Genomic DNA, 230,686 nt, shown 5'->3' with positions numbered 1-230,686 from the left:
CTAATCGAACATTGATGGACGTTTTGTCGAAATCAGAATTGGATGCCCAACTGTTGCGTTGTCGAGAGATATAGCCACCTGTCATGATTGACCATTTGGGACTCAAAATGGCACCAGCAGTAAACTGCGTACGTTGATAGCCCCATTGGTCCATTTGTTGTCCAATTTGAAAGGTAGGAATTCCGGTTGCTCTTTTGGTAATTAAATTAATCGCGCCACCCACTGCTTCAGGGCCGTACAAGGAAGAAGAAGGACCTTTGATAACTTCTATGGAATTTAATCCTTGGATATTTGTTTCAATCAAGGCATTGTGATTGAAAACGCCCAAAGGTCGCAGTGGCAATCCATCTTCTAAATACAAGAAATAAGCAGATGTGCCAAAAGGTTGACGAATTCCCATACCGTGTTGCTCATTGTTGTAATTCAACATGACCACTCCAGGTACTTTGTTAATCAATTCAGCCATCAACACAGGTTTGGTATCTTGTATTAAGGTCGCATTGATCTTGTGGATAGCCACAGGGGTTTCTACGCGTGTGGTAACTTGTTTAGAAGCCGTTACCACTACTTGTTCCAATTGTTTACTTTGTTCTTCCAATTCAATAAGATTACCCATTGAATTTCCAGCAAAGGATTTGCTTTGAAAACCCATGGAAGTAATTTGTAGTTCTTCTTTTAGGGGAAGATTTAAAGTTTGGAATCGACCATTGGCGTCTGATATGCCAACAATTTTATCTTTTAATCGTATTTGTGCACCCACGATTGGTTCTTTGGTAACCGCATGGATCACTTGTAAGAAGGCACTCTGTGCATGCGCGTTGAGTAGCACAAGACATAAGAGCCCTGATAAGAAGGATTTCATATAACTAATTTTTAAGTGAAAAAAATATCAATAAAAACTAGCTGTATGAAGGCGGGTGTAATACAGTTGGGTTAAATAAATGGGTGTACAGATTACTGTATCCAAATGCGTGTACAATAGGATCTTTTAGGTAAGGAGTAAAATGAAATTCAACGGTTTCTTCAAAAACTAAATTGATTTCTGGGAGTTTTTCTAATTTTTCGGAATTGGATTTTGTTTCTTTTTCTTCTTGTTTTTTCAATTGCTTGGCCAAATAACATTGACCATTACAATTTAATTTAGGTTTGTCTTTATTGACGCAAAAATTTTGCGCTATAAATTGACGATTGACCTGATAAAACATCACCATACTCCACTGGTTCAGCAAAGAAGTTTGCATCACAAGTAGCAGTAAAAGGGCAATGTATTTTTTCATTATAAATCTTTTTTGGCAAAGATATTTTCGGAAATTTTAAAAGGAACTAGGATCCACATTATTAGACAAAGGTACGAAATAATGATTCCCATTTGTGTACCAAAGAAATCTTTAAAGATGGCACCGGTGTATCCCATCAGGGCAGAAACGTCCAATTGCATCAATAGGAGTATTCTAGCCAAGTCAATTGGGTTCAAAAAGCTGATGAAAATCATCAGTTTTTCGATCGGATAATCGGAAAATTGAAACAAAAGAAACAAAATTATGCCATCATAAATAATTGCAAAGAATAACCAACTGAAAATGGAAATTCCAATTCCTTTAGCCTTGTCTTTTGCTAAAAGTGCAGTCAAAAAGGCGATGGAGCTAAATCCTAAGGTTAATAAGAGTCCAATCAGCAATAGCATAAATCCCAAATAATCTGCCTGAAAAACCAAAATCCAAATACCTGAACCAAGGAAGAAAGCCAGTGACATGGCAATGGATAATCCAAAGTATAAACTTCTCCAAATGGTTTTTCTGGGAATGGGTTGACTTAACAGTAACTCAATAAACTCTGAACTGTTGTAAATATAAATGGTTGAAAAAATGAGGCTGAATAGGGGGACAACCATTAATAACACATTGAGCATGCTGAGAATTCCCTTAGAAGAGGTGTCCTCTAAAGCGAAAATACTAAAGGAAGCAATGGCCAATAACAATGTGTACGACAAGATGACCTTGTTGCGAAGGATGTCGGCCATGATATGTTTGATAATTTTATACATGCACTGAACCCATTTTTCGTGAGATAATTTTTGTCAATTTGGTTTCTGAGGTCTCAAAAATCAACTCGTCAATTTTAGTATGGAATAAAATTTTGCCATCCTGCATATAGATTACATCATCCACTAATTCATCTAAATCACTTAAAATATGTGATGAGATAATGATTGTTTTGCCTTTTGCTTTTTCTTTTGCTACTTTTTTTAATAATTTTTCAGAAGATAATGGATCCAAGCCGGCTGTGGGTTCATCTAAAATCAATAAATCAGGTTGGAATAAAAATGCCAAGCAAGCACCCACTTTTTGTTTGGTTCCTCCGGATAATGTACCCATTTTTTTCTCAAACATGGAGCTAAGATTAAATGCATTAATCAATTCTTCGTCTAGATTCGTCGACATGTTTCGAATATCTTTCATCATCTCAATCAATTCCCCAATTTTCATATTTTCGGGGTAGCGAGTCATTTGTGGCATAAATCCAATTTTCGACCGGTATTCCCATTGATTGTTTACTTTTTCTCCTTTAAAAATGATATTTCCCTTATCAGGCATTACCATTTGAAGAATGGTTTTAATCAAGGTGGTTTTACCGCTTCCATTGGGACCAATAAGTGCAATGCATTGCCCACGTTTACAAGTTAATTGGATATCTTGTAGGGCCTGAAATTTGCCAAATTTTTTATCAATATGTTCGAGAGTAATCATCTTTAAATCCATTTAATAGGTTTCATCCGTGGATGTTCATCTTTGAGTTGTTCAGGAGTTAAACTTGGTAAATTCTTTTCTGTTTTGTCGAGCAATACAGCAATAAAACTCCTAAACATGATCAATGTGGTTGGGTTTTTTTCTAAAATCACCGAAAACAAACTGATTGGTCGATAAGGGATATCGCCCAAATGATTTTTATCTAAATCATATCCATCGTATTTGTCCCAATAATTATGCTGAAAATTGCTTAAAAACAAAGTTCCATTGGTGCTTACATCAAATGTGTTTGCCAGAAAATTGTTTTCTTCTATGGTGATGTTTTGACAACTTGCCTGAACTTTAAGCGCCCAGCCATTTTTTTCAAATAAATTGTGTTTCATTTGGATGTTGGTAGCACCTTCCATATAGACCCCCATCGTGTTCGATGAAAAATGATTGTACATGATTTTGCCTTCCGCAATTTCTTTTAACAAAATGCCATAAGCTGCATCTCCCCAACTTTTTTCAAAATAATTATGAAACATGTTTACATGGTTTGAAAACATAACGGCAACTCCGGCACCATTTTCAGTAAATCGATTGCCTTCGTAGGTATCGTTGTTGGAAAACATAAAGTGCAACCCATATCGCATGTTTTTAAAAGAATGGTTTTTAACAATTTTTGAATGTGTCACAAATTCAAAATAAATACCGTCGCGGTGTCCACTTATTTTATTGTTGATGATTTGCAAATAACTACTGTTCCAACAATGTATCCCATTTCCACTTTCTTGTTCAGTAATGCCTTTTGCCGTAATTACGTTGTTTTGGATTTGGCAATTTTTTGAATATTGAAGATAGATTCCAAAAAATGCTTTTTTAATGTGGTTGTTGATGATTTTTACATGGTGTGTGTCATATACTTTGATGGCAGCCATGTCGCGAATACTTGATATTCCACAGCGAATAATTTCGAAACCGGAAACAGTTACATTGGGCGCTTTGATGGAAAGGATTTCGTATAATCCTTGTCCATCTAAAATGGGATAATTGATGCCAATTAAGGCAACAGACTTATCCATTATGATGTTTTTTTCCTGGTAAATTCCTTTTAAGACAAAAATACTATCCGCATTTTTTGCCGCTTCAAGGGCTGAGGTAATGCTTTTGTAGTTTTCTTTAGGACCAACATACATCCGTTTACCGAATACACTTGTCCCTATAAAAAGGAGAATGAGTAATAAAGGATAAGATTTTTTGATCATAAACGTAGCTCTTCCCAGCTTACTTGTCTGCCTTCTAATTTTTTAAAACCTTCGGTTAAATCGGCATCGTTGCTAAATGTTACCCAATGTCCTCCCATGGGCCCTTTAATTTTTGGACTTTCCAGAATCAATAATTGCTTGATCGGCTGAAGTTTTTGTTCTCCTTTAAACGGAATACTGTACACTTCTTTTATGTGGAGGTCGTTGTTTTCCTTGGTGTACAAAACGAGGCATTTTAAGTCGTCGAATGTAATCGTTTTGCCCTGTTCTGTAAGAATGGCTGTTGCAAATTTTGAATTGCTAATTTGCATTTTGCAGTATTGGCAATTTTCTCTGCCTAAATGAATTTCTTTAACTTCTGCCCGACAGGCAGATAGTATGCTCATCATACAAATTCCTATAAAAACAGAAAATACACTTGTTCTTTTTTTTACGAAAAAGGAGCTAGCTACACTCCATAAGAGTAATATTCCTACTAAAATGAATAGCCAGCCACCTATGTCTGGAATTGAATAGGCTCCGAAGTTAAGTAATTGTTTAAATCCAATGAGTGGAGGTTGATAGGCCATGCCCGGTACTTGAATGGCAGCATCTGGATTTAGGTTGTGGCCATAATCGTATTCCCATTTCCAGAAATCAACCATGGCCAACACCCCAAACAATAGAAAACTGATAAAACTGATCCATTGACCAATTTTTTTGTTCAAAACCCCACTTAAAAAAAACAAAATTGAAAAACCATATATACAATAAGGCAACACAGAAAATTCGATGAAATCTTCTTTATGAAGGGTTTTCATTCCAATGTAGTGATTCAGGCCGTTGATGATGTCAACGTTTCCTTTGATATCGTCTGCAAAAATTTGAAGCGCTAATCCTTCTGGATATTGAGGTGCGTCCAATTCTATTCGCCAAATGGGTAAAAAATTTACCGCCAAAAGGAAGAAGGCAGAGATAAATAGGATAATCCTACTGCTGGTATTCAATGTTGCACTTTTCATAATTTTTATTTTTTAGGCGGCAATAAAACTCCATCAATTACATGTACCCAACCATTAGATGCCCTTACTGAGGCAACAATAGTGGCAGCATTATTTAACATGATTTTGCCGTTTTTTACAGATATGGTAACGTTTTGACCATTCACCATGCCGAGCGACTGTCCGTCTTGTAATTGTTCTGAGGGTATTGCCGAAACGGTTACATGGTATTGTAAAATATCTTGTAAGGCTTCTTTTTGTTCGTCTGTCATTAAACCATCTAAGGTGGCTTTGTCAACTTTATCAAATGCTGCATTTGTTGGTGCAAATACAGTAAATGGACCCGCATTGGATAAAGAGGTAACCAAGTCTGCTTGTTTTAATGCGGCTACTAAGGTTGTGTGATCTTTGGAGCCAACGGCAACTTTTACGACATCCTGTTGGGAGTCGTCGTCTTTTACATTTTCTTGTCCACCCGCAACCGCCTCTGTCGACGATTCAGTAGATTGATTCGAACTATCGCTTGAACAGGCACCCATCACAAACATTCCCGCACAAGCAATGATTAAGGATAACTTTTTCATAATTGTCATGTTTTTGATAACTGGGCACTCAAAAGGTGCCCAGTTGGTTTTTATTTATTCGCTACTGCATTGGTTTTGCCCAAACTAAAGCTAATAGGTACGGAACTTCCTTTTGGAGAAACCCTCACGTAGCCCTGCATTTCTTGGTGAAGTGCACTACAGAAGTCGGTACAATAAATTGGGAAAATCCCTACGCGATCTGGTACCCATTTCAAGGTTTGTGTTTCACCAGGCATGATCAGTAATTCGGCATTGACAGCACCTTTTACAGCAAATCCATGCGGTACATCCCAGTCTTGCTCTAAGTTGGTTACGTGGAAGTATACCACATCACCCATTTTGATGCCCTCAATGTTGTCGGGCGAGAAGTGGGAGCGGATGGAAGTCATGTACACGTGAACCTCGTTTCCTTGTCGAACTACCTTGGATTCTTTTTCGCCTTTTGTCACGTATTTATTACTGTTTTCATCGATTTTATAGAATTTCAATGATTTTTCTTTTAATAAATCTGCCGAAACAGCTTGGGCATAGTGCGGTTCACCGATAGTAGGGAAGTCGAGAATCATCTCCATTTTATCCCCACTGATATCGTACAATTGAGCACTTTGAGTCAATTCAGGACCAGTTGGAATGTAACGGTCTTTGGTGATTTTGTTGTAGGCAATCAAGTATTTCGCATTTGGTTTTTTGCTGTCGCCACCAGGGATACATAAGTGGCCCACTGAATAGAAAGTTGGTGCTCTATCCAATACCTTCAAGTCTTTGATGTTCCATTTTACAACCTCAGAAGAAACGAAGAAAGTAGTGTAAGCATTTCCTTTGCCATCAAACTCTGTATGTAATGGCCCTAAGCCTGGTTTCTTTACTTCGCCATATAATGCAGCATCGTATTTAATAACTGGGATTCCATCGTATTCGCCATCAAAGGCTTTGGATTGAATAGCAGACTGAATTTTATCGAAGCTAAATACAGGTATTAACGCTGCCAATTTACCAGAACCAACGATGTACTCGCCAGTTGGGTCAACATCGCAACCATGTGGCGATTTCGGACAAGGTATGAAATAACAGATGTCTTTTAAGGATTTTGCATCTAATACTAATACTTCGCTTTTCATCTCAGAAGTAGCGGTATGGGTTTTTTCATTGTACTTGTTGTGCGCGTAATTTGCTTTTACCTTTCTTCCTTTACCTGCTTTGATATATTCTTCAGCCTTTTTCCAATTCACCGCCATGATAAAGTCCTTGTCTTTTTGAGAAGCATTTACTTCCAATAAAGAGTTGGCTTGTTCTGTGTTGTAGCAAGAGAAGAAGAACCAACCATGTGATTTGCCTTTGCCCGCATGACTAAGGTCGAAATTGATACCTGGAAGCTCAATTTGGAAAGCTAAATCCATGTCGCCAGTTTCTTTTTTCACCGAAATAAAACTCACATACCCCTTGAAGTTTTGCTTATATGTGCTGATCGGTACATCGCCATTTGCATCATCTGCTGGAACAGAAAAACGTGTGCCAGCTACTACATATTCTGTATTTTCTGTGATAAAAGGAGAGGAGTGATTTCCCGCGCTATTAGGTAATTCAATGATTTCAGAGGTTTTAAAGCTCTTTAAATCGATTCTTGCCACGCGAGGTGTATTATTTGCATTTCCAAATACCCATTTACCATCTACTTCTCCATTGGTTTGAGAAAGTTCGGTGTGGTGAAGGTCGTCCCAAGGAACAAATCCATGCGAGGTATTTAACATAGGTTTTGTTTCTTCACTGTAGCCATAACCTTTTTCTGGATCTACAGAAAAGACAGGGATCACTCGAAATAATCTACCTGAAGGCAGACCATAAACGCTCATTTGTCCTGAAAAACCACCCGATACGAAGTTGTAAAATTCATCGTATTTACCAGGTGCCACATAGGCTTTTTGAGCATTTCCAGATGCCGAAGCATCACCAGCATTCTTTGGTTTGCAAGACAGAACTCCCCCGCTTACAGCTGCCAATAGAAGCAATACTTTGGTAATATTCATTTTCATATTATTTATTGTTTAAAGAAGATTATTTAACGCCGTCGTTTTGACGCATAAATTCTAATAATGATTTTGCCTCATCATCTGTTAGGTTTTGATTAGGCATTCGTACTAAACATAATTCTAATTGTGCTTGTACAGCAGGGTCTTTGTTGATCATCTCATCGGTATTGGTCATGAAGTTTAAAATCCAAGCTGGTTTGTGTCGTTGAGTAACTCCTTTCCAACCAGGTCCTACCAATTTTTCATCGGTGGTTTTGTGGCAACTGCTACACTTAACATCAAATGCTCCTTGGCCCTTTGAAGCTAAAGCTGCATCTAAGGTTGGGCTTACCTCAACATCTGTGAATTTTCCCACACCGCGATTAGGGTCATAGGAAGGATTACTAGATGCAATGGATTCTTCAATGGAGGCATTTGGGGAATTTTTGTTTTCGCTTGATTCAGAATTGCCACTCCCGCAAGCAAAAAGGGATAGGCTAAAAAACAGGAGATTTAACTTTTTCATAACGATATAATTTTTCAACAATATTAGAGGGGCAATCTTAGGCGAGTTTATGCGTTCAATCATAATGTTTCCAAATCTGACTACAATCATTTCGAAATATGATTCAAGTCATAATCGACTTTTTTAAAAGTCCTCTAACTTCGTTTTGAAATTTAAAACATGATCGACCTACAATTGCTTATTTCGTATGGTGCGCAAATTCACACAGTGGAAAAGGGCGAAGCCTTATTCTGGGAAGGTGCAGCTTGTCAATATTATTTTCAAGTTCATTCTGGACAATTTAAGTGGGTTAATATTGGAGAAGATGGAAAAGAATTTATCCAGCGTATTATAGAACCTACCCAATGCATTGGAGAATTGCCACTATTTGATGGAGGAACCTACGCGGCCTCTGCCTTTGCGATAGGAAGATCAGAAGTTTTACGTCTTCCAATTGAACAATTTCAAGAAATGATGTTTGAGCATCCTGAGCTTCAAGCTAAGTTTTTAAAGCGACTTGCTGGTATGGTTCGTTTTAAATTTTTCATGAATAAAGAAATTGCATTTGATGATCCGGAGAAATTAATTTTAACCGTTTTTGCCTATTTTAAAAACCATCGAATGTACATTGATGAGAAGGATGATTTAGTGCTTTTGACTAGGCAGCAGATAGCCGATTTAACAGGTTTGCGAGTGGAGACTGTTATCCGTGTAATCAGAAATTTAAACGATAAAAATATCGTAAGGATAGAAGATCGTAAGATTTATTTAGATAATTTAGAAGGTTATGAATAAGTCGGTATTGTCTTTTTGGGTATCAAGGCTCGCCTTGATTAATTTAATGATATTAGCTTTTTTAGGGATTATTCTTCGCTATAAAATTGCCTTTTCTCTGCCCTTCATCCAACAAAAATTCTTATTGCATAGCCATTCACATTTTGCCTTTTCAGGTTGGGTTTCGCAAATGATAATGACTTGCATTGTACTGTCTTTTCAAGCTAATTTTTCTGAAAAACAAAATAGGATTTTTCAAAGAATATTGATTTATAATAGCGTCTTTTCTTGTGCACAGCTATTTGCTTTTTTGTTTCAAGGTTATGGCTTGTATTCCATCATTTTTTCAAGTACCACCACTTTGATTTCTTTTTATTTTGGAATATTATTTTGGAGAATTTGCAATCAGTCCATTCAACAACCTGGCATTCAATTTTTTAAATCTGCCCTTGTGTTTAATGTGGTTTCAAGTATTGGGACAGGAAGTTTGGTGTATTTGATGGTGAATCAAATTACACATCAAGAATGGTATTTGGCATCTGTTTATTTTTTTCTCCATTTTCAATACAACGGCTTTTTTATTTTTTCACTTTTGGGTTTATTTTTTCACTTAATGAACCATTGGAATGTGCAAATGAAGCATTTAGATAGTATTTTTTGGATGTTGACCATCAGTTTGCCCTTTGCTTATTTGTTGTCTATTATTTGGGCCAATTTACCTTGGTATATTTATTTATTGGCTGTTTCGGCTGCATTCATGCAATTTTTTGGATGGATTTCTATTTTATTTTTATTTGTAAAAAATAAAGTAGTGCAAGCATTTTTAAAACAGCCTACTCGACTATTATTTTGGCTAGCCTTCCTGTCAGGGACCCTAAAGTTTTTCTTACAATTGGTGTCCGTTATTCCCAGTGTAAGTCAATACGCTTTTGGTTTTCGGCCTATCGTGATTGCCTATTTACATCTCGTTTTATTAGGTTTTGTTACTTTGTTTTTAATCGGATATTTTATTCAACAGGTAGGTATTAAAATCTCCAAAATTACCTGGTTTGGTTTAATACTATTTCTTCTAGGAATTTTGGGGAATGAGCTTGTTTTAATGTTTCAAGGACTTAGTTTCTTCGGATTTTGGAGTCCTGCCCATTCCAATGAGCTTCTACTTGGTATGGCTGGGATGATGTTTTTAGGATTGATTGGGGTGAATTTAGGGTTGAGGTATATAAGGTAAAAGGTATAAGGTATAAGTGAGGTAAAAGGTATAAGGTATAAGGGTTGAGGTATAAGGTTTATATCTAAATTTTTTCAATTTTTTATTGGATAAAAACTTTATATTTGAATTTATTGTCTCAAACCTTATCCCTCAACCCTTATACCTCATCCCTTACCCCATGCCACTTCTTATCACCTTGCTGGCAATTATTTTTCTAGTTCTGCTGATTTCCTATTTCAGGATTCATGTATTTATAGCTTTTTTGGTTGTGTCTCTATTTGCTGGATTTTCACTTGGAATTCCAGTTGTAAAAATCGTAGGGAGCATCCAAAAGGGAATGGGGGATACACTAAGTTCAATTGTGTATATTATTGCTTTGGGTGCCATGTTGGGGAAATTGGTTGCACAAAGTGGGGCAGTAGATCAGATTTCGCAGACTTTAATCAAATTATTTGGACAAAAATACCTTCGATGGGCTTTTTTATTTATTGGATTTTTGGTTGGTTTACCCTTGTTTTATTCCGTGGGATTTATGCTATTAGCGCCTATTGCAATCACTGTTGCTACTCGGTATAAAATTCCAGCTATCTATATTGGCTTCCCTTTAATTACTTCTTTATCGGTTACGCAAGGATTTTTACCTCCACATCCTGCCCCTTTGTTGCTTGTCCAACAATTGCATGCGAATATGGGTAAAACCTTGTTTTTGGGGATTATCATTTCAATTCCAGCTATTTTATTGGGTGGCATGTTGTTCGGTAAAACGGTCAAAAATATTTTACGTGTCCCCAATTCGGCATTTGTTGCCAAGGAATTAGCACCCGAAGAAATGCCTTCCAAAACGATTAGTTTTTTGTCAGTGCTTTTGCCTGTGATTTTAATTGCAATCAATGGCGACCCCATCATCAGTATGCTGATTTCGGTTGTTTTTGCAATTTATTTTTTAGGAATTCGTCGACAGGTTGGTATTTCAGAAATCACCTCCCAACTAACAGATTCCATCAAAGAAGTTGCCATGTTATTTTTGATTTTTGGAGGGGCGGGTTCCTTAAAACAGATACTCGTTGAAGGTGGTGTAAGTGCTGAGATTGCCCAGATGATGTCGCATTCTTCCTTACATCCTTTTATTCTGGGTTGGCTCATGGCAGCGTTTATCCGGGTTTCAGTAGGTTCTTCCACTGTAGCAGGTATTACCACTGCAGGATTTTTTGTTCCAGTCGTACAAGCCACCGGAGTGGATCCCAATCTAATGGTTTTAAGCATAGGTTCGGGTTCAATGATGTTTGCACATGTAAATGATACCGGTTTTTGGCTGTTTAAAGAATATTTTCAACTTTCCATCAAAGAAATTATTCGTTCATATTCGATTATGGAAACTATTATTTCCATTTCCGGACTACTTGGCGTTTTATGTTTAAATTATTTCATGTACTAAAATGAAAACTTTGGTTTGTACCCAACCGGGGCAATTTGATTATACCACAACGGATTACCCGCAAGAAAAAGTGGGCCACTCTATCCTTCGAATCAAGCGCGTGGGAATATGTGGAACCGATTTGCATGCCTTTGAAGGTACGCAACCTTTTTTTTCCTATCCACGTATTTTAGGACATGAATTAGGCGCTGAAATTGTTCAAACGGACGCGACTGATTTATCAATTGGAGAGTTTGTTACTGTTATTCCGTACCTACATTGTGGTCATTGCATTGCTTGTAGTCAAGGTAAAACTAATTGTTGTTCCTCTCTACAAGTGTTAGGTGTGCATACCGATGGTGGTATGCGTGAATTTGTTTCCGTCCCGAATCAATATATTGTGAAAGGAAACGGACTTAATGTAGACGAATTGGCTTTGGTTGAACCACTTTCTATTGGCGCTCATGGGGTAAAAAGGGCAGGTATTCACAAAGGTGAATTTGTATTAGTAATAGGAGCAGGGCCCATCGGTTTAGGCGTTATTGAATTTGCAAAGATTGCAGGTGGACAGGTGATTGTGATGGATGTGAATGAAAATCGATTGAACTTTTGTCGAACTAATTTACAAGTTGAACATGTCATAAATCCTACTAAAGAAGATGCTTTGGGAAGATTGAAATCTATAACGAATCAACAAATGCCAACGGTAGTTATTGATGCAACTGGTAATTTAAACGCTATCAATGGTGGTTTGCAATTCCTGGCCCATTCGGGCAGATATGTGTTGGTGGGACTTCAAAAAGAAGCTTTTTCCTTTTCACATCCAGAATTTCATAAACGTGAAGCCACATTAATGAGTAGTAGAAATGCCACTCGTTCTGATTTTGAGTGGGTGATGGATTGTATGTGGAAGGGATTAGTTAATCCAGCAACCTACATTACACACCGTATACATTTCGATCAAATAAAAGACCAATTTGAATCGTTTTTGAATCCTGAAAATAATGTTATTAAAGCAATAGTGAAATTTGATTCATAAATTACCCTATTCTTATATTCCTATATTCCTATATTCTTATATTCCTATATTCTTATATTCTTATATTCTTATATTCCTATATTCTTATATTCCCCAATTCCCATATTCCCCAATTCCCATATTCTTGTCATTTTAAATTTTTAGTATAGCAAATCTGCTATTGTACTAATTTTTTAATTGATTCAATTTTGCAATATGAGTCTATCAAAGGAAAAAGTTTGCAAAAGGTTGGGTAAAAAGTTAAGAAACCTGCGAATTGAAAAAGGATACACTTTGGAAGGATTAGCGAATGAGGCGAATTTAGACTATTCCCAATTGAGTCGAATTGAACTAGGTAAGATAAATACTAGTGTTTACCAGATTTATAAAATTTCGGTTTATTTAAATATTCCTATGAACGAATTTTTCAATGAAATTCACCATTTATAATTAACCATTAACCATTAACCATTAACAATTAACTACCTTTGTTTTCTAAATATATTTAAAAGTAGGTTTTCTGAAATGTAAGCCTATTTTTTTTGTACTATTATAAATACAGGAACTCCCGTTAAAATCAATCCAAGTCCAATCAATGCCTCTCTTGGTTGATTGAAAATTGTCATTACAAAAAGGACTGTGCAAAAAAATACAAATAATAAAGGAACGAAAGGATAGCCCCAAACCTTGTAATTTCGTTCTAATTCTGGTGCTTTTTTTCTCATAATTAGTACCCCCAAGGCAGAACTTCCATAAAATAAGAAGGAAGCAAATACCAACATGTCTGTCAATTGGTCAAAACTACCTGTGAAAATCAATGCAATTCCCCATATACATTGTAACCACAAGGCTTTGCCGGGAGTATGGTAATTGGGATGAACTGAATCAGCAAATTTGAAAAACATTTTATCGCGCGACATCGCATAGATGATTCTTGCCGACATTAAAATAGTGCTATTTGTAGCATTCAATGTTGTGGTTAAAATTAATAGAGCAACTAATAACATTCCTATATCACCTCCTAAAACCCTAGCTACTTCCACTGCAGCAATTGAATTCGGGACTTTGTTTAATTTAATAAAGAAATCTATGGGTAATATGTACACAAAGACCAAATTGAGCAAAACATAAGATGATATCACGATAATAGTGCCCAATGCCAGGGATTTTGGGAGATTTTTTTTAGGATTTTCAACTTCTTCTCCAATAAAACCGATATTGTTCCAACCTTCATATCCCCAAAAGGCACCTAAACTCGCCATGGTAAATGCCTTTAAAAATGTCCAACCATCTAAAGTGTTTTTTGTTTCAAAATGGGCTAATTTTCCTGCAGGAGAACTGATTCCGAAAACTATGAAAAGTCCTATTCCAAGCAGCAGAGCATAGGTGAGAAATCTGCTTAGTTTTTCTGCTGAATTAACGCCTCGGTAATTTATAAAGGTTAATCCAAAAATTGTAAAAGATGCAAAAATTTTAATGCTCAAATCACCACCCCAATCAGGTAGTTTAACGATCGTGTTAATCGATTGTGCGAATACATAGGCTAATGCGGAAATTGCCGCTGTTTTAATCACAGCGAAACTCGACCATCCGTATAAAAAGGCAAAAAACTTGCCATAAATTTTTTGAAAATAATGATATTCCCCGCCTGAATTCGGAAATAAACTTACTAGTTCCGCTGTAGATAAGGCTCCCGCTAAACTAACTAGTCCGGCAAATACCCAACAGGCAATAACCCAAATTGGAGAACCTAAAGCCTCCGCCATGGGAGCAATTTTTTTGAAAACACCAGAGCCAATAATTACACTCACAACCAAAAAGATTGCCGAATGTAAATTTATTTTGGGTTGTAATTGACTCATAAAATCTTATTTACTCCAAAGCCCGGATTTTCATTGATTTTCATCAAACCATCATTGATTTCAAATCCACCAGAAACTAAATCTTCCGCTAAATCAAAACTTCCATCCAAGTCTAAGTATTTTGTATTTGGCATGGAATAAGCTGCTTGAAGGGCAGCAGTGATGCTTAAAATACTTTCATCGTTGCAACCCCAGAATAAATCAATGTTGGATTTTTTGGCAATATGTGCAATTTCTAATGCCCCCTGAATGCCTCCAGATTTCATTAATTTGATATTATAAATTTGAAATGGTTTCGGATTTATTGAAAATTTTTGGGCAGCCTCAGCATCGGTAATGGATTCATCTCCCATTATTGCTGGATGGTTAATGGTCTCCAATTCATTTTCAAAACCAATAGCCAAAGGTTGTTCAATAAGCTCTACCAAATGCCCCGCTTTTGCAATAAATTGATTTAAATCTTGAGGTGAATACCCTTGATTTGGGTCTACTCGCAATGTTAAATTATTTCCAAATTGTTCGTGAAGTTTGATGACTTTTTCAATATCCTCTGCTACATTTTCACCGGTTTTCACTTTTAGTATGCGAAATCCTAATTTTTTAAATTCTTCGGCTTCTTTTAACGCTTCATGAATTGGCATAAGTCCAATGGTTACCGAAGTTGGAAGTGCATCTATTTTTCTACCATAAATCGCCACAACCGATTGGTTTTTCCACTTGCCATAGGCATCATGAAGGGCAATGTCTATGGCTGCCTGAGTACCAGGTAAATGTTGAAAATGGACTCTAGTTTCAGTAATTAATTGTTGAAAATCTTCAATATTTCTGCCAATCAAATTTTGAACAAACTCAGTTTGTAAATGCTGAACACTCATTTCAGCAGTTTCACCAACCACCTCTTCGGCCGGGCTAGCAGTTCCATATCCAATCACTCCATTCTCTAATTCAACTTCCACAAATCCTAATGAAACATCACTGAAAGTGTATCCAGCAATGGAGTAGGGCTTGGTTAAAGCCATTTTTCGCAAGTAGGATTGAATGGATTTTATTTTCATTTCAATCTTTTTAAAATGGGAATGATTTTGTCAACTCCTTCCTGAATGGGTAGAAGAACAGGTAAACCTAATTTTATTTCATATTCCTCTTGAAATGCAAATGCTTCTTCTGTTGTGCATTCTTCGGTATTGATGGCAAGTGCAATAACCTTAGATCCTAATTTTTCAATGATTTCTATCTCCGATTCCACAGTCGGAATTTCTCCCCAATGTTCCTCATTATCGAAATACTTTCTTTTGGGGGCAAAGATTAAAACTACCGATTTTGCTCTTCCCGAAATCAAGAATTCTAAACCACAAGGGCCACTCGGATTACGCAAAGACGCTTGCCCTTCCAATAAAATATAATCCGGATTTTGCTCTTTCGCACAGCTTAAAATGGCGTGTTCCAATTCCCCACAAACAAAATCGTTCAACGTAGAATCAAAAATAAATCCATATTTGCCTCCTTGCAACCAACCAGTTTGGCCCGTGTAAATCATTTCAGCTTTTAGGTTTTGGGCCTGACAAGCCTGACGAATCATTCGCGCTGTTGTTCGTTTGCCCATCGCACAATCCATGCCCATTACAGCAATGATGGGCGTTTGTAGATTTAAAATATCTCCTGTCCAAAAATGTAAATCTTTTCTAGCTTTTGGTTTGCGAACATCAATTAAATTAACCCCGAATTTCTTTGCTAAATTGGCTATTTCTATACGGTCGCTTAAATAATCATGTAAACCATTTACAATTGACAAGCCAGAACGAATTGCTTTTTGTATGATTTCAATCATTGGATCAGGCAAAATTCCACCCACGGTAGCAACGCCTATGATTAAATAATTGATATTTGGGATTGTTTTTAAAGCAGAATCTATACTTGCGAAAATGGGAATATTTCTGATTTTACCATCCAAAACCTCTCCAGCATCTTTTCCAGCTGTTTTTTCATCATCTACCACAGCCACAATATTGAATCGCTCGGTCCCTCTTATTAAACCATGGGCTGTTTTAGCGTCTGAATGATGTAAAATCCCATTGGTTAAAATAATTGCATTATTCATTTATTCGTTTGATTAATGTTCCACTTCTTCTTCCGGTGGATTTTTTGCCTTTAAAAATTAATTCACCATTCACCCAAACCATTTCTATACCATCAGAAAGAGCATGGCTGTCACGTATAGAAGCATTGTCTTTTACTGTTTTTGGATTGAATAAAACTAAATCTGCCTTCATTCCAGATGCAATTGTTCCACGATCTTTGATGCCTAAATGTTGTGCAGTTAATCCAGTCATTTTATATATCGCCTCCTCTAATGTAAGGGCTTTTTCCTCCCGAACATATTTCCCTAAAATTTTTGTAAAACTGCCATATCCTCGAGGGTGTGCACCTGCATTACCATCTGAACAAATATTCGCATGCTTCCATTGAATGAATTTACACACATCTTCATCTTGCATGGATTTTCCCATGATGGCCTCTACTGTGCCTGAGTAAGTTGGATTATTTTTTCTGAAATCTGCAGAAAGTTCTATGAGCTTCATCAATGCCACAGGTTCTGTTTCGTTTCTACTTTTGGCAATTTCACTCAAGGTTTTTCCTTCATAGTTTTTGTTGGCAGCAAATTTTACCAAATACGATTCAGAGGGTTCAAATAATTCTTGAGTAGCAAATTTGGAACTTTCTAAATTGGTATAATCTCTTTTGGGAAATAGTACACGTGGGGTGGAGTTCCAAAAGTTGTAGGGATAAACATCGGCTGTGATGTCTATTCCTTCTTTTCTTGCCTTTTCCAATAATTCAATAATTTGTTGCGCCTTCCCCCAATCTCCTTTTTTGGCCAGTTTAATATGGGAAATTTGAACGGGTAATTTAACCTTCCTGCCAATGTCTATGATTTCATCCAAAGCATCCGACATGGTAATGTCTTCACTACGAATATGACTAATGTATCTGCCATTTGATTCCTTTGCAACTTTTGCCAATTGCAAAACTTCATCCCGAGTCGAATAAAATGCCGATTCGTATTCCAATCCTGTGGAAAGTCCCAAGGAACCATTCTCCATATCTTTTTTGAGTAGCACTTTCATTCGGTCAATTTCAGCCTGTGTAGCTGCTCTCAATAAATTATTTGATCCCATGACCTGCTCTCTTAAACTACTTTGTCCTGTATAGGAGGCAATATTTACAGCCACAGGAGTTTTATTCATCTGCGATATCAAAGTAATTAGTGGTACACTTTCTCCGTCTTGGCCCACTACCACAGTAGTTACACCCTGGTTAGCTGTCGAAATGGCATCCGGATGCTCCAATACATCATTTAAATGATGTGAATGGGAATCAATGAAGCCAGGAGCTAGGGTTAATCCAATTCCTTGAATGACCTTTTCGTTTTTGTATGGCTTTAGTTTTCCTATACCAACAATTTGATTACCTGCTATTCGAACTGACCCCTTAAATTCCTTTCGCCCAGTTCCATCCACAATTGTGACATGCTGTATCAGCTGACTTTTTTGAGAAGTCACCAGAAATGGGAATAATATTAAAAATATATGTAGTAGTCCACGCATTGGGTTTCAATTTACAATTCCCAATTCAAATTTCATAATTCTTGTAAAAATTTGTTTTTTAAAAATCTTGTCTTACTTTTGCACAATAATCTACTAATCATATAGGGTTTATATAGTAAATGAAAAAATCAATCAAAAAAGCCTAAATTTCACAGTTATGAATCAAAAAATTTTATTTTACATTTTGGCATTCTTGTTTTTGTTCAATTTTTCCTATGGACAAACGGGGAAGACCGTGATTAATTCAACCTTGGCGGGAATCGTTCTTGATGAAAAATCAAATCAGCCAATTCCGGGTGCATCAATTCTAATTAAGGGAACCACCCACGGGGTGCAGTCGGACATCGATGGTAATTTTTATTTTCAAACTGGCCAAAAATTGCCTTATACTTTGATTGTAAGTTTTGTGGGTTATCAAAGAAAAGAATTTTTGGCTGAGGGAAATCCTGTAAAGATTTATTTGAAGGAATCATCGGAGCAGTTAAATGAAGTGGTGGTAACTTCTCGTAGAAGAAAGGAAGTTGCTCAGGATGTACCTATTCCCATTACAGCGATTGGAGGAGCAAAGGTTTCAGAAACGGGAGCATTCAATGTAAACCGTTTAAAAGAATTTATTCCTTCTGTTCAGTTGTATTCTTCAAACCCAAGAAATACGTCTTTAAGTATTCGTGGATTGGGAACAACCTTTGGATTAACCAACGATGGCATCGATCCGGGTGTGGGCTTTTATGTAGATGGAGTGTATTATGCTCGTCCAGCTGCAACAACCATGGATTTTATAGATGTTGAACAGGTGGAAGTTTTACGCGGTCCTCAGGGTACTCTTTATGGTAAAAATACAACGGCAGGTAATTTTAATATAACTACCAAAAAGGCAAGTTTTACGCCAGGTTCAACGTTTGAATTAGGTTATGGGAACTATGGTTTTGTACAAGCAAAAGCTTCAATTACGGGTCCATTAAGCTCCAAGCTTGCAGCTCGATTGTCATTTTCAGGTACCCAAAGAGATGGACTTTTGTACCATATAAATTCACAGCAATACGTCAACGATCTTAATAATTTAGGCTTTAGAGGTCAATTGTTGTATGTGCCTTCAGACAAAGTAAAAATTACTTTTATTGGAGATTATACGCGTCAACGTCCGAATGGATATGCTCAAGTTTTTGCTGGTGTCGTTCCCACTTTACGAGCTGCCTATCGACAATTTGACGCCATTATTAAAGATTTAAATTATACAGTCCCATCTAAAAATCCGTTTGATCGTTTGATTGATACCGATACACCTTGGCGCTCAAATCAAGAATTAGGAGGTACTTCTGTAACTGCTGATATTTCCCTTGGGGCGGGAACATTAACCTCAACAACTGCATGGCGTTTTTGGAATTGGGATCCATCATCAGACCGCGATTTTACTGGGCTTCAAGCATTGAAGTTATCTCAAGCCCCTTCCAAACACAATCAATATTCGCAAGAAATTCGTTGGTCTGGTGCTTTGCATTCAAAAGTATCTGCTGTTTTTGGGGCATTTTATTTCGCACAGGATTTAAAATCAGATCCTGACCAAACGGAAGAATCTGGTACAGCTCAATGGAGATTTTCCCAAAGTACAACAAGTCCCTTGTGGAAAACTCCAGGACTTTTAGATGGGTATGGAATTAAAACTCGACAAAATATGAATACCCAAAGTGCAGCATTATTTGGTCAATTGGATATCGCAGTTACAAATAAATTGAGTTTAATGCCTGGAATTCGATTCAATTACGATCGAAAGCAAATTAGTTTTGCTAGAACAACTTATGGGGGATTACAAACTACAGACCCTGCTTTAATTGCTTTGAAAAAATTAGTGTATTCCGACCAAAGTTTCAATGCGGATATTGATAATACTAATTTTTCGGGACAAATTACCTTAGCTTATCGCTTTAATAAATCATTGAATTCCTTTGCTACTTATTCAACGGGATTCAAACCTGTTGGACTAAATTTGGGGGGATTGCCAAGCTTGAATGGACAGCCGATGATCGAATTGGCCACAGTGAAACCTGAATCTGTGCAACATATTGAATGGGGACTTAAAACCCGACCAAGTAAAAATGCAACTTTAAATGCAACAGTTTACCAAACAACTATTTATGATTATCAAACCAATGTGCAAACTGCAGATTTGTCGGTTAATCGCGGCTATTTGGCCAATGCAGAGCAGGTTCAAGTGCAAGGTTTAGAGCTTGAAGGGACGGTTAGTTTAACAAAACATTTTAATTTTTATGGAAATGTTGCGCTAACAGATGCAAAATACCTTAGCTTCAAAAATGCTCCAGTTCCATTAGAGGAGACGGGTGGTGCAAGCTTTAAAGATATTTCAGGAGGTGCTTTGCCAGGTGTTTCAAAATTCGTAGGATCTTTTGGAGCAGAATACACAACTGCAGCAAAACTTTTTGGTGAAATTGGTGAATTTTATTTTGCAATTGATTCTTACGGAAGAAGTGATTTTTCTTCAAGTCCATCGCCGTCAAAATACTTAAATATTGCTGGTTATAATCTTTTAAATGCGCGTTTAGGATTTAAAGCCAGTAAAGGTTTGTCCGTAAGCCTGTGGTCAAGAAACCTTACGGGAGTAGATTACTTTGAACAACTATTACCTGGGGCAGGAAATGCTGGTCATTACTCTGCAGTATTGGGGGATCCAAGAACTTTTGGAGTGACATTAAGAGTGAGCCTGTGATTAAGTGAGCAGAGTGAGCTAGTAACTCAATCACTAACTCTGCTCACTGGCTCACTGGCTCACTTTATTTTACACATCTAAACCCCGTATGACTCAATCCCGTATCCGGACTCGTTTTCATTCGTGCAGAATTTCTGTAACTGGAGCAGTAGCTATCGTTACATAAAAATGATCCGCCCCGAACTACTTTTTTGGGTACGGTTGGTTCATCGGGGTCAAAACTGGTTGAAGGTCCTTTGGGATTTATGCTTTTTATTTTTGAAACCTTAGAATAATAATCTGAGCGATACCAATCTGAACACCATTCCCATACATTTCCTGCCATGTCATACAGTCCAAATGCATTCGGGGAAAACGATTTTACAGGTGCAGTTGTGCTTTTAAACCCATCTAATGCCTCATCTTTATAAGGGAAGTTACCTTGAAAGCTGTTGGCTTTAAAGGGTGAAACATTTACTGATTCATTACCCCATGGATAGGTCGTTTGACCTTTACCACCTCTTGCGGCCCATTCCCATTCTGCCTCGGTCGGCAATCTTTTGCCGGCCCATTTGGCGTATGCATTGGCATCGTCCCATGAAATATGTACAACCGGATGGTTTTCTTTTCCGATAATTGAAGAATTTGGGCCTAAAGGGTGTCTCCAATCAGCTCCCCTAACAAATTCCCACCATTGAGAATAATCTATGAGGTTTACGGGTCCCGTAGTTGGTACAAAAACAAGTGAACTAGGAGCCAACAAAGAATCAGCAGGTTTAGGAGTGCCTGCGGGTACTTGTTTTTTCATTTCTTCCCAATCAATCGCTTTTTCTGCAGTGGTGATGTAATCAGTTGCTTTTACAAATTCTGCAAATTGTGCATTGGTAACTTCTGTTTCATCCATCCAAAATGCAGAAACTTGTACCTTATGGAGAGGATATTCATCGGCACGACCTCCTTTTTCATGCGAACCCATTAAAAAACTTCCAGAAGGAATTTGTTTCATTCCCGCAAAACTTGCATTGCCAACTTGTGTTTTACTAATTTGGGTTGAAAGGATTATTTTCTTTTTGGAAGGTGTAGGGATATGGCAGGTGGTGAGGTTTTTTTGTCCCCATGCTAAATTAGCTAAAAGTATAAAAAAGAAAATTCTCATTGTGACAAAGGTAACGGAGAAATTGAAATTTTGTTTCCATTTTTGGGAACGATTTTGTAAATTATAATTGTTCCGTTACTATATTAATTATTCAATGGGAATTGTAAAAAAGAATGTACCCGTACTTCAAATGTCTTGCGCTTCTTGTGCATTAGGGGTAGAGAATGCTGTAAAAGGTAGTGTTGGAGTAGAATCTGCTAGTGTGAATTTTGCTTCTGCAGAATTGCACGTGGAATACAATGAGCAAAAAACTTCTTTAAAAAATATACAAATGGCGGTGCAGGCTGCAGGATATGATTTGTTTGTACAAGAAGACGCTGAAAATGAAGTGTCCTTAGAAGAAATACATGCCGAATCATTTCGAAAATTAAAAAATAAAACTATTGGCGCTGCTATTCTTTCCATTCCACTTGTAGTGCTGGGTATGTTTTTTATGGACATGCCAAGCGCAAATTATTACATGTGGGCTTTGGCTACTCCAGTAGTGCTTTGGTTTGGGAAAGACTTTTTTGTCAATGCGTATAAACAAAGCAAACATGGTTCAGCTAATATGGATACTTTAGTTGCGCTTAGCACCGGCATTGCTTATGTTTTTAGTGTTTTCAATACACTCAATCCCATGTTTTGGCACGAACGTGGTTTACATGCGCATGTGTATTTTGAATCGAGTGCGGTAGTAATAGCCTTTATTTTATTAGGAAAATTATTAGAAGAAAAAGCGAAAGGAAATACTTCATCAGCTTTGAAAAAATTAATGGGTTTGCAATCAAATGAAGTAAGCCTATTGACAAAAAATGGTGATTTAAAAGAAATAAATATCAACTTAGTACAAGTTGGGGATATTATTTTAGTAAAACCAGGCACTACTGTAGCTCTCGATGGAATTGTTGTTGAGGGAGAATCTTATGTGAATGAAAGTATGCTTACGGGCGAACCTGTGCCAGTTGCCAAACAAATAGGATCTGTAGTTTTTGCAGGCACAATTAATCAAAAGGGCAGTTTTCAATTGAAGGTAAACAAAGTTGGTGGCGAAACTTTATTAGCTCAAATAATTAAAAAAGTACAGGAAGCGCAAGGAAGTAAAGCCCCTGTTCAACAATTAGTGGATAAAATTGCAGCCATTTTTGTGCCTTTGGTTATTGCAATAGCCTTAGTAACTCTTGGACTTTGGGTATTTTTGGGAGGTGCAAATGGTTCGGTACAGGGTATTTTATCGTTTGTAACAGTGCTTGTTATTGCTTGTCCCTGTGCTCTTGGATTGGCAACTCCTACTGCCATCATGGTAGGAATGGGCAAAGGTGCCGAACAAGGAATTTTAATTAAAGATGCCGAAAGCTTAGAGCTTTCCAAGAAAATAACATCAATTGTTTTAGATAAAACAGGAACCCTGACAGAAGGGAAACCGCGGGTAACAAATATTTTTTGGTTGAATGAAGACGATTCAAGAAAGGATATTTTGGTGAGTATCGAGAGACAATCTGAACACCCTCTAGCCTCAGCGGTTGTTTCTTTTTATCAGGATATTTGTTCCTTGAATTCTTTACAAGTTAATAGCTTGACTGGTAAAGGTGTGGAGGCAAGTTTTGATACTTCTACCTATTATGTGGGTAATTTAAAGTTGATGCAGGAGAAAAGTTGTGCACTTGATTCATCCCTGGAAGAAATGGCCAATCGGTGGAAATTAGAGGCAAAAACGGTCGTTTATTTTGCAGACCAAACAAAGGTATTGGCAATCATTGCTATTGCAGACTCATTAAAAGAAAGTTCGATTGAGGCAGTATCTTCCTTGAAAAAAGCCGGAATTAAGGTTTATATGCTTACTGGAGATAACCAGCAGACCGCCCAATCTATTGCCAATTTAGTTGGGATTGAACATTTTGAAGCAGAAGTTTTACCGGGAGATAAGTCTGATTTTATAAAAAAATTACAATCGAAAGGTGAAGTTGTGGCCATGGTAGGAGACGGTATCAATGACAGCGCTGCATTGGCACAAGCCGAGGTAAGTATCGCCATGGGACATGGCAGCGATATTGCCATGGATGTCGCCAAAATGACCATCATTTCTTCAGATTTACAAAAAATACCTGCAGCTATTCAATTGTCTAAACAAACAGTTCGAACCATTCATCAAAACCTGTTTTGGGCCTTTATTTACAATGTTATTGGCATTCCTTTGGCCGCAGGAGTATTGTATCCTATCAATGGATTATTGATTAATCCGATGATTGCCGGTGCTGCCATGGCGTTGAGTTCGGTTTCGGTGGTTTCCAACAGCCTTAAATTGAAAGTTATGAAATTATGAGTTATGAGTTATGGGTTATGAGTTATGGGTTATGGGTTATGAGTTATGAGTTATGGGTTTTATTAGTTAAATTGGATTTTTTGAGTAGGAAGTTATAGACTTTGTTTTTCCCATAACCCATAACCCATAACCCATAACCCATAACCCATAACACATAACATGAAAAAGTACCTCATTCCTATAATCTTCCTTGCACTTATTCAACTAATTCCCAATTTTTCAAGTAAGGAAGAAACAGATGCCTATTCCATCGAAAAGGGTTATTTGATTCCAGAAAATGTAAAAGAAACCTTGAAAAATTCCTGTGACGATTGTCATTCCGATAAAACGGTAAGTCCTTGGTACACACATGTTCAACCCATTGGATTTTGGATCAATCACCATGTGAATGAAGGTAAAGAGCATTTGAATTTTTCTAGTTTTATGAAATTGCCAGCGGATGTGCAGCGACACAAATTAGATGAGGTGATTGAAACGGTTGAGGAGGGGGAAATGCCTTTGAGTTCTTATACTTATTTTGGTCTGCATCCCAAGGCTAATTTGAATGAGCAAGAAAAAGGCGATCTAATTGCCTGGGCAAAAGATTTGAAATCAAAAATCAAATAGTTGGTAAACAAAAAAAGAGGCATTGCCTCTTTTTTTGAACACTCTATCTAGAAATATTTACTTCACTGAATAACTTACAAAGGCAATTTTTTTGCTGTCTGGACTCCAAGATGGAACATTAATTGTCCCTTGTCCTCCATAAAATACAGGAGTCAAATCTCTGATTTGCTTGGTAGCCAAATCCATCAATCTTAATTTTACATTTTTGCCAAACAAATGACTTTGCTTTTCATCTGATGTATAAGCGATGTAAACAATTTGTTTGTTGTTGGGCGACACATGGGCAAACCAATTCGAGTTTTCATCAAAGGTCAGTTGCTCGGGTTCAGATCCATCCGGTTTCATTCTCCAAATTTGCATGTGTCCGGTTCGGTAGGAGTTGATGTAAATGTATTTTCCATCAGGAGAATATTCCGGCCCATCGTCTAAGCCTTCCGTAGTAGTAATTCTTTTTTCTGGGCCTCCGTTCACGTCAATCCCATAAATATCGTAGTTTCCATTTCTCTCAGCGCAGTAAACTAAGATTTTTCCATCTGGACTCCAACCATGCCAATAGGAAGGAACATCTGTGGTTACTTTTCTCGGAATGCCTCCCGTAATTGGTAATACATAAATAGCCGATTTATAGCCTTTTGGAGAGGGGTTGGTTTTATCATTTGCACTGATGGCTAACCATTTTTTGTCGGGTGATAAGCCATGATCATTGTTTAAACTTACTATTTTGTCCGTATTGATTAGCGTTGTTACTTTAGTTTTTAAATCAAATTTGTAAAGTTTACCATAACTGTTATAAATTAAATAATTTTCCGGATGCCAATTGGGCGCTTCTAAATGTTTTTTAAAGACCAAAACTGTATCAATTTTACCAGTTTTGATTTCCAAAGTTTGTAAATAACTGGTTGTGTCCGCAATGGATTTGGCATTTGAAAATGCATACACACCAAATATCAAAGCAAATAGGAGTGATAGAGACTTTTTCATGTTAAAAAGGTTTAGATTTATTATCTAAAATAAAGATAATAGAATTTTTATAATTATGAATTATAAAATCAGAATTATATTTTTGTAACCGCCCCCGTCTTATTGCATAAGACACCCCCTCCTGGTGAAGGAGGGGGAAGGGGGAGGTTAAATTTGTTTTTATGAACCTTGGAGTAGAAAAATATATCCCTCATTTATCGTTGGATTGTGTAGTATTTGGATTTGAAAACAATGAATTAAAAGTCTTGATTTCAAAATTTAAATTTGGCGAAGAGCTGTGGAATTTTCCTGGAGGATATATTGGATGGGAGGAAAGTATTGAGGAGGCAGCGCAGCGAGTTTTACAAAATAGAACTTCGTTAAAAAATATTTATTTGGAGCAGTTTCGTGTGTTTGGACAAAAGGACCGAATTCTGAATAGTCCTCACAGAGATTTTATACGCGCTAAATTAATTGAACAATACAATGAGTCGGATGCCAATTGGATGATGGGACGATTTGTATGTGTTGGATTTTATGCTTTGGTCGATATTGCAAAGGTTCATCCGAAGGTAGGCAAAATGGATCTGAAATTAGAATGGAGAAGTTTAAATGATTTACCAGAAATGGTACACGACCACCGAGAAATTCTGAATTATGCCATAGAAGCTGTTCGACAGGATATGAATGAAAAGTCACTTGCCAAAAATCTTTTGCCTGAACACTTCACCATGAAAGAATTGATGGAATTATACGAGGCTGTTTTTGATAAAAAATTCTCGATGAATAATTTCCAAAAGAAAATGTTGGAACAAGGAAAATTAGAACGACTCGAAAAAAAATACACAGGTGCTTCTAATAAAGCACCGTATTTGTATCGGTTTCTACCCTAAAATTTATTTTAGCTCCTAATGCATCAAATACTTTTAAGATTGTCTTGAATCGAGCATCAGTTAAGCTATTTTCGATTTTTGAAATTTGAGCTTTTTTAACTCCAATTAATTTCCCTAGTTCTTCTTGGGTAAGATTTTTTTCTTGTCTTACTTTTTTGATTGTTTTACCCATCAATTCAAGTTTTAATTCTTGATCGAAGTATTCTCTTTTTACCGATCCTTTTTTGCCGATAAACTCATCTGTAATTTCTTCTAATGTGTATTTTTTCATTTCCTAATTCTTAAAATATAATTCCATTATTTTATTTGCTTTTTCCAATTCAGACTTGGGGATTTTGTCGACTTTTTTGATTAATCCATGTGATGCAACTACTAAAGTCTCTTGTTTATTTCTTTTATCCCAAAAGGCAAATATTCTAAAATATTGTTTGTTATAAACTGTTCTAAATTCCCAAATTTCTCCATTTAGTTTTTTAAATAAAGTTTTATCCTTTAGGAATTTCGATTTCCATAAATTGTAGATAATTTTTTCTCTAGGTTTTTCATCTAATTCGGAAAGAAATTTTTTTACATCCTCCAATAATATTATTTCGAATATTGAATCTTTCATTAGTGGTAATTTTATTGCAATTTAATAGTTTCCTATAAAGGAAACAATAGGTATAAAAAAAAGGCCTCGAATGAGGCCTTCTTCTATGATTTTAATTTCATATTGACTGGGTCCCAGTGAATAATCTTTTTGTTCAAATAACTCTCATTACATGCAAGCGCAGGGGCTGCGGCACGGAAACCGAAGGTTGCATCTTCTACTACTGGCTTGCCAGAACGAATCGCTTCAAAGAAGTTGGTGAAGTGATCAACGTGCTCATCATAACCCGCTGGAGGTGCATATGTAATATCATCTTTTTTCGGTCTAGCTCTTTGGGCGGGAGTCCATTTAGCTTCATATTCTTTAGTCATTTCATCTTGCATCGCTTTTGAAAAAGTGAATACAGAGTCATATCCACCAAATCCAGGTGCCTCAGGCATAATGCTTCTCTTGATAGAAATATTATTTCCTTTTACATCCATCACACCTTCAGAACCTACAAATCGAGTAACTTCATTTCCTCCTGTTCCACTTACAAAATTTACTTGTAAAGTTAATTGGAAGGCTGGATGCTCAGCAGTGTCACCATATTGCATCACGCCAGACATCACATCTGGTAGATTTCTGCCATCCTTCCAATGTGAGAATTGTCCAGTGCTATAAATTGTTTCTGGTCCTTTAGAATTAGTAACCAAATGTGTTCCACTCAATAAGTGAATGAATAAATCGCCGGCAACACCCGTTCCAACCTCTTTGAAGGCTCTCCACCAAAAGAATTTTTTTGAATCATAAGGCATTTTTCCCGTTACTTCGATGAAACGTTCCCAGTCGGTTGATTCTGCATTCGCATCTTTTGGAATAGTATATTCCCAAGCACCAATTGAGCTTTGTCTGTCGTAAACGGCATTCACCATGTTTAATTTTCCGATTTCGCCTGCTGCTAATAATTCTTTTGCTTTGGCTAAACCGATAGAACTTACACGCTGACTACCCACCATCAATACCTTGCCTGATTTCTTTTGGGCAGCAATTACTGCTGGTCCTTCAGATATTTTATACACCATCGGCTTTTCACAATAAACGTGTTTGCCTTTTGCTAATGCGTCTAAAGTGATTTTTGCATGCCAAACGTCATGGGTAGCAATAATGACCGCATCTATATCCGGACGGTCTAATAAATCTTTATAATTTCTGGTTGTATACAATTGATCGCCATACAATTCTTTGGCATTTTGAATACGCCCAGTATATAAATCACAAATTCCTGCTAATTCAACACCAGGTACTTTTAAGGCAGAGCGAAGATCAAAATGTCCTTGGACACCAAATCCAATAACTCCCAAGCGGATTTTGTCGGCTGAGGTAAAGGGTTTTTCATACTGTAAAATTCTTGTTTCAGCTTTTTCTTGTGCTGCTAATGAACTTAAAGGGAATGCACCTGAAGCAATTCCGAAGGCTCCAATTTTTTGTAAAAAGTCTCTTCTGTTATTTTTCATAGTTAATTTGTTTCCTTTTTCTCAAATATAATTCTATTTTCTTAAAAAAAGATAATAAGATAAAATTTTGTTAGTCTATTGGTTTCGTAGGGTATTTGTTTATTTTTGTGGTGGTGAAGCAAATATTCGTTTTTTTATCGATTTTTCTGTTGGTATTTGTCGGGCAAGCCCAAAACACGGTATATCAAAATCAATTGTGGGTAAATTACAATTTTCAATTGCCATTTGCAAAACAAAAATCTTTTCAATTAGAAATTTCTGAGCGTGTATTCACCAATCCCTTTGAACATGCATTGCTGGCTTTTCGTGGAACCTATCGATTTCCGGTAGGGAAAAATAAGGAAATGGCTTTGGGTATAGCCAATTTTAACCAAACGCCAACAGATCCTTTGGCACAGCCGCGACTTTCTATACCTGAAATCAGACCGACCATTGATTTTATTTACAAACGTCCTTTTAAAAAGTTTAGCCTTGAAAATAGGGTGCGAGTAGAGCCAAGATTTTACAATATTCCAAATTCAAGTAAAACAGAATTAACAGATGTGGTAACCTTGGGGGCTGTTCGTTGGAGAGATCGATTACAAGCTATGATTCCGATTAATTCAAAATGGGATTCACGGATTGGAACTGAATTATTGCTTCATTCAGAGGTTAATTTGGCTACGCGTGGTTTTGATCAATTAAGATTTATAGGAGCATTAACTTATAAATTTAGTTCAAAGACCCAGCTAGAGGCGGCCTATATCCATCAATTACAATCAAAAGGGATAATTGATTATTTCGAACGAGATATTCTCTGGCTGAATTTTACCCAAAAAATTAAATGGAATTAATCTTCGATAGTTAATTCTTCAAATTTGATGGTTTTAGCCCTTGCGTAAAATCGCCAAGTTAGGAAAAAAGCTGATGAAATAAGGCTGGCAGTTAGGCCCATCCAGATACCAACCGATCCAAAAGTTTGCTGTATTCCCCAATAATAACTTAAGGGAAGACCTACCACCCAATACGAAAAAATGGTGATAGCTGTTGGAATTTTTACGTCTTGAAGTCCTCGTAATAATCCAAGTGAAACGGCTTGTATGCCATCAAACAATTGAAAAATTGCCCCCCAGGTAACCAAATTCATTGCGATATCAATTACCGATTGTTCTTGAGTATATCCTCTGATCAACCAATATTTTCCGAAATACATTATGCTGGCGCAAATTCCCATGAACACAATGGTAATTTTCAAAGCAGCATTGGCAGAGCTGAAAATATCTTTTCTCGATCGATCTCCGAGTGCCGTTCCGACATGAATACCACCTGCGGAGGCAATACCCGTAGCTGCCATATAGGTGAGAGAGGCCATGTTGATAGCTACAATATGAGCTGCTTGGGCAGTTGTAGATATCCAGCCCATCATCACCACTGCCATTCCAAAGGTTGCAATTTCAAAAAATCCTTGAAAGCCACTTGGGATTCCAATTTGCAGAATTTTTTTCTCCAAAACATAAGTCTGGTGTTGATGTTTTTTACTGAAATAGGGTTTGTATTTTTTATAGGTCAAAACATATAAAGCCATCACAATGGCCATGAATATTCGTGCACTCAAGGTAGCAATTCCAGATCCAAATAAGCCCATAGCTGGAATGAATTCCCAACCTTCAATCAAGACAAAATTTAGAAGAATGTTAAGAATTAAGGCAATTAGGGTAATAATCATGCCCACTTTTGTGTCTTCTAATCCATCTGTAAAGCCTTTGAAGGCCCCAAAAATGAACATAGGAAAAATGGATAATGCAATTACAGCCAAATAGGGTAGAGTTAATTGTTTATTAAGCTCTGTTTGTCCTAATAAGTCATACTGCCAGGCACAAATACCAATTATGGCAACCGTTAAAATGGCCAAAAGAATGGAAACCCGAATGGCGGCACGAAGTAAATTCCCACATTCAGAAAAATCATCTTCAGCTTTTGCCTTGGAAACCATGGGCGAAATGATTTGCAAACAAATCAAACCAACAACTGCAATGGTAAAGAAAATCGACCCCGCCATTCCTGCAGCTCCCAGACTTTCGGCTGCCAGATGTTTCATTTGCCCCACCTGCACGGTATCAGCCAAACCCATGAGCATCACACCCAATTGTCCGATGACAATGGGGATGGCGAGGCGGATGGTGGAGCGAACTTTGGACAAATTTTTAATTATGAATTATGAGTTATGAGTTATGGGTTATGGGTTATGGGTTATGGGTTATAGGTATCTTAAATTCATAATTTATAATTAATAATTCATAATTGAAATAATTCGAATTAAATTCGAATTATTTCAGCTCCCAACGCATTTAACCTCGTATCAATATTCTGATATCCACGGTCGATTTGCTCAATGTTGTCAATAATGGATGTTCCACTAGCCGACATCGCTGCGATTAAAAGAGAAACACCCGCACGAATATCAGGTGATGACATTCGGATGCCTTTTAATTGTTGTTTTCTGTCGAAACCTACAACCGTTGCGCGGTGTGGATCACAAAGTATGATTTGTGCACCCATTTCGATCAATCTGTCTACGAAGAATAGACGACTTTCAAACATTTTTTGGTGAATCAAAACCGTTCCTTTTGCTTGAATGGCTGTAACTAACACGATGGAAAGCAAGTCTGGAGTAAATCCTGGCCAAGGGTGATCAGAGATGGTTAACATAGATCCATCAATGAAGTTTTCTAATTCGTAATGCTCCTGTGCTGGAATGTGAATATCATCTCCTCTAAATTCCATCTGAATTCCTAATTTTTGGAATACGGTTGGAATGATACCTAATTCAGCAATTTGGCAATTTTTGATAGTGATTTCTGACTGAGTCATTGCTGCCATTCCTATGAATGAACCAATTTCAATCATGTCTGGAAGCATGGTGTGTTCTGTACCTCCTAATTCTTTTACACCTTCAATGGTTAACAAATTGGAACCGATTCCAGAGATTTTTGCTCCCATACGGTTCAACATTTTGCATAATTGTTGCAAATAAGGCTCACAAGCTGCATTATAAATGGTTGTGGTTCCTTCCGCTAAAACAGCTGCCATTAAAATATTGGCTGTTCCAGTAACAGAAGCTTCATCTAACAACATATAACAACCTTTCAAGCCAGAGGCATCTACTTCATAAATTCCACCATCTTCTGCAGAGTAATTGAATTTAGCACCCAATTTCATGAAACCAAAGAAGTGCGTGTCCAATCTTCTGCGACCAATTTTGTCGCCCCCTGGAGAAGGAATTCTGCCTTTTTTGAAACGTGCCAAAGTTGGACCAACCAACATCACAGAACCACGAAGGGCCGCTGCTTTTTTCTTGTAGGTATCCGATTCTAAATAATCGATATTTACCTGTGAAGCATCAAATTCTATACTTGAATCACTTAAACGGCGAATTTTAACGCCCATGTCGCCTAATAAATCGATTAATTGATTTACGTCGCGAATGTTTGGGATGTTGTGGATGGTAACAGGCTCAGTGGTTAAAACAACTGCACACAAAATTTGTAATGCTTCGTTTTTGGCCCCTTGAGGTGTTATTTCTCCTTTTAATTTTCTGCCGCCAGTAACTTTAAATGATGCCATGTTTTACTTGTTTTTATTTCTGTTGTTGAAATTTCTGTTGTTTCTAAAATTGTTGTTTTTTCTAAAATTTTGATTGCGATTATTCGAGCCAAAATCGTTTGAGCTATATGCTTTACGTGCATTATTGGCTACTTTTGCATGGCCTAAATTGCCCTGCGATAATTCTTCTACTACTGCCGACAAGCGATTTTCAGACATTTCTAAAATGTTTTGCCAAATTACCGAATCATCTACCGATTCTTTGTTCCAAGTCACGTAAAAGCCCTTCATTAATCGGGCAATGTAGGTCACTAATAGTTTTTTCTCCTCTTCTTTTTCTTCTGCGATAGCACGTAAAATCAACAATTCAACGTTTCTTCCATAATGTTTAAAACGCAAAAAATGTTGATTGTAATTCACCTTTTTGGGTGCTCTACCAACTGAATCTGCCGAAGGGGGAGGGAACGGACCTTGCACATCTAATTTGAAATTCGACATGATGTACAAATCATCCCATAATTTTTTAGTATAATCTTGTGAGTTATCCTTCATACCTGGATGGATTTGTTTCATCAATTCCACCAAAATATAGGCATATTTGGTTCTCTTTTCACTGTCTTGGAGGGTTAAAATATAATCCACCAATTTCTGAACACTTGATCCGTATTCTTTCATATTTTAATACGTTTTATATTTTTCCGAAGTTTAGGATAATCCATAAATTCGGGATTGCTACCAGAAAAAATACTGCAATTGCCCAAATGGCCATTACTAGTACGGCTCCTGCTGCAAAATCTTTTGCTTTTTTAGCCAAGGGGTTTACCTCGGGTGAGGCCAAATCAACGATTCTTTCCAAGGCAGAATTGAATAATTCGCTGGTCCAAACTCCAGCAATTGCTAGGCTAATCCAAAGCCAATCTACGCTCGAAAAGTTTAGTAAATTGCCCGACCAGATGACTGCAATTGTGCAAAAAGCATGAATTTTTGCATTTTTTTCTTCTCTAAAAAGCGTAATAATGCCGTTGATAGCTTCTTTCATTTTCTAAAATTCTGCAGATTTTGGAGTTCTTGGGAACGGAATAACATCGCGAATATTGCTCATTCCCGTTACAAACAATACCAAACGTTCAAATCCTAAGCCGAATCCGGCGTGTGGCGCAGAACCAAATTTGCGTGTTTCTAAATACCACCAGATGGATTCCTCCGGAATTCCTACTTCTTTGGTTCGTTGTATTAATTTTTCCAAATTATCTTCACGTTGCGAACCGCCAATGATTTCTCCAATACCAGGGAACAATACGTCCATCGCACGTACCGTCTTTCCATCCTCATCTTGCTTCATGTAAAAAGCTTTGATTTCTTTGGGATAGTTGGTTAAAATTACAGGTTTTTTGAAGTGTTTTTCAACTAAATAGCGCTCATGCTCACTCTGAAGATCAATACCCCATTGTACTGGGTAGTTGAATTTGTTTTGTTTGTGAGCTTTTGAATTTAGTAAAATTTCAATTGCTTCCGTGTAAGTTAAACGTTCAAAGGTGTTTTCAACCACAAATTTTAACTTTTCAGTCAATGACATTTCCGATTGCTCTTCCTTTTTCTTCGTTTTTTCTTCGTCTAACAAACGCTTCTCCAAGAATGCAATATCATCTCCACAATTCTCTAAAGCATATTTTACCAAATATTTGATAAAATCTTCAGCCAAATTCATGTTATCAATTAACTCATAAAATGCTACCTCTGGTTCAATCATCCAGAATTCTGCCAAGTGTCGAGTAGTATTTGAATTTTCAGCACGGAAGGTTGGTCCAAACGTATATATTTTGGAAAGTGCCATAGCACCCAATTCACCTTCTAATTGTCCAGAAACCGTTAAATTGGTTTCCTTTCCAAAGAAATCTTCCTTATAATCTACCTTTCCTTCCTCATTTAGTGGAGGATTAATAGCAGGTAATGTTGTAACTCGGAACATTTCTCCTGCACCTTCTGCATCTGAACCCGTGATGATAGGTGTATGCAAATAGAAAAATCCGTTGTCGTTGAAATACTTATGAATAGCAAACGCCAACGCATGGCGAACACGTAAAATAGCTGAGAAAGTATTTGTTCTTGGACGCAAATGTGCAATTTCTCTCAAAAACTCCAAAGAGTGTTTTTTCGGTTGTAAAGGGTATTTTTCTGGATCGGCAGTTCCGTAAACTTCAATAGATTTAACTTTTACCTCTACAGCTTGTCCTTGTCCTTGTGAGGCAATTAATTTACCAGTTACAGCCACGCAAGAACCTGTTGTAACTAATTTCAAAACATCTTCTGAAACTGTATTTTCTTCAACAACTGCTTGAATATTATGAATTGTTGAACCATCGTTCAAGGCAATAAATGCTACAGATGAGGACACTCGCTTGGTTCTAACCCAAGCTTTTACAATAACTTCTTGTTCAGCCGGTTGTTGCTGAAGTAATTCTTTAATTTGCATAAACGTATTTAAAAGGCACTTAATCTGTAAAAATACGAAAAAAGTGAGCAAAGTGAGCAGAGTGAGCAGAGAATTTTAGTAAAAACTTTAACTACTCTGCTCACTGGCTCACTATGCTCATTCTGCTCACTTTTTCTTATCTTTGTTCATGTCCAAACTAACCCTCAAACTTTCTCAACAGCAAAAGCTATCTCCTCAGCAAATTCAGTTTGTGAAATTGTTGCAGGTGCCCACTGCAGAGTTGGCAGCCAGGATTGAAGAAGAGTTGGAAGAAAATCCAGCTTTAGAGGAGGGTTCAGATGAAAATTGGGAGGAAAAAGTAGAGAATGTTGAAGATTTGGGAAGGGAAGAATTAGAAGTGGACGATTATTTACAAGATGATTACGCCGGGTATAAAATGGCGGGCGATTCCTATGACCCGAACGAAGAAACAAAGGAGAGGCCCATAGCAGTTGTGCCGAGTTCAGAAGAGTTTTTGATGATGCAAGTAGGATTTGTGGTTAATTCAGAACGGGAAGAAATTATTGCTCAACAACTAATTGGATCTCTTGAAGATGATGGTTACTTACGAAGAAATTTAGAAAGTATTGTCAATGACCTTGAATTTACAATTGGGTTTGTGACAACCTTGGATGAGGTAAAATCGGTTTTGAAAAAAGTTCAACAAATTGACCCCCCAGGCATTGCCGCCCGCGATTTACAGGAATGTTTATTGATTCAATTGCACCGGAAATCGCATGGAGAGGAAGAGATGGAAATGGCGATTGAAATCATTGAGAAGTATTTTGATGAATTTACTAAAAAGCATTTTACTCAATTAAAGCAGAAGCTAGGCTTGTCGGAAGAGGCGTTTAAAAAGGTGATTCAAATTATTACCCATTTGAATCCCCGTCCGGGTGGACAAACAGATGGTGATTTTGCGCCCATCATTCAACCTGATTTTATCGTAAGTCAATCTGCCGGAAAATTAGATGTAAAATTAAATGGCAAAAATGCTCCGGAGTTAAAGGTGAGTAGAGCCTTTCAAGAGATGCTGCAAACTTATGATAAAGGAGATAAACAAAATAAGGAAGTAAAGGAGGCCGTTACATTTATTAAGCATAAATTGGATTCCGCTTCTTGGTTCATTCAGGCAATACAGCAACGACATGCGACCTTGTTGAAAACCATGCAAAGTATTGTTCAGCTGCAATACGACTTCTTTTTGTCGGGCGACGATGCACAATTAAAGCCCATGAAAATGAAAGCCATCGCAGAATTGATTGAAATGGATGTTTCAACGGTTTCAAGGGTTGTTTCTTCCAAATCTGTTCAAACGGATTTCGGGATTTATCCATTGAAATACTTTTTTTCAGAGGGAATCACCAATGCCTCGGGTGAGGATTTTTCAGTTCGTGAATTGAAAAATATTTTACGTGAAATCATCGAATCTGAACCTGGCGATGACCCTTATTCAGACGAACAGCTCGAAGAATTATTATTAGAGCGTGGTTTCGTAGTAAAACGCAGAACCGTAGCTAAATACAGAGAGCAGATGGGGATTCCGGTGGCGAGACTTCGAAAATCAACTTGACCTCCCCCTTACCCCTCCTTCTGAAGGAGGGGTAAGGGGGAGGTCAAATATAACCCATAACCCATAACCCATAACCCATAACCCATAACCCTAAAATGCTTCATACTCATACTCATTTCTGGATCTTCAAACTAAACCGTCCGGAGGTGTATAATGCCTTGGATGCGCACTTGATTTATCAAATAAGAGAAGTAGCCGAAAAGGCACAAGCCGATGATAAAGTTCGGGCTTTAATCATAACGGGAGAGGGGAATGCATTTTGTTCGGGAGCTGATTTAAAATCTGGAATTTCGGAACCTGATTTGGGTAAGGTTCTGCGTGCAACGTATAACCCTATGGTGATGGCCTTACGGAATTTGCCAATTCCGGTAATTGGGGCGATAAACGGTCCCGCAGCCGGTGCAGGATGCAGTTTAGCTTTGGCTTGTGATTATTTGGTGGCAAAAGATTCTGCTTATTTTTCGGAGTTATTTATTCAAATCGGATTGGTGCCTGATGCGGGTAGTATGTCGTTTTTGGTTCAAAGTTTGGGATATCACAAAGCTTTCGAATTAGCAAGTACAGGTAGAAAAGTTTCGGCGAGTGAAGCTAAAGAATTAGGGATTGTTTCAGAGGTCATATCTGATGAAAATTGGGAGAATCGCTTGCTAGAAATTGGTAAAGAGTGGTCGGAGAAACCCAGTTTAGCTCTTGGATTAATCAAAAAAGGACTTCAAAAAGCGCATTTGCAAACATTGGAGGAGACTTTAAACTCTGAGGCCGAAGCGCAAAGTCAAGCTGGATTTTCGAAAGATTTTGTCGAAGGGGTTCAGGCGTTTTTGGAGAAGAGGAAACCTTTTTTTAATTGTTAATTGTAAATTGTTAATTGTTAATTATGAATTTGGGAATCCTAGATTCGGTGAATCCGAGAATTAGAGAATAAAAAAACAATTAACAATTAACAATTATTTTTTTTCACTTTCCACTTTTCACTTTTCACTTTTTTTCCTACCTTTGCAGTCCCAACACGGGAAAATGGTTGCGTAGCTCAACTGGATAGAGCATCTCACTACGGATGAGAAGGTTTGGGGTTCGAATCCCTACGCGACCACACTCAAATTGAATAAAGCCCTTCTAGTTAATCCTAGAGGGGTTTTTTATTGCAATTCATTTTGCAGTAACCAAATTAGTAACAAATTTTCCTATTTCCCTTTTTCCTCTTTTAGCTTAAAATCATCTATCAAGGACTTTTGGTGCATCGATTTTGCTTGATTTCTCATCTGAACTAATTTGCTTGCTTCTTTTGTAGATAAATTTTGAGTCTCGCCTAGATCTGCTTCCAAATTAAATAAATATTCTACTTCCTTGCCCAAATTGTCTTTCTGCATTATGTATTTCCATTTTCCCCAACGGACTGCCTGGGAAAATCCACTCTCATGAAATTCCCAATACATGGGTCTTTCAGGGGCCATTTGCTGATTAAACCAAAAAGGTACTTGAGAAATGCCATCTTTCTTACTAGTTGATTTTATTTTTGCCAATTCCAAAAAGGTTGGATATAAATCATAAAATGCACCGATGGTCGGATTAACTGAGTTGCGACTCACTCCATTTCCCCATAAAATGGTAGGAACTCGAATTCCTCCTTCAAACAAATCACGTTTATTACCTTTTAATTTTCCTGAACTTTGCATCCATGCTACATCGGCAGCTGTTCTACCTCCCTCTATATGTGTACCATTATCTGAGGTAAAAATGACTAAGGTGTTTTTATCTAATCCTTTTTCCTTTAGAAAAGTTAATACTCGTCCTACGTAGGTATCCAATTGGCTTACCAATGCCGCATAAGCAGCTTTTGGCATTGACTGAGAGCCATAATGGCTACCTTTATACGGTTTTTCCTCGAAAATACTTTCACCATTGGGCTTCGTGTAGGTACTTAATGCGCTATTGGGCGGCATTAACTCTGCATGCGGAATGGGTAAAGAGATAAAGGCAAAAAATGGATCCTTGTTTCCTTGATTTTCCAACCATTCCATGGCCCTGTCCATGATAAAATTACAACCAAAGCCTTCTTTACCTTGAGCTAAAACTCGTTGCAATTGGGGAGAGTTGGGAGTAGATTTCCAGGCAATATTTGGAAATTGAAAATGTGCTTCCACATTATGAAGTAATCCATAAAAGGTATCCCATCCTTTTTTATAGGGCTCGCCTTCAGTGTTGATGTCGCCAATGCCCCATTTGCCAAATAAGGCAGTTTGATAGCCATTAGCTCTTAATTTTTCAGCGAAGGTACTGTCTTGTGTTCGAAGTGCATTCTCAGAATTTCCTCTGAGGTAAATATGTCCTCCATGCTGACCAGTCATCAATGCATTCCTAGATGGGGTGCAGACGGTACTTCCCGCATAAAATTGGTTAAGTTTCATGCCCTCAGAAGCCATTTTATCTAAATGAGGGGTTTTGATGATTTGATTTCCAAAAACTCCCAAATCACCGTATCCTAAATCATCTGCTAAAATTAAAACAATGTTAGGTCGTTGGGCGGTACTATCAAATGAAAAAATTAAAAAGCCAAGCAATAGGAATAATGTTTTAAAACATTTTAGTAAGAATTTCTTTTTCAAAAGAATCATATTATTAGAAAATTACAGGATAAAAATAGATTGTTCTTTCCCTAATTCCTAATACAACAAAAAAACCCTCTAAAATGAATATTAGAGGGTTTTTAGGATTGTAGATATATTTATTTCGAACTCAAATCGGGTTGCATAGTCATATACATGATTTCATTTTCAATGATGTGATTTCGCATGATAGCCATGTCTTTTTCATGAGCACCTTTGCCATAAATCTCATCATAGGCATCTTTGATTTTACCTTCCGTATCCAATTCTTTCCAGCCATTTGGGAATCGACGAGTGAAAATTATTCTTGGTTTGCCGGAAGTAGAATAAGTGGCAATTTTGGCACCTAATTTATCCCAAGCTTTAGTTAATTTTTTGACAACATCCCAAAATTCAGTGGCTACTGGATATTTCAAAGTGATCATATTTGTTCGGATTTTAGCACTCCTGTCGCTCACAGAAGCATTGCTGTATTCTGGGCGATAAGTTATGATTTCTCCTGCTGTTACTCCCTCTGTATGTGGAGAAACATTTAAATAAAAATCCTGCATGGCCTCTTCTGTACCTCCAGTTAATTCATCTCGTTGAGCCCAAGAAATACCTAAATTGTACAAGGCCATTACTTCGTTGTGATGAGAACCACCCACTACATTGTAAAGTGCCCATGCCTGCGGAGTTCCAGCCTTCCTGAATTTTGCCGTGTGGGACTTCATAGCATCATTGAATGCCTTTCTATGACCAGGCTTTACTTTATAATATTGAAAATTAAAAGTAGCTGACTGTGAAAATGCTGTTATTACAAACAGACTTAATACAAATGTTGCGATTATTTTTTTCATAAGTTTTTTTTAATTGTTTCGATTGCAATTTTTTCTATTTTTTAATAAAAACATATTTTAAAAGGTGTTGTTTTTGTCCATTTTTTTATAAATTTTGTCTAATATTCAATTGCATTTACTTACTACTCTAAATTATGTCAGATTTTGTACCTTATATGTCCTTCCTCACAAGTGCAACCGGACTTTTATTTATAGGATACATTTTAACTCGTTTTAAGCTTTCATTTACGCTTTTCTTGTTAATTACGATTGTCTTTTCCATCGTTTATTTGGAATTCTATGTGTATGGCCTGACTTCACGTCACATTTTGCACATGCTCTTTCTTTATCGTTCTCCCAATTTCTTTCGAGCCTTATTCCCCGCAGCTTTTTATTTTTATGTGTGGAAAATGTTGAATCCAACTAAAAAACTAAAACCAATTCATGCGCTGCATTTGGTTTTTCCTTTACTCGTTCTTATGGCTATTATGCCAGATCTGATGTTGCCCGACCAAGAAAAAATTAATATTTTGAATGGATTCTATAAAAATTCTACTCATTTATTAGTTAGAAATGTGGGTTTTTTCCCAGCCAAAACATTGCAGCCTACTTCCATCATTATCTGTTTGGCTTATGTTGCTTATTTATTTTACTACATTTTGCAAAAGCAAAAAGAATACGGTGAAAGTTTTAAATATTTAAATAAGAATACTTTAAAGTGGTTAAAGGTATTGTGTTTCTGGTTTTTTATTTTCTACATTTTGCAATTGATTCAATTTTTGAATTTGAATTTCTATGCTAAATTGGATGACCCTTCGCAATTGTTGAAATGTATTTTGTCCATTTGCGTGTATTCCTTTTTTGTGGCAACTCCAGATATTCAGGAAAACATGGATGGTTGTATCATTCCTCAGAACCTCAATAAAGAATTTAAATTGCCTAGTATTGAATCTTTTTTACCTATCTTGTTAAATGAATTTTCAGAAGATGCCCAAGCCATTAAATTAGATGCTACCGTGAAAGAGACGAAGTGTTTTTTGGATAGTGATTTTGATCTTCAAAAATGTGCTAACTTATTATCCATACACGAACAAAAGTTATCTAAAGAAATTAAAAAATTGTACGGTATATCATTTGTAGAATTTATCAATCGGCTCAAAATTCATTATTTTTTGAGTAATATGGACGATTACAAACAATATACCTTGGAATCTTACATGTACTCAAGTGGATTTAAAAACAGGTCTACATTTTACGCTGCCTTTAAAAAATATGTGGGAGTAAACCCAAGCTTTTATTTTAAAGAAAGTTCAAACACCTAAATCGAACACCATGTCACTACCTATTTTATTCGGAATTCTAGCTGTTGTTGTCATCATCATTCGAAGATATATTCGTAACAACAAAAAGTAGTTTTAGGATTTTTTGGACAAAATGTATTTAAAAATGGACAAAATCTCAAGGTTCATTTTTAGTAGTGGGAATACTCTTTTTTATATTTGATTATTTAAGAATATAGGAATATAGGAATATAGGAATATAGGAATATAAGAATATAAGAATATAGGAATTGTTGAAGTATATTTTAATTCTTTAATTCCTCAATTCTTCAATTCTTCAATTCTTCAATTCCCATAATTAACAATTAACAATTAACAACTAACAATTAAGAATGGAAGTCCATCACCCACATCATATTCCCAAGAAATTTAAAGAATACCTAACTGAATTTTTAATGTTGTTTGCAGCGGTTACACTTGGATTTTTTGCGGAGAATCTTCGCGAACATTACATAGAAGGAGTGCGAGAACAAGAATATTTGGAATTAATTGTTCAAGATATCAAAATGGATATTCAAATGATTGATTCGAATATGTACAATCGAAAAGTTCGCGCAGATATTTGTAATCAACTGACAAAAATCTATATGGATGAATCTTTTAAAAAAGATTCGGGTCCATTTTATTATAATGCTCGCAGGTTACATGTAAGGTATTTGTTTGAAAGGACAGACGCTGGATTTCAGCAATTAAAAAATGCGGGTGGTTTACGGATGATTCGCAATCGAGAAATCATAAAAGCTATTCAACACTACGAAAATTCTATTGCAGCCTTGGAAAAATTCCAAGAAGGTGAAATGTGGTATTTCGAAAATTATAAACTTTCTAATGCTAAAGTATTAGATGCACGTGTTTTAATCAGGTATTCAGGTGCTAAGGTTAGTAATTATAATAGTTCACTCATACCACAAGGGAATCCAACATTTGTCAGTAATGATCCGACTCTTCTGAATGAAATGATGACCCATTTTTTCGGGATGGATAAATCGAATTATGTGGTCATGTTTTTTGAAGAAAAACTACGCAAAGAAGGTGAACAGTTGATTGAATTGATTGAAAATAAAAACGTAAAGAATTATGATATTTAGAATATAAGAATATGAGAATATAGGAATATGAGAATATAGGAATATGAGGATATAGGAATATAAGAATTCTTGAAGTATATTTTAATTCTTGAATTCCTCAATTCTTCAATTCTTCAATTCCCATAATTAACAACTAACAATTAACAATTAAGAATGGAAGTCCACCACCCACATCATATCCCCAAGAAATTTAAAGAATACTTAACTGAATTTTTAATGTTGTTCGCAGCAGTAACCCTTGGATTTTTAGCCGAAAATCAAAGAGAACATTATGTGGAGGGGCATCGGGCAGAGGAATTGGCGCAAGCTTTGTTAAAGGATTTGGTTCAAGATTCAACAGATTTTCATGCTTTTCAACAAATTCGAAAGGAAGATATGGAATCCATCAATCAGGCAATTGATATCATGGATACAAAAGGGATTTCACCGAATGATTCTGTTTTATATTATCATGTTATTCAAGGAGTTTTTGTTTGGCGTTACCATGAGTTTCGTTTGACAAATTTAAATCAAATTATCAGCTCAGGATCTTTGCGGTATTTTAAAAATGATGAATTGATACAAGCCGTATCCGATTTAAATGTTGAATTAAAGAAAATTGAATTCAGACAAGACCGCGAAAAATCTTTTTTTTATTCCGATATCCAGCCTTTTATCATCGATCATGTAGAAATGTCTTATGCAGATCCGCACCGAAAAGGCATGCCAAGGAATAAGTTTTTACAAATTTTAAAAACCTATCCAAGTTCAATTTCTCAGAAGGATTATTTTTTTAATTATCAAACGCCTGGTTTTGTAAAAAATTCTGTCAATAAATTGAGAGGATATGATTGGATGATGAACATAACGAATAGAAGTTATTACAACAATTATAAAATAAAATCACAGGCATTGATAAAGTTACTAAGGAAGAATTTTCCAAATAGCGAAATTTAGGAATATGAGAATATGAGAATATGAGAATATAAGAATATGAGAATATAAGAATATAAGAATATAAGAATATAAGAATTCTTGAATCCCTCAATTCTTCAATTCCTCAATTCCTCAATTCCTCAATTCTTCAATTCCCTTAATTAACACCTAACAATTAACAATTAACAATTAAGAATGGAAGTCCATCACCCACATCACATTCCCAAAAAACTCAAAGAATATTTGACGGAATTTTTGATGTTATTTGCTGCAGTGACATTAGGTTTTTTTGCAGAAAATTTGCGCGAGCATTATGTTGAGAAAGAAAGAGAAGAGAAATTTATTCAGATTGTTCATGAGGATTTATTGAATGATATTAATTCCATCAGAACCATTAAAGAGATTTTTGATTTAAAAATAAAAAGAGAAGACACGCTGATTAGTTTATTGTCAAATTTTAATCCAAATCAAACCAATGACCTTTATTTTTTAGCAAGAAGTAATTCGATTCGAGAATTTTTTCATCACTCAAAAAATGGTTTTCAGCAATTAAAAAATGCGGGAGGACTTCGTTTAATAGAAGATATCTCTGTAATTAAAAAGATTCAAGCCTATGAAAATATGGTAGAGGATACGGAGGAACTACAGTCCTTAACTGAGAATTTATTGATGAATTATCGTGAAAAGATGTCATCTATTTTTAATGGAGTTGTATTTGCCCAAATGATTAATGCAAAAAGTACAAAGGGGGTTGAGGATAGGTTTTTAAGACCCACTGGCAATCCAGAACTTTTACAGAATAATAAGATTTTAATGAATGAATTTTTAATTAAGGCATTATATGTTCATAACAACAATTTATCATTAATCAAACGCTTGAAACAATTACAAAAAAATGCAATTGAATTGGATGAAATGCTGAAAGAGAAATATCATTTTTAATTATGAATTATGAGTTATGAATTATGAATTTTCAAATTTCAATTTTCAACCTTTAATTCATAACTCATAACTCATAATTCATAACTCATAATTTAAAAAAATGGAGGTCCACCACTCACATCACATTCCCAAAAAACTCAAAGAATATTTGACGGAGTTTTTGATGTTATTTGCTGCAGTGACATTAGGTTTTTTTGCGGAGAATATTCGTGAGCATCAAATAGAAAAGCATCGGGAAATACAATACCTGAAGAATATTCATTTGGATATTCAACAGGATTTAAATCAAATTCAACGGGTATCTGTATATAACACCATTAAACAAAATATCTCAAAGGACTTAATTGAATTGTATTCAAGAGGGATTCAAACTGATTTACCCAAATTTTATTATTTGATCAAAACCTTAGCTCTTAGGTCTGAATTTCAACATTCATCCAGTGGATTGGAGCAGTTGAAAAATGCAGGAGGATTACGTTTGATAGAAGATCCAGAAATTTTACATCAAATTCAATTGGTAGAGATACGTATCGGAAGAATTGAAGCTCTACAAGATTTTATGGAACAAAACCTTTTACATTTTCGCTTGAAAACAAATTTGATTTTAGATGCATTGACTGTCAATGAAATGAACAATAAACAATTAACAGACCAGTCGCAAAAAAATGCAATAGTACGTCGATTTTCAATGCCAACTTCTGTTCGTCCTTTAAAATTATCTGATGATAAGGATATAAATGAAATTGTAAATCTGGCTCTTTCTCCAGTAAATACAACGATGTACATCAACAGTCATTTGAAGGAATTAAAAAAAGAGAGCATGCTTTTAGATAAAATGCTAGTTGACAAATTCGGAGATGAATTTTAGATTATAAGAATATAACAATATAAGAATATAAGAATATGAGAATATAAGAATATGAGAATATGAGAATTCTTGAATCCCTCAATCCCTCAATTCCTCAATTCCTCAATTCCCTTAATTAACACCTAACAATTAACAATTAAAAAATGGAAGTTCACCACCATCCCAAATTGGGAAAAAAAGACTTGAAGGAATTGTTTCTAGAAGGTTTAATGATATTTTTTGCTGTCACTATGGGCTTTTTCTCAGAGCAATTTAGAGAGCACATGGTAGAAAAAAGTAGAGAAAAAGAAATTGTTGAGCATTTGATCAAAGATTTGGAAAAGGATCAAAAGACTGTTCATGGGGTTTGGGACTGGTATAAAAATGAATTAATTCCGGCTGGAGACACCCTTCAAACGCTTTTAAATAATCCCAATTCTACAAAAAATGACAATTCATTGTATGTGAATTTTCGAAGAGCAATTAGATACCAGTCCTTCGGGGTTTTTGTAAACAATTTTACCTACTCTCAAATGATTGCAAATAATGGTTTGAGTTTAATTGAAGACTTGGAGACCATTGAAAAAATTAATAGTTATTATTTGAATATCAATAAAACAATGGGTCTTGAGGAATATTTGTTTCATGAAAAACAAGATATCCGACAAAAATTAACGCTTATTTTGGATGGGAATTCTTACGATAAAGTTATTGATGAAAAAGATCATATTAAATATCCGAGTGAATCACTTAAAGTTAAAAATTATTCGGAAGACGTAAAAAATGATCTCCTTATTCGAATTAGCGATATCAATGGAGTGAGTTTAAATATTGTAAATCGAATTGCTAAAACAGAGAAAGAAGGATTGGAACTGAGCAAGTATTTAAAGGAAAAATATGATTTGTGAATGGGAGAATATATGAATAGAAGAATTGATGAAGTTTATTTCAATTCCTCAATTCCTATATTCTTCAATTCCAAAAATTTACAATTTACAATTAACAACTAACAATTAACAATTAAGAAATGGAAGTCCATCACCCACATCATATCCCCAAAAAACTCAAAGAATATTTAACGGAGTTTTTAATGCTTTTTGCCGCAGTAACGCTGGGATTTTTGGCAGAAAATTTAAGGGAACATCAAATTGAAAATAATCGAGCAAAAGAATATTTAGAATTGTTTCGTAGTGAGGTTGTGCGTAATAATAATGCAATTGATTCAGTTTTAAGATTCGGTATTCCCGTGCTGCAAAAAAATGAAAGTCTTTATTTTGAAATGTTTTCAAATGAAAAAATTTCAAATGAATACATTGCAGATTCACTTGATCTTATGGTTTATAGATTTTCTAACGACAAGCGAATTTTTGAGCTGATGAAAAATTCAGGATCTTTGAGATATATAAGAGATAAAAAATTAATTCAGCTGATAAATACATATGAAAGTGATGCTGATTTTGCTGAGTTTAGAACTTTTGACCAAGAAACCTCAGCAGGTAAATTATTTTGGGATTTTTTAGTGAGAAAAATGCCAACCGAGTTTATTATTCGGTGGTTAAATGATAAACACTTCCAATACATTATGACCTTAAATCCTAAATATTCAATGTTATATGGTAAAAATAGCTTAGCTATTGACAAAAAAGTTCGTGAAATGAAAATAGACAATGAGGTAAAGCGAGAATTAATGAATTATATTTTAAATAAATGTACAATTCAAAAATTGAGTATTTCGAATTTGAAAAATTTAATGAAAAAATCTGAGCCACTATTAAAACAAATTGACCAATACCTTGAACATAATTAATCCGATGAAAAGAATAATTTTCAGTTTTATATTAAGCGCATCTTTCTGTAATGCATTTGCACAAACGAATTTTGCTAGTCCAAGTGAAGTTAAACAATTGGGCTTTAATCCAACGGTTTTAAGTGATTTTGAAAAAGAGGTTGCGAAGGCCATTCAAAATAAGGAAATGGCCGGTTCTGTGACTTTAATTGCTAAAAAAGGCAAGATTGTTCATTTTCAATCGCAAGGAGAATCGCAAATGGAAACCCATATTCCGATGAAAACCGATGCCATTTTCCGATTGGCCTCAATGACCAAACCTATTGCAACACTTGCCTTATTGCTGTTGATGGAAGACGGTAAATGTTCTCCAGAAGATCCTGTAAGTAAGTATTTACCCGAATATGCTAAGCAGGATATTCTGATCTCAAAGGATAGCATTGATGGCACATGGATTTATAAAACTCGACCTGCCACCAAACCCTTGTTGATCAAACATATTTTGACCCATACCAACGGACACCCTTCTGCCTATGGTGGCAATATGAATGAATTGGGAAATAAAATAGCCAAAAATGCCTTTCAGGGTGATTTGAAAGGATTTGTATCTACCTTGGCGAAATTACCTGTTACTCATGAACCAGGAGAGGGCTGGATTTATGGAAATGGGATTTTGATTTCGGGAAGAATTGTGGAAGTTATTTCTGGTATGCCCTTTCAAGATTTTGTACAAAAACGAATCTTGGACCCCTTAGAAATGAAGGATACAAAGTTTTTTTTAGAACCTAAAGATGCTCCTCGATTTACCTCTTATTACCAGCCTGATGGCAAAGGTGGTCTAGCATTATTGGATCCAGGTTCTGAAAAAAGTATTAAAATTTCTGGGCAAAAAACTTATTTTTCTGGCTCAGGCGGATTGAATTCTACAGCATGGGATTATTTCAAATTCTGTCAAATGGTCATTCAAAATGGCGAATACAATGGTGTTCGGATTGCCAAGCCTTCTACTATTGCCCTGATGAAGACTGATCAAACACCTTTGCATATTGAAGCTGCAATTACTCCAACAGATGATTTGAAAAACAATGGGTTTACTTTCGGATATGCCATCAAACGAAAAGAAATTGGTGCAGACCCTAGACCAGCCGGAACGTTGTATTGGAGTGGATCTACAGGAACAATTTTTTTCATTGAACCTAAACAAGAATTAATTGCTATCTTTCTGATGCAAAGACCCTCAACCTCACCGGTTGCAATTAGAAATGATTTTAAAACGTGGGTTATGAAAAGTTTAAAATAAATTATGCATCAATTAATTGAAACTCAAAAAATTCCAGCAAATCTCGAAACCGTTTGGGATTTTATGTCATCTCCTAAAAATCTTCAACGTATAACACCTGATTATATGGGTTTTGATATTGTTAAGATGCCCAAAGAGGAAAAAATGTACCCAGGAATGATTATTTCGTATAAAGTAAGTCCAATGCTTGGAATAAAAATGAATTGGGTGACAGAAATTACTCATGTGAAAGAGCTGCAATATTTTGTAGATGAACAAAGAGTAGGTCCCTATCAATTATGGCATCATGAACATCATTTGAAACCCATTGATGGGGGTGTTGAAATGCTTGACATTGTCAGCTATAAAGCTCCATTTGGATTTTTAGGAGAAATAGCAACCTCATTATTTATCAAAAAACAACTCAAACAAATATTCGACTATCGCTTTACAGCTTTGGAGGAAATATTTGGGAAATTTTAATCTATAAATATGAAAAAACAATTTACAACTCTTGCACTTTTATTGTTTGTAGTCGTACAAACTTTTGCTCAATTTTTACCTTCAGGGGACCCCATTCAAGAGGGTTTAACCAAAGAAGGACTTCAGCGGGTTTCTGGATTTTTAAATCAAGCACCAGTAGATAAAAAAATACCCGGTTCCGTGGCTATGATTGTCAGAAACGGGAAAGTTGTTTTTCAACAGGCGAGTGGTAAGGCGAATATTGAAACAGGTGAGAACATGCGTATGGATCATTTATTTCGTATGGCAAGTATGTCGAAATTTGTAACCACTGTTGCGGCTCTAAAACTTTTCGAAAGAGGCTTGTTTACCATGGATACTCCTTTGGAAACAATTTTGCCAGAGTTTGCTAAGCCAACTATTTTCATAAAATATGATACAAAAGCAGGGAAGTTTATTACCAAGCCTGCAAAAAACAAAATTCTGATGAAGCATGTGTTTACACATACTTCAGGAATTGTTTATCCGCAATTCACATCAGAAGGTCGTGAAGGTTATATGAAAAATCCTTTGGCAGCTGCATTTCCTAAAAACGGTTATGGTGTTGTTTTAGAACAAGAAATTAAAAAATTGGCCCAATTGCCTTTAACTCATGAGCCGGGAGAAAGCTGGACTTACGGGATGAATATGGATGTTTTGGGTCGAGTGATTGAAGTATTGACTGGGAAAAGTTTTCCTCAATTTGTACGTGAAGAAATTTTTCAGCCTTTGAAGATGTCGAGAACATTTTATGGTTTACCGCAGGAAGAATGGAAAAACTTGGCTCAGGTATATACACCAGGAGAAAAAGGATTTGACGTATATGATGATGGGTATTTAAAGAAATACATGGGTGCCCCAGCTTCCGTTTCGATGGATTATTACAAGGCAACCAATACGAATGTGGCCATGGGTGGGGCAGATATGATTAGTTGCGCACAAGATTATGCGCGGTTCTTACAAATGATAATGAATCAAGGAGAATTGGATGGAGCTCGAATTTTAAGTAAAAAAACAGTTGAAATGATTGAAAGAACTCTTTTTGAAGTAGATACAAAGGACATGGTTGCCCAAGGTACTTCTTCAAAAATTGCTGCCGGATTGTCGGTTGTTATCTTTCCGGAACGTCTTTCGAAGTTTAAATTGATGTCGGCCGGAACCTATTATTGGTCAGGTTATTTCAATACCCATTTTTGGATGGACCGTACCGAAAAAATGTTTGCTATCGTTTTAACACAATATACCCCAGATCCACATGGTCATAATGGACAATTTAGACATTTGGCATGGGGGAGTATTGGTAAATAGAAGTAACCTAGGATGGAAGTACATCACCCACATCATATTCCTAAAAAACTCAAGGAGTATTTGACGGAATTTATTATGCTTTTTGCTGCAGTTACATTGGGATTTGTTGCTGAGAATTTGCGTGAACACCAAATAGAGAATCAACGCGCAAAAGAATTTTTAGAATTGTTTCGAACGGAGGTCGTTCGGAATGAAAAGACTATCGATAGTCTGATGAATGCAGGATTAAAGCCCTTGCAAGTGAATGAGCGCTTGAGCTTCAAATTACTTACACATCAAAAGATTTCTTCTATTGAAATTGCAGATTCAATTGATATGTTCTTGTTTAGATTTTCCAATGATAAGCGAATTTTCGAATTAATGAAAAATTCGGGTTCACTTCGCTTAATTCGTGATAAACAGCTAGTTGAGGATATTACATCGTATGAAATAGAAGCAGATATGGCTGAAATGAGGGCATTTGATCAGGAAACTTCCCAGTGGAAAGAATTATATCATTTTATCGTAGAAAATTTTCCGGGAGAAATGACATTGCGAATGTTTCGAAATAAGATTTACTCGGGCATAATGAAAATCAATCCTGAGAATCCTCAATTATTTGAAAAGTATACTCCTGAAATTGATTCTAAAATAATTCAAACTGTTTTGGATGATAAGGTGAAAGAAAAATTGGGTAATTATTTGGGCCAAAAAGTAACTTTAGAAAAACTTTCTTTTCTTAATTATTTAAGAGTTAAAAAGAAAACTAAACCTTTGTTGGAAAAAATAGACCATTATTTAGAATCTAATTAATTTTTACTCAAAATACTTTTTTAATCCCAAAATTGGTTTTTCAATGAAGTAAAAAGAAAAATATGCAAAAGTAAACAATACGCCCGCGGAAATCCACGGGCTTATTATTTCTGGGAGGATTATGTGAAATTTACCTAAAACAATAAAGAATAAATCAGGAATGACCATGTGAAATAAATAAATTCCGTAAGATATTTTTCCGATTTGGGTAAGTGGTGCAAAAGAAAAAATGGTAGATAAAATATGAGATTTTAAAGCGTAAAAAATCAGTGCAGCTGATAAAAATGCTGTGCTAGTTCTGAAAAATAGAATTTTAACTAAATCCTGATCAGTCGTTTGGGTGCAAATGTAAATCCAAATGACAAAAACGGGAAGTAGCAACCATTTGAATAGTTTTTCCAAACTAATATTCTCAATTTTACAATAGGCGAGTAGTGCACCCCAAGCAAAACAATCGATACAGGTAAGCATGATTACCCCAATTCCGTGTTGGATTTGAATGAAATAATATCTGAAAATTATACCCAAAAGAAGACTAGCGAGGATAAATTTAATAATGGTTTTATTTTTTTGAATACCTAAAATTAGCAAAGGCCAAAACAAGTAAAATTGTTCCTCGACAGACAATGACCAATTAGGTGAAAGTTGATCAGACCAATTATGTGTGCTTTCGAGCAAATGGTTATACACATACAAAAAATAAGGGATGGGATTTTCGTATAGATCCGTTTGAACCTCGATGTGGAATTTTTTCAGAAAGAATAAACCGATTAAAATCGCATAATAAATCGGAAAAATTCGTAGGGCTCTTCGGGCTAAAAAGTTTTTTAAATTGGTCAAAAATGAATGTTTTACTTTGTTGACTAACAAGATTTGCGTGATTAGAAATCCACTTAAAACAAAGAAAAGAGTAACTCCGATGGGTCCGTTGGGGATGGCGTTAATCCAATGAGTGCTCGGGAACCAATGAAAAATTAATACCAAAAGTATCGCTAATCCCCGAATCCCATCTAAAGCTGGTATATTTTTCATTAATTTTGCCAAATATTAAATAAACAATCTCTAAATTGAACGAAAATAATTCATTTTAAGCAAAATAATGAAAAAATATTTCCACTATTTCCTAATCTTTTTGCCTTTCCTTTTTACACTGAATTATTTTTTCACCTTTCAGGCTAATGTTCCCTTTGCCGATGATTGGTCGGCTATCAATGGTTTAGTTCTTCGTTTTTTTTATGGAAATGATGGATTTTTAGACAAAATAGGTTTGATTTTTGCACAGTGTAACGAACACAGGGAGGGTTTTGTGGCACTTATTACTTTGACCCAATTTTGGTTATTTAAAACTATCAATTATACCAGTTTTAATCTCATCGGAATTTTGGGGTCGTTGGGTATTTTAATGATATTTTTAAGCGTATTGAAAGATTCGAAGGTTAATAGTAAATGGGCAATTCCGGTTTCCTTTTTACTATTTAACGCAAGCTATTATCACAATTTTTATTGGCCAATGAGCGCCTTACAACACAATTCTGTTGTGTTTTTTGTGGTTTTGACTTTAGCCTTATTATACTATCAAAAATCCATTTATTATGCTTTGTTTTTTGGGGCAATGGCCATTTTTACGAGTGGAAATGGATTTTTATTGTTTGTTGCTGCGGTTCCTTTATTGAAGAAATATTCAAAAAAGGATTGGCTAATTTGGGCAATTGCAGGGATTATTTTGTTTCTACTATATATGTATGGATATGAAAAACCCGTACATAGAAACAGTATGTTGGCCAATATTTTGTTAATTAAGGAGTTGTTTTTAACAGGTTTTGCCTATTTGGGCGCGTTTTCTGCTACTAATTTACCACCTTCCGCATCTTTTAGAATTCCATTGGCTATTGTTTTAGGGGTATTAATAGCCAGCCTTATTGTTTGGCAATTGGTAAATGCATTTACAAAATATAAAGAAGATTCATGGTATTTGTTTTTAGGCTCCATTCAATTGTTTATTTTGTTTACCGTTGGTTTGTATTCATTGAGTAGAGCAAATTTGCCTTTGGAATCGGTTTTTGAAAGTAGGTATGGAATTAATCATTTTTTGATTTTAAGTAGTATTTTATTGACTTTAATCCCACGTTTGGATACTAAAATAGGATTCTATTTCGCATCAATGTTTAGTTTTTTCTTTTTTGTAGCTTCTTACTTTTTTCATTCGGTTGAGCTATTGAATTTTAATCACGGAAATTTTGCTGCAGCTATTTCGGATAGAGGAAACCTACGTGATTTTTATTTTCATTATCCAAATGGAGTTAAAGCTGATTTGACTAAACCAACCTTGACTAAGCCAAATGAGTTACCTAAACCTTTAGTAAATTTTACAGCTTCACTTCCCAGCGCTGGAAAGTATTATAATGATGTAATAAAAATCAGTTTTTCCCAAAACTTTTACAAGCTTCCGGATAATCTAGAAACTATTTATCAAAAATTGAAAGCTAAAAAAGTGGATGGTTTTGTGTCAACGGATTTTATTTTTAATTGGAATGTGGAAAAGGATCATATTTCCTTTGATTCGCCAAACATAAGTTTAAAAACAAATCGGGCAGAAGATTCCTATTATTTAGTATTTAGAAGCCCATCGATTCAGCCCATTGTATTTACAATTCATTTTCAAGAAACAGATTACCGAAAACAATTAAAGGATCCATTTCATATTTATGTACGTAAGACAGGCGGTGGAGTTCCATTTAAAATGTTGCCCAATGGTCGATATCTTGCAAATTTGTATCAGGTACAAGAGGGTAGATTGTTGGCAACAAATGTGAAAAAGGAATTTGATGTCAATAACTAAAATGTTTGAACCATCCCTTTCCAAAGTAAGTTTTGTTCAATAACTAGTTCGCCTAACTTTAATTTGGAATGGATAAATTCAGCATCTCCGCCACAAAGTAGAATGCGTAAATTGGGAGTTTGAAATTTAAACTTCTGAACAAATCCCTCAATTTCTAAGCAAGCAGCAGTAACAACTCCATGATATAAATTTTCAGCGGTATTTTTGCCAAAAAAAGTATCAGTTTTAAATTTTTGCCAATCTACCAGAGGAAGTTGATCAGTAAATTCATGCATGCCCTTCGCTCTCATAGCTAATCCTGGACTAATTATTCCACCTTCAAATGCACCCTCATTTGATATGAAATTATAAGTAATACAGGTGCCTAAGGAAATTATCAATATGTTTTGATTCGGATAGGTATGTATTGCACCCAAAGCAAGTAATTTTCTGTCGATTCCTAAAGTTGACAAATTATAATCAGACCTTGAGAATTTTGGATTTAAATCTGAGTTTGAAAGAATTTGTAAAGATCCAATAGTTCTTAAAAATGCAACGAATTCATCAGGGATATCAATTACGCTCGATACTATAATTTTTGAAATTAATTTATTTCTTAGGATTTCAGAAATTTCATCTAGATTAAATGAAGGTAATTGTCCTAAAAGTACAATTTCTTGACCTTCAATGAAGGCATATTTTTTTATTGTGTTTCCAAAATCAAAACATAGAATCATTTCTACTATATTTGTGCCCTAAATTAAGGCATTCATGTACCAAATTCAAATTTTAAAGTCAAAAGTTCATCGTGTAAAAGTAACTGAAGCCAATATTGACTATGTTGGTAGCCTTACTTTAGATGAAGATTTGATGGATGCTGCCAATATGGTAGAACACGAAAAAATCCAAGTTGTGAACATCAATAATGGTGAACGATTAGAAACCTATTTGATCAAAGGAAAGCGTGGGTCTGGAATTGTTTGTCTGAATGGTCCTGCTGCAAGAAAAGCAGTTGTAGGTGATATCGTGATTATTATTTCTTATGGTATTATGGATTTTGAGCTGGCTAAGACCTTTACTCCGACGGTAATATTTCCGAACGAAGAAAACCTGCTTAAGTGAAAAGTTGAAAGTTGAAAGTGGAAAGTGAAAATTTATAAGTTTATTGATTGGAAATAAAATATTTTTTCAGTTGGGGAAATGCATTCCCCTTACCCCCTGCAATTTAAGTGTTTTTTATAAAAGTAATTTGATAAAATTGACCATTCTCCTTCCTCAGTACCCTTCCTTTTCATTTGGGAATTGGCTTGATTTAACGTCATCAATATAACTTTTCACTGCATTACCCATTAATTCTTCTAAATTGAGGTATTTGCGTACAAATTTGGGGTGGAAATCATTCGTGAGTCCCAGCATGTCGTGGACAACCAAAACTTGACCGTCACAAGCAGGACCCGCACCTATACCAATAATCGGTACATGAGAAGTGTTTGTGATTTCCCTTGCTAATTCTGCGGGAATTTTTTCTAATACAATAGAGAAACAACCTGCATTTTGCAATAATTCGATATCAATTTTTAATTTATCTGCCTCTTCTTTCTCCTTTGCTCTTACTGCATACGTACCAAATTGATAAATGCTTTGGGGAGTTAAACCTAAATGTCCCATTACAGGAATTCCAGCACCAACTATTTTTTTAATACTGTCAATTATTTCTAAACCACCTTCCATTTTTACGGCATGCGCTCCTGTTTCTTTCATAATTCTTATTGCAGAAGCTAAGGCAATTTCAGGATTGCTTTGGTATGATCCAAAGGGCAAATCAACAACTACTAATGCTCTTTCACTTCCTCTGACTACGCATTGCGCATGGTAAATCATTTGGTCTAATGTAATAGGTAGGGTAGTCTCATGACCTGCAATTACATTGCTTGCACTGTCGCCCACCAACAAAACATCAATTCCCGAGCGATCTAATATTTTTGCCATCGAATAGTCGTAGCAAGTTAACATAGAGATTTTTTCACCGCGCGACTTCATGATTTGAAGGCTTTGAGTAGTAATTTTTTTGAATTCTTTATGAATGCTCATGATCTAAAAAGGTAATTATCTATCAATCTCACTTCTCCCAAATGTGCCGCAACAATCAAAACCATTTTGTCTTGTATTTTGTCAATTTTTACCATTTGTTCGGGTTCCACAAATGCAATGTATTCCACTTTTGAAAATCCATTTGCCAATAATAATTTTTCCATATTTTGGCATAAATTATCTAAGGATTTTTCTCCTTTAGAAAGTTCAAGTTTTACTTGTTGAAATCCTTTATAAATGCTTGTTGCTTGTAGGCGTTCTTCTGGACTTAATCTCAAATTCCTACTACTCATTGCTAGTCCATCGGTTTCTCTAAGTGTTGGGCCAGCTATTATTTGAATCCATTGCAAATCTTTTTTTACTTGCAGCATTTGTTTCAAAATAGCAACTTGTTGGAAATCCTTTTGTCCCAAAAACAAAGTATCTGGCTCAACTAATAGAAGTAATTTTTCTACAATCTGACAAACCCCTTGGAAATGTCCCGGCCGAAATTCTCCTTCCCAGCGATGTTCGATTGCTCCTAATTCATATTTTTCCTTAAGCTGTACACCTTCAGGATACATTTCTGAAACCTCTGGAAGAAATAATACTTGACAGCCCGACGCCCTCAATAGTTGAATATCTCTTTCAATTGTTATCGGATATTTCTCAAAATCTTGGGTATTTGTGAATTGTGTCGGATTGATAAAAATGCTACATACCGTTGTTTCGTGATCTTTTTTCGATAAATTGATGAGCGAAAGATGGCCCTCGTGCAAAGCTCCCATTGTGGGGACAAATCCGATTTTTTCACCCAATCTTCTCCTATTAAGAAGGTACTGGTTTAAATCATTTTTTGTTTTAAAGATTAACATAGGACGGAATTTGAGGCAAAAGTATTTATTTTTGTACAAATCCGCATCATTTGTGTTAAAAGGTAAAAAAATTATTCTGGGAATTTCTGCAAGTATAGCTGCTTACAAAGCTATATTATTGCTTCGCTTATTAAAAAAAGAGGGAGCAGAAGTTCGGGTAGTAATGACAGAATCTTCCAAAAATTTTGTCTCTCCCTTGGTACTTTCTACTTTATCTGAAAATGCAGTATGGTCCGATTTTCAAAATCAAAACGTGTGGAATAATCATGTTGAATTAGGCCTTTGGGCAGATGCCATGGTCATTGCACCAGCAACTGCAAATACAATTTCTAAAATGGCATCTGGTTTGTGTGATAATATCCTAATGGCCACTTATTTGTCGGCAAGGTGTCCCATTTTTATTGCACCTGCCATGGATGAGGACATGTTTAAGCATCCGACAAGTACTCAAAATCTTGACAAATTAAAATCCTTTGGATATCAAATTATTCAACCTGGAAATGGGTTTTTAGCCAGCGGGCTAATAGGTGATGGTCGACTGGCAGAGCCCGAAGAAATTGTTTCAGTTTTAGAAGAACTAATTGGGCGAAGCAATGAGCTAAGAGGAAAGAAAGTATTAATTAATGCCGGACCCACTCAAGAAGCCATAGATCCTGTTCGATACATTACCAATCACTCTTCCGGAAAAATGGGAATAGCATTGGCAGAAGCTGCTTACCAAAAAGGGGCTGAAGTGGAATTAGTTTTAGGACCTACTCATTTACGTCCAAAGTTTAAAGGGATAAATGTAAAAACAATAATTTCAGCAGATGAAATGTTAATTCAAATGTTGGAATTATTTGATTCAAGTGATATTGTCATTGGTGCTGCGGCAGTTGCAGATTATAAACCAGATGAAATAAAATCTGAAAAATTCAAGAAAAAGGCAAAAGATTGGAACCTTAAATTAGTGAAAAATCCAGATATTTTAGGAGTTCTTGGCTCAAAGAAAACCCATCAAAAAGTAATAGGATTTGCTTTGGAAACTCAGGATGAAGAAATAAATGCACTAACCAAATTGAAAGCAAAAAATTTAGACGCCATTGTTTTGAATTCTTTGAAAATTTCTGGTGCCGGATTTTCAACTGACACAAATCATGTAATAATGTTTTTTGAAAATGGAATTAAGAAAGAATTTCCTTTAAATTTAAAAACTCAAATTGCGAATCAAATTTTTGATTCAATTCTTGAATTATACTAGGTGTCTAAATTGTTAATATGGTAAAGTCTAATTTAACGAAGGGGGAGCAAAGCAGATTAAATCTGATTAACTCGAGTAGAGAAATTTTTAATGAATTTGGACTTGATTTACGAATCAAAGATTTGGCAGATAAAATGGGGGTAAAAACAAGTATGATTACAAACCATTTTCCTCCTAAAGTGATGTTGATTCGAGCTATTTCTGAAGAATATGAAGAAAAAGTAAGCGCTAAAATCCCTCAAATTGTTAATCCAGAAAATATTGAGTTGGTAGATTTAATTCGTATGAGCTCTTGTCTTATGGATATTCAATTGGAATATGTTTGTACAATTATGTTTCATTTGACTTATAATACGAATACACTCGAGGAAAAACAAAAAACAAAATTTTGGTATTTGAATCGTAAAAATACTATTCACTATTTCATGTCTAAATTAGTTGAAAAGGGAGTTGTGAAAAAAGATATTTTGGAACCTGAAAAATTTGATTTATTTATTCATAGTTTTTTTATTTTAAGTATTCACTGGTTAAATAATTTTTTGGCTTACGATTTTGATAAAGATTATAAAGAGGTTAAACCATTATATTTAAAGGCTAAATACGATCTTTGTTGGCCATATTTAACTGAAAAAGGATTAAAGGAATATGATTTAATTAATTTTTCAGCTGAATGTTGTTATTTAAATTAAATAAAATAAAAAAATATTTTTTTTATTACTATATTTGTTTGATTTATAGAGTGATATATTTTATAAATCATTTAGATACTAGTATTTAAATGCCAATTCTAATTAGAGTTGGCATTTTTGTTTTAGGGCAGGAATTCAAGTAGATTTGCACTATGAAGTATATTTTGCTATTCCTTTCTTGCATTTTTTCTAATGCATTGTTTGCTCAAAAATCGGATTCCACACAAACAGAAGTTCAATATTCGGCGGACATTATTTTTAACAATAATGGGATTTCTCGCATTCCAAGTTTGTCGTTGATGAAACCCGCTGCCCAATTCAATTTATTTTACATTCACAATCGTTGGATCATTGATCCTCAGTTTTTCTTTTCTGCTGAATTAAAACCCTGGATTAATAATTATTGGGTGCATTATAAAATGATTGATAAACCGAACTGGAATTTAGTGGGTGGTGGATCTTTAATGGTGACCTATAAAACTGTTTCTGCAAACATAAATAATGTGGTTCAAGATCGCTTGATAGGTAATAGGTATCTCGATTTTGACCTCCTTTTTACTAAAAAGTTGAATTCGAAATTATCCTTTAGTGTGTATTACATGGTGGCGAAAGGTATTGAGGAAACCTCCTTCAATAATTTAAATTTCTTTGCCTTAAGTTTACCATTTTCAAATATTTCACTGGGGCCAAAATTGAAATTAAAATCTTCTCCACAGATTTATTATTTGCAACAAGGAGAAATGAAGGGCTATTATTTTTCCGATACCTTTGGAATCCGAACGCCTGGAAGAGCCTTGGGATTATTCGGCATGTTTACTTTCCCCTTTGAAACAAATTTTGTGCCAAATAATGGATTTATTTGGAGTTTAGGTTTAAATTGTGTGGTAGGTGGTAAATACCTTAAGAAAAATGCTATTTAATTCGTAACAATATGAAAAAGATTACCTTGTTAATTGGACTAATTTTATCAGTTCAGACGTTAATTGCGCAAAATATTTCAACAGATCCTGCTGTGCAATCGAGTACACCAAATTTTGTTACATTACCGAAAGGAGATGTTGTATTGTCTTGGTCGGAAAAGGCCTCTGACGGAAAAACTGCCTTTTGTATGGCTGTTTCAAAAGATAAAGGATCCACCTTTTCCAATAAAAAAATCATTACTTCTAGTTATGGATTTGGAAATAATCGTTTGATGAAAGCCAAAGTTTTGGGTAAAAAAGATGGTTCTTTGGTGGCAGTTTTTATGGATAATCCAGCAGCTCAGCCAGGCAAACCATCTCGTGGTGGACAAGTTTATTTTGCTGTTTCCAAAGATCAAGGAAATACATGGTCTGCACCAGAAGCAGTAGATCAAGATCCTACTCCAGGGTTGATGCGTGGATTTTTTGATGCAGTGGTGATGGCCAATGATGAAATTGCAGTGGTTTATTTGAAGGATGTTAAAGGTAGTACCAAGCACGAGGAACGAGATTTACGTATTTCAATGACGAAAAATGGCAAATTTCAAGCAGAGAAATTATTAGATGCGGTCGTTTGCGATTGCTGTAACATTGGTATGTTGGTAGATTCAAAAGGCGTATTAAATGTTTATTATCGCGATAATAACGATGATATTCGTGATTTCTCTCATATCTCTTCAAAAGATAATGGAGTAACTTTTACCAGCGGAAAAAATATCTATAAAGATAATTGGCAGATTGCAGGTTGTCCTCACAACGGAGCTTTCCCAGTAGAATATAAGGGTCAAAATTTAGTAGCTTATTTTACTGGAGCTGAAACCGATAGAGGCGTGAAGTTGGTTTCTGAACAAGGAAAGAAAATAACTACTCCTAATGAGGCATCTGCTAAAAACTTCGGAGTTTCATCAGATGGACAAAAATTGGTATTCTTTTGGGAGCAAACCAATGCACAAACGAATCAAACTAATTTAGCTTACCAGGTTATTTCTGGCTCAAATGTTTCTGCCAATAAATTGATGACAACTCCTGCAGGCGCTGCAAATGCAAGTATTTATTTCTATGGTAATGCTGCTAAAGTTGCGTATGAAGTGAAAGTAGATGGGAAGACGAAAGTGGAGCTTTTGAATTATGAATTATAAATTATGAATTATTAGGTAAGAGGTATGAGGTAAGAGGTAAGAGGTATGAGGTATGAGGTAAGAGGTATGAGGTAAGAGGTAAGAGGTAAGAGGTAAGAGGTAAGAGGTAAGAGGTAAGAGGTAAGAGGTAAGAGGTTAGAGGTGGTGCCTGAGGCTGAGCGTTGACAAGAAACTCGAGGGCAGTTTATTGAAGCCCGGAGGGCTTCACTTGCTTAGCCCGGTGCGAAGCTCCGGGAAATAAATAATTTTGCAACGAACCCCCGCATGGGTTCAATTTTGGATAGCCCGGTGCGAAGCTCCGGGAAAAAAATAATTTTGCAACGAACCCCGCAGGGGTTCAATTTTAGATAGCCTGGTGCGAAGCTCCGGGAAATAAATAATTTTGCAACGAACCCCGCAGGGGTTCAATTTTAGATAGCCTGGTGCGAAGCTCCAGGAAAAAGAAAATAATTAAATCTGTGAAATCAGCAAAATCTGCGGTTCTAAGTGCTATTAGGAAAATGGGTCCGGGGATTGTAACCGGAGCATCAGACGATGACCCTTCTGGAATAGCTACTTATTCTCAAGCAGGAGCTGCCTATGGATTAAATACACTTTGGACAGGAATTTTGGCTTTCCCATTGATGTCGGCCATTCAGAAAATGTGTGCAAAGATTGGTTTGGTGACGAACCAAGGCCTAACTGGAACGCTAAAAAAACATTATCCCAGACCCGTTTTATATTTAATGTTGCTGTTTTCATTTCCCGCCATTGTGATGAATATTGGGGCTGATATTGCTGGCATGGGAGCGGTAGGGAATTTGCTTTTTCCTCAAATAGAAGCATCTTTTTTCTCGGTATTTTTTACCATCGTGTTGTTAGCATTGATCATCTATTTACCATACCACAAAATTGCTTCTATTTTGAAATACCTCTGCATTGTGATGCTAGTTTATTTTGTGGTTCCGTTTTTATATAAACAAGATTTATCCGAAATTCTACAAGCAACTTTTGTGCCTAAAATTGAATGGAATGAAGAGTTTTTAGCCATTTTAGTGGGTATTTTAGGAACAACTATATCGCCATATCTGTTCTTTTGGCAAGCCTCAGTAGAAGTGGAGGAGATGAACGCCCGACAAAAGAAAGTGTTTGTTAACAAGAAAATTATCAATGAAATAAATTTGGATGTGGATTTTGGTATGACCATTTCCGGATTCGTTATGTATTTCATTATTTTAACCACAGGAACAGTTTTATTTAAAGGGGGTATTCATCAAATTACCACTGTAGAAGAGGCTGCCCAAGCTTTGAGGCCCTTGGCAGGAGATATGGCCTATTTATTATTTGCCATTGGAATTATTGGTACGGGGTTAATAGCTATTCCTGTTCTGAGTGGATCTTTATCCTATATTTTTGCCGAAACTTTCGGCTGGGAGCAAGGGCTTGATAAAAAATTTCATGAAGCCCGTGGATTTTATACGGTAATTGCCATTTCACTTTTGTTGGGTTTATCTTTGAATTATATAGGAATTACTCCTATTCAGGCCTTGATTTACACAGCTATTTTATATGGCATAACAGCACCCATACTCATTGCCATGATTTTGCATATCAGCAATAATAAATCCATAATGGGCCGATTTGTCAATTCAAAAGCATTAAACATCATGGGATTTTTGGCATTATTCATCATGTCGGCTTCTGCCATCTCCTTAGTTTATTTTTATTTCAAAAATTAAAATTGTTTGAAAATTGTAACTTTTTGTTTGAAATTTATAGCAAATTTTAATTTTTTAGTTCGAAATTTGTAATAAATTCTTACCTTATAATTCACAATTAACAATTCATAACTCATAACCCATAACCCATAACCTATAACCCATAACTCATAACCCATAACCCATAACTCATCAAATGCCTAAATTTTTAATACTTTTCATCTGTGTAATCAGTTTCATCAGTTCCATCAGCGGTGCAGATTCCACTTCAGTTCAAAGACATTTTAATGGAAATATCACTGTAACACAAAACGGAATATCCTTGTTACCCAATATGTCGCTGGGTAAACCTGCATTAATTATGGAATATTCTTTAGGTTCTAAAACGTTTGCATTTGAGCCTCAATTACGTTTTTCATTGGATGGAAAGCCATGGTCATTTATTTTCTGGTTCAGAAAGCGAATGAATTGGGATAAGTTTGGTTTGACCTTAGGTTCACATCCTTCGGTAGTTTTTAAACGAGTGTATACCAATGATGCCAATGGCAATGAAATTGAAAATTTGAATGTCCAACAATATTTGGTAGGGGAGATTAATCCAACTTACAAGATTTCAAAAAATACAACATTGGGACTTTATTATCTAACTTCTTTCAAATGGATCAATGCACCGGTAAATCAAACTCAATTTGTTACAGTAAATGCCTTAATTAATAACATTAAATTGGGTGGAGATTTTCGTTTGCGTTTATATCCTCAGGTCTATTTTTTGAAAATGGATGATATTCAAGGGACTTATGCTACAACTAATATTGCCTTGTCGCACCGTAAATCACCTATTTTTATTGCTGCTATCTTAAATCAAAAATTCCAATCTACCATTCCTGGAAAGGATTTTGTGTGGAATGTTAGTTTGGGGTATAGTTTTAATACGAATTGGACAAAACTAAAGTAATTATGAATTATAAATTATGAATTGTGAATGAAAGTTCGAGATTCTTAAATTTTAAAATTAATAACTCATAATTTATAATTCATAATTCATAATTAATATAGCATTGGAAAACCTCTCAGACTTTTACCTCAAAAAATTCAATTGGATACCCGAAGAGGTAACCAAAAACATGGGACATTTCAATGTGTTTCCTGTGTTGAAGTTTGATGCTTCTGTAAAACCCAAACCACTCCCGTACCGTAGACGTGACTTTTATAAGGTTATGTTGGTTTGGGGAGATATTGATGTTTATTATGCGGATAAGGTTATTCCTATTAAAAGACCATCTTTGGTTTTTTCGAATCCACAAATTCCTTATAAATGTGAACGATTAGAAAATACAGAAGGAGGATCCTATTGTATTTTTAATCAGACTTTTTTTGAAGGATTTGGAAATTTAACTCAATATTCCGTTTTTAAACCGGGTGAAAATCATGTGTTTGAGCTGGATGAAAAGCAGTTTGAATTTGTTAAAACTATTTATGCACGCATGCACGAAGAAATTGCTTCTGAATATGTTCATAAATTTGATGCCTTGAGAAATTTGGTGTTTGAGCTTTTGCATGTTGCTATGAAAATGCAACCTGTAGATCAATATGATCGACACCCAATGAATGCCTCTCAGCGGATTTCTGGAATGTTTTTGGAATTATTGGAGCGACAATTCCCAATTGATGAAAACTTTCCAAAAATCCAATTAAAAACACCTTCTGAATTTGCAACTCAATTAAATGTCCATGTAAATCATTTAAATAGGTCTTTGAAAGAAGCAACTTTTAAAACTACTTCCCAAATTATTGCTGAACGTATACTTCAAGAGGCAAAAGTAATGATTAAGCAAAGTAAGATTTCCATAGCAGATATTTCATTTGCGCTGGGCTTTTTAGAGGTTACTCATTTTAATAATTTTTTTAAAAAACATTTAGGGATAAGTCCGTTGAAGTTTAGGAATATGTAATTGATTTTCTCGGCGCCCTGCGCCGAGAAAAATAAAATCTATATTATGAAAACAAGAAAATTAGGTTCACAAGGTTTAGAAGTTTCTTCCATCGGCTTAGGATGTATGGGAATGACCTTTTCGTATGCGCCATTTCCGGATAAGAAGGACTCCATCGAATTGATTAGAAAAGCGTATGAATTAGGTGTAAACTTTTTTGATACAGCAGAAGTGTATGGTCCCTATAACAACGAAGAGTTGTTGGGAGAGTCAATTGCTCCTTTTAGAAAGGATGCAATTGTTGCTACCAAATTTGGATTTCATATAGAAGGAGGAAAAATTTCAGGATTAAATTCTCGTCCAGAGAACATTCGAAAAGTTTGTGATGCATCTTTGCAACGATTAAATGTTGAAAAAATCGATTTATTTTATCAACATAGAGTAGATCCAAATGTTCCTATTGAAGATGTGGCGGGGACTGTTGCGGATTTGGTGAAGGAAGGTAAAGTTTTACATTTTGGACTTTCTGAGGCAGGTGCGCAAACAATCCGCAAGGCGCATCATGTATTTCCAGTATCGGCATTACAAAGTGAATATTCGCTTTGGTACAGAAATCATGAACAAGAAATTTTACCAACTATTTATGAGTTGGGCATTGGTTTGGTTGCATTTAGTCCCTTAGGGAAAGGATTTTTAACAGGTAAAATTGACGAGAAGAGAACCTTTGCAGCAGAGGACATCCGCAATGTCATTCCTCGCTTTTCAGAGGAGGCTAGAATTGCCAATAAGGCCATTTTAGATGCCTTGCAAGAAGTGGCTGAGGAGAAAAAATGTACTCTAGGGCAATTAGCCTTGGCATGGGTTTTAGCTAAACATCCACAAAATGTACCCATTCCAGGTACCACTAAATTACATCGCTTAGAAGAAAATGTTGCTGCTGCTTCAATTAATCTTTCGGGGTCGGATATGCAAAATTTGAATGATATTTCTGAAAAAATTGCGATATTAGGGGCCAGGTATCCAGAAGCAACAGAAAAGGCTACTGGAAGGTAACCTTTTCTGGATTTATGTCAGTAGTATACCAATCCTTGTTAGGAATATTTACAGGTTTTCTAATTTTATTTTTTAATACTAAAAATAAATTTCTTGCCTTTTTTTTTATTTTGGTATTTTTAAATGGAATCAACCATTATTTTTTATACTACTCAGGAGACCCAATCATTATTTCAAATTTGTTGGTCTACCCACTACCTTTTTCATACCTCATTGGACCTTGTTTTTATTTTTATTTGCAAGGACTTTGGGAAACAAAATTGGATTTTAAGCAAAAGGATTATTTACATTTAATACCTTTTGGTATTGCAATCCTTTTGATTTTACCCTTTTCAATTTTATCTAATGAAGTGAAAATTCAAATTGCTTCAGAATTCATACATGGAGAATTGAATATTTTCAAAAATCATAAGGTTGCTGGACTTTCCTTGCAAGGTTTATATGTCCTGCGATTTTTATTTGGTTTTGTGTATACCAGTTATTTTGGAGTACTTACGCTTCGGAAATTGTTTAAAAATCAAATTGAAAATGTGCAAAACCTGAAGATTTGGTTATATGTGTTTATAATTTTTACCATTTTGTTTAACTTGATTTCATTGATAGTTTCAATGAATTACAATCGGAATATTCAACATACAGGACAAAATACAGGAATTGTCGCCTTTAATTTTTTAGGTTTAGTTTTAAATATCTTAGCGTTTTTACACCCCGAGGTTTTATATGGTACAGGTTTGATGAAAACTAAACGCGATAAACCAAAAGGTCCTAAATTAGAAAATTCATTTTCATCTGAGGAAATAAATGAATTTGAAGAAAAATTAAAAACATATATTTTGGATAAACCTTATTTAGATATCAATTTTAATAAAGCCAAGGTTTTAGTAGATTTAAATATTTCTGATAAATTTTTTACTTTTTATTTCAATGACCACTTAGGTGTAAATTTTAATCTTTGGAAATCGGATTTAAGAATTGAAGAAAGTATTCAATTGATCAAACAAAATTACCTGAAATCTAAAACGATTGAGTCTCTTGCAAATCAGGTTGGGTTTCAATCAAGAAATAGTTTTACTGAGGTTTTTAAACAGAAAACCGGATTTTCGCCGTCGCAATACTTGGCAAATGTAAAAAAATAACCTGCCCTTTTAGATTTTTTTAGGGCATGCATTCTTGAAATTAGACTGACTTACATTATCACCTTTTATATTTTGCAAGTAATTATCACTTGTTCAAAATATATCATTTAATGAATCAAAATATTAAGGGGCATTTTTTGCTCGCTAGTTTTCTATTTTGTACCCTATTATTTCAAACCTTTCAATTTTTTGGACAAGGTAAAAACTGGAACATTAGTTTTGGTTCAAACATTACCCGTTACGATTACGTCAACAAAAAAGGAGTTGCGGTTGATTATTTAAAACCCAGCTCAGGGCTTTCCTTTGCCATGGGATTCGATAAGGTAATTATTGATTCGATTGCCATTATGGGTCAAAGTACTAAGTCGGCTCAGTTTTTCTGGACACATAAAACCTTTGCCAAGGTACTGACCAAAATGGAATGGGGCGCAAAAGTTACCCTTAACCAATACAATGCCGTAGGCGATATTCAAAACATGGCCTTCGATTACCAAACTAATTATTTGGGTTTGCAATTAGGTGTGGGCACATTTCAGAGCTTGGGAAGAGATTGGACCCTTCGGTTGAAGGGATATTTATCGCCACAATACCTTGTCCAAGGAAATCAGCGATTAAACGAAAGCACAGGGGTTTCGTATTACGATCTACGAACGGACAATTCATTTAATAATTTGCAAGTTTTTTTAGGTTATGGACTATCGATTGAAAAACAAATCAAAGACCAATTGAGTTTTTTTATGGAGGTGGGCAATCAGCGAACCTTCAAAGGGCACAAAGACGGTGAGGTAAGTCTGAACTTCAACGCGACCAATTTAAACTTCGGCATTAAAATATTTACCTATTAATCGCATCCACTCATTTCGGTAAGCCTTACACAAATGAAAAAAATACTTTTACTTTTAGTCGGATTCTTTTTATCCATTACTGCCTTTTCACAAAGTAAATCCATCAATTACCAAGCGGTGATTATGGACCCAACAGAAATCGATATTCCTGGTAAAACCATTGTAGGGCAACCCCTTTCCAATGGAAACGTGTGTATAAAATTTTCCATTGTGGCAGCAGATGGTTCTTTGGATTACGAAGAAACACAAAACACCCAGACTGACGAATTCGGTTTGGTGAACTTGAATATTGGCGGAGGGACAGTGGCAAATGCCTCTGTGAAAATCACCTTACTTGGAACCGGTACTTATGGCACGTTCAATACCATCAAATGGGATGAGAACAGAAAGAGGCTAAAGGTTTCTGTGAGTTACGATAACTGCGCAAGTTTTACCACGGTTTCTACAGAACTACTGAATTATACTCCTTATGCACTTTATGCAGCTTCGGTCGATTACAAAAATGTGATGGGTGCTCCCACCAACCTTTCCCAATTCAATAACGACAAAGGATTTATTGATTCCAAGGCCCTTGAACCATTAAAAGAAGAAATTAATAAATCGAATGGCACAATTTCTGCCTTGACCACAGCCACGAACACAAAATTCTTGGTAGTTAACCAACAAATTAATGTTTTGGATAGCTTATCGGCAAGTACCCAAAAGAAATTGGCAGGCATAGACAATACCTTAAACGACCATGACGCAAGAATTAATTCTAATACCAGCTCCATTACCCAGACCAATGCAACTTTGAGCAATCAGGTGGGCGGATTACAACAACAAATCACTGCAACCAATTCAACCATCACCCAATTAGGCGAAACCTACGAGGTGGTATCCAATAAATCGAATGCTGCCAACTTAGGAGCAGGAACTCCATCAGCAGAGCTCTATCCGACACAGTATGCTGTTAAATCCTATGTAGACCAAACTGTACAAGATGCAGTAGCCTCTGGTGCACCTGATGCCACGACTTTGGCCAAAGGAAAAGTGAAATTAGCTGGCGATTTAGCAGGTACGGCAGATATGCCAACGGTTCCTGGACTTACAACAAAAGAAAATTTGTCTAACAAATCAACGAGCGTTTCCACAGACGGTTCCTCAGATACGAAATATCCGAGCGTGAAATCGGTTAAAGATTACGTAGATGCCTCCGTGAGTGGCCTTGCCTTTCAAGCTAATTTAGATGCAAAAGCTGATAAAAACTCTCCGAACTTTACAGGAACACCGAATTTACCTACTGGAACAGTTGCTGTTACACAAGCTACCAACGACAATTCTACTAAAATAGCTACCACCGCATTTGTACAAAATGCATTGACGGCTGGAGTGGTAGATGCAGATGCAAGTACTAAAGGAAAAATACAATTAACGGGTGATTTAGGAGGCTCAGCGGGTAATCCAACGGTTCCAGCTTTAGCCAATAAAGAAAACCTTGCCAATAAATCGACTAGTGTAAGCACCGATGCCACTTCAGATACCAAATATCCAAGTGTAAAATCGGTAAAAGACTATGTAGATGCCCAAGTAGCCTCGGCAACTATTGCAGATGCAAGCGCGAGTGTGAAAGGTAAAATTCAATTAGGCGGAGATCTGGCAGGTACAAGTTCAACAGCAGCAAGTCCAGAGATATCTGCCAATGCAATTACGTCTGGAAAGATAAAAGATGGAGAAATTGTCAATGCCGATATTTCTACATCAGCTGCCATTGCTGATTCGAAACTGGCAACCATTTCAACAACAGGTAAAGTAAGTAACTCAGCCACAACAGCCACAAGCGCGAATACAGTTTCAACAATTGTATTAAGAGATGCCAATGGTGATTTTAGTGCGGGAAATATTTCAGCAACATTGACGAATGCCACAGGATTGCCACTTACCTCAGGTGTAACAGGTGTTTTACCCGTTGCTAATGGAGGAACTGGAGCCTCATCCTTAACAGGCTATGTTAAAAGTTCAGGAACAGCAGCATTTACTGCCTCTGCAACTATTCCTGTTGCAGATGTGACAAATGCAGAAACAACAACTAATAAATCTATCAGCGTCACTACAGATGGGACTTCGGATACAAAATATCCGAGTGTAAAGGCGGTGAAATCGTATGTGGATAATCAAATTACCAGCGCAGGAATTTCAGTAGGAGCGGTTGCAGCAAGTTCAACAGGAAATGCCGCAACACTTACGAGTGGAGTTTTGAGTTTAGCTCCAGCAGATGGCACAAATCCAGGAATTTTGACTACTGGGACTCAAACTATTGCAGGTGCAAAGACATTTAATTCTGATTTATTGGTTACGGGTGACATAATCATTGGTAGAGCAAATAGTTCAACCAATGAAACAACCATTTTGGGTGCAAATAGTGCAGGGGGTACTGGTACAGGAAAAAGAAATACTGCAATTGGTCAAGGTACTTTAAGAAGGTATGTGGGTACTGGTTATGATAACAACACAGGTGTTGGGTATAATAACTTAGGAGCTGTAACAACTGGTACACAAAATACTTCGATTGGAGCTGAATCAATGTTGTCCTTACAGACAGGCAATTATAATACGGCTATCGGTGCTCAAACATTAATAAATGCAACGGGGAGTAATAATACTGCATTAGGTTATAGAGCAGGAGAGACGCTAACAACGGGAACCAACATTACCTTGCTAGGATATGGTGCAAATGTGAGTACAAATAGTCTTTCAAACGCTACTGCTATTGGTGCATCTTCAACAGTTAATGCTAGTAATAAAATTCAATTAGGAAATGCATCTGTGACTGCAGTAGCTACTTCCGGAAAATTAACAACGGGGACAATGACCTATCCAAATACAAATGGTTCAAATGGTCAGGTGTTAACTACTGATGGGAATGGAACGGCTAGTTGGATAACCCTTCCTGCTACGAATTTGGCAAGTGCTGTTTCTGGTACACTTCCCATTTCCAGCGGTGGAACTGGTGCGACTTTAAAAGATGCTGCCTTTGATGCACTCTCTCCGATGACTACTTCTGGCGATATGATTTATGGGGGCACATCTGGTACAGGAACTCGATTGGCTAAAGGTACAGATGGTCAGGTACTAACTCTTTCAAGTGGCTTGCCAAGTTGGGAAAATTTACCTCAAAGTGTTTCCGTTGGTTCGGTGTCTGCAAGTTCCTCGGCAAATGCTGCAAGTATAACGAGTGGAGTATTAAGTTTAGCACCAGCTGATGGAACAAATCCCGGAATTTTGACAACTGGAACGCAAACGATTGCAGGTGATAAGACCTTTAATAATGCCGTTTATTTAAATGCAAATTCCGATGGCAGTACCAATAAATTAAAAATTGGTACTGGAGGAAGGACATGGCCAGCTACCTCTGGTACTGTGCAAAATAGTTTAGGATTACGCATACAATCGAATAGCAATGATGTAATGGATTTTGGTATGGCAAGTTTAGCAGGTTGGATTCAAGTTTCAGATGTTTTAAATGTTGGATCAAACTATAATTTACACCTTCAACCGAATGGTGGAAGGGTGGGTATTGGATTTAATTCGTCTTTAACACAAAATGAATTGTTTCAAGTAAACGGAAGTCTTGCTGCTACCTTAATTAATGGTTTGGTTGTAAAAGGAAATGGTTCCAATGTTGTTTTGGGACAAGGTAATGTACTTGCAAGTTTAACCTCTGGTACAAATAATGTGGGTGTAGGCCAATATACTCTAAATTATCTGGATGCTGGGAAAGAAAATTTAGCAATGGGATATAGTGCAATGTATGAAACACGAGGGGGTAATTATAATATAGCGCTTGGACATAATTCTATGTTTAGATTAAATTCTGGTTCAGGTAACACATCTATTGGACATACATCTGGGTATTACAATACGGGTTCAAATAATACATTTTTAGGTTATCAAACTGATGCTAAACCTGGAATTTCTAATGCGATGGCCTTAGGATATGGTACAAAGGTTTACACGAATAATACCATTCGAATAGGTAATTCATCAATAGATTCAGTAATTGTTGCATCTAAAATTACATCTGGTGCTGTTACCTATCCGAATGCTGATGGTACTTCTGGACAAGTGTTGAGTACAAATGGTTCCGGTACTGTTTCGTGGACTACGCTTTCTGCTGGTGGAGTGACATCCGTTGGTGCTGTTTCTGGAACTTCTACTGCCAATGCAGCTAGCATTTCTGGAAATACCTTAAGTCTAGCCCCTGCAGATGGAACTAATCCAGGTATTGTGACGACAGGCGCTCAAACTTTTGCTGGAGATAAAACATTTAGTGGTGCAGTAAGCTCGGCTGCTGCTATAAGTAGTTCAGAAGTAACAGCAAGTTTTACCATCACCGCTGCGAATGCAAGTCAATACAATGGAAATGTAATTATTTGTAATCCTACAAGTGCAATAAATATCACCATAGACAATAGTACGACCATACCAACGGGTTTCAATTTTATGGTGGTACAAAAAAGTGCATCTGCTAATAGAATTAATTTCTTAGCTGGAACTAGCGCCTCCATCGTTAATAGAGGAGGCAATACGGCTACCGGTGGACAATACGCCATCGCAACAATGGTGCATATCGGAAATGGAGTTTTTGTAACATCTGGCGATATGCAATAGGCGATATGAAATAATCGAATAAAAAGTTTAAAATTTTATACAATGAAAAAGTTAGGTTTTCTTTTAAGTTTTGTTCTAGTTTTTGTTCTAAATTCAAAGGCTAATAATTTAATCATGGGTACACCCACCATTAGCGGAAGTACCATAACTTTTACTATTCAGTGGGATAATAGTTGGAAAGTAGCCACAGGTCCATCTAATTGGGATGCTGTTTGGGTGTTTGTGAAAAGACAACATTGCGATCAGCCCAATCAAAATCCATGGACGCATGAAAATCTTTCATCATCTGGTAATACTGTAAACGGAACCCAATTACAAATTGATTTGCCTTCTGACAATAAAGGGGTGTTTATAAGAAGATCAAGCGATGGTATTGGAAATATTTCACAAGCTACTGTAACCCTAACGCTTTCTTCGGCTGTTGGTTCAGACAATATTGGCGTATTTGGAATGGAAATGGTGGCAGTTCCTCAAGGGCAGTTCTATGTGGGGGATGGAAATAATCCTTCTTCTACCAATCGACATAATTTTACAGATGGAAATACTACTAATCCTCTTTTAATCAATTCAGCCAAACAATCTGCTGGATTAGGTGCTAAAACCGTCTATCAAAGTGAAGGATTTGGAAGTTCAGTAGATTTACCAAGTACCTTTCCATTAGGTTACAACAACTATTATTGTATGAAATATGAAATTACAACGGCTCAATATGTTGCTTTTCTAAATACTTTAACTTACAACCAACAATTGAGACTTCAAGAGGATCCAAATTCAACCCCTCCAACTTCAGCAGTGGGTACCGTAATGAATGCTCGTTTCGGGTATCGAATTGAAGTGAAAACCTCCGGAGTATCAACAACAAGTTTAACTCCTGCGGTTTATGGGAATGATGCAGATGACGATAATATTTTTGATGAAAATACGGATGCACTTGGAGTGCCTGTTTCCATCCGAATTAAAGATTTTTTGGCTTATTTAGATTGGGCCGCCTTAAGACCAATGACAGAATTTGAATTTGAAAAGGCATGTAGAGGTCCTTTAACTCCTGTTTTAGATGAATTTGCTTGGGGTACAACAGATATTAATCATCCAGATACCTATTGGAATATTGCAGATAAAGGAAAAAATACAGAATATTTAAATAATTGGGCTCCACTTGGTCCAGCTATGATAGCTCGAAATTGGCTATGGAGAGTTGGAATAGCAGCTACAGGAAGCTCAGATCGTGTACATGCTGGGGCCACTTACTACGGAATATTGGACATGACCGGAAATATTTATGAAAGATGTGTAGGCGGATATAATTTTGACTATTCAACCTTTACAACGGCCAATGGTGATGGTTCGATTACTTCAGAAGCTTATGCGGATGTTGTAGGTTGGCCGATAAGTACCTCAAATAGGGATACCTATGAATCCTATTATATGAGAAGAGGTGCTTCTACTAGTAATTACAATAATTATCAGGTTAGTAGCAGGTCCCAATTGAACTGGGGTGATGGAAATAGAGATATAGCAACAGGTGGTCGTGGTGTAAGGTCCTTTTAATTAAGTGCATGAAATTTTTCAAGTTACTTTTTATAATCTTTTTTCTCTTGGGAATTTCCAAATATTCCCAAGCCCAAATCGCTTTGCCCTCCATGAAAGGGGTATTGAAGTCGGGTGTGGTTCATTCCATGTTTACCGGGGGTATAGGTTATGCAACAAGTGAAAATATAGTTTCTCAAAGTGTTTGTCCCCCCATGGCAGTTGAATCTATCTTTTATGGTGGGACGGGTTATGCTACCAGTGAAAAGTCCATCATACAAAATGTTTGCTTTCCTTTATTGGTTGAAGCTATTTTTTATGGGGGAACAGGTTATGCAACTTCTGAAAAAACAGTTGTTCAAAATAATTGTCCACCTTTAGCCGTTGAATCTATTTTTTATGGCGGAACTGGGTATGCAACTTCTGAAAAAACAGTTATTCAAGCCGCTTGTACACCAATTGCGGTTGAATCAATATTTCTCGGAGGAACAGGTTTTGGAAATAGCAACAATGTTTTGATTCAAACTGTTTGTACCTATTAAACTTTTTTGGAATCCATAAAAAAGCATAGGGATTTCCAAAAAAATCCCTATTTTTCGTAAAATCTATATTTTATGAAAAAGTGTTTATCTCTATTGGCTGTTTCCTTAGTTGGATTTGGCTCATTTGCCCAAGAGGCTGAAATTGTAGTTCCTAAAGGATTCAAAGTTCAACAAATTGCCAAAGATCTTGGAGCAACCCGACAAATCGCCATCACGAAAAAAGGTGAAGTATATGCCAAACTTTCTAAATTAAAGGATGGAAAAGGAATTTATCACTTAGTTGATACGGATAAAAACGGCTATTTAGATAAAAAAGAATTATTTGGCGAATTCCCAGGAACCGGTGTTAAAATTCAAAATGGTTACTTGTACACTTCTTCAAATAAAGGTCTTTATCGATACAAATTAGATGCAAATCAGCAGGTAATAGATAAAAATGCACCTGAAAAAATCATTGATGGTTTGCCAGATCATGGACGTGATAATGCCAAACCATTCGTATTTGATAATTCTGGCCAAAACATCTACATGACTATCGGCTCATGGAACGATCCTTGTCGTGTGCCTGGAACGGGTCAGGGCATGTCTCCTTGTGCCATTCTCGACTCCGCTGGAGGTGTTTGGAAATTCAGTGCCAATAAATTAAATCAAGGTTTTGCAGACGGAGAGCGCTATGTTACTGGTTTGAAAAATGCTGTGGGCATTGATTGGAATCGCGCGACGAATACTTTTTTTGCAACGGGTCATGGGCGTGGACAATTTCATGACTTCTATCCGCAATACTACACGCCTCAAATGAGTCAGGAATTACCTGCCGAAATGTTCTATGAATTTCCCAAAGCTGGCTTAGATGCTGGCTGGCCGTATATTTATTTCGACCAAAAACAAGGCAAGAAAATTCTTGCACCAGAATATGGTGGAGATGGCAAAAAGACTGCTGGAGAAAAGGCTATCGATCCAATTATAGCTTTTCCAGCCCACTTGGGTCCAAATGGTTTGCATTTTTACAGTGGAAAGATGTTTCCAGCTAAATACAAAAATGGTGCGTTCATTGCCTTTCATGCGCAATCATCTGAATTGAAAAAGGGGTATTTTGTAGCATTTGTGCCTTTTAAAAATGGAAAACCATCAGGTAAATGGGAGATTTTTGCTGATAACTTTGCAGGTATTGATTTAGCAAATCCAAGCGGCCCAATTCAACACCGTCCATGCGGACTTGCTGAAGGTCCTGATGGTTCACTTTATGTCTGTGATGATTTGAATGGTAGTATCTATAAAATTACCTATTCATTGAGTAAATAGTCTTTCAGAAATACTTATAAAATTGTATTTTTACTTTGATTCATTGAAAGAAAAGGATGTTGAAGATTCGCCTAATTATTGTATTTGCCTTTTTAAGTTTATTGTTTGTCGCTGCCAAAGAAAACGGTTGGGATGAGTTACGTGAGCCTTCACCAGCTTTATCTGCTGCAGAGGAGTTGAAAACCTTTCAACTTGAACCGAATATGACGGTTGAATTGGTCGCAGAAGAGCCTATGGTTCAGGAACCTGTAGCGCTTTCTTTTGATGAAGATGGTCGATTGTGGGTAGTTGAAATGCGTGGCTTCATGACAGATATCGATGGCAAAGAAGAAAAAGCTAAAAATGGCCGAATTTCTGTTTTGGAGGATCTAAATGGTGATGGTAAGATGGATAAATCTACAATTTACCTAGATAGCCTTGTGATGCCTCGTAGTTTAGGCTTGGTAAAAGGTGGAGCACTCGTAGCAACAGATAAAGCTTTGTATTTGACGAAAGACTTGAATGGCGATTTAAAAGCTGACCAAAAGATTTTGTTGGATTCTACCTATTCAAAAAATGGTTTACCGGAACATGCCGATAATGGCTTGATGCGCAATATGGACAACTGGTACTACAACACGAAATCTCGTTTGCGTTATCGTTTGATTGATGGGACTTGGAAACGTGATAGTACGGAGTTTAGGGGGCAATGGGGTATCTCGCATGACGATTATGGTCGTTTGTTTTATAATTACAATTGGTCGCAATTACATGCCGATTTAGTTCCTGCCAATTATTTGACTCGAAATAAAAACCATACAATTTCCTCTGGAATTGATCATGGTGTTACAAACGATCGCCGTATTTATCCAATTCGACCAACTCCAGCTGTCAATCGTGGCTACATTGCTGGCGTGTTAGATAAAAAGGGAGCCATTTTGGAATTCACCTCTGCCTGTTCGCCATTAGTGCTTCGTTCAGATTTATTTCCAATTACCTATTACGGAAATGCTATAGTTTGTGAACCCGCTGGTAATGTGGTAAAACGAAATGTAGTTTCTGATAAAAACGGAGTGATTTCTGCCGTAGATCCACATCCAGGTAAAGAATTTATTGCCTCCACAGATGAGCGTTTTCGTCCAACGAACCTAGCCCAAGGTCCCGATGGAGCCATTTATGTGACTGATATGTACCATGGTATTATTCAGCACGGTGCTTATATGACACCCTATTTGCGTGAACAAACATTGAAACGCAATTTGGTTTTACCCATTCACATGGGTAGAATTTGGCGCATCCGCCCAAAAAATCCCCATGTGGAAACCACAGGGTCAACCCTTGTGGTTGACCGACATGGGAATAGGCCAACCACAAGGGTTGCCCCTGGGGTTTTATCCACCAAATCCACCAAATCCCTAATCCCATATTTGAATCATCCAAGTGGCTGGTACCGCGACATGGCGCAGCGCCTATTGGTGGAAAGTCAGGATATTTCTATTGTAAAGGATTTGGAGCAATTTATTGCAACTGTAAAAAATCCTGTGGCTAAAATTCACGCGCTTTGGGTTTTGGAGGGTTTGAATAAAAATAATTCGCATTTGTTGGCGAAATTATTAGACAATCCCAATACTAAATTACAAGTACAAGTGTTACAGTTATTGGATAAAACTCCAGGCGCCTATTCAGATAAATCTATTGTTGGGAAATTGGTGAATCTGTCGAAAACTGCCAATCAAGAATTAGCTGTCCAATTGGCATTAAGTGCCGGAAATATTTCCAATGCATCAGCTTTTGAGGTATTGACAAATACTTTGCAAAAATATGCCCAATTGCCCTTGCAACGAGATGCGGTGATGAGCAGTTTGTACCAACGCGAATTTGAATTTTTGCAATTCGCTTGGTCGAAACCTGTTATGAATCCACTCAATACAAATAAGGAGATTTTCTTGGAATTATTGGCAACCTCCCTTTTAAAAAAGAAAAATGCGGCTGAATTAGATGCCTTGGTGCAATTCATCGAAAAGCAAAATTCAAAAGATGCTAAAACCATTGCGTTGGTCAATTCATTAGGTATTCAGGCGGTCCAATTGAGAGGGTCTAACCCCATTCAATTGGCCAAAGAGCCTATTTTTGTCAGTAAAAATACCTTTAATTTGGCCTCAAATCGCATCGGTTCACTAATTGAAATTTTGAATTGGCCTGGAAAAGTGATTACTGCTAAAAAGGAAGAAAAAAGCTTTTTAGATGAAAAGTCAATGAAGCAATTTGCTGTAGGCCGACAAAAATACTTAGCGGTTTGCTCAGGTTGCCATGGAAACGACGGTAAAGGCGTAACACGCTTAGGACCTCCTTTGGCTGGTTCTGATTGGGTCACAGGCGATGAAATGCGATTGTCCCTAATTGTATTGCATGGTTTAGAGGGTGCCATTGAAGTAGCTGGTAAGAAATATGATAAGCCGAATATCCTGCCTGTGATGCCTTCACATTCTACCATGGATGATGGTGACATTGCAGCTATTTTAACGTACATTCGTAATGAATGGGGAAATGCAGGAAGTCCATTGACCGGAAGAAATGTTGCTATGAACAGAGCTTTGTCGCAAGGTAGAGTGAATCCATGGACTCCAAAGGAATTGAATAACTATGTGAATGTCAGAAGGGCGACCGAAAAGGAGTCCCAAGGCAAGAAATAAACCTATAAAACCTATGAAAAGGAACCAAATTCAATCGAATGAACATTCATTCGAGGCTTCTCGCCGTACCTTTTTAAAGCAAAGCGGATTACTTGCTTTTTCGGCATCATCACTAAGCCAAATTGGGAACTTAGTTGGTCGCGAATCGATGGGCATCGTTGTGCACTCCTACGGATTTCGTTGGAATTCAAAAATAAATAGTTCCTCTTATCCAAGTTTTACTAATGCAATTGATTTATTACGACATTGTGCAGAAATTGGTGCAGGTGGAATTCAGGTTGTGGTAAATCAATGGACTTCTGAATTTGCAAAGCAAGTTAAATTAGAAAAAGAAAAGTTGAACATGTTTGTGGAGGCAAGCATTGCCTTGCCAAAATCCAATTCAGATCTTGAACTTTTTGAGAAAAATATTATTTCTGCCAAAGAAGCCGGCATCAAGGTTGCCAGAACTGTTTGTTTACCCACTCGTCGATATGAAACCTTCAAAACCCTAGAGGAATTCAAAACGTTTAAGACTAATTCTATCGCTTCTCTACAAATGGTTGAGCCCATTTTGAGTAAACATAAGGTGAAATTAGCCGTTGAAAACCACAAGGATTGGAAATCTTATGAATTGGTAGAAATTATCAAACAATTAAATTCTAAATACATCGGAGTAACCTTAGATTTTGGCAATAATTTGGCACTTTTAGAGGATCCAAATGAGGTCATTAAAAATTTAGCACCGTTTGTATTTTCTACCCATGTAAAAGATATGGGCTTAGCTACCTATGAGAAAGGGTTTTTGTTGGCTGAAGTGCCTTTAGGAAAAGGAATGATTGATTTAAAAGCAGCAGTGGATTTATGTCGAAAATACAATCCAAAAGTTACTTTTAATTTAGAAATGATTACTCGCGACCCCTTAGAAATACCTTGTTTAGAAAATTCCTATTTGGCAACTTTCGAAAATGCACAAGCTTCTGATGTTACCAAAGCTTTGCAATTGGTAAAATCTAAAGCATTTCCTGGCGTTTTGCCAGGCGTAAAGAATTTGGATGGAGAAGCTAAATTAGCCTTTGAAGAAAAAAATATAATTGATTGTTTAACCTTCGCAAAAGCGAATTTGAATTTATAGGATGGATTACTCCCAATTACCCGGAATTAAATTATTCGACATGAAAGGTCGGGCTGCTATTGTAACTGGTGGCTCAAAAGGACTCGGACTCACCATGGCAGCGGCCATGGCCTCTGCTGGTTGCAATATATTGTTGGTGAATAGAAATGAAACCGAAGGACTTGAAGCCGCACAAGGTTTGGCCAAGGAATATGGAGTTTCAGCATTTTCATTTACGGCTGATGTTCGTAATGAAGTCCAAATGAATGAAATGGCAGCCTATGCCATGGAAGTATTTGGTAGAATCGATGTCTTAATCAACTCAGCTGGAATTAACATTCGCGGTGCAATTGATGAGTTGAGTTATGAAGATTTTACATCTGTGATGGATGTAAACGTAACGGGTACTTGGTTGGCAAGTAGAGCCGTAGTTCCGTTTATGAAAAAAGCAGGGGGAGGCAGTATTATCAATTTGGCAAGCGCTTTGGGATTGGTCGGTTTGTCCAACAGAACCCCTTATTGCTCAAGCAAAGGAGCCGTCACGCAAATGACGCGTTGCTTGTCTATTGAAATGGCACCATTCAATATTCGGGTGAATTCAATTTGTCCGGGACCATTTTTAACTGATATGAACATTCCAATTGCTCATACAGAGGAAGGATTGAAATTTGTAGTAGGTGCCACGGCATTAGGTCGCTGGGGAGAATTAAAAGAAATTCAAGGAGCTGTGCTTTTGCTGGCTTCTGATGCAGGAACGTATATGTATGGAACTAATTTGTCGGTCGACGGCGGTTGGGTAGCAAGATAAAATATGTCATCAAGATTTATAAAACAAACAGCTATTATTTCGGGAGGAGCTGATGGCTTAGGAAAAGGGATTGCCTTACAAATTGCAGAAGAAGGAGGAAATGTTGTTCTGATGGATAATAACCAAAAAACCTTGGACGCAACCGTTGCCGAATTTCAATCAGAGGGTTACCCAGTGATGGGTATTTTGGCAGATGTTTCCAAAGAAGAGGATGTTAAAAAAGTGTACGAACAGGCGGAAGCCAAATTTGGACAAATTCACGTCATGGTGAATTGCGCCGGAATTGTAGGGCCAACTAGTACAAAGATAACTGACTATTCAACCGAAGACTTTGATCGTCTATATCAAGTCAATCAGAAAGGAACCTACTTGATGACCAAATATGCCATTTTCGCTATGGAAAAGCATCAATATGGTCGAATCTTATTACTGGCATCTATGGCTGGTAAGGAGGGAAATCCGGGTATGATTGGTTATTCTGCCTCAAAAGGTGCAGTGATCAGTATTATAAAAGCCATAGGAAAAGAATATGCCACTTCTGGAATTGCTATCAATGGGTTAGCTCCAGCAGTGATCAAAACAGCCATGAATGCTGATACAGATCCCAAACAATTGGAATACATGGTAGCAAAAATACCGATGGGACGATTGGGAGAGATTGAAGAAGTAGCCAAGATTTCTGCTTGGATCGTTTCCCCAGAATGTACCTTTACCACAGGATTTTTATTTGATATTTCAGGCGGTAGAGCCACTTATTAAGATGAAAAGAAGAGAACTTATTAAAGGAATAGGCCTTGGCGCATTGATTTTTCCTGTAACCGCTTGGTCGAAGGAAATGTTTGAGCACAATTCCTATTTAGACAATCAATCGAAAGCTATATTGGATTTGATTAGCAGTACCTTCATTCCCGAAGGAAAGCAAAAAGGAGCAAAAGGAGTGGGGGTTGTATTGTATCTAGATCGATACGTTCAAGACTGTTTAAACAAAAATGAACAAGAAAAAGTTCAATCGGGTATTGATTTTCTGAAAACTCAAGGATTTGCCTTGAAAAGTCAGGCTGAACGAGAGCAAATGCTTCTTAGTTTGAAAGGCAATGAGAGTCAACAATGGTTTTATGATTTTGTTCGAAATCAAACTATTTTAGCCTATACCAATTCGGAATATGTTCAAACGAACTTTTATGGATATGTAATGGCACCTGGATTTTTTAAAGGTTGTGAAAAAGTATAGACATGGTAAATTTTAACATCGATTCGAAAGCAAAAAATACTTATGACGCCATAGTCATTGGCTCGGGTGCAAGTGGTGGCTGGGCAGCCAAAGAATTAACTGAACGAGGATTAAAAACACTTGTGTTGGAGCGCGGTCGACCAGTAAAACACATAACAGATTATCCAACAGCTTCCAAAGCTCCATGGGAATTTCAGCATTTGGGAACCTTGCCGCTGGAAAAGAAAAAAGGTATTTCGGAAACCTCATTTTTACGCGAAGAAACTATTCATTGGGCTTTGCCTGATGAAGAGCAACCCATCGTGCAAGAAAAACCATTTCGATGGATTCGCGGTTATCATGAAGGAGGGAAGTCCTTACTTTGGGCACGACAAACCCAACGATGGTCTGATCTTGATTTTGAAGGCCCACAAAGAGATGGATTTGCTGTGGATTGGCCGATTCGTTACAAAGACATTGCTCCTTGGTACGACCATGTGGAGAAATTTATTGGTGTTTCTGGATTCAAAGACGGATTGCCAAACTTGCCCGATAGTATAGTTCAAAAAGGATTTGATTTAAGCTGTGTAGAAAACCATTTTAAACAATCCGTTGAGTCAAACTACAAAAATAGAAATGTCATTGGTGCACGTTGTGCCCATTTGTCGGACCCGCAAGAAATTCATACGCAACAGGGCAGAAGTCGTTGTTTGAGTCAGCGTATGTGCGTGCGAGGATGCGTGTATGGTGGATATTTCAGCAGCAATTCATCTACTCTGCCTTGGGCGATGAAGACAGGTAAATTAACGGTAAAAACCCATTCGGTAGTGCATTCGATTATCTATGATGAGTCGAAGAAAAAAGCCATTGGAGTAAATATTATTGATGCGCATTCCAAAGAAATGATTGCCTATTATGCGAAAATCATCTTTTTAAATGCATCTACCATCAATTCCAATGCAATTTTGATGAATTCTAAATCCTCTCGATTTACACAAGGTTTAGGTAATGATAATGGTTTATTAGGTACTCATATTGCTTGGCACAATTATAGAGGAAGTGCCAGTGCTTCTTTTGATGGATTGAAGGAATTTAAAACAGAGGGAGGAAGCCCGACTTACGCGTACATGCCTCGTTTTAGAAATTTATATGAGCAAGAAACAAACTTTTTAAGAGGCTATGCCGTAGGTGTTGGGGGTGGTAGGGGGGAATATTCCTCAAAAGATGGAATTGGGGATGAATTACGAAACAATTTATTGTCGAGAAAATTAGGAGATTGGCATTTGTCAACTTGGATGATGGGCGAAACCGTACCCGTAAAAGAAAATCATATCAGATTGCATGAATCCCTGAAGGATAAATATGGAATTCCACAAATCGTTTTTTCTTGCGAGTGGAAGGAAAATGATGATAAAATGGTGGAAGATTTTAAAACCCAAATGGGTGAGATGTTTGAACGAGCAGGATTTAAAAATATTTCTGTTAGGGACAGCCACAATCCTCCAGGAGCAGATATCCATGAAATGGGTGGTGTTCGCATGGGAAAAGATGCAAATACTTCCTTGTTGAATGAATGGAATCAATTACATGCTTGCAAAAATGTGTTTGTAACCGACGGTGCATGTATGCCTTCAGTAGGAACACAAAATCCAACCTTAACCTTTATGGCCTTGACAGCAAGGGCTGCAAATTTTGCTGTGGATGAATTAAATCGTAAAAACTTATAATTATGAAAACGAAAAATTTATTGACCCTTTTATTGCTTTCATTAGCAATTTCACCAGTTTTGGCACAAAAATTATACACCTATCCAATAGGTGTTCAGGCTTACACTTTCAGAAAACATTTTCCGAATGATGCCATCAAAACCTTGGACATCATTCAAGGAATGGGTATCACTGAATTAGAAGGAGGAGGCGTGAAAGGTATGTCCTTGGAAGAATTTAAAGCACAATGCGACAAAAGAGGCATTTCTATCCCTTCTACAGGTGTGAATTTTGACGATTTGGAGAAAGATTTAACCCAAGTTATAGCCAATGCAAAAACATTAGGTGCCAAATTTATCATGTGTGCATGGATTCCTCACAAAGGAACCGATTTCACCTTTGAAGATGCGCAAAAAGCGGTTAAAGCTTTTAATCGTGCCGGTAAAATCTTCAAAGAGAACGGAATTACCTTTTGTTACCACGATCATGGTTATGAATTTCATAAATACGAAGATGGAACCTATTTAGATTACATCATCAAAAATACAGATCCTGAATACGTGAATTTTGAAATGGATGTCTTGTGGACAATGCACGGTGGTGGACAAGAAGCACCGGTTCAATTGTTAAAAAAATACCCAAATCGTTTCAAATTGATGCACGTAAAAGATTTGAAAAAAGGTGTTGTAGGTAATTTAACTGGGGGTACTCCAGCCGAAAATGATGTGCCAGTGGGTACTGGTCAAGGTGATTGGAAAACCATCGTAAAACTTGCCAAAAAGAATGGAATCAAACACATGTTCATTGAAGATGAAAGCGAGCATGAATTAGAATACGTACCGATGAGTATCAAATATTTAAAAAGCCTATAAAGCCTATTTGAAAATCAATATTTTTTCATAGTTTTATTATAAATTTTAAATTTAACTATGGAAAATAAAAACAATTCGCGCAGGGATTTTATAAAATCAGCTGGTCTAGCATCAGCTGGTTTTATGATTGTCCCAAGAAATGTCCTTGGAAAAGGTTTCGTTGCTCCGAGTGACAAGTTAGTGGTTGCAGGTATTGGAGTAGGAGGAAAGGGTAAATCAGACCTAGCAAAGTTTTTTGAAAGCGGTAAAGCTGAAATCGCATATCTCTGCGATGTAGATGATAGAAGAGCCAAAGATTCTGTGGCGGCTTACCCTAAAGCAAAATATTACAAAGATTTTCGGGTAATGTTGGAAAAGGAACACAAGCACATTGATGCTGTTTCTGTTTCCACTCCAGACCATAACCATGCCGTTCAGGCCATGGCAGCTATGCAATTAGGTAAGCACGTATATGTTCAAAAACCTATGACACACGATATTTTCGAAGCAAGAGCCTTGACCGCTGCTGCAGAAAAATATAAGGTGGTCACTCAGATGGGTAATCAGGGATCTTCTGGCGATGGTGTCAGACAATTAGTAGAATGGTTTGATGCTGGAATTATTGGAGATGTACATACGATAAAGATTTGGACTAATAGACCCATTTGGCCCCAAGGTATTCCTTGGCCTACAGAAAAACCTCCTGTTCCAAGCGAATTAGATTGGGATTTGTGGTTAGGAACTGCCCCTAAAAAGGATTATGTAGATAATTTGATTCCTGGCTCATGGAGAGGTTGGTGGGATTACGGTACAGGTGCATTAGGCGATTTAGGTTGTCATTTAATGGAGGCTCCATTTAGAGTTTTAGGTTTGAAATATGCCACGGATGTACAGGCAAGTGTTGGATCAGTCTTTACTTCATGGGGAAAACGAGGAGTTTTCCCAGAAAGTTGTCCTCCTTCCAGTCATGCTACATTAACCTTCCCTAAAACTGAAAAAACACAAGGACCTATCACCATGCATTGGATGGATGGCGGTATTAAACCTGAAAGGCCAGAGGAATTAGGTCCAGATGAGATGTTTGGAGATGGTAACTCAGGTGTGTTGTTTATAGGAACTAAGGGAAAAATGATGGCCAGTGAATATGCAGCGAATCCAAGATTGTTGCCACTTTCAAGAATGAATGAGGTGAATGTTCCAAAGAAATTAGAAAGAGTACCGGGTAGTGCAGAAGGTCATTATGCCCAATGGGTAGAGGGCTGTATTGCAGGTTATGGTAAAAAGCAATTGAGTTCCCCATTTGAAATGGCTGGTCCTTTAACGGAAGCAATTTTGATGGCAAATTTAGCTATTCGTGTAGCAGATATGCCATTCCCAAGAACCAATGGAAATGGAATGCATTATCCAGGTTCAAATATGAAATTGTTGTGGGATAATCAAAACATGCGAGTAACCAACTTTGATGTAGCTAATCAATTTGTGAAAAGAACATATAGAGAAGGGTGGAGCCTTTGAAGTTGAAAGTGGAAAGTTTAAAGTGAAAAGTTTGTGTTATTAGGATATGGGTTAAATGAAAAACAATCCCAGAGGGATTGCACATCTATAGCTACAATGTATCAAAATACCATTTTGACCCCAGCGGGGTCAAAAGAAAAAAGGTAAAAATTGTTTTATCAAATATTTTCGCTTTCAACTTTCAACTTTCAACTTTCAACTTATTTCACGCTGCTAGCTAACTCAATTTTATTAGAGTTAAGTAGAGAAAGAATTTGCAAATTAATGTTTTGCTTAACTGTTTGGAACTTTGAAAAATCAGCCGTATTCACCCAAAAGGTTACGGAAATATCTAGTGAATAAGCTCCAAATCCCTCAAAAATAATTTTGGGGGCTTTTTTCTTACATAGGGGCTCTTCTAAAATAATATGTTCAATCAACGGAAGAATTGCTTCAATTTGCTCAGCTGATGTCTCCAAAATGCAGCTAAGATTAAATTTAGCTCTACGGAAATTTCTTTCAGAAAGATTTTCTAAGGAAGCGGAGGTTAGTAGTCGATTTGGAATCATGATTAAATTTCCATCTACTGCCCTTAATTTGGTGCTTCGAAATCCAATTTTTTCCACATCACCTGTGATACCTCCCGTTTGGATGGTGTCGCCCACTACAAAAGGCAGGTCAAGAAAAATTGTAAATGACGCAAAAAGATTTTCTAAGGTTTCTCTGGCTGCTAAGGCCAAGGCCAATCCACTCAAACCTAGTCCAGTAATTAAAGCCATTACATCTACTTGAAAAACTCTGCCTAATAAAACAAAACTGGATCCAGCAATAATAAAAACCAGTGCTAAATCGTTCAAGAATGGAATAAATTGTTGTTTGGATTTTTGTTCTAAGCCTTGCCATTTTTCAGTAGCGAATAAAATACCCACTTTCATTAAACGAATAATTACCCATGTGATCGTTAAAATAACGGAGGTGTCAAATAGCTTTTGAAGAATAAAAAGTATCCCAAACTCTCCAACAGGTTTGAAGTTCCATGAACTTGGTATATGTAAATTTTGTACTGCAATATAAAGGAATACCCAAAATAGAAGTAGTTCAAAAGGTTTTCTGAGTAAATCTATGCAATCTTGAAAGTTGATAATTTTTTCAGGAAGGAATCGATAAACTATTTTTGAAAATGAATTCGAGAAAAATCTTTTTAAAATTAAACCTATTAGAATGGTGCCCAAAAACAAGGTTAATTCTAATGCAGAATGGTCGAGCAATTGAAAATTTGAAAATGTTTGCATTCTTAAGGATATTTAACATCAAATATAAAGATTCCTTTAGTAAAGTAGAAAAAAATTACGACCTTTGCACACTTGATATGCAATCCGAAAGGAATTGATTTTTATGATTTTAGATTTTAGAATTAAATTGAATACAAAAGCCGCTTTAGGGATTTTCTTCCTTTTTATTGCAAATTTATTTACCTTTCAAGGGTTTTCTCAAACCATTTTGAATTCTCCCTATTCTTATATTGGTCTTGGTGAAGTTGACCAAAATGTTGCCCCTTCTCAAGTAGGTATGGGTGGCATCGGGGTTGCAACTTCCAATGGAATTTATATCAATACGCAAAATCCTGCCTTATTGGCAAGAAACCGCTATACAGTATTTGAAGCAGGAGCAAATGTAGAACGAAAAACTATGCAAGATTTGCGCCAAAGCCAACGATTATTTGGTGGTAATTATAAATATTTGGCTCTTTTATTGCCGGTTTCAAGTCGTTGGACGATGAGTTTTTCTTTGAGCCCCTACAGTACAATCCAATACGAAACGAAGTCGTTTCGCCGATTAAATGTTTTAGGTTTGGATAGTTTAATTTACAACTATTCGGGACAAGGAAATATTAGCAAATTGGGTATTTCAAATGGTGTAAGAATTGGTAAAGGAGTCTATTTGGGATTAGAAACCAATGTGTTATTTGGAAATGTTATTCGATCTGTCGGTACGCAAAATATGTCTGATGGACAATATTACAAGGTTCAATTGGAAAAGCGAATGGATTATGCAGGACTTACCTTCAAAGGAGGAGCAGCTTACCAAACCAAGGTAGGAAAAGATTTGTTTTTGACCTTGGGTACAACACTTGACCTGACTTCTCAATCTAATGCGACAGAAATTAGTCGATTCGTGATTTATGATTTAGGTGGATTAAATGTTATCAATGCAGATACGGTAGGAAAATCAACTCCATTTACCCAACACCTGCCTGTTACTACTAAATTTGGAGTGAGCTTAGAAAAAGCTGCAAATTGGACCATAGGGATAGATTATTCAATGACCGATTGGTCGAAAATTGATAATTTCTTAGGAAATAGTGCCACACTACCTAAAACCTACAAGGTTGCTGTTGGTGCTGAGCTTACTCCAGACTTTGAAGCTGTTTCAAACTATTTCAAACGAATTAGCTATCGTGCAGGATTTAACTATGCAACTACTCCTTACTCAATTTTAAATTCTGGGAAGTTTGCTACCGAGATGAATCTTACCTTAGGAATTGGCTTTCCTTTGCGAAATCTTTCATATTTTAACCTTTCTTACCAATTGGGTAAACGAGGAGATATCACCAATCAAGGTTTGGAAGAACAATTTCATCGCTTAACCATTGGCCTAACACTAAGCGACCTTTGGTTTGTTAAACAAAGAATTAATTAATATTCAAAATGCGCAAGCTATTTGTTTTTCTTGCGTTTGCTTCGATTGGATTTAGCGGCTGTCAAACTGAATCTGAATCTAAAAAACTAAATTACAAAGGTCCCAAATCTGAATTGGATGGAATTGATATGATCTTTTCCGATTCTGCGAAAGCCATGGTTCGAATGGTGACTGAAAAACAATTGACCTTGTTTACAGAAGATCGGGTATATCCTAAGGAAGTAAAATTGTTTTTCTATGACAAACTCGGAAATACAACTACAGAAATTAGAGGAGATTCTGCTCGCTTTGATCGCACAAAAAATTATTACAAATTAATGGGGCATGTAGTTATTCATAATCCACTCAAAAAAGAAACCCTCAAAACCTCTGAATTTATTTGGCTTCCCGACCAAAAGAAAATTTATTCAGAAAAGGCAGTTCAAATCAGAACTCCCAATGAGGTTTTTTATGGCATTGGCTTCGACGCCGCACAAGATTTTTCTACCTATTCACTAAGACAAGTTACTAATTCGGTGTTTGTAATGAAGGAGTTTCAATAATGGTTAATTTTAAATTGTTAATTATAAATTAAATTGAAAATAATTTTAAATTACAAAATATGATTGCCACAATTAACAATTAACAATTAACAATTAACAATTAACAATTCATAACTTGACAGAATCCTGCTCCACAATCCCCTTTTTCACCCCATTTAAATCTTTGATGTAAGTTATGATCTCTGCAATCTCAATGGGTGCTAAATCCTTATTTGTAGGCATAAATTCATGACCATCTTTAGCTTCTACACCCTTTACAATAAGTTTAGCTAATTCTAGATCAGAATATCTTTTGAGTAAATCAGTTCCAACAAGTGCAGGATATAGTTTTTTGAACCCTTTTCCATTCTCTTGGTGACAATTTTCGCATTTTTTTTGATATAATGCGAGCCCCTCTACTCGATATTGCTCATGTAATACTTCTTCCTTGTTCATGCATGAACTTAGTGCAACTATTAATAAGCTAATAAATAGGCTATTTTTCATGTAATAAAATTTCAATATCTTCAATTAATTTATTTACTTCTGGTTCTTTAGTACCATCATATATTCCTCTTACATGTCTATTTTTATCTACTAAAATAAAGGCCCCACTATGAACGAATCCTCCTGCCTCGTTTGGGTCTTCTTGTGCGGATACCATGTAGGATTTTTGGCCAATTTTGTAGATTTCTGATTTATTTCCAGTGACAAAATTCCATTTTTTTGAATCAACTTCCATTCGGTTAGCATATTTTTTCAATACATTTGGTCCGTCATAATCTGGATCTATGCTATGTGATAATATTTTTATATCAGGATTGTTTAGGTACCTTTGATAAATCCTCAATAACTGTGTTTTCATTTTCGGACAAATGGTAGGGCAGGAGGTGAAAAAGAAATCCGCTACGTATATTTTACCATCAAAATCTTTTTGAGACACCCAGGTCGAATCTTGATTTAAAAATTTGAAATCAGGAATTTTATGATAGATCGTATCTGTTTTTCCATTTTTTTCTACTACTTCTTTGGGTCCTAAATAGGGTAAGCTTCTTTTCGATTCACAAGAAATTACAATTATAAAAAGGCCTAAAATGCCTAATATCCAGTTATTTGATGTATTTTTTACTCGCATGTAAGGTAGAATCGGTTAACTGGTCAATGTTTTTTAAGGCTGTGATTTGCTCCGACAAATAGGCTAATTTGTTCTTTAGGTCCATTTTGTCTAAACTGTCCAATGAAAAATTATGCATCCAATCCATCATCGATTGATCTGCTTTATCCAAGGCTATTTGCAATTTCTTTATATGAACAGAATCCGGGCCTTTAGCCAAGGAGTCTAATTTTGATTTATAATTGCTCAATTGCTCGGATTTCGGCATGATTTTATCATGCAATTCCATTACTTCTTGATTCAATGTATCAAAAGCTTTTTCTTTTGCGTCCTGACATGCGGACACTAGGCAAAACAACCCAATTCCTAAAATGTATTTTTTCATTATTGATTTAACAATTGTTTTACATTTTCTCTCAAATTCTCATAGCCAGCATTCCCCCCAATCATTTTAGCTATTTCATCAATCCGTTCATCTGATTTCAATTCCTTTATTTGTGATACAGTCTTTGCACTTTCATGATTTTTATACACAAAGAAATGTTTTTTTCCTGCAGCGGCTATTTGGTGTAGGTGAGTAATGGCAATAATTTGATGATTACTCCCCATTTGGTTTAAAATTTCAGCTATTTTAAAAGCTACATCACCTGAAACGCCTGTGTCAATTTCATCCAAAATAAGGGTTGGCATGTTTTTCTTTTCAGCCAAAAGAGCTTTAATTGATAACATTAACCGACTCAATTCACCGCCAGATGCAATTTGCTTGAATGGTTTTGCAGCAATTCCTTTATTGGCAGAAAACATTAATTGAATTTTGTCTTGTCCATTCTCCGAGAAAGATTTTTCCTCCACCTCCCAAGTTAAAACAATGTTTTCCATACCCATCAATTGCATACTTTTTTTCAATTGCTGAGTTATATTTTCTAAGCAAGCTTTTCTCGTGGCACTCAAAAGCTCTGCTGTCGATTTTACATTATCCAAAGCGATTTCATTTTCTTTTTCTGCAGATTTCAAATGTTCATCTGAATTGGAAATCAATTGATGTTGAAGCTCAAATTCGCTTTGTATACTTAAAAGTTTGTCAATCGAATCGACCCGATGCTTTTGTAATAATCTATTCAATAAATCGATTCTTTTTTGCGTTTTTTCAAACAAAATTGGGTCCGATTGGAAAGATTCTGCCTCATTTTCAATCTCCAAACCTAGGTCCTTCAACTCAATCCAAATACTTTCAATTCTATCCTTCCAATTTTGGTATTCCTCAGACCATTTACTAATGGCCTGCGCTTGTCCAAGGCCAAATTTGATTTGGTCTAAGGCAGATGTTTCTGAATTGCTAATGGCATTCGACAATTGAACTAATTTCTCATGAATATGTTCCGCATTTCCCAGCTTGTGTGCCAATTGTTCCAACTCCTCCAATTCACCTTTACTCAATTTAGCCTCTTGTAATTCAAGCAATTGGAATTGTATAAAATCAGCCTGCTGATTTCCTTTTTCAAATTGAATTTTTAAGTCCTCTAATTTTTTTTGAGAAATTTGAAGTTGTTTGAAGGCTCTTTGATAATTTTTAAGGACCTCATGGTTTTGAGAATAGGCGTCAATTAATTGGATGATAAAATCTGGATGTGCCATCCACCAATTATCTTGCTGTGAATGGATATCTACCAGCGCAATCCCAAGTTCTTTTAGGGCATCCAAATTGACCGGACTATCGTTTACAAAACTACGCGATTTCCCCTGCGGACTGATTTCTCGCCGAATATTGCACTGGTTTTCAAAGTCTAAATCGTATTTTTCAAATATTTCAGCTATTCCTGCAATTTGTGCAACAGAAAAAGTGCCTTCAATGATGCATTTTTTTTCAGGGTCAAATAACGATTTGCCGTCTGCTCTTTGTCCCAGTAATAAATGTACAGCACCTAAAATAATTGATTTTCCAGCACCTGTTTCACCCGTAATCACAGTTAATCCATCCTCTAAAGTTAAATTTAGGGATTCTATTAGCGCATAATTTTGTATAAAAAGTTGCTGGAGCATAGTGAAAATAACCAATCAAAGATACCAAATTTCTTTGGAAGATTTTTTTATTTGATTTTGATACCTCTTTAATTGGTAAAAATTATCAATTACTTTGTACCTTTGGAGAAATTTTTTCGCCTAGTTAATTCAAATCTAGAAAATGAGCGTTTTAGTAAACAAAAATTCAAAAATTATCGTTCAAGGTTTTACCGGAACGGAAGGTACATTCCATGCTGAGCAAATGATTGCTTATGGAACACAAGTAGTAGGTGGTGTAACACCAGGAAAAGGAGGCGCAAAGCATCTAGATCGTCCTATTTTTAATACAGTTGCTGAAGCTGTAAGTACTACAGGAGCGGATACTTCTATTATTTTTGTGCCACCAGCTTTTGCTGCAGACGCAATTATGGAAGCAGCTGATGCGGGCATTAAAGTGATTATTTGTATCACAGAAGGTATCCCAACAAAGGATATGATTGTAGCGAAAGAATATATTCAAAACAAAGAATGTCGTTTAATCGGACCAAATTGTCCAGGTGTAATGACTGCAGATGAATGTAAGGTAGGTATTATGCCGGGATTCATTTTCTCAAAAGGTAAGGTTGGTATCGTTTCAAAATCAGGTACTTTAACTTATGAAGCAGTTGATCAATTGACTAAAGCTGGTTTGGGGCAAACAACTGCAATTGGTATCGGTGGTGATCCAATCATTGGAACTACAACCAAAGAAGCGGTAGAATTATTAATGAATGATCCTGAAACAGAGGGTATCGTTATGATTGGTGAAATCGGTGGTGGAATGGAAGCTGAGGCAGCTCGTTGGATCAAGGCAGATGGAAATAGAAAGCCAGTAGTCGGATTCATCGCTGGACAAACTGCTCCTAAAGGTCGTCGTATGGGACATGCAGGTGCTATCATTGGTGGTGCAGACGATACAGCAGAAGCTAAAATGAAAATTATGCAAGAATGTGGAATTCACGTGGTGTACTCTCCAGCAGATATTGGAGAAACTATGTTGAAAGCATTGGGAGCTAAATAATTTTACAAAAGGATGATTCCTTTTTTTGAAAAATCCGCAATGAAATTTACTGTTTTCAGTAGGTTTATTTGCGGATTTTTTCTTTTAATTTCATTATCTTATTTCGCAAATGCAGGCAATGAATGGGTAGAACAACAGGATTTATCTAAAAATTGGTATATCTATTCGCCCAGCTGGAAAACCTATCTGCCTTACGTGGCATCTAAGCATTTTTCCTACCAATCTAAATCTCTTCTTTTTGATACTCATCAAACTTATGATGCGTTTTTGCAAATTAAACCACAAGAAGATTTTCAATTATTTGTAAACGGTGTTTATCAAAAAAGACTTAGCAAAGGATCCGAATACCTGCTTAATTTAGACAGTCTTATGAAGCCCTATCGGCAAAATCAGACGTTAATATTCACTATCTATGCAAAAAATTTAAAAGGTTTTCCTGCGGAAATTAAACAACTTGTTAAAGGCAACCAAGGCCAAAACGGATTTTTAAATTATTTGTCAAGACCCTCATCTTTGTTAAATAACTTTTTTTTGGTTAGTACCATTTTAGTGTTGTTCTTGTTTTCTGTCGTTTTTAGATATTTTCCAAGAAATTTCAACTACTTCTTTCGATTTTCCGATTGGATTAATTTTAACTATAAGGAAGATGCCGTTCTCATTTCAGTTTTTGCATTTCCCAATATTTTGATGGTGTTTGGTTTAAGCCTCCTAACCAGTTTTGTTGCTTTTTATCATTCCATTTTAGATCCAATAGAAAGTGCACAATTAAAATTAGGTTCAAATGTTTTACAAGCTGAAGATGCTTTATTATTTGTTGCCCAAAAATCTATTTTGGCATTTGTGATGTTTTATGGACGGTATTTGGTCTATTATATTTTTACAAGTTTATTTAAAATAGAACAATTGGCCAAGCCACATTTTTTCAAATCAGTTCAAGCCAACATCCAATTTTTTAGCATATTGTATTTTGGATTGTTTTTAATTTATTTCATTGCAGGAAGTGCCTATCAACCGAGTTTAGAACAAATTTCATTTTTGGTAGATGCTTATTTTTTAGTTCGAGTAGTGTATTTTTATTTTTTATTTAAAAATTCCTTCAACCTTAATAATATTTCATTGGCTGCTTATCTATTATTTATGGAAGGACAAGTTGTGTTTTTCGGAATTCGACAATTGATTTTCCCTAATTACATTTAATTCAGGTTAGAAAAATCATAAAAAATCTATTATATTTGCACTCCTTTTCTAAGGAATCTATTATATCAAGTAATTATTTACATTTTATGAGTGTATTGCCAACAGATGCTACGGTTGATAAGGCCAGATTAAAAAAAGTTAGCAGTATTTTAGTTACTCAGTCTTTCCCAAAAGAGTCTATGACTCCCTATTTGGAGATTGAGAAAAAATATGGTGTTAAGGTCGATTTCAGACCCTTTATTGAGGTTCAAGGAATTTCTTTTAAAGATTTTAGAAAACAAAAAATCAATATTCTAGAGCATACTGCGGTGATTTTTACAAGTCGCCATGCAATAGATCACTTCTTTAGAATTTGCAAAGAAGCTAAAATTGAAATGCCTGCCGATATGAAATATTTTTGTATCACAGAACAAACAGCAAATTATTTGGCTAAATACGTTCAAATTAGAAAACGTAAATTGTTTGTAGGTGTTCGTACTTCTTTGGATTTGTTAGAGGTAATTAAAAAACATAAAACTGAAAAATTCTTATTTCCTTGCTCAAACAAGCGTCAGAAGGATTTGCCAGATTACATGGGAACAAACGATTATCAATTGACTGAAGCCGTTATGTATGAAACAGTTTCTGCTGATTTATCAGATTTAGAAAATGTTTTTTACGACATCATCGCGTTCTTTAGTCCTTCTGGTATTACCTCACTTTTTGAAAATTTTCCAGAATTTAAACAAAACAATACTCGTTTAGCGGTTTTTGGACCAACTACTGCACAAGCAGTTAAAAATGCTGACTTGATTGTTGATATTGAAGCTCCAAAACCTAATGCACCTTCAATGACAGGTGCCTTGGAACAATATATTAAATTAGCGAATTCATAAAAAAAGGCCTCAAGGCCTTTTTTTTATGTTAAAATTTGGTATTTTTAGAGATTAAATTCCATTTCGAATTCAAATGCCTAGCTTGAAAACTAAAAATATATTAATAATTTTCCAATGTTTTTCATTGGTTTTATTTTCATTTTTCAATGGCTTTTCTCAACAAAACCCTGGGCTTTCTTTTTATTCTTTTCAAACTAATTTCCAAAATCCAGCTTCTGTAGGATTGAAGGAAGAAGGTTCCTTTCAAGTCAATTACAGAAATCAATGGACACAGTACCAAAGTACCTATGATGGTTCAGGAAATTTAGGAACAAGCATTGCAAGTTTATCCTTGAGTTTAAAACCCATACCCGTTGGACTGGGATTCATGTATTTAAACGACTTGTCGCCCTCTGGTGCAGGTTTACAATTCCTTAGAGCTCAATCTGCCTACCATTTAGAAATGGGATCCGGAATAATATCTTTAGGTTTTTCTGCAGGTCTAGCTACAAAATCTTTCGACGGTAGAGTTTTTAAAACAAGAGACCCGAATGATCCTATTGCAAACGAAATTTCAGGAAAATCTATTGCTAAATCTAGCCTAGATTTTGGAGCCGGAATTTCCTATTCCTTAAATAATTGGACCATTGGTGCAGCGATTGATCATTTAAATTCGCCTACCTTTTCGTTCACATCCTCTTTGAACGGCTCTACCAATTTGCAACCTGTTTTTTTGGTACATTCTTCTTATGAATTACCCATTTTAGAAAAAATTTCACTCTATCCATTTTTACAGTGGAGAAGCTATCAAGGTCAAAATGTATTAGACTTAGGAATGAGAGTTAAAGCCTTTGATTTGTTTTGGTTGGGGGGCAATTTTAGATCCAATGATTCTTTAACGGGTATGTTTGGTTTAAATTTATTGAATAACAGCTTAGAATTTGGATATGCTCTAGATCAAAATTTTATCAACCAAAATTTGAAGGCCCCATTGAGTCATGAATTATTTTTGAAGTTCAAATTGCCTGACTTACAATTGATTAAAAAAAGAAATAATGTAGTTCCTATAAATACCCCACGGTATAAAATTAATTAGGAGTGAAAAAAATGAAAATAAAGGTTAAAAATTAGGAAAATCCTCTTAAATTTGAGGAATTTGTGGATGAAGGGTAAGATTTGAAGTGGTAAATACAATTTAATTGTAAACTAATCGTTTGAAAAAAGATTTTTGAAAACATTTATGAAATTAAACTTGTTAAAAGGTAGTGTTTGTGGTTTAGTTTTTGCGATACTGTTTTTAGGTTCACCTACAACATCAAATGCGCAACTATTTGGAAAGAAAAAGAGCGAGGATAAAGGTAAAACACTAAGTAGCACCAAAGGAAAAGAAAAAAAGAAAGGTGGGGGCATATTTAGCTTTAAGAAGTTAGGTAAAGAAGGACCAGGGATTGAATATGGTGAAATTGTTGCCACAGAACGTAAAGGATGGTCGCAACCTACGCCGTATGGTATGGTATTGGTACCATCTGGATCCTACATGATGGGTCAAGCGGATGAGGATATTACCCATTCAGCCGTAAATTTTAATAAAAGAGTAACGGTTTCTGCCTTCTTTATGGATGATACCGAAATTACTAATCACGAATATCGACAATTTACTAATACCTTATTTAAAGATTCTCTTCAAGTATTAGGCGAGGAAAAGATTTTGTCAGAATATTATCCTGATACAACCGTTTGGAAAAAAGATTTTACCTACCACAATGGGGATCCGATGTTGGAGTATTATTTTTCTTCTCCAGCTTATGATATGTATCCTGTGGTTGGTGTTAGTTGGACTGCTGCAAAATATTTTTGTTTATGGCGTTCCAATATGTTGAACGATTACAGAAAAAAACAAGGAATGTTTATGTTGCCTCGTTTTGAATTGCCTTCAGAATCAGAATGGGAGTGGGCAGCACGCGGAGGAAAAATTGGAGCTAAGTATCCATGGGGTGGACCCTATCTAACGATGTGTGTAGGATGTGAATTAGCCAATTTTAAGCCACATAGAGGTAATTACGATTCAGATGGTTATTCATATACGGCACCTGCTAATTCCTACAATCCGAACGAATTTGGATTATATAATATGTCAGGTAACGTTGCGGAATGGTGTATAGATGCTTATTCTGATAATGTAGTCGCTGTTTCTTGGGATTTAAATACCGTAAATAATGATCCGGAAAATCCTAAAAAAGTAATAAGAGGAGGGTCTTGGAAAGATGTTGGATATTATTTAGAAACAGGTACAAGAGCTTACGAATTAGAAAATCAAAAAAGATCATATATTGGATTTAGATGTATGATGCGTTATTTAGGAAGACCCAAAAATTAATAAACCTTATTTCTTATGAATTTAGAGAAATCAATTAATGTTGTTGCAAGTTTTGGCGCAGCAGTTGTTATCGTTGGAGCATTATTTAAAATTGTACACTGGTCAGGTGCTAATGAAATGTTAATGGTAGGAATGTTTACAGAAGCTGCTATTTTTATTTTATTCGGGGTGCTTTATCTTCAACAAAAACCAGAAAAAGATTACCAGTGGGAAAATGTTTACCCTGAATTAGTAGGAGGCACACCCAATACCACGCGCGCTACTGTTACTTCTTTAGGCACTGCGCAAGGTTTAAGTCCTGAAGCAGTTGAAAATCTTAACAAGAGTATAAAAGGTTTAACAGATACAGCAAATAGTTTACAAGAAATAACTAAAGTTACAGGTGCAACGAAGGATTTTGTTTCTAATTTGAATTCATCTTCGGAATCACTTTCTGCCTTAAACAAATCAGTTTCCGATGCAGCAAATTCAATTGGGGCAATTTCTACTTCTTCTCAAGAAGCATCAAAGTTTACTCAACAATATGCAAAAGCTGGAGAGCAACTTTCTTCTTTGAATTCAATTTATGAAGCACAGATAAATGAAGCCAACAAGCATTTGCAAGCATTAAATTCCTATTATGCTGGAATTAATTCGGTTGCAGGTTCAGTAGTTTCTTCAGAAAAAGATGCAGAATTATTCAAGGCAGAATTGGCAAAATTAAATGCCAATATTCAATCCTTGAATCAGGTATATGGAAGTATGTTAACAGCTATGAAAGGCTAATTTTTAAACATTTAGCTTTTATCAAATGGCAAATTTAAAAGAAACCCCACGGCAAAAAATGATAGGCATGATGTACTTAGTACTGACTGCCCTATTGGCCTTACAGGTATCGGATGCTTTACTGCAAAAGTTTACACTCCTAAACTCAAGTTTGGAGATAGCTAATCAATCTTCTCATTCCAAAAACAAAGGAATGGTAGAGGGCATAGAACAACGCATTAAAGATTTACCTAATCCTGCTGCCTACTCCGATGTGATTACACGTGCTCAAAACGTACGTAAAATATCAGATGAGATAGTAAATTATTTGGATGGTTTGAAATCTAAAATAATTGATGCAGGAGGAGGAATTGATCCTGAAACTGGTATGGTGAAAAATCCAAAAGAAGAAGAGAAGGTATTTGAACTAATGGTTGGTGCTAACAAATCAGGAGAGGCGTACCATTTAGTTAATTTATTGGATAAATATGTTGCTAATTTGGAAAAATTGGCTGACCCTGGAACCAAATTTAGTAAATTGGCCTTGGCAGCAAATGAAGATCCAACGGCTAAAATGGATGCAAATCAAGCAAATAAAGATTTCGCGGAGTTAAATTTTCAAAGTACCCCAGTTCCAGCTGCTTTAGCTTCATTATCTCAAAAGCAAGCTGAGGTTAGAAGGTACGAATCCGAAGTATTGAATCAATTAGCAGCTAAAGTTGGTGCAAAGGAAATTAAATTTGATAAGGTTTTCGCCCAGGTTTCTGCAAATGCAAATACTGTTGTTGCTGGGATGGATTATGAGGCAGAAGTGTTTATAGCTGCTACATCTAGTGGATTTACACCTCGTATGAGTTACAATGGTAGTTCAATACCAGTTCAGGATGGTCGCGGTAAAATTAAATTCAAAACATCTGGTGGCGGTTACGATGCTAATGGTTTATCAAGAAAAACCTATGTGGCAACTGTTTCTTACATGAGTCCGGCAGGACCTAAAACAGAATCTATTACCAAAGAATACTTCGTCTTAAAACCAACTTATAATATCGAAACTGCTACCTTACCAGCTTTATACTTAGGTTGTGCAAATCGTTTAAGTGTTGTAAGTCCAGGTTTAGGTTCTTTATGGAATCCAAACTTCTCTGCCGATGGCGGAGAGGCAATTGGCGGTGCAAATAGAGGTAAGGTGACAATTGTTCCTTCTGCTTCTACAATTACCTTAAATGTTTCTAATGGAGGTACTTTATTAGGTAAGGAGGTTTTCCGTGTACGAAGAGTGCCAAGACCTGAGGTTAAAGTTTTTGGAAATGGTGGTGAATTAGACGAGAAACGAGGAGCATCAGCATCAGGTTTGCGAACGATAGATGCTAGAGCCATTGCCGATGAGTCGTTTAAATCTACGAATCCTGAAGATGCCAATTTTAGAGTTGCTGAAGTCTATATTGCCTTAGCTCGTGGACAAAGAAAAATTGATGATATTACCTTGCAAGGATCGGGTTCAATTGCAAAATTAGCCTCTCAGGCCCAAGCAGGTGATAGATATTATATTGAAATTAAAGGAGTACAAAGAAAGAATTTTAAGGGTACTGTTGAAACAATCCCTTATAATATGACAAAAAATATTCCATTGAATTAAACAGATTGACATGAACTTGTGGAGTAAGTCTTTATTAATTATTGCTGTTTTCGGAACATTTATTTTAAATGCTCAAGACAAGGCAGAAAAGCCTCAAAGTGAGATTAAAGCTAATGCGGTTAATCCTGTTGACGAAGCAAATATCCATTACCGAGCTCGTTTGTGGAGAAGAATGGATATGAATGAGAAAATAAATCAGCCATTCTTTTCAGTTAATAATGAATTGTCTAAATTTTTAGTGGAGTGGGTTGAGGCCGGAGTTTTAATTCCTTACAAAAACGATTCCTTAAATACGAAATTATCTTTGGAGCAATTCAAGGAAAATTTAAAGATGGAAGATGAAGTTGCTGATGCTGAATTATCTGAGGCTGAAAAAGCCGCAGGTTTCGGAGGTGAAACCTCTACTAAAACAGCAAATGGAGAAGATGACGGTTGGGGTGGATCTACCAAAAAAAGTACTGGCAAAGCTGAAACTCCTGCAAAAAAGGATGATGGTTTTGACCAAAAATCAAATGCAGCCTCAGGAAGTTCCTATTATTTCCCAAAGGAAATTTCAGTTTTAGAAATTAAAGAAGATGCAATCATCGACCGACAAAAATCACGTTTGGTTTTTGTTATTGAAGCCTTAACACTTGTAATTCCTGCCTCTAAAACGAAAGCAGGTTTTGATAAAGCTGTTGCTTCTTTTAGATACAAGGATGTGTATAAATTGTTCAGAAGTAATGAAAATTGCATCTGGTACAATCCACAAAATGAAATGAAACATTTGAATATGGCAGATGCATTCGATTTGCGTTTGTTTCAAGCAAGAATTATCAAAAAAGGAAACGCTAAAAATCAATTTTTATCCGATGTTTACAATGGCGACCGCGAGGGACTTTTGATGTCTCAATTGTTGGAAAACCAGTTGTTGGAATTAGAGAGTGATTTGTGGGAATATTAATAATTAAATTACCGTATGTCGTATAATAACAAGACAAAAATTGTTGCAACTGTAGGCCCTGCCTCAGAATCAAAAGAAGTTTTAATACAATTAGCTAAAGCTGGAGTAAATGTATTCCGTTTGAATTTTTCGCATGGTACACATGATGACCACTTAGCTCGTTTACAAACGATTCGCCAAATTTCAGAAGAATTAGGAATTAATTTAAGTGTCCTTCAAGATTTACAAGGTCCAAAAATTAGAACACAAATGGTGGAAAACAATGGTGTATTGTTGGAGCCAGGTAAGCAATTAATTTTTGCAATGGACGAAAGTTTATTAGGTACTTCTGAAAAAGTTGGTACCACTTATACTTCCATGTATCTTGATGTTGAGGTAGGTGAAAGAATTTTAATGGACGATGGTAACCTAGAAGTTCGTGTTACTGGAATTGATAAAGTTAAAAAAGAAGTAATTACCGAAGTGGTTTATGGGGGTATTTTGAAATCTAAAAAAGGAATCAATTTGCCAGGTACAAAGGTTTCATTACCTTGTTTAACTCCAAAGGATGAAAAAGATTTATATTTTGGATTAGATAATGGCGTGGACTGGATTGCTCTTTCGTTTGTTCGTAAGGCTTCAGATATTCACGACATTAAAGATAAAATTAAAGCGTACGGTAAAAACACACGTGTTATTGCTAAAATTGAAAAGCCAGAGGCTATTGATAATTTAGATGATATCATTGAAGCAACTGATGCAATAATGGTGGCTCGTGGCGATTTGGGTGTTGAAATGGATGGAGCAGTTGTTCCTTATTTGCAACGTGTGATGGTTGAAAAATGTACTGCTGCTGGTAAACCAGTAATTGTTGCAACCCAAATGTTGGAATCAATGATTACAAATCCAGTTCCTACACGTGCTGAAACAAATGACGTGGCTAATGCTGTGCTTCAGGGAGCTTCGGCTACCATGTTAAGTGGTGAGTCTGCTTCGGGTGCCTATCCAGTAAAAGCTGTAGAAACAATGGCACATATTCATGAGATTGTTGAACAACAACAAAATCAAATTTCCATTGTAAAAGGAGATGAAGCTGCTATATATTTCAAAAACCACTCCTTAGCAAATACGGTTGGTGATGTAACTTTAAACGATCGTTTAATTGCTGGTGCTTGTCGTTTAGCTCGTGATGCTAAAGCTAAAGCTATCTTATGTATCACAAACTCTGGATATACAGCTTTCCGCTTGTCGGCACATCGTCCAAAAGCAGATTTATATGTATTTACCTCCAATAAGCAATTGATGTCAACAATGGGCTTACTTTGGGGCGCAAAGGTATTTTATTATGATCCATCTTCTGATAGCATCGAGCATACAGTAGAGCAAATGGTAAATAAATTAAAATCAGATGGCAGTCTGTCGAAAGGTGATGTATTTGTTACAACACTTTCTGTTCCTGCTAATTCAGGTAAAAAATCTAATACAGTTCAATTAGGAACAGTAGAATAATTTTTTGGGCAGCTCAAAATGAAAAATAAAAGTGGAATTAGGGTAATTAATCCGTTTCATTTGATTTATACAGTTTGGGCTGCTTTTTGGTTTCTTTCAGTTTTTATTCTTTTTTATCCATTCATTTATCTGTTTTGTCAAAAAACTGAATGGAAAAAATATGCAAGTAAAACAGTTAAAATCTGGTCATATATTTTTTTTCCAGCCATTTTTCTTCGTGTAAAGGTTAAATATCATTTTAAACCTGATCCAAAAGCTGTTTACGTTTTTTGCGCCAATCATTTTTCTTATTTTGATATTCCCATTTTAGTTTATCTTATTGATAATTCATTTTCATTTCTAGGTAAAAACGCCATGGCCAAAATTCCTATGTTTGGCTATATGTATAAAAAGTTACATATATTGGTTGATAGGTCAGATAAGGGTAGCCGAGTGGCCTCCCTTGCCAAGGCAATTCGTGCCTTACAGGCAGGTCGTTCTATTGCTATTTTCCCAGAAGGAGGAATCGTTTCCAAGGAATTTCCTTACATGGGCAAGCCTTTAAAAGATGGAGCTTTACAAATGGCAATTCAACAACAAATACCTATTATTCCGATTAGTTTGATGAATAATTTTCACATTTTGAATAGTAATTTGTTCATTCTACGTCCTGGAGTAGTTCGTGTTGAATTTCACAAACCGATTGAAACCCAAGGGAAGACAAGTGAGGATTTGCCTAGCCTTCGAGAAGAATTATTTACAAAAATTCAAAATCCTATTTTAGATTATTACAAATTACCTCATGAAAAGAACTAAGTATTTCTGGGCTTTGTTTTTTTTCTTGGGTTTATTGATGTCCTGTGAAAATGCTAAAAAAGTCGATTTTGCACCTCGTCCAAAAGGGTACAATAAAATAATTATTCCCAAGGCACAATATCAGGAATTAAAAGGGAATTATCCTTATTCATTTGCCTATTCGAAAGCTGCAATTATTCTTCCCGACACTGTTTCTTGGGCAGAACCCTATTGGATTTATATTTATTACCCTCAATGGAAATCGTTTATCCAATTGACCTATAAGGATCTAAAAATGCCCAAAAATCAATTGAAATATTTAATTGATGATGCGTATAAATTGGCCTACAAGCACCAAGGAAAGGCAAGTAATATTCAAGAATATATTTTAACCACTCGTTCCGGCAAAAAAGCTGGTATTTTTGAATTAGATGGTGAGGTGGCCACTTCTTTTCAGTTTTATACAACTGATTCTACAAAACACTATCTCCGTGGTGCCGTTTATGTGCAAACAGCAACTGATAATGATTCCCTAGCCCCAATAATTCAATTCCTAAAAAAAGATGCGGTTAAGTTAATTGAAACAATTCAGTGGAAAGTTGAAAATTGAAAGTTGAAAATGATTTTTAATTTCTTAACTTTCAACTTTCAATTTTCAACTTTCCATTTTCCTTGCAAACTTTCTTCGTCGATATTATCCTTCCCGTTCCAATTCCTGGGTATTTTACCTATAGGGTCCCAAAAGATTGGGAGGCTTATGTGCAGAAGGGGATACGTGTTGTAGTGCCTTTTGGAACATCAAAAGTTTATACGGGTGTCATTGTTGCGGTTCATTCAAATCCACCAACTAAATACCAAGCAAAATATTTATTAGAGATTTTAGATGAGTATCCATTAATTAATGATAAACAATTAGATTTAATAGAATGGATTGCAGGCTATTACATGTGCACTCCCGGTGATGTATTTCAGGCGGCATTACCCGCTGGACTAAAGATTTCTAGCCAATCTAAAATCCAATTGAATCCGACATTTGAGGAATGGGAACAATTGACCGAAAAAGAATCGGTTTTTTGTAATTTCCTAAAAGAAAAAGAATCATGTACTTTCGATGAGGCCAAAAGTTTTTTAGAGGTCAAAAGTCCTTATTACCTTATTAAAAGTTTGGTTGGAAAGTCGGCAATTTTTGTTTTCGACGAGTTAAAAGATCGATATTCCCCCAAGATTATTCGCAAAATTCGTTTAACTGAATATTATACCCATAAGGAGCATTTGACGCAACTCATTGGTGTTTTGGAAGCAAAACCCAAGCAATTGGCAGCTCTATTGTTGTACTTGCAGCATATTTCAGTTTTAAGGGATCCAAGTTTAAATGCGAAAGGTTTAGATAAAAAAATATTTACACAATCCGAAATTTCTGAAAGTTCAATTCAAACTTTATTGAAAAATGAAGTTTTTGAGGTTTTTGAACAGGTTATATCTAGATTTTCTGAAGGGGACGATGAGTTAATTCCTACAAAATTTGAATTATCAAATGCCCAAAATAGAGCATTTCAAGAAATTTTGAAAAGTTTTGAAACAAAGGATATTTGTTTGCTAAAAGGTGTGACAGGCTCAGGTAAAACTGAAATATACATTCGGTTGATTCAGGAAGCTTTGGCCAATGGAGATCAGGTATTGTATTTGTTGCCTGAAATTGCGCTTACAACTCAGATTGTGATGCGTTTGAAGAAAATTTTTGGGGAGCAATTAGGAATTTATCATTCTAAATTTTCTGATAATGAGCGGGTGGAGGTTTGGAAGTCTGTGGCTGAAGGTAAATATTCATTTATAGTTGGGGTACGTTCTTCTGTTTTTTTGCCATTCAATAATTTAGGATTAGTCATAGTAGATGAGGAGCATGAAACTTCATTTAAACAAACAGATCCTGCCCCACGATACCACGCCCGTGATGTGGTGACCATCTTGGCAAAGATGCATCAGGCCAAGGTTTTGTTGGGTTCTGCAACGCCATCTTTTGAAACATATTATCAAGCAAAAAATGATAAATTTGGTTTAGTAGAGCTGAATGAACGCTACGGTGAAACGTTATTGCCGGAAATTCATTTAATTGATACAAAATATGCCGCAAAGGCCAAGCAAATGAATGGTGGATTTTCTGAAGAAATTTTGGATAAATTACGCGTTAATTTGGAAGCTGGTAAACAAAGTTTATTGTTTCAAAATAGGCGAGGATATTCACCATATATTCAATGCCAATTGTGCGAATGGATCGCCCAATGTACACAATGTGATGTTAGTTTGACCTTTCATGCTCGCGATAAAGAATTGAAATGTCATTATTGTGGTTACAAAGAAACTCTTCCCACGCGTTGTGGGGCTTGTGGGGGTACTTCTCTGCAAACCATGGGTTACGGAACAGAAAAAATTGAAGAAGAAATTCAAATGCATATACCCGGTGCTCGAATTGGTCGAGTAGATTTAGATACCACCCGTTCCAAAACAGCTTTCCAAAATTTGATTTTGGATGTTCAAAATGGCAATTTGGATATAATTGTGGGCACTCAAATGGTTGCAAAGGGACTCGATTTTGATGGCCTATCAATGGTAGGAATTTTTGATGCAGATAAAATTATTAATTTCCCCGATTTCCGAGCGCATGAACGTGCCTATCAATTAATTACACAAGTTGCAGGACGTGCAGGCAGGAGAGGGGCGCAAGGTGAGGTTTATATCCAGACCAATCAACCAACTCATGCCTTGTTTCAAGCTATTATTGATGGCGATTATGAGGGTTTGTACCAAGAAGAAATAGTAGAACGCGAAGGATACAATTATCCACCTTATGTTCGTTTAATTCGTTTGGTCATTAAACATGTTGAAGATACCAAGGCAAAAAAAGCTGCCAATGATTTAGGAAATTTGTTGAAACAAAATTTTGGGGCCGGTCGGATTTTAGGCCCCGAAAAACCATTAATTGAAAAAATACGTAACCTGTATGCACAGGAAATTCTCATTAAGATCGAAAATGGAGTCTCTTTATCCAAATTCAAAATAAATCTCCGTGAAAACCTTGATTTGGCCCAATCTTGGCCAAGTTTCAAAGGTGTTCAATTGATTGTCGATGTAGATTGTTTGTAAAATTATCAATTTATTGATAAATTATACGTATGTTTTTTAAATAAAAAATACGTATATTTGAGAATATATTTAAGGGAATTATGAATATAAAATTAACACTTTCAATTGAGGAAAATGTAATAGAAGCTGCTAAGATGTATGCGAAAGAAAACAACTTAAGCCTTTCCTCAATAGTTGAGAATTTATTAAAATTGACAATTAATACCAAAGAGAAATCTGGAAAAATTGAAATTCCACCAATTGTAAAAAGCTTGAAAGGTAAGTATAAAGGGGCTAAAGTTCTAGATTACAAAAAGGAATTGTCTGATATTTTATTTGATAAATATATAAATGATAAAAGCAATAATTGATTCGGATGTTATAATGGATTTTTTCTTTGAAAGGAAACCATTTGATTGGGAAGCTGAGTTAATTTTGGCCTATTGTGAATTAGGAGATATTAAAGGCTATGTTACTCCTGTTATTGTGAGTAATTTGTATTATTTTTTGCGAAAGCTGAAAAAACATGAACAGGTTATTGCCGATTTAAAACAATTACTTAGGATTTTGGAAGTTGCTGAAATTAACAAAAGTACGATTATGGAGGCATTATCCTCAAAATTTAGTGATTTTGAAGATGCTTTGCACAATTATTCAATTATACCTAATTGTGAAATAAAAGTAATAATTACAAGAAATGAAAAAGATTATAAGTGGAGTAATTACTCCATTCTAACTCCCAAATTATACTTGAAAACTTTTCATAATTTAGATTATACTTCAAACACAACTTCCTCATAAGGTAATCTGTAACGCTCTCCATATACACCTTCTGCAGTACCCTTGCCAACTGCAATAATCATATTGATTTCAGCTCCTGCAGGTAAATTAAGCATTTTCTTTACTCGATTTTTATCAAATCCTTCCATCGGACACGTATCAAATCCCTCTGCTGTAATAGATAACATAAAGGTTTGAGCTGCCAATGCACATGATTTTTGTACCATTACGCGCTGGTCTGCTTTTCCACTTAAACGCATAAATGGTTTTGAAATTCCCATAAAGAAACTCAATGACTTACGAACCAAGGTCATTATACCAATTGGGTCTTGACTGTACAAAAGTGGCATCAATTTACCATAATATTGTAATCCTCTTTTTAGTCTTTTAGGCGTAGTATTGTTTTTTTGATTTTGAATTTGTTCTAAATTGTGTTTCGCACGTACTTTCCATAAATCTTGTCGACCTACAAAAATTACCAAATGTTTTGCCGTTTTTGCTGCTGATTGCCCTAAACAATAATTGGCTAATTCCTTAATTTTCTCTTCATCTTTTACCCAATAAAATTCCCATAACTGCATATTTGAGCTATTGGGAGAAAGAATTGCTCGCTCTAAACTTCTTTGAATGACCTCATTGGGTACTTCAATTTGTGGGTCAAAGTTTCTATTGGATCTTCTTTGGTGAACTAGTTGGTCGAATTCAGATGAAAACATTTTTGAGTTATGGGTTATGAGTTATGAAGTATATAAATTAAAGATAAAAAAAAGAGCCGAGATTCTCGGCTCATTTTGGTGAAATGAAATCTGATTAATAACCAGGATTTTGTTTCAATGTTGGGCTACCACCTTTTTGTGAGTTTAAGATCTCATCATTAGGTAGAGGGAAATATTTGTTTTTGTCAGCAATAGTTTTTCCTGACAAATAACCTCTTTTGTTATAAGTTCTGCCATCAACGTCTTTTCCGTTAACAGACTCTTCTTTCAAATATTTCGTCATGTAAGGAACAACAATTCCCCAACGTACTAAGTCGAAATAGCGATGACCTTCCATGGCAAACTCCAAGCGGTTTTCCATGTAAACAGCGTTTAAAGCATATTCTTTACCTTTAGTTGCAAAGGTTCCTGTTGGATATGGATTAACCAAAGTCTTGATTGAAGCATCTTGAACAGAACCATTTTTAGCACGATTACGAATCATATTTACATATTCTTCAGCCTTATCTAAGCTTCCAACTTGTGCTTCACATTCTGCTAACCATAAAATTACAGATGATAATTTTAATAAACGGTAGTTATTATTAACAGAACGTTTATTTGTAGAGTGTGTTGAACTTCCTTCTTCAGCTAAATAATACATCCATTTCTTGCCAATATATGGACCTGAATAGTTTTGGTTACGAATCCATGAATAACCTGGCATTTGTCCCCAATCTAAGAAGTTTACACCTCTACGGCCCACTGTCCAGTCCAAACGAGGATCAACTGGAGTAGATTTGTTTAAAGTAAATGCATCTGTAGATTTTAAACCTTGGTCATTCGACAAATCAACTGCGTTGTAAGTATCCGCTGTACCATCTTTTTTGTCTCCAATCATTGGTAAACCATCTTCAGTAGTTTTGAAGGCATTTACTAAGTTTTGTGAAGGAAGATAGAATCCACAACATCCACGACCTGGAGAGTTTGCAGAATATGGCCAGTTTAAGTTATCCCCTTGGTTACCATTATTACCAGTAGAACCATCGTTTACAGAGAATTCAACTTCGAAAATTGATTCAGCGTTATTGTTGGTAGCAGTTCTGTAATTATCATGATAGTTCGTTACTAACTTCTTGCCTGAGTTTTTCAACACATCCTCAAGGACTGTTTTTGCAGCTGCAAATTTTCCTTGAAACATATAAGCTTTAGCCAAATAGGTCAAAGCAGCCCATTTAGTTGCTCTACCTTTTTGAGCTTGTGTAGCTGGAAGCACAGCTGCTGCATCAGAGAAATCTTTCTCAATGTTTGCCCAAATATCCTTGTCATTTACAACTTTAGTAGAGTTCGGATCGTCTCTGTTGTAAGTAGCATCATCGATATAAGGTACCATGTTCCACATTTTCTTAGCTTCAAAGTGGTAGTGACCACGTAAGAATTTTGCTTCAGCAATTACTTGAGCTTTTTCAGCATCAGTCATGTCTTTTACATCAGCACTTTTTGCTAATTGAATAGCATCGTTAGAACGTGCTACTCCGTCATAAGAATGTTGCCATTTACCTAAGAAATATGTGTTATCAGAAAGCCAGTTGAATTGCTCAATGTATTCTTGTTCTGGCTGGTCACCAATATCTGTTCCTTTAACAGCATCACCAGAAGTGATTCCACCAAAAACATAATTGGAAATAGTTGATTGACGACCGGTATTTCCAGCGCCCACACCATCTAATAAAGAGTAAGCACCTACTAAAAGTGCATTCACTCCATTCTTGTTACTCAAAGAGGTGATTGATGCCGCCCCTTGAGGTTGTATGTCGAAGAAACTATCCGAGCAGGAAAAGTTCAATCCGACAGCTGCAATGATTGCGAATATTGATATTTTTTTCATTTTATTCTTCAATTTATCGATTATTAAAATCCTACTCTTAAACCAACATTATAAGATTTTGCAGTTGGGAAGGCACCTTCGTCAATACCCATGTGGATATCTGTGTTATCACCACCTGCATTTCTCAAGTTAATTTCTGGGTCTAAACCTTTGTACTTTGTAAAGGTGAACAAGTTTTGTCCTTGAACATAAACCTGAACTGAGCTCAATTTAAGTCTATTCAAAATTGATTTAGGGAAATTATAAGTTAACTGAACATTTTTAATTCTAGTATAAGATCCGTCTTCAACAAAATAAGAAGAGATTTGTTGAGATGTACCATCGTTCGAATCTAATCTTGGTAAGATAGAACCATCACCCGGAGCTCTCCAAGATCTATACAACATGTCTTTAGAACGGTTTCCTTGGAATGTGTTAAAGTCAGTCCAGAATTTAGAATAGTTAAATATCTCATTTCCTTGAACTCCTTGAACGAACACTGCTAAATCCCAATTTTTATATCCTAAACTTAGGTTCAAACCATACGTGAAATCTGGGTGAGGATTACCAATGATGGTTTTATCCGCTGCAGTAATTACACCATCTCCATTTACATCTCTAAACTTGAAACGTCCAATTTTATTATATGAACCAAATTTAGCCCAGCTATCAACTTCCGCCTGTGTATCAAATAATCCGTCGATTACATAACCATAGAAAGATGAAATTGGTAAACCAGCTTTTGTTACAGATATTGCCGGAAGACGAGTTGAGTATCCGAAAATAGATGCCTTTGGATCATCATTCAATTTTACAACATTATTCTTATATTGGCTATATTGTCCACTTACTGAATATCGGAAATCGCCGATTTTATCTCTCCAGGTAACATTTAGGTCAATACCCGTATTGTTTACTTCACCAATGTTTACATAAGGAATAGAAGCTGTTCCTCCAGTTTTTGGAATAGGAACCTGCGTTAACATGTCTGAGGTTGTACGCGTGTACCAGTCAAAATTTACATCCAAACGATTGTTCAACATACTTGCATCAAAACCGATGTTGGTAGATGTGTTGGTTTCCCAACGTCCTGATGTATTTCCAAACTGTGAAATATCGAAGCCAGGTGCAATTGAACTACCTGAACCTGAAATATCGTATGCGTTATTGTTTGGATCTGGTACAAACAAAGTATAAGCATTATAAACGTTAGGAATTAACTGGTTACCAGTTTTACCCCATCCACCTCTAACTTTTAAATCGTTTAAGAAAGTTAAATCTTTCATGAAAGAAAGTTCCGTTAAACGTACACCTAATGAAAATGCAGGGAAAACACCATAACGATAGGCAGGAGAGAAACGAGATGAACCATCGCGACGAATCGTAAAGTCAGCTAAGAAAATATCTTTGTACGAGTAATTAGCCTTTGCAAATTGAGAATACAAGGCTGTGATTAAAGCACCAGAACCAGCATTTGATAGACCTGCAGCAGAACCCATGTTCAAATAACGATAGGTCATGTCGTCAAAAGCAAAGTTAGATCTTGCAGCATTGAAACCAAATGAATAAGTAGAAACAGCTTCAGTACCAGCTAAAACACCGATGGTATGATCGCCAATTGTTTTGTTGTAAGTCAAGGTATTGTACCAAGTGATTGCACGGTCATAGTTATTATAAACAGTTAAGCTGTTTGCTGAACGCGGTTCTGCAGCTTCAATATCTCTGTTTAAATATTGTGAGAAGTTTGAGTTATTGTACTCAAAACCTAAACTTGTTCTGAATTTTAAATCTTTTAAGATTTTGTATTCCAAAAACACATTACCAAACATGTGGGTACCATAAGTAATGTTATCTTTTTCTCTCCACTGTCTTGCTAATGGATTGGGTGCATTACCTAAGTTAGATCCTCTTGAACCTGCAAAACCATTCAGGTCAGATGTATTTGTACCACCTAAGCCTCTTGGTCCACCTGTAATATCAAATACGGGAATAATTGGTTGTACACGAATCGCAAAGGTAATTGGGTTAGATTCACTGTTGTTACCTGAAGGAACACCAACTCTTGCATCATAAGAAACCGTAAAGTTTTCTCCGAAAGTTAAATTACCTCTAGTGAATTCTGTGTTAGCACGAATTGAATAACGCTTGTAACTAGTGTATTTCAAAATACCATCTTGGTTGAAATAACTTCCAGAGATTGCATATTTACCATATTTTGAACCTCCTGTTGCTCCAATTTGGTAATTAGAGATTTTAGCTGGGCCAAAAATTTCATGCTGCCAATCTGTACCTTGCTTGTTTGCTTTTGTAATATTGAAAGCAGTTTTACCTAATGCAGGGTCTGCAATATCATTGGTGTAGGTATAATTCGCAGGAAGGTCACCATACACGTTCGGATAAATGTAGTCTGCAATTGTTTGGTTACCACTTGGATCAAAACGGTATTGGGCAGAAGGAGAGGTACCTGCAGGTTTTCCTGCTCCAATTTCAGATTCATAATAGAATCTACCTAATTCTTGTGTATTCAATAAATCAAGAGTCTTGCCAACAGTTTGTGTTCCTGTGTACATATCAAAGTTGATTTTTGGCTCACCTTCGCCACCACGCTTGGTCGTAATGATTACCACACCATTCGCTGCACGAGCACCATAGATAGAAGCTGCAGATGCATCTTTTAATACCTGCATCGACTCGATATCATTTGGATTGATTTGGTTCAAAGTTCCTTGTGTTGGTACTCCATCGATGATGTATAGCGGAGAGTTGTTGTTGATGGAACCGAATCCACGAACACGAACCATTGTACCACCACCTGGTGAGTTGTCGTTACCAACTGTAACACCAGAGGCACGTCCTTGCAACATTTGGGTTACAGAAGCGGCAGGCAATGCAGTTAATTCTTTAGAACCAACAACTGCTACAGCACCGGTAATGTCTTTTTTACGCTGTGCGGTGTAACCAGTGACAACTACTTCGTTTAATTGGCTAACATCTTCTGCTAAAATAACTTTTACAGATGCTTGAGAACCAACAGCAACAGATTTAGTTAAATAACCAACTGAACTAACTTGTAATTCCGATGAATTATTTTTTACATTGATTGAAAAGGAACCATTGACATCGGAGGTTGTTCCGGTGGTTGTACCTTTCAATAAAACAGATGCTCCTGGGATCCCTTGTCCCTTGTCATCCAAAACAGTTCCAGAGACTTTTCGGTCTTGTCCGAACGAAATCCAGGATACCATTAAAAAAACGGCAATTAAAGCTGCCAGCTTTTTTGAGTAAAGATGGTGTTTCATAGATAATTGTTTAAAAGTGTTTAAATTGTTAATCTCCAAATTAGTTTATTTTGTCGACTATCCAAATAAATTTTATGTAAATTTTGTGTAAAGAAATCTGAAAAAAATGCAATTATTTTACATGATTTACCTTTATTTTTAATTTAAACCACTATTTTGTACCTTTGCAACCTATTATTCCTCATAATTCATAAAATGATAAATTTAGTTTTGTTTGGCCCTCCGGGTGCAGGTAAAGGAACTCAATCCGAAAATATTATTCAAAAATTTGGCTTAATCCATTTGTCAACTGGCGATTTACTTCGTGCTGAAATAGGAGCTGGAACAGCGCTTGGATTGGAGGCAAAAAAATTAATGGATCAGGGGATCCTGGTGCCAGATGCCGTAGTAATTGGGATGATTGAAAATAAAATCAATGACAATAAAACTGCTCCTGGATTTATTTTTGATGGTTTTCCACGTACTGTCGCACAGGCAGAAGCTTTGGATCAAGTGTTAGCAAAACATGATTTAGAAATCACTACCATGATTGCCCTAGAGGTAAACGAGGAGGTTTTAACAAGTCGTTTGTTAGAAAGAGGAAAAACTTCTGGTCGCCCTGATGACCAAAACGAAGAGTTGATTCGCAAACGTGTGCAAGAATACAATAACAAAACTGCTCCAGTAGCAAATTACTACTTAGGACAACATAAATTCAATTCGATCAATGGTATAGGCGAGATTGATCAAATCTTTGCTGAAATTGTTGCCATTTTAGAATCTTAATACAAAGGAATGACTTCCAACTTTATTGATTACGTAAAAATTAATCTTCGCTCAGGCAAAGGTGGTTCAGGTTCAATGCACTTTCGTCGTGAAAAACACGTACCCAAGGGTGGACCCGATGGAGGAGATGGGGGCCGTGGCGGACATATCTATTTAGTTGGAAATGCTCAACATTGGACTTTATTGCACCTTAAATACCAAAAACATATCATTGCAGACAATGGTAAAGGTGGAGAAGGAGGTAGAAGAACTGGTGCACAAGGCGAGGATGTATATATTGAAGTGCCTTTGGGTACAATCGTTCGTGATGCAGAAACCAATGAACAAATTGCAGAAGTAACATCAGCTGGTGAAAAAGTGTTGTTACTGCCTGGTGGAAGAGGAGGTTTAGGGAATCAACATTTTAAATCTTCAACTAATCAAGCTCCTCGACACGCCCAACCCGGTGAACCTGGTCAAGATATTTGGGTAGTTATGGAATTGAAGGTTTTGGCAGACGTGGGTTTAGTTGGCTTTCCTAATGCAGGTAAATCAACATTGCTTTCAGTGATGTCGGCCGCAAAACCAGAAATTGCAGATTATCCATTTACAACCTTAGTACCTCAATTAGGTGTTGTAGAGTATCGCGATTATAAGTCGTTTATTATGGCAGATATTCCTGGTATTATAGAGGGAGCTGCCGAGGGAAAGGGTCTTGGCACTCGCTTTTTGCGTCATATTGAACGAAATTCAATCCTTTGCTTCGTTATTCCTGCTGATGCAGAAGATTGGGGTAAGACCTATAAAATCTTATTAAAGGAGCTTAAAAAGCATAATCCAGACCTTGCAGATAAACAAAAGATCATTGTGATCTCAAAAATGGATTTATCGATTCCAGAAATGGAAGCCGAAATTCGAGCTTCATTACCTAAAAAATTACCAGTCCAATTTATTTCTGCAATTAAGCAAGAGGGAATTCAGGAATTGAAGGATGTGATTTGGAAAACATTAAACTAGTTGCGCAGCAACTAATTTAATTCCTTCTTCAAAACTATGTGGCTCATAACCTAACACCATTCTTGCCTTACTGATATCAAATCCTGTTCTTGGTGGACGCTTTGCCTTTTGTGTAAACGTGCTAGAATCGGCTATTTGAATTAAGGATTTATCTAATTTGAAGAAATCGGCTGTTTTTATGGCCATTTCATACGGGGTCAGGAAGTCTTTTCCAGAAATATTGAAAATTCCTTCCGCTTCCTTTTGAACAATTAGCCAACAACCCATGGCTAAATCTTCAGCAAGGGTAGGAGTTCTAAATTGATCAGTTACCACTTTTATCTCTTTTCCGTCTTCCAACGATTTTTTAACCCATAAAATAATGTTGGTTCTACTCATATCTGCAACAATCCCGAAAACTAATACAGTCCTTGCTATTGCCCAGCGAGTTTTTGAAGCGATGATGATTTCTTCTGCCTTTAACTTACTTTCACCATAAATGGAAATTGGATTAGCTTTTGCATTTTCATCGTATGGTCCATTTTCTCCATCAAAAATGAAGTCTGTCGACAAATGACACAAGAAGGAATTGTATTTTGAACAAGCTTCTACCAAATATTTAACCGCAGTTACATTTAATAATTCACATCCGGCCTCATCCTCTTCACATTGGTCCACATTGGTCATGGCAGCGGTGTGAATGACATGTGTGGGTTGATGTTGTTTAAAGACGCGTTGAATATCTGTGGGATTTGTGACGTCCATCGACTCAAAAATATATCCATTTTTGTCTGGTAATCGATTTTCACCAACGGCAGTTGCAATTAGTTCAACTTCTTTTTTGCCTTTCAATAATTGAACTAATTTTTGACCTAATAATCCGTTTGAACCTGTGATAAGTAATTTCATTCGTTTGAGTTCGATTTAATTTCTCTTAATATTTCTTTAGCACCTTTTGAAATGAGGTCTTTGGCTACTTTTTGGCCCAATTCAATGGAATTCTGTCCAATCATTGCACTTTCAATATGTTGGCCACCATCTAGGGATAAAACACCTGCCTTTAAATGTATTTCTTTTCCTTCCTTCCAAGCATGTCCATAAACAGGTACGCTACAGCCCCCCTCTAATTCAAATAATAAAGATCTTTCTGCCAAAATACATTCTTCCGTCTCGAGGTCGTTGCAGGCCAATCTAATTTTTTCTTTTAATACAATTTCTAAGTTAACTGAAGTTTGAATTGCAACAGAACCTTGTCCAACAGCTGGTGTAAACTGGTCTATTGGAAAATGTTTTACGATATATTGTTCCATTTCCATGCGATGCACGCCAGCATAGGCTAAAAGCATGGCATCACATGTTCCATTTTTTAATTTTTCTAATCGAGTTTGTAGGTTTCCACGCATTTCTACAAGGTTATGCTGCGGATATTTTGCCTGCATAATTGCCCTTCTTCGCGTGGAGGAACTTCCTATAGTTTTACTCGATGATTGCTCTAAATCAAAATCTGGATCTAGACTCAATAGAACATCATGCGCCTTTTCTCTTGCTGTGAAAGCTATGAGTTCTAAATCATTCGGTAGGTGAGAAGGTAAATCTTTTGCGGAATGTTGGGCAATATGAATTTCGCCATTTCGCAGCATTTCTTCTAATTCTTCTGTGAAAACACCTTTTGAGCCAATTTTTGATAAAGAACGGTCTAAAATTTGATCACCTTTGGATAAAATGGCAATCAGTTCATAGCTCATTCCAAACTCTTCCAGTCGCTTTCCCACCCAATGTGCCTGCCAAAGTGCGAGTGCAGAATTTCGAGTTCCAATTTTTATATGCGTTTGCATGAATTAACTGTTGAAATATCTAATGAGGTTCAAGGATAGGTCCAAATGCAGCATTTTAGCTCGCGCATTGCGCTCCAATTGGTAATATACTTCTGAAAATTTTGATAAAAATTTCTCTAACAACTCAGGTTTAATCGTTTTTGCAAAATTTTGAATGAAACTTCTTTCCTTGTCATAAGCTTTGACTAACTCAGAGTTACCTGACCATTCATATAAACTTTGTCTAAATATATAAAGTCCATACTCAAGCAAGGCCTTTTGGTCTTCCTTACTCATTTTATCGTATTGCTCAGATAGGCCGACTAAAGTTTTGAAATTTCTTCGATAAACCGCTCGCATCCATTCAATGAAGAATTTAGCCATTTCCATGTTTTCGGTTTCAGCCTTTTCAAGGGCTAAGGAAACATTACCTTCGCTAGCCACAACTATTTGAAAGGCTTTGTCTTCCTCGATTTGGAATTTTTTTGACAAATATTCAGACAATATTTCCTCCTCAATCATCGGAATGTTTATTCGTTGGGTACGCGAGAGGATGGTAATTAATAATTTCTGAATGTCGGTGGTGACTAATATAAAAATGGTATTACTTGGGGGCTCTTCCAAAGGTTTTAGTAGAGCATTTCCAGATTCCATATTGAAGGCCTCTGGCATCCAAATCAATACGATTCGATTCGGAGCCTCATAAGGCTTAATACTTATTTTGGAGTAAATTTTTCTTGTTTCTCGGGCAGGGATTAAACCTTGTTTGTTACCTTCGGCTCCTGCAAAAATCATCCAATCTGCGAGTGTTCTGTAGGGACTTTCTTGAATAAATTCCCTCCACTCAATTAAGAATAGGTCAGATTCTGGCTCGGTTATTTTTTTTGTGGTAAAGGTTGGAAAAACATAGACAACATCTGGATGGATTCCCTTTTTTAGCTTTTGACAAGATGGACACACACCGCAACTATCAGTTTCGGTTTTATTCGGACAAAATAAATAGGATATATAGGCCAATGCAATGCCCAATTGAGCACCTCCTGCAGGTCCATGAAAAAGCTGAGCGTGGGCGATATGGTTATTTCGAACCCCTTGAATCAAAAGGTTTTTAGTATTTGCTAAGCCAGGGATTTCTTGGAACTGCATGATTTTATTTGAATACGAATTTCGGAAAGTTTAGACCTCTTTCCAAATTTCATGTATTCGTTTTCGGGCCTTTTCTGACAAATTTTCTCCTTTGGCTATTGACCAAGTAGTTGCAATTTCAATAGCTTTTTTCAGTTTAAATTTTGAAAATTGGGGGGCTTGACCCCAGGTAAAAGCTGGAATGTATTTTTCTGGAAATTGGTGACTAGTTATATTGCAATGTGAGCCAATGCTTGTGGCGGTGTTAAATTGTGTTCCAATCCCTGTGGTGATGTAGTCGCCTGTAATTAGTCCAATAGATTTTACAGAGGTTTGTCGGAAAGATTTGGTAGAATAATCGTAAAGTGAAATATTTTTCAAGTCGTTTCTTACATTTGAAGAATTGCTTAGGGCTCCAAAATTACAAAATGATCCAATGACAGAATTCCCCAAGTAGCCATCGTGGGCTTTATTGGAATGTGCATGAAGGATAGAGTAGCTTATTTCTCCCCCAACCTTACAATTTTCACCGATGGTGGTGAAAGGACGAATTTTTGCCCCCAAATTAGTAATGGAGTTTTTCAAAAGTGCCGCTGGACCTTGAATCAAACTCCCAATTTGTATCTCAACCCCTTCTCCCACATAAATAGGGCCTTTGCTTGCATCCAAAATACTACCTTTGATGGTTGCGGTTGGATGAATAAAGCAATGGCTTGGTTCAATGATTTGATTGCCAAGTTCTCTAAGTTTAGATAGATCAAAAGCTTCAGGTCTGATTTCTTTCGGTAAATATTCCTTTTGATAGGTTAAAATATCCTCTGGAAATTCAATTAAATGCGCCTCACTGATTTGTATTTTGGTGGTTATTTGCTGGCGGTTGCCACGGAAGGCTACTAATTGATTGTTTTTGTATAGTCCTTCACCTGTCCGAAGATTTTTTAGGGTAGGAAGGTAGGATTCTTGGGGTAAAAGGCTTCCTAAGATTTGGAGACAGTTTTCATCTCTAGGTTCTTGAATAATGTCAAATTCTTTTGCCCATTTTTGGGAAATGGTTGAAGTGCCTAGTATGATTTCACTTAACGGTCTATGATCGCAAATTGGGCGCAATTGCTCAATAAGTTGAGGGTCATTAAATAGGTATAGTGAATTTGCCATGATGCAAGGTAATAAAAAAAGCCCTTACATATAAATGCAAGGGCTTCCTTATCAATTTCTTGATATTATTTTTTCGCGTAACGCTTGTTAAATTTGTCAACGCGACCAGTAGTATCCAATAATACGTTTTTACCAGTATAGAATGGATGGGATTGAGATGAAACCTCAATTTTGAAAACTGGGTATGTTTTTCCTTCGAATTCAGTAGTTTCTGTGGTGTTTACACAAGAACGAGTTACAAACTTATAATCAGCTGATAAATCGTGGAATACTACTTCTTTGTATTCTGGGTGGATGTCTTTTTTCATTTGTTTGTTTTTTCGGACGATTCCCTGCCGTCTGTTTAATTTATTAATCACAATATGGGGGAACACATATTGTCTGAATTGGGTTGCAAAATTAGGTAAATTATTTTTACATTCAAAATAAATTTTGGACTAAAATGCAAGAGAAATTCTATAAAAAGTTATCCACAAAAAAGTTTAAAATATTTTTATTGGATTTTTCCGAGGTGACAATCTCTTAATGAACTGACTACTCGATACTTGCTTTGTGCATTTCAAATACGTACTATTTTCTGTTAAATTTTGGTAAAAAAAATGTTTGCAATAGGTGTAGTTTTTTTCTAATTTTACTCTGCGCCTAAACGCTAGTAGTGATTCAATTGCTAGTGTAATCAAAGCCTAAAAAAATAACCCAAATCCTCGATACTTACTATTTTGAGCGTCGGAGGTATTTTTCTAAATTTTTGAGTACGAAAATTTATGAGAAATTGTATTGTCTAACCCTAAACCCTTTAAATTTATATTTAAATAATGTTTTTTATCATATCATTCAACGAAGCAAATGTTTGTAATTAAAAGAGACGGTCGTCGCGAGTCAGTTAAATTTGACAAAATTACCGCAAGGATTGAAAAGTTGTGTTACAGCTTAGATCCTTATTTTGTTCAACCTTTAGAGGTGGCTCGAAAAGTAATTACTGGTCTATACGATGGTGTTAAAACTACCGAGTTAGATAACCTTGCAGCAGAGACAGCTGCATCGCTTACAACCAAGCACCCAGACTATGCTGTTTTGGCTGCACGTATTGCTATTTCAAATTTGCACAAAAACACGTTGAAGTCGTTTTCTGCAACCATGAAACGTCTTTTTACGTATGTAGATCCAAAGACTGGGCAAAATGCTGCTCTTTTGTCGAAAGAAGTTTATGATGTAATCAAAAATAATGCCGTTGCGTTGGATGAGGCTATTATATATGATAGAGATTTCGGATATGACTATTTTGGATTTAAAACCTTAGAAAAATCGTACTTATTAAAGTTGGATGGACAAATTGCTGAGCGCCCTCAACACATGTTGATGCGTGTAGCGGTTGGTATTCACGGTGCAGATATAGAAGCTGCAATTGATACCTACAACTTGTTGTCGGAGCGTTGGTTTACGCATGCAACCCCAACTTTATTCAATGCAGGTACTCCAAAGCCTCAGATGTCGTCTTGTTTCTTATTAACTATGCAAGATGATTCAATTGAAGGAATTTATGATACCTTGAAACAAACTGCTAAGATTTCTCAATCTGCTGGTGGTATTGGTTTGAGTATTCACAATATTCGTGCAACAGGATCATATATTAAAGGAACTAATGGTACATCAAATGGTATCATTCCAATGTTGCGCGTATTCAACGACACAGCACGTTATGTTGATCAGGGGGGTGGTAAGCGTAAAGGTAGCTTTGCGATCTATATGGAGCCATGGCATGCTGATATTTTTGAATTCTTAGATTTGAAAAAGAATCACGGAAAAGAAGAACTTCGTGCACGTGATTTGTTCTATGCACTTTGGATACCAGATTTATTCATGAAGCGTGTAGAAAGTAATGAGGAGTGGTCTTTATTCTGTCCACATGAGTGTCCGGGATTAGCAGATACGTATGGTGATGAGTTTGAAGCTTTATATAATAAATATGAGTTAGAAGGCAAGGCAAGAAAAACAGTTAAGGCTCAAGAGTTGTGGTTTAAGGTTTTAGAATCTCAAACTGAAACAGGTACACCTTATATGTTGTATAAAGACCATGCCAACAATAAGTCTAACCAAAAGAATTTGGGTACAATAAAGTCCTCAAACCTTTGTACTGAAATCTTAGAATATACTTCTAAAGATGAGGTAGCCGTATGTAATTTGGCATCTTTAGCCTTACCTAAATATGTTCGCCAGAACGATAACGGTAATCTTGTTTTTGATCACCAACGTTTATACGAGGTAACTAAAACAGCTACTAGAAACTTGAACAAGATTATTGATGTTAATTATTATCCTGTTCCTGAAGCTAGAAATTCAAATTTACGCCATAGACCTATTGGTTTAGGAGTTCAAGGTTTAGCTGATGTGTTCATTATGTTGCGTATGCCGTTTGAGTCTGAAGAAGCAAAACAATTGAATAAAGATATTTTTGAAACCATCTACTTTGCGTCTATGGAAGCTTCTATGGAATTAGCGAAGGTGGAAGGTCCGTACTCAACTTGGGAGGGATCGCCAATTTCAAAAGGCGTGTTCCAATTTGATATGTGGAACGTGACACCAACATCAGGTAACTGGGATTGGGAGAATTTGCGCAAACAGGTTGTGGAAAATGGTGTGAGAAACTCGTTATTAGTTGCTCCAATGCCAACAGCATCTACTAGTCAAATTTTAGGAAATAACGAGTGTTTTGAGCCATATACTTCTAATATCTACTCTCGTCGAGTACTTTCAGGAGAATTTGTGGTGGTAAATAAGCATTTGTTGAAAGACTTGATTAAATTGAACTTGTGGAATGAGACCATGAAGAATAAGTTGATTTCAGCTAACGGATCGGTTCAGAATATTCCTGAAATTCCACAAAATATCAAAGACCTTTACAAAACTGTTTGGGAAATTAAGCAAAAGACCATTTTGGAAATGGCTGCAGATCGTGGTGCTTATATTTGCCAATCTCAAAGCTTAAATATCCATATACAAGATATTAACTTTGGTAAACTGACTTCAATGCACTTCCACGCATGGAAATTAGGTTTGAAAACGGGTATGTATTACTTAAGAACTAAAGCAGCTGCTGATGCAATTAAGTTTACCGTTGAAAAGCAAGCAGAGCCTGCTATTGAACAAACCAATGAGGTGCAAGAAACAGAATTGCAATATGGGCAATATGCAGCTAATGCAGCAGCATCGTTTAGCGATGAGCAAAATAGATCTGATATGGCCTGCTCATTGGATAATCCTGAAGCGTGTGAGGCTTGTGGCTCTTAAGCATACTTGAATTTTAAAATCAAAAAAAGGAGGTTGAAAAACCTCCTTTTTTTGTTACCAATCTTTTAAGTATAAATTATTTTTAAATTGATAGATAATATTTTTTTTACCACTAGGTTTTTGTAAAATAATTTTATCAAGATTCATCGTGTCAATTTTCTGATAAATTGTTTGGTCTACATTATGTAAATACAAATTCATGTATTGTGCAACTTGAACCGAATGATGTGGAGTTTCAATATCAAATTTGGTTGGTTTGAATACAAATGATGGATAGATCAAAGTATCTCCTTTCTGATAGTTCTTTAGAATCGTTTCCTTTGCCAATAGATATTCGTTTTTAGTTCTCGGTGTGCTCCATGAATAAAAATACGGCTCCATTTTATCCCTATAAATGTTATGAACTAGTTCTACGGAAGAAAGAGTTGTACAAATTAACAATAGTGTTAATAACAATTTTTGATCTTTGTTTTGTGTTTCGAAAACCTTGACTAAAAATATGCTGCCGAAAATACTACCAAAAACATAAGAATATCCAGCGTATTTTGCCATAACACGAAAAGTGTTTCCATCTAAATATGCGAATAAAAATAAACCTAAAAATGAGAATAAATAGATTGCAATAGAATAATTTTCAGCATTATTTGAAGGTTTTAATAAAGCAAAGTTTGTTGAAATTAAAACTCCAAGTAAATAGATAATCAAAAAGGAAATCGAATGGTTACTTGTGAATCCAGACAATAGGATAAAAAAAATGATATCTAAAACAATAATAAAATTTGGATTATTTTTGAAAAAATCTTGTTTTCTCGAATAAGCAGAACCTATGATAAATAAAAAAGTAAATAAATAATTCTTTTTGCCAAATACATCAAAGGCTAATCTGTCGAAGAATAAATTTGACATTGAAATGACCTTTGCCAGTTGAAGCGTTACATTTTTTATACTAAAAACTTGTAGCCATTCTCCACCATTGCCACTTTGCGCCACATAATTATAAAATTGTTTGCTTACCTCTATGGAATGAAAAGAATAGAGTCCCCCAGGGCTCATCAGCCATAGGCACATACCTAGGATAGGAAAACTTGCCGCTAAAAGGTACTTGAAAAAATTAGCTTTAAAATTGTTCCAGTTGAAAATCAACAAAAATAAAAATTGAAAGATAAATAATATGAAAATGGAATAATGAGTCATTAGAGTTAATAATGAGACAATTCCAAAAATAACAAAGGGTTTTAATTTTTTTGAAGGCTCTGCTTTTAAGCAATTGAGAAAGTAATAACTTGACAAAACACTAAACAGAAAAACCAAAGAGTAAGTTCTAGCAACCTGAGAATAGGAAACAAGAAAAGGAGAAATAGCCAATAAAAATATACTTAACAAGCCAACAAGTTTAGACTTTAATTGGTTTTTGCAAAAGTAAAAAACACTAATGAGAAGACCCATATTAGTTATGACAGAAAAGTAACGCAATCCCCAATCTTCATAACCGAATATTTTAACCCAATAGTGAATTAAAATATTAAAAAGCAAACCACTTCCATTATCCCTTCTAGCCATGGCGGACATCAAGTCCGAAAAACTATTACTAGGAAGCCAATCTTTATTTGTAAAAAAAGGTTGATTTAAAAAACCTTGAAGTCCACCTTCTTGATAAATGTAATTTGAACTAAGCAGTGTATAAAATTCATCACCTCCAATTGAAAATGTATCTAGATTTTTGATACGCAATAAATAAGCAATTAGTAAAATGCAAAGGAATAAGCCGAAATAAATTACGTTTTTTAGTGAATTAGAGCGCATTAAATGGGATAGTTTATACAAATATAAAAAAATATATGTATGTTAAGGAAATTTGTAAATTGCATTTCATGCTGAATTAATTTAAACCAATGCTTGAAAATATTAGTAAATTCAGATTTTTGACTTTATACGTTTTTGTTGCAATTCTCGAGTTGTTAATTGATTCTTTCGTTTTGCCTACAGAATCGTTAAGGTTTTTCACAAAACCTGCTTTAATGCTCTTATTGATTTTTTTTGTGATCGACAACCTGCAAAAAAATGAAAGATCTAAAATAATTTATGCCTTATTTTTTGCGTGGTTAGGCGATGTATTTCTGCTATTTTCAGCACCAATTTTTTTTCCATTAGGTTTACTAAGTTTTTTGGTAATGCAAATAATTTATATTCGAATGTTTCGTGAAGAGTTATTTGGCTTTTCAAAAAACCTACTTTTGAATTTAATTATGCTCATTTTGATTTTGGTTTATGTACTATTTTTGCTAAAAATATTATGGCCTGGAGTTTCAACAGAACTTTCAATTCCCGTAGTTGTTTATGCCTTAGCTTTGGGTTCTATGGCCTATTTTGCGTTTTTAAGGAAAGCTGTTGCAAGTAATTTAAATTTTAAACTAGTTTTCGTCGGAGCCATTTTATTTGTCATTTCCGATAGTTTATTGGCTATTAATAAATTTTATCAAAGCTTTTCAGGAAATTCTTTTTGGGTAATGGGCACTTATATCCTTGCACAATTGTTACTAAGCGTAGGTTTGGTTAACTTTGCAATTTGCAAACGATTAGATATTCATGAGTCCGGAAAGTATAATTAATCACCAGTTAAGTTTATTGTCTGAACAAATTCAAGGTTCTCTTTACACAGATACCGTGATGAAAACCTTGTATGCCACAGATGCCTCTGCGTATCGAGAAATGCCTTTGGCAGTGGCCATTCCGGAAACCTTAGAGGATATTGAAAAAATAATTCGTTTTGCAGATCAATATCAATTACCTATTATTCCAAGAACTGCAGGTACTTCATTGGCAGGTCAGGTAGTGGGAAAAGGAATTATTGTAGATGTTTCCAAACATTTTACAAAAATTTTAGAGGTAAACAAGGAGCAATCTTACGTTTGGGTAGAGCCAGGCGTAGTACGCGATGTGTTGAATGTAGAATTGAAAAAGCATGGATTATTTTTTGGTCCAGAGACATCAACAGCAAATCGTGCCATGATTGGTGGAATGGTAGGAAATAATTCTTGCGGTTCTAACTCAGTAGTTTACGGCTCAACGCGTGACCATGTTTTAGAAATCGAAGGCTTCCTTTCAGATGGAACATTTGTTCATTTCAAAAGAGAAAATCCTCATGAAACATTAAAGTCGTTGCCTACAGGAAGTAGATTACATCAGATCTATCAAAAAACCATTCAAGAAATCGGACAAAAGGCAGTTATTCAAGAAATAAATGATGAATTTCCAAAGCCTAGTATTGATCGAAGAAATACAGGTTATGCCCTAGATTTTATTGCCAATTCGGATGCCTTTGACGGAGGAACACTCCCTTTTAATTTCTGTAATTTATTAGCAGGTTCAGAAGGAACCCTTTGTTTCGCAACCAAAATTAAATTACATGTAGATGCTCAGCCTCCTGCTCATTTGGGATTGGTTTGTGCACATTTTAATACGATTGATGAAGCTTTACGAGCAAATTTAATTGCCTTGAAATTTGATCCATCCGCTTCTGAATTGATGGATCATTACATCTTGGAATGTACCAAGGCAAATCCGGAACAAAGACAAAATAGATTTTTCGTTGAAGGAGATCCTGGAGCTATTTTAGTTGTTGAACTTCGTTCTGATGATCCAATTGATTTAGAAAAAAAGGCCAAAGAGTTAGAGCAGGCAATGTTGGCGGAGAATTTGGGTTATCATTTTCCTTATGTTACAGGTGCCAATGTGAAGAAGGTCTGGGATTTGAGAAAGGCAGGATTAGGACTTTTGTCAAATTTGCCAGGGGATGAAAAGGCCGTGGCGGTAATTGAAGATACGGCTGTAGATGTAAATGATTTACCTGCTTTTATTGCGGAATTCAATGAGATTTTGGCTGAAAATAATTTGTATTGTGTACATTATGCTCATGCAGGTTCGGGAGAATTACACCTTCGACCAATCATAAATCTTAAAACAAAATCGGGACATGAATTGTTCCGAACCATTGCAGAGGAGATTGCCAAATTAGTAAAAAAATATAAGGGCTCACTTTCAGGAGAACATGGTGATGGACGTTTGCGAGGAGAATTTATTCCTTGGATGGTGGGGGAAAAGAATTATGAATTGATGCGTCAATTGAAGTCGTGGTGGGATCCTAAAGGGATTTTTAATCCCAATAAAATTGTGGATACGCCTCCAATGGACTCATTTTTACGCTATGAGGCTGGGCAAGTAACACCAGAATTTAAAACTGCATTTAGATATACAGATCAAGATGTTTTGCAGCATGCCGAGCAATGCAATGGTTCTGCAGATTGTAGAAAAACTCCTGTTTCTGGTGGCACGATGTGTCCGTCATTTATGGCAACCAGAAATGAAAAAGAAACTACGCGTGCTCGTGCCAATATTTTAAGAGAATTTTTAACCAAATCTACACAGCCAAATCGATTTGCACATGATGAGATTAAGGAAGTGATGGATTTGTGTTTGGCATGTAAGGGCTGTAAGTCTGAATGTCCATCTAACGTGGATGTGGCTAAATTGAAAATGGAGTTTTTGTACCAATACCAAAAAGAAAAGGGTTTGCCATTGAGAAGTTGGTTGGTTGGAAATTTTGCCAATATTTCTGCCATTACTGCTAAAATTCCTAGCCTTTATAATGTGATTATGGGTACTCCATGGATTAGAAGAATTTCTAATACTATGGTCGGATTTCATCCAGAGCGAACCATGCCCTTGATGGCAAAACAAACGCTTCGGAGTTGGTTGAACCAACGAAAATCAGTGGCATCTGTGGTCCCATCTGCACCTTCTCTGGTTCTATTCCTTGATGAATTTACCAATTACAACGATGTAGAGGTTGGGCAAAAAGCAGTATTATTATTGGAGAAGTTAGGCTATGAGGTGAAAACTGTCAATCACCCAATTTCTGGTAGAGCTTATTTATCGAAGGGGATGTTGGATGAGGCCAAAGAAATTGCCAATAAAAATGTTCGTTTGTTTGCTGATATAATTACTTCCGATATGCCTTTGGTGGGTATTGAACCTTCTGCTTTATTGACTTTTAGAGATGAGTATCCTGATTTGGTTTCGGAAGAATTGATTGAAAAAGCTAAAAATTTAGCTAAAAACGCCTATTTATTAGAAGAGTTTTTGGCTCTAGAATTAGAAGCAGGTCGAGTAAATAAATCGGCATTTACATCAGAAAAACGGTTATTGAAATTACACGGACATTGTCAGCAAAAATCAATTTCCAATTTAGTTTCAGCTAAAAAAGCCTTGTCATTGCCAGAAAATTATGAAGTTCAATTGATACCTTCTGGATGTTGTGGAATGGCAGGTTCTTTTGGGTATGAAAAGGAGCATTACGATTTGTCGATGCAAATAGGGGAGTTGGTTTTATTTCCAACAGTTCGTTCGCAGCCTGAAGAGGTGATTATTGTGGCTTCAGGTACAAGTTGTCGTCATCAAATACATGACGGTACGCAGCGCAGAGCACTGCATACCGCAGAGGTTTTGTTTGATGCATTAGTGTAATTTAAAATCTCCAGCGAACGAAAGCTTCCATTGCTTCATATTCGGCAAGGCCTAATTGGTTATATAATTGGGCCGTGCCTCTATTTCGTTCTTCAGCTCTTTGCCAAAATTCTCTAGAATCTTCTCCTTGAAATACAACACCATCCTTTTGCGATTGGTGCTTGAAAATTCCAATTCTTTTTTTGTAAACTTGGTCGGGCGACATTGGTACGGCCATTTCAATTTGGTCGATATCCCATTCAGCCCAGGCACCTTTGTACAACCATACCCAGCAGTTGTTCATGTATTCTCGATGTTTAAGGCGTTGTATGGCTTCGAAAATCGCATCTAGGCAAACTTTGTGGGTTCCATGAGGGTCCGCCAAGTCGCCTGCAGCATAAATTTGATGGGGTTGGATTTGCTCAATCAGGTCAACAATGATTTGAATATCTTCTTCGCCGATGGGTTTCTTACGAATGGTTCCCGTTTCGTAAAATGGCATATTTAAGAAATGTGCATTTTCTTTTTTGATTCCGACAAATCTGCAAGTATTTTTTGCCTCCCCTCTTCTAATAAGTCCTTTGATTTCTCTGACAGAAGGAATGTCTAATTCTGAATCTTTTTTATTTTTCAAAAATTTGACTGCTTCCTTATAAATTCGATTCGCCTTGGCGTTCGACGAATCAAAATTATCGTTGAAATCGACCACAAATTCTGCAAAACGAAGTGCCTCATCATCAGCTACCGCAATATTGCCTGAGGTTTGATAGGCAACATGCACCTCGTGCCCCTGGTCGTGTAAACGTTGAAAGGTGCCGCCCATAGAGATGATGTCGTCGTCTGGGTGTGGGCTGAAAATTAATACTGTTTTCTTAGCAGGGAAGGCTCTTTCGGGTCGATAGGTATCGTCTGCATTGGGTTTTCCTCCTGGCCAACCCGAAATGGTGTGCTGCAGGTAGTTGAAAACTTCAATGTTAATGTCGTAGGCTTGTCCATACAAAGACAGTAATTCCGACATACCATTTTCGTTGTAGTCTTTTGTCGTTAGTTTTAGAATAGGTTTATTTAAGGTTAAAGCAAGGTGTGTAACTGCTTTTTTAATGGTGTTTTTATCCCAGTTCACTGATTCTACAACCCATGGTGTTTTTATGCGAGTTAGGTTGGCTGCAGCAGCCTCATCTATCATGAATACTGCATTTTGGTGTTGTTGTAGGTAGGAGGCCGGGATATCTGCAGTCACAGGACCTTCCACCGCTTGTACAATACTTTGGGCTTTGTGTTCACCAAATGCCAACAATAAAACACGTTTGGCATTCATTATTTTTTCAATTCCTAAGGTGATAGCCCGTTTAGGAACTTTTTCTAGTCCACCAAAATCAACCGATGCGTCTAATTTAGTACTCATGTCGAGTGTCATTAAACGTGTTTTGGAGTTAATTAAAGAGCCTGGTTCATTGAAACCAATATGTCCATTTCTTCCAATACCCAATATTTGAAAATCCAATCCTCCAAGTCTTTCAATTTTTTCGTCATAGGCTTTACAAAAAGCTGGAATTTCTTCAAGAGGAAGTTGTCCATTCGGGATATGTATATTTTGTGAAGGAATATCGATATGATCAAATAATTGTTCTTTCATAAACCGGACATAGCTTTGGATTGCATCTGGTTCCATTGGGTGATATTCATCCAAATTGAAGGTAATTACATTTTTGAAGCTTAAACCTTCTTCCTTATGTAATCTGATCAATTCTTGGTATACTTTTTTAGGGGTAGAGCCTGTTGCCAACCCTAAGACCGCAGGCCTACCTTCCTTCTCCTTTTGTTTGATGATTTGTGCTATTTCTTGAGCGGCAATTTTCGAGGCGCCCTCTGAATCTTTAAATATTTTTGTTGGAATTCGTTCAAAACTGATGGCTTGTTCCATAGGATTATTTTTTTGGGTTGGATGATATAATAATTAGGTCTAGTTCTAAAATTTCAAATAGTTTTTGTATGCTTTGAAAGGAAGGGTTTCCCTTTCCTGTTTCTATGGAATGAATTGTTTTAATTGCCACTCCACTTTTTTCGCTTAATTCTTCTTGCAATAGGTTTAAAGAATTTCTTTTTTCCTTTATAATATTTCCAAATAATTTTTGGTCCACGGCGGAGGTCTTACGTTTGTTGACACAAATTTTATTAAAAAAAATAAATAAAAAAATTCTATCGGTAATATATTACTGATTATCAAAAAAATATTACAATTTTTTTGATATTTTTATACAAAGTGATGAATGGAGCTAAAATTTTGCCTTTATTTTTTATATTTGCGCTCGATAAATCACATGGGAAAACATATATTTTTAGGATTTTTGCTTTTTGTATCCAGTTTTGCATTTGGACAAAAACAAAGCATAAGCGGCTATGTAAAAGATAAGTCCAATGGAGAGTCAATAATAGGTGCAACTATATATGTAGAAGAGCTGAAAATGGGAACTTCAGCTAATAGCTATGGTTTTTATAGTTTAACCTTGCCATCTGGTTCTTATCATTTAAATTTTAGTGCGGCCGGCTATAAAAAAGTTGTAAAAACCATCTTGCTCAATGCAAACAAGATGGAAGAAAATGTTGAATTGGAATTAAAAATAGAAGAGCTGCAAGAGGTTAAGGTAACAGCGCAATCGAAGGAAGACAATGTACGCAGTGTGGAGATGTCGGTTAATAAAATTGATATCAAAACGATTCGAAAAATTCCAGCATTATTAGGAGAGGTTGATTTAGTTAGAGCAATTCAATTATTACCAGGTGTATCTACGGTGGGTGAAGGTGCTTCGGGATTCAATGTACGAGGTGGCGGGGTTGATCAAAATTTAGTTTTATTAGATGAGGCACCTGTGTACAATTCATCCCATTTATTTGGCTTCTTTTCAGTGTTTAATCCGGATGCGGTAAAAGATGTAAAGCTATATAAAGGTGGAATACCCGCCCAATTTGGGGGTAGAGGGTCTTCCATTTTAGATGTTAAAATGAAGGAAGGGAATTCCAAAAAAATGGAAGTGCATGGCGGAATTGGAGTTATATTTTCTCGTTTATCCATTGAGGCACCTATTGTAAAAGATAAAGCCTCTTTTATAGTTGCAGCAAGGAGATCCTATATTGATGTTTTGGCAAAACCATTTTTGACAGGTAGCAGTTCTGATGCCAAATTTAGTTTTTACGATTTAACAGCCAAGGTAAATTACAACATTAATACAAAGAATACATTTTATCTTTCGGGCTATTTTGGGAGGGATGTATTTGGTTCAGGTTTTGGGTTTAATTGGGGGAATTCGACCTTGTCTGCCCGATGGAACCACGTTTTTTCCAATAAGTTGTTCTTAAATTCAACAGTTTTTTATAGCAATTATGATTATATGTTGGATTCTGATTTAAAAAACAAAAAGCCAGAAAATGCCTTTAAATGGAATTCAAATATTATTAATTTAAGTTTTAAGCCTGATTTTATCTATTACATTAAACCAGATAATACACTTACATTTGGTGGACAAGTTATTTCCTATAACTTTAAGCCAGGTTCTGCAACTGCAACTTCCAATGGGGAAAAAAGGGAATTTGGGCAATCTGATAAATTAGGAATGGAAAGCTCAGTCTATGTAGGTCATGAATTTAAACCTGCTACTAATTTGACATTACAATCTGGTTTGCGCCTTTCTAATTATCAATTCAGAAGTACCAATGGTGAATATTATGAGCGAGTAAAAACTGGCCAGAGTATTGAAAATCCTTCAGGTTATTCACTGAAAACCTTTTCAGCAGATCCATCTAAAGTACTTGCAAATTATACTAATTTAGAACCTCGAATTTCTTTAAATTGGAGTTTGAATTCGAATAATTCCATTAAGGTTTCATTTAATCGTTTAGCACAATATATTCATTTGATGTCGAACACGGCTGCATCAACCCCATTAGATGTTTGGACTAGTTCAACAAATAATATAAAACCACAATTGGTGAATCAATTTGCTGCAGGTTATTTTGCCAATTTAGGGGAAGAGAAAAATTATGAAGCCTCCATGGAAGTTTATTATAAAACTATGGATAATCAGATTGATTATGCAGACCGTGCTAATTTGTTTCTAAATCCTTTATTTGAAAAAGATTTATTGTTTGGATTAGGACGTGCCTATGGTTTGGAATGGTTTGTGAAAAAAAATACAGGAAAAGTTACAGGATGGATAAGTTATACACTTTCCAGAACCGAAAGAAAAATTGAGGAATTGAACAATAACGATTGGTTTCCCACCCGATACGATCGAACCCATAATTTTAATTTAATTTTACAATACCAAACCGCAAAAAGGTGGTCTTTTGGGATGAATTTTGCCTATATTTCAGGGGTTCCTTATTCATTACCACTTCAGAAGTTTAGTTTTGATGGGATTTCCTATCCTTTAACTCCTGCTGGAACTAGGGGTAATATTCGTGTGCCAGATTACAATCGTTTAGATATTTCGGCTACTAGAAAAAGCAAAAAAGGATTGTTCAAAAAAGGTGAATCTGAATGGGTATTCTCTATTTACAATTTATACAATAGAAAAAATCCATTTTCAATATATACAAGACCGAATGAAGAAAATACGCTTCAGACCGAAGCTGTTCAATTGTCAATCATTGGTTCTTTTGTGCCAGCTGTAACTTATAATTTTAACTTCTAATGAGATTCATTTTTTCCATATTTTCTATATTAATGGTTTTGGGTCTTTTTTCCTGTGAAGAAGTTGTTGATTTAAAAGTTCCAAACTCAAATCAATTTGTAGTGGTTGATGCCCAATTGACTAACTTGCCTGGGAATCAAGTGATTCGCTTGGTAAAATCACAGAATTATTTCGACAACGGAACAATTGAAGCTATAAAAGGTGCAAAGGTTCAGGTTTTAGATACGCTTGGGAATGTATTTGAATTTAAAGAAAGTTTGTCGCAGGAAGGAATTTATGAATGGAAGCCCATTGGCTCAGAAAGCATCGGAAAAGTAGGTCGAAAATATGTATTAAAAGTTGATTGGAATGGGGAACATTTAGAGGCTAGTACTAAAATGTATCGCGTGCCACCAATCGATTCCATTCGATACAAAAAGGCAAAAGCCAATTTGAGGCAATCGGGTGAGGGGAAACCTACAGAAGGTTTTGAGGCGCAATTTTATGCATCAGATCCGAAAGGAGTTGGAGATTGTTACCGATTAAAAGTTTATAAAAATGATAAACTTTTCAACGAGCCCAATAATTTGACAGTTATGTATGATTCTAATTTTCAAAAGGGAGCGCAAGGAGATGGTTTGATGTTTATTTTACCAGTTAGGTCAGCGATATCTCCTGAGTTATATGAAGAAGGTAATAAATTGCGCGTAGAGATTTGGTCTATTTCTGAAGGGGAATTTGACTTTTATTTCCAAGCCCGTTCTGAGATAAATAATGCAGGCTTGTTTTCTCGTCCTGCAGCTAATATACCAAGTAATTTAATCAATACTAACAAAAATTCTGCTTGGCAAGGTGCAGGTTGGTTTGGATTTTCAGCAGTTAGTTCCCTGGAAGTAAAAGTGGAAGCAAAAAATGCTGTGAATAAATTGTATTGATTTATTCGAAATTCAGAATTAGAGAAATCGTATTTGATTTTAGATTTAAATTATTGCCAAAAAGGTTATTTTCCTTGTCGTAAAGATTTACTAATCCGTTTGAAAATCTTATTTCAGGAGATAATTTGAAAAACCGATTAAATATTTCTAGGCCAAATCCATATTCGATAGTAAAATCTGTTTGATTTACTCCATCAAATTCATTTACACCTGTGGTGTTATCCTTTTTATTCGATTCTAAGCCTACTTTAAAGCCTGCATTTATAAATGCTCGATGGTTTTTTCTTCTTACTGACCTGAATTTCATTAAAAAGGGAAATTCAATCCAAGTAGATTCTCTATATTTTTCGTTTTCGTATGCATTTCCGTATATAATTCTTCTTTCGTACAAAGCAACATTTATCCCAGACTTAGCCTCAAAATATTTATTAAAGGCGTAATTCACATTTCCCCCTACAAAAAATCCAAAATTACTAGGGGAGATTATATGAGGGGTAATTGGTTCTGAAACAAAATATCGGGCTTGCACAAATCCAAATTGAAAACCAAAATGAATGGGTTTGTCATCATAATATTCATGAAATACCTGAACATACTTTTTACTTTGTGCAAAGGAAATGTTTGCACAAACTAAGAGAAAAACCAGACTGTAGCCTATTTTTTTCATTTATTTTCTTGCCAAATAGATGGAGCAAATACCTCCGGTCATTGGTTTCCATTGGTTTTCTTTATAACCAACTTTTGAAAGGATTTGTAAGAAATTTTCACCATCAGGAAATGCTTTTACAGATTCTGGCAAGTAGGTATAGGCCGCAGGATCTTTGGAGATTATTCTTCCTAAAAGTGGTAAAATAGCTTTAGAGTAGAAACTGTACAATTGCTTCATTGGAAAGCTTCTTGGATTCGAAAATTCAAGAATCAAACAATAACCACCAGGTTTTAATACTCTATACATATCCGAAAGTCCTTTTTCAAGATTTTCATAATTTCTTACTCCAAAACTAACGGAGATTGCATCGAAACTATTGTCTTCAAAGTCTAATTTTTCTGAATCACCTAGTTTTAATTCTATTTTATGACTTAACCCTAAATCCTGAATTTTCTTTTTTCCAACCTCCAACATTCCTTCAGAAATATCTACTCCAGTGATTTTTTCCGGATTAATTTTTAATGCCTCCAGAGCAAAATCTCCAGTTCCGGTTGCAATATCCAATAAGGACTTGATCCCTTTGTTTTTGATTAAATTAATTGCCTTTTTTCTCCATATGATATCAATTCCTCCACTTAATAAATGATTTAAAAAGTCGTATTTGGGAGAAATAGAATTAAACATTTGGGCAACTTGTTCTTTTTTACCCTCTTCGTTGTTTTTGTATGGTACTACCATTTAGGTGGGATTTTATCTTTGAAGCTATAAAATTACCAAATTATGCCGATTTTACATAGGAGCCATTTGAAAGGCATACACCAAAATCCACATGAGCGCAAAACTAATCAACATAGAAAAGTTTACAAGGGCCGCCGCAATATTCGAATTTAGATTTAATTGTTCTGAATAGGTAATTAAAGTCATACCAGCGGGTAAAATTATACATATTAAAAGCATGTTTCGGAAATGCTGGTCAAAGGGACTAAGAAAATATATGGCAAATCCTACGATAAAACCTAAGGTGTAACGAAGGCTTAACACCTTGAAAACATCCCAAAGGGAACGTTTGGGTAGTCTAATACTGAAGTATATCCCCATTAAAAGTAAAACCAATGGCTTATTTCCTTTCGCAATTATTTCTACAATTTCCATGCCAACTTGTGGAATTGGGATTTTAAATAAATTAATACTTAATCCGATTAACATGGCTTGGAAGGGAGGAAGGGAAAGAATTTTTTTGCAAACCTCCCAAAAAGAAATATTTGCTTTTCCACCTCCAGCTAAAAATGCTCCAACGCCATAGGTTACCATGAAATTGATAATTGAATTCCCAATATCAAACATGGCTGCATAGGCCAAACCTTTCCAACCCCAAATTCCCTCAATTAAAGGAAATGCAAAAAGTCCTAAATTAAAGCCAGAACAACCCATAGTTAAAATGGTTCGGTTTCCTGAAGTGTCGTTTTTGAATAAATTAAAGCCTAAAAATGAGCAAGTGATTCCAAATAGTATTGCAATAGTGGGAAGCCAAAATAATTCGCCTGACATTTCTACCTTTGTCATGGTGCTAATTACTAAAGCTGGAAATGTGGTATGCATTAGAAATTTAGAAACATGTTTAGCTTCATGTTCTTTAATAAATCCAGTGGATTTCAATAAATACCCCATAAAAATGATGGCTAATGCTGTGCCAAAAACTATATTGGGTGAATTCATACTTCTTCAGTTGGATTGGGTAATGTGATTCTAAAAGTACTTCCTTTATTAACCTCTGTCCATTTTAATTGCAATTTCCCTAGGTGGTAATTTTCTACAATTCGTTTGGCCAATGTAAGTCCAAGCCCCCAACCACGTTTTTTGGTGCTAAATCCAGGTGCAAAAACCTTGGAAGTGTTTTTAGGTAAAATCCCTTTTCCAGTATCTTCAATATCAATAGTAATGGTATTGTTTTTTCCTTCTTTTAATCGAATGGAAATTAATCCTGCACCCGACATCGCATCAACAGCATTTTTACAAATATTTTCAATTACCCATTCAAATAAATATTTATTTACATTTACTTGTTGATTTGGAGGTAAATGAGATTGAATATCAATGGTAACTTTGCTTGAAATTCTAATTTTTAAATAATTGATAAATCCATGAATTAAATCTTCCAAAGGTTCTTTTTTCAAAATAGGAGTAGAACCGATATTGGAAAAACGAGTGGTGATGGTATCTAATCGTTGAACATCTTTGGCTAATTCTTCAACAATTTCTGGATTCACATTTGGGTTTTCCTTTAATATTTCAATCCATGCAGTTAATGAAGATAAAGGCGTACCTAATTGATGAGCAGTTTCCTTGGCCAATCCAACCCAAACCCTGTTTTGTTCTGCTCTTCTAGAATAGGAGAAGAAAATGTATCCCAAGAATCCCAAAATTAATACCACTACTAATTGGGAAAGTGGGTAATAACGTAATAGTTTTAGGAGATTTGAATTGCCATAATAAATGTATTCTTTCTGAAAACCCATATCCATTTCGATGGGTTTATTGTTTTCTAAAATGATTTCGTCTAGTTTTCCCTTTAGAAATTTTTGCCGATCTTCTGTGTTGTTAAAATTAGGTATTTCAATATTATTCGAATTCAAATGCCCACTACCATCTTTCCAAATAACTGGAATAGTATTGTTTTCATTGATTTTTTTGATTCGCTCAAAAAAGAAATTGATGTCGGCATTTTCGTCAGATGTCATTACATATCTGATAGTTTCTGCATACAATTCAATTTGTTGTTTTTCTCGCTCCTCAAGTTTTGAAACTAGTCTATCTGTAAAGTACCAAGAAAAGGAAGCCATTAATATCGACACCAAAATAAAGGCTACTTTCAACCAAGTATCTCGGTTGTAAAAGGCCAATGGCAAGGTGATATAGAACTTTCCTTTGAACAAATTTTTCGATTATTCTTACAAAAAACCGACCTTTTCTCCATAAAAGCAAAAATATTTTGTAAAGTACTTTGTAATACATAGTACTTGTTTATATATTTGTGAAACAAAAACAAAAACGATGGATATAGAAAACGCCAAAGTTCAAATGAGAAAGGGGATATTGGAATATTGTATTCTCCAAATCATATCTAGAGGAGAGGTATATGCCTCCAACATGTTAGAGGAATTAACCTCTGCAAAAATTATGGTGGTAGAAGGGACATTGTACCCTTTACTGACGCGTTTGAAAAACGCTGGATTTTTGGAATATAAGTGGGTAGAGTCGAATGCGGGGCCACCCAGAAAATATTATCTTTTGACAGAAAAAGGCCATACATTTTTAAACGAATTACACGAAACTTGGACTGATTTAGCCAATTCAGTTCAACAAATCATTCAACCTTCAAACATAGCATAATCATGAAAAAGACATTAACTATCAATTTGTCCGGATTTGTTTTTCACATCGAAGAAGATGCTTACGAACTTTTAGAAAATTACATCAAATCTATTCGCCAATATTTCGCTAATTATGAAGGTTCAAAGGAAATCATCGAAGATATTGAATCGAGAATTGCAGAACGCTTTTTCGAAATTAGAGAAACGCAAAAAACGGAAGCGATCAATCAGATACATGTTGAGGAATTGATCAAATCACTTGGAACAGTGGCGGATTTTAAGGAGTATGAGCAAAGTGAGCAGAGTGAGCAAAGTAAGCAGAGTGGGCCAAGTAAGCAGAGTGAGCAAGGAAAGAAGGTATTTAGACGCGATTTGTCTCGTAAAAAATTAGGTGGAGTAGCCTCAGGCTTGGCGAATTATTTAGAGGTTGATCCGCTTTGGGTACGATTATTGCTGGTTATTGGATTCTTCGGATTAATTCCATTGCTGCACATTGGCAACGTGATTTTTTGGGGATATATCATTTGTTGGATCGCCATCCCAGGTGAATATCCCAATGATTCCAATATGGGATATAAGCGATTTTTTCGTGACCCAGACAATAAGGTGATTGGCGGCGTGATTTCGGGTATAGCAAAATTTACTGGCTGGGATTTAGGTTTATTACGTGTCTTAGCTGTTATTTCTATTTTAGTTTTTGGTACAGGATTTTTAGCCTATTTAATTATTCTTATCATCACACCTGAGGCAAAAACCTTAACCGATAAAATGTCTATGGAAGGTGAGCCAATTACTTTGGAAAACATTGAGCATAATATCAATAAATCGATCGATTCTGATAATAAAACGGAAAGTTTTTTCGGTAAAATTCTTTTAATTCCTTTTCGAGTGTTTGCCGCAATTTTACCTGCATTTAAGGGCTTTTTTAACGTGATTCGTTGGATTGTGCAATATTTTGCAGGAGCCCTTTTAATGATCATTGCACTTGCGTTAATGATTGTATTGTTTTTTGCCTTTTCAGCAAGTTTGTCAGGAACTAATTATTTCAATGCAATTCAATTGGGGGGTGAACTTATTCCTTTCTTATTGTTTCAAGATTTACCAAAATGGTCTATCTGGGCATTTGTCTTTGCCTTTCTTCCAATTATAGTTGCCACAGGAATTGGAGGCGCATCTTTATTAGCGAATAAAAGATTTTATAATAAAACATTTTCGTACGTTTCAACAATAATGGCTGTTATTGGTTGGATTGGTTTGTTTTATGTTGGTGCAAGTTTGGGAAATAATTTTTCAAGGACAGCCTCTACAAATAAAACCCAATTGTATGCAATGACAGATAGTTCATTTATGTTTGATATTCATCACGAATCCCAATCTTCTATGGTAGAAAAGTTATTGGGTGATCATGCCTTGGCCAATGAATTTTTAGACGAAGATGAGAGGCATGATTTTAATCGGGGTGGATTTAATCGAGCAAATATAACTTTTGAAGGATATAATGGAGATAGTTTACAAATAATTCAATTTTTTAAATCCAATGGAAAGACTCGAATTGAGGCAGAACAAAATGCCCAATCTGTAACCTATCAAATTGTTAATAATCTTCGTGGCATGACATTTGATTCTCATTTTGGATTGAAAAACTATAAATTCAGAAACCAAAGGTTGAAAGTGAAAGTCTTGATTCCTTATGGGAAAGTATTTTCTATGTCCAAGGAGCTTGGCTACTTTATCGAAAACATGATTCCTTCGGAATATTTTGAAGAGGATGAATCTACCTTCAAAACTGCTAAATGGATTATGGATCCCAATATTGGTTTAAGATGTATCAATCGAATTGCAGTGCCTCAAACTGAAAATGATATGGGAAATCAGGATGATTGGGAGGACTTTGAAAAAAGATTTGAGGAAAAAGATAAGTCTGATGCAACCATTCAATAGAAAATTACATCTTATCAAAAAATCAATGATATGAAAACGATATACACAGCAATTGCACTATTTATTAGTTTAATTATTTCATTTATAAGCTATCCGCTTCGCGCCAATGAAGTTCGACAATTTAAATTAACAGGTTTCAGAGGTGTTGAAATTGGATCTGCATTTGAAGTTCATATAAAAAAATCTGCTACTCATACAGTTACGGCAGAAGGGGAGTCGGAAGATATTGATAATTTACAATTTGATATCGATAAGGGTGTTTTAGAAGTATATTTTAAAAATACAGGTCGGTCTTGGAGTTTTAAAACTAATAGTCACAAGGTAGTTTTACATATTGGTTTACCAGATTTAAAGGAAGCAGAATTTACAGGTGCAGCAAAAGTAACTTTATCTGGATTTACAAACGAAGAAGATATCAAATTGTATTTTTCTGGGGCATCCAAAGGAATTATTGAAGACATTGATGTGTCAAAACTTTCTATAGAATTATCAGGAGCTTCTAAAGTGATGGCTTCTGGTAAAACACTTAAGTTGAATATCAATGCCAGCGGGGCAAGTTCTGTTCAGGCATTCCCTTTGGTTGCAAGAGATGCTGATATCGATTTAAGTGGGGCATGTAAGGCAGAAGTGTCGGTTAAAAACACTTTGCGCGTTGATGCTTCAGGTGCCTCAAAAGTTGCGTTCAAAGGTAATCCAGTAATTAGTAGGGATTTATCTGGGGCCGCAAAGGTTATTCATGCGGAATAAACTTTTCGCCTGCATCTATGCGAACTTGTAATTGGTTTTCTTTGGGTGGTACCGGACAAGCATAATTTGGGTTGTAAGCGCAAAATGGATTGTAGGCAAAATTAAAGTCAATTAAAATACCTGAATCATGTAAACTGGATATGGGGATATCCAAATATCGACCGCCTCCATAGGTTTCTGTGGGGGCGGTTTTGTCTTTAAACGGAATGAATAAATCACCGTTTTCGTGTTGAAAAACCGTTAAGCTGATTTCCGAATTTTCAAATTTCCCTTTAAGTTGACCAAATAAAATCAAATCCTCCTCAGTTCCATCATTCATTTTGATTTTGATCAATTTCGATTTCTCTGATTTTAACATTTGCATTTCCAAAGCCAAAAAAGGATTGTAGGGATAATAAGTAAGTCCTGTAAAGTTTTTCTTGTCTTCAATTGGACTTTCTTCTCCTGTTTTTAAGGTTTCATTTTTGTCGTTTTTCCATTGCACCCATTTGCTTGAATCAATTGCAATCGACGAAGCCTTCGTTTTTTCATTGCTTGGGAGGCTCACATAAATTATTATTACTAAAATGGGAATCAAAATGAATAACCAAGACTTACTTTTCATTGCTTTCTCTTAATTTTGTACAAAAATATAAAATAATATATGTTTACAGGAATTGTGGAGGCCATGGGTCAATTACTTGAGAAAAAAAAATCAGGAACGAATGTTGATTTTTGGTTTTCTTCCCCGTTTACAAATGAATTGAAAATAGATCAATCACTGGCACACAATGGAGTTTGTCTGACAGTGGTTGAAATAGAAGCCGATAAATATCGAGTAACAGCAATAGATGAAACATTACAAAAAACCAATTTAAATGATTTACAAATTGGGAATAAAGTAAACCTAGAGAGATGTTTGGCAGCCAATGGCAGATTTGATGGACATATAGTCCAAGGCCATGTAGATACAACTGGAATTGTGACTAAAATCGAAGTTTTTGATGGCTCCTGGAAATTTCATTTCGAACATCCGCAAAAACCTGGATTTATTACTGTTGAAAAAGGTTCAATTTGTGTAAATGGGACCAGCTTGACTGTTGTGGATTCAGGTATAAACACTTTTTCGGTTGCCATTATACCATATACTTATGAGCACACGGTCTTTCACCAATTTAAAATTGGGGACCGAGTAAATTTGGAATTTGATATTGTTGGAAAGTATTTAGCTAAAATGCAATCGAGTATTTAATTTGAACTCTTCAAAAAGGCATTTAAATAAGTTTCTGGATTAAGGACAGGAATTAATGCATTTTTAAAATCTTTTTCATTGCGAGTTATAATTATTTCGCACCTAGTTTCAAGTGCGCTAAAATATTGTAAAGAATCCTCAAAATCTTTGAAATCGGAGTTTATTGCTTTTTCAATTACCTCATCATTCATAATTGAAATATTACAAAGTAATTTAAACTTTCTGATTTTTTCTAAAACTGAATTTTGATTTTCATGTCTCGATAAAATATAATAAGTATTTGCAATTGAAGTAGGAGAGGTGTAGATTTTGATTTTCTTTTTGTCTGCTAAGGTTAGAATTTTGGCACTTATTTCGTAAAAGTTATCTCTTTCACCTAAAAAGTCAATGACAACATTTGTGTCCAGAAATATCTTTTGCATTTTATTTATGTTTTTTTTCTAAATAATCTAAATAATCTTTTCTCATTTCTTTCCAATCTCTATTGTCAGAAATACTTTTCCCATTTGAAATACTTTTAACAAATGGAGAAATTTCAAAATCATTCAGTTTATCTTCGAAAGTTATAGTGTTTAGGTAGTTTTCAATGAGTTTAGATAGGCTGATTTGTTTTTCAGAGGCATATTTTTTAGCCCTTTCAATAACCCCTTCATCGAGTTTTAAAGTTAATTTAGTGTCCATCAGTTTTTTTATTGTACGTGCAAATATAAATATTTTGCACGTACAATAAAATGTCGATAATAATTTTTTAGGAATAATTTAACTTAACTCAATAATGCATTTTCAGCTTTTTCCGCTTTTTCAAATTGGAATCTAGCCCAAGCAATATTCTTTAATTGTTGAATTTGCTCGTTTCCTAGGTTTCCGATTGAACCTAGATGCGTGTGATGTAGCACTCTTGATTTGTAGCTATATTCGCCTTTTTCAATTTGATTTCCCACAATTTGGTAAGCCTCTCTGAAAGGAACTCCGCTCAATACTAATTTATTTACTTCTTCCACAGAGAAAATTACATCGTATTTGGCATCAGCCAATAAATCTGGTTTAATCTTGATATTTGAAATCATATAATGAGTGATTTCCAAACAATCCTTGATTTCCTCAATGGCAGGCATTAAGACTTCTTTCGTCAATTGAAACTCTCTATGATAGCCTGAAGGTAAATTAGAACTTAATAAAACCAATTGAGAGGGAAGCGCCTTCATTTTGTTGGATTTTCCTCTTAATAATTCTGCTACATCTGGATTCTTTTTGTGAGGCATAATCGAACTTCCTGTTGTTAATTCGGAAGGCAATTCAATAAATCCAAAATTTTGGGAATTGTACAAGCAGACATCCATAGCTAATCTCCCAAGTGTATTTGCTAATTGTGCAATAGCCGTAACCACAAATAATTCGGTTTTACCTCTTGATAATTGTGCATTGACCACATTTACGTGAGGCGCTTCAAAACCTAATAAATCGGTTGTTAATTGTCTGTCCAAAGGGAAATTAGTGCCATATCCTGCACCAGAACCCAATGGGTTTTTATTCGATAAACGATAGGCAGCCTCGAACAATTCGATGTCTTCAACTAAACTTTCGGCATAGGCTCCAAACCAAAGTCCGAATGACGAGGGCATGGCTACTTGTAGGTGTGTATAGCCCGGTAATAAATCTTTTTGATGCGCATTACTTTTGGAAATCAATAAATCAAATAGCTGCTCAATTTGTCCAACTATTTGTTTGATTTCTTCCCGCATAAATAATTTTAGGTCAACCAAAACTTGGTCGTTTCTCGAACGACCTGCGTGGATTTTTTTGCCTAAATCACCTAATCTTTGGGTCAATAAAAACTCGATTTGAGAATGAACATCCTCAATCCCATTCTCAATTTCAAAGTTTCCTTGAGCAATTTCCTTGGAAATATTTTTTAATTCTTTGAGCAAAGGATTTAACTCCTCTGATTTCAAAATTCCAACTTTTTCCAACATAGTAATGTGGGCTAAAGAGCCTAAAACATCATATTTTGCTAATTTGAGGTCATACAATGGGTCATTGCCAATGGTGAATTGCTCAATTTTTGCGTCTGTTTTTTGATTTTCTTTTTGCCAAAGTTTTGCCACGACTTATATGTTTTGAAATTGAATACTTGCTTCTGTTAGTAATTGAATATAGGTTTCTAGGCCTTTCTCCAATTCTTTTAAATAAATGAATTCATCAGCAGTATGTGATCTGCCGGAATGTCCTGGACCAATTTTTATGGAAGGGACAGGTATCAATGCCTGGTCTGAAAGGGTAGGAGAACCGAAAGTTTCTATCCCTAATTTCTTGCCAGCTTGCACCAATGGATGATTTTCTTCCATTTTACTCGACCTTAATCGAATGGACCTTGGAGTTAATTCTGCTTTTGTAATACCATTAAGAATCTCTAAAATTTCTTCTAATTGGTAACATTCATTGACCCTGCAATCAATTGTGTATTCAAACAATTCAGGTACTACATTGTGTTGACTACCTCCGTTTGCTATGGTTACTGTGCATTTTACAGGTCCTAAAAGCGGAGAAATCTTATCGAATGCGTAGTCGCGAATGGCTAAAATATCTTCCATTCCCAAATAAATAGCATTTATACCTTCGTTTCTTGCAGCGTGCCCAGCTTTTCCAATCACTTTTGCATCAACCACCATTAGGCCTTTTTCAGCAATTGCCATTTGGCAATCTGTTGGTTCGCCCACAATGGCTGCATCTGGTTTCGGGAATGCCGAATCTTTTAATAAAAGTTCAATTCCGTCTTTTCCACTTATTTCTTCTTCTGCACTTGCTGCAATGAGTAAATTGAATGCAAGGTCGGATTTCTCATAAAAGTGCACAAAGGTGTTGATCAAACAAACCAAACTGGCACCTGCATCATTTACTCCTAAACCAATTAATTTTTCATCCTTCAGGGTCGCCACATACGGTTTTTCTGTCCAAAGACTGTTGGGTTTTACTGTATCGTGGTGCGAGTTAAGTAAAATGGTTGGTTTATTGCTGTCAAAATATTTGTTGCTAGCCCAGATATTGTTTTGTAAGCGATGAGCTGGAATGTTTTTTTGCGCAAAGAAATCTAAAATAATTTGGGCAGTTCCATCTTCTTCCCGACTCATAGAAGGGCATTCGATCAATTGAATTAACAATTGCTGTGTGTCGTGAAGAAGATTTTTGTTAACCATTTATTTTCTAATTTCTGTTCCGATACTTGGGTTCAACAAATTATCGGCGTGCATAATTTTAACTACTTCTACACCTTCTGCAATTGCTTTGAGTGCATTTTCCAGTTTCGGAATCATGCCATCACTGACAATCCCCTTTTCTTTAAGTTCTTGAAAATAAGTTGAATCAATGTTTAAAATGACAGAATTGTCGTCATTTGCGTCCATTAATACTCCAGGTTTTTCAAAACAATAGGCCAGCTCCACATCAAAGTAAGGACTTAATCCAATAGCGATAGCCTGTGCCATGGTATCGGCATTAGTATTTAAAAGTAATCCTTCCGAATCTGAAGTGATAGGGGCAATGATCGGGGTAAAACCATTTTCAATTAACACCTTTAACTTCTCACCATTCACTTCAATAATATCTCCTACGAAACCATAATTTATTGGTTCTGGATTTCTTTTTTTACTCAACACAATTTGTCCATCCGGACCGCAAAGTCCCATTGCATTTACACCATTCGCTTGTAATTTGGCCACAATGTTTTTATTTATCCAGCCGGCATAAACCATGGTTACAATTTTTAGGGTTGCCTCATCTGTCACTCTACGGCCTTGAATCATTTGGCTTTCGATTCCCATCGATTTTGACATTTCTGTTGCTACTTTTCCACCTCCATGTATCAACACGAATGGCGAATTTAGGTTAGCCAAATTGTCTAAAAATTGTGCTAATTTTTCGGGATTATCAATGATATTCCCTCCAATTTTAATGACCTTAAGTTTTGTTTTTGCCATTTTACAACGATTCTAAAATGGTTTTCAAAACGGCTTGTGCTGCCCAAACTCTATTTCCGGCTTGTTGAATAACGATGGAATTTTCTGAATCGATAACAGCATCTTCAACAACCACATTTCTTCTAACTGGTAGGCAATGCATGAATTTTGCATTGTTGGTCAAATCCATTTTCTCTTTGGTAACCATCCATGCAGGGTCAGAATTTAAGATTTTACCATAATCTTTATAAGAAGACCAGTTTTTGGCATAGATAAAGTCTGCCCCAATGAAAGCAGCTTTTGGGTCATGCGTAATTCGAGCATTTCCAGAAAATTCTGGTGCTAATTCATAACCTTCAGGATGTGCGATGGTAAAATCTACATCAGCTCTGTTCATCCATTCCGCAAAGGAATTGGGTACGCATTGCGGCAAAGCCTTCACATGAGGAGCCCAAGTTAATACGACCTTTGGACGGGCTGTTTTTTTATGCTCTTCAATGGTAATAAGGTCAGTCAAAGATTGCAGAGGATGTCTTGTGGCCGATTCTAAACTTACAATGGGCTTGCCCGTGTATTTTATGAATTGATTTAAAACCTGTTCTGAATAATCATAATTTCTATCTACTAGGCCAGGAAAAGATCTTACACCAACGATATCACAATATTGACCGATAACAGCTGCTGCCTCTGCCACGTGTTCTGCTTTATCGCCATTCATGATGACTCCTTCGGTCATTTCTAATTGCCATGAATCTGCACCCACATTCATCACCATTACATCCATTCCTAGTTGCTGAGCAGCTTTTTGGGTGGATAGTCGGGTACGTAAACTTGAATTAAAGAACAATAAACCAATAGTTTTATATTTTCCCAATTCTCTAAAAGCGTTTGGGGATTTCTTTAATTGCAGTCCCAAGTTTACCATGGCTGATAAATCTTGAACGTCGTTTACGGATGTAAAATTGTACATATTTTTAGGCTAAAAGAATTCAATCTTGTAAAAATACAATAAAATTCAATAAAAAACCCCGAAAATTCGGGGTTTTGAAATGGGGATTACCAAATTTTAATTCGGTCTTCAGGTTTTTTGTAGAGTTTATCTCCCGGTTTTACCTTAAAGGCTTTGTACCAAGCATCCATGTTTACAGGCGCACCTATGGCTCTAAACTGGTCAGGTGAATGAGGGTCAGTTTGAACTAATTGTGCGGTGGTTTCTGGTCTAGAGTTACTTCTCCAAACCCTGGCATAGGATAAAAAGAAACGTTGGTCTGGGGTAAATCCATCTATTTTTTTCTTTGATTTACCTTGTTTTGTCATTTTAAAAGCTTCATAGGCTACATTTAATCCACCGAGGTCACCAATATTTTCACCAACTGTTAATTTGCCATTGACATGAATGCTATCTAGTACCACATATCCATCAAATTGTGCAACTAATAAAGCTGTTTTTGCTTTGAATTTTTCCAAATCTTCTTTGCCCCACCAATTGCGTAAACTTCCATCTTTATCGTATTGAGAACCCGAATCATCAAATCCATGCGACATTTCATGACCAATGGCTGCACCAATTCCACCATAATTGATGGCATCATCAGCATTTGCATCAAAAAATGGGAATTGCAGGATGCCTGCAGGGAATACAATTTCATTCATTACTGGAGAATAATAGGCATTTACAGTAGGAGGAGTCATTCCCCATTTGGTTCTGTCAACGGGTTTTCCTAATTGAGAAATATTTTCCTTGTAAGCCCATTGGGAGGCATTTTTTATGTTTTGATAGAATGATAAATCAGATATTTCTAGGCCATCGTATGTTTTCCATTTGTCGGGATATCCAATTTTAGGTGTAAAAGCATGTAATTTATCTAAGGCTTTTTGTTTAGTTGCATCACCCATCCAATCCAAGTTTTTGATTCTAATTTCAAACGCTTTTTGAAGATTTGCAACTAATTCAACCATACGTGCTTTTGCTTCTGGTTTAAAATATTCTTTAACATAAAGTTGCCCTAAAAGTTCACCAATCAAATCATCAGTTAATGCCGACATTCTTTGCCATCGAGGTCTTTGGATTTTTTGACCCGTTAATACTTGGGAATAGGCGAATGATGCTTGGGTAAAAGGACTGCTTAAATAAGAGGCCGAATTTTTTAATATATTCCAACTTAAATAGACCTTTAAATCTTCCAAAGATGTTTCATCAATTACCTTTGATAATTCAGTGAAAAACTTTGGTGCAGTAACTAGGATTGAATCGGGCTTTGAAACACCTAGAATTTCAAATTGATTGCTCCAATCTAAGCCTGGAGTGGATTTTTGGAAATCGGCCCAAGCAAATTTATTATAGGTTTTATAAGGATCACGCATTTCCAATCGCGACATTTGAGCTTGAGCTAATTTTTTTTCAATGCCAAATATAATTTCAGCATTTTTTAAAGCTTCCTCATTTGTATTTCCTGTTAGAGAAAATAACGTTTTTATATAATTTTTAAGAGCTTCCTGAATTTTTAAACTTCTAGCATCTGATTTTAAATAATAGTCTCTGTCGGGTAAAGATGTTCCACCTTGACTCAATTGCGGTGCCATGGTGTTAATGTTTTTACGATCTTGTCCAACATAAAATCCATAAAATGGAGAGCCTAATCCTTGAACCTTAAATGAAGGAATTTTTTGATAAATTTCATTTTTTGAGGTGATGGCTTTAATTTTTTCTAAATCAGATTTAATGGGTTCATATCCTAACTTTTCAATTGCAATAGAATCCATTGCTGCTGCATAAAAATCTGCTACTCGTTTTTCAACAGTACCTTTTTGGTAATGATTTTTATGTTCTTGTGATTTTTCAAGTATCGTTTTTATCGCATTACTATTAAAATCTCTTAATTGATTAAAACTACCCCATCTAGTTTCTTTGGCTGGGATGGGGTTGTTTTTTAACCACATTCCATTGGCGTATTCATTGAAATCATCTCCGGGTTTAACGGAAAGATTCATGGTGGATTTGTCGATGTATCTGACAGGTTGTTGTGCTTGAGCCCAAAGGATTGTTGGTCCAAACATTAAAAAAAATGTAAAGATTCTTTTCATTTTATAATCTGATGATGATAAATTAAAGGTTTGAAACAAACTTAAAACTATGAAAAAAATCGTACACTTCATTTGCATTCTTTTACTTTTTACACAAACGGTAATTGCTCAGAATTCAAATTTGAAAATCATTTCTCATGAAGATATGATTGGGATGGCTCGAGTTGGAGCTCCGAAAATTAGTCCAGATGGCAATTGGGTAATATATTCTCAAGGAAAAGTTTTTTACAATACAGAAGAAAATACGAGTGATTTGTTTTTGGTTAAGACAGATGGTTCAGAAAAACCTCGTCAAATTACTTTTTCGAAAGCAGCTGAGTCAGATTACTTTTGGCACCCCAAGGAGAGAGCAATTTTCTTTGTAACAAAAAAAGAAGGAGATGAAGCAGGGCAATTGTATAAATTGTCTTTGGAAAATGGGGGAGAAGCAGAGCGTTTAACCAAATTATCAACCGGTGTTTCTGGACCTAAAATAAATGCAATTGGTAATAAAATTATTTTTCAGTCAAAGGTATTTCCAACTGCATTTACTGATTCATTAAGTAAAAAAATGGCTGATGACAAAAAGAAAATCAAATACAAGGCTCGCGTTTTTACGACATTTCCCGTTCGTTATTTTGATCAATGGTTAGACGAAAAGCAAAATCATTTGTTTGTAATGGATGTGTTGAGTGGCAAAACTCAAAATATATTTGAAAACTGTTCTCTAGTAAAAGGTCCCGGCTTTGCCTTGGGGAGTTTTGAATTTTCTCCTAATGGTACTGAAGTCGTTTTTACCGCTTCAACCGACCAGCACACTGCTGCTTATCAAAATCCAAGTAGTAAAATTTATACTATTTCTTTAAATGGTAAATCAGTAGAGAAGTTATTAATAAATGATGAGTTAGATTACTCTCAAATCAAGTTTTCTCGCGATGGTAACTATTTATTAGGACTCGGAAACGCAAAAACCAATAAGATTTATTATGGAAATCATTTGTATCGTTTTGATTATCCAGGTATGTCGAATAGGACAGAATTGGCAGCAAGTTTGGATCGACCAATTAATGCGCTTGAAGTTGCCCCACATAGTTTTCTATTAAGCATTGAGGATAAAGGATATGATCGATTGGTGAAAATTGATTGGGAGAAAGGAGAAGTGCAAAAGGTTTTGGGAGAAAATTCAGGAGCAATTTCCTCTATTTCAGTAAATGAGGCAGGTGATCAAATTGCTTATAATTTCGAAAAAGTAAATGCTCCGGCTGAGGTATTTACCTTTAATTTTCAAAGTCATAAATTGAGTGCCCTTTCAAAGGCGAATGATGTAGCATTGGCAAAATTAGATTTAGCTAGACCAGAGGAATTTTGGACGGTATCTAGAGGAAAAAATATTCGCTCAGTACTGTTAAAACCTGCTCATTTTGATCCCAATAAGAAATATCCATTGTTTGTATTGATGCATGGTGGACCGGCAAGTTCTTTTAAAGATTCGTTTGGATACCGTTGGAATCCTTATGTTTTGGCATCTGATAAAATGGTCATTGTGATGACGGATTATACAGGTTCTGTAGGGTATGGAGAGAAATTTGCTCAGGATATCCAATTGGATCCATTTAAAGGCCCCGGACAAGAAATTTTAGATGCTGCAAAGGATGCAATCAAGCGATTTAATTTTATTGATGAAAGTAGGCAAGCTGCAGGAGGTGCAAGTTACGGCGGACACCTAGCCAATTGGATGCAGGCAACTACAACTCATTTCAAATGCTTGGTATCACATGCGGGTTTAATGAATTCTGAGGAACAATGGGGTACATCAGATGTTATTTGGGGCAGAGAGTTGATGAATGGTGGTGCACCTTGGGTACCAACTAAAACATGGAAAGAACAAAATCCTATGCGGTTTGCGGCTAATTTTAAAACGCCAATTCTTTATACAGTAGGTGAAAATGATTTCCGAGTTCCAATAAACAATTCTTTGACCAGTTGGAGTATTACCCAACGTTTGAAAATCCCTGCTAAATTAATAGTTTTTCCAGAGGAAAATCATTGGATTTTAAAACCTGAAAATTCTAGGTTTCATTATAAGGAAGTAATGGAGTGGGTGGAAAAGTATTTATAAAAAAAGCCCGGCAACTGCCGGGCTTTTTTTATAATTTAACTATTTCTCCCGTTCTAACCGACTCGTCACAAGCAAATGCAATGCGGAGGCTATTTACCGCATCATCCATGTGATCAGTTAAATCCATATTTTCTTGAATGGCTTTTAGGAAGTAAGCTTGTTCTCGGTCGCAAAGCTCTTGATGACCCGGTTCGTCGGTCATACTTACCCAAGTGTCATCTTTGGTGAATTCATTTTTATTATCAATTTCAGAATGATGCCAGCGAAGTGATTCCGTTTTAGTATGAGAGTCAACATCATCAGATTTACCCTCTGAGGAAGCGTTTTGCGCAACAATTGAGACTGAACCTTTTGGGCCAAATACGTCTTTAACAAAATATGCTGTTTGTGATATCATAGGTCCCCAGCCAGCTTCATACCAACCCACTGATCCGTCTTCAAAGTGGATTTGCAATTGGCCATAATTATAATTTCTAGCTGGAATATCTTCTGTTAAACGTGCACCAATTGCAGAAACTTTTAATGGCTTGGAGCGGGTCATCTGACACATTACATCAATGTAATGAACCCCACAATCTACTATTGGACTCAAACTTTTCATCAAATTTCTGTGCACATCCCACATAAATCCGTGACTTTGCTGATTTAAATTCATTCGCATTACCAAGGGTTTTCCTAATTGATGTGCGATCTCAATGAATTTCATCCAAGATGGATGGTGACGTAAAATATAACCAACAACCAATTTTTTATTTAATCGTTTGGCTGTGTCAACAACTCTTTGTGCACCTTCTACAGTATCAGCCACAGGTTTTTCAATAAATACGTCTGCGCCAGCCTCCATTGCTGCAATGGCATAGGCTTCGTGGGTATCAGGATAAGTCGAGATACAAACGGCTTTCGGATTTGTCTGAGAAAGTGCAGTATAAAAATCGTCGAAAAGGGGATAGGTTCCACCAAGTTTTTGATTTAAGGTTTCTTTGCTTTTTCCAGGAGAAACTAATCCAACAATTTGAAAATCAGGATGATTATGGTAGGAAGTAGCATGGGAGGCCCCCATGTTTCCACAACCCACAACTAAGACAGATATTTTATTCATTCGAAAATTATAATAATACCTGCAATATAATATTTTTTTGAAATTTCTTTATTGTATCAATATTATACATTATTATTGTACTATTATCTCTAAACAAATTTTTAACCCTAAATCTATTTACATGAAAAGAAGAGATTTTTTAGCTAAATCATCTTTATTGACCTTAGCTCCGTTTGTTACTAAGTTTAATGATTCCAAAATAATTGCGGGAAAAAGGGTCCCAGGTTTACAATTATTTACATTATTTGGTCAAATTGATAAGGATGTTAAAGGAACTCTTCAAAAGTTAGCAGATTTAGGTGTTAAAGAGATAGAATCCGCCTTTAGTTTTTTACCTGGTTTTTATGGGATGTCAGCCAAGGAATTTGATGCAACTATTCAGTCTATGGGCATGAAATGGGTTTCGCATCATGTATTGGGTGCTCCCTTAAAACCAAGTGTGACAAAATCTGCTGGAATTACAAATTTTCCAAAAATTAATAATTTAAGAGATAATGCAGAGGAGGCTGTAGCCTCTCTAGCTGGCACATCAGTTAAATACATTGTTTGTGCAAATACACCCATTGAAACAAGAAAGGAAGTCGATGAGTCGGTAGAAGTTTTGAAAAAATCTGCTGTTTTTGCTAAAAAAGCTGGATTAACCCTGTGTTTTCACAACCACGACGCAGAATTTAAGGAAGTAGAAGGAGCGCGCCCATTTGATGTGTTTGCTAAAGAACTTTCTAAAGAGGAATTGAAATTTGAAATTGATTTAGGTTGGGCATTTAAGGCTGGAGTAGATATCCCAGCATTATTTAAGAAACATCCAGGTCGTTTCCCACTTTGTCACATGAAAGATTTCTCTGCAGAATTTAAAGAAATGCTTCCTTTAGGGACAGGAATTTTAGATTATAAGCCTGTTTTTGCTGCTGCTGCAGTTGGTGGATTAGAACATTACTTCATTGAGCATGATTTCCCAAAAGATGCTTATTTAAGTATTGAAACAGCTGTGAAGAGCTTTGGATTGATGTAATAATAGGTATTAGGTAAGAGGGAATAGGGAATAGGTAATAGGTAATAGGTAATAGGTAATAGGGAATAGGCAAGAAGGGTTTTTATTGCTTGTTTGCCAATTTTTGCACCTTTTCCCATATCGTTTCATCTACGGGAATACCCATCTGTAGGTTTTCTTGGCGAGTTCGCAATGACCTTTCTCCTGGATAAAGAATTTCTCCCGTTTCATTGACCGAAGTGGAATTTCGCAAATGTTCAATAGTTTTCAACAATGATTGGTCGATAAAATTCTGATCTGCGATTTTCAAAGGATCAATGGCAAGAAAAACCTGACTTAATCCCACGCTGTTTCCTTTTCCAAATTTATCAATTTCGGCAGTCGTTTTCCCTTTTGAAAGGATTCCTGCCAATAAATCCAAAACGATTGCTAAACTAGAACCTTTCCAATAACCCGTAGGAAGTATTCGCCTTGTCAATTCAATCGCTGCGGGATCGTCAGTTAAATTTCCATGGGCATCAAATCCACCTGCATAAGGTAATTTTTGTCCTTTTTGACGAGTAACTTCCAATTTGCCATAGGAATAAAGTGACATGGCCATGTCTAAAACCACATGACCTTCTTTTCTTGGAATAGCAATCACAAATGGGTTATTACCAAGGTTATTATTCATTGCTCCCCAAGATGGCATGCAAGATTCCGTATTTGTCCAACATATACCAATAAAACCCTTTTCAGCGGCTTGCCAACCATAAGTTCCACCTCTCATCCAATGATTGGTATTATTCAAAGCCACTAATCCTAAGCCATATTGTTTTGCTATTTCCGTAGCGCGATGCATGGAAAAAGAAGCATTCAATACGCCTGGACCTAAATTTCCATTATAGACTTCAATGGCACCTAAATGAATCTCCAAGCTTGGCTCGGCTTCTAAATGTATCCATCCTTGTTGGATATAATCGATAAACCGAGAAACTCGATTTAAGCCATGAGAATACACTCCATCTCGACTCGATTCAGCATGAATAGTAGCGCATTTGCGGGCTTTTTCGGGACTTAAGCCTGCCAATTCAAAGGCTTTTTGAATGGTTTGTACCATTTCTTCAAAAGAAATCCGCATGGAATTTATTTTTTCTGTTCAGAAAATAAGGTGTTTAATATACTACAAGCTCAATCTCTCCATTTCACTCAATTCAGGTCCACCACCTCTATTGGCTGAGCCAGAGACAACGTATAAATATTTCTTGTATTTAACGACTCCTGTTCCATGACGACCTTGAATTAAGTTAGGCAAACGGCTCCATTGACCTGTTTTTAAATCTAATGCTTCAACCTCATTATGTGCAGGTGTTTGTCGGATACTTTCTCCATTCATAACAATTAATTTATCCCCGGCAATCACAGAAGCAGTTCCAGCTCTTGTGGTAGGTAAATTTTGTTCGAAGGTTGTCCATTTTTGGGTCTTGAAATCGTAACTATCTACCTCACCAATGGTATAATCTAAAACCTTTCCACTTGATGCAGTTGATCTTCTTCCTCCAGCAACATAAACCTTATTGCCTTTGATAGCTGCCTGAAAATGATCTCTTGCCCTTGGTGCATCTGGAAGAACTTTCCATTCATTGGTTTGCGGATCAAATTCATCAAACCAGGCAACGTGACCATCCCAATGACCATCTAAAATTCCGCAAACCATGTAGATTTTATTTCCTCTAACAAAAACCCCTGCGGAACCTCTTAATCTGTTTTCAGGGATTTTTACACCTTCTCTCCAAGTATTAGTTTTTGTATTAAAAATTAAAACATTTGGAATAGGTTTTTCATGTGGATAATTTCCTGTAAAAGCACCTAAAACATAAATTTCATGATTGTAGGACACAGCCTGAAAATGGTTGAATTCAATGGGAGCATCGGCCACAATTTTCCATGTGTTTTCTTTTAAATTATAGGCTTCAACAGGCCTTTTTCCTCTTCCCCCCATGCTGTAAAAAATTCCATCGCATTCAACAAAAGTACTTTCGTGTCTTTTTTGTGCGGGATTTAACGGATTCATCACTTCCCATTGGGCTTGTGAAAATTGGGGAGCAAATGCCAATGTAAGGCAAATTGTAAGTATTTTTTTCATATAGTTATAAGTTTTAACCTCCCCCCAGCCCCCTCCTTCAAAAGGAGGGGGTGGCCCAAAGCGCCGGGGGCGGTTTCATTTTCTTTTCCAATAAGTTGCCAAAGTACTTCCTGTAATATTCATCAATGGACCAAATATAGCAGGGGCAAGTCCTAAGGTTGCAATTTTATTTAAGGACATTGCAATGCCGGAGGCTAATCCGGAATTTTGAAGGCCCACTTCAATGGCAATTGTCCGAGCATCTTTTTCTGGGAGTCCAGTTAATTTGGCGCCGAAATATCCAAAAAAGAAACCACACAAGTTATGTATTAAACAGGCCACCACTAATAAAGGCCCCACCTTTAACAAAGAATCACGACCATTCGCTGTAATAATAACTATAATTAATGCAATGCTGTACATTGAGATGGTGGATAAATGTTTTTGAAGTCCATTCCATTTTTCACCGATTATTTTTTTGTAAATCACACCAAAAAAGATTGGGATAATAATTAGCTTGAATATTTCCCATACCATTTCCCAAAAGTTAATCTCAATCAATTGGTTTGCTAAAATTTTAAGTAAAAGCGGAGTTAAAAATGGTGCTAATAAGGTAGAAATGGAAGTTAATGTCAAAGACAAGGCAACATTAGCTTTTGCCATGTACGACATCACGTTGGATGCCAATCCACATGGCATAGATCCAACTAAAATGATTCCTGCAGCAACTTCATTCGGGAAGTTGAATATTTTCGTCAAGGAAAACCCTACCAATGGCATGATGAAAAAATGGAAAAATACTCCTAAAAATACAGACTTCGGACTTTTAAGCACTTCTCTGAAATCATCAACTCCCATAGTTGACCCCATACCAAACATGATAATTTGTAAGAGGGGAATAATTAATCCTTTTAATTTATAATCTCCTATACTAATGAAGGGAGTTGGATAATAAAGCGAAAAGCCAACAGCCACTATTATCCAAAAAGAAAAGGGTAGTTTACCAATAAATTTCATTAGTCTTCTTTTATTATTTGTCCTAATTTTTCAAACGATAAAATCATTGACCTTACGTTATGGTAATTTATTTTCCAAGAATGTGACATGTGGCGCCAAATAGGTTCTCCTTCTCGGGTCATCAAAGGCCACCATTCCCCTGTTTTGTAATTGATCATTTTATCGAATACAAAACGATGAATGCATTGATAGGCTTCAAGGAATTTTTCATTTTTTGTAAATAAATACGCATCTAACATTCCAATAAGCATTTCTGCCTGTTGCCAAAATTCTTTTTCCTTGTCAAAAACCTCACCTGCATGTGACCCTTCCACAAATACCCCTCCAAACTCCCAATCTACTCCAAAATTCAGAGAATGATAAAAGGCTTTTTCAATGTTTGTTTTAAACTCATTTGTATCAAATTTGCCAATTTTAAGGGCATGCAATAACAGCCAAGCAAATTCTGAATTATGACCGTAAGAGGTGTTATCTTCTGATGAAGCCTTTTGACCACCTTCGGCAAATCTGTCCCATCCCCAAACTACATCGAATTTTATTTGAGGTGCTACTTGCCAATTTGCCCAAAATTGTGGAATTCCTGTTCCATATTCAGCATGCATCACTTTTTGGATTAAGATTTCGATCGATTCTTTTAATTTTCTTCGATGAATTTCTTTTCCACTGGCTTCGTAAAGTGTTGTAAATGCTTCCATGAGGTGCATGTGCACATCAAGTGTTTTTCTGTCACCTCCGGCTGCTCCTGGACCCATCAGTTCCCATTTCTCAGAGAAAAATTCCCAATAACCACCATAATTTGTATCTACAGCATATTTTTGCAACAAATCAAAGACTTTCTCCGCGTATTCTAAACCAATGGGATCACCCGTAGCTAAGGTGTATTCACTTAAGGAATAAATTGCAAAAGAATGTCCATATCCTATTTTCTGTTTGTTTGTTGGGTTCCCCGCACGATCCATCATCCAATAAAATCCACCGTTTTCAGCATCCCACATTTTTTCCAAAAGGTATTTGACTCCGTGCTCTGCCATTGACTTCATTATTTCGCCTCCAAATCCATGTCGATATGCCTGAGAATAAGTAAAAACGGATCTTGTTTGGGCAATCAATGATTTTTCATCGGTTCCTGAATCCTTTCCAAACTCATCAAAATGGGTTAAATACCCCCCTTTTTCTATGTCAATTGTACGTTGAATCCAAAAGGGAAGTAATTTTTCTTCCGTGTAATTCTTAATTTCGGATTGTAGATTTTTTAATATTTCTTTTTCCATAATTCATAATTCATAATTCATAATTTCCAAAGTTGTGGCGCTTCCAGTTTCTCCAATTTTGTGAATACTTATATGAGCACACAAATTGGCAAATTGGCAAGCTTCTATTTCGGTTGCCCCAGCAAGCATTGCAGCCGTAAATGCAGCCACTACCATATCTCCAGCACCCACGGTATCAATTTCACCCTTGCTTGGTATGGCTTTATCAATCACAAAGGTCTTTTTGTCCGCATAAATAATACCTTTTTCTCCAAGTGTTAGTAAAATACCTTTACTTCTATTTTGTAAAAGTGAGTTTAAGTATTTTTTTATATCCTCCAAATTATCAATTGCATCTTCTGGACAATTAGTTAGGTTGGCAAATTCATTCCAATTGATTTTAAGAATGACATCCTTTGCCAAAGCACCTTGACTTCTTAGATCCGCTATCGCAAATTTATTGTTCTGCTTTATTTCTACTTGTATTTGTTCAAAAGCACTTGGGCTTAACAAAGGTTTGAGAAATTGTTCATTTAAAATAACGCCATCATAGCTATTGATTTGTAAACAAAATTGTAAAACCAAATCTTGTAAGATAGAATCAGGAATGTTTTCTGTTGTTCCAAAATCAATTCTATTTTGTTCAATTGTACCTTCAATAGGCTTGGAATAAACAGAAGTTTCCTTTTCATTAGAAATTAACATTTGCTTAGAATTGATGCCCAAATCATTCATTTGATGAATAATTTCACGGCCAAAAATATCATTTCCAATAATGCCAAATGCAGTTGTTTGAATTCCTAGGTGTGCTAAATTTTTACAAACATTTCCTGCTGCCCCCAAATAAGTTCGCGTTTTAGATCCGTGATGAACCTCCTTTTGGGTTTCAATGGAGATTTCACTCGTTTGGGTTTGTATGTTAAAATAAAAATCCAATGCGAAATCGCCCAATACGGCAATTTTTAAGGATTTCATTTTTTGCAATAAATCTTCAAGGAGATTGGAATCCATTCTCAAAGCTTTTGTTAAATAGGTTTTATGTTAATTTACTAATTTGTAAATTTGTTTTCATAAATATACAAATTTGGCTTTAATAAAATCAATTTCTGGAATAAGAGGTACAATTGGCGGTAAACCTGGTGAAGGTTTGAGCCCCGTAGATGTAGTAAACTTTGCTGCCGCCTACGGCACTTGGTTAAAAGGAACAAATCCGAGTTCGAATCAAATTGTATTAGGTCGCGACGCAAGAATTTCTGGAAATATGGTATCCTCTTTGGTCAGTAATACCTTAGTAGGATTAGGTTGGGACGTATTGGATATTGGTTTGTCCACAACTCCCACGGTTGAATTAGCAGTACCTTGGACTAATTCTGCAGGTGGAATTATTATTACCGCAAGTCATAACCCCATTCAATGGAATGCCCTTAAATTATTAAATTCTAAAGGTGAATTTATTTCTGATGGCGATGGTAAGGCCATGTTAGATATCGCCGAAAAACAAGATTTTAACTTTGTTGAGGTGTTGAAATTAGGGAAAGTTATTTCTGATGATAGCTTTTTGCAAAAGCATATCGACCATGTAAAAGAAATGTCATGGGTTGATGTTCCGAAAATCAAATCCAAAAATTTTAAGGTCCTTGTAGATGCTGTGAATTCTTCTGGAGGAATTGTTATTCCTCAATTGTTGAATGCTTTGGGTGTTGACCAGGTGGATGTGTTGTTTGGTGAACCAACAGGACATTTTGCTCATAATCCAGAACCGCTTCCTGAAAATCTGACTGAAATGATTTCTAAAATGAAAGCTGGAAATTATGATTTGGGTGTGGTGGTGGATCCAGATGTGGATCGACTTTGTTTTATTTGCGAAGATGGAACAGCCTTTGGAGAAGAGTATACTTTGGTGGCAGTTGCAGATTATATTTTGTCGAAAAAGAAAGGAAATACTGTTTCTAATTTGTCTTCAACACGTGCTTTACGTGATGTAACGCTTAAGCATGGCGGACAATATTTTGCTGCAGCTGTTGGAGAGGTAAATGTAGTTAACCAAATGAAGGCACAAAATGCCATCATAGGTGGGGAAGGAAATGGGGGCGTGATTTTCCCAGAATCTCATTATGGCCGAGATGCTTTAGTTGGTGTTGGTTTATTTCTGACACTTTTAGCTGAGAAGGATTGTTCTGCGTCTTATTTAAAAGCTTCTTATCCTCATTATGTAATGTCGAAAAATAAAATTGAATTATCTCCGGCCTTGGATGTTGATTTGATTTTGTCGAGTATCGCTGAAAAATATAAAAATGAACAAGTAAATACCATTGATGGAGTTAAAATTGACTTCGAAAAAGGTTGGATTCATTTGAGGAAATCAAACACAGAACCTATTATTAGAATATATGCGGAGGCTTCTTCTGAAGTTGAGGCAAATACACTTGCACAACAAATTGTACAGGCAATCAAAGAAATTGCCAATCTATAGTATATGAACACTTCATCAAATATTTCGCCCATTTATTTCGACAATGCGGCGACTACACCTATTGATCCTCGCGTTTGGGCAGAAATGAAGCCTTATTTTGAGGATTTTACCGCTAATCCATCATCCATTCATTCACACGGTAGAAAAGCCAAAGTTGCCGTTGAAAAAGCACGAAAAACTGTTGCAACGTTATTAAATACTTCCCCTGCAGAGATATTTTTTACTTCAGGAGGTACCGAAGCTGATAATACAGTGCTTCAATCTGCTGTTTTGTATGGAGGCAAAAAGGTAATAATAACAAGTCCAATCGAACATCATGCAATTTCTCATACGGCAGAGGCATGGGAAAAGTTAGGACTAGTTAAATTGGAATGGGTAAAAGTAAACGCACAAGGGGATGTGGATTTAATTCATTTGGAAGAACTTTTGCAACAAAATCCAGACCAGGCATTGGTTAGTTTAATGCATGGAAATAATGAAATTGGTAATTTATTGGATTTAGTGGCGGTAGGAAATTTGTGTCGGCAATATGGAGCCCTTTTCCATTCAGATACAGTTCAAACCATGGGACATTTTGTACACAATTTACAGGAATTGCCTGTAGATTTTGTGGTAGGTGCAGCACATAAATTTGGTGGACCTAAAGGGATAGGATTTTTATATGTTCGATCGGGTGTTCTTTGTCATCCCTTACTGCATGGTGGAGCCCAAGAAAGAAATCAAAGAGGAGGAACTGAAAATGTGTACGGTATGATTGGTTTGGCCAAGGCACTTGAACTTTCGTATTCTGAAATGGAAGAGCACCAAAGCCACATCAAAGATTTAAAACAATATTTTATCAATCAATTAAAGTCCAATTTCCCTAATGTGACCTTTAATGGCCGTTCTGGTGAGGTTGATAATAGTCTTTATACGGTTTTAAATGTTCGATTTCCCAATGTTGCAGATGGCGACATGCTTTTGTTTCAATTAGATATTGCTAAAATTTCTGCTTCAGGAGGTTCTGCATGTTCGAGTGGAACATCTATTGGTTCACATGTTTTAACCGCTTTAAATCCTAGTGCTCAAGGGGCTGCGATTCGATTTTCATTTGCTTCGTATAATACAAAAGAGGAGGTAGATAGAACTATTTTAGTTTTAAAGGAATTGATGAAATAGGTGAAAAAACGAAAATTGAGAATTGAAATTTTCTAATCTTCAATTCTCAATTAACGATTTACTATTTACAATTTTATCAATTAACTGATAGGAAATTCAATTGTTTTTTTGTTGGGGAAATGCATTCCCCTTACCCCCTGCAATTTACTAGTTTTAAATAAAAGTAAATTGATAAAATTACTATCTGACTGCCATAATTAATATGCGCGTGCAAAAATAACTCTTCTACCAGAAGGCTTACCCGAATAAACACAAGTTCCAACTTCTTCTTTTGCATCTAAAGGTATACATCTGATAGTAGCTTTGGTTAATTCTTTAATTTGTTCTTCCGTTTCTGAAGTGCCATCCCAATGAGCCGAGATAAAGCCACCTTTTTCAATTTGAATCTGGAATTCTTCCCAAGTATTTACCTGATGAGTATTTTCAGTTCTGAAATCTAATGCTTTTTGGTAAATCGCATGTTGAATTTCATCTAATGTATTGACTACTGAATCCACAATACCTTCAAATGGCATGCTTTGCTTAGATTTTGTATCTCTTCTTGCCAATTCTATGGTACCATTTTCAATATCCCTATTGCCAATTGCTAAACGAATAGGAACACCTTTTAATTCATATTCTGCAAATTTGAAACCTGGACTTTGATTGTCTGTTGTATCAAATTTTACAGAAACACCCTTTGAACGAAGTTCTTTAACAATTGGATCAATTTTAGATTTGATGTTGTTCAATTGTTCTTCACCTTTGAAAATTGGAACAATTACCACCTGAATTGGAGCTAATTTTGGAGGCAAAACAAGTCCTTGATCATCTGAATGTGCCATAATTAAGGCGCCCATCAGTCGAGTCGAAACTCCCCAAGATGTTCCCCAAACAAATTCTTGTTGATTTTCTTTGTTCAAGAATTTTACGTCGAACGCCTTAGCAAAATTTTGACCTAAAAAGTGAGAAGTTCCTGCTTGAAGTGCCTTTCCATCTTGCATCATGGCTTCAATACAATAAGTTTCTTCAGCTCCTGCAAATCGTTCATTTGCAGTTTTTATTCCTTTGATTACAGGAACAGCCATGAAATTTTCTGCGAAATTGGCATAAACTTCAAGCATTTGTTCGGTTTCTTCAATTGCTTCTTGTTTGCTTGAATGCGCAGTGTGACCTTCTTGCCAAAGAAACTCTGCAGTACGTAAAAACAAACGCGTACGCATCTCCCAACGAACCACATTGGCCCATTGGTTAATTAATAAAGGCAAGTCTCTATAAGATTGAATCCAGTTTTTGTAGGTCGACCAGATCACAGTTTCAGAAGTTGGACGAACGATTAACTCCTCTTCCAATTTCGCCTCTGGATCAACAATTACCCCACCACCATTAGGGTCATTTTTTAGGCGATAATGAGTTACTACTGCACACTCTTTTGCAAACCCTTCAACGTGAGATGCCTCTTTTGAAAGGTAAGATTTTGGGATAAATAAAGGGAAATAAGCATTTGTATGACTAGTTTCTTTAAACATGTCATCCAATGCTCTTTGCATTTTTTCCCATATTGAAAAACCATAAGGTTTAATAACCATACAGCCTCTTACGGCTGAATTTTCTGCTAAATCGGCTCTTTTTACCAATTCATTATACCATTCTGAATAGTTTTCCGATCTTGAAGGCAGTGATTTACTCATAAAATTATTTGCTTTGACGAACTAAAATGTCAAATTTTTCGTTAATAATACTTAGATTTGACTTTGTAAATTTTGTTTACAAAGATATCATTAAAACCCTATTTTTTTTCATTTAAATCTTTCCACTATGAAAAATTATCTCATTTTATTTTGGTTAATGATTGGAATCTTTGGGATTCAATCCTGTATTACTGTTCAGGTTTCGCCTGATGCAAGTGCGAAACAAAAATCGTATGTTTCTGATGATTTATACGATACCCAGGTAGTATTAAGTTCTTCAAAGAAAAAGAAGCAACAATCTGATTATTATGCTCAAGATAATTCATCTGAAGAAATTGTTATTGAAGAGGAGGAGGGTTTAGCCAGCAAATCTCAAAATTTTTTAAACTCAAGATCTGTGTATTCAAATACGTATGATCAAGGATATTCCGATGGTTACAGAAATGGAATGTTTACGAGTAATCCGTGGAATAATTGGTATTCTAATCCTTATATAAATTTTGGTTATTCTCCATTTAGAATGGGGCCAAGTTTGAGTTTTATGTGGTCAAATAATTATTTTTATGGTGCCTATGCCAATTATTATCCTTATTCAAGCTTTGGCTATAATTCTTTCTATGGATATGACCCTTTTTATAGTTCCTTTTATGATCCTTTTTACAGGTATTATATGCCTAGTTATTCCATGCTTAATTCTCCATTCTATAGCCCATACAATTATTATTCATATTTAGGAGGTTATAATGGTTATTATTACAATGGTTCGGGTTATTACAATAATTATAACTCATTTAACCAAAGTACTGAACCTGTTAGAAGGGTTATTCGGGGACCTCGAGAAGATTTTGGAGGAAACAGAAATAACGACATGGGTGGTGGTTCAAGAAATTCAGGAAATCAATACAATGGTAATTTTTCCAACCAAAGAACTAATCCTGTACAAACTCAGCAGCAACAAATTCAAAATCAGCAGCAATATAATTCGTATCCGCAGGAGCGAGTGCAACCTCGTAGAAACAATAATATAGAATATACTCGGCCGAATAATAATGATTTTCAAAATTCAAGCAGAGATCAATTCTATCAACAAAATCGTTCTACTAATTTTGGGAATTCAGGATCTAATTTTTCTGGTGGAGGCGGATCCTTCAACGGGGGAGGTAGTAGAGGACCACGATAAATTTTAAATTAATGAAATCTATTTTTATAATGGCCTTTGGGATAGGCCTATTTATTGCATTTACTGGAAATAGTCAGGTAGTTTCTTATCCTTTTGTCGGAAAAACCTTTAGCACAAGCACAGGATTTGGTACAGCTCGTATGCTTGGTATGGGTGGCAGTTTTAATGCTTTAGGCGCAGATATAACATCTATCAGTGGCAATCCAGCTGGATTAGGATTTTACAATCGGAATGAATTGAGCATTTCGGGTAGTTTAGGGTTTTCCGATATTGGTAGTAATTATATAGGTAATCAAACTTCTACAACCGATAATGATGTGAATTTTACCGGTTTAGGTCTTGTTTTAACAGGGGAAGAAAATGCCCAAGGTGACTGGAAGGGATCCTTTGGTTTTGCATATTCCAAACAATTAATGTTCAAACAATCATTTTCAAGCATTGGAATTAATAATGCAAGTTCTATGTTGGATTATTTCATTCAACAAGCTAATAAAAAGGGAGAAACAGGAACAAGTTTAGATGATCAATACGATTCCAATTCAAATACAGCCCTGAGTCCAGAGGCTGTTTCCTATCAATCCTATTTAATTAATCCAGATGCAAAGTCTGGCGGCGTACCTTTTAATCGCTTTGAGGCAAGTTTACCGACTCGACAAGAAGGGTACGCTTCTATGAACGGCTATCAATCTCAATGGGATATCTCTTATGGTGCTTCTTATCAGCAAAAATTTTACATCGGTGGAGGGATTCATTTTACAAGAATCAATTCTACTTTATCTAATTCGTGGAGAGAAACTTTTGTAGGAGCCAAATATGTAGATGGATTTACGTATTCTGAGAATTTAGAAACCAGTGGGAAAGGTCTTTCAGTGAGTTTGGGTATGATTTACAAAGTAAATTCCTCCATTCGTGTAGCATTGAATTTCCAAACTCCAACCTATTATGAGCAGGTAAATGAGCAATTGACGGGTGGAATGGTTACTCGCGCAATTTCGATACCTTCCTATTCTAATGGAAGTCCTGTGAATATCACAAAAGTTAGTCCAGTAAGTTTGGCAACAAATGAATTTACCTATCAATTGACAACTCCAATGCGAATTGGTGGCGGATTGGCTTATTTTTTAGGAAGAAAAGGTTTTATAAGCTTAGATTTAGAAATGGTCGATTATTCGAACATCAAAATAGGAAGTCAGGAATTGAGCTATTCTGCTAACCAACAATTTAAAAATAAATACAATTCCATTGCCTCTAAGTATTTCCAAACTGACTTAAATGTTAAGTTCGGAGCTGAATATCGAGTGGCTAGTAATTTTAGTTTAAGGGCTGGAATTGCTCAATTCGGTGGAGGTTATCAAAAATCTTATGATTCGATAGATAGAAATATTTGGCAGTTTTCTGGCGGTTTTGGATATCGATCCAATGATTTCTACTGGGATATTGCCTATTTGTATCGAACATATAAAGATGCATTCACTCCATATAGTTTAGATAATACAGCAAATTATGCATCCTCTCAATTACAAATAACTAACTCTCAGATTAGTTTGACGGGAGGGGTGTTTTTTTAATTATGAATTATGAATTATGAATTATGAATTATGAATTATTTTTTAGCACTTAATTCATAATTCATAATTCATAACTAATAATTAATTATAAGCTTCCAACAACCACAACAACTGATTTACAGAGATTTCTCCATCCACCTGAATGTCTGCTTGCTTATAGAAGGGTAGACGAGTTTCGTATAATTTTTTGATGTTTCCAATAATTGATTCTTCTGTTTCATTTGCAATATTCAATAGCGGTCTATTGTTGGTTTGTGCCTTGTAAATTCTTTTTGCTAAATCATCAATATCCACATTTAAAAATATGGAAATGCCATTTTCTTTAATGTAATCCATGTTTTGGTGAAAACAAGGTACGCCACCTCCTGTTGCAATTACAGTAGATTGGTTAGGTTGTATGGTATGTAGTATCTTTTTCTCTAATTCTCTAAAATAATCTTCTCCCTTACTAGAAAAAATTTCATTGATGGTTTTTTGTTCACGCGTTTCAATCAACTTGTCCATATCAGTAAAAGAATAACCTAAATTTCTTGCTAATTCTTTTCCTAAGGTACTTTTACCAGAAGAGGGCATTCCCACTAAAAAAATGTTTTTCATTCTTGCACTTTTGTTAAACTTTCTACTATTTCATTCGTTTTTGGCAAATTATATGCCGACCATTTTCCTTTAACAGTTCCGTTACTAATCAACACCAAACCTGGATTCGAGCGGATGATGGTTTTTAAAATTTTGGTGTCTGCACTTAGGGCAGGGAAACTTAATTGATATTGATGTCTTAAATTTGTAATCTCTTCATTGCTTGCTGCTGATACTAACCAAGTTGGTAGTCCTTTTTGTTCCAATTCTTTAGCAATTATAGAAATTTCTTCTAAAGCATTAAGGTAAGCATGATTTACATTTGGCATTATAACCAATAATCGATTGCCTTTAAAACTTTCTTTCGTGTAGTCCGTTGTATCATTATCTACCCAAATTTTGTAATCAGTTATCAAGGGTCGGGCTTCTTTCTCATTCACTGCAATCATACTGATGTATTCTGCAGTTGTATCCATCGGCATTTCGTTTAAAACCTCTACTTTACCTTTGATTTTATAAGTATATTGAAATTTGAGGGGCTCTCTCTGCTCCATATTTTTGGTAATATTTTGTCCAACTGCATAAGGAAGACTATCCCAAATAGGTAGATAAAAATAACTGTAAACGCCAAATGAAATACTTAATATTGCGGTAAATACTACAGTTTTGAAGGATAGTTTATTGATTTTTGGCAAATCTGTGAATAAAAGAGAAACCAATAAAAGGAATAAAAAGATATCTTTTGAAAAGGAGGTCCATGGGGTTAATTTGATGGCCTCTCCGAAACAACCGCAATCAGTTACTTTGTTGAAATAGGCTGAATAAAAAGTCAAAAAACTAAAAAAAGTAATTAACGCGATAAGAATCCATAATACCTTTTTTGTTTTATATTTTGCCCAAAGTGCAACTCCCAAAATGACTTCTAGAGCGCTTAATCCAATGGAAAAAATTAAGGAATAGGGGATTAGAGCTTCCCAAAATCCCGACATGAACCTGAAATCCTTTGAAAATACATCAAAGTATTCTTCCAATTTAATTTCGGTCCCAATAGGGTCATTCAATTTGATGAATCCAGAAAATAGAAATAGCGCAATTACCAGGAATGAGGCAATCCTTCTATAGATTTTCATGCTATTGTTGATTATTGGATTGTAAATTTTTTAATTGTATCAAGCAAAAAACGGCATAATTGAGCATGTCTTGATAGTTTGCTTCAACGCCTTCTGAAACAATAGTTACTCCTTGATTATCCTCTATTTGTTTGGTTCGGAAGATTTTCATGAGGATTAGATCCGTCATACTGCTTACACGCATATCTCTCCAAGCTTCGCCATAATCATGGTTTTTATTAAGCAACAAATTAAGCGTTTGGTTAACCTGGTAATCGTAAAGATTTGAAAGTTCTTCGTTCGAAAATTCTGTTTGTTCTGAGTTTTCAAGCGATTTTTGAATCAAAGCGATGATACAATAATTGATGATGCCGATGAATTCCCCTTCGATCCCGTCTTCAATTTTTTGAGTTCCTTTTTCCTGAATACTTCGGATTCTTTGTGCCTTGATGAAGATTTGGTCTGTCAAGCTTGATAGTCGTAAGATTCTCCAAGATGTACCATAATCCTTATTTTTTTTATCAAATAATGCTTTGCAGTGTGCAATAACTTGGCGATATTCGATTTCTGTTTGGGAAGGCTTGTTGTCCCTATTCATAGGTAAAAGGTTAGTTTATCACGTGCTTGCTTTTTCGAACAGCAAAAATAGTTTAATTATCCTAAATTTCCTTGTATTGAATCCTCTTTTTCCAACATTTCATAGCATTCAATTTCTGGGTCGTGTGTTGAGTTTTAATAAGCCTGCTTTGATGGGAATTTTGAACTGTACACCCGATTCATTTTTTGAGGATAGTCGTGTGAATTCTCTACAGGCTGTTGTAGAAAAAGCAGAAAAAATGGTTCATGCCGGTGCAATGATTTTGGATGTTGGAGGACATTCAACTCGACCAAATGCTGACCCTGTTACCATGGAAGAGGAAATTGCCCGAGTCATTCCTGTTATTAAGCTTTTGGTCAAGAATTTTCCTGAGATCTGGATTTCAATTGATACCTACCGACTCGAAGTGGCTCAACAAGCATTTTTGGCGGGTGCTCATATTTTCAACGATATTGGAGCAGGAAATATGGACGAAGGGATTTTAGAATGGGTTTCAAACAATCAAATACCCTATATTTTAAGCCATAGCAGAGGAAAATACAATGAAGTACATTCTTTGCCAAATTATTTAAATGTTGTAGAGGATGTTTGGACAGATTTGGCAAAAAAAGTACAATTTTTACGTTCTAAATCTTTCACCAATTTAATAATTGATCCTGGTTTCGGCTTTTCTAAAAGCCTGGATGATAATTACAAGATCATGGCACAATTACCTCAGTTTAAGGAATTAGGTGCTCCATTAATGGTAGGGATTTCAAGAAAAACCATGTTGTGTAAATTTTTGAATATTTCTTCAGAGGAAGCCCTGAATGCCACTACAGCCATGAACAGCATCGCCCTTCTTTTAGGGGCTGATATTTTGCGTGTACATGATGTTGAAGAGGCCAAACAAGTAATTGATTTAGTAGAAAAATTAAAAAAATATGGATTATCCAATTTATCATAATAATTCCTGGAAAAAAGCGAGTGAAGTACATGTTAGTATTTTTGATGTTGGATTTTTGCGCGGCTATGGGATATTTGATTTTTTCAGAATCATGAATGGTCGCCCTGTTTTCATGAATGATCATTTGGATCGATTTTTATCATCTGCCCAAAAAATGGGGATTCATCATACCTACCAAAAAAATGATTTAGCAAATATAATTCTGGAGTTGGCTGCTATGTCGAAAGACGAATGTTTAGGTGTAAAAATGGTATTGTCGGCAGGTGATAGTCTAGGTGGCTTTGAGCCAACTTCAGGCTCACAATTGTTTGTAATTCCAAATCCTTTTCAATTTACGGATTTTGAAAAGGGAATGAAATTGAAATCATTTGAATTTCAGCGTGAAATGGCCGATATTAAAAGCTTAAATTATGCTTTTGCCTTACGAAATTGGACCAAAATAAAATCAGAAGGATTTGATGAGTATATTTATTTTACTACCGAAGATGGAGTTACCGAATGTTCTAGAAGTAATTTGTTTTTGGTTAAAAATGGAATAATTATCACTCCTAAATCAGGAATTCTAGAAGGAATAACTCGGAAGAAAATTATTGAAATTTGTCAAAAAAATCATTTGCCATTGGAAATTCGAGATGTATCTCTACAAGAATTCAAAGATTCCGATGAAGTTTTTACTACTGGTAGCACCAAGCGTGTAGTCCCGATTTTGCAAATTGATGAAATCATGTTTGAAATTGGAGAGGTAACGAGGAAGTTATATGCAGTGCTGATGAGGGAAGAGGGGTGATGTATTATGTAAGATGTATGATTGAAAAATAATCCTGGAGGGATTGCAAATCTCTAGTTTGAATTAATCAGAATAGTATTTTGACCCCAGCGGGGTCAAAATTATTTTAATGGGAATATTTGAAAGAAATTCTAAATTTTATCAGTTAGCTGTTAGGAATTTTGTTTCTTTATTTGTTGGGGAAATGCATGCCCCTTACCCCCTGCAATATACCGTTTTATTTAATAATTATACTGATAAAATACTAGTTGTCAGTGATTTCTGATTTTTCAACAAGTTGTTGATAAAATTGAGCCAAACAAATATTTGCATAGGGTATTAACCATAAAAATCCAATTCCCAGGGTAAAAATGCAAAGAAAACCTAAGCCTACAAATCGTAAATAAAGTTTAAATAATTGCCATTTGTGTCCATGCATTAGCTGTTTACTTCTTTCAATTGCTTCTAGAGAACCTAAGCTCGGATTATCAATAAGGATAAAATAACTCATTGAATATGATAAAGCTGCTATAATACCTGGAACGATTAGAAGCAACATCCATAACCAGGTGAAAATAGTTGTAATTAGGAAAGTGGCAAGCAAAACAAAATATCTATTTAAGTCTTTGAAACCTTCGAAAATGAGTTCAATTGTTGCGATGTTATTTCTTATAACCGCTAAACTAAACAGTGCACCTCCAAAAGCAAATGCCCCACTTAAAACGAGTGAAATGAAAAAGCTATAATTGAATTGAACCTTTTCTGAAAGATGTTCCTGCCAATTTGAAGTGTTTATTTCAATTGGTATTTTAATTGGCGAGTTGGAAATAAGTAGAGAAGGGATAATTGAAATAAGGAAAAATGCAATAATAGCATAAAGCCATTTGCCTTCTAATTGATTTCTTGCAGCAGCGGTAATTTCTGTATTTGTCATGATTTCAGTGATTAGTTAAATTTATATGACAATTTACTTATTTTTTTGAATTATTACACTTTTGGTCTGAAGACTTTCATATTCTCCTCTTTACATTCAATAAACGGACCACCAATTAAATCAATACAATAGGGAATGGCTGGAAAAACCGCTTCTAAGCATTGGCGAATTGCCTTGGGTTTGCCCGGTAAATTAACGATCAAGCCCTTTCCGCGAATTCCAGCGGTTTGTCGACTTAAAATGGCCGTTGGCACATATTGCAAACTAACAGAACGCATGAGCTCTCCAAATCCAGGCATCATTTTGGAACAAACAGCCTCTGTTGCCTCTGGAGTAATATCTCTGGGTGATGGGCCCGTACCACCTGTTGTTACCACCAAACAACAATTTTCCAAATCAATCATTTTGCACAAGCAATCCTCAATTTGTTCTTGCTCGTCTGGAATAACTGCATAAGAAACCTCAAAGCTCGATTGAATATATTCGTTCAATAACTCAACTACCGCCTTTCCTGGTATATCTTCATATATTCCAGCACTTGCTCGGTCAGAAATATTGATAACTCCTATCTTGATCATGATTTTTTGTTGCGTTTGTCCATTTTATCAAATGCTTTGGGTCTTTTTTCCTTTTGGATGGGTTCATTTAATAAATCTCGAATGACTACAGAGGCACAGACTCCTCCAAAAGCTGCAGGTAAATAGGATATAGTTCCGTAAGCCGATTTCTTGAAATTTGAACCGTCGGTTAAAATTAAAGATTCATCTTTTACTTTTTCCAACGAAAAAACAGCTTTTATCCCTTTTCCAACTTGCATTTTACGTAATCTTTTACGAACCATAAACGCTAAATAGCATTCATGCGTGTCAAATAACTCTGCTACTCGAATTTTTGTTGGATCCAATTTGCCACCTGCACCCATTGAACTAACAATTTTTAGTTTCAAATCATAAGCCGTTTTGAGTAGGGTAAGTTTCGGAGTTACCGAATCTATACAATCCATTATATAATCGAATTTTTTGTTTTCTAGGATCTCTTTGGCGGCTTCTGGACTTAAAAATGTCTCGTGGCTAGTTAATTCCAAATCTGGATTAATGGCTTTCAGACGTTCAGCCATTATTTTAGCCTTTGGTTCTCCATGATTAGTCTGTAAGGCTACCAATTGTCTGTTTCGGTTGGTTGGGTCCACCACATCACCATCTACAATGGTCATTTTACCAACTCCTGCACGGGCAATAAATTCAGCCGCAAAGGAGCCAACTCCTCCTAATCCCACTACTAAAACATGTGCATTTTGTAATTTTTCGATACCCTGTGGGCCAATCAATAATTCTGATCGACTCAACCAGCTCAGGTCTTTTGTACTCATACTTAGGCTATTTCTTCCTTGATTTGATATTGTGTAGTTTTGTCGGAATTGGTAACCATCAATTCACCTAAAAATCCGGCCAAAAATAATTGAACTCCTAATATTATTGCTACTAAGGCTAAATAAAACAAAGGATTGTCAGTTACATTTCTGTATTTTAATTGATTAGCAATGTTATACAACTTCTCTCCAATCAACCACAATGTGATTATTGTACCACTGAAAAATGATAAGATACCTAAACCACCAAAAAGATGCATGGGTCTTTTTCCAAAGGTTTGTACAAAAGTGATAGATAATAAGTCTAGAAACCCATATAAAAAGCGTTCTAAACCAAATTTTGTAACTCCATATTTGCGGGATTGGTGCTGAACTACCTTTTCTCCAATTTTAGAAAATCCATTCCATTTTGCTTGAACGGGTATGTAGCGGTGCATTTCACCATATAAACGAATCGTTTTAACTACTTCCTTTTTATAAGCTTTTAAACCACAATTGAAATCATGCAAATAAACTCCTGATAATGCTCTTGTAGCTGCATTATATAATTTAGTAGGGATTGTTTTTGAAATAGGATCAAATCGTTTTTGCTTCCATCCTGAAACTAAATCATAATTATCTTCGGTAATCATTCGATATAATTCAGGAATTTCATCTGGAGAATCTTGCAAATCTGCATCCATTGTAATAACCACATCGCCCTCTGCCTTTTGAAAGCCTTCGTGCAAGGCTGCCGACTTACCATAATTTCTTGCAAAAGAAATTGCTTTTATGAAACTGTATTTATTTTTTAATTCTTGTAAAACTTCCCAAGAATTATCCTTACTGCCATCGTTTACAAAAATCATTTCGTAGGAAAATGAATTTGTTTTCATCACCGTATCTATCCATGAACAAAGTTCTGGCAAAGATTCAGCCTCGTTGTAAAGAGGTACTACAATGGATATTTGCATAGTTTTCGGTATGGGAAAAACAAAAATACAAAAAAAATGGGTTTACGGGAAAATTATGTAATAGGGCTGCAAAAGTTCAATAAATTCAGGAGTGTATTCATTAAAAGTATTTTTTATAACAAGTTTGGAATGCTTTGTTTCTGATTGTTCTGTTGAAAAAAGTGCTATCTCACGTAGTACCTTTCCATTTTCATTTGGAATTATTTCAATTCGTTCTTTACAAGATATTTTTTGGTAATCGCTATGATTGCAACCAAATTGATTGCAACCACAAGGGTTGCAACTGGTTGATTTTACAACCTCATCCATTACATCTGGTGGATATAATACGGCAAAGTCAAAATCGGGTTTTGAATGCATGAAAATAGCTTCCAACAGCTGCTCCGGACTCAATTCATCACTATGCATTGCCGTCTGTTTACTTTTTGAGCTGTTGCTAAGATGATTAATAAAGAAGGGTGGGTTTGAAAAAATAAAATCGTATTTAGTTTCAGTTTTATAATCTTTAATGTCCCCTTCTATTAAGTATATATTTTGCTTAAAAGGTAGTTCTTCGAAATTTTTTCTGGCAAGTTGAGCTACCTCAGGAAAAATTTCTACTGTATCAATGGTTTCCTGTGAGTGAAACTGTGCAACCATGGCTGCTAAAACTCCAGAGCCAGTACCAATTTCCAGCATATTGCCATGTGCCCATTTGGCTAAATAAGCTCCAAAAATACAGGCTTCTGTTCCGATTTTAAGTCCAGGATCACCATGTTCCAAAGAAAAGCCTTTGAAGTGAAAAGTTGATCTACTTTCTGCCATAATCGGCTGGATTTTCTCCCCAATGTTCTGTTTCCCACTTCAAAATTTTAGTAGTTATCCGGTTATTTTTTAACCATTCCAAAGCTCGATCTACTCGTTCAAAAAGCTCCGCATTGGTATCGTTGGGTTCTAATTTCGATTTAACCACTTTATCGCGCACCCAAGCAATGGCCGTAATGGAATCCGAATATATGGGGTAGGGTAAATTATGTTGTTTTAAATAGGCAATTCCATGGACCAATGCCAAAAATTCCCCTAAATTGACGGTTCCTTGAGGAAAAGGTCCTTGTTTAAAAACTACTTGCTTGGTTGCCGTGTCCACTCCTTGATATTCCAACACTCCTGGATTCCCAGAACATGCCGCATCAACTGAAAGCGAGGGGGTAATCGGTTTACCAACATTTGCTGTAGAAGTAGTCTTTTTTTGACCAGAACTGGTAAATGTCCAGTAGTTTTTTTTCAAAGCGTCTTCTGCCTCACTTTGGGAATCAAATGATTTATATTGGGCTCCGGGATATCCGGCAATGTGCTTTTGGGTTTCTTCCCAAGTGGAAAAAACTCCGGTTTCATGTCCCTTCCAAATGGCATAAAATTTTGCTTTTTTAGCCATTTATATCCTTGTTTTGAAAATTTTAATGGCAATAGCAATTAGTATTACTCCAAAAACTTTTCGGATTATTTGCGTGCCTGCATCACCCAATTTTTTCTCTATCCAGGAACTTGATTTTAAAACGATATAGATGAAAAATAAGTTAATGAAGATTCCAATAATGATGTTTTCCTCCTCAAATTGCGATTTTAAGGACACCAAAGTCGTCATCGTTCCTGCTCCCGCAATAATGGGGAAGGCTAAGGGGACAATGGAGTGTGAGCCCGTATCAATGTGTTCTTCTTTGAAAATATTTCTACCCAAGGTCATCTCTAAACCGATTAAAAATAAAACCAAAGCACCCGCCAAAGCAAAGGAATTGATATCAACTCCCAAAAGTTTTAAGATAAATTTTCCGGCAAAGAAAAAGCCAATCATGATTAATCCAGAAACCATAGTCGCCTGCTCCGCATGAATATTTCCATTCTTTTTCCGAAGGTCAATGATAATGGGTATTGAACCTAAAATATCTATCACAGAAAATAAAATCAAGGAGGCTGAGAGAATTTCTTTGAGGTTAAATTTAAATTCCATAGTGGGTAAAAAATTGTATTAATTGATGAAAATCTTCTTGTGTGTGACTTGGGAAATTGGCTATTCGGAAGGTGTTATTTTTGAATTTTCCATATCCTTTTCCCAGGGTAATTCCCTCTTTTTCTGAAGCCTTGTGTAATTCTTTTATCCAAGTTTCATTTCCGGAAAATGTTAAAACAGTAGGTAAGCGTAAAAGAGGCTCCTTTATTAGAAAATCGCAAGATTTATTATCAAAATTATTTAAAAAATCTTCAAATACTTGTGATTTTGCAAGTGTTTCTATTTCTGTATTTTTGATGTTAGGTAGATAATGCGTCATTTGATTGAGCAAATAAATGCTTAAAACATTGGGAGTGAGGTGGGTTTGATGCTTTTGTCTATTTTCCTCCATAAACAACAAATCGTTGTATTTATTTTTTCTGCCTTTTTTATGTGCTCTTTCCAAGGCCATGGGGGAACAAATTAGAATTCCCATTCCTGCGGGTAATCCCATACATTTTTGAACAGAAGCAAACCATACATCCGCCTCTATCCAGGGCAATTCAATTCCTCCCATGCTGGAAGTTGCATCCACGGCAATAATTGCATTCGAGGATTTTGAAAAATCTTTTCTTCGAATTGTTTGCCCAGTTCCATTGGAAGTTTCACTTTGAACCAAACAAATAGTATCTGAATTGGAAAAATCTATATCTGAATTTTGGATGAATTCTGACAAGTGAACTTGTTCTGAAAAGGGAATTTTAATGGAATTGGGATTCCAAAAGTCATTATAAAATGCCCATTTTTCTCCAAAAGCCCCATTGAAAAAATGTGCAGACTGCTCCAAAACCAATGAATGTGAAACAATTTCCCAAGCCTCAGTTGCAGAGGAAACAAAATATATGTGGTAATCTGAGGGAATATTCCACTTTTCTTTGAGAACAGCTTCGGTATTTTGATAAAGATTTTCAAAGGTTTTACTACGATGATTCACGCTCACAATGCCATTCCGGTAAGCCTCCTGAATAAATTCAAGACCTATCGGATGAACTTTAGACGGTCCCGGGTAAAACGACAACATATTACACGAAAGATTGTAATGCTAATTCGTATCCTTTTAAACCAAGACCAACAATTACACCTTTACATTTTGCACTCAAAAAACTGTGGTGTCTAAATTCTTCACGAGCATGCACATTCGAGATATGAACCTCAATTACAGGAGTTTTTACTGCTCCAATTGCATCCCCCAATGCCACAGATGTATGGGTTAAACCACCGGCATTTAAAATAATTCCATCAGCTGAAAAGCCCATTTCATGAATTTTATCAATCAATGCTCCTTCATGATTTGACTGAAAATATACCAATTCAAATTGATTGGAATAGGTTGATTTTAATTCCTCAAAATATTGAATAAAGCTTTGGTTGCCGTAAATTTCTGGTTCACGGGTACCTAAAAGATTCAAATTTGGACCATTGATGATAATAATTTGTTTCTTAGCCATATTCTAAATTTTTTAAAAAAGAGAAAACCCTTGGTATATTCTGTTAAATTTACAGCTTTGTTTTCGATTTTTATTTATGTGGGAGCAAGAAATCCAATCTTTTGGTGATTTTTTAAAGCTTGAACGGGGTATGTCGCCCCATTCACATGCCGCCTATAAGCGCGACGTGGAGAAGTTTGCTCATTTTTTTTCTCAATCCATTTTTTCTCAAATTCCCTTAGAAGAATTGGAAGAAACTCACATTTTGGCCTATTTCAAAGAATTGATGGATTTGGGAATTGAGGCAAGCACGCAATCTAGGTATTTGTCGGCCCTCCGAAGTTTTTTTCAATTTTTAGTTTTTGATGATAAAATCAAAAAAGACCCAACTTTTCACCTAAAAACGCCACAAAAAGTCAGAAAATTGCCCGATACCCTATCTTTTGAAGAAATCTGTTTGTTGTTGGATCAAAATGATATGTCTAAGGCAGAAGGGGTTCGAAATCGAGCGATTCTAGAATTATTATATGGTGCAGGAATGCGTGTTTCAGAGTTGGTGAATGTGCGTTTGTCGGATATTTTTGAAGATATTTCTTGCATAAAAGTGAAAGGAAAGGGCGATAAAGAGCGTTTAGTACCTGTTGGTGATGATGCTTTTTATTACCTGAATTTGTACAAAGAATCAGTTCGATCAAAAGTGCCCGTCAAAAAAGAGGCCTTAAATATGTTGTTTGTGAATAGGAGAGGCGGACAATTGAGTCGAGTAATGGTTTTTTACATCATCAAAGACCTAGCAGAAAAAGCAGGTATTCACAAAAGTATTAGTCCACATACCTTTCGACATTCCTTTGCTACCCACCTCATTGAAGGAGGCGCAGATCTCCGTGCCGTGCAAGAAATGTTAGGACACGAATCTATTTTAACTACTGAAATCTATACGCATCTGGATAGAGAATATTTAGGTCAAATTATTAGAGATTTTCACCCATTAAGTGGAAAGTAGGGAGTGAAAAGTGAAAAGTTGCAAAATCACAACTTTTATTTTATCAGATGCTCGTAAATTGCATCTGTTAAATTATTTATCATTTTATTAATCACTAATGAAAAAAAACATTTGTACATTCTGCACTCGTATTTTTATTGACAATCTGTTCTTTTGCTACTATTGCACAAACCAAAAGAAATACTTTCGGAATTGGTTTTCAATCATCTCTTCCTGTTTTTGGTTTAAGTGCAAAATATGCACTTAATAAAACTTCGGTGGTACAGGCCACAATTGCTCCATTTTCTTCAGGGGCTTTTGGTATAAACTATTTTGGAGGTAGATATATCTATCGATTTGAATCCAAAAATAATTTAGACCCTTATGTTTATGGCGCTGTTGGATTAGTCACCTATAGTTCTGTAATTTCCTCAGCTTTAGGTTCAAAATCAAATAGTTTTGGTTCCTTTGGTGTAGGTGGAGGTGTTGAATATATTGCTGCCGATGTTTTAGGACTATCGGCAGAAATTGGACTTGGAAAAATGTCTGTTGTTGATGGGGTAGGTTACACAGGGATAAATATGGGTGTAGGTATCCATTATTATTTAAAATAAAGTTTTTGATTGAATTAAGTCAGGTTATATCAAGGCCTGACTTAACTTTCAATTTACTCCTCCGGATACGGAATAAACACAAAATTGGTAAACTGTCCGTCAATTACAAATAGACAACAATACTCATCAATATCTTTGTAATTTGTGGTGAAAACCTCTTTATTTTCTTCTGAGATTAATTCTCTTTGTAAAAATTCTTCTAAAAAGGAAGCGTTGTAGGCCCAGCGATTGGCAGCGATTTCGGCAAGCCCAATCAGCTTTTGTCCAATTTCTACAGGTCTTTGGGAGACCACAAAGATGGGGAAATCTGAAAATCCTCTTTGTTTGATTTGATACGCTGCATCTTTTAACACATGCGATACATTGGCAAAATCTGAGGAGATAATGCCTAAATATTTTCCATTTAAATCGGGCGAATTGGGTGCGTTAGATAACGCTTGGTAATCTTCAATCATACTAACCTTTGCTTAATAACAATAAGGAAATGTCTTTTATGGGTTTGTTGAATTTTTTGGCAACAATGGGGTGGGTCACAAATCCTTTGTACAAATATACACCTTTCATAAATGATTTCCCTTGCCACAACATTTCTTCAACACCACCAGTTTTGCCAGATTTTAAAATAAAACTGCTGATCAAATTGCTAATGGCCAAGGAAGAAGTTTTGCCTACTTTGGAAGGGATATTGGGGACACAATAGTGAATTACTCCATGTTTTCTGAATACTGGGTGACTAATAGTTGTCAATTCAGAGGTTTCAAAACAGCCTCCTTGGTCGATGCAAACATCCATGATTAAGGTGCCTGGTTTTAATTTGCTGACCATTTCTTCTGTAACCAAACAAGGTGTAATCCCATTGTCAGACCGTAAAGCCCCTACAATAATTTGTGCATTTTGAAGTGCCGATGGTAGATTTTCAGAATCAATTACCTGAGTTACTAAGGGTAGCCCAAGCGTTTGTTTGAGTCGCTGAAGCTTGTAGATATCTTTGTCAAAAACCATTAATTGGATTCCAGCATGGTAGGCCGATTTGGCGATTTGTTCAACTACATGTCCCGAACCTAATAATACCATAGAAATAGGGGTGACTCCCGTAACATTTCCCAACAAAATATTGCCTTTTTCTTGATTACTTAAGATTTGATGGGCAATGGGTAAAATCATTTGTCCAGCTATTTCTGCCATGATTCGAACAAATGGGAAGCCACCTCCGTTGTCCTCAACATATTCCATGCCAATGGCCAAAATTTTCTTTTGGTTCATAGCATCTATAATGTCCTCATTTAATAAAAAAGTAGCTGCACATGAAATGATACTTGCCCCTTTTTTCATGAAACCAATTTCAGATAGTGTAGGTGGAGTTAATTTTAGAAGTAAAGGACTTTGCCAAATTTCACTTAAATCAGTTGAAACTTTCGCTCCTGCCAACAGATAATCCGAATCAGAAAAACCAGCTCTTTCACCCGCCCCTTCTTCAATGACTATTTGATGACCATTTGCGATTAATAAATGAACGGCAGTTGGACTCAATGGAACCCTATTTTCATTGTTAGAAATTTCTTTGGGCATACCTATGAAAACACTTTTTGCATTTTCTTTGGTCCAAGCCATGGCCTCCATCGGCATGATTCCTTGGGCTGATAACATTTCGTGAAAAGATTCCATACTATTTAAATTACAAATTCAATTTCATATTTCTTGTTTCATTCTCACCTAAATTTAGCTGAAATGTTGCAAATTCTCCCTCCCAAAGTTCCTCCGCTTGTTCTGGCCACTCTATTAAGCAAATATTTCCTGAATCTAAATAATCTTCAATTCCAATGGCAAGTGCTTCTTGCACATTTTTTAATCTGTATAAATCAAAATGATAAATAGATTGCCCATTTTCAGTGCTGTATTCATTGACTAAAGAAAATGTTGGACTTTGGACCGTTTCTTTTACTTTAAATTCTTTACATATTTCTTTGATGAGTGTTGTTTTACCGGCACCCATTTGTCCACTAAAAAGCCAAATAGTAGGCAATTTCGGACTTAAGTCTACAATTTCTTTGGCAATAGTAGGTAAGTCTGTGAGGGTATATGCTGACCAATTTTTCAAAATATTCAATTTGCGTTGGAATAGTTTTACGAAGTTAATAAATTTGATTCTTACAAAATCTATTTAAATATGAAATCAACAAGAAGAGACTTTCTTCAGAAGAGTGCTTTGTTTTTAGGAGCAAGTGCTATGGGAAGTTCTGCATTAGCCAATTTGGCAGGTAAAAAATCTAAACATTTAATTGGAGTCCAACTATATTCGGTTCGTGAAGACATGAAAAAAGACCCAATGGGTACTTTAACTCAAATTGCACAAATGGGTTACAAACATGTTGAACACGCAAATTATGTGAACCGTAAATTCTACGGCTGGTCGGCACTAGAATTCCGCAAAAGATTAGAAGACTTAGGCTTAAAAATGCCTTCTGGACATACCGTAATGGGAAAACAGCATTGGGATGAAGGCAAGAAAGATTTTACAGATCTTTGGAAATTTACAGTTGAAGATGCAGCAGTATTGGGTCAAGAAATAGTTATTAGCCCATCTTTAGATTCCTCCTTACGCTCAACAACTTCTGATGTAAAGCGTTATATGGATATTTTTAACAAATCTGGAGAGTTGTGTAAAAAATCTGGTATGCGATTTGGTTATCATAATCACGATTTTGAGTTTTCACAAAAATTAGATGGAGTTACTTTGTTTGATTTAATGCTAGATAATACAGATCCAAGTTTAGTTGCACAACAATTAGACATTGGTAATATGATCAATGGCGGTGGGGTTCCTGAAGAAATTTTAAATAAATACCCAAATCGTTTTGTTTCTATGCACGTGAAGGATGAAATTCTTTCTAGCGCTGGACATGAAAAATATGAAAGTACAATCCTTGGAAAAGGCATCATTGATGTGAAGAAAATGGTGACCCTAGGACTTACTAAAGGAGGTACAAAACACTTAATCATTGAGCAAGAGTCGTATCAAGGCAAGGCTCCTATTGATTCTATGAAAGAAGATTTGGAAATCATGAAAAAGTGGGGATTTTAATACCGCCCCCGGCGCTTCGCGCCACCCCCTCCTTCTGAAGGAGGGGGAAGGGGGTGGTTGAATTTAAATAAATATGAAAAAACACTTCATTATTGCATTATTGGCAGTTGCAACAAGCAGTTTTGCCCAATCAAAATTAAAACCCTCCTTATCTCAAAAAGCAGATGCTTTGAAATCAAAAGTCATCGCATGGAGGCGAGATTTTCATGAACATCCTGAACTTGGGAATCAAGAGTTTAGAACTGCAGAAATTGTAGCTAAACATTTGAAATCTTTAGGGATTGAAGTCCAAGAAAAAGTAGCCTATACAGGAGTTGTAGGTGTTTTAAAAGGAGGAAAACCTGGTCCTGTAGTTGCTTTACGAGCAGATATGGATGGCTTACCTGTAACAGAACGAGTAAATATTCCTTTTAAATCCCAGGTTGTAACATATTATAATGGTCAAAAAACAGGGGTAATGCATGCCTGTGGTCATGATAGTCATATGGCTATTTTGATGGCTGTGGCTGAAATTTTAGCTTCAGAAAAAGCTAATTTGGCTGGAACAGTGAAATTTATTTTTCAACCCTCAGAAGAAGGTGTTTATAATGCAAATGGAGAATCAATTTTGTCGGGCGCTGAGTTAATGGTTAAAGAAGGTGTTTTGGAAAACCCCAAAGTTGAAGCCATTTTTGGATTACATATTTCTGCTGGTTCAGAAAATGGAGTGTTGGAATACAAGCCAGGGGCTACTATGGCAGCAGTTGACCAATTAGATATTGTAGTAAAAGGAAAACAAGCACATGGGGCAAATCCATGGTTAGGAGTAGATCCAATCGTTACCTCTTCTCAAATTATAACAGGATTACAGACTATTGTTTCTAGAAATGTAAATATTACGGAGGATCCTGCAATTGTGACCGTAGGAGCAATCCATGGTGGGATTCGTCAAAATATTATTCCAGAAAGTGTGAAAATGATTGGGACCATTAGAACCTTTGGTGTGGAACAGCGCGAATTAGTTCACAAAAGAATCAAGGAAATTGCTACAAATATTGCTGAATCAGCAGGAGCAAAGGCAGATGTAACAATTGGTACAGGGTATCCTGTAACTTTTAATAATGTGGCATTGGTCGAAAAAATGTTACCAACGCTACAAGCAATTAATGGGAAAGAAAGGGTACGTCAAATTCCTGCACATACAGGAGCTGAAGATTTTTCCTTTTTTCAACAAAAAGTACCAGGATTTTTCTTTTTCTTAGGTGCCAGACCAGCTGATAAAAAATCAGTAAATGAGGTTGCGGCGCATCATACACCTGATTTTTATTTAGAAGAAAGTGAATTTCAAGTGGGTGTGAAAGCATTAAGCCACCTTGTTGTAGATTATTTTGAGAAAAAATAAACTAACCTTATGGGATATAAGGATGGTAATTTTTTCTTGTGTGTTACTTTTGTGAAAAAATAATAATTATGTCAAAAAAATATAACCACGTTTCGTATTTGTGGGACGATCAAAAAGCCGCTGGATTAAGTGAAGTTGAATTATTTATTTATCGTTCTAACATTTTAGGAGCCGATCTACGAATTACTAATTATGGGGGAGGAAATACTTCTGTTAAAATTACAGATAATGATCCTTTAACAGGAGAGGAAACAGAAGTGATGTGGATCAAAGGTTCAGGTGGTGATATAGGTACATTGAAATTATCGGGTTGCGCTGCACTTTATACAGATCGTTTGCGCAATCTTGAAAAAGTTTATAAAGGAATTCATATGGAAGATCAAATGGTTGAATTATTCAATCATTGTATTTTTGATTTGAGTTCAAAGGCACCGTCTATCGATACGCCATTACATGGATTTTTGCCATTTAAACATATCGATCACCTACATCCAGATGCTGCAATTGCCATTGCTGCTGCAAAAGATGGTGAAAAAATTACAGAAGAATTATTTGGAGGTAAAATCGGTTGGGTGCCTTGGCAACGTCCGGGTTTCGACCTTGGACTTCAATTGCGTACTTGTTTGGAAAATGCTGCCGCTAAAGGAATCCAATTACGTGGTATCATGTTAGGTTCGCACGGGTTGTTCACTTGGGCAGACAATGCTTATGATTGCTACATCAATACCTTAGAAGTTATTGAAGCATGCGCAGAATACATTGCCCAAAACGAAGGAAAGAAACGTCCTATTTTTGGTGGTGCAAAAATCCAAAGTTTACCTGCAGATCAACGTACTGCCCAGGCGCAAGCATTAGCACCTGTATTACGAGGTTTATGTTCTTCTTATCAATCAATGATTGGACATTTTACCGACGACGAGCGCGTTTTACAATTTGTAAATTCAAATGATTTGGAGGTTTTAGCTCCTTTAGGAACTTCTTGTCCAGATCATTTCTTGCGTACTAAAATTTCTCCTTTGGTTTTGAATTTTGGAGCAGGAGATGATTTGTCGGATGCCGAGGCTGTAAAAGCTCGCTTGTTGCCTTTGTTTGAAGGATATCGTGCGATGTATGCCGATTATTACAATAATTGCAAACACAACAATAGCCCTGCAATGCGTGATCCGAACCCTGTGGTAATTTTATACCCTGGCGTTGGTATGTTTACCTTTGCAAAAGACAAACAAACGGCACGTGTAGCGGCTGAGTTTTATATCAATGCTATGAATGTGATGAGAGGGGCGGAGGCAATCTCTTCTTATACTTCTTTGCCAAAACAGGAAGCTTTTGATATTGAATACTGGTTGTTAGAAGAAGCAAAATTGCAAAGAATGCCTAAGCCTAAGGCTTTGTCTGGTCGAGTGGCATTTGTAACAGGCTCAGGTGGTGGTATTGGTAAAGCAATTGCTAAGAAGTTTGCAGAAGAGGGGGCTTGTGTTGTTTTAAATGATAATAATGCGGAGCGATTAGAAGAAGCCAAAGCTGAATTTGTTAAATTATTTGGAAAAGATAATGTTGCAGCCGCTGTAGCAGATGTAACAGATGCTTCAACGATTGAAAGTGCCATGAATATTGCTGCTTTAGCTTTTGGCGGAGTGGATTTGGTAGTTAATAATGCCGGAATTTCTATTTCAAAACCAATTTTGGATCATACTGAATCAGATTGGAATAAGTTATATGATATTTTAGTGAAGGGACAATATTTGGTTTCTCAAGCTGCTGTGCGTGTGATGCGTAAACAGGCAATGGGAGGTGATATTGTGAATATTGTGTCAAAAAATGCAGTGGTAGCCGGACCAAATAATGTTGGATATGGCTCTGCAAAAGGTGCCCAGGCGCACATGTCAAGATTATTAGCTGCTGAATTAGGTCCTGATCAAATTCGCGTAAACATGGTTAATCCAGATGCGGTTATTGCCGATTCCAATATTTGGGCTGGCGGTTGGGCTGAGGGTCGAGCAAAGGCCTATGGTATCACCGTTGCAGAATTACCTGCTTATTATGCAAAAAGAACCCTCTTGAATGAAAGTATCCTGCCTGTGGATATTGCCAACGCATGTTTTGCCTTGGTGGGTGGATTGTTGAGCAAATCAACAGGAAATGCTATCAATGTAGATGGTGGTGTGGCAGCAGGATTTTTACGTTAAACCGAGTGATAATGAATTTAGATAGTTTAATACAAGATTATAATAACCAAGGAATAGCAACGCATAATCGTCGATTGGATTTTATCCAAAATGACGTGCAAATTCCTTCAAATTTGATTCAAAAATTAAAAGATTTTCAAATTGCTATACCTTCATGGGCCTTAGGTACAGGAGGTACTCGATTTGGACGTTTTTCTGGTGGAGGCGAACCGGGAACATTGGAAGAAAAAATTTCAGATGTAGGTTTACTACATCGATTAAATAAATCGTCAGGAGCTATTTCTTTGCACATACCTTGGGATATCCCTTCGGATGCTAATGCAATTAAAAAATTGGCTGCAGATCATGGATTAGCCTTTGATGCAGTCAATTCCAATACCTTTCAAGATCAGGCTAATCAGGCTTTGAGTTATAAATTTGGTTCTTTGCAACATACCGATAGGGCTGTTCGCAAACAAGCCATTGATCATAACATTGAAGTAATCAAACATGGGGTTGATTTAGGTTCTAAATCTATTACCGTTTGGTTGTCTGATGGATCTTGTTTTCCAGGACAATTGAACTTTCGTCGTGCCTACGAGCGTACCGTAGAAAGTTTGAAAGAAATTTATGCAGCTTTACCATCTGATTGGAAATTGTTTTTAGAATATAAGGCATACGAACCTAATTTTTATTCTACAACCGTAGGCGATTGGGGACAGTCGTATTCAATGGTGAATAAATTAGGAGATAAGGCCTATACTTTGGTCGATTTAGGTCACCATTTACCTAATGCAAATATTGAACAAATCGTTTCATTATTATTGATGGAAGGTAAACTAGGTGGTTTCCATTTTAATGATTCCAAATACGGGGATGATGATTTAACTGCTGGCTCTATGAAACCATATCAGTTATTTCTCATTTTCAATGAATTGGTAGATGGTATGGATGCCAAAGGAATGAATCATGCAAAAGATTTAGGTTGGATGATTGATGCTTCGCACAATGTAAAAGATCCCCTTGAAGATTTATTGCAGTCGGTGGAGGCAATTCAAATTGCTTATGCTCAAGCTTTATTGGTAGATCGCAAAGCTTTAGAAGCGGCTCGTGAAGCTAATGACGTAGTTCGTTGCCAAGAAATATTACAAGGTGTTGCTAGAACAGACGTTAGAGCTTTAGTTGCACAAGCTCGTTTGGAATTAGGAGGTGTATTGAATCCAGTGGAGTTTTACAGAAGTGCAGAAATAAGAAAACAATTAATTCAGCAAAGAGGTTCAAAAACAGTGGCAACTGGATTGTAAAATGAGCAAAATAGATTGTATTGTTATTTTTGATATTGGAAAGACCAACAAGAAATTGTTGGTCTTTAACGATTCATACCAAGTTATTCATGAGCAATCTACTCAATTTCAAGAAATTCGGGATAAGGAAGGTTTTCCTACAGAAGATGTGTCTTTGTTAGAAAATTGGTTGAAACAATCGTTTAAGGAAGTGTTGGCCAATGCAAATTGGCAGGTTAAGGCATTGAATTTTTCAGGTTATGGAGCAAGTTTAGTGAATATTGATGCACAAGGAAAAGTTGTCGGATATTTAAAAAACTATTTAAAGCCTGTTCAGCAAGAATTATTCGATTTGTTTTTTCACAAATACGGTCCTGAAAAAGAATTAGCAAGAATTACTTGTTCTCCTGTTTTGGGGAATTTGAATTCTGGTTATCAGGCTTATGAAGAACGTCACCATGCCAATTGGGAATCAATTAGTTCTGTGTTGCATTTTCCCAATTATTTGAGTTTTTTATTTCATGGGGAACGCGTAACAGAAATGACTTCCATTGGTTGTCATACCATGCTTTGGGATTTTGATTCGAAACAGTATCATCCTTGGGTTAAAAAGGAAGAAGTATTTCAAAAACTTCCTCCGATAGAGGCAGGGACTTGTACTTATCCTGCCATATATGATAAGGCCATTCAAGTTGGATTAGGTTTACACGATTCCTCCGCTGCTTTGGTACCCTATATTCGACAATTCAAAGAGCCATTTATTCTGATTTCAACCGGGACTTGGTGTATTTCCATGAATCCATTTAATCATTCTCCACTTTCTGAAGAAGAGCTTGAAAACGATGTGTTGGCTTATATGCAATTGGACGGAAATCCTGTGAAAGCTTCTCGACTTTTTGCAGGAAATGAGCATGAAATTGTAATTAAACAATTAGCAGAACACTTTAAGGCAGATTCTGATTTTTATAAAACGGTTAAATTTGATAATCAAGTGGCAGAATTGTTCCTGAGTAAATTATCCATGGAAAAAAACAAGAAACGTTCCGCCGATTTTCTTAAAGCAAGTGATTTTTTAAATAAAAATTTAAATAGTTATACAACTATCGAATTGTCTTATCAAGACTTTGTTACTGACTTAGTGATTCAATTACTTTATAGCTTAAAATTTGTGTATAATGGTGATAAATGTAGGATTTTAGTAGATGGTGGATTCAGTAAAAATAGTATTTTTATGAATTGTTTGGCCTTAGCCTTTCCTAATTCAGAAATTTTTGGGGCCGAAGTGGCCCAGGCTAGTAGTTTAGGAGCTGCATTAGCAATTCATGAGAGTTGGAATGAGCGAGAAGTACCAGCAGATTTAATTCAATTGATTGCTTTTAAAGGATGAAAGTAGCACTTTTTGTTCCATGTTATATAGACCAGTTTTATCCACATGTGGCTAAAGCTTCTTTGGAATTATTGGAGAAATTGGGTTGTGATGTGGAGATTCCTATGGGACAAACTTGTTGCGGACAACCGATGGCAAATTCAGGTTTTTCCCATATTAATCAAGGAGTTGATCAACATTTTGAGAAGCTTTTTACTGGATATGATTACATCGTAGGGCCTTCTGGGTCATGTATATTACATTTAAAAGAGCATCATCCCAATCTGAAAATCAGGTCATCAGTTTTTGAAATTTGTGAATTTTTAGTGGATGTTTTGCAAGTGAAGTCAGTGCCTGGGAAATTTCCACATACGGTTGGATTACACCAAAGTTGCCATGGGCAACGTGGATTAGGCTTATCTTCTATGTCGGAACGTAACTTACCCCATTTTTCAAAATTGGGAACACTGCTAGATTTAGTTGAGGGATTAACCTGGAAATTACCAGCCAAAGTGGATGAATGTTGCGGTTTTGGGGGTACATTTTGTGTGACAGAAGAAGCTGTATCTGTAAAAATGGGGCAAGATCGAATTCAAGAGCATGAGGAGATTGAAGTTGAATATATTGTTGGTGCAGACACTTCCTGTTTGATGCATTTGGATGGGATTTTGAAACGTAAAGGTTCAAAAATTCAAATTAAACACATTGTAGAAATATTAAATCATGCGTAGTCACTCAGCAGTAGCAGCGGAATTCATTGCAGACGGTGAGCGCACCGACTGGCACAACGAAACCCTTTGGTGGGTTCGTGCTAAGCGTGATAAGGCTTCTAAGGCATTACCAGAATGGGAAGATTTACGAGAGCAAGCTTCTCAAATAAAAAATTTTACACTCGACAATTTGGGAGAATTATTAGTTCAATTTGAACAAAATGCTATCCAAAATGGAATAAAGGTGCATTGGGCTGCTGATGCGAAGGAGCATAATCAAATTGTTCATTCGATAATTGCTAAAAAAGGGGTCTCACAATTGGTGAAAAGTAAATCAATGTTGACCGAAGAATGTCATTTGAATGAATATTTAGCAGAAAAAGGCATTGAGGTAGTGGATACAGATTTAGGTGAGCGAATTGTTCAATTTAGAAAAGAAGCACCAAGTCATATTGTTTTACCTGCTATTCACCTCAAGAAAGAAGATGTGGGTGAAACCTTTCATGAGCATTTAGGAACACCCAAAGGAAATAAAGACCCCCAATTTTTAACGGAAGCTGCTCGCCAACATTTGCGTGAAAAATTTTTACAATCGAAAGTGGCTATTACAGGGGTTAATTTCGCAGTGGCTGAAACAGGCGAGTTTGTGGTCTGTACCAATGAAGGAAATGCCGACATGGGGGCACACTTGGCAGATGTCCATATTGCCTGTATGGGATTGGAGAAAATCATTCCTTATCGAAATGATTTGGGTGTCTTTTTACGATTGTTGGCTCGATCAGCAACAGGACAATTAATTACAACCTATTCTAGTCATTTTAAAGCTCCACGTAAAGGACAAGAAATGCACATTGTTTTGGTTGATAATGGAAGAACCAGACAATTGGCTCGTCCAGAATTTAGGAATTCTTTGAAATGTATCCGTTGTGCTGCATGTTTTAATACTTGTCCTGTCTATAGACGTTCGGGTGGACACAGTTACCACCAGGCAGTAGCAGGGCCCATCGGTTCTATTTTGGCACCCAATTTTGATATGAAAGCCAATGCAGATTTGCCTTTTGCCAGTACTCTATGTGGCAGTTGTTCAAATGTTTGTCCAGTGAAAATAAATATCGATCAACAATTGTGGTTGTGGCGACAAGAAATCACCAAAGTAGGCTTCGCTCCTAAAGGGAAAGAGTTAGGAATGAAAGGCATGGCCATATTATTTGCTCATCCGAGAATTTTTCAGTTTGCTGGTAGAATAGGTCGTTGGGTATTAAAAAACGTGCCATTTCTTGCAAATAATAAATTAAATCCATGGTATTGGCAAAGAGAAATGCCCGAGGCCCCGAAGGAGAGTTTTCAGGAATGGTACAAAAAAAGGGATAAAGTATGAGGTATGAGGTATGAGGTATGAGGTATGAGGTATGAGGTATGAGGTATGAGGTATGAGGTATGAGGTATGAGGTATGAGGTATGAGGTAACAACAAAGCCCGAAGGGCTTTACCTGCATAGCCCGGTGCGAAGCTCCGGGAAATAAATAATTTTGCAACGAACCCCGCAGGGTTTCAATTTTAAATAGCCCGGTGCGAAGCTCCGGGAAATAAATAATTTTGCAACGAACCCCGCAGGGTTTCAATTTTAAATAGCCTGGTGCGAATCTCCGGGAAATAAATAATTTTGCAACGAACCCTGCAGGGGTTCAATTTTAAATAGCCCGGTGCGAAGCTCCGGGAAATAAATAATTTTGCAACGAACCCCGCAGGGGTTCAATTTTAAATAGCCCAGGGTGAAACCCAGGGACCCAAAATATGACAAGCAGAGAATCAATTTTATCGAAAATAAATGCACTAGCACCTTTGGGAGCCCAACATCCTGGGGATTTCAAGGCAATTGAAACAGATTTAGGTTCCCATTTGGAAGATTTTCAAAATGCTTTGACTGTTGTGGGTGCTATAGGTAAAGTGATTTCGAAAGATCAAATTGATCAGGCCATAAAAGAAGTTCATCCTCGTAAATTTGTGTTTACCTCTGATAACGTGTTGGAAAATGGCCTGGCTTTATCTGACGTGGATGTATTGTTGATTCAAGGAAAATTGGGTGTTGCTGAAAATGGAGCAATTTGGATTTCGGAAGATCAATTGCCTCATCGAGTGGCTCCATTTATTTGTCAACATTTGGTCATTCAACTAAAAAAAGAAAACATAGTAGCTACCATGCATGCTGCTTATGCGAAATTAGGTTCAAATAATCCAGGATTTGGACTCTTTTTAGCAGGTCCTTCTAAAACTGCCGATATTGAACAATCTTTAGTCATTGGGGCCCATGGTGCGAGGAGTTTAGCGGTATTAATAATAGAGACATTAGACGAGTGACGAGAAATGAGTGACAAAATACGAGTGTTTTGCTTTGAATTCTCGTTTCTGGTCACTCGTCTCTATTAATGATATTTATCAGATGCTGCAAATTGTCAAAAAGTTTAAAAAATTGTACTTTTAAGGATTATTGAATAGATCTATGAAAAAAATAATCCTTTTACTTTTTACGCTTTTAGCCTTTTCTTGCTCAAAATCTACTGAAAAACAAGCAGATGCTCTTCCTCAGGCACCTACTCAAGTTTTAGATAATTTATTGGCTTTGCAAAATGTGGAGGGATTAGTTCAAAAGTTTGGCAAAGAAAATGTGATTCAAGATACATCTATAGTGATGTCAGACGACACTCTACAAGGTAGTATTTTGTTTCCAAATTCTGACCAAACGGTATTTGTATTTTATCATAAAGGTCAAATTTCAGATTTGAGTATTCAGGGAAATTCTTCTAAATGGATAACTAAAAGTGGTTTATTTTTAGGCTTACCACTTTCTGAAGTTGAAAAATTAAATGGAAAGAATTTTACTATTTCAGGATTCAACTGGTTACATGGTGGTACTGTTGTAAGTTGGGAGGGAGGAAAGCTGGGAGGTGATAAATTAAGTCATGTTGCTCAGTTTTCAAATGTTGGTAATAAACATGAGGGTGTTTCTGATGAAGATTATGGTAAAATTTCTGGAGAAGCTGAGTTTGATGTGCGTCACCCTGCCATTCAATCTTTAAATCCAGTATTAGATCATTTATCCCTTGTTGTTCCTTTTGTTCCGGAAAAAGAAGAAGGGATTAAAATGGGAAGAACTATTGAAAAATCGCAGATTCCTCCGAAATAATCAGGCAATTCGATTGATTACATTACCTTGTTGAAATGCATTAAGGATTTGTTGAATAGTTGTAAAAATTCTTGTTCTCGCTTCAAAACTAATCCAGGCATTGTGTGGAGTAATGCTTACATTTTTTGCACTTAAAAGTGGATTTCCCTCCTCTGGTGGTTCAACTTCTAACACATCTAATAAAGCAGCAGCAATTTTTCCTTCATTTAAGGCATTTGCAAGATCTTGAGAATGAATAAGTCCACCTCGTGAGGTATTGATTAAAACCAAATTGCTTTTGGTATTTGCTATAAAATGTTGATCAATGAGTTGATTCGTATTTTCAGTCAATGGACAATGCAAACTAATGAAATCGGATTGCTGTGCCAATTTTTTTAGATCAACATATTCCATGTTTTCAATTTCCAAATCACGAGTATGAGAATAAATGATGCGCATTCCTAAGCTTTGACACATCTGGGCAAAAGCCTTTCCAATAGACCCCATTCCAATAATTCCCATGGTCTTGCCATACAATTCTATCAAAGGCTGCTTTTGAAAACACCAGTCTTTTGATTGCACCCATTCGCCTTTTTTTACCGACTGAGCATGGGTCTCCACCGCATTCGTATAATTCAAAAGTAGAGCTAATGCATGTTGAGCCACTGAATAGGTTCCGTAATTTGGAACATTGCACACAAAAATTTGATGATTTTTACAGTATTCAACATCCACGCAATTATACCCTGTTGCTGAAACAATGATAAGTTTCACCTTCGAAAATTGAGGCAAATTAGATGCGTTTAGTACGTATTTATTGGTAATTAGAATTTCTGAATCTAAAAGATTATTTAGTATTGTTTTTCCTTCTCTTCGATCTTGGTAGACTACTTCTCCAAAATTTTCTAATAATTTCCAATCAATATCTGATTGAAACAAGGTAAATCCATCTAAAATACCAATTTTCATGCTTTTAATTTTGGATTGTTATGGTGTCTTTCTGCATCACGAATGCTTTTTTTCTCTAAATTTCTTTTAAAAGCTTCTTCTAAATCTACCCCAGTTTGATTGGCCAGACAAATCAATACAAACAATACATCAGCCATTTCATCGCCTAAATTTTTCGACTTATCTGATTCTTTTTCAGATTGTTCACCGTACCTCCGTGCAATGATGCGCGCAACTTCTCCCACTTCCTCTGTCAGCATGGCCATATTTGTCAGTTCATTAAAATACCGAACTCCAACTGTTTGAATCCAATCATCAACTAATTTTTGGGCCGCTTTAATTTCCATATTTAAGGATTTTTAGAATCTATGATGATGGTGACCGGACCATCGTTGACTAAAGTTATTTGCATATCTGCACCAAATTGTCCTGTTTGAATCGGTTTTCCTGATTTCTCCTCTAGGATATCAATCATTTTTTCGTACAAAGGAATTGCTTTTTCTGGTCGAGCAGCTTCGATGAAACTTGGACGATTTCCTTTTTTAGTGTTTGCATGCAAAGTAAATTGTGAAACCAATAAAATGTTTCCTTGGACCTGCTGTAGGTCCCAATTCATCTTACCTTCTTCGTCTGAAAATATGCGTAATCCTACAATTTTTTGTGCAAGATAGTTTACGTCATCTATTTCATCATTTTCATGAATTCCTAATAATACAAGAAATCCAGTTTGAATTTGGGAGTATATGGAGTTTTCAATTCGAAGCGTTGCCTCAGAAACCCGTTGAACGACGGCAATCATAGCAATAAATAGACGATTAAGAAATAAACACCATAACCTAGGATATCATTGGTTGTGGTTATAAATGGTCCAGAAGCTACAGCGGGATTGATTTTTAATTGGTTTAGTGCCAATGGGGTTAGAGTTCCCATCAATGAGGCCAACATAACTACCGCAAAAAGTGAGATTGCGACCGTAAGTGAAAGCATGGTATCACCATTGTCAACTAAAAATGAGCAGGCAAATGAAAAACAGCCTGCAATTAGGGCGTTGATTAAAGCAACTACAATTACCTTTTTTAAACGTTTTCCAAAAGTAGTGTCCAATCCACTTTTATCGGCCAATGATTGCACAATCAGGGATGAGGATTGAATTCCTACGTTTCCTCCTGTAGAGCCAATTAAGGGGATAAAGGCAGAAATAGTTGGCATAAGTGAAATGGCAGAATCGAATTGTTCGATTAATTTGGCTGCTAAAAAACTACCTACCATTCCTCCAATTAACCAAGGTAAACGCGATCGTACCAAAAGCCAAACGGAGTCATCTTCTTCAACATCCTCCGAAATACCGGCCATCACCTGAATATCCTCTTGCGCCGATTCAGTAATAAAATCGACCACGTCGTCGATGGTAATGCGACCTAATAACCTTCCTTGAATATTAACAACTGGAATGGCTTCAAGATCATATTTTTGCATAATATCTGCCACTTCTTCGCCCGACATATAGGTTGGTACAGATACTATTTCATCTGAATCAAAAACATCTTGAATTTTGGAACCGCGTTTGGCCAAAATGATTTTTTTCAATGATACTGTTCCTAATAATTGGCCATCATCATCCACTACATAAACAGAATAAACCTTTTCAACCTCTTCCGCTTGTCGACGAATTTCCTCCACACATTCCGTAACGGTCTGTTTTACGTTGATTTTAATCAACTCTTTTTGCATCAATCCACCTGCACAATCTTCATCGTAATGCATTAAATCAATGATATATCTCGCCTGAACACGGTCCTTCAATAAGGCAATTACTTCCTCACGAATTCGAACGGGTTGTTCGTTTAAAATATCCACCGCATCATCTGAATCAATTTCATTGATGTAAACTGCGATTTCCTGAGATGTGAAATTTTTTAGGAATTTAATACGATCGTCAGAATCTAAATCTGATATAATTTCAGCGGCGACCTTAACTTCCAATAATTGTACTAAATATTTGGATTCTTGTCCATTGAGTTCATATAGAATACTCGTAATATCTGCAGGAAATAAATCTTCAATTTTGGCAATTAATTCTTCCTTTGAATCTTGTTCAATTAAGGCTTGAATTTCATTTAGAAATTCTTTCGTTAATTCAAAAGGAAGGTGTTGAGGGTTTTGAACTTCCATAATTGCCATTTAGAAGGTAGGGAATTAATAGCAATTTACTAAAATAATCCCTTTTGGCTTATTTTTTCGTTTTATTTTCTTGTGAATTATTTCCAGGATTGTAAAATTGAGGATTTTCAGGCAATTCAGGAAAGTAATTTTGTTCCACCCAATTGTTGGGAAAGTCGTGTGGATATTTATAATCTGCACCATATCCAATTTCTTTCATTAGTCGTGTAGGAGCATTTCTTAAATGCAGGGGAACTGGTAAATTACCTGTATTTTGAACAAACTCCATGGCTTTGTTAATGGCTATATAAGCCGAATTGCTTTTGGGAGAATTGGCCAAATAAATGACCGTTTGGGATAAAATTATGCGTGATTCTGGATTTCCAATGACTCTGCAAGCTTCAAAACAAGTTTGAGCAAGCAATAGAGCATTGGGGTTGGCTAATCCAATATCTTCAGAGGCTAAAATTAATAACCTTCGGGCAATAAATTCCAAGGATTCGCCGCCGGCCAACATTCTTGCCAACCAATATACACCTGCATCGGGGTCTGAGCCTCGAATGGATTTGATAAAGGCAGAAATAATGTCGTAATGTTGTTCACCGTCTTTGTCGTAATTTGCAAGATTTTTTTGTAATCTTTCTGTAACCAAGGCATTGGTAATCTTCAAGTCTTTGTTTGCCTGTGTATTAACTAAAATTTCGAATAAATTGTATAATTTTCTGCCATCACCACCTGAAAAGTGAAACAATGCATCTGTTTCTTCTAATTTGATTTGAAATGTCTTACAAACCACATCCTTTTCAATGGCTTTTTGCAGCATTTCTAACAAATCATTGGCTTCTAAATTTTTCAAGGTATAGACTTGGCACCTTGATAAAAGAGCTGAAATGACTTCAAAAGAAGGATTTTCAGTCGTTGCACCAATCAATGTAACAATACCTTTTTCAACTGCACCCAATAAGGAATCTTGCTGAGATTTGGAGAATCGGTGAATCTCATCAATGAATAAAATAGGAGAAGGGGAATCAAATATTCTTTGTTTTTTAGCCGATTCTAATACCTCCCTTACCTCTTTTACTCCAGCTTGGATGGCAGAAAGAGTGTAAAATGGCCTTTTTAATTCTTTTGCAATTAAACCAGCCAATGTGGTTTTTCCTACTCCAGGAGGACCCCACAGGATACACGAAGACAAATGTCCATGCTCCAAAGCCTTCCTCAATGGACTTTCAGCTCCCATCAGATGTTTTTGCCCGATGTAGTCATTAAGTTCAATAGGTCGCATTCGTTCAGCTAATGGTAACATTTGTTTAATTATGGGTTATGAGTTATGGGTTATGGGTTATGAGTTATGGGTTATGGGTTATATTTTATTTAACAATTCATAACTCATAATTCATAACTCAAACGTCCCCCTCCATCGGTCGAATAAGAATTTCTTCAACCACTGCAGATGGACTTAAATTATAATTGGAATAAATAGTATTTGCAATATCGTCTGGGTCGATGAATCGTTCTTTGGGCAGATTTACACCTTCCCATGATGAGGTTAAAGTTGCTCCAGGTAATACTGATGTTACTTTTATTTTTCTGTCTTTTAATTCTTCTCGCAATACTTTACTGAATCCTAAAAGTGCAAATTTGCTGATGCAATAGGAGCCACCATTGACGTAAGGTGTAATAGATGCCACAGAGCACATGTTAAAAATGTGTCCAAATGTTTGAATTTTGGGCAAAAGTGCTCTTGTTAAATGGTAAGCCGAATACAAATTTGTTTCAATTTGTCGTTCTAAAACACCATCTTCTTCGCTTTGTATTTGTCCCGGTTCAAAAAAACCAGCATTATTGATTAACACATCAACGGATTGTTCTTTAGAAAGGATCCAATTAGCGAAGTGCAAAACATCCTCTTTTTTACTTACATCAGCCTGGAAAGTAAAAAGATTCTGATGGTTCATCTCCTTAGAAAGTTTATCTAAACCCATTTGATTTCGTGCACAGGTATAAACCTTAAAATCATGATTTAGAAAAATTTTTACCAATGACTTACCAATTCCTTGACTACCTCCACTAATTACTACCGTTTTGTTCATTATCTTTGTATGATTGGAATGCAAACAGATGTCAAATTTAGGTAAATATTTAATTTTCTTGAGTACCTTATTTAGAAATAGGGAAAAATTAAAGGTTTATATGAATCTTGTTTTTGCTGAATGTATTGATATTGGCATCAGCTCCTTATTAATTGTAGCAATTGTTTCTACCTTTTTGGGGGCCGTAACTTGTGTTCAAACTGCTTCTAATATGGACAATCCTTTTGTTCCACAATATATTATTTCCTTAATAGTTCGCGATTCAACCATCTTAGAAATGGGACCTACGATTACTTGTGTAGTTTTAGCAGGAAAGGTTGGTTCAAATATTGCTGGTCAATTAGGTACGATGCGAATAACAGAACAAATAGATGCATTGGAAGTTATGGGAATTAATTCGAGTTCCTATCTAGTTCTACCAAAAGTTGTTGCAGCCATGGTGACCTTTCCTATGCTGGTGACAATGGCTTGTTTTTTAGCTATTATGGGTGGATATGTAGCAGGTTGGTTGACAGGCGCCATTACTCCTCAAGAATATATTCAAGGTTTACAGTTTAGTTTCAAAGGAAATTACGTCTTTTTTGCCTTAACAAAATCAGTTGTTTTTGCTTTTTTAGTAACTACCATAGCATCTTATCAAGGATTTTTTACTAAAGGTGGTGCGTATGAGGTAGGGAAGGCAAGTACCTCCGCTGTTACAAATTCTTGTATTGCCATTTTAGTTGCTGATTATTTATTAGCCCAATTATTGGTTGGGTAATCTTATATGTATCATCTGTTTATAAAGCCTTTTTTATTTTTATTTTCTCCGGAAAAAGCACATTATCTAGTTGCCGATGTGTTGAAATTTTTGATGAAAATTCCCGGAGTAAAATTAATTTTCAGAAACATTTATTGTTTAGAAGATTCTAAATTGGAACGGACAGTTTTTGGAATAACATTTCCAAATCCCGTAGGTTTAGCGGCAGGATTTGATAAAAATGCTCTTTTGATTGATGAATTTGCTGAATTGGGATTTGGTTTCATCGAAATCGGTACTGTTACCCCAAAGCCGCAAGACGGAAATCCCAAACCTCGTTTGTTTCGCTTAGTTGAAGATGAGGCCATAATCAATCGGATGGGATTTAATAACGATGGCTTGGAGGTAGTGAAAGAGCGATTGTTGAATAGAAAATCAAAAGTTATTGTTGGGGGAAATTTGGGTAAAAATAAGCTTACTCCTAATGAAGAAGCTGATGAAGATTATAAAAAAGGTTTTGAGGCCCTATTTGAGGTAATTGATTATTTTGTAGTGAATGTAAGTTCACCCAATACACCTAATTTAAGAGCTTTGCAGGAAAAGGAGCCTTTGAAAAAATTATTGAGTAGTTTGCAGGAATTGAATCATCAGAAACCTGTACAAAAACCCATCTTATTAAAAATTGCTCCGGATTTAACAGATGATCAATTAGATGATGTAATTGAAATTGTTTTGGAGACAAAATTAGCAGGTGTCATTGCAACAAATACTACCTTGAGTAGAGAGGGCTTAAAGTCTGATGCACATTTGAAAAATGAAATGGGCGGATTAAGCGGAAAGCCATTAACCAAAAGATCTACTGAAGTAATTGCTTATTTACACCAAAAATCTGATGGTAAATTCCCGATTATTGGCGTTGGAGGAATTTATTCTGCCCAAGATGCTATGGAGAAATTAGAAGCTGGGGCAAGTTTAGTTCAAATTTATAGTGGATTTATTTATGAGGGTCCCGGATTAATTAAGGAAATCAATCAAGCCATCCTAAAAAAAGGTTGGTAAAATTTATCGAAATTTAGTAACTTAACAGTTTATTATATTAGCTTTTTAAATGGCAAAAAAGATTACAGAATCTTCCGCTGCGCTTCAGTTAAATTTTGAACAAGAAAGTAAAGGGAATCAAGAATCAACACCTTCCAAATCAAATCAATTCAGATTTTTTACGGGAGTGTTTTTTGCAATTATTGGATTGTTATTAACTGTTTCCTTTTTTTCTAGCTTGCTGTATGGTATTGCAGATCAAAGTGAGGTGGATGCCTCGGCTTTAGAATTAATTGAAGGTTCTGATATTCCTGTTAAAAATATGGCTGGATTAATTGGCGCAAGAATTGCTCATTTTTTCCTATTTAAAACATTCGGTATTTCGTCCATTTTATTAATTCCGTTGTTTTTTCTGAGTGCCTTGAAATTGATGTTTCGTAAAGAAATTGGAAATTTGAATTCCTATACCTGGCAGATTTTATTTTACATCCCTTGGTTTAGCCTAATTTGCGGATTTATTGTTTATCAATTTGATTTACCCCATTCTTTAGGTGGTGGATTTGGCTATTTTGCTAATGAAAAATTACACCAATTGCTAGGGTATTTATCCATATTTGTCACAGCCTTTGTAGGTGTTGTTTTCATTGTACTCTTCTATCAATTAAATCCAGTTCCTGCCAAAAATCGAAAATCAGTAGGGTCAGCACTTCCATCAGAATCATCTGGGGTATATGATGATTTAGAAGATGATTTTATTGAGCGAGAAGACAGCGAAGATGAAGAGAATTTTAGACCTCATTTGCCCCCAGAACTTGGTAAAAATGATGATTCGTTAGAGGAAGAAGATACTTTGGGAACTTTTGATGAAGTTGAAACAACTCCATTAGAAATTGTTGAAGAGCCAGAAGTTGAGGTTGAAAATGTACCTGAAGAAGATTTAGATTTTCAAGTAACTGTTGCCGATGTGAAGGATGATGCGGAAGGTGCAGTGGTTGAACCTTTAGATGAAATCGATTCCAAAGCAAACGATATCTTAGCCCAAATGGGACCTTATGACCCATTGGCTGATCTTCCAAAATATAAATATCCAGGAATTGATTTGTTAAAGGAATACGACCAAAAGGCAAGTGCAACTCAGGTTACAAAGGATGAATTAATTGAAAATAAGGAGCGAATTGTTGAAACTTTGAACAATTATGGAATCGGCATTTCAAAGATTGAAGCGACGATTGGGCCAACAGTAACCTTGTACGAAATTGTACCAAAGGCGGGAGTTCGTGTAAGTAAAATTACCAGTTTAGAAGATGATTTAGCACTTTCCTTGGCTGCCATGGGAGTTCGTATCATTGGACAAATGCCAGGTCGAGGAACCATCGGAATTGAGGTTGCCAACAAGAATCGAGAAATGGTTCCGGTTCGTGCAGTTATTGGGTCGGAGAAATTCCGAAATTGTAATTTTGATTTGCCTATAACATTAGGTAAAACAATTTCTAACGAGATTTTTGTGGCAGATTTAGCCAAAATGCCTCACTTGTTGATGGCCGGTGCTACGGGACAAGGTAAGTCGGTTGGTCTGAACATGATTTTAGCATCTTTGTTATACAAAAAACATCCTGCCACCCTAAAATTTATTTTAGTTGACCCTAAAAAGGTTGAATTGTCTTTGTTTAATAAAATTGAAAGACATTTCTTGGCTTGTTTACCTGATGCGGAGGAAGCAATTATTACCGATACAAAAAAGGTGGTTGCGACCTTGAATTCATTATGTAAAGAAATGGATTTGCGTTACGACAAACTTAAGGATGCCGGTTGTAGAAATATTAAAGAATACAATCAGAAGTTTATTAATCGCCGTTTAGACCCTAACAAGCATAGTTTCTTGCCTTATATTGTCTTGGTAATTGATGAGTTAGCGGATTTGATTTTGACTGCAGGTCGAGAAGTTGAGCACCCAATTGCTCGTTTGGCTCAATTGGCACGTGCCATTGGTATCCACTTAGTAGTTGCGACACAACGACCTTCCGTGAATGTCATCACGGGTACAATTAAAGCTAACTTCCCAGCACGTTTGTCATTCAAGGTAATGTCTAAAATTGACTCAAGAACTATTTTAGATGCCTCAGGTGCTGACCAATTGGTGGGAATGGGGGATATGCTTTTGTCTATGGGATCTGAGATTATCCGTTTACAATGTGCATTCGTGGATACTCCAGAGGTTGAAGCCATTTGTGATTATATCGGAAATCAACAAGGTTACCAATCGGCATATTTATTGCCAGAATCAGAGGCAGAGGAAACAGGTGGACAGGAGCGTGGCGATTTTGACCCATCGAACCGTGATCAATATTTTGATGAAGCAGCACGATTAATTGTTATGCACCAACAAGGAAGCACGAGTTTAATTCAACGTAAATTGAAGTTGGGTTATAATCGTGCAGGCCGACTGATTGACCAATTAGAGGCAGCAAAAATTGTTGGGCCTTTTGGTGGTTCTAAAGCACGTGAAGTTTTGGTAAAGAGTGAAGATGAATTAGACGAATTACTTAAAAATTTATAACCGAATGAAAAAATTACTATCTATTATTAGTTTATTAGCCATTAGTAGTATTGCAATTGCTCAAAATAAAGCGCAATCATACATCGATAAAATGCAGTCTAAATTCAAGGCAGCCGGTGCATTTTCTGCCAATTTTAGCTATCAAAATGATGGAGGTGGAGCTATGAGTGGTTCAATTACAGTAAAGGGGAACAAGTTTAGATTAAAGACGGTTGGGCAAGAGATTTTTAATAATGGCAAAGAGGTAGCAACCTATGTTAAGGAAATTAATGAGGTAAATATTTCTACTTTTGATCCATCAGAAGGAGACCTGAGTCCAGCTAAAATCTATTCTTTTGATAAGAAATCTTATAAATCCAATTTACTTTCCGACTCTGGTAATTTAGCTGTTATTGAATTGCAACCAACTGCCAAAAATGTGCAGGTTCAAAAAATTACGATGAAGCTCGACAAAGGTAGCAATGAGGTACGTGAATGGACCATCCAAAATAAGAATGGGAAAAAGCAGAATTTTAAAGTGACAAAACTAAATTTGAAAATAGCGGTTGAAGATAAAACTTTTAATTTTGATAAAAAGGCTTATCCTGGTGTGGAGGTGAATGATCTTCGTTAGGTATAAGGTATAAGGTATAAGGTATTAGGTATAAGGTATAAGGGGTGGTTAGGGTTGTGAGTATAAAATTTTGTTTTGGGAATTGGATACAATCCACTTCCCATTTTTTTTGTGTAGGGTAATCGGTTTTCCTGCAAGTTTTCCTGAATAATTATCGGTTTTGTATTTTGTTAAGATGTATGATCCTTCCTTGCTAAAAACTTCTGCTTTTGATTTATTTGAGTTGAATAAAACTCCTGCGTTGAAAGATTTTTTTGAATTGGTCAATTGAATTTTCAATTCAAATGCTCTAATACAACTTTTTTCTAAATTTGACCATTGAAAGCCCGCACCTGTTAAACAGCCGTTTGAGTCTTTTTGTCCTCCGATTTGGTTATGGGATAATCCTAAAATGGAAATAATTATTATTAATATTGTGGTCATATTTATATTAAAACCCCGGGTTTGCAACCCAGGGCTATTTAAAATTAAACCCCGCAGGGGTCTGTGTAATTCTATAATTAACAATTAACAATTAACAACTAACAACTAACAATTATTTAATTGCTTTCACAACAGATAAAAGTTCCTGCGCACCGCCTCTTGGAAGTCCTAGTATTTTCTTTTTGATCTTTCCGTCAGAATCAAAAAAGATTAAGGTTGGATAACCATCTATTGGGTAAGTATTGCCTAGTTGTATGCCTTCTCCAGCTTCCATATCTACACCTATGGAAACAAAATGTTGATTCATGTAATCACCTAATTCTTTGTTAGGAAATACTTTTGTTTTTAGTACCTTGCAAGGACCACACCAAGTAGTGTAGGCATCTAGCATAACCAATTTATTTTCTTTTTTTGCCTTTGCTAATGCTTGTTTAAATGAACCTTCAAAGAAATTAACTCCCTTTGGTTCATCTTGAGCAATTACAGTCAAGGAAATAAAGATTAGTGATAGGCTTAAAAACTTTTTCATGGGATTAGTTATATGAATTTAACATAACTGGCATTACTAATAATAGGATATCCTCATTGTCATCTTGGTCAGATGGAATGATTAAGCCTGCCTTATTAGGCTCACTCAATTTAATATCTACAAATTTTGAACCTAAATTGCTTAATAATTCAGAGATCAATTTTGCATTGAAACCAATCTCCATATCCGTTCCTTTGTATTCGCAAGTTAAGGCCTCATTCGCCTCATTTGAATAATCTAAATCTTCAGCAGAAACTGATAATTTATTTCCGGTAACTTTTAAGCGAATCTGGTGAGTTGTCTTATTCGAATAAATTGAAATACGTTTAACTGAACTCAATAGTTCTAAACGATTGATGGTAATGATATTTTCGTTTTGTTTCGGAATTGCGTTTTCATATTCAGGAAAACGCTCATCGATAATTCTACAAATCAATTGAATGCTTTGGAAATTAAAAAATGCATTTGAGGCCGAGAACTCAACTTTAACTTGAGAATCATCTGATGGTAAAGTTGCTTTTAGTAAAGCTAAAGCTTTTTTAGGTAAAATTAATGAACTTGATTGCTCAGTCTGAATATCAGTTCTTCTGTAACGAACTAAACGGTGTCCGTCTGTAGCTACAAAATTAGTATGCTCTGGATTCATTTGAATCAAAACACCTGTCATTGCAGGACGCATATCATCATTTGAAACTGCTAACAAAGTGTTTGCAATTGCTTCCCCTAAAACTAAAGCTGAAACATCAATCGATTGATTTTTGGTAACCTCAGGAATCTTTGGAAAATCAATAGGATTTTCTCCACTTAATTTGAATCTACCATTGCTGGTTGAGATTTCTGAACCAAAAGTTGCCTGATCAGCTGAAAGGGTAACTGGTTGGTCTGGTAAACTACGTAAGGTTTCTAATAATAACTTAGCAGGGAGGGCAATGGAACCATTTTCTGAACCTTCAACCTCTAAGGTGGTCGTCATTACAGTTTGTAAATCAGAAGCCGTTAAGGTTAACTGGTTGCCTTCTAATTCAACTAAAATATTTTCTAAAATGGGTAAAATAGGATTACTTGCTACTACTCCATTGATGGCTGAAAGTTGTTTTAATAATACGTTTGAGGCAACTAAAAATCTCATACTAATCTTTTCCGTTTATAGTTTTATGCAAAAATTGCAAATTGTAATTTCAATCTTGAAGTTAAAATTTTTTACGTGGATTTCAAAGTTTATTGTTGGTATTTCCTCTTTCTCCAAAAAAGAATTCCAAATCCCATAAAAAGTCCGAAAATAATAGGAACACTAAGGTTTAAAGTTTTCCAAAATGATTTTTCAGCGGCAATTTTCTCTTTGTCTAGTGGTCGAAGAATTATTTTTTTACTTCTAGCCATTAAGGCATTTTGGTCATCCAATAAATAGGAAAATGCATTCAAAATAAAATCTTTATTGCCAAAAGTATGTTGTGAAAAAACATCAAAACCTAATGGTAGAGGTTGATTGGTTTTGGGATCTAATGAATTTAAAGGAATATCGCCATCTGCAACTAACAAAATGCCCGCTTTTTTGTTTCCTTTTTCAACAAAAATAGATTGCAGCGAGTCATTGGGTAAAATCCTATTGGCAAAAATAGAATTAAAAATTCCTTCAGAAATTATCGCACTAATTTTTTCGCCTGATTTAAAATTACTTGGCTCAAATTCCTTTCCTGATGCTGAAAAGGGGAGAGTGGCAGGTGCCTTTTGTAGCTGCGTGAATTTTCCAGAATGTAAAAGTGGGGTAATTTTTAATTGAGTATTTCCTAGCGTATCAATACTAGAAACAAATTTTCCATAAATATTATCTAAATTTCTTGTGATGTTATTTTGATTATTTCCAGTTAATAAAGGAAAGGCTGGCCAAGGCATCAATTGAATATTGGGTTTGTCGCCATAATTACCCACCACCAAAGGTATGGCAGCACACAATTGCGCATCTTTTACCAAATCTGCATTTATTCGAAATCCATTTTTGAAGAATAATTCCTCTAAACCCGTTTTTGTTGGGGTAATTATTAATCCTTGATTTTGCACCGTATCTACCCGGCAGCCGTCCATAAAAAATAAGGCTTTACCTCCTTTAACCAAAAACTGATCAATTTTAAATACATTCTGGCTTGGAATAGGTTTGTTGGGTTGAATCAAACAAATGGCATCCAAGCCATCTAAGGTCATGGAATTGTCTAAATCTACCGGATATAAATCGTACTTTTTCTTTAAATTTCTAATTAAATCCCATTGTTGGATGGCTGGAGTAGCGCTGTAATCTAATAAAAATCCTACTTTTTTTCTTACAGGATTTTGGAGTTGACGGATAGCTTGAATAATTTCAAACTCAAGTCCTTCCATGCTTTGGTTCAGAATTTCTTGGGGATTACTTAATTTATTTCCTTTTAACAAAAGACTTGCTACAACTTGCTGGTTGAATTCAATCACTATGCCAGGAAAAACCATTATTTGGGTTTTTTTACCGTCTTCAGTATTGACAACATTGGTCGGTGGAAGGCCCAAAGAATCTAAATAAAAGGCTAATTCATTTCTATCGCGTTCGGTAGGGTAATCTTTATAAATATGAACTTGTTCAACTTCTATTTGTTGCGAACTGTAATCTTTAAATTCATTTAGCGTAGATATAATAGCCTCATGAAGTCTTTTGAAGCCACCTGGTGTATTTTCATCGTCTAAAAATACTTTGACCTTAATAGGTGCTTTTAAGGAGTCTAAAATTGATTTAGTCCCAGTACTTATAGAGAATTTTTTCTCTTCGCTCAAATCAAACTTTGTTCTTAGCAAAGGAGAAAGTGCTAGGCAAATGATGCCAAGAATTAACCATTTGTAAGAAAGGAAAATTGATTTCATGTTTTTTTAAAAAAGAAAAGCATCCTTTTCAGAATGCTTTTCAAAATAATATAACGAACTATTAATAGAATTTATTTCTTCTATCAACAATATTTGCATTTTCTTTGATGGCTTCATTGATGTAATAGGACGTTCTCTGTGAAGTCATCGATTGAATTTGGTTTTTAAATACACTGTAATCTGCTAAAGCTGGAGCAGGAGTAGCACCTGTTTTTTCGATAATATAAACTCCATTGTCTCCAACAAATGCCTTACTTCTCTTACCTACTTTCATTCCTGAAATACGTCCCAATGCTGTTGCATCTGGACCAGCAGTATTTAATACGCCATTTGATAAAGAAATATTACTTACGTTTTCTACGATTGCACCTGCACCATATTTTTGTGCAATTTGCTCTAATGTTCCGCTTAGTCCAGACATTTTAGCTTTGATTTTCTCACCTTTCAATTGGTTTTTAACTAAAGAAGTGATTTCATCGCGATAATCATCTACTTTCACCTTGTCTTTATCTGACTTTGCAGTTAAATATGCAACGATGTATTGATTTTCTTGCTCAAATACTTTGTGAGATCCATCACCTACAGCCGTATTGTCGTCAAATGCCCAACGAACAATTTCACGAGCATTAGCAAGTGTATTGATTGATGTTGCATTTTCTGCAATTTTATCTGCACGCATCATGATTAAGCTTTTATCCTTTTTCAAGGCTGCTTCAAAAGCACCCAACGTACCATTTGCATTTGAAAAGTTATCTGCTTGAGCATAAACTCTATCTAATGTTGATTGAGATGGGGCGATGTTTTTATTGATGGCTGCTAAACGATATGAAATATTAGTTTTAGGATCTGTTACTTTAACAATGTGGTAACCAAAATCTGTTTCAACGATAGATGGTAATAAACCCGAACCAGAGAATCCAAAAACAGCTTTTTCAAACTGCTTAACCATTCCGCCATTATTTTTGAAATATCCTAAATCTCCACCATTCTGTGCAGTTCCGTCCATGCCATTCATTTGAGCTAATGTCTCAAAGTTTGCACCACCTTTGATTTGCGCTAAAATTCCTTCTGCTCTTGTTTTTGCTTGCGCTTTTGCTGAATCAGATTTGTTTGCTGGTGAAATTAAAATGTGACTTGCGCGAATAGTAAACAATGTATCTTTTTTAACTCCACCGTATTTGTAGATAGAGTAAGTTAAACCATTTTTAAATGGACCGTAAATACCACCCACTTGGAAGGTTCCTAATTGGGTTTTAACAGCTTCTGGGATATCTGAATAAGAAACTAAATAAGGAGTTCTTACATCTGAATTTAACATAGCAAATGCAGAATCATTTGGAGCAACTGCTAAATCTTTCGCTAATTTCTTAATTTGATTGTAAAACTCAACAGTATCTTGTTTGGTTGGAATAACTGGGAAAGTTACATATTGAATTGAACGAGAGTTATACCCTTTGTATTGTTCCTTATGTTTTGCTAAATATTCTTCCAATTGAGAATTTTCAACTTTGATAGTTGAATCATTGATTGAATAGAATGGAACGTGTACCAAACGAGCATTGAATTTAGCTGTTTGCGTTTGGTATTCCTTTTGTGCTTCATTTGAAGTTACAAAGTTCGACAAACGCATAATGTTTTCGTATTTAGAACGAATACGATCCTGAACCAAAGACTTTTCAAAATTAGCCCAAGCTTGTTGCTGCTGAGCTGGCATAGTTTTTAAGTTCTTCAAGAACTGAATCACGTATGTTTTGTCGAATTGTCCAGTTTGTGGATTGGTGAATTGTTGACGAACAGATGGATGGATGTTATTTCCTTGCACCATATCCACTAATTCTTCATCAGAAACTTGTAAACCTAAGGCATCAAATTCTTTTTTGTAAGCAATATCCAACACCAATTGGTTCCACACTTGCTCACGAATCATTTGTTGTTCCTGCTCACTTGGGCCTTTTCCCGTTTGAGCTGTATAATTGGCTGTTGCCTCTTCCACTTTTTTCTGGAAATCAGCAATCATGATTTTCTCACCTGCTATTTCTCCTACTTCTTGACTATTTGTTCCGAAAAACGAGGATTTTCCTTGAAAAATATCACTTCCTACTAAAAAAAGTATTAAACTGATTGCGATGGCCGCTGCTGCAAGTCCTGACTTCTCTCTAATTTTTGTAATTAACGCCATTATCGATGATTAAATTAAATATGGTTTTTTCTTTCCTTTGTCTTGTTAAAAAGAAACGCAAAATAATCACATTTTCGCTACAAAAGCAAAGGTAAATTGGTTTTTATTGTAAAACTTGTTGTAAACTTTCTAAGAATCTGTCTATTGTTTCTTTGTCTAAATTTAAAGCTGGTAATAATCTAAGCGTGTGCTTTCCGGCATATCCACAGAATATTTGATGTTTAAATAACAATGCATCTCTAATTTCTGCTACTGGTTTTTCAAATTCTATACCGATCATTAACCCTTTTCCTCTTAATTCTTTTATTCCTTTAAATCCTTTTAATTCATTCAATAAATAATCCCCCTTTTGAGCAGCATTTTCAACCAGTTTTTCTTCTTTAATGATATCTAATACCGCATTTGCTGCTGCACAGGCCAAATGATTGCCACCAAAAGTGGTTCCAAGTAAACCATAAGAAGCTTTAATCTTAGGAGAAATTAAAACACCACCTATTGGGAAACCATTTCCCATTCCTTTTGCAGTGGTAATTAAATCAGGGTCAATTCCAGCAAATTGATGTGAAAAGAATTTTCCTGAACGACCATACCCACATTGAACAGAATCTAAAATCAAAAGCGCACCTACCTCATTGCATCTTTTTCTTAAGGCCTTCAAGAATGGTTCTGAAGCAACTTGAATACCTCCTACGCCTTGGATGCCTTCCACAATTACAGCACAAGTTGATTCATCAATTGCTGATAAATCTTTTGTTTGGTTAAAAGGTAAAAAAGTGACGTGTGATGTGTCATTTACAGGTGCAACAATGGAAGGATTGTCAGTTACAGCTACTGCACCAGCTGTTCTTCCATGAAATGCCTGAGAAAAAGCTACCACTTTTTTTCTACCTGTATGGAAAGAAGCTAGTTTAAGCGCATTTTCGTTACTTTCTGCTCCTGAATTGCTTAAAAACAATTGGTAAGATTCATACCCAGAGAGTTTTCCCAATTTTTCTGCCAATTCCTCTTGACCTGGAATGATCACTGAATTGGAATAAAATCCTATATTTTTTAATTGTTCAGTCAATTTTTGAACATAATAAGGGTGGGAGTGTCCAATAGATATTACCGCATGCCCCCCGTATAAATCAATATATTCTTTCCCGTTTTTATCCCAAACTTTAGAACCAAGGGCCTTGGTAAGTTCGATAGGATATAAGGGATAAACGTCAAATAATTTCATCTTAAAATCCGATTGCTTTTAATTGTAAGCCTGTGTTTTCAGGCCAACCCATGATTAAATTTAAATTTTGAACGGCTTGTCCAGAGGCACCTTTTAGTAAATTGTCAATTATAGAGGTTACTAAAATTTGGCCATTTAGTACTGAAACATGCAATAATCCCTTGTTCGTATTAACCACTTGTTTCAAATCAATTGAACTGTCTGAAACAAAAACAAATGGTGAGTTTTTATAATAATTTTTATAAAGTTCAACCGCCTCTTGCTCTGTTCCATCAAAAGAAGTATAAACATTAGCCATGATTCCTCTGGAGAAATTACCTCGGTATGGGATAAAATGGATATTTTTAGCGCCAAGAACCATACCAATTTCGGTTAAATGTTGGTGGGTAAAAGCCTTATAAATACTTACATTATTATTTCTCCAAGAAAAATGACTGGTTGCTGATAAGCTTTGTCCGGCACCTGTGGAACCTGTAATGGCAGAAACGTGTATGTCTGAATTGATTAAACCTTTATCCGCCAAAGGTAGCATTGCTAATTCTATTGAAGTTGCAAAGCAACCTGGATTGGCAATTTTAGTCGCCCCCTTGATTTTTTCTTTTTGAAATTCGGGCAATCCATACACAAATCCATTTGATTCATCTCTGAAATCTGTACTTAAATCGATGATTTTGGTTTTAGGAGAAATCTGATTTGCTTCTAAAAATTTCTTCGATTCTCCGTGTCCTGAGCAATTAAATAAAACATCAACTTCTTTGATGCTAGAAGAAAACTGAAGTTCAGTTGAGCCAATTAGATCAGTATGGATGGAGTAAACAGACTTTCCTGCTTGAGAATTGGAATGCACAAAATCAATTTCAACCATTGGGTGATTGATAAGGATACGAAGGAGTTCCCCCCCTGTATATCCTGCGCCGCCTATTATACCTATTTTTGCCATGTTTGATTACCTGGGTTTCACCCAGGGTTATTTAAAATTAAACCCCTGTGGGGTTTGTTGTATTTTCACTTCCCACTATTCACTAAATTGTGAATCATTGTTTGATTGGAAACAATTTTCGAGAATCCTCTAACATCATCACCCGACCATGCTTTGTTCATTTCTCCATAAGCGCCAAATTTAGACGACATCAAATCGAATGGAGATTCAATGCCCGTTACATGGAATTGGTAAGGTGATAATTGTACAAAAACCTTTCCTGTTACGTTAGATTGTGTGTTTTCTAAGAAATTCTCAAAGTTTCTCATTACTGGATCCAAGAATTGACCTTCATGCAACAGAGTTCCATACATATCGCCAATGTTTTGTTTCCAATACAATTGGTGTTTGGTTAAAATATGTTTTTCTAAGGTATGGTGTGCTTTGATGATGATTAATGGAGCAGGGGCTTCAAATCCTACACGTCCTTTAATTCCAATAATCGTATCCCCAACGTGAATATCTCTTCCGATTGCATAGGCTCCAGCCAATTCAGTTAATTCACGAATTGCAGCAACGGAATTAGCAGATTTCTTTCCATTAATCCCAACCAATTGTCCAGCTTCGAATTCTAAAGATATTGCCGAAGGTTCAGATTTAGTTAAATGGGTTGGCCAAGCATCTTCTGGTAAATAGCCAGAAGAAGTTAAGGTTTCCTTACCCCCAACAGAAGTTCCCCAAAGTCCCTTATTGATTGAATATGCAGCTTTGTGCCATTCCTGAACTACGCCTTTCGATTTTAAAAAGTCAATTTCAGCTTCTCTGGATAATTGTAAATCACGGATTGGCGTAATAACCTCACATTCTGGGGCCATAATTCTGAATACCACATCAAAACGAACTTGGTCATTTCCCGCCCCAGTACTTCCGTGTGCTATGGCTTTAGCACCAATTTCTTGTGCATATTTGGCTACGGCAGTTGCTTGAAATACTCGCTCAGCAGAAACAGATAGGGGATATGTATTGTTTTTTAATACATTACCATATACCAAAAAGCGAATACAATCTTGGTAATAATTTTCAACTACATCTAAAGTTACGTGACTGGCAACCCCTAAATTGTAGGCCTTTTCTTCAATTGCTTTTAACTCCTCAGGAGAAAATCCACCGGTATCAACTAAGGCAGAGTGAACTTCCATTCCTCTTTCTTCTGATAAGTATTTTACACAAAATGAAGTGTCTAAACCACCACTAAACGCTAAAATAACCTTAGGCTTGCTCATAATTTTACTTTTTATTTTTTTTGTGGAAAGGCATCAACAGCTTTTCCTTAAATTTTTTCAATGTGTTAAAAACCTTTAAATCCTTAAAGAAAATCCACTTTTCTTCTTCCTCTGAGCTTTTGATTTCTGAGGCATTGGGATCATATATCATACCTGTACACAAGCAAATTTTTCTATTGGTACGGGTTAAAATATCATAATTTACGCAGGATTCACATCCTTTCCAGAAATTATCATCTACAGGTAATTCAGAAAAGGTAGTAGGTAAATACCCTAAATCTGAATTAATTTTCATAACAGCCAATGAAGTAGTAATTCCTATGATTTTTGCCTCTGGGTATTTGCTTCTCGACAATTCAAATGCCTTGGCTTTAACGGCCTTTGCTACACCATATTGGCGGTAGCTTGGTTTTACGATAAGGCCTGAATTTGCAACAAATTTTCCGTGTTGCCATGTTTCAATGTAACAAAAACCTACAAATTCACCTGTTGTATCGTCAGTGGCAATGATAGCTTTACCTTCCTGCATTTTTTCTTGCAGGTATTCTGGAGTTCTTTTGGCTATGCCTGTTCCTCTGGCTTTAGCAGATTCGGCCATTTCGTGGCAAATCGACTCAGCTAAGCCAAAATGGCTTTGGTTAGCAACCTGGACAGTATATGGATTCATTCAAAAAAAAGGACAAAAAGTGAAACAAAAGATTTACATACCTACCGCATATCATACGCGGAAGGTGAATCTTCGCCTTCGTCGAATTTGTGTTTGGGGTCCTTTAAGAGAATTTTTTTTCAACATTCTAAAAATAAAATTTGGCATTCCACCAAAATTTTTGATTTTTGAAGAGTAAATTTCTACATTTTATCATTAAAATGCCAATTTTAGACTGATTATTTATGGCTAACCACGAAAATTTCACCTTAGAAGAAATGATTTCTGCCTATTCGTCTGGATATTTTCCGATGGCAGAGCCTGATGGAGAAATTTTTTGGTACAATCCTCATCCTCGTGCAATTATTCCTATAGAAACTTATAAACCTTCCAAAAGCCTAAAACCTATTTTAAATAAAAATCTTTTTGAAATTCGTATCAATCAGAATTTTAAGGAGGTAATTGAATCTTGCTCTCATCCACGCAGGACCGAAGAATTAACATGGATTTCGCCCTATTTAATAGAATTGTATTCGGAAATGAATCAGGCAGGATTTGCACATTCGGTAGAGGCCTATCAAAATAATGAATTGGTTGGTGGACTTTATGGTGTTTGTATTGGGGGTGCATTTTTTGGCGAGTCTATGTTTACAAAGGTTTCCAATGCTTCTAAAGTAGCCTTTCATTACTTAATGGAACTATTGAAACAAGAGGGATTTGTAGTTTTAGATACTCAATTCATGAATGATAATGTGAAAAGATATGGTGCAATTGAAATAAGTCGAAGTAAATACACTCGCATGTTGAAACTTGCAATAGAAAAAAAATGCGAGTTTAAATTGCCTCAAATGCCCTTATTTTGATTAAATTAGTAGATTATTTGAAGTATAAAAAATATGGCCAAGCCAATTGTTGTTATAAAATTTGGATCTTCCACCATTACCAAATCAAGCGGAGAGGTTAATGAGGAAATTCTAGAAAAAATTGCTGCGCAAGTTTCTGCATTGCACAAACAATATGATATTGTTTTAGTGTCTTCAGGAGCAGTGGCAGCTGGAAAATCTTTTTTGAAAAAATACAAGGGGCAAATTCAAGAAAGAAAGGCTGCTGCAGCCATTGGAAATCCTATATTAATTGCCAAATACAATCAATATTTTCAGAAATATGGTATTGCCATTGCTCAAAGTTTGTGTGAAAGACATCACTTTTCTCAACGTGAGCAATTTCTTCAACTCAAAGAAACATACCAAGAACTTTGGAAAAGTGGGGTTATTCCCATTGCTAATGAAAACGATGTGGTAAGTAATGTGGAGTTGAAATTTTCTGACAATGACGAATTAGCTACTTTAATTGCCACTGGATTTGGTGCTTCAAAATTATTGATAAGTACTTCTGTTGGTGGTTTGTTGGATCAAAATGGTAAGATTATTCGTAAAGTTGATGCCATTAATGATGCAGTTTTAACAGTCGTAAATACCGATAAGTCTTCGACCGGATTAGGAGGGATGATTTCCAAATTAACTTTTACCAATCTTGCCACTAAATTGGGTATTAAAGTCGTTATTTTTGGTCTCGACCATGGAAATGGTATTTTGGATGCAATTGATGAGAAAATAGGAACTGTTTTTGAAGCTCAGGAAGCCTCATTGTCGGCCCGACAAAAATGGTTGGCTGCCGGTTCTTTAATAGCAGGTAAAGTTGTTTTAGATTCTGGTGCAGAAAAAGCTATTCTTCATCGTAAATCCTTGTTATCTGTTGGAGTAAAAGAATTTATTGGGGAGTTCGCTAAAGGTGAGGTAATTGAATTTTTGAATTTAGAGAAAAACTTAATCGCCATCGCTCGTACAAGTAATTCATCTCAGGAATTAATTAAAAATGGTGGAGAAGTGGCCCATGCCGACGATATTGTAGTTGTTTAATGTTACTCGGCGAAGCCGAGCAACATTAAAACAATAAAACAGCTTCATCTGGAGCAAATACAGGTATATCCAGTCCTACAAAGTCTTTAATGTCCCTAGTTACAATCCCTATGATTTTTGAATTGGAAAGGGCTACTTGTGCCTGTATGGCATCTTCGAAATCTGATATTTTCGACTTTAATCCTCTCTTTATCATATAATCTTCTACAGGGATAATTTGAATAAATTTTAAAATTTTATCTAAAATTTCTCGTAGTTCTGTTTCGGGTAAAAATTTTTTAAGAATGTAATGAGTTGTAACAAAACTATGCGAAGACATGTACAATTTACATTTTTGGGTCGCGGCATTGGCAAAAATTTCAATTGCAAATTTGCTATGAGGTTTTCTGTTGGCCAGAAGGTCAATTAGAATATTTGTATCTAAAAATAAATGGATCATAGGTGCTTTGATTCAAAATAGTCTTGAAGTTCATTTTTTTCATCAAAGTTCTTTGGTAATTTGATTACCCCAATAAGTTTATTTAAATCTGTTGGAATTTCATTTACTTCAGATTCATCCACTAATTGTTCCAAATAATTTTGGATTATTTCAGAAAGGCTTCTTCCTGTTTGTTTAGCATAAATTTTGGCCTTTTCTATAATGGATTGCTCCACGGAAAGGGTTAGTTTGGTAGTCATTTGTACGTATATTTTTCTCAAATATACGTACAAATTTATGCAATCACAACAGCATTCCCAGCTTCCACATCTTGCTCAACAACCTTGTATTTTACATTTTCTTTCATAGAACCATCACGGTACTGCACAGTCACTCTCTGATTTCTATCTGCAATTTTGATTGCCTGGCGGGGTGCTACTTTTTCAACTGAATGTTCGCTCGGGTCGTGATATTGTTGCTCTTCACCTTGTCCAGATAGGCCACCTAATAAAGAAGAAAGGGCCTCTTCTTTGGTAATTTGTAATTTCGGAGTTTCAGCTTTAGGAGCTTGTGTTTTTTGATTGGTTTCTTGTAATTCAGCAATATCTGCTTTCATTAAGAAACTAATGGTATCTCCATTCACGCGAGAAATGAACTTTTGGAAAATATTTACCGCCTCAAATTTGTAAATCAATAAAGGGTCTTTTTGTTCAAATACTGCATTTTGCACCGATTGTTTCAAATCGTCCATTAATCGTAAATGCTCTTTCCACTCTTGGTCAATTAGTGTTAAGGTAATGAATTTCTCCATTTCCATGACTACTTCTTTTCCTTTGCTCTCTTTGGTTTTGTTCGCATCAACCACAATTCCTGTCATCCAATTTCCATTGGTGATAGGTACTTGAATACCTGTGAATCCTTGGCGCATCGCTTCCTCAGCCACACCAATTACTTTACCACAGATGGCATCATTTTTGTCTTTGTATTGTCCTTCGGCAGCTAAGAATAACAATTCCGTACGTTTATCATTCGTTAAACGAACAAACTCCTCAGCTGAATAAGGCGGCTCAATACCTAAAATTTCAATTACTTTTAATTCGAAATCTTCGAAAGAATTGTATTGTGTTACAATATCTTGACAAACATCAAATAAAGTGTTGACAATATCCAAAGCCAAACGCTCACCGAAAAGCGCATTTTGGCGACGTTTGTAAATGGCATTTCTTTGGTAATTCATTACGTCGTCATATTCCAATAAACGCTTACGAATTCCAAAGTTATTTTCTTCAACCTTTTTCTGTGCTCTTTCTATAGAAGATGTAATCATTGAATGTTGAATAACTTCTCCCTCTTCCATTCCCAAACGATCCATCACTTTTGCAATTCTGTCTGAACCAAACAAACGCATTAAGTTGTCTTCCAAAGAAACAAAGAATTGAGATGAACCTACATCACCCTGGCGACCCGAACGACCTCTCAACTGTCTATCCACACGTCTCGACTCATGTCTTTCTGTACCAATAATTGCCAAACCACCTGCTGCGCGTGATTCTGGACTTAATTTAATGTCCGTTCCACGACCAGCCATGTTGGTTGCAATGGTTACCTTACCAGATTGTCCTGCCTCCGCAACTATCTCTGCTTCTCTTGCGTGTTGCTTCGCATTTAATACGTTGTGAGGAATTTTGCGAATGGTTAATAATCGACTCAATAATTCTGAGTTTTCTACTGATGTAGTACCCACCAAAACCGGGCGGCCTAATCCAACTAATTCTTGAATTTCCTCCGCAACAGCATTGTATTTTTCACGTACTGTACGATATACCTTATCCTCGTGGTCTTTTCTTTGAATGGTTCTATTAGTTGGAATTGAAACCACATCCAATTTGTAGATGGTCCAGAATTCACCTGCCTCTGTTTCTGCAGTTCCCGTCATACCACCTAATTTATGGTACATACGGAAATAATTTTGCAAGGTAATTGTGGCATAGGTTTGCGTTGCATCTTCTACGTTTACGCCTTCTTTTGCCTCAATGGCTTGGTGTAAACCGTCAGAATAACGACGACCCTCCATCACACGACCTGTCTGCTCATCTACAATTTTTACCTTTCCATCCACCAAAATATATTCCGTGTCCTTTTCGAACAAGGCATAGGCTTTCAATAATTGGTTTACGGTATGGATTCGACTTGCTTTGTCGTTATAATCTTTTATTAAAGCTTCTTTTTGACCTAATTTTTCTGCATCTGAAATAGAATCATTCTTTTCAATTGCGTTTAGGGAAACAGAAAGATCTGGTAAAACAAAGAAGTTTGCATCTTCAATGTTGGAACTCATAAATTCCAATCCTTTTTCTGTTAGTTCAACCTGATTGTTTTTCTCATCAATTGTAAATAAAAGAGGCTCATCTGCCTGAGGCATCAATTTTTGGTTTTCAGCCAAATAGATACCTTCTGTTTCGTTCAATACCTGTTTGATACCACTTTCAGAAAGGAATTTGATCAAAGGTTTTGATTTTGGTAAACCTCTGAAAGCTCTAAATAATGCTAATCCACCTTCTTTTTTATCTCCACCAGCAATTCCCTTTTTCGCTTCTACTAAAAAGTTCTGAACTAATTGTTTTTGTGCTTCAACTAAGCGTTGAACACGTGGCTGATAGGCTTCAAATTCTTGCTCGTCGCCTTTTGGGATAGGTCCGGAAATAATCAATGGAGTACGGGCATCGTCAATTAAAACAGAGTCAACCTCATCTACCATGGCAAAATGGTGTGGACGTTGAACCTGGTCTTCAATGCTTCTGGCCATGTTATCACGCAGATAATCGAATCCAAATTCATTGTTGGTTCCGTAAGTAATATCTGCTAAATAAGCGGCTCTACGGGCTTCTGTGTTGGGTTCATGTTTGTCGATACAATCAACAGTTAAACCATGGAATTCGAATAGAGGAGCATTCCATTCGGAGTCACGTTTAGCCAAATAATCGTTGACTGTAACTAAGTGAACACCTCGTCCGGCAAGGGCATTTAAGTAAGATGGAAGAGTAGAAACCAATGTTTTACCTTCCCCAGTTCCCATTTCTGAAATCTTACCTTGGTGAAGAACGATACCACCAATTAATTGTACATCGTAATGTACCATTTCCCAGGTGATTTCATTCCCAGCTGCCATCCATGTGTTTTTCCAAATGGCTTTTTCGCCTTCTATAACTACGTTGGATTTTTTGGCAGCAATGAATTTATCCTCTGTAGTTGCGTTTACAACTAGCTCTTTATTTTCAGTGTATCTTCTGGCAGTTTCTTTAACAACGGCAAAAGCTTCTGGAAGAATTTCGTTCAAAACAACCTCCAATTCCTTGTTTCTTTCTAGGTTCAATTGATCAATTTGTTGAAAGAATTGATCCTTTTGGTCAACATCTTCTGTTGCGTTTGCCTGTGCTCTTAAATCGTCAATTTGTGAATCAATTGTGGCTAAATGAGCTTTGATTCTATGTTTGAATTCAGTGGTTTTGCCTCTAAGTGAATCGTCTGAAATTGTGGAAAGTTTGGCGTACTCTTGTTTGATACTTTCTACAATTGGCAAAATGGATTTAATATCTCTTTCGGATTTAGTTCCGAATATTTTGGTTACTGTTTTACTGATTAATGAAATCATGAAATCTCTTGCGCGCGGCTTTAATTTTAATTGAACACGCAATTTACCAAATTGAAATTCATTCACGCAATTTTTTAACGAATTCATTCAAAAAATGAGTATTTATTTTTAATTTAAATTTTTGGAATAAATTTTCAGCATGTCAGAGTATTACAAACCCGTTTCTCGGCCCCGTAAAAAGTTAAAAATGCCCTTATTCGGGAATATGGGTTCGGGCTCATCAAAGTCAACTATTTCGGGAGAAAGTGTTTGGGGTTCGAAAAACTTTTCGACAATGATTTTCATTATGGGGGCATTGGCGCTCATTGCGCAGTTTTATTTGCCCAATTTAATGTCTGAAAAAGTTTATTCTGATTATGATGAATTAAAAGAATTATCATTGGAGGGTACTATCCGGAAAAAATTCACCGATGCATCAAATCCTAATGAAATTCATTATATCTTGTTAGTGAAACAAAAAGATGGAACTCGCAGAAAATTAGATTTATATAAAGCGGACTCTCTATTTTTCGACCAAGTTGCCGTTCCGCAAAGATTATTTAAGAAATCAGGAGAGATGAATGTGCGAGTGGTTAGGTTTAGTAAGGCGGATACGACTTTGACTTTAATGGTGAAGGAGTAGTTGTGAGTTATGGGTTATGAGTTATGGGTTATGGGTTATGAGTTATGGGTTATGAGTTATGGGTTATTGGTTATGAGTTTAAAATATAAATAAATTTAATTTCTTAGATTCCTCGATTCTTAGATTCCTCGATTCTTAGATTCCTATATTCTTATGAAAACATCCAGAAGAAAATTCCTCAGTCAAGCAGTTTTTGCTGCATCCGCTTTTAGCATTGTTCCACGACATGTCCTTGGTAAAGGTTTTATACCTCCAAGCGACCAATTAACCAAAGGTATTATTGGAACTGGCGGAATGGGGCGTGGACACATTCCATATGCAGGTACTCGTGTTGTGGCTATGTGTGATGTAGATCAAAAAAATCTACAGATGGGGTTAGATATGGTAGAAAAAGGGGTAAAATCCTTTTCCGATTATCGAGAATTAATTCAATTGCCAGAAGTTGATATTGTTCATGTGGCAACCCCACCTCATTGGCATGGATTAATAGCCGCAGATGCTGCAAAAGCAGGAAAGGATATTTGGTGTGAAAAACCTATGACAAGAACCATTGGGGAAGGTCAGAAGTTGATGGAGGCCGTAAAACAACATGGAAGAATCTTTCGTCTAAATACATGGTTCAGATTTGATGCCAATTTTTATGGAATGAATACTCCTGTTCGTCCAATCAAAAAATTAGTTGATTCTGGAATGTTGGGTTGGCCATTAAAAGTTACCGTAAGCAAACACACGGGTTTCGATTGGAAGTTTTATTGGATTGGAAAAACTGATTTGCAAGCGCAACCTGTACCTAAAGAATTAGATTATGATGCATGGTTAGGCCCTGCTCCTTACAAACCCTATCATGTCCACCGAACACACGGAACATTTAGAGGTTACTGGGATTATGATGGCGGTGCTTTAGGGGATATGGGACAACATTACATGGACCCTATTCAATATTTCTTAGGAAAGGATAATGAATCTCCTGTATTTATTGAAGTTGATGCTCCTTTGCAAGATGAAGATGCCGTGGGAGTATTTAGAAGGATTACATACACCTATGCCGATGGTTGTCAAATTGTTTTGGACGGTGAGGGCAAAGATGAATCAGTTGCCTATATTGAAGGTTCCAAGGGTAAATTGTATAAAAATTTTAAATCAGATATTCCTGACATGGAAAGGAAGTTGGCAGAATTTCCGGAACCTCCTATGCAACAAACCGATTTTGTGGATGCGGTGAAAAACAGAAAAACCTTTGCATTAAATGAGCAAAATGGACACAGGTCTTGTACACTAGTAAATTTGGGTTTAATAGCCATGCGTGTGAATAGAAATTTGAAATTTGATTCTGTTAAACAAGAGTTTGTAGGTGATGAGGAAGCGAATCGGTATATCAATCAACCTATGAGGGCGCCGTATTCTTTCTAAGAACTTTAGAAATGAAGAACTGAAGAATATAGGAATATATGAATTTAAGAATATAAGAATATAGGAATATAGGAATATAGGAATATAAGAATATAAAGAATACAAGAATTTGGGAATCTAAGAAGGAGGCTGAGGCCGAGCGAAGCGAGGAAACTCGAAGCCTCGGTTTGGGAAATTTAAACTAAAACTTATGAAAAATAATCTATTATTTATTGGCTTTCTGCTTGTGATTGGCAATTTAACTTTTGCTCAAACAAAAACACTTGCAACCTTAGAGCAGGAACGACTTGAAAAAGTTAAAATTCAGCTTGAAATCCTAAAAAATAATCCGGATGGAGCTAAGAAACAAAGAGCTTTGCAGAACTTGGAACGGATTGGAAAGGATGAATCTATTGAAACAATAAAGGGATATCTAAAAGATCCACAACTATCAGGACCTGCACTGCGTAGCTTAACTGCTATTTATCCGTTTGCAAAAACGAAAGTTCAGGAGGTTTTATTGGCAGAGTTAAATGCCCAAAAATCACCTTCTTTAGACTTGTTACAAGCCCTAATTCAAACCAACCAAGTGGCGGCAGTTCCTTATTTGGAAAAAATGTATCCTTCAAAAGATGCTACAATTAACCAAATGATAACAAGTGGATTGGCTAAATTGAAAGGGACAGTGGCACAAAAACCACTAAATGTTCCAACAAAACCTGTTTTAACAGGAGCAGCATTGAAAACTCAAACGGCCCTAGACCTTTTGAAATCTCAAAAGGAGAAATCCTTGCCTATCGTTTGGGAAATGTTAAAAGCAAATGATTTGGATGCCATTGCAGTCGGAATTGGTTTACAGTCTTTGGCAATCAATGACTTTATCAAAACTAATATTTCAAATTATGCAGCATTAAGTAATGGACAGAAATGTGCAGTACTTCTTTATGCATCTTCTCGGAAATGGGAAAGTGTTTTACCTTTTGTTTGGCAGGCGATACAATCCAATTCTTCTCAACGTTTGGCTGGATTTTTGGCCTTGCCTAATTTAGCAAAGTCGCAAGACTTTGATTTATTAGCGGGTAAATTAGGCGATTTGAGTCAGGCGGATGAAATAAAGTCGGTCCAAACTACGCTTCAGAATTTAGTTAAAAATAATGTTCAATTTAATGGAAAATTAGATGTATTTGCGGCTAAATCGGCTCATCCAGAGAATTATTTGATGTTTTTAAGTCAATTACAATCCTTGAATTTATCCTATCAAATTGCCAAAAAATCTAAATCTGAAGAGGCAATTCGGGTTTATGTAAAGTTAAATCAACAGGTAACTAACAATACCCAACAGATTTTAAACTTGCGAAATGCTTGGGCTTTAAGTACTTCCATGACATTGAAAGAGGATATTTTGAAACAATTGTTGAAATCTCCATCTTATCAAAGTTTGCAGGTCTTGAAAAATGGCATCAAAGAAATTGCCAATAAAACGGTCATAGCAGAAGGAATGGCTAATATGTTTATTGCCAATTCAGATTTGCAATCGCAAATGACGAAAGAGTGGATGCAAGAAGTGATGCCATTTATAACAACTCAAACTCTGCGCGAATCATTGGTAAAAGAATTTGGAAAAACGAATGGTAAGGTTGGATTTTATACTATGTTTAATGGAAAGGATTTGGCTGGTTGGAAAGGATTAGTAGATAATCCAATCAAACGTGCTGCCATGCACCCAGATACCCTAGCAAAAAAACAAAAAAAGGCGGATGAGGTAATGAGAAAAGGTTGGTATGCAAAGGATGGCGAGTTGCATTTTACGGGTCATGGAGATAATCTTTGTTCTGTAAAAGATTACCAAGATTTTGAAATGTATGTGGATTGGAAAATTGAAAAGGATGGTGATGCTGGAATCTATTTGAGAGGTTCTCCACAAGTTCAAATTTGGGACATTGCGCGTGTAAATGTAGGTGCAAATGTGGGTTCAGGTGGATTGTATAACAACCAGAAGAATCCGAGTAAGCCCTTGAAATTGGTCGATAATCCGATTGAAGAATGGAATACCTTTTATATCAAGATGGTTGGTGAGCGAGTTACCGTGTTGTTGAATGGGGAATTGGTGGTGGATAATGTGATTTTGGAAAATTATTGGGATCGTAAATTGCCAATTTTTATCAAGGACGCCATTGAACTACAAGCCCATGGTAACCACATTGTTTACAGAGATATTTTTGTGAAAGAATTGGAGCCACAAAATTTGTATAAGGTAAGTCAGGAGGAGGCAAATCAAGGATTTCAGTCTTTATTTGATGGACAAAGTTTGTTTCAATGGACAGGAAATACAACAGATTATTTTCCAGAAAACGGTGATTTAGTCATCAATCCGAAAAAAGGTGGCAAAGGTAATTTATACACCAAAAAAGAGTACGATAATTTTCATTTGAAATTTGAGTTCAAATTAACTCCCGGTGCCAATAATGGTTTAGGAATAAGGGCACCCTTGGAAGGAGATGCAGCCTATGTGGGGATGGAATTACAAATATTAGATAATACGGCCAAGCAATATGCGGAGTTACAGCCCTATCAATACCATGGGTCTGTTTATGGAATTATTCCTGCCAAAAGAGAATTTTTGAAACCAGTGGGTGAGTGGAATCAGGAAGAAGTAATTGCGGTAGGAAATCATATTCGAGTAATTTTGAATGGGGAAATTATTGTAGACGGAGATATAGCGGAGGCTACTAAAAATGGAACTCCAGATCATAAAGAACATCCTGGATTGTTTAATAAAACGGGTCACATTGGATTTTTAGGTCATGGTTCTGAATTGCGATTCAGAAATCTGAGGATTTTGGAGAATCCAGTAGTTAAAAAATGGAAAAAGTAAAAACTCAAATTGTTTGGTTAGATTGGCTTCGCGTATTGTCAACATTGGCGGTAATTTTAGTTCATACTGGAGCTAATTTGAACAAACAATTTGGGCAAATTCCAATCACTGATTGGTGGGCAGCTAATTTTTGGCAAGGAATTTCTCGGTTTTGTGTGCCTGTGTTTTTTATGATTTCGGGTGTAACCGTCTTGGGGAATGATTTACCTATAAAGGAACATTTTAAAAAACGATTTATTCGAATCGTTTTACCCTTTTTGTTTTGGCATACTGCATATATGTTTTTTAATTGGATTGTTCGATTAAAAGCAAAGCCAATGGATTTTTTGCAGTCTATTAAATGGATAGGAGGGCAGTTCCAAAATTATTCTTCGTATCATTTTTGGTACATTTATGCACTTATTGGAATTTATTGCATTTTACCTGTTTTTAATAAATGGATAAAAAATGCTACTCAAAATGAAATTTTAGTCATTTTAGGTCTTTGGTTTTTGACTTTTTTTATCAATAACAAAGATTTGTGGGGATGGAAATTTACCATTGATCTTCCCTATAATTCGGGTTACATGGGGTATTTAATTTTGGGGTATTACTTATTTCATTTCACACCCAAATTTTTGCAAATGAAAAGTGTATCCTTGATGTTGTTCACAACGGGGGTATTATTGATTTTATTTCCTACTTTTTGGATATCGCAAAATGCTGGTAAAATGGATTTAAAATTTTATGCCAATTTTACCCCAGGTGTTTTATTAGAATCTGTGGGCTTGTTTTTAATGGCAAAATCCTTTGCATTTGAAGGTTCTAAATTAGCTTCATTAAGGAATTTTATCAGTAAAAACAGCTATGGGATTTACGGAGCTCATTTGTTGGGACTTTTCTATTTGGCAAAATATGGCCTCCATTTTTATACGTTTAATCCGTATATATCTATACCACTTACAGCACTTACTTGCTTAATCATTTGTGGTATAATTGTTTTTTTACTCAAGAAAATTCCGTTTGGAAAATACTTTGCAGGGTAGAAAAAAAGCTCCCTTGGGAGCTTTTTTGTTTTTAGGCCTTCATGTCTATCACAAATCGGTATTTGACATCCGATTTTAATACTCGGTCGTAAGCCTCGTTGATGTCTTTCATTTTGATCATTTCTACATCTGAGAGAATGTTATGCTTTGCGCAATAATCAAGCATTTCTTGTGTTTCTGCGATGCCGCCAATCATAGAGCCTACAATACTTCTTCTTTTGCCGATTAAAGTGCCCGCATTGAAGCGATTGTCCTCTGGTGGAATACCTACAACTAGCATTTTTCCATTTACTTTTAGCAAGTTTAAGAATTTGTTCATGTCGTGTTTAGCAGCAACAGTATTTAATATGAAATCGAAATGATTTTCAAGCGCTTTCATTTGGTTTTCATCTGTAGATAAGGCAAAATGTTTGGCTCCAAGTTGTTTGGCGTCAGCTTCTTTGCTTGGACTCGTACTTAACATGGTTACTTCCGCGCCAAAGGATGCGGCAAATTTTACGGCCATGTGTCCGAGTCCGCCTAGGCCTAAGACAGCGACCTTATGTCCTTTCCCAACTCCCGCATAACGAAGAGGGGAGTAGGTGGTAATTCCAGCACAAAGTAGGGGAGCCACGCGCTCTAATTCTGCAGTAAATGGAATTTGTAAAGCATATTTTTCATCTATCACATAGTTTTCTGAATATCCTCCAAAAGTTGGAGAACCATCTGGAAAATATCCGTTGTAGGTGGGCGACATCCCTTCGTCGCAATATTGTTCTAAACCTTCCTTGCAGCATGAGCATTTTCTACAAGAATCAACGAAAACACCAACACCTGCTGTTTGTCCTACTTTGAATTTGGTGACATTTGAACCAACTTCCGTAACGATACCAACAATTTCGTGTCCTGGAACAATCGGATAAACGGAAGGTCCCCATTCCGAACGAGCCATGTGTATGTCTGAATGGCATACACCACAATAAAGAATGTCTATTTTAATATCATTTGGAAGTAATTCCCTTCTTTCAATTTCCATCTCATGGATGGGTGTTGTTGCGTTTTCTGTACCGTATGCGGAAACTTTCATTTTTATAATTGTTAATTGTTAATTGTTAATTGTTAATTGTAACTTTACATTTTTCGGCGCCATAGTTCAACGGATAGAATAGACGTTTCCTAAACGTTAGATGTGGGTTCGATTCCCGCTGGGGCCACAAAATAATTGTTAATTGTTAATTGTTAATTGTTAATTGTTAATTGTTAATTGTTAATTGTTAGTTGTTAGTTGTTAGTTGTCAAAATTTAAAAATCATAATTAACAATTAACAATTAACAATTATATCACCGGGTAGCCAATTTCCTTCAGCTTACTTTCTATTTCTAGAATATCAAAATCTTCACCTTCTAGAGAAAGAATTTTAGATGTCAAATCAACTTCAACAGTAGCAACACCCGCTAATTTGGAAAGGTTATCTTTAACTGAACTAATACAGCCGCCACATTTTATATTTTGTAATTCCGCAGAATATTTCATTTTTATTATTTTTAATTGTTGAAACAAGATTTAAAATTAAACTTGATACTTTACAATTCAAAAGCCCTAGCCCATAAAACATTATAATTAACAATTAACAATTAACAATTAACAATTAACAATTATTTGTTATATTTGAATTACTAACGTTTTCTAATATTGTATCTTTTAATCTCATCTATTGGGTATTTAGTTGCCATCTTACTATTTTCTTTTAGAACAAAAGAAGATCGTTCGAATTTTTGGCTTGCATTTTACTTTATTGGAGTTTCATCCACTACCATTATTACTTATGGAATGTTTGTAAAGGAGTACCAATGGATCATGTATTCTTTATTTCCTTACGTTTATCTTTTTACTCAAAATAATGGAGTGTTCTTATATTTTTTCTTTTTGAAAAAAATTAAACCAAGTTTTAGGTTTGGCAATAAAATGTATTATCATTTTTTACCTGCTTTACTAATGTTTATTAATGCGAGTCCTTACATTTTTTTGAATTCAACTTTAAAAAATCAACTTTTACCCGGTATTTATACAAATACTGTGGAAGGTTTAAATCGTTTTCCGTATTTATTTTTTCCTTATTATTGGACAGCAAATATTAGGCCCTTAATAGCAATCGTTTATCTTTTTGTTTGTATTTATCTTTTTTATCAAGCAAATCGGCAGAAAATATTGGGTCATTTAAAATCTTATGAGTCTAGGTTTTTAAAAGTTTTAATCGGATTAAATTTGGTTCATTATTTTTTGAATGCAACTACTATTTTTATGTTCCTATCTAGTACGCATGGTAACTTTCAAAACCGAAATTATTATTTGGAATTGGGTATTTGGCCTCAATCAGTTGTAATTTTATTAATGGTAATTACATTCTTTTTTCCGAAAATTATTTTCCAAAAAATATATACTGAATTACCTAAAAATAATACTTTGGCCAATAAGGTCAATAATAAGGAGGATAATTTGCAAACCCCGCAATATGATTTAGATTTGATAGAAAGAATTGTGGAACCCTATCTAGAAAATTTACCTTTTTTGAAACCAGGCTTCTCCTTATATCAATTTGCAGAAGAAACTAAATTGCCTTCCCATCAATTGTCGTATTTTTTGAAGGTAAAATATGATCAAAGTTTTAACGATTTTAAAAACTATAATCGGGTTATGTATGCGATCAAACAAATAGATTCTGGCATTGCGAAAAATCATACCCTTGAAACAATATCATTGAACTGTGGATTTCGTTCTCGAACAAACTTTGTGGATGCATTTAAGAAAGTAACAGGAAAAACACCATCAGATTATTTGAAAAAATAAAAAATAAAGTTAACATTGCGTATTATCGTTTTCTATATTGTTTGAATTAATATCTTTTTTTGGCTTATTAGTCAGTTTATTGTTGGTAGCATTTCATCGACGAAATACGACAGATAATATATTTCTAGCCTTATATTTTGCCTCCAATACATTTTATGCCCTTACCATTCAGTCGTTTTTTACTGCTGAATTAAGATGGATTGTTAATTTGACTTTTCCCTATTTTATTTTGTTGAATCAAAATTCTGGGGTGTTTTTATGGTTGTATTTAAAGAAAAAGTTTTACCCAAATTTAAAGTTGTCGAAATGGGATTTTCTTCATTTTTTACCTTCTATCTTTATTTTTGTAAATTCTAGTCCTTACATTTTTCTGAATTTAGTGGAAAAGACCTATTATTTGGATCTTTTCTTTAAGTCACACGGTGCAAATATTAGTTTTCCAACCTTGTTTATAGAATACAAGTATCAAACCGGATATCGGATGCTAGCAACAGTAGGGTATTCAGTGTTTGGAATTATTAATTTTTTAATTCTTTTTAGGACAAAGAAATTGCCACAATTACTTCCATTTGAAATTAAATACATCGTTGGCCTATTGCTTGTATCTTTGATTTATTATTTGAGTTCCCTTTTTGTTATGTATCAAATTGGTGATTCAATTGTCCGTAAGGTATTGATGGAAACTAATTATGCTGGTTTGTTCATTTATGCAAGACTGTCTTATTTTGGATTAATCGTATTTAATTTTTTCTTTCCACAAATTATTTTTCAAAGTCTTAATTCGACTAAGGAACCTAAGGTGAAGAAGTCAAACCTTGAATTGGATGAAAAGGTTTTACCTAATTATGATTTGGATGCAATTGAAAGGCAATTGGACGAATATTTGCAAACAAAGCCTTTTTTGAAGCCAGGATTTTCACTTTATCAATTTGCAGAGGAAACAAAATTGCCTTCTCATCAACTTTCTTATTATTTGAAAGTTCGGTTCAATCAAAATTTTAATGATTTTAAGAATCAATTGCGAATAGAGTATGCAATTGAACAATTGGATTTGGGTATGGCTAAAAGTCATACACTTGAAACAATTTCTCAAAATTGTGGGTTCCGTTCTCGCACGAATTTCGTGGATGCCTTCAAAAAAATAACGGGAAAGACCCCTTCTGATTATCTAAAAAAATAATTTTTTTGTTTTTAGTACAAATTTCAATGGATTAAAGAATTTTTATTTTAATCCAATAATACTTTCAGTTGTCGGTATATTAAGGTCCTCATACGATTTTATGTGAATCGCTAAACTTACACACATTAAGTGTTATTTAGGACAAATATGGGCGTTTTTATTTTTCAGGACTAACGTACTTAAATTTTCAAGACTCTATAATTTTAATTTTTAGACATTTGTACTGATGTACTAAATTTTAAAATAAGTTTTCTAAATCTGACCTAAATTGCCAAATCGGTTCAAAATGGTGTAAACTTTTCTGCTTTTTATTTTTTTAGACAGTGTTACTTTGCAATCCAGTCTTGAATGTGCTGGGCTCAGAGTTCTAAAAGCCATAAGGTTTTCACTCCGGGTTTTCTAAATTATATTATAGTTCTAAAATTAGCGATTATGGCTATTGACTTCAATTTTGTAATTGGGATATTGATATCCGGATTACTACTTGTCAATCTGAAAAAAGAGAATAGGCACACAATTTTTTTGTGTCTATTCTTTTTAGGAATCAGTTTATTGTCTTTAAGTAGGTATTCTTCTTTTTATCACGAGAACATTTGGGTGATTTATTATTTAATTCCAGGTGCTAATCCGATTATTACAACTTCTGGAATTTTCCTGTACTTCTATTGTAAGTATTCTATTGGGAATTATTCGATGCGTAATTTTTGGAAACGCGAATGGAAGCATTTTGTTTTTCCTGCTTTTTGCTTTATCAATGTAATGCCTCATTTGTTTTTACCTTTTGAGGAAAGATGGAGAATTGCCAATTTAATTGCAAAAGATCCTTATAATGTATTATTAATTAAAACCTTGCTTATTCCATTTAGCGGTAGTTTGTTGATGCGAGCCTTCTTGGGGGTTGTTTATTCCTTCTTGTCCTTTCAATTTATTCAATCTAACAAAGATCGATTCATCGATCCAGTGCATTCTGTGCATATTCCATCAATCAATTTCTATTACATAATTAATGGCGGAGTATTTTTTCATTTTTTAACCACTTTTTGGTTTGCAATGGCATCAAAATTTTTTACGCACAATCCTTTTGAAATTTATAATATTAAAGCATTGATGGTAATGCCTACTGTTAGTTTAAGTGTAGTAGTTGGCTCCGTGTTCTTTTTTCCTAAAGTTATTTATGGTTTGATGTATAAACGTAAACCTTCTAAAACTGATTTGTCTGAAGCCCGAATGCCATTGGGGGATGCTATAATTGAATTGCCTAACCGGTTTACCAATTTCGATTTTGAGCCAGTGAATGGAAATACAGTTATTGCTGAAAAATTAAAAATTTATTTCAGTACCAAACCTTTTTTAAAACCAGGATTTACCTTGTCTGTTATCACAAAGGAAACTAATATTCCATATCATCAATTGACCAATTATTTTAATAATTATTTGGGAATTAATTTTAATGATTGGAAGAATAATGCGCGAATTGAATTTGCGTTGGATTTGTTGAACAATGGTCGAGCAAAGAATTTAACCTTAGAGTCCATCGGTTATTCTTGTGGTTTTTTATCTCGATCTAATTTTGTGAATTCTTTTCGTAAAAAAGTTGGAATGACTCCATCTGAATATTTGCGAACACTACCAAGGGATAAAGAATTTGTTTTCGCCTTAGATTTTTAGGATGTAGATAAAAATACATAACCATTGATTGTGAGCCTCCAGTTTTGGGGGCTTTTTTTTTCTAGGAATATAAGAATATGGGAATATAAGAATTGGGGAATATAAGAATTGGGGAATATAAGAATTGGGGAATATAAGAATTGGGGAATTTGGGAAAATAGGAATATAAGAATTGGGGAATTTAGGAATATGGGAATATAAGAATTGGGGAATTTAGGAATATGGGAATATAAGAATTGGGGAATTTAGGAATATGGGAATATAAGAATTGGGGAATTTGGGAAAATAGGAATATAAGAATTGAGGAATATAGGAATCTGAGAATTTGAGAATTTGGGAAAGCATTCCAGCGGAATGCCACATCTATAGCAAAATAATTCGCATCAAAAAAGCACCACAGCGTGGTGCCATGAAGATTTTAAAATTATTTCTCAAATTCAAAAAATCCCAGATTCTCATTTTATAAAAAAGGACCCCGCTGGGGTCAAAAATTAAAGGTTTTCCTCAAAAACTATATTTGTGCAATCCCGCTGGGATTGTTTGTTATAATATTCCCCAAACCGAGGCTTCGAGTTTCTTCGCTTCGCTTAGCCCCAGAATCCTACTTTATTTCAAAGTTTCCCCAATTCTTATATTCCCATATTCTTATTTTCCCCAATTCTTATAATCCCCAATTCTTATATTCTCCAATTCTTATATTCCCCAATTCTTATATTCTCCAATTCTTATATTCTCATATTCTTATATTCCCCAATTCTTATATTCCCCAATTCTTATATTCTCCAATTCTTATATTCTCATATTCTCATATTCTCATATTCCCCAATTCTCCAATTCCAAAGACTTTTTTAAAGTTTTCACCTTCAAATTTTAGCTATATACTTTCCTGATTTACATCATATTTATTAAAAAAGTTCGCTTTAGTAGTCAATAATCAGGCTTTTTGTTAAATATTACAACTGATGAAAATCAGTTATTCATTTTAAATTAATACTAAACTTTTAGGGCTTGGACTAAAATTTTTTAGCAAAAATAGCGTGGATTTTGATTTTAGTACAAATGGCTCAGATTTTGATTTTCCTTTCGATTTTGGTACGAATTGTCTCTTTTTTTGCTCGTATTGGGGCTCATTTCGGTGCTAGGTTTGTGACGTGATTTGAGCACCGGCCGAACGGTTTTGGTGGGATCAGGTCCAGGGATTTAGTTCTAAAAAAAATCAAAATGCAAAAGATCAAAAAGTACCTCAACAAAAAATGGGCCTTGCTCCTTTGGGTGTTTGCCATTTCGATGTGCCACCTGAATTTAAATGCCCAGTCTATTCAGATTAATGCTGGATCAGTTATTAGCAATTATCAGTTTGTTTCTGATGATGGTGTCAAAGCAGATTATTTAAAAGCTGGCGCGGGAAATTATTATGCGATTTCCAGTGACTTTCAATTGTTAGACACAACTAAGTTTTTATCATCTACTTCACAGAAGTCATTTTATTATTCCAAGCACAGAAGTTTGGCTACTTTTTTAAGTCGGACGGATTGGTCGCTTGGCATAGAAAGTTTACAATTAAATGCTGTAGGAGATGTTTATAACCAGGCATTTAATTACCAAACATCTTATTTGGGATTAAATACGGGATTAAAATATCAGCAACCCCTTGGTGGTGGTTGGTATTTTGGAATTGGAGGGAAGGTCTCTGGATTAAAAATCCTTCAAGGAAATCAAGAATTATTAGGCACTTATCGTGATTTGACCAAAGATGAAAATTTCAACAGTATTAAGCTAGGCTTAGGTTGGGAGATTTCATTTGGTAAAAAGGTGAGTCCTTCTTTAAATAGTTTCATTTCGTTTTCTAAAATAAATACGATTGCCCCGGTGAAGTCAGGCGTTTCTACTCTGAATTTCAACAATTCAATGTTTTCTATTGGATTAAAGTTTAATGTAACCAAATCTCAGACGTTCTAAAAAAATAATAAAATGAAAAAAGGTTTTCTAATTATTTGTTTCTTTTTGACTGCTTTTGGATTAGCGGCTCAAAAAAAAGGCTTGAATTATCAAGCTGTAGTTTTGGATCCCAAACCTGTTAAAATTCCGGGTGGGGAAATCACTGGACAACCCTTTAAAAATGGTAGTCTGCAAGTGCGATTTACTTTATTGTCGAAAAACAGTGAAGTAGATTACGAAGAGGTACATGATACTAAAACGGATGATTTCGGATTAGTTAATTTATCGATTGGTAGTGGAACTTCAGGTGCCCTAACAGGCAATGCTACTAAGCAAACATATCGTACGTTTGATGCGGTTCAATGGACTTCAGATTTACGCCAATTAAAAGTTGAATTAAGTTTTGACAAAGGAGCAACTTTTAATACAGTAAGTTTACAACCCTTCAATTACATGGCCTATGCATTATATGCTGATGCAGTTGAATATATGAATGTTCGAAATTCACCAACTACTCTCTCGTATTTTAATAATGATGTTGGATATATTGTTCAAAATGATTTAAATCCAATTCGTGATCAAATTGATCAAAATCAAAAAGATGCAATTTCCAAGTTTTTGATCATAAATCAAGCTATAAAGGATAATGAAGAGGTTGTAAAGAAAAATTCAGATAAATTAGCTGATATTTCAATTAATATCACCAAACAAGGAGATCAAATTCAATCACTAGGTAATACCACACAAATTATAAATTCTCAGGTTAATAATTTAAATAATCAAGTAGCTTCTAATACTCAAATTATAAATACGGTAGCAAATACCTATGAAAATGTCAATAATAAATCTACTAATATTTTAACAGATCGTTTAAGTACAGAAAAATATCCTACCGTCAAAGCAATTAAAGATTATGTTGATCAGGCAACGATGGGTATTGCTTTGCAGGCTACGGTTGATGGAAAAGAAGATAAGAATAATAAATCGACAGATATTCAAGGGGATAAAAATTCTCAATCTAAATACCCTACAGTTAAGGCGATTAAAGATTATGTAGATAATGCAACAAACGGAATTGCATTACAAGCTACAGTTGATGGAAAGGAAGATAAGAATAACAAGTCGACAAATATTGAGGCGGATAAAAATTCAAATACAGCTTATCCGACTGTGAAGGCGATCAAGGATTATGTGGATAATACAGCTCTGGGTAAAAATGTAATGGCTGAAATTAATGGGAAAGAGGATGTAGATAATAAGATTAATACTGTTAATCAGTTAAAAGGTGCTAATGATGAGAATAGTGCAAAATTGTACCCTTCAGTAAAAGTCTTGAAAGAGTATGTGACTGATCAGATTAATAGTTTAATAACTAGTGATGAGACATTGAATTTAATCAATATTGAAAAAAATAGAGCCATAATTCGTGAGGATTCTTTGAAAAATGCAATTTCCGCCTTAGATGACATTGAAAAAACACATGAATTGTTGGCCAATAAATCACAAGATATTTCATCAGATAAAGATTCAGAAGTTAAATTTCCCTCTGTAAAGGCTATAAAAGGATATGTGGATGGCGCAGTTTCAGTATTGAGTACATCAGATTCAACCTCAGCATGGATTACCAGAGAAAGAAATCGAGCGATTAGTCGCGAAAATACCATTGAAACGAATTTGAATTCAGAGATTACCAGATCAA

207 protein-coding genes and 2 tRNA genes (1 of these 209 cut by a window edge) are annotated in these 230,686 nt (G+C 35.8%); 110 read left to right on the top strand and 99 right to left on the bottom strand.

Annotation, left to right across the window (positions count from 1 at the left end; all coding sequences use genetic code 11):
• The 9 genes in view from EOJ36_RS11100 to EOJ36_RS11060 are tightly spaced (at most 50 nt apart) and all read right to left on the bottom strand, a layout consistent with a single transcriptional unit that may run on beyond the window.
• On the bottom strand, positions 1–862 hold the 5' portion of the coding sequence (locus EOJ36_RS11100) for a TonB-dependent receptor family protein (protein WP_127805358.1). The gene continues 1,517 nt to the left of window position 1, outside the view; only the first 862 of its 2,379 coding nucleotides appear in the window; its start codon is at positions 860–862; its stop codon lies beyond the left edge, outside the window.
• A gap of 37 nt (positions 863–899) precedes the next feature.
• Positions 900–1,277, bottom strand: coding sequence for a hypothetical protein (locus EOJ36_RS11095; RefSeq protein ID WP_127805356.1), 378 nt, complete (start codon positions 1,275–1,277; stop codon positions 900–902).
• Positions 1,277–2,044, bottom strand: a complete 768-nt coding sequence (locus tag EOJ36_RS11090; RefSeq protein WP_127805354.1) for an ABC transporter permease subunit — start codon at positions 2,042–2,044, stop codon at positions 1,277–1,279. Before EOJ36_RS11090 ends, EOJ36_RS11095 begins: the two co-directional genes overlap by 1 nt.
• Positions 2,037–2,747, bottom strand: a complete 711-nt coding sequence (locus EOJ36_RS11085) for an ABC transporter ATP-binding protein (protein ID WP_127805352.1) — start codon at positions 2,745–2,747, stop codon at positions 2,037–2,039. The genes EOJ36_RS11090 and EOJ36_RS11085 overlap by 8 nt, the downstream gene beginning before the upstream one ends.
• Positions 2,748–2,749: 2 nt before the next feature.
• Entirely contained in the window at positions 2,750–3,994 is a 1,245-nt protein-coding gene (locus tag EOJ36_RS11080) for a nitrous oxide reductase family maturation protein NosD (RefSeq protein WP_127805350.1), read from the bottom strand.
• Complete coding sequence (locus EOJ36_RS11980) at positions 3,991–4,995, bottom strand: nitrous oxide reductase accessory protein NosL (RefSeq protein ID WP_164847900.1); 1,005 nt, start codon at positions 4,993–4,995, stop codon at positions 3,991–3,993. Before EOJ36_RS11980 ends, EOJ36_RS11080 begins: the two co-directional genes overlap by 4 nt.
• 5 nt (positions 4,996–5,000) lie before the next feature.
• Positions 5,001–5,558, bottom strand: coding sequence for a fasciclin domain-containing protein (locus tag EOJ36_RS11070; protein WP_127805348.1), 558 nt, complete (start codon positions 5,556–5,558; stop codon positions 5,001–5,003).
• Positions 5,559–5,608: 50 nt separating this feature from the next.
• On the bottom strand, positions 5,609–7,582 hold the full coding sequence (gene nosZ / locus EOJ36_RS11065) for a Sec-dependent nitrous-oxide reductase (RefSeq protein ID WP_394342711.1): 1,974 nt from the start codon (positions 7,580–7,582) through the stop codon (positions 5,609–5,611).
• A 28-nt stretch (positions 7,583–7,610) separates the two neighbouring features.
• Positions 7,611–8,090, bottom strand: a complete 480-nt coding sequence (locus EOJ36_RS11060; RefSeq protein WP_127805344.1) for a c-type cytochrome — start codon at positions 8,088–8,090, stop codon at positions 7,611–7,613.
• Between the two features lie 159 nt (positions 8,091–8,249).
• On the opposite strand from EOJ36_RS11060, the gene EOJ36_RS11055 reads away from it, so the two are divergent.
• From EOJ36_RS11055 to EOJ36_RS11035, 5 genes are all read left to right on the top strand, one after another.
• A complete protein-coding gene (locus tag EOJ36_RS11055; RefSeq protein WP_127805343.1) occupies positions 8,250–8,864 on the top strand; it encodes a Crp/Fnr family transcriptional regulator in 615 nt (204 codons plus the stop codon).
• Positions 8,857–10,071 (top strand): hypothetical protein, encoded by a 1,215-nt coding sequence (locus EOJ36_RS11050; RefSeq protein WP_127805341.1) that lies wholly within the window; start codon positions 8,857–8,859, stop codon positions 10,069–10,071. The genes EOJ36_RS11055 and EOJ36_RS11050 overlap by 8 nt, the downstream gene beginning before the upstream one ends.
• Before the next feature lie 160 nt (positions 10,072–10,231).
• A complete protein-coding gene (locus EOJ36_RS11045; RefSeq protein ID WP_127805339.1) occupies positions 10,232–11,488 on the top strand; it encodes a GntT/GntP/DsdX family permease in 1,257 nt (418 codons plus the stop codon).
• 1 nt (position 11,489) lies between these two features.
• On the top strand, positions 11,490–12,506 hold the full coding sequence (locus tag EOJ36_RS11040; protein WP_127805337.1) for a zinc-binding alcohol dehydrogenase family protein: 1,017 nt from the start codon (positions 11,490–11,492) through the stop codon (positions 12,504–12,506).
• Positions 12,507–12,701: 195 nt separating this feature from the next.
• A complete protein-coding gene (locus tag EOJ36_RS11035) occupies positions 12,702–12,935 on the top strand; it encodes a helix-turn-helix domain-containing protein (RefSeq protein ID WP_127805335.1) in 234 nt (77 codons plus the stop codon).
• Positions 12,936–13,018: 83 nt separating this feature from the next.
• Here the strand turns inward: EOJ36_RS11035 and EOJ36_RS11030 are convergent, their stop codons facing one another.
• The 4 genes from EOJ36_RS11030 to EOJ36_RS11015 are packed head-to-tail and all read right to left on the bottom strand — an operon-like array spanning position 13,019 to position 17,952.
• The gene (locus EOJ36_RS11030) at positions 13,019–14,347 is read right to left on the bottom strand and encodes an APC family permease (RefSeq protein WP_127805333.1); all 1,329 of its coding nucleotides are present in this window, start codon (positions 14,345–14,347) and stop codon (positions 13,019–13,021) included.
• A complete protein-coding gene (locus tag EOJ36_RS11025; RefSeq protein ID WP_127805331.1) occupies positions 14,344–15,402 on the bottom strand; it encodes a mandelate racemase/muconate lactonizing enzyme family protein in 1,059 nt (352 codons plus the stop codon). The genes EOJ36_RS11030 and EOJ36_RS11025 overlap by 4 nt, the downstream gene beginning before the upstream one ends.
• A complete protein-coding gene (locus EOJ36_RS11020; RefSeq protein ID WP_127805329.1) occupies positions 15,399–16,445 on the bottom strand; it encodes a DUF1611 domain-containing protein in 1,047 nt (348 codons plus the stop codon). Before EOJ36_RS11020 ends, EOJ36_RS11025 begins: the two co-directional genes overlap by 4 nt.
• Entirely contained in the window at positions 16,438–17,952 is a 1,515-nt protein-coding gene (locus tag EOJ36_RS11015; protein ID WP_127805327.1) for an N-acyl-D-amino-acid deacylase family protein, read from the bottom strand. Before EOJ36_RS11015 ends, EOJ36_RS11020 begins: the two co-directional genes overlap by 8 nt.
• A gap of 157 nt (positions 17,953–18,109) precedes the next feature.
• On the opposite strand from EOJ36_RS11015, the gene EOJ36_RS11010 reads away from it, so the two are divergent.
• Positions 18,110–20,674 (top strand): TonB-dependent receptor, encoded by a 2,565-nt coding sequence (locus tag EOJ36_RS11010; protein ID WP_127805325.1) that lies wholly within the window; start codon positions 18,110–18,112, stop codon positions 20,672–20,674.
• A gap of 64 nt (positions 20,675–20,738) precedes the next feature.
• Here the strand turns inward: EOJ36_RS11010 and EOJ36_RS11005 are convergent, their stop codons facing one another.
• Positions 20,739–21,809 carry a formylglycine-generating enzyme family protein gene (locus EOJ36_RS11005; protein WP_127805323.1) on the bottom strand — a complete coding sequence of 357 codons (1,071 nt, stop codon included), beginning with the start codon at positions 21,807–21,809 and terminating at the stop codon, positions 20,739–20,741.
• Between the two features lie 94 nt (positions 21,810–21,903).
• Between EOJ36_RS11005 and EOJ36_RS11000 the strand changes: the two genes are divergently transcribed.
• Positions 21,904–24,111 (top strand): heavy metal translocating P-type ATPase, encoded by a 2,208-nt coding sequence (locus EOJ36_RS11000; RefSeq protein ID WP_127805321.1) that lies wholly within the window; start codon positions 21,904–21,906, stop codon positions 24,109–24,111.
• Positions 24,112–24,270: 159 nt separating this feature from the next.
• Positions 24,271–24,717: a heme-binding domain-containing protein gene (locus EOJ36_RS10995; protein WP_127805319.1), complete on the top strand. Its 447-nt coding sequence runs from the start codon at positions 24,271–24,273 to the stop codon at positions 24,715–24,717.
• Positions 24,718–24,774: 57 nt separating this feature from the next.
• On the opposite strand, the gene EOJ36_RS10990 is transcribed toward EOJ36_RS10995, so the two are convergent.
• Entirely contained in the window at positions 24,775–25,698 is a 924-nt protein-coding gene (locus tag EOJ36_RS10990) for a TolB family protein (RefSeq protein ID WP_127805317.1), read from the bottom strand.
• Positions 25,699–25,859: 161 nt separating this feature from the next.
• On the opposite strand from EOJ36_RS10990, the gene EOJ36_RS10985 reads away from it, so the two are divergent.
• The gene (locus EOJ36_RS10985; protein ID WP_127805315.1) at positions 25,860–26,570 is read left to right on the top strand and encodes an NUDIX hydrolase; all 711 of its coding nucleotides are present in this window, start codon (positions 25,860–25,862) and stop codon (positions 26,568–26,570) included.
• Here EOJ36_RS10985 and EOJ36_RS10980 read toward each other — a convergent pair.
• From EOJ36_RS10980 to EOJ36_RS10970, 3 genes are all read right to left on the bottom strand, one after another.
• On the bottom strand, positions 26,533–26,841 hold the full coding sequence (locus EOJ36_RS10980; protein WP_127805313.1) for a helix-turn-helix domain-containing protein: 309 nt from the start codon (positions 26,839–26,841) through the stop codon (positions 26,533–26,535). The genes EOJ36_RS10985 and EOJ36_RS10980 overlap by 38 nt on opposite strands.
• Before the next feature lie 3 nt (positions 26,842–26,844).
• Positions 26,845–27,180, bottom strand: coding sequence for a type II toxin-antitoxin system RelE/ParE family toxin (locus EOJ36_RS10975; RefSeq protein WP_127805311.1), 336 nt, complete (start codon positions 27,178–27,180; stop codon positions 26,845–26,847).
• Positions 27,181–27,263: 83 nt separating this feature from the next.
• Positions 27,264–28,655: a Gfo/Idh/MocA family protein gene (locus tag EOJ36_RS10970; RefSeq protein WP_127805309.1), complete on the bottom strand. Its 1,392-nt coding sequence runs from the start codon at positions 28,653–28,655 to the stop codon at positions 27,264–27,266.
• Between the two features lie 107 nt (positions 28,656–28,762).
• On the opposite strand from EOJ36_RS10970, the gene EOJ36_RS10965 reads away from it, so the two are divergent.
• Entirely contained in the window at positions 28,763–29,488 is a 726-nt protein-coding gene (locus EOJ36_RS10965; RefSeq protein ID WP_317125909.1) for a DUF2490 domain-containing protein, read from the top strand.
• Here EOJ36_RS10965 and EOJ36_RS10960 read toward each other — a convergent pair.
• The 5 genes from EOJ36_RS10960 to asnS form a co-directional block, all read right to left on the bottom strand.
• Positions 29,485–30,834: an MATE family efflux transporter gene (locus EOJ36_RS10960; protein ID WP_127805305.1), complete on the bottom strand. Its 1,350-nt coding sequence runs from the start codon at positions 30,832–30,834 to the stop codon at positions 29,485–29,487. The genes EOJ36_RS10965 and EOJ36_RS10960 overlap by 4 nt on opposite strands.
• Before the next feature lie 116 nt (positions 30,835–30,950).
• The gene (murA, locus tag EOJ36_RS10955) at positions 30,951–32,258 is read right to left on the bottom strand and encodes a UDP-N-acetylglucosamine 1-carboxyvinyltransferase (protein ID WP_127805303.1); all 1,308 of its coding nucleotides are present in this window, start codon (positions 32,256–32,258) and stop codon (positions 30,951–30,953) included.
• 3 nt (positions 32,259–32,261) lie between these two features.
• Positions 32,262–32,912 carry a DUF4290 domain-containing protein gene (locus EOJ36_RS10950; RefSeq protein WP_127805301.1) on the bottom strand — a complete coding sequence of 217 codons (651 nt, stop codon included), beginning with the start codon at positions 32,910–32,912 and terminating at the stop codon, positions 32,262–32,264.
• A gap of 13 nt (positions 32,913–32,925) precedes the next feature.
• The gene (locus tag EOJ36_RS10945; protein ID WP_127805299.1) at positions 32,926–33,276 is read right to left on the bottom strand and encodes a diacylglycerol kinase family protein; all 351 of its coding nucleotides are present in this window, start codon (positions 33,274–33,276) and stop codon (positions 32,926–32,928) included.
• 3 nt (positions 33,277–33,279) lie between these two features.
• A complete protein-coding gene (asnS, locus tag EOJ36_RS10940) occupies positions 33,280–34,710 on the bottom strand; it encodes an asparagine--tRNA ligase (RefSeq protein WP_127805297.1) in 1,431 nt (476 codons plus the stop codon).
• A 148-nt stretch (positions 34,711–34,858) separates the two neighbouring features.
• On the opposite strand from asnS, the gene rpoN reads away from it, so the two are divergent.
• The 3 genes from rpoN (at position 34,859) to EOJ36_RS10925 (ending at position 37,373) form a co-directional block, all read left to right on the top strand.
• A complete protein-coding gene (rpoN, locus tag EOJ36_RS10935) occupies positions 34,859–36,283 on the top strand; it encodes an RNA polymerase factor sigma-54 (RefSeq protein ID WP_127805295.1) in 1,425 nt (474 codons plus the stop codon).
• Positions 36,284–36,378: 95 nt separating this feature from the next.
• Positions 36,379–37,134: an enoyl-CoA hydratase/isomerase family protein gene (locus EOJ36_RS10930; protein ID WP_127805293.1), complete on the top strand. Its 756-nt coding sequence runs from the start codon at positions 36,379–36,381 to the stop codon at positions 37,132–37,134.
• Positions 37,135–37,299: 165 nt separating this feature from the next.
• Positions 37,300–37,373: transfer RNA gene (locus tag EOJ36_RS10925), tRNA-Arg, on the top strand.
• A gap of 91 nt (positions 37,374–37,464) precedes the next feature.
• Here the strand turns inward: EOJ36_RS10925 and EOJ36_RS10920 are convergent.
• Positions 37,465–38,841, bottom strand: coding sequence for a sulfatase-like hydrolase/transferase (locus EOJ36_RS10920; protein ID WP_164847898.1), 1,377 nt, complete (start codon positions 38,839–38,841; stop codon positions 37,465–37,467).
• A 164-nt stretch (positions 38,842–39,005) separates the two neighbouring features.
• Positions 39,006–39,725, bottom strand: a complete 720-nt coding sequence (locus EOJ36_RS10915; protein WP_127805289.1) for a hypothetical protein — start codon at positions 39,723–39,725, stop codon at positions 39,006–39,008.
• A gap of 134 nt (positions 39,726–39,859) precedes the next feature.
• Here EOJ36_RS10915 and EOJ36_RS10910 point away from each other — a divergent pair, with 134 nt between their 5' ends.
• From EOJ36_RS10910 to EOJ36_RS10860, 11 genes are all read left to right on the top strand, one after another.
• The gene (locus tag EOJ36_RS10910; protein ID WP_127805287.1) at positions 39,860–41,026 is read left to right on the top strand and encodes a helix-turn-helix domain-containing protein; all 1,167 of its coding nucleotides are present in this window, start codon (positions 39,860–39,862) and stop codon (positions 41,024–41,026) included.
• A gap of 350 nt (positions 41,027–41,376) precedes the next feature.
• Complete coding sequence (locus tag EOJ36_RS10905; RefSeq protein ID WP_127805285.1) at positions 41,377–42,132, top strand: hypothetical protein; 756 nt, start codon at positions 41,377–41,379, stop codon at positions 42,130–42,132.
• Between the two features lie 153 nt (positions 42,133–42,285).
• On the top strand, positions 42,286–43,068 hold the full coding sequence (locus EOJ36_RS10900; RefSeq protein WP_127805283.1) for a hypothetical protein: 783 nt from the start codon (positions 42,286–42,288) through the stop codon (positions 43,066–43,068).
• Between the two features lie 174 nt (positions 43,069–43,242).
• Positions 43,243–43,989 (top strand): hypothetical protein, encoded by a 747-nt coding sequence (locus tag EOJ36_RS10895; RefSeq protein ID WP_127805281.1) that lies wholly within the window; start codon positions 43,243–43,245, stop codon positions 43,987–43,989.
• Positions 43,990–44,089: 100 nt separating this feature from the next.
• Positions 44,090–44,857, top strand: a complete 768-nt coding sequence (locus tag EOJ36_RS10890; protein ID WP_127805279.1) for a hypothetical protein — start codon at positions 44,090–44,092, stop codon at positions 44,855–44,857.
• 143 nt (positions 44,858–45,000) lie between these two features.
• Positions 45,001–45,744 (top strand): hypothetical protein, encoded by a 744-nt coding sequence (locus EOJ36_RS10885; protein WP_127805277.1) that lies wholly within the window; start codon positions 45,001–45,003, stop codon positions 45,742–45,744.
• 119 nt (positions 45,745–45,863) lie between these two features.
• Entirely contained in the window at positions 45,864–46,643 is a 780-nt protein-coding gene (locus EOJ36_RS10880) for a hypothetical protein (protein WP_127805275.1), read from the top strand.
• 4 nt (positions 46,644–46,647) lie between these two features.
• The gene (locus EOJ36_RS10875) at positions 46,648–47,922 is read left to right on the top strand and encodes a serine hydrolase domain-containing protein (RefSeq protein ID WP_127805273.1); all 1,275 of its coding nucleotides are present in this window, start codon (positions 46,648–46,650) and stop codon (positions 47,920–47,922) included.
• A gap of 3 nt (positions 47,923–47,925) precedes the next feature.
• Positions 47,926–48,384, top strand: a complete 459-nt coding sequence (locus tag EOJ36_RS10870; protein ID WP_127805271.1) for an SRPBCC family protein — start codon at positions 47,926–47,928, stop codon at positions 48,382–48,384.
• Positions 48,385–48,393: 9 nt separating this feature from the next.
• Entirely contained in the window at positions 48,394–49,710 is a 1,317-nt protein-coding gene (locus tag EOJ36_RS10865) for a serine hydrolase domain-containing protein (RefSeq protein ID WP_127805269.1), read from the top strand.
• A gap of 12 nt (positions 49,711–49,722) precedes the next feature.
• Positions 49,723–50,502: a hypothetical protein gene (locus EOJ36_RS10860; protein ID WP_127805267.1), complete on the top strand. Its 780-nt coding sequence runs from the start codon at positions 49,723–49,725 to the stop codon at positions 50,500–50,502.
• Positions 50,503–50,505: 3 nt separating this feature from the next.
• Here the strand turns inward: EOJ36_RS10860 and EOJ36_RS10855 are convergent, their stop codons facing one another.
• Positions 50,506–51,534 (bottom strand): acyltransferase family protein, encoded by a 1,029-nt coding sequence (locus tag EOJ36_RS10855; protein ID WP_127805265.1) that lies wholly within the window; start codon positions 51,532–51,534, stop codon positions 50,506–50,508.
• A gap of 67 nt (positions 51,535–51,601) precedes the next feature.
• On the opposite strand from EOJ36_RS10855, the gene EOJ36_RS10850 reads away from it, so the two are divergent.
• Positions 51,602–53,341 (top strand): NfeD family protein, encoded by a 1,740-nt coding sequence (locus EOJ36_RS10850; protein ID WP_127805263.1) that lies wholly within the window; start codon positions 51,602–51,604, stop codon positions 53,339–53,341.
• Here EOJ36_RS10850 and EOJ36_RS10845 read toward each other — a convergent pair.
• Positions 53,338–54,057: a type III pantothenate kinase gene (locus tag EOJ36_RS10845; protein ID WP_127805261.1), complete on the bottom strand. Its 720-nt coding sequence runs from the start codon at positions 54,055–54,057 to the stop codon at positions 53,338–53,340. The two genes, EOJ36_RS10850 and EOJ36_RS10845, sit on opposite strands and share 4 nt — an antisense overlap.
• Positions 54,058–54,091: 34 nt before the next feature.
• Between EOJ36_RS10845 and panD the strand changes: the two genes are divergently transcribed.
• On the top strand, positions 54,092–54,442 hold the full coding sequence (panD, locus tag EOJ36_RS10840) for an aspartate 1-decarboxylase (protein WP_127805259.1): 351 nt from the start codon (positions 54,092–54,094) through the stop codon (positions 54,440–54,442).
• 153 nt (positions 54,443–54,595) lie between these two features.
• Here panD and panB read toward each other — a convergent pair whose 3' ends face one another.
• A complete protein-coding gene (gene panB, locus EOJ36_RS10835; RefSeq protein ID WP_127805258.1) occupies positions 54,596–55,411 on the bottom strand; it encodes a 3-methyl-2-oxobutanoate hydroxymethyltransferase in 816 nt (271 codons plus the stop codon).
• Positions 55,408–56,265: a pantoate--beta-alanine ligase gene (gene panC, locus EOJ36_RS10830; RefSeq protein ID WP_127805256.1), complete on the bottom strand. Its 858-nt coding sequence runs from the start codon at positions 56,263–56,265 to the stop codon at positions 55,408–55,410. The genes panB and panC overlap by 4 nt, the downstream gene beginning before the upstream one ends.
• A 31-nt stretch (positions 56,266–56,296) precedes the next feature.
• On the opposite strand from panC, the gene coaBC reads away from it, so the two are divergent.
• The 22 genes from coaBC to EOJ36_RS10720 all read left to right on the top strand — a co-directional run bounded on the left by coaBC (position 56,297) and on the right by EOJ36_RS10720 (position 84,830).
• Positions 56,297–57,505: a bifunctional phosphopantothenoylcysteine decarboxylase/phosphopantothenate--cysteine ligase CoaBC gene (gene coaBC / locus EOJ36_RS10825; protein WP_238944479.1), complete on the top strand. Its 1,209-nt coding sequence runs from the start codon at positions 56,297–56,299 to the stop codon at positions 57,503–57,505.
• Positions 57,506–57,522: 17 nt separating this feature from the next.
• Positions 57,523–58,194 (top strand): TetR/AcrR family transcriptional regulator, encoded by a 672-nt coding sequence (locus EOJ36_RS10820; protein ID WP_127805254.1) that lies wholly within the window; start codon positions 57,523–57,525, stop codon positions 58,192–58,194.
• A 152-nt stretch (positions 58,195–58,346) separates the two neighbouring features.
• Positions 58,347–59,114, top strand: coding sequence for a hypothetical protein (locus EOJ36_RS10815; RefSeq protein ID WP_127805252.1), 768 nt, complete (start codon positions 58,347–58,349; stop codon positions 59,112–59,114).
• A gap of 11 nt (positions 59,115–59,125) precedes the next feature.
• Positions 59,126–60,292, top strand: a complete 1,167-nt coding sequence (locus tag EOJ36_RS10810; protein WP_127805250.1) for a sialidase family protein — start codon at positions 59,126–59,128, stop codon at positions 60,290–60,292.
• Positions 60,293–60,750: 458 nt separating this feature from the next.
• Positions 60,751–62,010 carry an NRAMP family divalent metal transporter gene (locus EOJ36_RS10805; protein ID WP_127805248.1) on the top strand — a complete coding sequence of 420 codons (1,260 nt, stop codon included), beginning with the start codon at positions 60,751–60,753 and terminating at the stop codon, positions 62,008–62,010.
• A gap of 175 nt (positions 62,011–62,185) precedes the next feature.
• Positions 62,186–62,944 carry a hypothetical protein gene (locus EOJ36_RS10800; RefSeq protein WP_127805246.1) on the top strand — a complete coding sequence of 253 codons (759 nt, stop codon included), beginning with the start codon at positions 62,186–62,188 and terminating at the stop codon, positions 62,942–62,944.
• Positions 62,945–63,047: 103 nt separating this feature from the next.
• Positions 63,048–63,941, top strand: coding sequence for a helix-turn-helix domain-containing protein (locus EOJ36_RS10795; RefSeq protein ID WP_238944478.1), 894 nt, complete (start codon positions 63,048–63,050; stop codon positions 63,939–63,941).
• 45 nt (positions 63,942–63,986) lie between these two features.
• Positions 63,987–64,973 (top strand): aldo/keto reductase, encoded by a 987-nt coding sequence (locus EOJ36_RS10790; RefSeq protein ID WP_127805244.1) that lies wholly within the window; start codon positions 63,987–63,989, stop codon positions 64,971–64,973.
• Between the two features lie 14 nt (positions 64,974–64,987).
• A complete protein-coding gene (locus tag EOJ36_RS10785) occupies positions 64,988–66,109 on the top strand; it encodes a helix-turn-helix domain-containing protein (RefSeq protein ID WP_127805242.1) in 1,122 nt (373 codons plus the stop codon).
• Positions 66,110–66,219: 110 nt separating this feature from the next.
• Positions 66,220–66,954 carry a hypothetical protein gene (locus tag EOJ36_RS10780; protein WP_127805240.1) on the top strand — a complete coding sequence of 245 codons (735 nt, stop codon included), beginning with the start codon at positions 66,220–66,222 and terminating at the stop codon, positions 66,952–66,954.
• A gap of 33 nt (positions 66,955–66,987) precedes the next feature.
• The gene (locus tag EOJ36_RS10775; RefSeq protein WP_127805238.1) at positions 66,988–71,604 is read left to right on the top strand and encodes a beta strand repeat-containing protein; all 4,617 of its coding nucleotides are present in this window, start codon (positions 66,988–66,990) and stop codon (positions 71,602–71,604) included.
• A 42-nt stretch (positions 71,605–71,646) separates the two neighbouring features.
• Complete coding sequence (locus tag EOJ36_RS10770; RefSeq protein ID WP_127805236.1) at positions 71,647–73,152, top strand: SUMF1/EgtB/PvdO family nonheme iron enzyme; 1,506 nt, start codon at positions 71,647–71,649, stop codon at positions 73,150–73,152.
• Between the two features lie 92 nt (positions 73,153–73,244).
• On the top strand, positions 73,245–73,673 hold the full coding sequence (locus EOJ36_RS10765) for a hypothetical protein (protein WP_127805234.1): 429 nt from the start codon (positions 73,245–73,247) through the stop codon (positions 73,671–73,673).
• Positions 73,674–73,745: 72 nt separating this feature from the next.
• The gene (locus tag EOJ36_RS10760) at positions 73,746–74,975 is read left to right on the top strand and encodes a PQQ-dependent sugar dehydrogenase (RefSeq protein ID WP_127805232.1); all 1,230 of its coding nucleotides are present in this window, start codon (positions 73,746–73,748) and stop codon (positions 74,973–74,975) included.
• A gap of 56 nt (positions 74,976–75,031) precedes the next feature.
• Positions 75,032–77,647 (top strand): DUF7133 domain-containing protein, encoded by a 2,616-nt coding sequence (locus EOJ36_RS10755; protein ID WP_127805230.1) that lies wholly within the window; start codon positions 75,032–75,034, stop codon positions 77,645–77,647.
• Between the two features lie 13 nt (positions 77,648–77,660).
• On the top strand, positions 77,661–78,761 hold the full coding sequence (locus EOJ36_RS10750; RefSeq protein WP_127805228.1) for a sugar phosphate isomerase/epimerase family protein: 1,101 nt from the start codon (positions 77,661–77,663) through the stop codon (positions 78,759–78,761).
• 1 nt (position 78,762) lies between these two features.
• Complete coding sequence (locus EOJ36_RS10745) at positions 78,763–79,548, top strand: SDR family NAD(P)-dependent oxidoreductase (protein ID WP_127805226.1); 786 nt, start codon at positions 78,763–78,765, stop codon at positions 79,546–79,548.
• Positions 79,549–79,551: 3 nt separating this feature from the next.
• Positions 79,552–80,307 carry an SDR family NAD(P)-dependent oxidoreductase gene (locus EOJ36_RS10740; protein WP_127805224.1) on the top strand — a complete coding sequence of 252 codons (756 nt, stop codon included), beginning with the start codon at positions 79,552–79,554 and terminating at the stop codon, positions 80,305–80,307.
• 1 nt (position 80,308) lies between these two features.
• Complete coding sequence (locus tag EOJ36_RS10735) at positions 80,309–80,779, top strand: gluconate 2-dehydrogenase subunit 3 family protein (protein WP_127805222.1); 471 nt, start codon at positions 80,309–80,311, stop codon at positions 80,777–80,779.
• A gap of 2 nt (positions 80,780–80,781) precedes the next feature.
• Positions 80,782–82,485, top strand: coding sequence for a GMC oxidoreductase (locus EOJ36_RS10730; protein WP_127805220.1), 1,704 nt, complete (start codon positions 80,782–80,784; stop codon positions 82,483–82,485).
• Positions 82,486–82,487: 2 nt separating this feature from the next.
• On the top strand, positions 82,488–83,336 hold the full coding sequence (locus EOJ36_RS10725) for a sugar phosphate isomerase/epimerase family protein (RefSeq protein WP_127805218.1): 849 nt from the start codon (positions 82,488–82,490) through the stop codon (positions 83,334–83,336).
• Between the two features lie 57 nt (positions 83,337–83,393).
• On the top strand, positions 83,394–84,830 hold the full coding sequence (locus tag EOJ36_RS10720; RefSeq protein WP_127805216.1) for a Gfo/Idh/MocA family protein: 1,437 nt from the start codon (positions 83,394–83,396) through the stop codon (positions 84,828–84,830).
• A gap of 200 nt (positions 84,831–85,030) precedes the next feature.
• Here the strand turns inward: EOJ36_RS10720 and EOJ36_RS10715 are convergent, their stop codons facing one another.
• On the bottom strand, positions 85,031–86,101 hold the full coding sequence (locus tag EOJ36_RS10715) for a mechanosensitive ion channel family protein (RefSeq protein WP_127805214.1): 1,071 nt from the start codon (positions 86,099–86,101) through the stop codon (positions 85,031–85,033).
• 103 nt (positions 86,102–86,204) lie between these two features.
• Between EOJ36_RS10715 and EOJ36_RS10710 the strand changes: the two genes are divergently transcribed.
• Both EOJ36_RS10710 and lptC read left to right on the top strand, forming a co-directional pair.
• Positions 86,205–87,509 carry a hypothetical protein gene (locus EOJ36_RS10710; RefSeq protein WP_127805212.1) on the top strand — a complete coding sequence of 435 codons (1,305 nt, stop codon included), beginning with the start codon at positions 86,205–86,207 and terminating at the stop codon, positions 87,507–87,509.
• 8 nt (positions 87,510–87,517) lie between these two features.
• On the top strand, positions 87,518–88,051 hold the full coding sequence (lptC, locus tag EOJ36_RS10705; RefSeq protein ID WP_127805210.1) for an LPS export ABC transporter periplasmic protein LptC: 534 nt from the start codon (positions 87,518–87,520) through the stop codon (positions 88,049–88,051).
• Positions 88,052–88,159: 108 nt separating this feature from the next.
• Here lptC and EOJ36_RS10700 read toward each other — a convergent pair whose 3' ends face one another.
• Genes EOJ36_RS10700 through recN form a run of 4 tightly spaced genes read right to left on the bottom strand, consistent with a single transcriptional unit; the run spans position 88,160 to position 91,184 of the window.
• Positions 88,160–88,537: a c-type cytochrome gene (locus EOJ36_RS10700; protein ID WP_127805208.1), complete on the bottom strand. Its 378-nt coding sequence runs from the start codon at positions 88,535–88,537 to the stop codon at positions 88,160–88,162.
• Positions 88,527–89,165, bottom strand: coding sequence for an SCO family protein (locus tag EOJ36_RS10695; RefSeq protein ID WP_127805206.1), 639 nt, complete (start codon positions 89,163–89,165; stop codon positions 88,527–88,529). The genes EOJ36_RS10700 and EOJ36_RS10695 overlap by 11 nt, the downstream gene beginning before the upstream one ends.
• Positions 89,140–89,529: a hypothetical protein gene (locus tag EOJ36_RS10690; RefSeq protein WP_127805204.1), complete on the bottom strand. Its 390-nt coding sequence runs from the start codon at positions 89,527–89,529 to the stop codon at positions 89,140–89,142. The genes EOJ36_RS10695 and EOJ36_RS10690 overlap by 26 nt, the downstream gene beginning before the upstream one ends.
• Positions 89,529–91,184, bottom strand: coding sequence for a DNA repair protein RecN (gene recN / locus EOJ36_RS10685; RefSeq protein WP_127805202.1), 1,656 nt, complete (start codon positions 91,182–91,184; stop codon positions 89,529–89,531). Before recN ends, EOJ36_RS10690 begins: the two co-directional genes overlap by 1 nt.
• A gap of 142 nt (positions 91,185–91,326) precedes the next feature.
• On the opposite strand from recN, the gene sucD reads away from it, so the two are divergent.
• From sucD to EOJ36_RS10615, 14 genes are all read left to right on the top strand, one after another.
• Positions 91,327–92,205 (top strand): succinate--CoA ligase subunit alpha, encoded by an 879-nt coding sequence (gene sucD / locus EOJ36_RS10680; protein ID WP_127805200.1) that lies wholly within the window; start codon positions 91,327–91,329, stop codon positions 92,203–92,205.
• Positions 92,206–92,244: 39 nt separating this feature from the next.
• Positions 92,245–93,402 (top strand): hypothetical protein, encoded by a 1,158-nt coding sequence (locus tag EOJ36_RS10675; RefSeq protein ID WP_127805198.1) that lies wholly within the window; start codon positions 92,245–92,247, stop codon positions 93,400–93,402.
• 86 nt (positions 93,403–93,488) lie between these two features.
• Positions 93,489–94,277, top strand: a complete 789-nt coding sequence (locus EOJ36_RS10670) for a uroporphyrinogen-III synthase (RefSeq protein WP_127805196.1) — start codon at positions 93,489–93,491, stop codon at positions 94,275–94,277.
• An 82-nt stretch (positions 94,278–94,359) separates the two neighbouring features.
• Positions 94,360–95,352 (top strand): PorP/SprF family type IX secretion system membrane protein, encoded by a 993-nt coding sequence (locus EOJ36_RS10665; protein ID WP_164847897.1) that lies wholly within the window; start codon positions 94,360–94,362, stop codon positions 95,350–95,352.
• Positions 95,353–95,496: 144 nt separating this feature from the next.
• Positions 95,497–96,633, top strand: coding sequence for a T9SS ring complex lipoprotein PorK/GldK (gene porK / locus EOJ36_RS10660; protein ID WP_127805192.1), 1,137 nt, complete (start codon positions 95,497–95,499; stop codon positions 96,631–96,633).
• A 15-nt stretch (positions 96,634–96,648) separates the two neighbouring features.
• Positions 96,649–97,398, top strand: coding sequence for a type IX secretion system motor protein PorL/GldL (gene porL, locus EOJ36_RS10655; RefSeq protein ID WP_127805190.1), 750 nt, complete (start codon positions 96,649–96,651; stop codon positions 97,396–97,398).
• 25 nt (positions 97,399–97,423) lie between these two features.
• Positions 97,424–99,013, top strand: a complete 1,590-nt coding sequence (gene porM / locus EOJ36_RS10650) for a type IX secretion system motor protein PorM/GldM (RefSeq protein ID WP_127805188.1) — start codon at positions 97,424–97,426, stop codon at positions 99,011–99,013.
• A gap of 10 nt (positions 99,014–99,023) precedes the next feature.
• Complete coding sequence (porN, locus tag EOJ36_RS10645) at positions 99,024–99,956, top strand: type IX secretion system ring subunit PorN/GldN (protein WP_127805186.1); 933 nt, start codon at positions 99,024–99,026, stop codon at positions 99,954–99,956.
• Positions 99,957–99,971: 15 nt separating this feature from the next.
• Entirely contained in the window at positions 99,972–101,444 is a 1,473-nt protein-coding gene (gene pyk, locus EOJ36_RS10640) for a pyruvate kinase (protein WP_127805184.1), read from the top strand.
• An 18-nt stretch (positions 101,445–101,462) separates the two neighbouring features.
• Positions 101,463–102,239 (top strand): lysophospholipid acyltransferase family protein, encoded by a 777-nt coding sequence (locus EOJ36_RS10635; protein ID WP_127805182.1) that lies wholly within the window; start codon positions 101,463–101,465, stop codon positions 102,237–102,239.
• Positions 102,226–102,828 (top strand): gliding motility lipoprotein GldD, encoded by a 603-nt coding sequence (gldD, locus tag EOJ36_RS10630; protein WP_127805179.1) that lies wholly within the window; start codon positions 102,226–102,228, stop codon positions 102,826–102,828. Before EOJ36_RS10635 ends, gldD begins: the two co-directional genes overlap by 14 nt.
• A 62-nt stretch (positions 102,829–102,890) precedes the next feature.
• The gene (priA, locus tag EOJ36_RS10625) at positions 102,891–105,359 is read left to right on the top strand and encodes a replication restart helicase PriA (RefSeq protein WP_238944477.1); all 2,469 of its coding nucleotides are present in this window, start codon (positions 102,891–102,893) and stop codon (positions 105,357–105,359) included.
• A gap of 80 nt (positions 105,360–105,439) precedes the next feature.
• Positions 105,440–105,709, top strand: coding sequence for a DUF6364 family protein (locus EOJ36_RS10620; RefSeq protein ID WP_127805175.1), 270 nt, complete (start codon positions 105,440–105,442; stop codon positions 105,707–105,709).
• Positions 105,690–106,139: a PIN domain-containing protein gene (locus EOJ36_RS10615; protein ID WP_127805173.1), complete on the top strand. Its 450-nt coding sequence runs from the start codon at positions 105,690–105,692 to the stop codon at positions 106,137–106,139. The genes EOJ36_RS10620 and EOJ36_RS10615 overlap by 20 nt, the downstream gene beginning before the upstream one ends.
• On the opposite strand, the gene EOJ36_RS10610 is transcribed toward EOJ36_RS10615, so the two are convergent.
• From EOJ36_RS10610 to EOJ36_RS10600, 3 genes are all read right to left on the bottom strand, one after another.
• Positions 106,112–106,834, bottom strand: a complete 723-nt coding sequence (locus EOJ36_RS10610; RefSeq protein WP_127805171.1) for a nitroreductase family protein — start codon at positions 106,832–106,834, stop codon at positions 106,112–106,114. The two genes, EOJ36_RS10615 and EOJ36_RS10610, sit on opposite strands and share 28 nt — an antisense overlap.
• A gap of 94 nt (positions 106,835–106,928) precedes the next feature.
• Positions 106,929–108,701, bottom strand: coding sequence for a RagB/SusD family nutrient uptake outer membrane protein (locus tag EOJ36_RS10605; protein ID WP_127805170.1), 1,773 nt, complete (start codon positions 108,699–108,701; stop codon positions 106,929–106,931).
• Between the two features lie 23 nt (positions 108,702–108,724).
• Entirely contained in the window at positions 108,725–111,979 is a 3,255-nt protein-coding gene (locus tag EOJ36_RS10600) for a SusC/RagA family TonB-linked outer membrane protein (RefSeq protein WP_127805168.1), read from the bottom strand.
• Between the two features lie 195 nt (positions 111,980–112,174).
• Here EOJ36_RS10600 and EOJ36_RS10595 point away from each other — a divergent pair, with 195 nt between their 5' ends.
• Complete coding sequence (locus tag EOJ36_RS10595) at positions 112,175–112,744, top strand: adenylate kinase (RefSeq protein ID WP_127805166.1); 570 nt, start codon at positions 112,175–112,177, stop codon at positions 112,742–112,744.
• Between the two features lie 9 nt (positions 112,745–112,753).
• Entirely contained in the window at positions 112,754–113,740 is a 987-nt protein-coding gene (gene obgE / locus EOJ36_RS10590) for a GTPase ObgE (RefSeq protein ID WP_127805164.1), read from the top strand.
• On the opposite strand, the gene EOJ36_RS10585 is transcribed toward obgE, so the two are convergent.
• From EOJ36_RS10585 to EOJ36_RS10565, 5 genes are all read right to left on the bottom strand, one after another.
• The gene (locus tag EOJ36_RS10585; protein ID WP_127805161.1) at positions 113,732–114,628 is read right to left on the bottom strand and encodes an SDR family oxidoreductase; all 897 of its coding nucleotides are present in this window, start codon (positions 114,626–114,628) and stop codon (positions 113,732–113,734) included. The genes obgE and EOJ36_RS10585 overlap by 9 nt on opposite strands.
• The gene (gene hemC, locus EOJ36_RS10580) at positions 114,625–115,554 is read right to left on the bottom strand and encodes a hydroxymethylbilane synthase (RefSeq protein WP_127805159.1); all 930 of its coding nucleotides are present in this window, start codon (positions 115,552–115,554) and stop codon (positions 114,625–114,627) included. The genes EOJ36_RS10585 and hemC overlap by 4 nt, the downstream gene beginning before the upstream one ends.
• Before the next feature lie 3 nt (positions 115,555–115,557).
• Entirely contained in the window at positions 115,558–116,679 is a 1,122-nt protein-coding gene (locus EOJ36_RS10575) for a DNA polymerase III subunit (protein WP_127805157.1), read from the bottom strand.
• A gap of 30 nt (positions 116,680–116,709) precedes the next feature.
• On the bottom strand, positions 116,710–117,813 hold the full coding sequence (locus EOJ36_RS10570; protein WP_127805155.1) for a putative sugar nucleotidyl transferase: 1,104 nt from the start codon (positions 117,811–117,813) through the stop codon (positions 116,710–116,712).
• A 65-nt stretch (positions 117,814–117,878) separates the two neighbouring features.
• A complete protein-coding gene (locus EOJ36_RS10565; protein ID WP_127805153.1) occupies positions 117,879–118,121 on the bottom strand; it encodes a type B 50S ribosomal protein L31 in 243 nt (80 codons plus the stop codon).
• 538 nt (positions 118,122–118,659) lie between these two features.
• Here EOJ36_RS10565 and EOJ36_RS10560 point away from each other — a divergent pair.
• Positions 118,660–121,101 (top strand): ribonucleoside-diphosphate reductase subunit alpha, encoded by a 2,442-nt coding sequence (locus EOJ36_RS10560; RefSeq protein WP_127805151.1) that lies wholly within the window; start codon positions 118,660–118,662, stop codon positions 121,099–121,101.
• 54 nt (positions 121,102–121,155) lie between these two features.
• Here EOJ36_RS10560 and EOJ36_RS10555 read toward each other — a convergent pair whose 3' ends face one another.
• Positions 121,156–122,904, bottom strand: a complete 1,749-nt coding sequence (locus EOJ36_RS10555) for a glycosyltransferase family 39 protein (RefSeq protein WP_127805149.1) — start codon at positions 122,902–122,904, stop codon at positions 121,156–121,158.
• An 89-nt stretch (positions 122,905–122,993) separates the two neighbouring features.
• Here EOJ36_RS10555 and EOJ36_RS10550 point away from each other — a divergent pair, with 89 nt between their 5' ends.
• Together EOJ36_RS10550 and EOJ36_RS10545 are read left to right on the top strand one after the other, a co-directional pair.
• The gene (locus EOJ36_RS10550; RefSeq protein ID WP_127805148.1) at positions 122,994–123,710 is read left to right on the top strand and encodes a lysoplasmalogenase; all 717 of its coding nucleotides are present in this window, start codon (positions 122,994–122,996) and stop codon (positions 123,708–123,710) included.
• Positions 123,688–126,624, top strand: a complete 2,937-nt coding sequence (locus EOJ36_RS10545; protein ID WP_127805145.1) for an FAD-binding and (Fe-S)-binding domain-containing protein — start codon at positions 123,688–123,690, stop codon at positions 126,622–126,624. The genes EOJ36_RS10550 and EOJ36_RS10545 overlap by 23 nt, the downstream gene beginning before the upstream one ends.
• A gap of 1 nt (position 126,625) precedes the next feature.
• Here the strand turns inward: EOJ36_RS10545 and nagB are convergent, their stop codons facing one another.
• Together nagB and EOJ36_RS12130 are read right to left on the bottom strand one after the other, a co-directional pair.
• Complete coding sequence (nagB, locus tag EOJ36_RS10540; protein ID WP_127805143.1) at positions 126,626–128,527, bottom strand: glucosamine-6-phosphate deaminase; 1,902 nt, start codon at positions 128,525–128,527, stop codon at positions 126,626–126,628.
• Between the two features lie 4 nt (positions 128,528–128,531).
• Positions 128,532–128,744, bottom strand: coding sequence for a helix-turn-helix transcriptional regulator (locus EOJ36_RS12130; RefSeq protein ID WP_127805141.1), 213 nt, complete (start codon positions 128,742–128,744; stop codon positions 128,532–128,534).
• Between the two features lie 180 nt (positions 128,745–128,924).
• On the opposite strand from EOJ36_RS12130, the gene EOJ36_RS10530 reads away from it, so the two are divergent.
• Together EOJ36_RS10530 and EOJ36_RS10525 are read left to right on the top strand one after the other, a co-directional pair.
• Positions 128,925–131,294 carry a TonB-dependent receptor gene (locus EOJ36_RS10530; protein WP_127805139.1) on the top strand — a complete coding sequence of 790 codons (2,370 nt, stop codon included), beginning with the start codon at positions 128,925–128,927 and terminating at the stop codon, positions 131,292–131,294.
• On the top strand, positions 131,294–132,208 hold the full coding sequence (locus EOJ36_RS10525) for a DUF4249 domain-containing protein (RefSeq protein ID WP_127805137.1): 915 nt from the start codon (positions 131,294–131,296) through the stop codon (positions 132,206–132,208). The genes EOJ36_RS10530 and EOJ36_RS10525 overlap by 1 nt, the downstream gene beginning before the upstream one ends.
• A gap of 1 nt (position 132,209) precedes the next feature.
• On the opposite strand, the gene porT is transcribed toward EOJ36_RS10525, so the two are convergent.
• From porT to EOJ36_RS10505, 4 genes are read right to left on the bottom strand one after another with little or no spacing between them, the layout of a single operon-like run.
• A complete protein-coding gene (porT, locus tag EOJ36_RS10520) occupies positions 132,210–132,875 on the bottom strand; it encodes a type IX secretion/gliding motility protein PorT/SprT (protein WP_127805135.1) in 666 nt (221 codons plus the stop codon).
• Positions 132,876–133,595: a bifunctional demethylmenaquinone methyltransferase/2-methoxy-6-polyprenyl-1,4-benzoquinol methylase UbiE gene (gene ubiE, locus EOJ36_RS10515; protein ID WP_127805133.1), complete on the bottom strand. Its 720-nt coding sequence runs from the start codon at positions 133,593–133,595 to the stop codon at positions 132,876–132,878.
• Positions 133,596–133,646: 51 nt separating this feature from the next.
• Complete coding sequence (locus EOJ36_RS10510) at positions 133,647–134,573, bottom strand: AEC family transporter (RefSeq protein ID WP_127805131.1); 927 nt, start codon at positions 134,571–134,573, stop codon at positions 133,647–133,649.
• Positions 134,570–135,790: a sensor histidine kinase gene (locus EOJ36_RS10505; protein WP_238944476.1), complete on the bottom strand. Its 1,221-nt coding sequence runs from the start codon at positions 135,788–135,790 to the stop codon at positions 134,570–134,572. Before EOJ36_RS10505 ends, EOJ36_RS10510 begins: the two co-directional genes overlap by 4 nt.
• A gap of 118 nt (positions 135,791–135,908) precedes the next feature.
• On the opposite strand from EOJ36_RS10505, the gene EOJ36_RS10500 reads away from it, so the two are divergent.
• From EOJ36_RS10500 to EOJ36_RS10490, 3 genes are read left to right on the top strand one after another with little or no spacing between them, the layout of a single operon-like run.
• Complete coding sequence (locus EOJ36_RS10500) at positions 135,909–136,247, top strand: PadR family transcriptional regulator (RefSeq protein WP_127805129.1); 339 nt, start codon at positions 135,909–135,911, stop codon at positions 136,245–136,247.
• A 2-nt stretch (positions 136,248–136,249) separates the two neighbouring features.
• Positions 136,250–138,169: a PspC domain-containing protein gene (locus tag EOJ36_RS10495; protein ID WP_127805127.1), complete on the top strand. Its 1,920-nt coding sequence runs from the start codon at positions 136,250–136,252 to the stop codon at positions 138,167–138,169.
• Between the two features lie 30 nt (positions 138,170–138,199).
• Positions 138,200–138,916 (top strand): head GIN domain-containing protein, encoded by a 717-nt coding sequence (locus EOJ36_RS10490; RefSeq protein ID WP_127805125.1) that lies wholly within the window; start codon positions 138,200–138,202, stop codon positions 138,914–138,916.
• Here EOJ36_RS10490 and EOJ36_RS10485 read toward each other — a convergent pair.
• The gene (locus EOJ36_RS10485) at positions 138,900–139,520 is read right to left on the bottom strand and encodes a DUF1684 domain-containing protein (protein ID WP_127805123.1); all 621 of its coding nucleotides are present in this window, start codon (positions 139,518–139,520) and stop codon (positions 138,900–138,902) included. The genes EOJ36_RS10490 and EOJ36_RS10485 overlap by 17 nt on opposite strands.
• Positions 139,521–139,559: 39 nt before the next feature.
• Between EOJ36_RS10485 and EOJ36_RS10480 the strand changes: the two genes are divergently transcribed.
• Entirely contained in the window at positions 139,560–140,147 is a 588-nt protein-coding gene (locus EOJ36_RS10480; RefSeq protein ID WP_127805121.1) for a riboflavin synthase, read from the top strand.
• On the opposite strand, the gene EOJ36_RS10475 is transcribed toward EOJ36_RS10480, so the two are convergent.
• The 7 genes from EOJ36_RS10475 to EOJ36_RS10445 all read right to left on the bottom strand — a co-directional run bounded on the left by EOJ36_RS10475 (position 140,144) and on the right by EOJ36_RS10445 (position 147,184).
• Positions 140,144–140,569: a type II toxin-antitoxin system VapC family toxin gene (locus tag EOJ36_RS10475; protein ID WP_127805119.1), complete on the bottom strand. Its 426-nt coding sequence runs from the start codon at positions 140,567–140,569 to the stop codon at positions 140,144–140,146. The genes EOJ36_RS10480 and EOJ36_RS10475 overlap by 4 nt on opposite strands.
• A 1-nt stretch (position 140,570) precedes the next feature.
• Positions 140,571–140,828 (bottom strand): DUF6364 family protein, encoded by a 258-nt coding sequence (locus tag EOJ36_RS10470; RefSeq protein ID WP_127805117.1) that lies wholly within the window; start codon positions 140,826–140,828, stop codon positions 140,571–140,573.
• Positions 140,829–140,911: 83 nt separating this feature from the next.
• Entirely contained in the window at positions 140,912–142,252 is a 1,341-nt protein-coding gene (gene argH / locus EOJ36_RS10465; RefSeq protein ID WP_127805115.1) for an argininosuccinate lyase, read from the bottom strand.
• 3 nt (positions 142,253–142,255) lie between these two features.
• Positions 142,256–143,341: a M20 family metallo-hydrolase gene (locus EOJ36_RS10460; protein WP_127805113.1), complete on the bottom strand. Its 1,086-nt coding sequence runs from the start codon at positions 143,339–143,341 to the stop codon at positions 142,256–142,258.
• Complete coding sequence (gene argB, locus EOJ36_RS10455) at positions 143,342–144,121, bottom strand: acetylglutamate kinase (protein ID WP_127805111.1); 780 nt, start codon at positions 144,119–144,121, stop codon at positions 143,342–143,344.
• 1 nt (position 144,122) lies between these two features.
• On the bottom strand, positions 144,123–145,070 hold the full coding sequence (locus tag EOJ36_RS10450) for an N-acetylornithine carbamoyltransferase (protein ID WP_127805109.1): 948 nt from the start codon (positions 145,068–145,070) through the stop codon (positions 144,123–144,125).
• Positions 145,071–145,156: 86 nt separating this feature from the next.
• Entirely contained in the window at positions 145,157–147,184 is a 2,028-nt protein-coding gene (locus EOJ36_RS10445; RefSeq protein WP_238944475.1) for a M13 family metallopeptidase, read from the bottom strand.
• A gap of 49 nt (positions 147,185–147,233) precedes the next feature.
• Between EOJ36_RS10445 and EOJ36_RS10440 the strand changes: the two genes are divergently transcribed.
• The gene (locus EOJ36_RS10440) at positions 147,234–149,282 is read left to right on the top strand and encodes an alpha/beta hydrolase family protein (protein WP_127805107.1); all 2,049 of its coding nucleotides are present in this window, start codon (positions 147,234–147,236) and stop codon (positions 149,280–149,282) included.
• A 28-nt stretch (positions 149,283–149,310) separates the two neighbouring features.
• Here the strand turns inward: EOJ36_RS10440 and EOJ36_RS10435 are convergent, their stop codons facing one another.
• Entirely contained in the window at positions 149,311–150,381 is a 1,071-nt protein-coding gene (locus tag EOJ36_RS10435; RefSeq protein WP_127805105.1) for a Gfo/Idh/MocA family protein, read from the bottom strand.
• Between the two features lie 121 nt (positions 150,382–150,502).
• On the opposite strand from EOJ36_RS10435, the gene EOJ36_RS10430 reads away from it, so the two are divergent.
• Positions 150,503–151,393 (top strand): sugar phosphate isomerase/epimerase family protein, encoded by an 891-nt coding sequence (locus EOJ36_RS10430; protein ID WP_127805103.1) that lies wholly within the window; start codon positions 150,503–150,505, stop codon positions 151,391–151,393.
• Positions 151,394–151,475: 82 nt separating this feature from the next.
• Here EOJ36_RS10430 and yiaK read toward each other — a convergent pair whose 3' ends face one another.
• From yiaK to EOJ36_RS10405, 5 genes are all read right to left on the bottom strand, one after another.
• Positions 151,476–152,492, bottom strand: a complete 1,017-nt coding sequence (gene yiaK / locus EOJ36_RS10425) for a 3-dehydro-L-gulonate 2-dehydrogenase (protein ID WP_127805101.1) — start codon at positions 152,490–152,492, stop codon at positions 151,476–151,478.
• Between the two features lie 42 nt (positions 152,493–152,534).
• Positions 152,535–153,497 (bottom strand): Kelch repeat-containing protein, encoded by a 963-nt coding sequence (locus EOJ36_RS10420; protein WP_127805099.1) that lies wholly within the window; start codon positions 153,495–153,497, stop codon positions 152,535–152,537.
• A gap of 75 nt (positions 153,498–153,572) precedes the next feature.
• Positions 153,573–154,493 (bottom strand): bile acid:sodium symporter family protein, encoded by a 921-nt coding sequence (locus EOJ36_RS10415; RefSeq protein ID WP_127805097.1) that lies wholly within the window; start codon positions 154,491–154,493, stop codon positions 153,573–153,575.
• The gene (locus EOJ36_RS10410; protein WP_127805095.1) at positions 154,493–155,764 is read right to left on the bottom strand and encodes an AGE family epimerase/isomerase; all 1,272 of its coding nucleotides are present in this window, start codon (positions 155,762–155,764) and stop codon (positions 154,493–154,495) included. The genes EOJ36_RS10415 and EOJ36_RS10410 overlap by 1 nt, the downstream gene beginning before the upstream one ends.
• A 3-nt stretch (positions 155,765–155,767) precedes the next feature.
• Positions 155,768–156,718, bottom strand: coding sequence for a bifunctional heptose 7-phosphate kinase/heptose 1-phosphate adenyltransferase (locus EOJ36_RS10405; RefSeq protein ID WP_164847895.1), 951 nt, complete (start codon positions 156,716–156,718; stop codon positions 155,768–155,770).
• 109 nt (positions 156,719–156,827) lie between these two features.
• On the opposite strand from EOJ36_RS10405, the gene glmM reads away from it, so the two are divergent.
• Positions 156,828–158,216 carry a phosphoglucosamine mutase gene (glmM, locus tag EOJ36_RS10400; RefSeq protein ID WP_127805091.1) on the top strand — a complete coding sequence of 463 codons (1,389 nt, stop codon included), beginning with the start codon at positions 156,828–156,830 and terminating at the stop codon, positions 158,214–158,216.
• Positions 158,217–158,219: 3 nt separating this feature from the next.
• Complete coding sequence (locus EOJ36_RS10395) at positions 158,220–159,374, top strand: cysteine desulfurase family protein (protein WP_238944474.1); 1,155 nt, start codon at positions 158,220–158,222, stop codon at positions 159,372–159,374.
• 197 nt (positions 159,375–159,571) lie between these two features.
• On the opposite strand, the gene proS is transcribed toward EOJ36_RS10395, so the two are convergent.
• On the bottom strand, positions 159,572–161,044 hold the full coding sequence (gene proS / locus EOJ36_RS10390; RefSeq protein ID WP_127805089.1) for a proline--tRNA ligase: 1,473 nt from the start codon (positions 161,042–161,044) through the stop codon (positions 159,572–159,574).
• Between the two features lie 127 nt (positions 161,045–161,171).
• Between proS and EOJ36_RS10385 the strand changes: the two genes are divergently transcribed.
• Together EOJ36_RS10385 and EOJ36_RS10380 are read left to right on the top strand one after the other, a co-directional pair.
• A complete protein-coding gene (locus tag EOJ36_RS10385; protein WP_127805087.1) occupies positions 161,172–162,224 on the top strand; it encodes a hypothetical protein in 1,053 nt (350 codons plus the stop codon).
• An 11-nt stretch (positions 162,225–162,235) separates the two neighbouring features.
• On the top strand, positions 162,236–163,792 hold the full coding sequence (locus EOJ36_RS10380; protein WP_127805085.1) for an OmpP1/FadL family transporter: 1,557 nt from the start codon (positions 162,236–162,238) through the stop codon (positions 163,790–163,792).
• Between the two features lie 81 nt (positions 163,793–163,873).
• On the opposite strand, the gene EOJ36_RS10375 is transcribed toward EOJ36_RS10380, so the two are convergent.
• The 3 genes from EOJ36_RS10375 to EOJ36_RS10365 are packed head-to-tail and all read right to left on the bottom strand — an operon-like array spanning position 163,874 to position 166,075.
• Entirely contained in the window at positions 163,874–164,389 is a 516-nt protein-coding gene (locus EOJ36_RS10375; protein WP_127805083.1) for a shikimate kinase, read from the bottom strand.
• Positions 164,386–165,498, bottom strand: coding sequence for a BT_3928 family protein (locus EOJ36_RS10370; protein WP_127805081.1), 1,113 nt, complete (start codon positions 165,496–165,498; stop codon positions 164,386–164,388). The genes EOJ36_RS10375 and EOJ36_RS10370 overlap by 4 nt, the downstream gene beginning before the upstream one ends.
• A gap of 1 nt (position 165,499) precedes the next feature.
• Positions 165,500–166,075 carry a DUF1599 domain-containing protein gene (locus tag EOJ36_RS10365; RefSeq protein WP_127805079.1) on the bottom strand — a complete coding sequence of 192 codons (576 nt, stop codon included), beginning with the start codon at positions 166,073–166,075 and terminating at the stop codon, positions 165,500–165,502.
• Positions 166,076–166,151: 76 nt separating this feature from the next.
• On the opposite strand from EOJ36_RS10365, the gene folP reads away from it, so the two are divergent.
• Together folP and EOJ36_RS10355 are read left to right on the top strand one after the other, a co-directional pair.
• A complete protein-coding gene (gene folP, locus EOJ36_RS10360; RefSeq protein ID WP_238944473.1) occupies positions 166,152–167,021 on the top strand; it encodes a dihydropteroate synthase in 870 nt (289 codons plus the stop codon).
• Entirely contained in the window at positions 166,999–167,808 is an 810-nt protein-coding gene (locus EOJ36_RS10355) for an aminotransferase class IV (RefSeq protein ID WP_127805077.1), read from the top strand. Before folP ends, EOJ36_RS10355 begins: the two co-directional genes overlap by 23 nt.
• Positions 167,809–168,052: 244 nt before the next feature.
• On the opposite strand, the gene EOJ36_RS10350 is transcribed toward EOJ36_RS10355, so the two are convergent.
• Genes EOJ36_RS10350 through aroQ form a run of 9 tightly spaced genes read right to left on the bottom strand, consistent with a single transcriptional unit; the run spans position 168,053 to position 174,517 of the window.
• Complete coding sequence (locus EOJ36_RS10350; RefSeq protein ID WP_127805075.1) at positions 168,053–168,721, bottom strand: DUF975 family protein; 669 nt, start codon at positions 168,719–168,721, stop codon at positions 168,053–168,055.
• 53 nt (positions 168,722–168,774) lie between these two features.
• Positions 168,775–169,299: a molybdopterin adenylyltransferase gene (gene mog / locus EOJ36_RS10345; RefSeq protein ID WP_127805073.1), complete on the bottom strand. Its 525-nt coding sequence runs from the start codon at positions 169,297–169,299 to the stop codon at positions 168,775–168,777.
• Complete coding sequence (locus EOJ36_RS10340; protein WP_127805071.1) at positions 169,296–170,090, bottom strand: tRNA threonylcarbamoyladenosine dehydratase; 795 nt, start codon at positions 170,088–170,090, stop codon at positions 169,296–169,298. The genes mog and EOJ36_RS10340 overlap by 4 nt, the downstream gene beginning before the upstream one ends.
• A gap of 2 nt (positions 170,091–170,092) precedes the next feature.
• Complete coding sequence (locus EOJ36_RS10335) at positions 170,093–171,043, bottom strand: glycosyltransferase family 2 protein (protein WP_127805069.1); 951 nt, start codon at positions 171,041–171,043, stop codon at positions 170,093–170,095.
• Positions 171,044–171,085: 42 nt separating this feature from the next.
• Complete coding sequence (locus EOJ36_RS10330; RefSeq protein WP_127805067.1) at positions 171,086–171,847, bottom strand: tRNA1(Val) (adenine(37)-N6)-methyltransferase; 762 nt, start codon at positions 171,845–171,847, stop codon at positions 171,086–171,088.
• On the bottom strand, positions 171,834–172,457 hold the full coding sequence (locus EOJ36_RS10325; protein WP_127805065.1) for a ribonuclease H1 domain-containing protein: 624 nt from the start codon (positions 172,455–172,457) through the stop codon (positions 171,834–171,836). Before EOJ36_RS10325 ends, EOJ36_RS10330 begins: the two co-directional genes overlap by 14 nt.
• The gene (locus EOJ36_RS10320) at positions 172,458–173,030 is read right to left on the bottom strand and encodes a MarC family protein (RefSeq protein WP_127805063.1); all 573 of its coding nucleotides are present in this window, start codon (positions 173,028–173,030) and stop codon (positions 172,458–172,460) included.
• Positions 173,020–174,090, bottom strand: coding sequence for an aminotransferase class V-fold PLP-dependent enzyme (locus EOJ36_RS10315; RefSeq protein WP_127805061.1), 1,071 nt, complete (start codon positions 174,088–174,090; stop codon positions 173,020–173,022). Before EOJ36_RS10315 ends, EOJ36_RS10320 begins: the two co-directional genes overlap by 11 nt.
• 1 nt (position 174,091) lies before the next feature.
• A complete protein-coding gene (gene aroQ, locus EOJ36_RS10310) occupies positions 174,092–174,517 on the bottom strand; it encodes a type II 3-dehydroquinate dehydratase (RefSeq protein ID WP_127805059.1) in 426 nt (141 codons plus the stop codon).
• A gap of 76 nt (positions 174,518–174,593) precedes the next feature.
• Between aroQ and xerD the strand changes: the two genes are divergently transcribed.
• Positions 174,594–175,499 (top strand): site-specific tyrosine recombinase XerD, encoded by a 906-nt coding sequence (gene xerD / locus EOJ36_RS10305; protein WP_127805057.1) that lies wholly within the window; start codon positions 174,594–174,596, stop codon positions 175,497–175,499.
• A 137-nt stretch (positions 175,500–175,636) separates the two neighbouring features.
• The gene (locus EOJ36_RS10300) at positions 175,637–176,092 is read left to right on the top strand and encodes an outer membrane beta-barrel protein (RefSeq protein ID WP_127805055.1); all 456 of its coding nucleotides are present in this window, start codon (positions 175,637–175,639) and stop codon (positions 176,090–176,092) included.
• A 53-nt stretch (positions 176,093–176,145) separates the two neighbouring features.
• Here the strand turns inward: EOJ36_RS10300 and EOJ36_RS10295 are convergent, their stop codons facing one another.
• The 3 genes from EOJ36_RS10295 to tsaE are packed head-to-tail and all read right to left on the bottom strand — an operon-like array spanning position 176,146 to position 178,190.
• Positions 176,146–176,547 (bottom strand): hypothetical protein, encoded by a 402-nt coding sequence (locus EOJ36_RS10295; RefSeq protein ID WP_127805053.1) that lies wholly within the window; start codon positions 176,545–176,547, stop codon positions 176,146–176,148.
• 1 nt (position 176,548) lies between these two features.
• Positions 176,549–177,757 (bottom strand): alanine dehydrogenase, encoded by a 1,209-nt coding sequence (locus EOJ36_RS10290; protein WP_127805051.1) that lies wholly within the window; start codon positions 177,755–177,757, stop codon positions 176,549–176,551.
• Positions 177,758–177,767: 10 nt separating this feature from the next.
• Positions 177,768–178,190, bottom strand: a complete 423-nt coding sequence (gene tsaE / locus EOJ36_RS10285) for a tRNA (adenosine(37)-N6)-threonylcarbamoyltransferase complex ATPase subunit type 1 TsaE (protein WP_238944472.1) — start codon at positions 178,188–178,190, stop codon at positions 177,768–177,770.
• A gap of 69 nt (positions 178,191–178,259) precedes the next feature.
• Between tsaE and EOJ36_RS10280 the strand changes: the two genes are divergently transcribed.
• The 9 genes from EOJ36_RS10280 to EOJ36_RS10240 all read left to right on the top strand — a co-directional run bounded on the left by EOJ36_RS10280 (position 178,260) and on the right by EOJ36_RS10240 (position 189,263).
• Positions 178,260–179,174 carry a sugar phosphate isomerase/epimerase family protein gene (locus EOJ36_RS10280; protein ID WP_127805049.1) on the top strand — a complete coding sequence of 305 codons (915 nt, stop codon included), beginning with the start codon at positions 178,260–178,262 and terminating at the stop codon, positions 179,172–179,174.
• 73 nt (positions 179,175–179,247) lie between these two features.
• Complete coding sequence (locus EOJ36_RS10275) at positions 179,248–180,555, top strand: amidohydrolase (protein ID WP_127805047.1); 1,308 nt, start codon at positions 179,248–179,250, stop codon at positions 180,553–180,555.
• Between the two features lie 68 nt (positions 180,556–180,623).
• The gene (locus EOJ36_RS10270; RefSeq protein ID WP_127805045.1) at positions 180,624–182,741 is read left to right on the top strand and encodes a bifunctional aldolase/short-chain dehydrogenase; all 2,118 of its coding nucleotides are present in this window, start codon (positions 180,624–180,626) and stop codon (positions 182,739–182,741) included.
• Positions 182,742–182,752: 11 nt separating this feature from the next.
• A complete protein-coding gene (locus EOJ36_RS10265; RefSeq protein WP_127805043.1) occupies positions 182,753–184,024 on the top strand; it encodes a TIM barrel protein in 1,272 nt (423 codons plus the stop codon).
• Position 184,025: 1 nt separating this feature from the next.
• Positions 184,026–185,390: an FGGY family carbohydrate kinase gene (locus EOJ36_RS10260; protein ID WP_127805041.1), complete on the top strand. Its 1,365-nt coding sequence runs from the start codon at positions 184,026–184,028 to the stop codon at positions 185,388–185,390.
• Positions 185,387–186,100 (top strand): (Fe-S)-binding protein, encoded by a 714-nt coding sequence (locus EOJ36_RS10255; RefSeq protein ID WP_127805039.1) that lies wholly within the window; start codon positions 185,387–185,389, stop codon positions 186,098–186,100. The genes EOJ36_RS10260 and EOJ36_RS10255 overlap by 4 nt, the downstream gene beginning before the upstream one ends.
• Positions 186,093–187,457: a lactate utilization protein B gene (locus tag EOJ36_RS10250; protein ID WP_127805037.1), complete on the top strand. Its 1,365-nt coding sequence runs from the start codon at positions 186,093–186,095 to the stop codon at positions 187,455–187,457. Before EOJ36_RS10255 ends, EOJ36_RS10250 begins: the two co-directional genes overlap by 8 nt.
• 416 nt (positions 187,458–187,873) lie before the next feature.
• A complete protein-coding gene (locus EOJ36_RS10245) occupies positions 187,874–188,437 on the top strand; it encodes a LutC/YkgG family protein (RefSeq protein WP_127805036.1) in 564 nt (187 codons plus the stop codon).
• A gap of 142 nt (positions 188,438–188,579) precedes the next feature.
• Complete coding sequence (locus tag EOJ36_RS10240; protein ID WP_127805034.1) at positions 188,580–189,263, top strand: hypothetical protein; 684 nt, start codon at positions 188,580–188,582, stop codon at positions 189,261–189,263.
• On the opposite strand, the gene EOJ36_RS10235 is transcribed toward EOJ36_RS10240, so the two are convergent.
• The 6 genes from EOJ36_RS10235 to EOJ36_RS10210 form a co-directional block, all read right to left on the bottom strand.
• Positions 189,264–190,211, bottom strand: a complete 948-nt coding sequence (locus tag EOJ36_RS10235; RefSeq protein WP_127805032.1) for an NAD(P)-dependent oxidoreductase — start codon at positions 190,209–190,211, stop codon at positions 189,264–189,266. It lies immediately after the preceding gene.
• Entirely contained in the window at positions 190,208–190,537 is a 330-nt protein-coding gene (locus EOJ36_RS10230; RefSeq protein WP_127805030.1) for a nucleotide pyrophosphohydrolase, read from the bottom strand. The genes EOJ36_RS10235 and EOJ36_RS10230 overlap by 4 nt, the downstream gene beginning before the upstream one ends.
• 2 nt (positions 190,538–190,539) lie before the next feature.
• Positions 190,540–190,989, bottom strand: coding sequence for a D-aminoacyl-tRNA deacylase (gene dtd, locus EOJ36_RS10225; protein ID WP_127805028.1), 450 nt, complete (start codon positions 190,987–190,989; stop codon positions 190,540–190,542).
• Positions 190,986–192,362 (bottom strand): magnesium transporter, encoded by a 1,377-nt coding sequence (gene mgtE / locus EOJ36_RS10220; protein ID WP_127805026.1) that lies wholly within the window; start codon positions 192,360–192,362, stop codon positions 190,986–190,988. Before mgtE ends, dtd begins: the two co-directional genes overlap by 4 nt.
• Positions 192,363–192,420: 58 nt before the next feature.
• Entirely contained in the window at positions 192,421–193,656 is a 1,236-nt protein-coding gene (locus EOJ36_RS10215) for a replication-associated recombination protein A (RefSeq protein WP_127805024.1), read from the bottom strand.
• Between the two features lie 97 nt (positions 193,657–193,753).
• Complete coding sequence (locus tag EOJ36_RS10210) at positions 193,754–194,443, bottom strand: SDR family oxidoreductase (RefSeq protein WP_127805022.1); 690 nt, start codon at positions 194,441–194,443, stop codon at positions 193,754–193,756.
• Positions 194,444–194,471: 28 nt separating this feature from the next.
• On the opposite strand from EOJ36_RS10210, the gene EOJ36_RS10205 reads away from it, so the two are divergent.
• The 4 genes from EOJ36_RS10205 to EOJ36_RS10190 are packed head-to-tail and all read left to right on the top strand — an operon-like array spanning position 194,472 to position 199,390.
• The gene (locus tag EOJ36_RS10205) at positions 194,472–195,203 is read left to right on the top strand and encodes an MlaE family ABC transporter permease (RefSeq protein ID WP_127805020.1); all 732 of its coding nucleotides are present in this window, start codon (positions 194,472–194,474) and stop codon (positions 195,201–195,203) included.
• Between the two features lie 6 nt (positions 195,204–195,209).
• A complete protein-coding gene (locus tag EOJ36_RS10200) occupies positions 195,210–196,241 on the top strand; it encodes a quinone-dependent dihydroorotate dehydrogenase (protein ID WP_127805018.1) in 1,032 nt (343 codons plus the stop codon).
• 49 nt (positions 196,242–196,290) lie between these two features.
• Positions 196,291–198,777 carry an FtsK/SpoIIIE family DNA translocase gene (locus EOJ36_RS10195; RefSeq protein ID WP_127805016.1) on the top strand — a complete coding sequence of 829 codons (2,487 nt, stop codon included), beginning with the start codon at positions 196,291–196,293 and terminating at the stop codon, positions 198,775–198,777.
• Between the two features lie 4 nt (positions 198,778–198,781).
• Complete coding sequence (locus tag EOJ36_RS10190; protein ID WP_127805014.1) at positions 198,782–199,390, top strand: LolA family protein; 609 nt, start codon at positions 198,782–198,784, stop codon at positions 199,388–199,390.
• Positions 199,391–199,438: 48 nt separating this feature from the next.
• On the opposite strand, the gene EOJ36_RS10185 is transcribed toward EOJ36_RS10190, so the two are convergent.
• From EOJ36_RS10185 to EOJ36_RS10145, 9 genes are all read right to left on the bottom strand, one after another.
• Entirely contained in the window at positions 199,439–199,813 is a 375-nt protein-coding gene (locus EOJ36_RS10185; protein ID WP_127805012.1) for a hypothetical protein, read from the bottom strand.
• A gap of 112 nt (positions 199,814–199,925) precedes the next feature.
• The gene (locus EOJ36_RS10180; protein WP_127805010.1) at positions 199,926–200,342 is read right to left on the bottom strand and encodes a thioredoxin family protein; all 417 of its coding nucleotides are present in this window, start codon (positions 200,340–200,342) and stop codon (positions 199,926–199,928) included.
• A gap of 4 nt (positions 200,343–200,346) precedes the next feature.
• The gene (dnaN, locus tag EOJ36_RS10175) at positions 200,347–201,471 is read right to left on the bottom strand and encodes a DNA polymerase III subunit beta (RefSeq protein WP_127805008.1); all 1,125 of its coding nucleotides are present in this window, start codon (positions 201,469–201,471) and stop codon (positions 200,347–200,349) included.
• An 89-nt stretch (positions 201,472–201,560) separates the two neighbouring features.
• Positions 201,561–203,225 (bottom strand): gliding motility-associated ABC transporter substrate-binding protein GldG, encoded by a 1,665-nt coding sequence (gldG, locus tag EOJ36_RS10170; RefSeq protein ID WP_127805006.1) that lies wholly within the window; start codon positions 203,223–203,225, stop codon positions 201,561–201,563.
• 61 nt (positions 203,226–203,286) lie between these two features.
• On the bottom strand, positions 203,287–205,404 hold the full coding sequence (locus EOJ36_RS10165) for a peptidylprolyl isomerase (RefSeq protein WP_127805004.1): 2,118 nt from the start codon (positions 205,402–205,404) through the stop codon (positions 203,287–203,289).
• Positions 205,405–205,507: 103 nt separating this feature from the next.
• Positions 205,508–206,626, bottom strand: coding sequence for an aspartate aminotransferase family protein (locus tag EOJ36_RS10160; protein ID WP_127805002.1), 1,119 nt, complete (start codon positions 206,624–206,626; stop codon positions 205,508–205,510).
• A gap of 1 nt (position 206,627) precedes the next feature.
• On the bottom strand, positions 206,628–207,566 hold the full coding sequence (gene argC, locus EOJ36_RS10155) for an N-acetyl-gamma-glutamyl-phosphate reductase (protein WP_127805000.1): 939 nt from the start codon (positions 207,564–207,566) through the stop codon (positions 206,628–206,630).
• A 65-nt stretch (positions 207,567–207,631) separates the two neighbouring features.
• Positions 207,632–208,828, bottom strand: a complete 1,197-nt coding sequence (argG, locus tag EOJ36_RS10150) for an argininosuccinate synthase (protein WP_127804998.1) — start codon at positions 208,826–208,828, stop codon at positions 207,632–207,634.
• Positions 208,829–208,832: 4 nt separating this feature from the next.
• Positions 208,833–209,495 carry a GNAT family N-acetyltransferase gene (locus EOJ36_RS10145; RefSeq protein ID WP_127804996.1) on the bottom strand — a complete coding sequence of 221 codons (663 nt, stop codon included), beginning with the start codon at positions 209,493–209,495 and terminating at the stop codon, positions 208,833–208,835.
• 224 nt (positions 209,496–209,719) lie between these two features.
• Between EOJ36_RS10145 and aat the strand changes: the two genes are divergently transcribed.
• Together aat and proB are read left to right on the top strand one after the other, a co-directional pair.
• Entirely contained in the window at positions 209,720–210,337 is a 618-nt protein-coding gene (gene aat / locus EOJ36_RS10140; protein WP_127804994.1) for a leucyl/phenylalanyl-tRNA--protein transferase, read from the top strand.
• A gap of 33 nt (positions 210,338–210,370) precedes the next feature.
• Positions 210,371–211,393, top strand: a complete 1,023-nt coding sequence (gene proB, locus EOJ36_RS10135) for a glutamate 5-kinase (protein ID WP_127804992.1) — start codon at positions 210,371–210,373, stop codon at positions 211,391–211,393.
• A 25-nt stretch (positions 211,394–211,418) separates the two neighbouring features.
• Here proB and EOJ36_RS10130 read toward each other — a convergent pair whose 3' ends face one another.
• From EOJ36_RS10130 to secA, 3 genes are read right to left on the bottom strand one after another with little or no spacing between them, the layout of a single operon-like run.
• A complete protein-coding gene (locus tag EOJ36_RS10130; protein ID WP_127804990.1) occupies positions 211,419–211,832 on the bottom strand; it encodes a type II toxin-antitoxin system VapC family toxin in 414 nt (137 codons plus the stop codon).
• Complete coding sequence (locus EOJ36_RS10125; RefSeq protein WP_127804988.1) at positions 211,829–212,071, bottom strand: DUF6364 family protein; 243 nt, start codon at positions 212,069–212,071, stop codon at positions 211,829–211,831. Before EOJ36_RS10125 ends, EOJ36_RS10130 begins: the two co-directional genes overlap by 4 nt.
• A gap of 35 nt (positions 212,072–212,106) precedes the next feature.
• Complete coding sequence (secA, locus tag EOJ36_RS10120) at positions 212,107–215,463, bottom strand: preprotein translocase subunit SecA (protein WP_127805399.1); 3,357 nt, start codon at positions 215,461–215,463, stop codon at positions 212,107–212,109.
• 139 nt (positions 215,464–215,602) lie between these two features.
• On the opposite strand from secA, the gene EOJ36_RS10115 reads away from it, so the two are divergent.
• The 4 genes from EOJ36_RS10115 (at position 215,603) to EOJ36_RS10100 (ending at position 221,374) form a co-directional block, all read left to right on the top strand.
• Positions 215,603–216,085 carry a hypothetical protein gene (locus EOJ36_RS10115; protein WP_127804986.1) on the top strand — a complete coding sequence of 161 codons (483 nt, stop codon included), beginning with the start codon at positions 215,603–215,605 and terminating at the stop codon, positions 216,083–216,085.
• A 153-nt stretch (positions 216,086–216,238) separates the two neighbouring features.
• Positions 216,239–217,495 (top strand): Gfo/Idh/MocA family oxidoreductase, encoded by a 1,257-nt coding sequence (locus EOJ36_RS10110; protein ID WP_127804984.1) that lies wholly within the window; start codon positions 216,239–216,241, stop codon positions 217,493–217,495.
• A 190-nt stretch (positions 217,496–217,685) separates the two neighbouring features.
• Positions 217,686–220,349, top strand: coding sequence for a DUF1080 domain-containing protein (locus EOJ36_RS10105; protein WP_127804982.1), 2,664 nt, complete (start codon positions 217,686–217,688; stop codon positions 220,347–220,349).
• The gene (locus tag EOJ36_RS10100) at positions 220,337–221,374 is read left to right on the top strand and encodes an acyltransferase (protein ID WP_127804980.1); all 1,038 of its coding nucleotides are present in this window, start codon (positions 220,337–220,339) and stop codon (positions 221,372–221,374) included. The genes EOJ36_RS10105 and EOJ36_RS10100 overlap by 13 nt, the downstream gene beginning before the upstream one ends.
• 31 nt (positions 221,375–221,405) lie before the next feature.
• Here EOJ36_RS10100 and EOJ36_RS10095 read toward each other — a convergent pair whose 3' ends face one another.
• Positions 221,406–222,440, bottom strand: coding sequence for an NAD(P)-dependent alcohol dehydrogenase (locus EOJ36_RS10095; protein ID WP_127804978.1), 1,035 nt, complete (start codon positions 222,438–222,440; stop codon positions 221,406–221,408).
• A gap of 55 nt (positions 222,441–222,495) precedes the next feature.
• On the opposite strand from EOJ36_RS10095, the gene EOJ36_RS10090 reads away from it, so the two are divergent.
• Positions 222,496–222,567 (top strand) — tRNA-Arg (locus EOJ36_RS10090).
• A gap of 122 nt (positions 222,568–222,689) precedes the next feature.
• On the opposite strand, the gene EOJ36_RS10085 is transcribed toward EOJ36_RS10090, so the two are convergent.
• Positions 222,690–222,887, bottom strand: coding sequence for a heavy-metal-associated domain-containing protein (locus EOJ36_RS10085; RefSeq protein WP_127804976.1), 198 nt, complete (start codon positions 222,885–222,887; stop codon positions 222,690–222,692).
• 159 nt (positions 222,888–223,046) lie between these two features.
• Here EOJ36_RS10085 and EOJ36_RS10080 point away from each other — a divergent pair, with 159 nt between their 5' ends.
• From EOJ36_RS10080 to EOJ36_RS10055, 5 genes are all read left to right on the top strand, one after another.
• Positions 223,047–224,201, top strand: a complete 1,155-nt coding sequence (locus tag EOJ36_RS10080; RefSeq protein WP_127804974.1) for a helix-turn-helix domain-containing protein — start codon at positions 223,047–223,049, stop codon at positions 224,199–224,201.
• Positions 224,202–224,238: 37 nt separating this feature from the next.
• Positions 224,239–225,381, top strand: a complete 1,143-nt coding sequence (locus EOJ36_RS10075) for a helix-turn-helix domain-containing protein (protein ID WP_127804972.1) — start codon at positions 224,239–224,241, stop codon at positions 225,379–225,381.
• Between the two features lie 522 nt (positions 225,382–225,903).
• A complete protein-coding gene (locus tag EOJ36_RS10070) occupies positions 225,904–227,049 on the top strand; it encodes a helix-turn-helix domain-containing protein (protein WP_164847894.1) in 1,146 nt (381 codons plus the stop codon).
• 1,221 nt (positions 227,050–228,270) lie between these two features.
• Complete coding sequence (locus EOJ36_RS10060; protein WP_127804968.1) at positions 228,271–229,008, top strand: hypothetical protein; 738 nt, start codon at positions 228,271–228,273, stop codon at positions 229,006–229,008.
• Positions 229,009–229,020: 12 nt separating this feature from the next.
• On the top strand, positions 229,021–230,686 hold a 1,666-nt coding region (locus tag EOJ36_RS10055; protein WP_238944471.1), incomplete at its 3' end, for a hypothetical protein.

It is taken from the genome of Sandaracinomonas limnophila, from assembly GCF_004005965.1.
GTDB lineage: Bacteria > Bacteroidota > Bacteroidia > Cytophagales > Spirosomataceae > Sandaracinomonas > Sandaracinomonas limnophila.
Note: the sequence above shows the minus strand (reverse complement) of the source record. Positions and strands in the feature narration are given on the sequence as shown.

Coding starts and splice junctions, on each gene's coding strand:
- EOJ36_RS11095 (WP_127805356.1), bottom strand. CDS start 1,277: ATGAAAAAATACATTGCCCTTTTACTGCTACTTGTGATGCAAACTTCT.
- EOJ36_RS11090 (WP_127805354.1), bottom strand. CDS start 2,044: ATGTATAAAATTATCAAACATATCATGGCCGACATCCTTCGCAACAAG.
- EOJ36_RS11085 (WP_127805352.1), bottom strand. CDS start 2,747: ATGATTACTCTCGAACATATTGATAAAAAATTTGGCAAATTTCAGGCC.
- EOJ36_RS11080 (WP_127805350.1), bottom strand. CDS start 3,994: ATGATCAAAAAATCTTATCCTTTATTACTCATTCTCCTTTTTATAGGG.
- EOJ36_RS11980 (WP_164847900.1), bottom strand. CDS start 4,995: ATGAAAAGTGCAACATTGAATACCAGCAGTAGGATTATCCTATTTATC.
- EOJ36_RS11070 (WP_127805348.1), bottom strand. CDS start 5,558: ATGAAAAAGTTATCCTTAATCATTGCTTGTGCGGGAATGTTTGTGATG.
- nosZ (WP_394342711.1), bottom strand. CDS start 7,582: ATGAATATTACCAAAGTATTGCTTCTATTGGCAGCTGTAAGCGGGGGA.
- EOJ36_RS11060 (WP_127805344.1), bottom strand. CDS start 8,090: ATGAAAAAGTTAAATCTCCTGTTTTTTAGCCTATCCCTTTTTGCTTGC.
- EOJ36_RS11055 (WP_127805343.1), top strand. CDS start 8,250: ATGATCGACCTACAATTGCTTATTTCGTATGGTGCGCAAATTCACACA.
- EOJ36_RS11050 (WP_127805341.1), top strand. CDS start 8,857: ATGAATAAGTCGGTATTGTCTTTTTGGGTATCAAGGCTCGCCTTGATT.
- EOJ36_RS11045 (WP_127805339.1), top strand. CDS start 10,232: ATGCCACTTCTTATCACCTTGCTGGCAATTATTTTTCTAGTTCTGCTG.
- EOJ36_RS11040 (WP_127805337.1), top strand. CDS start 11,490: ATGAAAACTTTGGTTTGTACCCAACCGGGGCAATTTGATTATACCACA.
- EOJ36_RS11035 (WP_127805335.1), top strand. CDS start 12,702: ATGAGTCTATCAAAGGAAAAAGTTTGCAAAAGGTTGGGTAAAAAGTTA.
- EOJ36_RS11030 (WP_127805333.1), bottom strand. CDS start 14,347: ATGAGTCAATTACAACCCAAAATAAATTTACATTCGGCAATCTTTTTG.
- EOJ36_RS11025 (WP_127805331.1), bottom strand. CDS start 15,402: ATGAAAATAAAATCCATTCAATCCTACTTGCGAAAAATGGCTTTAACC.
- EOJ36_RS11020 (WP_127805329.1), bottom strand. CDS start 16,445: ATGAATAATGCAATTATTTTAACCAATGGGATTTTACATCATTCAGAC.
- EOJ36_RS11015 (WP_127805327.1), bottom strand. CDS start 17,952: ATGCGTGGACTACTACATATATTTTTAATATTATTCCCATTTCTGGTG.
- EOJ36_RS11010 (WP_127805325.1), top strand. CDS start 18,110: ATGAATCAAAAAATTTTATTTTACATTTTGGCATTCTTGTTTTTGTTC.
- EOJ36_RS11005 (WP_127805323.1), bottom strand. CDS start 21,809: ATGAGAATTTTCTTTTTTATACTTTTAGCTAATTTAGCATGGGGACAA.
- EOJ36_RS11000 (WP_127805321.1), top strand. CDS start 21,904: ATGGGAATTGTAAAAAAGAATGTACCCGTACTTCAAATGTCTTGCGCT.
- EOJ36_RS10995 (WP_127805319.1), top strand. CDS start 24,271: ATGAAAAAGTACCTCATTCCTATAATCTTCCTTGCACTTATTCAACTA.
- EOJ36_RS10990 (WP_127805317.1), bottom strand. CDS start 25,698: ATGAAAAAGTCTCTATCACTCCTATTTGCTTTGATATTTGGTGTGTAT.
- EOJ36_RS10985 (WP_127805315.1), top strand. CDS start 25,860: ATGAACCTTGGAGTAGAAAAATATATCCCTCATTTATCGTTGGATTGT.
- EOJ36_RS10980 (WP_127805313.1), bottom strand. CDS start 26,841: ATGAAAAAATACACATTAGAAGAAATTACAGATGAGTTTATCGGCAAA.
- EOJ36_RS10975 (WP_127805311.1), bottom strand. CDS start 27,180: ATGAAAGATTCAATATTCGAAATAATATTATTGGAGGATGTAAAAAAA.
- EOJ36_RS10970 (WP_127805309.1), bottom strand. CDS start 28,655: ATGAAAAATAACAGAAGAGACTTTTTACAAAAAATTGGAGCCTTCGGA.
- murA (WP_127805303.1), bottom strand. CDS start 32,258: ATGGCATCATTTAAAGTTACTGGCGGCAGAAAATTAAAAGGAGAAATA.
- EOJ36_RS10950 (WP_127805301.1), bottom strand. CDS start 32,912: ATGAAAGAATACGGATCAAGTGTTCAGAAATTGGTGGATTATATTTTA.
- EOJ36_RS10945 (WP_127805299.1), bottom strand. CDS start 33,276: ATGAAAGAAGCTATCAACGGCATTATTACGCTTTTTAGAGAAGAAAAA.
- asnS (WP_127805297.1), bottom strand. CDS start 34,710: ATGCAAATTAAAGAATTACTTCAGCAACAACCGGCTGAACAAGAAGTT.
- rpoN (WP_127805295.1), top strand. CDS start 34,859: ATGTCCAAACTAACCCTCAAACTTTCTCAACAGCAAAAGCTATCTCCT.
- EOJ36_RS10930 (WP_127805293.1), top strand. CDS start 36,379: ATGCTTCATACTCATACTCATTTCTGGATCTTCAAACTAAACCGTCCG.
- EOJ36_RS10915 (WP_127805289.1), bottom strand. CDS start 39,725: ATGAAAAAAATAATCGCAACATTTGTATTAAGTCTGTTTGTAATAACA.
- EOJ36_RS10910 (WP_127805287.1), top strand. CDS start 39,860: ATGTCAGATTTTGTACCTTATATGTCCTTCCTCACAAGTGCAACCGGA.
- EOJ36_RS10905 (WP_127805285.1), top strand. CDS start 41,377: ATGGAAGTCCATCACCCACATCATATTCCCAAGAAATTTAAAGAATAC.
- EOJ36_RS10900 (WP_127805283.1), top strand. CDS start 42,286: ATGGAAGTCCACCACCCACATCATATCCCCAAGAAATTTAAAGAATAC.
- EOJ36_RS10895 (WP_127805281.1), top strand. CDS start 43,243: ATGGAAGTCCATCACCCACATCACATTCCCAAAAAACTCAAAGAATAT.
- EOJ36_RS10890 (WP_127805279.1), top strand. CDS start 44,090: ATGGAGGTCCACCACTCACATCACATTCCCAAAAAACTCAAAGAATAT.
- EOJ36_RS10885 (WP_127805277.1), top strand. CDS start 45,001: ATGGAAGTTCACCACCATCCCAAATTGGGAAAAAAAGACTTGAAGGAA.
- EOJ36_RS10880 (WP_127805275.1), top strand. CDS start 45,864: ATGGAAGTCCATCACCCACATCATATCCCCAAAAAACTCAAAGAATAT.
- EOJ36_RS10875 (WP_127805273.1), top strand. CDS start 46,648: ATGAAAAGAATAATTTTCAGTTTTATATTAAGCGCATCTTTCTGTAAT.
- EOJ36_RS10870 (WP_127805271.1), top strand. CDS start 47,926: ATGCATCAATTAATTGAAACTCAAAAAATTCCAGCAAATCTCGAAACC.
- EOJ36_RS10865 (WP_127805269.1), top strand. CDS start 48,394: ATGAAAAAACAATTTACAACTCTTGCACTTTTATTGTTTGTAGTCGTA.
- EOJ36_RS10860 (WP_127805267.1), top strand. CDS start 49,723: ATGGAAGTACATCACCCACATCATATTCCTAAAAAACTCAAGGAGTAT.
- EOJ36_RS10855 (WP_127805265.1), bottom strand. CDS start 51,534: ATGAAAAATATACCAGCTTTAGATGGGATTCGGGGATTAGCGATACTT.
- EOJ36_RS10850 (WP_127805263.1), top strand. CDS start 51,602: ATGAAAAAATATTTCCACTATTTCCTAATCTTTTTGCCTTTCCTTTTT.
- EOJ36_RS10845 (WP_127805261.1), bottom strand. CDS start 54,057: ATGATTCTATGTTTTGATTTTGGAAACACAATAAAAAAATATGCCTTC.
- panD (WP_127805259.1), top strand. CDS start 54,092: ATGTACCAAATTCAAATTTTAAAGTCAAAAGTTCATCGTGTAAAAGTA.
- panB (WP_127805258.1), bottom strand. CDS start 55,411: ATGAGCATTCATAAAGAATTCAAAAAAATTACTACTCAAAGCCTTCAA.
- panC (WP_127805256.1), bottom strand. CDS start 56,265: ATGTTAATCTTTAAAACAAAAAATGATTTAAACCAGTACCTTCTTAAT.
- EOJ36_RS10820 (WP_127805254.1), top strand. CDS start 57,523: ATGGTAAAGTCTAATTTAACGAAGGGGGAGCAAAGCAGATTAAATCTG.
- EOJ36_RS10815 (WP_127805252.1), top strand. CDS start 58,347: ATGAAGTATATTTTGCTATTCCTTTCTTGCATTTTTTCTAATGCATTG.
- EOJ36_RS10810 (WP_127805250.1), top strand. CDS start 59,126: ATGAAAAAGATTACCTTGTTAATTGGACTAATTTTATCAGTTCAGACG.
- EOJ36_RS10800 (WP_127805246.1), top strand. CDS start 62,186: ATGCCTAAATTTTTAATACTTTTCATCTGTGTAATCAGTTTCATCAGT.
- EOJ36_RS10790 (WP_127805244.1), top strand. CDS start 63,987: ATGAAAACAAGAAAATTAGGTTCACAAGGTTTAGAAGTTTCTTCCATC.
- EOJ36_RS10785 (WP_127805242.1), top strand. CDS start 64,988: ATGTCAGTAGTATACCAATCCTTGTTAGGAATATTTACAGGTTTTCTA.
- EOJ36_RS10780 (WP_127805240.1), top strand. CDS start 66,220: ATGAATCAAAATATTAAGGGGCATTTTTTGCTCGCTAGTTTTCTATTT.
- EOJ36_RS10775 (WP_127805238.1), top strand. CDS start 66,988: ATGAAAAAAATACTTTTACTTTTAGTCGGATTCTTTTTATCCATTACT.
- EOJ36_RS10770 (WP_127805236.1), top strand. CDS start 71,647: ATGAAAAAGTTAGGTTTTCTTTTAAGTTTTGTTCTAGTTTTTGTTCTA.
- EOJ36_RS10765 (WP_127805234.1), top strand. CDS start 73,245: ATGAAAGGGGTATTGAAGTCGGGTGTGGTTCATTCCATGTTTACCGGG.
- EOJ36_RS10760 (WP_127805232.1), top strand. CDS start 73,746: ATGAAAAAGTGTTTATCTCTATTGGCTGTTTCCTTAGTTGGATTTGGC.
- EOJ36_RS10755 (WP_127805230.1), top strand. CDS start 75,032: ATGTTGAAGATTCGCCTAATTATTGTATTTGCCTTTTTAAGTTTATTG.
- EOJ36_RS10750 (WP_127805228.1), top strand. CDS start 77,661: ATGAAAAGGAACCAAATTCAATCGAATGAACATTCATTCGAGGCTTCT.
- EOJ36_RS10745 (WP_127805226.1), top strand. CDS start 78,763: ATGGATTACTCCCAATTACCCGGAATTAAATTATTCGACATGAAAGGT.
- EOJ36_RS10740 (WP_127805224.1), top strand. CDS start 79,552: ATGTCATCAAGATTTATAAAACAAACAGCTATTATTTCGGGAGGAGCT.
- EOJ36_RS10735 (WP_127805222.1), top strand. CDS start 80,309: ATGAAAAGAAGAGAACTTATTAAAGGAATAGGCCTTGGCGCATTGATT.
- EOJ36_RS10730 (WP_127805220.1), top strand. CDS start 80,782: ATGGTAAATTTTAACATCGATTCGAAAGCAAAAAATACTTATGACGCC.
- EOJ36_RS10725 (WP_127805218.1), top strand. CDS start 82,488: ATGAAAACGAAAAATTTATTGACCCTTTTATTGCTTTCATTAGCAATT.
- EOJ36_RS10720 (WP_127805216.1), top strand. CDS start 83,394: ATGGAAAATAAAAACAATTCGCGCAGGGATTTTATAAAATCAGCTGGT.
- EOJ36_RS10715 (WP_127805214.1), bottom strand. CDS start 86,101: ATGCAAACATTTTCAAATTTTCAATTGCTCGACCATTCTGCATTAGAA.
- EOJ36_RS10710 (WP_127805212.1), top strand. CDS start 86,205: ATGATTTTAGATTTTAGAATTAAATTGAATACAAAAGCCGCTTTAGGG.
- lptC (WP_127805210.1), top strand. CDS start 87,518: ATGCGCAAGCTATTTGTTTTTCTTGCGTTTGCTTCGATTGGATTTAGC.
- EOJ36_RS10700 (WP_127805208.1), bottom strand. CDS start 88,537: ATGAAAAATAGCCTATTTATTAGCTTATTAATAGTTGCACTAAGTTCA.
- EOJ36_RS10695 (WP_127805206.1), bottom strand. CDS start 89,165: ATGCGAGTAAAAAATACATCAAATAACTGGATATTAGGCATTTTAGGC.
- EOJ36_RS10690 (WP_127805204.1), bottom strand. CDS start 89,529: ATGAAAAAATACATTTTAGGAATTGGGTTGTTTTGCCTAGTGTCCGCA.
- recN (WP_127805202.1), bottom strand. CDS start 91,184: ATGCTCCAGCAACTTTTTATACAAAATTATGCGCTAATAGAATCCCTA.
- sucD (WP_127805200.1), top strand. CDS start 91,327: ATGAGCGTTTTAGTAAACAAAAATTCAAAAATTATCGTTCAAGGTTTT.
- EOJ36_RS10675 (WP_127805198.1), top strand. CDS start 92,245: ATGAAATTTACTGTTTTCAGTAGGTTTATTTGCGGATTTTTTCTTTTA.
- EOJ36_RS10670 (WP_127805196.1), top strand. CDS start 93,489: ATGAGTGTATTGCCAACAGATGCTACGGTTGATAAGGCCAGATTAAAA.
- porK (WP_127805192.1), top strand. CDS start 95,497: ATGAAATTAAACTTGTTAAAAGGTAGTGTTTGTGGTTTAGTTTTTGCG.
- porL (WP_127805190.1), top strand. CDS start 96,649: ATGAATTTAGAGAAATCAATTAATGTTGTTGCAAGTTTTGGCGCAGCA.
- porM (WP_127805188.1), top strand. CDS start 97,424: ATGGCAAATTTAAAAGAAACCCCACGGCAAAAAATGATAGGCATGATG.
- porN (WP_127805186.1), top strand. CDS start 99,024: ATGAACTTGTGGAGTAAGTCTTTATTAATTATTGCTGTTTTCGGAACA.
- pyk (WP_127805184.1), top strand. CDS start 99,972: ATGTCGTATAATAACAAGACAAAAATTGTTGCAACTGTAGGCCCTGCC.
- EOJ36_RS10635 (WP_127805182.1), top strand. CDS start 101,463: ATGAAAAATAAAAGTGGAATTAGGGTAATTAATCCGTTTCATTTGATT.
- gldD (WP_127805179.1), top strand. CDS start 102,226: ATGAAAAGAACTAAGTATTTCTGGGCTTTGTTTTTTTTCTTGGGTTTA.
- EOJ36_RS10620 (WP_127805175.1), top strand. CDS start 105,440: ATGAATATAAAATTAACACTTTCAATTGAGGAAAATGTAATAGAAGCT.
- EOJ36_RS10615 (WP_127805173.1), top strand. CDS start 105,690: ATGATAAAAGCAATAATTGATTCGGATGTTATAATGGATTTTTTCTTT.
- EOJ36_RS10610 (WP_127805171.1), bottom strand. CDS start 106,834: ATGTTTTCATCTGAATTCGACCAACTAGTTCACCAAAGAAGATCCAAT.
- EOJ36_RS10605 (WP_127805170.1), bottom strand. CDS start 108,701: ATGAAAAAAATATCAATATTCGCAATCATTGCAGCTGTCGGATTGAAC.
- EOJ36_RS10600 (WP_127805168.1), bottom strand. CDS start 111,979: ATGAAACACCATCTTTACTCAAAAAAGCTGGCAGCTTTAATTGCCGTT.
- EOJ36_RS10595 (WP_127805166.1), top strand. CDS start 112,175: ATGATAAATTTAGTTTTGTTTGGCCCTCCGGGTGCAGGTAAAGGAACT.
- obgE (WP_127805164.1), top strand. CDS start 112,754: ATGACTTCCAACTTTATTGATTACGTAAAAATTAATCTTCGCTCAGGC.
- EOJ36_RS10585 (WP_127805161.1), bottom strand. CDS start 114,628: ATGAAATTACTTATCACAGGTTCAAACGGATTATTAGGTCAAAAATTA.
- hemC (WP_127805159.1), bottom strand. CDS start 115,554: ATGCAAACGCATATAAAAATTGGAACTCGAAATTCTGCACTCGCACTT.
- EOJ36_RS10575 (WP_127805157.1), bottom strand. CDS start 116,679: ATGCAGTTCCAAGAAATCCCTGGCTTAGCAAATACTAAAAACCTTTTG.
- EOJ36_RS10570 (WP_127805155.1), bottom strand. CDS start 117,813: ATGGCAAATTCACTATACCTATTTAATGACCCTCAACTTATTGAGCAA.
- EOJ36_RS10565 (WP_127805153.1), bottom strand. CDS start 118,121: ATGAAAAAAGACATCCACCCAGAATACAAAGAAGTAGTATTCCACGAT.
- EOJ36_RS10560 (WP_127805151.1), top strand. CDS start 118,660: ATGTTTGTAATTAAAAGAGACGGTCGTCGCGAGTCAGTTAAATTTGAC.
- EOJ36_RS10555 (WP_127805149.1), bottom strand. CDS start 122,904: ATGCGCTCTAATTCACTAAAAAACGTAATTTATTTCGGCTTATTCCTT.
- EOJ36_RS10550 (WP_127805148.1), top strand. CDS start 122,994: ATGCTTGAAAATATTAGTAAATTCAGATTTTTGACTTTATACGTTTTT.
- EOJ36_RS10545 (WP_127805145.1), top strand. CDS start 123,688: ATGAGTCCGGAAAGTATAATTAATCACCAGTTAAGTTTATTGTCTGAA.
- nagB (WP_127805143.1), bottom strand. CDS start 128,527: ATGGAACAAGCCATCAGTTTTGAACGAATTCCAACAAAAATATTTAAA.
- EOJ36_RS10530 (WP_127805139.1), top strand. CDS start 128,925: ATGGGAAAACATATATTTTTAGGATTTTTGCTTTTTGTATCCAGTTTT.
- EOJ36_RS10525 (WP_127805137.1), top strand. CDS start 131,294: ATGAGATTCATTTTTTCCATATTTTCTATATTAATGGTTTTGGGTCTT.
- porT (WP_127805135.1), bottom strand. CDS start 132,875: ATGAAAAAAATAGGCTACAGTCTGGTTTTTCTCTTAGTTTGTGCAAAC.
- ubiE (WP_127805133.1), bottom strand. CDS start 133,595: ATGGTAGTACCATACAAAAACAACGAAGAGGGTAAAAAAGAACAAGTT.
- EOJ36_RS10510 (WP_127805131.1), bottom strand. CDS start 134,573: ATGAATTCACCCAATATAGTTTTTGGCACAGCATTAGCCATCATTTTT.
- EOJ36_RS10500 (WP_127805129.1), top strand. CDS start 135,909: ATGGATATAGAAAACGCCAAAGTTCAAATGAGAAAGGGGATATTGGAA.
- EOJ36_RS10495 (WP_127805127.1), top strand. CDS start 136,250: ATGAAAAAGACATTAACTATCAATTTGTCCGGATTTGTTTTTCACATC.
- EOJ36_RS10490 (WP_127805125.1), top strand. CDS start 138,200: ATGAAAACGATATACACAGCAATTGCACTATTTATTAGTTTAATTATT.
- EOJ36_RS10485 (WP_127805123.1), bottom strand. CDS start 139,520: ATGAAAAGTAAGTCTTGGTTATTCATTTTGATTCCCATTTTAGTAATA.
- EOJ36_RS10480 (WP_127805121.1), top strand. CDS start 139,560: ATGTTTACAGGAATTGTGGAGGCCATGGGTCAATTACTTGAGAAAAAA.
- EOJ36_RS10475 (WP_127805119.1), bottom strand. CDS start 140,569: ATGCAAAAGATATTTCTGGACACAAATGTTGTCATTGACTTTTTAGGT.
- EOJ36_RS10470 (WP_127805117.1), bottom strand. CDS start 140,828: ATGGACACTAAATTAACTTTAAAACTCGATGAAGGGGTTATTGAAAGG.
- EOJ36_RS10460 (WP_127805113.1), bottom strand. CDS start 143,341: ATGGTTAACAAAAATCTTCTTCACGACACACAGCAATTGTTAATTCAA.
- argB (WP_127805111.1), bottom strand. CDS start 144,121: ATGGCAAAAACAAAACTTAAGGTCATTAAAATTGGAGGGAATATCATT.
- EOJ36_RS10450 (WP_127805109.1), bottom strand. CDS start 145,070: ATGTACAATTTTACATCCGTAAACGACGTTCAAGATTTATCAGCCATG.
- EOJ36_RS10445 (WP_238944475.1), bottom strand. CDS start 147,184: ATGAAAAGAATCTTTACATTTTTTTTAATGTTTGGACCAACAATCCTT.
- EOJ36_RS10440 (WP_127805107.1), top strand. CDS start 147,234: ATGAAAAAAATCGTACACTTCATTTGCATTCTTTTACTTTTTACACAA.
- EOJ36_RS10435 (WP_127805105.1), bottom strand. CDS start 150,381: ATGAATAAAATATCTGTCTTAGTTGTGGGTTGTGGAAACATGGGGGCC.
- EOJ36_RS10430 (WP_127805103.1), top strand. CDS start 150,503: ATGAAAAGAAGAGATTTTTTAGCTAAATCATCTTTATTGACCTTAGCT.
- yiaK (WP_127805101.1), bottom strand. CDS start 152,492: ATGCGGATTTCTTTTGAAGAAATGGTACAAACCATTCAAAAAGCCTTT.
- EOJ36_RS10420 (WP_127805099.1), bottom strand. CDS start 153,497: ATGAAAAAAATACTTACAATTTGCCTTACATTGGCATTTGCTCCCCAA.
- EOJ36_RS10415 (WP_127805097.1), bottom strand. CDS start 154,493: ATGAAATTTATTGGTAAACTACCCTTTTCTTTTTGGATAATAGTGGCT.
- EOJ36_RS10410 (WP_127805095.1), bottom strand. CDS start 155,764: ATGGAAAAAGAAATATTAAAAAATCTACAATCCGAAATTAAGAATTAC.
- EOJ36_RS10405 (WP_164847895.1), bottom strand. CDS start 156,718: ATGAAATCCTTAAAAATTGCCGTATTGGGCGATTTCGCATTGGATTTT.
- EOJ36_RS10395 (WP_238944474.1), top strand. CDS start 158,220: ATGAACACTTCATCAAATATTTCGCCCATTTATTTCGACAATGCGGCG.
- proS (WP_127805089.1), bottom strand. CDS start 161,044: ATGAGTAAATCACTGCCTTCAAGATCGGAAAACTATTCAGAATGGTAT.
- EOJ36_RS10385 (WP_127805087.1), top strand. CDS start 161,172: ATGAAAAATTATCTCATTTTATTTTGGTTAATGATTGGAATCTTTGGG.
- EOJ36_RS10380 (WP_127805085.1), top strand. CDS start 162,236: ATGAAATCTATTTTTATAATGGCCTTTGGGATAGGCCTATTTATTGCA.
- EOJ36_RS10375 (WP_127805083.1), bottom strand. CDS start 164,389: ATGAAAAACATTTTTTTAGTGGGAATGCCCTCTTCTGGTAAAAGTACC.
- EOJ36_RS10370 (WP_127805081.1), bottom strand. CDS start 165,498: ATGAAAATCTATAGAAGGATTGCCTCATTCCTGGTAATTGCGCTATTT.
- EOJ36_RS10365 (WP_127805079.1), bottom strand. CDS start 166,075: ATGAATAGGGACAACAAGCCTTCCCAAACAGAAATCGAATATCGCCAA.
- EOJ36_RS10355 (WP_127805077.1), top strand. CDS start 166,999: ATGGATTATCCAATTTATCATAATAATTCCTGGAAAAAAGCGAGTGAA.
- EOJ36_RS10350 (WP_127805075.1), bottom strand. CDS start 168,721: ATGACAAATACAGAAATTACCGCTGCTGCAAGAAATCAATTAGAAGGC.
- mog (WP_127805073.1), bottom strand. CDS start 169,299: ATGATCAAGATAGGAGTTATCAATATTTCTGACCGAGCAAGTGCTGGA.
- EOJ36_RS10340 (WP_127805071.1), bottom strand. CDS start 170,090: ATGAGTACAAAAGACCTGAGCTGGTTGAGTCGATCAGAATTATTGATT.
- EOJ36_RS10335 (WP_127805069.1), bottom strand. CDS start 171,043: ATGCAAATATCCATTGTAGTACCTCTTTACAACGAGGCTGAATCTTTG.
- EOJ36_RS10330 (WP_127805067.1), bottom strand. CDS start 171,847: ATGGCAGAAAGTAGATCAACTTTTCACTTCAAAGGCTTTTCTTTGGAA.
- EOJ36_RS10325 (WP_127805065.1), bottom strand. CDS start 172,457: ATGGCTAAAAAAGCAAAATTTTATGCCATTTGGAAGGGACATGAAACC.
- EOJ36_RS10320 (WP_127805063.1), bottom strand. CDS start 173,030: ATGGAATTTAAATTTAACCTCAAAGAAATTCTCTCAGCCTCCTTGATT.
- EOJ36_RS10315 (WP_127805061.1), bottom strand. CDS start 174,090: ATGTTGTCGTTTTACCCGGGACCGTCTAAAGTTCATCCGATAGGTCTT.
- aroQ (WP_127805059.1), bottom strand. CDS start 174,517: ATGGCTAAGAAACAAATTATTATCATCAATGGTCCAAATTTGAATCTT.
- xerD (WP_127805057.1), top strand. CDS start 174,594: ATGTGGGAGCAAGAAATCCAATCTTTTGGTGATTTTTTAAAGCTTGAA.
- EOJ36_RS10295 (WP_127805053.1), bottom strand. CDS start 176,547: ATGATTGAAGATTACCAAGCGTTATCTAACGCACCCAATTCGCCCGAT.
- EOJ36_RS10290 (WP_127805051.1), bottom strand. CDS start 177,757: ATGGAATCTTTTCACGAAATGTTATCAGCCCAAGGAATCATGCCGATG.
- EOJ36_RS10280 (WP_127805049.1), top strand. CDS start 178,260: ATGAAATCAACAAGAAGAGACTTTCTTCAGAAGAGTGCTTTGTTTTTA.
- EOJ36_RS10275 (WP_127805047.1), top strand. CDS start 179,248: ATGAAAAAACACTTCATTATTGCATTATTGGCAGTTGCAACAAGCAGT.
- EOJ36_RS10270 (WP_127805045.1), top strand. CDS start 180,624: ATGTCAAAAAAATATAACCACGTTTCGTATTTGTGGGACGATCAAAAA.
- EOJ36_RS10265 (WP_127805043.1), top strand. CDS start 182,753: ATGAATTTAGATAGTTTAATACAAGATTATAATAACCAAGGAATAGCA.
- EOJ36_RS10260 (WP_127805041.1), top strand. CDS start 184,026: ATGAGCAAAATAGATTGTATTGTTATTTTTGATATTGGAAAGACCAAC.
- EOJ36_RS10255 (WP_127805039.1), top strand. CDS start 185,387: ATGAAAGTAGCACTTTTTGTTCCATGTTATATAGACCAGTTTTATCCA.
- EOJ36_RS10250 (WP_127805037.1), top strand. CDS start 186,093: ATGCGTAGTCACTCAGCAGTAGCAGCGGAATTCATTGCAGACGGTGAG.
- EOJ36_RS10245 (WP_127805036.1), top strand. CDS start 187,874: ATGACAAGCAGAGAATCAATTTTATCGAAAATAAATGCACTAGCACCT.
- EOJ36_RS10240 (WP_127805034.1), top strand. CDS start 188,580: ATGAAAAAAATAATCCTTTTACTTTTTACGCTTTTAGCCTTTTCTTGC.
- EOJ36_RS10235 (WP_127805032.1), bottom strand. CDS start 190,211: ATGAAAATTGGTATTTTAGATGGATTTACCTTGTTTCAATCAGATATT.
- EOJ36_RS10230 (WP_127805030.1), bottom strand. CDS start 190,537: ATGGAAATTAAAGCGGCCCAAAAATTAGTTGATGATTGGATTCAAACA.
- dtd (WP_127805028.1), bottom strand. CDS start 190,989: ATGATTGCCGTCGTTCAACGGGTTTCTGAGGCAACGCTTCGAATTGAA.
- mgtE (WP_127805026.1), bottom strand. CDS start 192,362: ATGGAAGTTCAAAACCCTCAACACCTTCCTTTTGAATTAACGAAAGAA.
- EOJ36_RS10215 (WP_127805024.1), bottom strand. CDS start 193,656: ATGTTACCATTAGCTGAACGAATGCGACCTATTGAACTTAATGACTAC.
- EOJ36_RS10210 (WP_127805022.1), bottom strand. CDS start 194,443: ATGAACAAAACGGTAGTAATTAGTGGAGGTAGTCAAGGAATTGGTAAG.
- EOJ36_RS10205 (WP_127805020.1), top strand. CDS start 194,472: ATGTCAAATTTAGGTAAATATTTAATTTTCTTGAGTACCTTATTTAGA.
- EOJ36_RS10200 (WP_127805018.1), top strand. CDS start 195,210: ATGTATCATCTGTTTATAAAGCCTTTTTTATTTTTATTTTCTCCGGAA.
- EOJ36_RS10195 (WP_127805016.1), top strand. CDS start 196,291: ATGGCAAAAAAGATTACAGAATCTTCCGCTGCGCTTCAGTTAAATTTT.
- EOJ36_RS10190 (WP_127805014.1), top strand. CDS start 198,782: ATGAAAAAATTACTATCTATTATTAGTTTATTAGCCATTAGTAGTATT.
- EOJ36_RS10185 (WP_127805012.1), bottom strand. CDS start 199,813: ATGACCACAATATTAATAATAATTATTTCCATTTTAGGATTATCCCAT.
- EOJ36_RS10180 (WP_127805010.1), bottom strand. CDS start 200,342: ATGAAAAAGTTTTTAAGCCTATCACTAATCTTTATTTCCTTGACTGTA.
- dnaN (WP_127805008.1), bottom strand. CDS start 201,471: ATGAGATTTTTAGTTGCCTCAAACGTATTATTAAAACAACTTTCAGCC.
- gldG (WP_127805006.1), bottom strand. CDS start 203,225: ATGAAATCAATTTTCCTTTCTTACAAATGGTTAATTCTTGGCATCATT.
- EOJ36_RS10165 (WP_127805004.1), bottom strand. CDS start 205,404: ATGGCGTTAATTACAAAAATTAGAGAGAAGTCAGGACTTGCAGCAGCG.
- EOJ36_RS10160 (WP_127805002.1), bottom strand. CDS start 206,626: ATGAAATTATTTGACGTTTATCCCTTATATCCTATCGAACTTACCAAG.
- argC (WP_127805000.1), bottom strand. CDS start 207,566: ATGGCAAAAATAGGTATAATAGGCGGCGCAGGATATACAGGGGGGGAA.
- argG (WP_127804998.1), bottom strand. CDS start 208,828: ATGAGCAAGCCTAAGGTTATTTTAGCGTTTAGTGGTGGTTTAGACACT.
- EOJ36_RS10145 (WP_127804996.1), bottom strand. CDS start 209,495: ATGAATCCATATACTGTCCAGGTTGCTAACCAAAGCCATTTTGGCTTA.
- aat (WP_127804994.1), top strand. CDS start 209,720: ATGGCTAACCACGAAAATTTCACCTTAGAAGAAATGATTTCTGCCTAT.
- proB (WP_127804992.1), top strand. CDS start 210,371: ATGGCCAAGCCAATTGTTGTTATAAAATTTGGATCTTCCACCATTACC.
- EOJ36_RS10130 (WP_127804990.1), bottom strand. CDS start 211,832: ATGATCCATTTATTTTTAGATACAAATATTCTAATTGACCTTCTGGCC.
- EOJ36_RS10125 (WP_127804988.1), bottom strand. CDS start 212,071: ATGACTACCAAACTAACCCTTTCCGTGGAGCAATCCATTATAGAAAAG.
- secA (WP_127805399.1), bottom strand. CDS start 215,463: ATGATTTCATTAATCAGTAAAACAGTAACCAAAATATTCGGAACTAAA.
- EOJ36_RS10115 (WP_127804986.1), top strand. CDS start 215,603: ATGTCAGAGTATTACAAACCCGTTTCTCGGCCCCGTAAAAAGTTAAAA.
- EOJ36_RS10110 (WP_127804984.1), top strand. CDS start 216,239: ATGAAAACATCCAGAAGAAAATTCCTCAGTCAAGCAGTTTTTGCTGCA.
- EOJ36_RS10105 (WP_127804982.1), top strand. CDS start 217,686: ATGAAAAATAATCTATTATTTATTGGCTTTCTGCTTGTGATTGGCAAT.
- EOJ36_RS10100 (WP_127804980.1), top strand. CDS start 220,337: ATGGAAAAAGTAAAAACTCAAATTGTTTGGTTAGATTGGCTTCGCGTA.
- EOJ36_RS10095 (WP_127804978.1), bottom strand. CDS start 222,440: ATGAAAGTTTCCGCATACGGTACAGAAAACGCAACAACACCCATCCAT.
- EOJ36_RS10085 (WP_127804976.1), bottom strand. CDS start 222,887: ATGAAATATTCTGCGGAATTACAAAATATAAAATGTGGCGGCTGTATT.
- EOJ36_RS10060 (WP_127804968.1), top strand. CDS start 228,271: ATGCAAAAGATCAAAAAGTACCTCAACAAAAAATGGGCCTTGCTCCTT.